Annotated in this window: 211 protein-coding genes, 2 tRNA genes and 1 pseudogene (2 of these 214 running past the window's edge); 118 read left to right on the forward strand and 96 right to left on the reverse strand. The window is 67.2% G+C overall.

Annotated features, from left to right (window positions below; translation table 11 throughout):
• The 4 genes from hemW to ABZ004_RS00565 all read left to right on the forward strand — a co-directional run.
• Positions 1-361: the end of a radical SAM family heme chaperone HemW gene (gene hemW, locus ABZ004_RS00550; RefSeq protein ID WP_355677613.1), read on the forward strand. 851 nt of this gene lie to the left of the window's left edge; 361 of the gene's 1,212 nt are visible here — the last part of the coding sequence; the start codon falls outside the window, past its left edge; it ends in the stop codon at positions 359-361.
• Between the two features lie 225 nt (positions 362-586).
• Positions 587-1,912: an ABC transporter substrate-binding protein gene (locus tag ABZ004_RS00555; protein WP_355677614.1), complete on the forward strand. Its 1,326-nt coding sequence runs from the start codon at positions 587-589 to the stop codon at positions 1,910-1,912.
• Positions 1,913-1,967: 55 nt separating this feature from the next.
• Positions 1,968-2,987, forward strand: coding sequence for a LacI family DNA-binding transcriptional regulator (locus ABZ004_RS00560; protein ID WP_355677615.1), 1,020 nt, complete (start codon positions 1,968-1,970; stop codon positions 2,985-2,987).
• Between the two features lie 106 nt (positions 2,988-3,093).
• Entirely contained in the window at positions 3,094-5,670 is a 2,577-nt protein-coding gene (locus ABZ004_RS00565) for a DUF3376 domain-containing protein (RefSeq protein WP_355677616.1), read from the forward strand.
• Positions 5,671-6,018: 348 nt separating this feature from the next.
• On the opposite strand, the pseudogene ABZ004_RS00570 reads toward ABZ004_RS00565, so the two are convergent.
• Together ABZ004_RS00570 and ABZ004_RS00575 are read right to left on the reverse strand one after the other, a co-directional pair.
• Positions 6,019-6,312, reverse strand: a pseudogene (locus tag ABZ004_RS00570) (NAD(P)-binding domain-containing protein); the annotation flags it as partial.
• Positions 6,313-6,341: 29 nt separating this feature from the next.
• Positions 6,342-7,076, reverse strand: coding sequence for an SDR family oxidoreductase (locus ABZ004_RS00575; protein WP_355677617.1), 735 nt, complete (start codon positions 7,074-7,076; stop codon positions 6,342-6,344).
• 126 nt (positions 7,077-7,202) lie between these two features.
• Here ABZ004_RS00575 and ABZ004_RS00580 point away from each other — a divergent pair, with 126 nt between their 5' ends.
• Positions 7,203-7,784, forward strand: a complete 582-nt coding sequence (locus ABZ004_RS00580) for a helix-turn-helix domain-containing protein (RefSeq protein WP_355677618.1) — start codon at positions 7,203-7,205, stop codon at positions 7,782-7,784.
• Here ABZ004_RS00580 and ABZ004_RS00585 read toward each other — a convergent pair.
• From ABZ004_RS00585 to ABZ004_RS00600, 4 genes are all read right to left on the reverse strand, one after another.
• Positions 7,781-8,608, reverse strand: a complete 828-nt coding sequence (locus ABZ004_RS00585; RefSeq protein WP_355677619.1) for a DUF3097 domain-containing protein — start codon at positions 8,606-8,608, stop codon at positions 7,781-7,783. The genes ABZ004_RS00580 and ABZ004_RS00585 overlap by 4 nt on opposite strands.
• A gap of 191 nt (positions 8,609-8,799) precedes the next feature.
• The gene (locus ABZ004_RS00590; RefSeq protein ID WP_355677620.1) at positions 8,800-10,329 is read right to left on the reverse strand and encodes an NCS1 family nucleobase:cation symporter-1; all 1,530 of its coding nucleotides are present in this window, start codon (positions 10,327-10,329) and stop codon (positions 8,800-8,802) included.
• A gap of 119 nt (positions 10,330-10,448) precedes the next feature.
• Positions 10,449-11,006: a DUF4870 domain-containing protein gene (locus ABZ004_RS00595; protein WP_355677621.1), complete on the reverse strand. Its 558-nt coding sequence runs from the start codon at positions 11,004-11,006 to the stop codon at positions 10,449-10,451.
• Between the two features lie 114 nt (positions 11,007-11,120).
• Positions 11,121-11,924, reverse strand: coding sequence for an MBL fold metallo-hydrolase (locus tag ABZ004_RS00600; RefSeq protein ID WP_355677622.1), 804 nt, complete (start codon positions 11,922-11,924; stop codon positions 11,121-11,123).
• Positions 11,925-12,088: 164 nt separating this feature from the next.
• Here ABZ004_RS00600 and ABZ004_RS00605 point away from each other — a divergent pair, with 164 nt between their 5' ends.
• From ABZ004_RS00605 to ABZ004_RS00625, 5 genes are all read left to right on the forward strand, one after another.
• On the forward strand, positions 12,089-12,730 hold the full coding sequence (locus tag ABZ004_RS00605) for a ThuA domain-containing protein (RefSeq protein WP_355677623.1): 642 nt from the start codon (positions 12,089-12,091) through the stop codon (positions 12,728-12,730).
• Positions 12,715-13,818: a Gfo/Idh/MocA family oxidoreductase gene (locus ABZ004_RS00610; protein ID WP_355677624.1), complete on the forward strand. Its 1,104-nt coding sequence runs from the start codon at positions 12,715-12,717 to the stop codon at positions 13,816-13,818. Before ABZ004_RS00605 ends, ABZ004_RS00610 begins: the two co-directional genes overlap by 16 nt.
• 120 nt (positions 13,819-13,938) lie before the next feature.
• Positions 13,939-14,958: a heat-inducible transcriptional repressor HrcA gene (gene hrcA, locus ABZ004_RS00615; protein ID WP_355677625.1), complete on the forward strand. Its 1,020-nt coding sequence runs from the start codon at positions 13,939-13,941 to the stop codon at positions 14,956-14,958.
• A 28-nt stretch (positions 14,959-14,986) separates the two neighbouring features.
• Complete coding sequence (dnaJ, locus tag ABZ004_RS00620; RefSeq protein ID WP_355677626.1) at positions 14,987-16,129, forward strand: molecular chaperone DnaJ; 1,143 nt, start codon at positions 14,987-14,989, stop codon at positions 16,127-16,129.
• A 4-nt stretch (positions 16,130-16,133) separates the two neighbouring features.
• A complete protein-coding gene (locus tag ABZ004_RS00625; protein WP_355677627.1) occupies positions 16,134-16,850 on the forward strand; it encodes a 16S rRNA (uracil(1498)-N(3))-methyltransferase in 717 nt (238 codons plus the stop codon).
• Here ABZ004_RS00625 and ABZ004_RS00630 read toward each other — a convergent pair.
• On the reverse strand, positions 16,847-17,335 hold the full coding sequence (locus ABZ004_RS00630; protein ID WP_355677628.1) for a nuclear transport factor 2 family protein: 489 nt from the start codon (positions 17,333-17,335) through the stop codon (positions 16,847-16,849). The two genes, ABZ004_RS00625 and ABZ004_RS00630, sit on opposite strands and share 4 nt — an antisense overlap.
• A gap of 65 nt (positions 17,336-17,400) precedes the next feature.
• Between ABZ004_RS00630 and ABZ004_RS00635 the strand changes: the two genes are divergently transcribed.
• Entirely contained in the window at positions 17,401-17,727 is a 327-nt protein-coding gene (locus ABZ004_RS00635) for a helix-turn-helix domain-containing protein (RefSeq protein WP_355677629.1), read from the forward strand.
• Positions 17,728-17,890: 163 nt separating this feature from the next.
• Complete coding sequence (locus ABZ004_RS00640; protein WP_355677630.1) at positions 17,891-18,253, forward strand: hypothetical protein; 363 nt, start codon at positions 17,891-17,893, stop codon at positions 18,251-18,253.
• Positions 18,254-18,306: 53 nt separating this feature from the next.
• Here ABZ004_RS00640 and ABZ004_RS00645 read toward each other — a convergent pair whose 3' ends face one another.
• Complete coding sequence (locus ABZ004_RS00645) at positions 18,307-19,404, reverse strand: Gmad2 immunoglobulin-like domain-containing protein (protein ID WP_355677631.1); 1,098 nt, start codon at positions 19,402-19,404, stop codon at positions 18,307-18,309.
• Entirely contained in the window at positions 19,401-19,910 is a 510-nt protein-coding gene (locus ABZ004_RS00650) for a SigE family RNA polymerase sigma factor (protein WP_355677632.1), read from the reverse strand. The genes ABZ004_RS00645 and ABZ004_RS00650 overlap by 4 nt, the downstream gene beginning before the upstream one ends.
• Before the next feature lie 363 nt (positions 19,911-20,273).
• Here ABZ004_RS00650 and ABZ004_RS00655 point away from each other — a divergent pair, with 363 nt between their 5' ends.
• From ABZ004_RS00655 to ABZ004_RS00680, 6 genes are read left to right on the forward strand one after another with little or no spacing between them, the layout of a single operon-like run.
• Positions 20,274-21,200, forward strand: a complete 927-nt coding sequence (locus ABZ004_RS00655; RefSeq protein WP_355677918.1) for a PhoH family protein — start codon at positions 20,274-20,276, stop codon at positions 21,198-21,200.
• Positions 21,197-21,673: an rRNA maturation RNase YbeY gene (gene ybeY, locus ABZ004_RS00660; protein WP_355677633.1), complete on the forward strand. Its 477-nt coding sequence runs from the start codon at positions 21,197-21,199 to the stop codon at positions 21,671-21,673. The genes ABZ004_RS00655 and ybeY overlap by 4 nt, the downstream gene beginning before the upstream one ends.
• A gap of 13 nt (positions 21,674-21,686) precedes the next feature.
• On the forward strand, positions 21,687-22,997 hold the full coding sequence (locus ABZ004_RS00665; protein WP_355677634.1) for a hemolysin family protein: 1,311 nt from the start codon (positions 21,687-21,689) through the stop codon (positions 22,995-22,997).
• A 58-nt stretch (positions 22,998-23,055) separates the two neighbouring features.
• Entirely contained in the window at positions 23,056-23,391 is a 336-nt protein-coding gene (locus ABZ004_RS00670; RefSeq protein ID WP_355677635.1) for a cytidine deaminase, read from the forward strand.
• Entirely contained in the window at positions 23,375-24,310 is a 936-nt protein-coding gene (gene era, locus ABZ004_RS00675) for a GTPase Era (RefSeq protein WP_355677636.1), read from the forward strand. Before ABZ004_RS00670 ends, era begins: the two co-directional genes overlap by 17 nt.
• Before the next feature lie 2 nt (positions 24,311-24,312).
• Positions 24,313-25,050, forward strand: coding sequence for a GNAT family N-acetyltransferase (locus tag ABZ004_RS00680; protein WP_355677637.1), 738 nt, complete (start codon positions 24,313-24,315; stop codon positions 25,048-25,050).
• Between the two features lie 242 nt (positions 25,051-25,292).
• Here ABZ004_RS00680 and ABZ004_RS00685 read toward each other — a convergent pair whose 3' ends face one another.
• Both ABZ004_RS00685 and ABZ004_RS00690 read right to left on the reverse strand, forming a co-directional pair.
• Positions 25,293-26,282 carry a GNAT family N-acetyltransferase gene (locus tag ABZ004_RS00685; RefSeq protein WP_355677638.1) on the reverse strand — a complete coding sequence of 330 codons (990 nt, stop codon included), beginning with the start codon at positions 26,280-26,282 and terminating at the stop codon, positions 25,293-25,295.
• Positions 26,283-26,319: 37 nt separating this feature from the next.
• Positions 26,320-26,877, reverse strand: coding sequence for a TetR/AcrR family transcriptional regulator (locus ABZ004_RS00690; protein ID WP_355677639.1), 558 nt, complete (start codon positions 26,875-26,877; stop codon positions 26,320-26,322).
• 106 nt (positions 26,878-26,983) lie between these two features.
• On the opposite strand from ABZ004_RS00690, the gene ABZ004_RS00695 reads away from it, so the two are divergent.
• Positions 26,984-27,577 carry a DUF2867 domain-containing protein gene (locus ABZ004_RS00695; RefSeq protein WP_355677640.1) on the forward strand — a complete coding sequence of 198 codons (594 nt, stop codon included), beginning with the start codon at positions 26,984-26,986 and terminating at the stop codon, positions 27,575-27,577.
• Here ABZ004_RS00695 and ABZ004_RS00700 read toward each other — a convergent pair.
• Positions 27,559-27,963, reverse strand: coding sequence for a PPOX class F420-dependent oxidoreductase (locus ABZ004_RS00700; protein ID WP_355677641.1), 405 nt, complete (start codon positions 27,961-27,963; stop codon positions 27,559-27,561). The two genes, ABZ004_RS00695 and ABZ004_RS00700, sit on opposite strands and share 19 nt — an antisense overlap.
• Before the next feature lie 239 nt (positions 27,964-28,202).
• Here ABZ004_RS00700 and leuA point away from each other — a divergent pair, with 239 nt between their 5' ends.
• Complete coding sequence (gene leuA, locus ABZ004_RS00705; protein WP_355677642.1) at positions 28,203-29,921, forward strand: 2-isopropylmalate synthase; 1,719 nt, start codon at positions 28,203-28,205, stop codon at positions 29,919-29,921.
• A 64-nt stretch (positions 29,922-29,985) separates the two neighbouring features.
• Positions 29,986-31,008, forward strand: a complete 1,023-nt coding sequence (locus tag ABZ004_RS00710) for a GNAT family N-acetyltransferase (RefSeq protein ID WP_355677643.1) — start codon at positions 29,986-29,988, stop codon at positions 31,006-31,008.
• Between the two features lie 12 nt (positions 31,009-31,020).
• Here the strand turns inward: ABZ004_RS00710 and ABZ004_RS00715 are convergent, their stop codons facing one another.
• Genes ABZ004_RS00715 through ABZ004_RS00725 form a run of 3 tightly spaced genes read right to left on the reverse strand, consistent with a single transcriptional unit; the run spans position 31,021 to position 35,671 of the window.
• Positions 31,021-31,719 (reverse strand): ATP-binding cassette domain-containing protein, encoded by a 699-nt coding sequence (locus ABZ004_RS00715; protein ID WP_355677644.1) that lies wholly within the window; start codon positions 31,717-31,719, stop codon positions 31,021-31,023.
• The gene (locus tag ABZ004_RS00720) at positions 31,716-32,561 is read right to left on the reverse strand and encodes an ATP-binding cassette domain-containing protein (RefSeq protein ID WP_355677645.1); all 846 of its coding nucleotides are present in this window, start codon (positions 32,559-32,561) and stop codon (positions 31,716-31,718) included. The genes ABZ004_RS00715 and ABZ004_RS00720 overlap by 4 nt, the downstream gene beginning before the upstream one ends.
• Entirely contained in the window at positions 32,558-35,671 is a 3,114-nt protein-coding gene (locus ABZ004_RS00725) for an FtsX-like permease family protein (protein WP_355677646.1), read from the reverse strand. The genes ABZ004_RS00720 and ABZ004_RS00725 overlap by 4 nt, the downstream gene beginning before the upstream one ends.
• Positions 35,672-35,883: 212 nt before the next feature.
• Between ABZ004_RS00725 and ABZ004_RS00730 the strand changes: the two genes are divergently transcribed.
• From ABZ004_RS00730 to recO, 3 genes are all read left to right on the forward strand, one after another.
• Entirely contained in the window at positions 35,884-36,873 is a 990-nt protein-coding gene (locus ABZ004_RS00730; protein ID WP_355677647.1) for an aldo/keto reductase, read from the forward strand.
• A gap of 116 nt (positions 36,874-36,989) precedes the next feature.
• Complete coding sequence (locus tag ABZ004_RS00735; protein ID WP_355677648.1) at positions 36,990-37,838, forward strand: SDR family oxidoreductase; 849 nt, start codon at positions 36,990-36,992, stop codon at positions 37,836-37,838.
• Between the two features lie 36 nt (positions 37,839-37,874).
• Positions 37,875-38,615, forward strand: coding sequence for a DNA repair protein RecO (gene recO, locus ABZ004_RS00740; protein WP_355677649.1), 741 nt, complete (start codon positions 37,875-37,877; stop codon positions 38,613-38,615).
• A 617-nt stretch (positions 38,616-39,232) separates the two neighbouring features.
• Here recO and ABZ004_RS00745 read toward each other — a convergent pair.
• From ABZ004_RS00745 to ABZ004_RS00760, 4 genes are all read right to left on the reverse strand, one after another.
• The gene (locus ABZ004_RS00745; RefSeq protein WP_355677650.1) at positions 39,233-39,808 is read right to left on the reverse strand and encodes a hypothetical protein; all 576 of its coding nucleotides are present in this window, start codon (positions 39,806-39,808) and stop codon (positions 39,233-39,235) included.
• A 413-nt stretch (positions 39,809-40,221) separates the two neighbouring features.
• Positions 40,222-40,593 carry a hypothetical protein gene (locus tag ABZ004_RS00750; RefSeq protein WP_355677651.1) on the reverse strand — a complete coding sequence of 124 codons (372 nt, stop codon included), beginning with the start codon at positions 40,591-40,593 and terminating at the stop codon, positions 40,222-40,224.
• Positions 40,594-40,913: 320 nt separating this feature from the next.
• The gene (locus ABZ004_RS00755) at positions 40,914-41,336 is read right to left on the reverse strand and encodes a PIN domain nuclease (RefSeq protein WP_355677652.1); all 423 of its coding nucleotides are present in this window, start codon (positions 41,334-41,336) and stop codon (positions 40,914-40,916) included.
• Positions 41,324-41,533, reverse strand: coding sequence for a type II toxin-antitoxin system VapB family antitoxin (locus ABZ004_RS00760; RefSeq protein WP_355677653.1), 210 nt, complete (start codon positions 41,531-41,533; stop codon positions 41,324-41,326). The genes ABZ004_RS00755 and ABZ004_RS00760 overlap by 13 nt, the downstream gene beginning before the upstream one ends.
• Positions 41,534-41,699: 166 nt before the next feature.
• Between ABZ004_RS00760 and ABZ004_RS00765 the strand changes: the two genes are divergently transcribed.
• Together ABZ004_RS00765 and ABZ004_RS00770 are read left to right on the forward strand one after the other, a co-directional pair.
• Positions 41,700-42,539, forward strand: a complete 840-nt coding sequence (locus tag ABZ004_RS00765; RefSeq protein WP_355677654.1) for an isoprenyl transferase — start codon at positions 41,700-41,702, stop codon at positions 42,537-42,539.
• A 512-nt stretch (positions 42,540-43,051) separates the two neighbouring features.
• The gene (locus tag ABZ004_RS00770; protein ID WP_355677655.1) at positions 43,052-43,924 is read left to right on the forward strand and encodes an LLM class flavin-dependent oxidoreductase; all 873 of its coding nucleotides are present in this window, start codon (positions 43,052-43,054) and stop codon (positions 43,922-43,924) included.
• Between the two features lie 68 nt (positions 43,925-43,992).
• Here the strand turns inward: ABZ004_RS00770 and ABZ004_RS00775 are convergent, their stop codons facing one another.
• The 4 genes from ABZ004_RS00775 to ABZ004_RS00790 form a co-directional block, all read right to left on the reverse strand.
• Positions 43,993-44,637, reverse strand: a complete 645-nt coding sequence (locus tag ABZ004_RS00775; protein ID WP_355677656.1) for a response regulator transcription factor — start codon at positions 44,635-44,637, stop codon at positions 43,993-43,995.
• A complete protein-coding gene (locus ABZ004_RS00780; protein ID WP_355677657.1) occupies positions 44,634-45,875 on the reverse strand; it encodes a sensor histidine kinase in 1,242 nt (413 codons plus the stop codon). Before ABZ004_RS00780 ends, ABZ004_RS00775 begins: the two co-directional genes overlap by 4 nt.
• Positions 45,876-45,946: 71 nt before the next feature.
• Entirely contained in the window at positions 45,947-46,774 is an 828-nt protein-coding gene (locus ABZ004_RS00785) for an ABC transporter permease (RefSeq protein ID WP_355677658.1), read from the reverse strand.
• The gene (locus ABZ004_RS00790) at positions 46,774-47,670 is read right to left on the reverse strand and encodes an ABC transporter ATP-binding protein (RefSeq protein WP_355677659.1); all 897 of its coding nucleotides are present in this window, start codon (positions 47,668-47,670) and stop codon (positions 46,774-46,776) included. Before ABZ004_RS00790 ends, ABZ004_RS00785 begins: the two co-directional genes overlap by 1 nt.
• 167 nt (positions 47,671-47,837) lie before the next feature.
• Between ABZ004_RS00790 and ABZ004_RS00795 the strand changes: the two genes are divergently transcribed.
• Both ABZ004_RS00795 and ABZ004_RS00800 read left to right on the forward strand, forming a co-directional pair.
• Positions 47,838-48,932: an S-(hydroxymethyl)mycothiol dehydrogenase gene (locus tag ABZ004_RS00795; protein WP_355677660.1), complete on the forward strand. Its 1,095-nt coding sequence runs from the start codon at positions 47,838-47,840 to the stop codon at positions 48,930-48,932.
• Complete coding sequence (locus tag ABZ004_RS00800; RefSeq protein WP_355677661.1) at positions 48,932-49,537, forward strand: MBL fold metallo-hydrolase; 606 nt, start codon at positions 48,932-48,934, stop codon at positions 49,535-49,537. Before ABZ004_RS00795 ends, ABZ004_RS00800 begins: the two co-directional genes overlap by 1 nt.
• A gap of 12 nt (positions 49,538-49,549) precedes the next feature.
• Here the strand turns inward: ABZ004_RS00800 and ABZ004_RS00805 are convergent, their stop codons facing one another.
• The 7 genes from ABZ004_RS00805 to ABZ004_RS00835 form a co-directional block, all read right to left on the reverse strand.
• On the reverse strand, positions 49,550-50,044 hold the full coding sequence (locus ABZ004_RS00805) for a GNAT family N-acetyltransferase (protein WP_355677662.1): 495 nt from the start codon (positions 50,042-50,044) through the stop codon (positions 49,550-49,552).
• A gap of 264 nt (positions 50,045-50,308) precedes the next feature.
• Positions 50,309-51,289 (reverse strand): aldo/keto reductase, encoded by a 981-nt coding sequence (locus tag ABZ004_RS00810; RefSeq protein WP_355677663.1) that lies wholly within the window; start codon positions 51,287-51,289, stop codon positions 50,309-50,311.
• A gap of 88 nt (positions 51,290-51,377) precedes the next feature.
• The gene (locus tag ABZ004_RS00815; protein WP_355677664.1) at positions 51,378-51,866 is read right to left on the reverse strand and encodes a MerR family transcriptional regulator; all 489 of its coding nucleotides are present in this window, start codon (positions 51,864-51,866) and stop codon (positions 51,378-51,380) included.
• Between the two features lie 82 nt (positions 51,867-51,948).
• Entirely contained in the window at positions 51,949-52,344 is a 396-nt protein-coding gene (locus ABZ004_RS00820) for a Fur family transcriptional regulator (RefSeq protein WP_355677665.1), read from the reverse strand.
• 72 nt (positions 52,345-52,416) lie between these two features.
• The gene (locus ABZ004_RS00825) at positions 52,417-53,421 is read right to left on the reverse strand and encodes a metal ABC transporter permease (protein ID WP_355677666.1); all 1,005 of its coding nucleotides are present in this window, start codon (positions 53,419-53,421) and stop codon (positions 52,417-52,419) included.
• A complete protein-coding gene (locus ABZ004_RS00830) occupies positions 53,418-54,182 on the reverse strand; it encodes a metal ABC transporter ATP-binding protein (RefSeq protein ID WP_355677667.1) in 765 nt (254 codons plus the stop codon). The genes ABZ004_RS00825 and ABZ004_RS00830 overlap by 4 nt, the downstream gene beginning before the upstream one ends.
• Positions 54,179-55,144: a metal ABC transporter substrate-binding protein gene (locus tag ABZ004_RS00835; RefSeq protein ID WP_355677668.1), complete on the reverse strand. Its 966-nt coding sequence runs from the start codon at positions 55,142-55,144 to the stop codon at positions 54,179-54,181. Before ABZ004_RS00835 ends, ABZ004_RS00830 begins: the two co-directional genes overlap by 4 nt.
• 78 nt (positions 55,145-55,222) lie before the next feature.
• On the opposite strand from ABZ004_RS00835, the gene ABZ004_RS00840 reads away from it, so the two are divergent.
• The 8 genes from ABZ004_RS00840 (at position 55,223) to ABZ004_RS00875 (ending at position 63,555) form a co-directional block, all read left to right on the forward strand.
• A complete protein-coding gene (locus tag ABZ004_RS00840; protein WP_355677669.1) occupies positions 55,223-56,545 on the forward strand; it encodes a YibE/F family protein in 1,323 nt (440 codons plus the stop codon).
• Between the two features lie 159 nt (positions 56,546-56,704).
• Entirely contained in the window at positions 56,705-57,934 is a 1,230-nt protein-coding gene (locus tag ABZ004_RS00845; RefSeq protein ID WP_355677670.1) for an inositol-3-phosphate synthase, read from the forward strand.
• Positions 57,928-58,788 carry an SCO3242 family prenyltransferase gene (locus ABZ004_RS00850; protein WP_355677671.1) on the forward strand — a complete coding sequence of 287 codons (861 nt, stop codon included), beginning with the start codon at positions 57,928-57,930 and terminating at the stop codon, positions 58,786-58,788. Before ABZ004_RS00845 ends, ABZ004_RS00850 begins: the two co-directional genes overlap by 7 nt.
• On the forward strand, positions 58,785-59,609 hold the full coding sequence (locus tag ABZ004_RS00855; RefSeq protein ID WP_355677672.1) for a sugar phosphate isomerase/epimerase family protein: 825 nt from the start codon (positions 58,785-58,787) through the stop codon (positions 59,607-59,609). The genes ABZ004_RS00850 and ABZ004_RS00855 overlap by 4 nt, the downstream gene beginning before the upstream one ends.
• Entirely contained in the window at positions 59,606-60,175 is a 570-nt protein-coding gene (locus tag ABZ004_RS00860) for an EboA domain-containing protein (RefSeq protein ID WP_355677673.1), read from the forward strand. The genes ABZ004_RS00855 and ABZ004_RS00860 overlap by 4 nt, the downstream gene beginning before the upstream one ends.
• Positions 60,176-60,177: 2 nt before the next feature.
• On the forward strand, positions 60,178-61,029 hold the full coding sequence (locus tag ABZ004_RS00865; protein WP_355677674.1) for a TatD family hydrolase: 852 nt from the start codon (positions 60,178-60,180) through the stop codon (positions 61,027-61,029).
• Positions 61,026-62,171 (forward strand): metabolite traffic protein EboE, encoded by a 1,146-nt coding sequence (gene eboE, locus ABZ004_RS00870; protein ID WP_355677675.1) that lies wholly within the window; start codon positions 61,026-61,028, stop codon positions 62,169-62,171. The genes ABZ004_RS00865 and eboE overlap by 4 nt, the downstream gene beginning before the upstream one ends.
• 10 nt (positions 62,172-62,181) lie before the next feature.
• Positions 62,182-63,555, forward strand: a complete 1,374-nt coding sequence (locus tag ABZ004_RS00875; protein ID WP_355677676.1) for a nucleotide pyrophosphatase/phosphodiesterase family protein — start codon at positions 62,182-62,184, stop codon at positions 63,553-63,555.
• Here the strand turns inward: ABZ004_RS00875 and ABZ004_RS00880 are convergent.
• Complete coding sequence (locus ABZ004_RS00880; RefSeq protein WP_355677677.1) at positions 63,536-64,531, reverse strand: LacI family DNA-binding transcriptional regulator; 996 nt, start codon at positions 64,529-64,531, stop codon at positions 63,536-63,538. The two genes, ABZ004_RS00875 and ABZ004_RS00880, sit on opposite strands and share 20 nt — an antisense overlap.
• Before the next feature lie 181 nt (positions 64,532-64,712).
• On the opposite strand from ABZ004_RS00880, the gene ABZ004_RS00885 reads away from it, so the two are divergent.
• The 8 genes from ABZ004_RS00885 (at position 64,713) to ABZ004_RS00920 (ending at position 76,613) form a co-directional block, all read left to right on the forward strand.
• Positions 64,713-66,494, forward strand: coding sequence for a discoidin domain-containing protein (locus ABZ004_RS00885; RefSeq protein WP_355677678.1), 1,782 nt, complete (start codon positions 64,713-64,715; stop codon positions 66,492-66,494).
• Positions 66,491-67,741, forward strand: coding sequence for a DUF1996 domain-containing protein (locus ABZ004_RS00890; protein WP_355677679.1), 1,251 nt, complete (start codon positions 66,491-66,493; stop codon positions 67,739-67,741). The genes ABZ004_RS00885 and ABZ004_RS00890 overlap by 4 nt, the downstream gene beginning before the upstream one ends.
• Positions 67,742-67,816: 75 nt before the next feature.
• Positions 67,817-68,359 carry a DUF305 domain-containing protein gene (locus ABZ004_RS00895; protein WP_355677680.1) on the forward strand — a complete coding sequence of 181 codons (543 nt, stop codon included), beginning with the start codon at positions 67,817-67,819 and terminating at the stop codon, positions 68,357-68,359.
• Positions 68,360-68,510: 151 nt separating this feature from the next.
• On the forward strand, positions 68,511-71,054 hold the full coding sequence (lanKC, locus tag ABZ004_RS00900; RefSeq protein WP_355677681.1) for a class III lanthionine synthetase LanKC: 2,544 nt from the start codon (positions 68,511-68,513) through the stop codon (positions 71,052-71,054).
• Positions 71,055-71,059: 5 nt separating this feature from the next.
• The gene (locus tag ABZ004_RS00905) at positions 71,060-71,194 is read left to right on the forward strand and encodes a SapB/AmfS family lanthipeptide (protein WP_355677682.1); all 135 of its coding nucleotides are present in this window, start codon (positions 71,060-71,062) and stop codon (positions 71,192-71,194) included.
• 66 nt (positions 71,195-71,260) lie between these two features.
• Positions 71,261-73,294: a prolyl oligopeptidase family serine peptidase gene (locus ABZ004_RS00910; RefSeq protein WP_355677683.1), complete on the forward strand. Its 2,034-nt coding sequence runs from the start codon at positions 71,261-71,263 to the stop codon at positions 73,292-73,294.
• Positions 73,291-74,922, forward strand: a complete 1,632-nt coding sequence (locus ABZ004_RS00915; RefSeq protein ID WP_355677684.1) for an ABC transporter ATP-binding protein — start codon at positions 73,291-73,293, stop codon at positions 74,920-74,922. The genes ABZ004_RS00910 and ABZ004_RS00915 overlap by 4 nt, the downstream gene beginning before the upstream one ends.
• Positions 74,919-76,613, forward strand: a complete 1,695-nt coding sequence (locus ABZ004_RS00920; protein ID WP_355677685.1) for an ABC transporter ATP-binding protein — start codon at positions 74,919-74,921, stop codon at positions 76,611-76,613. Before ABZ004_RS00915 ends, ABZ004_RS00920 begins: the two co-directional genes overlap by 4 nt.
• Before the next feature lies 1 nt (position 76,614).
• On the opposite strand, the gene ABZ004_RS00925 is transcribed toward ABZ004_RS00920, so the two are convergent.
• Positions 76,615-77,220: a response regulator transcription factor gene (locus ABZ004_RS00925; RefSeq protein ID WP_355677686.1), complete on the reverse strand. Its 606-nt coding sequence runs from the start codon at positions 77,218-77,220 to the stop codon at positions 76,615-76,617.
• A 174-nt stretch (positions 77,221-77,394) separates the two neighbouring features.
• On the reverse strand, positions 77,395-78,615 hold the full coding sequence (locus tag ABZ004_RS00930) for an FAD-dependent monooxygenase (RefSeq protein ID WP_355677687.1): 1,221 nt from the start codon (positions 78,613-78,615) through the stop codon (positions 77,395-77,397).
• Between the two features lie 102 nt (positions 78,616-78,717).
• Between ABZ004_RS00930 and ABZ004_RS00935 the strand changes: the two genes are divergently transcribed.
• A complete protein-coding gene (locus ABZ004_RS00935) occupies positions 78,718-79,257 on the forward strand; it encodes a TetR/AcrR family transcriptional regulator (RefSeq protein ID WP_355677688.1) in 540 nt (179 codons plus the stop codon).
• A gap of 34 nt (positions 79,258-79,291) precedes the next feature.
• Here ABZ004_RS00935 and ABZ004_RS00940 read toward each other — a convergent pair whose 3' ends face one another.
• Positions 79,292-79,600 (reverse strand): DUF6703 family protein, encoded by a 309-nt coding sequence (locus ABZ004_RS00940; protein WP_355677689.1) that lies wholly within the window; start codon positions 79,598-79,600, stop codon positions 79,292-79,294.
• 127 nt (positions 79,601-79,727) lie between these two features.
• On the opposite strand from ABZ004_RS00940, the gene ABZ004_RS00945 reads away from it, so the two are divergent.
• The 4 genes from ABZ004_RS00945 (at position 79,728) to dusB (ending at position 83,302) form a co-directional block, all read left to right on the forward strand.
• The gene (locus ABZ004_RS00945; RefSeq protein ID WP_355677690.1) at positions 79,728-80,033 is read left to right on the forward strand and encodes an antibiotic biosynthesis monooxygenase; all 306 of its coding nucleotides are present in this window, start codon (positions 79,728-79,730) and stop codon (positions 80,031-80,033) included.
• Positions 80,034-80,101: 68 nt separating this feature from the next.
• Complete coding sequence (locus tag ABZ004_RS00950; RefSeq protein ID WP_355677691.1) at positions 80,102-81,487, forward strand: glycine--tRNA ligase; 1,386 nt, start codon at positions 80,102-80,104, stop codon at positions 81,485-81,487.
• A 2-nt stretch (positions 81,488-81,489) separates the two neighbouring features.
• Positions 81,490-82,176, forward strand: a complete 687-nt coding sequence (locus ABZ004_RS00955) for a hypothetical protein (RefSeq protein ID WP_355677692.1) — start codon at positions 81,490-81,492, stop codon at positions 82,174-82,176.
• 1 nt (position 82,177) lies between these two features.
• Complete coding sequence (dusB, locus tag ABZ004_RS00960) at positions 82,178-83,302, forward strand: tRNA dihydrouridine synthase DusB (protein ID WP_355677693.1); 1,125 nt, start codon at positions 82,178-82,180, stop codon at positions 83,300-83,302.
• Between the two features lie 44 nt (positions 83,303-83,346).
• Here dusB and ABZ004_RS00965 read toward each other — a convergent pair whose 3' ends face one another.
• On the reverse strand, positions 83,347-86,676 hold the full coding sequence (locus tag ABZ004_RS00965) for a hypothetical protein (RefSeq protein ID WP_355677694.1): 3,330 nt from the start codon (positions 86,674-86,676) through the stop codon (positions 83,347-83,349).
• Positions 86,677-86,753: 77 nt separating this feature from the next.
• Between ABZ004_RS00965 and ligD the strand changes: the two genes are divergently transcribed.
• Positions 86,754-87,725, forward strand: a complete 972-nt coding sequence (gene ligD, locus ABZ004_RS00970) for a non-homologous end-joining DNA ligase (RefSeq protein WP_355677695.1) — start codon at positions 86,754-86,756, stop codon at positions 87,723-87,725.
• 57 nt (positions 87,726-87,782) lie between these two features.
• On the opposite strand, the gene ABZ004_RS00975 is transcribed toward ligD, so the two are convergent.
• Complete coding sequence (locus ABZ004_RS00975; protein WP_355677696.1) at positions 87,783-88,355, reverse strand: TetR/AcrR family transcriptional regulator; 573 nt, start codon at positions 88,353-88,355, stop codon at positions 87,783-87,785.
• 114 nt (positions 88,356-88,469) lie between these two features.
• On the opposite strand from ABZ004_RS00975, the gene ABZ004_RS00980 reads away from it, so the two are divergent.
• A complete protein-coding gene (locus ABZ004_RS00980) occupies positions 88,470-89,399 on the forward strand; it encodes an alpha/beta hydrolase (RefSeq protein WP_355677697.1) in 930 nt (309 codons plus the stop codon).
• 451 nt (positions 89,400-89,850) lie between these two features.
• Here the strand turns inward: ABZ004_RS00980 and mug are convergent, their stop codons facing one another.
• The 5 genes from mug to ABZ004_RS01005 all read right to left on the reverse strand — a co-directional run bounded on the left by mug (position 89,851) and on the right by ABZ004_RS01005 (position 92,654).
• Positions 89,851-90,354, reverse strand: a complete 504-nt coding sequence (gene mug / locus ABZ004_RS00985) for a G/U mismatch-specific DNA glycosylase (protein ID WP_355677698.1) — start codon at positions 90,352-90,354, stop codon at positions 89,851-89,853.
• 455 nt (positions 90,355-90,809) lie between these two features.
• Positions 90,810-91,130, reverse strand: a complete 321-nt coding sequence (locus tag ABZ004_RS00990) for a hypothetical protein (protein ID WP_355677699.1) — start codon at positions 91,128-91,130, stop codon at positions 90,810-90,812.
• 181 nt (positions 91,131-91,311) lie between these two features.
• Positions 91,312-92,001: a hypothetical protein gene (locus tag ABZ004_RS00995; protein ID WP_355677700.1), complete on the reverse strand. Its 690-nt coding sequence runs from the start codon at positions 91,999-92,001 to the stop codon at positions 91,312-91,314.
• Position 92,002: 1 nt separating this feature from the next.
• Positions 92,003-92,287: a hypothetical protein gene (locus ABZ004_RS01000; RefSeq protein ID WP_355677701.1), complete on the reverse strand. Its 285-nt coding sequence runs from the start codon at positions 92,285-92,287 to the stop codon at positions 92,003-92,005.
• A gap of 40 nt (positions 92,288-92,327) precedes the next feature.
• Positions 92,328-92,654 (reverse strand): hypothetical protein, encoded by a 327-nt coding sequence (locus ABZ004_RS01005; RefSeq protein ID WP_355677702.1) that lies wholly within the window; start codon positions 92,652-92,654, stop codon positions 92,328-92,330.
• A gap of 89 nt (positions 92,655-92,743) precedes the next feature.
• On the opposite strand from ABZ004_RS01005, the gene ABZ004_RS01010 reads away from it, so the two are divergent.
• The 7 genes from ABZ004_RS01010 to ppdK all read left to right on the forward strand — a co-directional run bounded on the left by ABZ004_RS01010 (position 92,744) and on the right by ppdK (position 103,336).
• Positions 92,744-93,328 (forward strand): hypothetical protein, encoded by a 585-nt coding sequence (locus ABZ004_RS01010; protein WP_355677703.1) that lies wholly within the window; start codon positions 92,744-92,746, stop codon positions 93,326-93,328.
• A 10-nt stretch (positions 93,329-93,338) separates the two neighbouring features.
• On the forward strand, positions 93,339-94,502 hold the full coding sequence (locus ABZ004_RS01015; protein ID WP_355677704.1) for a serine/threonine protein kinase: 1,164 nt from the start codon (positions 93,339-93,341) through the stop codon (positions 94,500-94,502).
• A gap of 49 nt (positions 94,503-94,551) precedes the next feature.
• Entirely contained in the window at positions 94,552-95,280 is a 729-nt protein-coding gene (locus tag ABZ004_RS01020) for a Clp protease N-terminal domain-containing protein (RefSeq protein ID WP_355677705.1), read from the forward strand.
• Positions 95,281-95,339: 59 nt separating this feature from the next.
• A complete protein-coding gene (locus ABZ004_RS01025; protein WP_355677706.1) occupies positions 95,340-96,617 on the forward strand; it encodes a serine hydrolase domain-containing protein in 1,278 nt (425 codons plus the stop codon).
• Between the two features lie 47 nt (positions 96,618-96,664).
• A complete protein-coding gene (locus ABZ004_RS01030; protein WP_355677707.1) occupies positions 96,665-98,062 on the forward strand; it encodes an ATP-binding protein in 1,398 nt (465 codons plus the stop codon).
• Between the two features lie 3 nt (positions 98,063-98,065).
• The gene (locus ABZ004_RS01035; RefSeq protein ID WP_355677708.1) at positions 98,066-100,033 is read left to right on the forward strand and encodes a VWA domain-containing protein; all 1,968 of its coding nucleotides are present in this window, start codon (positions 98,066-98,068) and stop codon (positions 100,031-100,033) included.
• A 642-nt stretch (positions 100,034-100,675) separates the two neighbouring features.
• On the forward strand, positions 100,676-103,336 hold the full coding sequence (gene ppdK / locus ABZ004_RS01040; protein WP_355677709.1) for a pyruvate, phosphate dikinase: 2,661 nt from the start codon (positions 100,676-100,678) through the stop codon (positions 103,334-103,336).
• A gap of 22 nt (positions 103,337-103,358) precedes the next feature.
• Here the strand turns inward: ppdK and ABZ004_RS01045 are convergent, their stop codons facing one another.
• Positions 103,359-104,447 (reverse strand): lipocalin-like domain-containing protein, encoded by a 1,089-nt coding sequence (locus tag ABZ004_RS01045; RefSeq protein WP_355677710.1) that lies wholly within the window; start codon positions 104,445-104,447, stop codon positions 103,359-103,361.
• Positions 104,448-104,547: 100 nt separating this feature from the next.
• Between ABZ004_RS01045 and ABZ004_RS01050 the strand changes: the two genes are divergently transcribed.
• From ABZ004_RS01050 to ABZ004_RS01065, 4 genes are all read left to right on the forward strand, one after another.
• Complete coding sequence (locus tag ABZ004_RS01050) at positions 104,548-105,192, forward strand: TetR/AcrR family transcriptional regulator (protein ID WP_355677711.1); 645 nt, start codon at positions 104,548-104,550, stop codon at positions 105,190-105,192.
• Between the two features lie 30 nt (positions 105,193-105,222).
• Entirely contained in the window at positions 105,223-106,005 is a 783-nt protein-coding gene (locus ABZ004_RS01055) for a methyltransferase domain-containing protein (RefSeq protein WP_355677712.1), read from the forward strand.
• Positions 106,006-106,156: 151 nt separating this feature from the next.
• Positions 106,157-106,432, forward strand: coding sequence for a muconolactone Delta-isomerase family protein (locus ABZ004_RS01060; protein WP_355677713.1), 276 nt, complete (start codon positions 106,157-106,159; stop codon positions 106,430-106,432).
• A gap of 97 nt (positions 106,433-106,529) precedes the next feature.
• A complete protein-coding gene (locus ABZ004_RS01065; RefSeq protein WP_355677714.1) occupies positions 106,530-107,669 on the forward strand; it encodes a Fic family protein in 1,140 nt (379 codons plus the stop codon).
• 2 nt (positions 107,670-107,671) lie between these two features.
• On the opposite strand, the gene ABZ004_RS01070 is transcribed toward ABZ004_RS01065, so the two are convergent.
• Genes ABZ004_RS01070 through ABZ004_RS01080 form a run of 3 tightly spaced genes read right to left on the reverse strand, consistent with a single transcriptional unit; the run spans position 107,672 to position 109,147 of the window.
• Entirely contained in the window at positions 107,672-108,325 is a 654-nt protein-coding gene (locus tag ABZ004_RS01070) for a maleylpyruvate isomerase N-terminal domain-containing protein (protein ID WP_355677715.1), read from the reverse strand.
• Positions 108,326-108,365: 40 nt separating this feature from the next.
• A complete protein-coding gene (locus ABZ004_RS01075) occupies positions 108,366-108,731 on the reverse strand; it encodes a VOC family protein (RefSeq protein ID WP_355677716.1) in 366 nt (121 codons plus the stop codon).
• 32 nt (positions 108,732-108,763) lie between these two features.
• The gene (locus ABZ004_RS01080) at positions 108,764-109,147 is read right to left on the reverse strand and encodes a nuclear transport factor 2 family protein (protein WP_355677717.1); all 384 of its coding nucleotides are present in this window, start codon (positions 109,145-109,147) and stop codon (positions 108,764-108,766) included.
• A gap of 85 nt (positions 109,148-109,232) precedes the next feature.
• On the opposite strand from ABZ004_RS01080, the gene ABZ004_RS01085 reads away from it, so the two are divergent.
• On the forward strand, positions 109,233-109,799 hold the full coding sequence (locus ABZ004_RS01085) for a TetR/AcrR family transcriptional regulator (RefSeq protein ID WP_355677718.1): 567 nt from the start codon (positions 109,233-109,235) through the stop codon (positions 109,797-109,799).
• A gap of 9 nt (positions 109,800-109,808) precedes the next feature.
• Here the strand turns inward: ABZ004_RS01085 and ABZ004_RS01090 are convergent, their stop codons facing one another.
• The gene (locus tag ABZ004_RS01090) at positions 109,809-111,032 is read right to left on the reverse strand and encodes a hypothetical protein (protein ID WP_355677719.1); all 1,224 of its coding nucleotides are present in this window, start codon (positions 111,030-111,032) and stop codon (positions 109,809-109,811) included.
• Positions 111,033-111,188: 156 nt separating this feature from the next.
• Between ABZ004_RS01090 and ABZ004_RS01095 the strand changes: the two genes are divergently transcribed.
• On the forward strand, positions 111,189-112,715 hold the full coding sequence (locus ABZ004_RS01095) for a UDP-N-acetylglucosamine 1-carboxyvinyltransferase (RefSeq protein ID WP_355677720.1): 1,527 nt from the start codon (positions 111,189-111,191) through the stop codon (positions 112,713-112,715).
• Here the strand turns inward: ABZ004_RS01095 and ABZ004_RS01100 are convergent.
• Together ABZ004_RS01100 and ABZ004_RS01105 are read right to left on the reverse strand one after the other, a co-directional pair.
• On the reverse strand, positions 112,680-113,534 hold the full coding sequence (locus ABZ004_RS01100) for an alpha/beta hydrolase (protein WP_355677721.1): 855 nt from the start codon (positions 113,532-113,534) through the stop codon (positions 112,680-112,682). The genes ABZ004_RS01095 and ABZ004_RS01100 overlap by 36 nt on opposite strands.
• Positions 113,531-114,175 carry a TIGR03086 family metal-binding protein gene (locus tag ABZ004_RS01105; RefSeq protein ID WP_355677722.1) on the reverse strand — a complete coding sequence of 215 codons (645 nt, stop codon included), beginning with the start codon at positions 114,173-114,175 and terminating at the stop codon, positions 113,531-113,533. The genes ABZ004_RS01100 and ABZ004_RS01105 overlap by 4 nt, the downstream gene beginning before the upstream one ends.
• 109 nt (positions 114,176-114,284) lie before the next feature.
• On the opposite strand from ABZ004_RS01105, the gene ABZ004_RS01110 reads away from it, so the two are divergent.
• Positions 114,285-114,920 (forward strand): TetR/AcrR family transcriptional regulator, encoded by a 636-nt coding sequence (locus ABZ004_RS01110; protein WP_355677723.1) that lies wholly within the window; start codon positions 114,285-114,287, stop codon positions 114,918-114,920.
• On the opposite strand, the gene ABZ004_RS01115 is transcribed toward ABZ004_RS01110, so the two are convergent.
• Both ABZ004_RS01115 and ABZ004_RS01120 read right to left on the reverse strand, forming a co-directional pair.
• Positions 114,857-116,143 (reverse strand): MFS transporter, encoded by a 1,287-nt coding sequence (locus tag ABZ004_RS01115; RefSeq protein ID WP_355677724.1) that lies wholly within the window; start codon positions 116,141-116,143, stop codon positions 114,857-114,859. The genes ABZ004_RS01110 and ABZ004_RS01115 overlap by 64 nt on opposite strands.
• Before the next feature lie 26 nt (positions 116,144-116,169).
• A complete protein-coding gene (locus tag ABZ004_RS01120) occupies positions 116,170-116,730 on the reverse strand; it encodes a helix-turn-helix domain-containing protein (protein WP_355677725.1) in 561 nt (186 codons plus the stop codon).
• A gap of 102 nt (positions 116,731-116,832) precedes the next feature.
• On the opposite strand from ABZ004_RS01120, the gene ABZ004_RS01125 reads away from it, so the two are divergent.
• The 3 genes from ABZ004_RS01125 to ABZ004_RS01135 all read left to right on the forward strand — a co-directional run bounded on the left by ABZ004_RS01125 (position 116,833) and on the right by ABZ004_RS01135 (position 120,147).
• Positions 116,833-117,450: a dihydrofolate reductase family protein gene (locus ABZ004_RS01125; RefSeq protein ID WP_355677726.1), complete on the forward strand. Its 618-nt coding sequence runs from the start codon at positions 116,833-116,835 to the stop codon at positions 117,448-117,450.
• A gap of 31 nt (positions 117,451-117,481) precedes the next feature.
• Positions 117,482-118,714 (forward strand): deoxyguanosinetriphosphate triphosphohydrolase, encoded by a 1,233-nt coding sequence (locus tag ABZ004_RS01130; RefSeq protein ID WP_355677727.1) that lies wholly within the window; start codon positions 117,482-117,484, stop codon positions 118,712-118,714.
• Positions 118,715-118,905: 191 nt separating this feature from the next.
• Complete coding sequence (locus ABZ004_RS01135) at positions 118,906-120,147, forward strand: FAD/NAD(P)-binding oxidoreductase (RefSeq protein WP_355677728.1); 1,242 nt, start codon at positions 118,906-118,908, stop codon at positions 120,145-120,147.
• A 73-nt stretch (positions 120,148-120,220) separates the two neighbouring features.
• On the opposite strand, the gene ABZ004_RS01140 is transcribed toward ABZ004_RS01135, so the two are convergent.
• Positions 120,221-121,870, reverse strand: a complete 1,650-nt coding sequence (locus ABZ004_RS01140) for a glycoside hydrolase family 99-like domain-containing protein (RefSeq protein ID WP_355677729.1) — start codon at positions 121,868-121,870, stop codon at positions 120,221-120,223.
• Between the two features lie 95 nt (positions 121,871-121,965).
• Here ABZ004_RS01140 and dnaG point away from each other — a divergent pair, with 95 nt between their 5' ends.
• On the forward strand, positions 121,966-123,882 hold the full coding sequence (gene dnaG, locus ABZ004_RS01145; protein ID WP_355677730.1) for a DNA primase: 1,917 nt from the start codon (positions 121,966-121,968) through the stop codon (positions 123,880-123,882).
• A 77-nt stretch (positions 123,883-123,959) separates the two neighbouring features.
• Positions 123,960-124,841, forward strand: coding sequence for a sigma-70 family RNA polymerase sigma factor (locus tag ABZ004_RS01150; RefSeq protein ID WP_355677731.1), 882 nt, complete (start codon positions 123,960-123,962; stop codon positions 124,839-124,841).
• A gap of 64 nt (positions 124,842-124,905) precedes the next feature.
• Here ABZ004_RS01150 and ABZ004_RS01155 read toward each other — a convergent pair whose 3' ends face one another.
• Both ABZ004_RS01155 and ABZ004_RS01160 read right to left on the reverse strand, forming a co-directional pair.
• Positions 124,906-125,580 carry a hypothetical protein gene (locus tag ABZ004_RS01155; RefSeq protein ID WP_355677732.1) on the reverse strand — a complete coding sequence of 225 codons (675 nt, stop codon included), beginning with the start codon at positions 125,578-125,580 and terminating at the stop codon, positions 124,906-124,908.
• A gap of 204 nt (positions 125,581-125,784) precedes the next feature.
• The gene (locus ABZ004_RS01160; protein ID WP_355677733.1) at positions 125,785-126,525 is read right to left on the reverse strand and encodes an ion channel; all 741 of its coding nucleotides are present in this window, start codon (positions 126,523-126,525) and stop codon (positions 125,785-125,787) included.
• Positions 126,526-126,686: 161 nt separating this feature from the next.
• Between ABZ004_RS01160 and ABZ004_RS01165 the strand changes: the two genes are divergently transcribed.
• A complete protein-coding gene (locus ABZ004_RS01165; RefSeq protein WP_355677734.1) occupies positions 126,687-128,630 on the forward strand; it encodes a histidine kinase in 1,944 nt (647 codons plus the stop codon).
• Positions 128,621-129,304, forward strand: coding sequence for a response regulator transcription factor (locus ABZ004_RS01170; RefSeq protein ID WP_355677735.1), 684 nt, complete (start codon positions 128,621-128,623; stop codon positions 129,302-129,304). The genes ABZ004_RS01165 and ABZ004_RS01170 overlap by 10 nt, the downstream gene beginning before the upstream one ends.
• Before the next feature lie 107 nt (positions 129,305-129,411).
• On the opposite strand, the gene ABZ004_RS01175 is transcribed toward ABZ004_RS01170, so the two are convergent.
• The 7 genes from ABZ004_RS01175 to ABZ004_RS01205 all read right to left on the reverse strand — a co-directional run bounded on the left by ABZ004_RS01175 (position 129,412) and on the right by ABZ004_RS01205 (position 136,884).
• On the reverse strand, positions 129,412-129,714 hold the full coding sequence (locus ABZ004_RS01175; RefSeq protein ID WP_355677736.1) for a hypothetical protein: 303 nt from the start codon (positions 129,712-129,714) through the stop codon (positions 129,412-129,414).
• Between the two features lie 55 nt (positions 129,715-129,769).
• The gene (locus ABZ004_RS01180; protein ID WP_355677737.1) at positions 129,770-130,525 is read right to left on the reverse strand and encodes a hypothetical protein; all 756 of its coding nucleotides are present in this window, start codon (positions 130,523-130,525) and stop codon (positions 129,770-129,772) included.
• Positions 130,526-132,273: 1,748 nt separating this feature from the next.
• A complete protein-coding gene (locus ABZ004_RS01185) occupies positions 132,274-132,966 on the reverse strand; it encodes a hypothetical protein (protein ID WP_355677738.1) in 693 nt (230 codons plus the stop codon).
• Positions 132,963-135,074 carry a hypothetical protein gene (locus ABZ004_RS01190; RefSeq protein WP_355677739.1) on the reverse strand — a complete coding sequence of 704 codons (2,112 nt, stop codon included), beginning with the start codon at positions 135,072-135,074 and terminating at the stop codon, positions 132,963-132,965. The genes ABZ004_RS01185 and ABZ004_RS01190 overlap by 4 nt, the downstream gene beginning before the upstream one ends.
• Positions 135,064-135,408, reverse strand: a complete 345-nt coding sequence (locus ABZ004_RS01195; RefSeq protein ID WP_355677740.1) for a hypothetical protein — start codon at positions 135,406-135,408, stop codon at positions 135,064-135,066. Before ABZ004_RS01195 ends, ABZ004_RS01190 begins: the two co-directional genes overlap by 11 nt.
• A 1-nt stretch (position 135,409) precedes the next feature.
• Positions 135,410-136,327: a hypothetical protein gene (locus ABZ004_RS01200; RefSeq protein ID WP_355677741.1), complete on the reverse strand. Its 918-nt coding sequence runs from the start codon at positions 136,325-136,327 to the stop codon at positions 135,410-135,412.
• On the reverse strand, positions 136,318-136,884 hold the full coding sequence (locus tag ABZ004_RS01205; protein WP_355677742.1) for a hypothetical protein: 567 nt from the start codon (positions 136,882-136,884) through the stop codon (positions 136,318-136,320). The genes ABZ004_RS01200 and ABZ004_RS01205 overlap by 10 nt, the downstream gene beginning before the upstream one ends.
• Before the next feature lie 238 nt (positions 136,885-137,122).
• Here ABZ004_RS01205 and ABZ004_RS01210 point away from each other — a divergent pair, with 238 nt between their 5' ends.
• Positions 137,123-137,656, forward strand: a complete 534-nt coding sequence (locus tag ABZ004_RS01210; protein WP_355677743.1) for a hypothetical protein — start codon at positions 137,123-137,125, stop codon at positions 137,654-137,656.
• On the opposite strand, the gene rph is transcribed toward ABZ004_RS01210, so the two are convergent.
• The 7 genes from rph to ABZ004_RS01245 form a co-directional block, all read right to left on the reverse strand.
• Entirely contained in the window at positions 137,645-140,278 is a 2,634-nt protein-coding gene (gene rph, locus ABZ004_RS01215) for a rifamycin-inactivating phosphotransferase (RefSeq protein WP_355677744.1), read from the reverse strand. The genes ABZ004_RS01210 and rph overlap by 12 nt on opposite strands.
• Before the next feature lie 95 nt (positions 140,279-140,373).
• Positions 140,374-142,035 (reverse strand): alkaline phosphatase family protein, encoded by a 1,662-nt coding sequence (locus ABZ004_RS01220; protein WP_355677745.1) that lies wholly within the window; start codon positions 142,033-142,035, stop codon positions 140,374-140,376.
• Positions 142,032-143,384 carry an iron uptake transporter deferrochelatase/peroxidase subunit gene (gene efeB, locus ABZ004_RS01225; protein WP_355677746.1) on the reverse strand — a complete coding sequence of 451 codons (1,353 nt, stop codon included), beginning with the start codon at positions 143,382-143,384 and terminating at the stop codon, positions 142,032-142,034. The genes ABZ004_RS01220 and efeB overlap by 4 nt, the downstream gene beginning before the upstream one ends.
• A complete protein-coding gene (locus ABZ004_RS01230; protein ID WP_355677747.1) occupies positions 143,381-144,541 on the reverse strand; it encodes an EfeM/EfeO family lipoprotein in 1,161 nt (386 codons plus the stop codon). Before ABZ004_RS01230 ends, efeB begins: the two co-directional genes overlap by 4 nt.
• A gap of 94 nt (positions 144,542-144,635) precedes the next feature.
• Positions 144,636-144,989 carry a multidrug efflux SMR transporter gene (locus ABZ004_RS01235; RefSeq protein ID WP_355677748.1) on the reverse strand — a complete coding sequence of 118 codons (354 nt, stop codon included), beginning with the start codon at positions 144,987-144,989 and terminating at the stop codon, positions 144,636-144,638.
• Positions 144,986-145,309: a multidrug efflux SMR transporter gene (locus tag ABZ004_RS01240; protein ID WP_355677749.1), complete on the reverse strand. Its 324-nt coding sequence runs from the start codon at positions 145,307-145,309 to the stop codon at positions 144,986-144,988. The genes ABZ004_RS01235 and ABZ004_RS01240 overlap by 4 nt, the downstream gene beginning before the upstream one ends.
• Before the next feature lie 156 nt (positions 145,310-145,465).
• Positions 145,466-145,915: an RICIN domain-containing protein gene (locus ABZ004_RS01245; RefSeq protein WP_355677750.1), complete on the reverse strand. Its 450-nt coding sequence runs from the start codon at positions 145,913-145,915 to the stop codon at positions 145,466-145,468.
• Between the two features lie 234 nt (positions 145,916-146,149).
• On the opposite strand from ABZ004_RS01245, the gene ABZ004_RS01250 reads away from it, so the two are divergent.
• The 3 genes from ABZ004_RS01250 to ABZ004_RS01260 all read left to right on the forward strand — a co-directional run bounded on the left by ABZ004_RS01250 (position 146,150) and on the right by ABZ004_RS01260 (position 147,325).
• A complete protein-coding gene (locus ABZ004_RS01250; protein ID WP_355677751.1) occupies positions 146,150-146,509 on the forward strand; it encodes a MerR family transcriptional regulator in 360 nt (119 codons plus the stop codon).
• 145 nt (positions 146,510-146,654) lie between these two features.
• Positions 146,655-147,113 carry an RICIN domain-containing protein gene (locus ABZ004_RS01255; protein WP_355677752.1) on the forward strand — a complete coding sequence of 153 codons (459 nt, stop codon included), beginning with the start codon at positions 146,655-146,657 and terminating at the stop codon, positions 147,111-147,113.
• A gap of 56 nt (positions 147,114-147,169) precedes the next feature.
• Complete coding sequence (locus tag ABZ004_RS01260) at positions 147,170-147,325, forward strand: hypothetical protein (protein WP_355677753.1); 156 nt, start codon at positions 147,170-147,172, stop codon at positions 147,323-147,325.
• A 379-nt stretch (positions 147,326-147,704) separates the two neighbouring features.
• On the opposite strand, the gene ABZ004_RS01265 is transcribed toward ABZ004_RS01260, so the two are convergent.
• Positions 147,705-147,781 (reverse strand) — tRNA-Ile (locus tag ABZ004_RS01265).
• A gap of 132 nt (positions 147,782-147,913) precedes the next feature.
• Between ABZ004_RS01265 and ABZ004_RS01270 the strand changes: the two genes are divergently transcribed.
• Positions 147,914-148,057, forward strand: coding sequence for a hypothetical protein (locus ABZ004_RS01270; RefSeq protein WP_355677754.1), 144 nt, complete (start codon positions 147,914-147,916; stop codon positions 148,055-148,057).
• A 65-nt stretch (positions 148,058-148,122) separates the two neighbouring features.
• On the opposite strand, the gene ABZ004_RS01275 is transcribed toward ABZ004_RS01270, so the two are convergent.
• Positions 148,123-148,195, reverse strand: a tRNA-Asn gene (locus ABZ004_RS01275).
• A 103-nt stretch (positions 148,196-148,298) separates the two neighbouring features.
• Positions 148,299-148,841, reverse strand: coding sequence for a hypothetical protein (locus ABZ004_RS01280; RefSeq protein WP_355677755.1), 543 nt, complete (start codon positions 148,839-148,841; stop codon positions 148,299-148,301).
• A 93-nt stretch (positions 148,842-148,934) separates the two neighbouring features.
• Here ABZ004_RS01280 and ABZ004_RS01285 point away from each other — a divergent pair, with 93 nt between their 5' ends.
• The gene (locus ABZ004_RS01285) at positions 148,935-149,321 is read left to right on the forward strand and encodes a hypothetical protein (RefSeq protein ID WP_355677756.1); all 387 of its coding nucleotides are present in this window, start codon (positions 148,935-148,937) and stop codon (positions 149,319-149,321) included.
• Between the two features lie 69 nt (positions 149,322-149,390).
• Here ABZ004_RS01285 and ABZ004_RS01290 read toward each other — a convergent pair whose 3' ends face one another.
• Complete coding sequence (locus tag ABZ004_RS01290) at positions 149,391-150,176, reverse strand: maleylpyruvate isomerase family mycothiol-dependent enzyme (RefSeq protein ID WP_355677757.1); 786 nt, start codon at positions 150,174-150,176, stop codon at positions 149,391-149,393.
• On the reverse strand, positions 150,173-151,066 hold the full coding sequence (locus ABZ004_RS01295) for an MBL fold metallo-hydrolase (RefSeq protein WP_355677758.1): 894 nt from the start codon (positions 151,064-151,066) through the stop codon (positions 150,173-150,175). Before ABZ004_RS01295 ends, ABZ004_RS01290 begins: the two co-directional genes overlap by 4 nt.
• A gap of 82 nt (positions 151,067-151,148) precedes the next feature.
• Here ABZ004_RS01295 and ABZ004_RS01300 point away from each other — a divergent pair, with 82 nt between their 5' ends.
• On the forward strand, positions 151,149-152,000 hold the full coding sequence (locus tag ABZ004_RS01300) for a LysR substrate-binding domain-containing protein (RefSeq protein ID WP_355677759.1): 852 nt from the start codon (positions 151,149-151,151) through the stop codon (positions 151,998-152,000).
• Here ABZ004_RS01300 and ABZ004_RS01305 read toward each other — a convergent pair.
• The 3 genes from ABZ004_RS01305 to ABZ004_RS01315 form a co-directional block, all read right to left on the reverse strand.
• Positions 151,997-153,262: a M1 family metallopeptidase gene (locus tag ABZ004_RS01305; protein ID WP_355677760.1), complete on the reverse strand. Its 1,266-nt coding sequence runs from the start codon at positions 153,260-153,262 to the stop codon at positions 151,997-151,999. The two genes, ABZ004_RS01300 and ABZ004_RS01305, sit on opposite strands and share 4 nt — an antisense overlap.
• Before the next feature lie 420 nt (positions 153,263-153,682).
• Positions 153,683-154,942 carry an alpha/beta fold hydrolase gene (locus ABZ004_RS01310; RefSeq protein ID WP_355677761.1) on the reverse strand — a complete coding sequence of 420 codons (1,260 nt, stop codon included), beginning with the start codon at positions 154,940-154,942 and terminating at the stop codon, positions 153,683-153,685.
• A gap of 18 nt (positions 154,943-154,960) precedes the next feature.
• The gene (locus ABZ004_RS01315) at positions 154,961-155,581 is read right to left on the reverse strand and encodes a TetR family transcriptional regulator (protein WP_355677762.1); all 621 of its coding nucleotides are present in this window, start codon (positions 155,579-155,581) and stop codon (positions 154,961-154,963) included.
• Positions 155,582-155,647: 66 nt separating this feature from the next.
• Here ABZ004_RS01315 and ABZ004_RS01320 point away from each other — a divergent pair, with 66 nt between their 5' ends.
• The 4 genes from ABZ004_RS01320 to ABZ004_RS01335 all read left to right on the forward strand — a co-directional run bounded on the left by ABZ004_RS01320 (position 155,648) and on the right by ABZ004_RS01335 (position 159,910).
• Positions 155,648-156,661, forward strand: coding sequence for a hypothetical protein (locus ABZ004_RS01320; RefSeq protein ID WP_355677763.1), 1,014 nt, complete (start codon positions 155,648-155,650; stop codon positions 156,659-156,661).
• Positions 156,661-157,608: an aldo/keto reductase gene (locus ABZ004_RS01325; protein ID WP_355677764.1), complete on the forward strand. Its 948-nt coding sequence runs from the start codon at positions 156,661-156,663 to the stop codon at positions 157,606-157,608. The genes ABZ004_RS01320 and ABZ004_RS01325 overlap by 1 nt, the downstream gene beginning before the upstream one ends.
• 10 nt (positions 157,609-157,618) lie before the next feature.
• Positions 157,619-158,485: an exodeoxyribonuclease III gene (locus ABZ004_RS01330; protein ID WP_355677765.1), complete on the forward strand. Its 867-nt coding sequence runs from the start codon at positions 157,619-157,621 to the stop codon at positions 158,483-158,485.
• Between the two features lie 336 nt (positions 158,486-158,821).
• Positions 158,822-159,910, forward strand: coding sequence for a hypothetical protein (locus ABZ004_RS01335; RefSeq protein ID WP_355677766.1), 1,089 nt, complete (start codon positions 158,822-158,824; stop codon positions 159,908-159,910).
• Between the two features lie 94 nt (positions 159,911-160,004).
• Here the strand turns inward: ABZ004_RS01335 and ABZ004_RS01340 are convergent, their stop codons facing one another.
• Positions 160,005-160,514: a DinB family protein gene (locus tag ABZ004_RS01340; RefSeq protein WP_355677767.1), complete on the reverse strand. Its 510-nt coding sequence runs from the start codon at positions 160,512-160,514 to the stop codon at positions 160,005-160,007.
• Positions 160,515-160,636: 122 nt separating this feature from the next.
• On the opposite strand from ABZ004_RS01340, the gene ABZ004_RS01345 reads away from it, so the two are divergent.
• Entirely contained in the window at positions 160,637-161,668 is a 1,032-nt protein-coding gene (locus ABZ004_RS01345; protein WP_355677768.1) for an aldo/keto reductase, read from the forward strand.
• A gap of 280 nt (positions 161,669-161,948) precedes the next feature.
• On the opposite strand, the gene ABZ004_RS01350 is transcribed toward ABZ004_RS01345, so the two are convergent.
• The 4 genes from ABZ004_RS01350 to ABZ004_RS01365 all read right to left on the reverse strand — a co-directional run bounded on the left by ABZ004_RS01350 (position 161,949) and on the right by ABZ004_RS01365 (position 166,082).
• On the reverse strand, positions 161,949-162,533 hold the full coding sequence (locus ABZ004_RS01350; RefSeq protein ID WP_355677769.1) for a hypothetical protein: 585 nt from the start codon (positions 162,531-162,533) through the stop codon (positions 161,949-161,951).
• Positions 162,534-162,587: 54 nt separating this feature from the next.
• Positions 162,588-163,292, reverse strand: coding sequence for a M50 family metallopeptidase (locus ABZ004_RS01355; protein WP_355677770.1), 705 nt, complete (start codon positions 163,290-163,292; stop codon positions 162,588-162,590).
• 220 nt (positions 163,293-163,512) lie between these two features.
• Positions 163,513-163,671 carry a hypothetical protein gene (locus ABZ004_RS01360; protein ID WP_355677771.1) on the reverse strand — a complete coding sequence of 53 codons (159 nt, stop codon included), beginning with the start codon at positions 163,669-163,671 and terminating at the stop codon, positions 163,513-163,515.
• A gap of 1,244 nt (positions 163,672-164,915) precedes the next feature.
• Complete coding sequence (locus tag ABZ004_RS01365; protein ID WP_355677772.1) at positions 164,916-166,082, reverse strand: hypothetical protein; 1,167 nt, start codon at positions 166,080-166,082, stop codon at positions 164,916-164,918.
• Positions 166,083-166,217: 135 nt separating this feature from the next.
• Here ABZ004_RS01365 and ABZ004_RS01370 point away from each other — a divergent pair, with 135 nt between their 5' ends.
• The 3 genes from ABZ004_RS01370 (at position 166,218) to ABZ004_RS01380 (ending at position 170,285) form a co-directional block, all read left to right on the forward strand.
• Complete coding sequence (locus ABZ004_RS01370) at positions 166,218-168,155, forward strand: S41 family peptidase (RefSeq protein ID WP_355677773.1); 1,938 nt, start codon at positions 166,218-166,220, stop codon at positions 168,153-168,155.
• Between the two features lie 60 nt (positions 168,156-168,215).
• Positions 168,216-169,121: a neutral zinc metallopeptidase gene (locus ABZ004_RS01375; protein WP_355677774.1), complete on the forward strand. Its 906-nt coding sequence runs from the start codon at positions 168,216-168,218 to the stop codon at positions 169,119-169,121.
• A 198-nt stretch (positions 169,122-169,319) separates the two neighbouring features.
• On the forward strand, positions 169,320-170,285 hold the full coding sequence (locus ABZ004_RS01380) for a phosphatase PAP2 family protein (protein WP_355677775.1): 966 nt from the start codon (positions 169,320-169,322) through the stop codon (positions 170,283-170,285).
• Here ABZ004_RS01380 and ABZ004_RS01385 read toward each other — a convergent pair.
• From ABZ004_RS01385 to ABZ004_RS01395, 3 genes are all read right to left on the reverse strand, one after another.
• Positions 170,240-172,438 (reverse strand): bifunctional SulP family inorganic anion transporter/carbonic anhydrase, encoded by a 2,199-nt coding sequence (locus ABZ004_RS01385; protein WP_355677776.1) that lies wholly within the window; start codon positions 172,436-172,438, stop codon positions 170,240-170,242. The genes ABZ004_RS01380 and ABZ004_RS01385 overlap by 46 nt on opposite strands.
• Positions 172,439-172,592: 154 nt before the next feature.
• Entirely contained in the window at positions 172,593-172,994 is a 402-nt protein-coding gene (locus ABZ004_RS01390) for a nuclear transport factor 2 family protein (RefSeq protein WP_355677777.1), read from the reverse strand.
• The gene (locus ABZ004_RS01395) at positions 172,991-173,902 is read right to left on the reverse strand and encodes a zinc-binding dehydrogenase (protein WP_355677778.1); all 912 of its coding nucleotides are present in this window, start codon (positions 173,900-173,902) and stop codon (positions 172,991-172,993) included. The genes ABZ004_RS01390 and ABZ004_RS01395 overlap by 4 nt, the downstream gene beginning before the upstream one ends.
• 89 nt (positions 173,903-173,991) lie before the next feature.
• Between ABZ004_RS01395 and ABZ004_RS01400 the strand changes: the two genes are divergently transcribed.
• Entirely contained in the window at positions 173,992-174,372 is a 381-nt protein-coding gene (locus ABZ004_RS01400) for a helix-turn-helix domain-containing protein (protein WP_355677779.1), read from the forward strand.
• The gene (locus ABZ004_RS01405; protein ID WP_355677780.1) at positions 174,372-175,145 is read left to right on the forward strand and encodes an SDR family oxidoreductase; all 774 of its coding nucleotides are present in this window, start codon (positions 174,372-174,374) and stop codon (positions 175,143-175,145) included. The genes ABZ004_RS01400 and ABZ004_RS01405 overlap by 1 nt, the downstream gene beginning before the upstream one ends.
• Before the next feature lie 105 nt (positions 175,146-175,250).
• On the opposite strand, the gene ABZ004_RS01410 is transcribed toward ABZ004_RS01405, so the two are convergent.
• Positions 175,251-175,979, reverse strand: a complete 729-nt coding sequence (locus ABZ004_RS01410; RefSeq protein ID WP_355677781.1) for a DUF427 domain-containing protein — start codon at positions 175,977-175,979, stop codon at positions 175,251-175,253.
• Between the two features lie 75 nt (positions 175,980-176,054).
• On the reverse strand, positions 176,055-178,106 hold the full coding sequence (locus ABZ004_RS01415; protein WP_355677782.1) for a fibronectin type III domain-containing protein: 2,052 nt from the start codon (positions 178,104-178,106) through the stop codon (positions 176,055-176,057).
• 315 nt (positions 178,107-178,421) lie between these two features.
• On the opposite strand from ABZ004_RS01415, the gene ABZ004_RS01420 reads away from it, so the two are divergent.
• The 3 genes from ABZ004_RS01420 to ABZ004_RS01430 all read left to right on the forward strand — a co-directional run bounded on the left by ABZ004_RS01420 (position 178,422) and on the right by ABZ004_RS01430 (position 181,274).
• Entirely contained in the window at positions 178,422-179,864 is a 1,443-nt protein-coding gene (locus ABZ004_RS01420; protein ID WP_355677783.1) for a lysyl oxidase family protein, read from the forward strand.
• A gap of 127 nt (positions 179,865-179,991) precedes the next feature.
• Positions 179,992-180,585 carry a helix-turn-helix domain-containing protein gene (locus ABZ004_RS01425; RefSeq protein ID WP_355677784.1) on the forward strand — a complete coding sequence of 198 codons (594 nt, stop codon included), beginning with the start codon at positions 179,992-179,994 and terminating at the stop codon, positions 180,583-180,585.
• Positions 180,582-181,274 (forward strand): SRPBCC domain-containing protein, encoded by a 693-nt coding sequence (locus ABZ004_RS01430; protein WP_355677785.1) that lies wholly within the window; start codon positions 180,582-180,584, stop codon positions 181,272-181,274. Before ABZ004_RS01425 ends, ABZ004_RS01430 begins: the two co-directional genes overlap by 4 nt.
• Here ABZ004_RS01430 and ABZ004_RS01435 read toward each other — a convergent pair.
• Positions 181,268-182,833, reverse strand: coding sequence for an MFS transporter (locus tag ABZ004_RS01435; RefSeq protein WP_355677786.1), 1,566 nt, complete (start codon positions 182,831-182,833; stop codon positions 181,268-181,270). The two genes, ABZ004_RS01430 and ABZ004_RS01435, sit on opposite strands and share 7 nt — an antisense overlap.
• A 123-nt stretch (positions 182,834-182,956) precedes the next feature.
• Between ABZ004_RS01435 and ABZ004_RS01440 the strand changes: the two genes are divergently transcribed.
• Positions 182,957-183,832, forward strand: a complete 876-nt coding sequence (locus ABZ004_RS01440; protein WP_355677787.1) for a LysR substrate-binding domain-containing protein — start codon at positions 182,957-182,959, stop codon at positions 183,830-183,832.
• A gap of 135 nt (positions 183,833-183,967) precedes the next feature.
• Here ABZ004_RS01440 and ABZ004_RS01445 read toward each other — a convergent pair whose 3' ends face one another.
• The gene (locus ABZ004_RS01445) at positions 183,968-184,786 is read right to left on the reverse strand and encodes a UbiA family prenyltransferase (protein WP_355677788.1); all 819 of its coding nucleotides are present in this window, start codon (positions 184,784-184,786) and stop codon (positions 183,968-183,970) included.
• A gap of 18 nt (positions 184,787-184,804) precedes the next feature.
• Here ABZ004_RS01445 and ABZ004_RS01450 point away from each other — a divergent pair, with 18 nt between their 5' ends.
• From ABZ004_RS01450 to ABZ004_RS01460, 3 genes are read left to right on the forward strand one after another with little or no spacing between them, the layout of a single operon-like run.
• On the forward strand, positions 184,805-185,851 hold the full coding sequence (locus ABZ004_RS01450) for a type III polyketide synthase (RefSeq protein WP_355677789.1): 1,047 nt from the start codon (positions 184,805-184,807) through the stop codon (positions 185,849-185,851).
• Complete coding sequence (locus tag ABZ004_RS01455) at positions 185,851-186,378, forward strand: isoprenylcysteine carboxyl methyltransferase family protein (RefSeq protein ID WP_355677790.1); 528 nt, start codon at positions 185,851-185,853, stop codon at positions 186,376-186,378. Before ABZ004_RS01450 ends, ABZ004_RS01455 begins: the two co-directional genes overlap by 1 nt.
• A complete protein-coding gene (locus ABZ004_RS01460) occupies positions 186,375-187,391 on the forward strand; it encodes an NAD(P)/FAD-dependent oxidoreductase (protein ID WP_355677791.1) in 1,017 nt (338 codons plus the stop codon). The genes ABZ004_RS01455 and ABZ004_RS01460 overlap by 4 nt, the downstream gene beginning before the upstream one ends.
• A gap of 255 nt (positions 187,392-187,646) precedes the next feature.
• Here ABZ004_RS01460 and ABZ004_RS01465 read toward each other — a convergent pair whose 3' ends face one another.
• Positions 187,647-189,194 carry a helix-turn-helix domain-containing protein gene (locus ABZ004_RS01465; protein ID WP_355677792.1) on the reverse strand — a complete coding sequence of 516 codons (1,548 nt, stop codon included), beginning with the start codon at positions 189,192-189,194 and terminating at the stop codon, positions 187,647-187,649.
• Positions 189,195-189,285: 91 nt separating this feature from the next.
• On the opposite strand from ABZ004_RS01465, the gene ABZ004_RS01470 reads away from it, so the two are divergent.
• Positions 189,286-190,554 carry an FAD-dependent oxidoreductase gene (locus ABZ004_RS01470; RefSeq protein ID WP_355677793.1) on the forward strand — a complete coding sequence of 423 codons (1,269 nt, stop codon included), beginning with the start codon at positions 189,286-189,288 and terminating at the stop codon, positions 190,552-190,554.
• Between the two features lie 435 nt (positions 190,555-190,989).
• On the opposite strand, the gene trxA is transcribed toward ABZ004_RS01470, so the two are convergent.
• Together trxA and ABZ004_RS01480 are read right to left on the reverse strand one after the other, a co-directional pair.
• The gene (trxA, locus tag ABZ004_RS01475) at positions 190,990-191,379 is read right to left on the reverse strand and encodes a thioredoxin (RefSeq protein ID WP_355677794.1); all 390 of its coding nucleotides are present in this window, start codon (positions 191,377-191,379) and stop codon (positions 190,990-190,992) included.
• A 270-nt stretch (positions 191,380-191,649) separates the two neighbouring features.
• Entirely contained in the window at positions 191,650-192,525 is an 876-nt protein-coding gene (locus ABZ004_RS01480; RefSeq protein ID WP_355677795.1) for an aldo/keto reductase, read from the reverse strand.
• A gap of 409 nt (positions 192,526-192,934) precedes the next feature.
• On the opposite strand from ABZ004_RS01480, the gene ABZ004_RS01485 reads away from it, so the two are divergent.
• The 8 genes from ABZ004_RS01485 to ABZ004_RS01520 all read left to right on the forward strand — a co-directional run bounded on the left by ABZ004_RS01485 (position 192,935) and on the right by ABZ004_RS01520 (position 203,327).
• Positions 192,935-194,218 carry a conjugal transfer protein gene (locus ABZ004_RS01485; protein ID WP_355677796.1) on the forward strand — a complete coding sequence of 428 codons (1,284 nt, stop codon included), beginning with the start codon at positions 192,935-192,937 and terminating at the stop codon, positions 194,216-194,218.
• A gap of 28 nt (positions 194,219-194,246) precedes the next feature.
• Entirely contained in the window at positions 194,247-194,531 is a 285-nt protein-coding gene (locus ABZ004_RS01490; protein WP_355677797.1) for a hypothetical protein, read from the forward strand.
• Positions 194,531-195,091, forward strand: a complete 561-nt coding sequence (locus ABZ004_RS01495; protein ID WP_355677798.1) for a hypothetical protein — start codon at positions 194,531-194,533, stop codon at positions 195,089-195,091. Before ABZ004_RS01490 ends, ABZ004_RS01495 begins: the two co-directional genes overlap by 1 nt.
• Positions 195,091-198,120: an ATP-binding protein gene (locus ABZ004_RS01500; RefSeq protein ID WP_355677799.1), complete on the forward strand. Its 3,030-nt coding sequence runs from the start codon at positions 195,091-195,093 to the stop codon at positions 198,118-198,120. Before ABZ004_RS01495 ends, ABZ004_RS01500 begins: the two co-directional genes overlap by 1 nt.
• Positions 198,117-200,108: a hypothetical protein gene (locus ABZ004_RS01505; protein ID WP_355677800.1), complete on the forward strand. Its 1,992-nt coding sequence runs from the start codon at positions 198,117-198,119 to the stop codon at positions 200,106-200,108. The genes ABZ004_RS01500 and ABZ004_RS01505 overlap by 4 nt, the downstream gene beginning before the upstream one ends.
• Before the next feature lie 6 nt (positions 200,109-200,114).
• Entirely contained in the window at positions 200,115-201,008 is an 894-nt protein-coding gene (locus ABZ004_RS01510; RefSeq protein ID WP_355677801.1) for a hypothetical protein, read from the forward strand.
• Positions 201,009-201,027: 19 nt separating this feature from the next.
• Positions 201,028-202,158, forward strand: a complete 1,131-nt coding sequence (locus tag ABZ004_RS01515) for a hypothetical protein (RefSeq protein WP_355677802.1) — start codon at positions 201,028-201,030, stop codon at positions 202,156-202,158.
• A gap of 458 nt (positions 202,159-202,616) precedes the next feature.
• A complete protein-coding gene (locus tag ABZ004_RS01520) occupies positions 202,617-203,327 on the forward strand; it encodes a M48 family metalloprotease (protein ID WP_355677803.1) in 711 nt (236 codons plus the stop codon).
• A 93-nt stretch (positions 203,328-203,420) separates the two neighbouring features.
• On the opposite strand, the gene ABZ004_RS01525 is transcribed toward ABZ004_RS01520, so the two are convergent.
• The 4 genes from ABZ004_RS01525 to ABZ004_RS01540 form a co-directional block, all read right to left on the reverse strand.
• A complete protein-coding gene (locus ABZ004_RS01525; RefSeq protein ID WP_355677804.1) occupies positions 203,421-203,948 on the reverse strand; it encodes a hypothetical protein in 528 nt (175 codons plus the stop codon).
• Positions 203,949-204,412: 464 nt separating this feature from the next.
• Complete coding sequence (locus ABZ004_RS01530) at positions 204,413-205,009, reverse strand: hypothetical protein (RefSeq protein ID WP_355677805.1); 597 nt, start codon at positions 205,007-205,009, stop codon at positions 204,413-204,415.
• A 96-nt stretch (positions 205,010-205,105) separates the two neighbouring features.
• Positions 205,106-206,188, reverse strand: coding sequence for a winged helix DNA-binding domain-containing protein (locus tag ABZ004_RS01535; protein ID WP_355677806.1), 1,083 nt, complete (start codon positions 206,186-206,188; stop codon positions 205,106-205,108).
• Positions 206,185-207,291 carry a winged helix DNA-binding domain-containing protein gene (locus tag ABZ004_RS01540; protein WP_355677807.1) on the reverse strand — a complete coding sequence of 369 codons (1,107 nt, stop codon included), beginning with the start codon at positions 207,289-207,291 and terminating at the stop codon, positions 206,185-206,187. Before ABZ004_RS01540 ends, ABZ004_RS01535 begins: the two co-directional genes overlap by 4 nt.
• A 208-nt stretch (positions 207,292-207,499) precedes the next feature.
• Between ABZ004_RS01540 and ABZ004_RS01545 the strand changes: the two genes are divergently transcribed.
• The 7 genes from ABZ004_RS01545 (at position 207,500) to ABZ004_RS01575 (ending at position 217,613) form a co-directional block, all read left to right on the forward strand.
• Positions 207,500-208,993, forward strand: a complete 1,494-nt coding sequence (locus ABZ004_RS01545) for a M36 family metallopeptidase (protein ID WP_355677808.1) — start codon at positions 207,500-207,502, stop codon at positions 208,991-208,993.
• A 36-nt stretch (positions 208,994-209,029) separates the two neighbouring features.
• On the forward strand, positions 209,030-209,941 hold the full coding sequence (locus ABZ004_RS01550) for an oxidoreductase (RefSeq protein WP_355677809.1): 912 nt from the start codon (positions 209,030-209,032) through the stop codon (positions 209,939-209,941).
• 95 nt (positions 209,942-210,036) lie between these two features.
• A complete protein-coding gene (locus ABZ004_RS01555) occupies positions 210,037-211,620 on the forward strand; it encodes a CocE/NonD family hydrolase (protein WP_355677810.1) in 1,584 nt (527 codons plus the stop codon).
• Positions 211,621-211,707: 87 nt separating this feature from the next.
• Positions 211,708-212,847, forward strand: coding sequence for a lactonase family protein (locus tag ABZ004_RS01560; RefSeq protein ID WP_355677811.1), 1,140 nt, complete (start codon positions 211,708-211,710; stop codon positions 212,845-212,847).
• Positions 212,848-212,941: 94 nt separating this feature from the next.
• Positions 212,942-215,494, forward strand: a complete 2,553-nt coding sequence (locus tag ABZ004_RS01565; RefSeq protein WP_355677812.1) for a LamG-like jellyroll fold domain-containing protein — start codon at positions 212,942-212,944, stop codon at positions 215,492-215,494.
• A gap of 130 nt (positions 215,495-215,624) precedes the next feature.
• Positions 215,625-216,569, forward strand: coding sequence for a hypothetical protein (locus ABZ004_RS01570; RefSeq protein WP_355677813.1), 945 nt, complete (start codon positions 215,625-215,627; stop codon positions 216,567-216,569).
• A gap of 132 nt (positions 216,570-216,701) precedes the next feature.
• The gene (locus tag ABZ004_RS01575; RefSeq protein WP_355677814.1) at positions 216,702-217,613 is read left to right on the forward strand and encodes an aldo/keto reductase; all 912 of its coding nucleotides are present in this window, start codon (positions 216,702-216,704) and stop codon (positions 217,611-217,613) included.
• A 2-nt stretch (positions 217,614-217,615) separates the two neighbouring features.
• Here the strand turns inward: ABZ004_RS01575 and ABZ004_RS01580 are convergent, their stop codons facing one another.
• Positions 217,616-218,515 (reverse strand): hypothetical protein, encoded by a 900-nt coding sequence (locus ABZ004_RS01580; protein ID WP_355677815.1) that lies wholly within the window; start codon positions 218,513-218,515, stop codon positions 217,616-217,618.
• Between the two features lie 211 nt (positions 218,516-218,726).
• Between ABZ004_RS01580 and ABZ004_RS01585 the strand changes: the two genes are divergently transcribed.
• The 4 genes from ABZ004_RS01585 to ABZ004_RS01600 all read left to right on the forward strand — a co-directional run bounded on the left by ABZ004_RS01585 (position 218,727) and on the right by ABZ004_RS01600 (position 222,600).
• Complete coding sequence (locus ABZ004_RS01585) at positions 218,727-219,761, forward strand: MoxR family ATPase (protein WP_355677816.1); 1,035 nt, start codon at positions 218,727-218,729, stop codon at positions 219,759-219,761.
• A 35-nt stretch (positions 219,762-219,796) separates the two neighbouring features.
• Positions 219,797-220,756, forward strand: a complete 960-nt coding sequence (locus ABZ004_RS01590) for a DUF58 domain-containing protein (protein WP_355677919.1) — start codon at positions 219,797-219,799, stop codon at positions 220,754-220,756.
• Positions 220,756-221,709, forward strand: a complete 954-nt coding sequence (locus ABZ004_RS01595; protein WP_355677817.1) for a VWA domain-containing protein — start codon at positions 220,756-220,758, stop codon at positions 221,707-221,709. The genes ABZ004_RS01590 and ABZ004_RS01595 overlap by 1 nt, the downstream gene beginning before the upstream one ends.
• A 75-nt stretch (positions 221,710-221,784) precedes the next feature.
• On the forward strand, positions 221,785-222,600 hold the full coding sequence (locus ABZ004_RS01600; protein WP_355677818.1) for an NPP1 family protein: 816 nt from the start codon (positions 221,785-221,787) through the stop codon (positions 222,598-222,600).
• Between the two features lie 47 nt (positions 222,601-222,647).
• On the opposite strand, the gene ABZ004_RS01605 is transcribed toward ABZ004_RS01600, so the two are convergent.
• Positions 222,648-225,815, reverse strand: coding sequence for a glycoside hydrolase family 9 protein (locus tag ABZ004_RS01605; RefSeq protein ID WP_355677819.1), 3,168 nt, complete (start codon positions 225,813-225,815; stop codon positions 222,648-222,650).
• Positions 225,816-226,136: 321 nt separating this feature from the next.
• Here ABZ004_RS01605 and ABZ004_RS01610 point away from each other — a divergent pair, with 321 nt between their 5' ends.
• Positions 226,137-227,150: a LacI family DNA-binding transcriptional regulator gene (locus ABZ004_RS01610; RefSeq protein WP_355677820.1), complete on the forward strand. Its 1,014-nt coding sequence runs from the start codon at positions 226,137-226,139 to the stop codon at positions 227,148-227,150.
• Between the two features lie 113 nt (positions 227,151-227,263).
• Positions 227,264-227,363, forward strand: the 5' portion of a protein-coding gene (locus ABZ004_RS01615; protein WP_355677821.1) for an SgcJ/EcaC family oxidoreductase. Its footprint extends 311 nt past the window's final position; the window shows 100 of its 411 coding nt (coding positions 1-100); the start codon lies at positions 227,264-227,266; the stop codon falls past the right edge of the window.

Consider the following 227,363-nt stretch of genomic DNA (forward strand, 5'->3'; position numbering starts at 1 on the left):
CGAGCTCTACTGGCGGGGCGACACCTGGTGGGGGATCGGGCCGGGCGCGCACAGCCATGTCGGCGGAGTGCGCTGGTGGAACGTGAAGCACCCGACGGCGTACGCCGAGCGCATCGGTGCCGGCGTGAGTCCGGCGTACGCGCGAGAGACCCTCGGCGAGGAGACCCGGCGGGTCGAGCGGGTCCTGCTGGAGATCCGGCTGCGCGAAGGCCTGCCTCTCGGCGTACTGGATGAGGAGGGTCGCGCGGCCGCCGGCCGGGCTGCCGAGGACGGGCTGCTGACTGCCGACGACGGGCGGCTGGTGCTCACTCGCCGTGGTCGGCTGCTGGCCGACGCGGTCGTCCGCGACCTGCTGCCGTGACCAGATAGTTGCTTCGGACAACACAGCCGATTGCCAGAAATCAACGCGTTCCGTCACCGGCGCGGCTCACACAGTGACGATTTCACCGGGTATGTACTGACCTAATCGGCTTGGTGTCTCAGCGTAACGATGTGGTGCTTGACACAATCAGTTGAAACGCCCGAAACTCAGGAAACTTTTACATCCGAGAGCGCTCTCAACCCGTCCAGTAACAGGGAGCATTCCATGCGGCCCAGTGCCGGCTATCGCACCGCAGCTGTCCTCCTCGCGTGCAGCCTCACCCTGCTCGCGTCAGCCTGCGGTGGCAACGACCAGTCCTCCGCTTCGGCGAACGCGAAGGCGGACGACGGTCAGAAGATCGAACTGACCATCGCCACCTTCAACGAGTTCGGGTACGCCGACCTGTACAGCGAGTACGAGTCGCTGCACCCGAACATCAAGATCACCGAGCGCACCGCCGCGACCGTCGACGAGCACATCAAGAACCTCGACGACAACCTCGCCGCCGGGTCCGGGATGGCCGACATCGAGGCGATGGAGGTCAGCTGGATCTACAAGTACCTGGCCAAGGCGGACAAGTTCGTCGATCTGCGCCAGTACGGCGCCGACGAACTGACCCCACGCTGGCTGGACTGGAAGGTGGCCGGGGCGACCTCCACCGACGGCCGGATCATCGGGTACGGCACCGACATCGGCCCGATGGCGATGTGTTACCGCAAGGACCTGTTCGCCAAGGCGGGTCTGCCGACCGACCGGGCCGAGGTCGCCAAGCTGTTCCCGGACTGGGCGTCGTACTTCTCCTACGGCCGCAAGTTCAAGTCCAAGGTGCCGGGCTCGGCCTGGTACAGCTCGGCCACGGTCACCTGGGACGCGATGCGCAACCAGCTGATCGAGGCCTACTACTCCAACCAGGACCGCTATCTGGGCGCGGAGAACGAGCGGTTGCGCAAGACCTGGGACCAGGTGGTCGACGGGACCGAGCAGGGCCTGTCGGCGAAGCTGACGGCCTGGAGCGACGCGTGGAACAAGAGCTTCCGGTCCGACGCATTCGCCACCATCGCCTGCCCGGGCTGGCTGCTCGGCGTGATCCAGGACAACGCGGGCAGCTACGGCAAGGGCAAGTGGGACGTCGCCGATGTCTTCCCCGGCGGCGGTGGCAACTGGGGCGGGTCCTACCTGACCGTGCCGACCCAGTCGGCCAACCCCGAGGAGGCAGCCGAACTGGCTGCCTGGCTGACCGCGCCGGAGCAGCAGATCAAGGTGTTCAAGAAGGTCGGCTCGTTCCCGTCGACCACCGACGCCTACGACTCGCCGCAGGTGAAGTCCCAGGTCAACCCGTACTTCAACAACGCCCCGGTCGGCAAGATCTTCATCGACCGGGCGCAGAACGTGATCCTCAAACAACACAAGGGACCCCGCGACGGCGAGATCAACCAGGTCTTCACCGAGGCCCTGCAGCGCATCGAGAGCGGCAAGCAGTCCCCGGCGGCGGCCTGGAAGCAAGCCCTCCGGGACAGCGACAAGGCCGCGAACGTCCGCAAAACCGGCTGACAACAGACCCGAGGTACTACGGTGTGAAGGTCCAGCACCGTTCCGGGGAGGTCCGTTGTCGAAGCATGGCCAGGACTCGTTGTCCCCGACCCTGGAACAGGTGGCCGCGCTGGCCGGTGTTTCGCGGGCGACCGTCTCGCGGGTGGTGAACGGGTCGCCGAAGGTGCTGCCGGACACGGTGGCCGCGGTGGAGCGCGCGATCGTCGAACTCGGGTACGTTCCGAACCGGGCGGCCCGGGCGCTGGTCACCCGTCGTACGGACTCTGTCGCACTGGTCGTGCCGGAGCCGGACAGCCGGGTGTTCTCCGACCCGTTCTTCGCCGGGATCCTTCGCGGCGTGAGCTCTGCTCTCGCACCCACGTCGTCGCAGTTGGTGCTGCTGATCGAGCCGTCGGCCGGCGATGACCAACGGCTGCTGCGGTATCTGCGCGGCGGTCACGTGGACGGCGCGATCATCGTCAGCCACCACGGTCGCGACAACGTGCTGCAGGAGCTGGCCCAGCTGCCGCTGCCGATCGTCTTCAGTGCCCGTCCGCTCGGCGTGGATGTCCCGGTCGCGAGTGTCGACGTGGACAACGTCGCCGGCGCCCGGACCGCGGTGGAGTACCTGCTGTCGAAGGGGCGCCGCAAACTCGGCACCGTCGCCGGGCCGGTAGACATGACCGCCGGGATCGACCGGCTCACCGGGTACCAGCAGGTGATGGCAGCGCAGGGCCTCCCCGAAGCTGTCGCGTACGGCGATTTCACCGCCGACGGTGGTGAGCAGGCCGCGCTGAAGCTCTTCGCCGAGCATCCCGATCTCGACGGGGTGTTCGTGGCGAACGACCTGATGGCAACCGCTGCCCTGCGGGTGCTCTCCCAGCTCGGCCGGCGGGTGCCCGAGGACGTGTCCGTGGTCGGCTTCGACGACTCGGTGGTGGCGACCACGACGACGCCGAAGCTGACCACCGTCCGGCAGCCGGTGGTGCAGCTCGGCACCCGGCTGGCCGAGATCCTGCTGGCCAAGATCGGCGGCGCGGACCTGACCGGTCCGGAGATCTTCTCGACCGAACTGATCCTCCGCGGCTCTGCCTGATCACGCAGCGTGGCGGAAAGATTTGGTCACTCTCCGCCGCGACATCTGTCCCGTCGGTCACGCGCGTGGTATCTGTTGGACAGGCCTGTGAGGGGGAACCGAGGCAATGTCCGACCATGAGATCCGGATCGCGCTGGTGTTGAACGGCGGGGTCAGTCTGGCCGTCTGGATGGGCGGCGTCACGCACGAACTCGACCTGATCAGACGGGCTTCCGGGGGTGCCGGGAAGCCCGCCGCGCAGCCGTACGACGAGGTGCTCGCGGCCCGCTGGAAGGAGCTCTGCCACCGCGACGGTGAGCAGCGCAGACTCGTCGTCGACGTGATCGCGGGCACCAGCGCGGGCGGCCTGAACGGGTCACTCCTGGCAACCGCCATCTCGCACGGGTCGACCCTCGACCCCGACGGTGATGACGGACCGTGGCTGCGGCAGCGCTGGGTCGGCCTCGGCTCGCTCGAGGTCGGCAAGCTGGTCCCGGCCGCGGGCAAGCCGTCCAGCTCGGTGCTCGACGGCGACTACTTCCTCAAGGAGCTGAACAGCCTCCTCGAGGGCGTCGCCGACGCGGGCCGGACGGCGGCGGCCGATCCGGTGACGTTGTTCGTGACCGCCTCGGGCCTCGGCATCCAGCAGTTCGAGGCGAAGGACGCGGCCGGCCAGTGCTTCGTCGTACCGGATCATCGGTACCTGTACTGCTTCACCAGCGAGCGCGCCGCGCAGTACGACGGGAAGAACCGGAAGTTCTCGGTCAAGGAGAACAACGGGCTGAAGGACACCAAGCTGCTCGCCCGGGCGGCGCGGGCCTCTGCCTCCTTCCCGGTGGCGTTCGGGCCGGTGCTGGAGACCCCGAAGATGGGGGACGCGCCGCCGCGGATGCAGCCCGGTCCGCATCAGGAGTCCGGTGCCTGGCTGGTCGACGGCGGTGTGCTCGACAACGCGCCGTTCGCGCCGGTTCTCGACGTCGTCGCCCGACGACCGGTGACCGGGCGAGCCACCAGATACGTCCTGTACGTCGTACCGTCGGCCGGGATCGGTTCGGCCGCGACGCGCCTGGTCGATGCGAACCAGCCGGGCTGGCGAGTGGCGGCCTTGTCGGCTGTGCAGTTCCCGCGTGAGGTGGACTTCCGGTCGGACGTGGAGCAACTGGAACGCCTGCTGCTGGAGGCGGACGCGTCCTGGTCCGACTCGCAGCGGCTCTTCGATCGTTGCGTCCGGCAACCAGCTGAGCGGGCGCGATTGCGGGAGGCGGCGAAGCTGTTGCTCCCGGCCTACTCGCGAGGCCGCGCCGCGGGCGGTGTCTGGGAGGCGGTGACGATCGCGACGCACGACCAGTCGACCGTGCTGGACGCGGCGACCGCGTTGTCCGAGGCGCAAATCGACGACATCCTCGCGACCAAGCATCCTTGGGTGCCGGGGCCGGACGGGTCGACGGCGCCGCTGCGGCTGGAGGCCGGAAACCCCTGCTGGGATTGGGGAACCGGCGCCGCGGAGCGCGTAGTACGGCTCGTACTGCGTTCGCTGCGGATCCAGATCGACAGTGCTGCCAAGGAGGAGCGTGCCGATCTCGAGCGGCGGTTGAAGGCGACGAGCGACAGCCTGCAACGGGTGCTCGCGGTCCGGGACAGTCTGTCGGACGAGCTGGCCAAGGCGGATCTGGACCTGCAGCCTGCCGGGGGAGCCGAGGCGGTCGCTGTCGGGCTGACCGACATCTTCGACTTGCTGCAGGTCCAGCGCGCGCTCGGCGACGAGTTCGCCGGTCTGATCGCTGTCGTCGGCGAGGAGGTCGTCGAGACGGCGCTCGAGGTCGAGATCGTCTCGCGGTGCACGTCGGCCCGTACGCCGCAGCAGCGCAGCGCGCCGTTCCAGTTCCTGCGACTCGGGCCGGACATTCCGCTGACGTTGCTGGACGAGCTGCCCGAAGGGTCGATCGCCAACGATCTGAAGGACCGGATTCTTTACGGAACTCAAGTCGGGCACTTCGGTGCGTTCGGTGCTGCCGATTGGCGGCGATGGGACTGGCTGATGGGGCGGCTGCATTGCGTCGCTCACCTGGGCGCCATGCTCGGTGCCGATCCGGCCTGGATCCGTGAGACGCAGCGCCAGGTGCTCGAGGCCGAGGAGTGGAAGATCACCAAGGTCGCCGAGCGGATCCAGCGGCTGGCGGTCGACTTCCCGCCCGACGCCGGACTCGGTGCGCTCACGACGATGCGGAACGAGCTCAACACGACGCGGGAAGGGATCGCGACCACCAAGGGTCTGGCCGACCGGATGGTCGCGGTGTCGGGTGGGCTCACCCCGGCCTTCGGTGACATGGTGAAGGCGGTTGCCGGCCGCAAGCATCAGCCAGGGTCCTGGCTGTTGCTGTGCGCCCGCTGGTTCGCCGAGCCGGCCCGGTACACGCTGTGGTACCGGCTGATCAAGAACGCCGACCTGACCCCCGCCCGTCGCCCCTTGATCTTCCAACGCTGGCTCCCGGCCGCCCTCCTCGGCGTCGTGGTCCTGCTGCTGGTCGCCGCCGGCGTGGTAGACGTTGCCGCCATCCGAATCATCGCCGCCCTACTGGCCGGCCTGATCCTCGCCGTCGACGCCGCAGTCCTCGCCGGCTCCTGGTACATCCGCCGCCAACGCAAACGCATCAGCCGCTGGATCGAGGACCGCCTGCCGCCGATCACACCTGCACCGCATTGACCTAGTGTCCCGTAAGCGATGTAGCTTGACGCTATCGGCGCCCAGGGCGACGTCGAAGCCGGCGCCGTTGCTTGCCAGACCCACCAGCAGCAGACCGGCCCATTCCAGGGCGTGGGTCATCTCGAGCCCTCCTGTGTCGAGGGGCCGCAGGTCAAGGCTCGCCAGGAACTCCGCGACCCGTGCCCTCGCCTCGACGCTGTCGCCGGCGAGGAGCGCGTCCAGTGGCTTCTCCTCGGCAAGGACGCCGCGGAAGATCGTGTTGAAGGCCTTCACCACGTGGGTGCCTTCGGGGGCGACGACGGCGATCTGCTGGGAGATCGAGTTGCCCGCGGTCGTCACGAGTCCAGTGGCGTCGGCGTTGAACGGATTGGTGATGTCGACGAGGATCTTGCCGGCCAGCGCCTCGCCGTACTGAGTGACCACGTCGACCGCGCCGGCGTACAGGACGGCCAGGATGACGATGTCACCGGCCGGCCTGGCGCCGTACGTGCCGACGGTGGCACCGTTGCCGATCTGGTCGGCGAGCGCCTGAGCCTTCGCGACGTCGCGGCTCATCAACTCGATGGTGTGGCCGTGCTTGGCTGCCCGGGTGCCGATGGTCGTTGCCATGTTGCCCGAGCCGATGATGCTGATGGTCGCCATGTTGTGTCTTCCCTTGGTCTGTGGATGGATCAGATCACCGTGGTGCCGCCGTCGACGACCAGCTCCATGCCGTTGACGTAGCTCGAGTCGTCCGAGGCGAGGAACAAGGCGACCGACGCGATCTCTTCCGGATGGCCCATCTCTCGCCGTGGGATCACGGACTCGAACTGCGCCTTCATCTCCGCGCTCATCACCTGCTCCAGAACCGGTGTGGCGACCTGGCCGGGGGTCAGCACGTTCACCCGGATCCTCCGGTCCCGCAACTCCGCCACCCAGACCCGTGCGTAGGCGGGCAGCACGGCCTTGCTCGCGGCGTACACACTCCAGTCCGGGTAGCCCCGCAGCGACGCGTTCGATCCGGTCATCAGGATCGAGCCGCCATCGTTGAACAGCGGCAGCGCCTTCTGGACCGTGAACAGCGTGCCGCGCGCGTTCAGCGAGAAGGCGGCATCGAACTGCTCCTCGGTGATCTCGCCGAGCTTGCCCTGCTCGCCCATCCCGGCACTTGCCCACAACACGTCGACCGAGCCCTTCTCCTGCTTGACCGTCTCGAACAAACGGTCCAGGTCATCGAGGTTGGCCGAATCACCCTGGACGCCGGTTACGTTCCGGCCGATCAGCTCCACCGCTTCGTCGAGCGCGTCCTTGCGCCGGCCCGAGATGAAGACGTGCGCTCCTTCGTCGACGAACAACCTCGCACCGGCCAGCGCCATCCCACTCGTCGCGCCGGTGATCACTGCCACCTTGCCATCGAGCTTTCCCACGACTTGCTCCGTCCGTCGGTCGCATCGGTGTTATGTACACCGATCTGCGTGCTTAACGTAGCGAACGACGATGGTGGATGCAAGCTATGCACACCGATCGGTACCCGAATCGGCTACGCTGGAGGCATGACGGAGTTGGAGAAGGGCCCGCGGGGACTGCGCCGCGGCAGGGGCGCGCGCGAGCGCATCCTCAGCGCGTCCCATGAACTGTTCCGCGATCAAGGCATCAACACCACGGGCATGGACCAGCTCTGCGCGACTGCCCATGTGTCCAAGCGCACCTTCTACCAGCACTTCCCCGGCAAGGACGAGCTGATCGCCGAACACCTCCGGCGGTTCGATCCCGACGTCCTGCCCGAGGTGTTCGACAACACCGACCTCACGCCGCGTGAACGACTCCTCGCCGCCTTCGACATCCACGCGCCGCTGTGCCCGTTCATCGCGGCGGCCGTCGAACTCCCCGACGCGAGCCACCCGGCCCGCGTCCACGCCCGCGACTACAAGCTGGCCTTCGCCGCGCGGCTCACCGAGGCCGCCCGCGAGGCCGGCGCCAGCGATCCCGAACAGCTTGGCGAGCAACTGGCGCTGCTCCTCGACGGCGCCGCAGCGCGCGGCCGAGTCCTCAACACCGACGCCTTCGCCACAGCCGCCGCCATCGCAACAGTCCTCGTCGACAACGCGATCCCGGCAACTGCACCGGTTGGCTAGCTGTCCTGAGTTACGAAGTCGATGAGTTCTTCTACCCGGCCGAGGAGGGTTGGCTCGAGGTCGGCGTAGGACTTGACCTTGGAGAGGATGTGCTTCCAGGCGGCGGCAACGTCGGCCTGGTCGGTTGCGGGCCAGCCGAACGTCTCTAGTACGCCGTGCTTCCAGTCGGTTCCGTGCGGGATCTTCGGCCAAGCGGCGATGCCCAGGGAGGACGGCTTGACCGCTTCCCAGATGTCGATGAACGGGTGCCCGACGACCAGCACGTGGCGGTTGTTCACCTGCGCGGCGATCTTCGACTCCTTGGATCCGTCGACCAGATGATCGACCAGTACGCCGAGCCGTCGGCCGGGACCCGGCTGGAACCGGTTCACGATCGCCGGGAGATCGTCGATCCCTTCCATGTACTCGATGACGACGCCCTCGATCCGGAGGTCGTCACCCCAGACGCGCTCGACCAGCTCCGCGTCGTGGCGACCCTCGACGTAGATCCGGCTCGCCCGGGCCACCTTCGCGCGGACGTTGCTGACGGCCACCGAACCGGACGCCGTACGGGTCTTCTTCGCCGGCCCCGGGCGCTTCGGCGGTTGCAGGCTGACCGGTTTGCCGTCGACCCAGAACCCCGGCCCCATCGGGTAGGTCTTGATCCGCCCGTGCCGGTCCTCGAGGTCCACGACACCGTGTTCCCACCGGACGACGGCGCCGACGAAACCGGACGACGGCTCCTCGACCACCATCCCTTTTTCGATCTCCACCTCGACGGTCCGCCCGTTCTTGGGCTTACGCCAATCCCCACTGAGCACATCGTTCCCATACCGATCAGCCACCCCACAACCCTAATCGCTCTCAGGCCTTGAGGACCGGTACGTCGTACGCATGGACTGCGTTCTCACTGCCCGGCCAGCACAGCCCGACCCGTCCGCCGTCCCGTGGCTTGTGCAGCATTCATGCCGACTCCCTTGGCTCGAGAAGTTCACGAGGTTGTTCCTGTCGAACGGGACAGGCGGCGTGGCGCCGGTTAGGCGGAGGCGTGGGCTGGGGAGGGGGTTCGGTGGGGGGAGGTGATGGTGAGGGCTAGGTAGGTGATGAAGCCGGCTACCAGGCCTACGACCCAGGAATAGTCGTAGAGGGGTTTGAGGAAGGGGATGAGGCCGTTGGCGGGGAAGGGGCCGGCGCCGGGGTTGGAGTAGGCGCCGCCGACGGCGAGGACGGAGCCGATCAGGGTGGCTGCTACGGCTCGCCAGTTCCAGCCGGCGGCGTACCAGTAGCGGCCGCGGGGGAGGTAGAGGTCGGCGAGGAAGAGGTTGGTGCGGTCGACGAACCAGTAGCCCGCGATCAGGACGCCGGCCACCGAGGCGAGCAGGCCGCCGTAGAAGGAGAGCCAGACGAAGATGTAGATCGACGGGTCGGAGATCAGCCGCCAGGGCTGGATCAGGATGCCGATCACCCCAGTGGTGAGTCCCGCCGTCCGGAAGTTGAGCCACTTCGGCAGCGCGTTGGCGAAGTCGTACGACGGGCTGACGACGTTCGCCGCCACGTTGCAGGACATCGTCGCCAGGATCGCCATCACCAGCCCGATGGTGACCACGACCGGGTTCTCGAAGCGGCGGGTGAGTTCGACCGGGTCCCAGATCGCGGAGCCGTAGACGATCACCGTTCCCGAGGTGGTGATGATCGAGACCAGCGCGATGAACGACATCGTGGTCGGCAGCCCGATGATCTGGCCGACCACCTGCGCGCGTTGGCCTTTGCCGAACCGGGTGAAGTCCGGCATGTTCAGCGAGAGCGTCGCCCAGAACGCGATCATGCCCATCAGCGAGGGTGCGAAGATCTTCCAGAAGTCGGCATCCCAGCCGAGCTTCGACGGCTGCGACAGGATCGGCCCGAAGCCACCGGCCTTGACCAGGATCGCGATCATCAGCGCGAGGAACGCGACCGTCACCAGTGGCGCCGCCCAGTTCTCGAACCTCCGCAGCCCCTCGATCCCACGCCAGATCAGCACCATCTGCAGCGCCCAGAAGAACGCAAAGCTCAGCCACATCGTCCACGGGTGGCCGCCGACCGAAGACGCCCCGGTCCAGCCGGAGCCCGCGAGCTCACCGACGATCACGTAGATCGCCTGGCCGCCGATCCAGGTCTGGATGCCGAACCATCCGCAGGCGATGAACGCGCGCAACAAGGCGGGGAAGTTGGCTCCCCGTACGCCGTAGAAGGCGCGCGCGAAGACCGGGAAAGGAATCCCGTACTTCGTCCCCGCGTGGCTGTTCAGCAGCAGCGGGATCAGCACGATCAGGTTCCCCAGCGTGATCGTCAGGAACGCCTGCAGCCAGTTCATCCCGAGCGCGACCAGCCCGGCCGCGAGCAGGTAGCTGGGGATGTTGTGCGCCATCCCCATCCACAGCGCCGCGTAGTTGTACGTCGTCCAGCGCCGCTCCGGCAACCGGGTCGGTGCCAGCTCGGCGTTGCCGTACGGGCTGTCCACGATCGCCGCCGGATCGGTGAGTTCGACCCGTCCGTCCGGGTGATAGGTCTGTTCCAAACTGGCCATCGGTCCCACCTCGTCCGGTCGGTGCGGCAAATGCTTCGCCTCAACGTGCGGGATCGACCGTCGCCGTGTCAACGGAAAACCGCGCACAGTGTCAACGGGCAACCCCGCACCGCTACCGCTTACTTCACCAGGCGCAACGCGAACGGGTACTTGTACGGCTCACCCTTGCTCGCGGCGATCGTGGCGAGGATCGCGAAGACGACCGCGGCGATCCAGATGATCGGCAGCGTGATGAACCCGATCAGGATGATCATCAGGAACGACGACGCGATGTAGCCGATGGCGACGGTGATCTGGAAGTTCAGCGACTCGACCGAGTTCGCCCGGACCATCGCCGAGTCGTTGCCCTTGACCAGCAGCACGATCAGCGGTGCGAGGAAGCCGAGCACGATGGTGCCGATGTGCGCGAGCAGCGACCAGGTGCGCTCCTCGTCCGGACGCATCGGCTGACCGGGGCCTTGCGGGTAACCGGGGCCCTGCGGCCCGGGGTACCGCGGGTCGACGCCACCCGGGCCCGGCGGGTACTGCGGGCCGGCGGGCGGCGTGAAATTGTTCTGGTACTGCGGGCCGGCCGGCGGCGGGGTGTCGTTCTGGTACTGCGGACCTGCCGGCGGCGGGGTGTCGTCCTGGTGTTGCGGACCCACCGGAGGCGGGGTGTCGCTAGGAGTTTCGCTCATGGTGATGACGGTAGAAGCCCCCGGGCCCGGCGGCGGCTCCCGCGAGGCAACAATGCGCCAACGATCGCCGAGCGGTGCGCCTTCAGGCATGCTGGCGGCAACGGGCGCGGGAGCTCACCCCTGGCCGAGGATGGGGAGGGTGGGCCGGCGCGGGATCCCGAGGGCCGCATACCCCCGGCGTACGGCGTGTTCGAGGTGCTCGACGGGCCACGGCCAGTCGTCGGTGTGGGCCAGGGCGGCCTCCAGCGGCGTACCGGCGTGGTGCAGCCCGGAGATGGTGTTCGCGACGGTGCCGAGGTCGCCGGCCTGGTCGCGGACGAACTCGGCGTCCACCACGGCGCCATGGCCCGGCACCACCTTCGCGGTTGCCGAGAGCAGCCCGATCAGCCGGTCGACGGTGTCGGCCCATTCGAGCGGGAAGGAGTCCTCCCCGTACGACGGGGGCGCGGACTCCTCGAGCAGATCACCGGCGAAGAACACGTCCAGATCCGGTACGACGACCACCACGTCGCCGTCGGTGTGCCCGTTGCCGAGGTGCAGCAACTCCACCCGGCGGTCGCCGAGCTCGATCACCTTCGCCACCGCGAAGGTGTTGTCGACGGCAACCGATTCGGTGTTCCCCGGATCGGCCGCCAGCGCCGCCGCGGTGTTCTCCTGCGCGAAGCTGGTCGCCCCCGCTTCGCTGAAGACAGCGTTGCCGTAGGTGTGGTCGAAGTGCGCGTGCGTGTTGACGACCCACCGCACCGGTACGTCGGTCAGCTCGCGAATCTCCGCGAGCAACTCACGAGCCTGCACTGCGTCGGCCCGGGTATCGATCACCACTGCGCTCTCACTGCCGGCCACCAGGCCGATATTCAGATCCAGCTCCGGATACCGGCGGACCCAGCATCTGTCGCCCAGCTCGGCCCATGCACTCATACCGCGACCTTAACCGGAGCATCCACCGCGCCGGTCGGCGGCCGAGGGCAAGCCCTATCCAAGCGGCGGAACGGCCCTTGAAGCACCGTGAAACGCCGCCTAAGGTCGCCAGAGCGACCGGAACTCATCCGATCTCTAGCCAGGCATTCTGAAGGGCAGGCGGCGTGACGACACGACGGGCACTGGTGACCAGAGGTGGCTGGGAAGGCCATCTTCCGGTCGAGGCGACCGAGCTTTTCATCCCGTTCCTGCGGGAGAACGACTTCGAGGTCGAGGTGTCGGACAACCTCGACAGTTACCTCGACCTGGACGGCACCGACCTGGTGCTGCAGTGCATCAGCATGGGTGAGATCACCGGCGAGCAGGTGAAGGGCCTCGAGGCCGCGGTCCGCAACGGGACCGGGCTGGCCGGCTGGCACGGCGGCATCGTCGACTCGTTCCGTAACAACAGCGACTACCAGTTCATCACCGGCGGCCAGTTCGTCTCGCACCCGGGCGGCTTCGTCGACCACCGGATCGAGGTGGTCTCCGATGACCCGATCGTCGAGGGCATCACGCATTTCGACCTGCACACCGAGCAGTACTACGTGCACGCCGACCCCACCAACACCGTGCTCGCGACGACCACCTTCCGGGCGCACCCGGACTTCCCGTGGATCGCCGGCGCGACGATGCCGGCTGTCTGGACCCGGACCTGGGGCGAGGGCCGCGTCTTCGTCTGTACGCCGGGGCACAGCCTCGCCGACCTGGACGTCCCCGAGGTCCGCACGATCATCGAGCGGGGGCTGCTGTGGGCGAGCAAGTGACCGGTATCGGCATCGTCGGGACCGGTGTCATCAGCGGTACCTACCTCGATCACCTGGCCAAGCTTCCGGGCGTCGAGGTGGTCGCGGTCGCCGACCTGGATCTGTCCAGGGCCGAGGCGATCGCCGAGAAGAACCCCGGCATTCGCGCCCTGTCATCCGACGACCTGCTGGCCGATCCCGCGGTCGACATCGTCCTCAACCTCACCATCCCGGCCGCGCACGCCCCGATCCACCAGGCCGCGCTGCAAGCCGGGAAGCACACGTACGGCGAGAAACCGCTCGCTGTCGACCGTGCCGAGGCAGAGCCGCTCCTGAAGCTGGCGGCCGCCAACAACCTGCGCATCGGCTGCGCTCCCGACACCGTGCTCGGCACCGGCACCCAGACCGCCAGAGCGATCCTGGATCGCGGCGACATCGGCGTACCGACTGCTGCTTCGGCGTACTTCGTCACACCCGGGCATGAGCTGTGGCACCCCGCACCGGAGTTCTACTACCAACCAGGCGGCGGTCCAGTGCTCGACATGGGCCCGTACTACGTGACCAGCCTCGTCACCCTCCTAGGTCCGGTACGCCGGGTTACTGCGCGAGGTGGTCGTTCTCAGGGCGAGCGGAAGATCCACACCGGTCCCCGGGCAGGTGAGACGTTCCCTGTCGACGTGCCGACCCACGTGACCGGCGTACTCGAGCACGAGTCCGGTGCGCTCACCACTGTGCTGATGAGCTTCGACGTGTGGGCAGCGCGACTCCCACGGATCGAGGTCTACGGCACCGAGGGCAGCCTGTCCGTGCCTGACCCCAACGGCTTCGACGGCAAGGTCGAGCTCGTCACCGCCGCCAACCGGGAGTGGACCGAGGTGCCTGTCGCGGGTGGGTACGCCGGAGCGGGTCGCGGCGTCGGTCTGGCGGACATGGCGCGCGCCATCCGGACGGGGGAGCCGCACCGGGCCAACGGCGCGCTGGCGTACCACGTGCTCGACGTCCTCGAGTCGCTGCTCGAAGCCGCTGCCCAGGACCAGCCGGTGGACGTCGCGAGCACCGTCGAACGGCCGGCCGCCGTACCGTTGGGAGCATCGCCGGAGTCCGCCTGACCAGGAGGCCGGCGCAACGCTGAGACGGGGCCCACGCCGTTACCCGGGGGTATCTGTCGCCACGGCTCGGTAGACTGGCACTCGAAACTTGTGAGTGCCAAGCCAGAGAGGGTGGTGCGCGTGCTGGACGAACGCAAACTGGACGTGCTCCGGGCCATCGTCGAGGACTACGTGGCGACCCACGAGCCGGTCGGCTCGAAGACGCTGGTCGACCGGCACAACCTCGGGGTCTCCCCGGCGACCGTGCGCAACGACATGGCCGCGCTGGAGGAGGAGGGGTACATCACCCAGCCGCACACCAGCGCCGGCCGGATCCCGACCGACGCCGGCTACCGGCTGTTCGTGGACAAGCTGAGCACGGTGAAGACGTTGTCCGCGGCCGAGAAGAAGGCGATCTCGTCCTTCCTGGTCGGCGCGGTCGACCTGGACGACGTCGTACGCCGTACGGTGCGGCTGCTCGCCCAGATCACCCGGCAGGTCGCGATCGTGCAGTACCCGACGCTGAGCAGGTCCAGCGTGCGGCACATCGAGGTGGTCACGATGACCCCGCGCCGGCTGCTGCTGGTGCTGATCACCAGCACCGGCCGGGTCGAGCAGCGGATCGTCGAGACCCATGAGGACGTCGACGAGCAACTGATCGCGGACCTGCGCTCGCGGCTGAACACCGCGCTCACCGGGCAGCGGCTGACCGATGCGGCGACCTCGCTCGCGAGCGTCACCGAGACCTTCGCGCCGGCCGACCGATCGCTGGTGGCCGCCGTCGTGACGAGTCTGCTGGAGGCCTTCACGGTCGAGGGCGAGCAGCGGATCGCGGTCGGTGGCGCGGCCAACCTGACCCGGTACGGCGACGACTTCGAGCGCAACGTGAAGCCGGTACTGGAGGCGCTCGAGGAGCACGTGATCCTGCTGAAGCTGCTCGGCGAGGCGACCAACCCGCAGACCCTGACGGTCCGGATCGGCCACGAGAACCCGTATGAGGGACTCGCCACCACCTCGGTCGTCGCCACCGGCTACGGCTCCAAGTCGGAGGCGCTGGCCACCCTCGGCATCGTCGGCCCGACCCACATGGACTATCCGAGCACGATGGGCGCCGTGCGCGCCGTCGCGCGTTACGTCAGCCAGATCCTGGCCGACTCATGAAGCACACCACCTACCGTTGGTCTGGAGTATGAGCACCGATTACTACGCCGTCCTGGGCGTCAGCCGAGACGCCTCACCGGACGAGATCAAGAAGGCCTACCGCAAGCTGGCCCGGCAGTACCACCCGGACGTCAACGACTCCGAGGACGCGCACCACAAGTTCCAGGAGATCGGCCGCGCGTTCCAGGTGCTGAGCGACCCGCAGAAGAAGCAGGTGCACGACCTCGGCGGTGACCCGTTCGCGAGCGGTCCGGGTGGTGCCGGCGGCGCCGGTTTCGGCCAGGCGTTCACCTTCACCGACATCATGGACGCCTTCTTCGGCCAGACCGGCGGCGCGACCCGGGGCCCGCGGCCGCGGACCCGGCGCGGCCAGGACGCGCTGATCCCGCTCCGGATCGACCTCGCCGAGGCGGCCTTCGGGACCACCCGCGAACTCAAGGTCGACACCGCGGTGGTCTGCCCGACCTGTTCGGGTTCCGGTGCGGCGGCCGGCTCGGAGCCGGTCACCTGCGAGATCTGCCACGGCCGGGGCGAGGTGACGCACACCCAGCGGTCGTTCCTCGGCGAGGTCCGGACGATGCGGCCGTGCCCGACCTGCCGCGGTTTCGGCACCACCATCCCGAACCCGTGCATCGAGTGCTCCGGCGACGGCCGGGTCCGCTCCCGGCGTACGGTCACGGTCAAGATCCCCGGCGGCGTCGACAGCGGCACCCGGGTGCAGCTGTCCGGCCAGGGCGAGGTCGGCCCCGGCGGCGGCCCGGCCGGTGACCTGTACGTCGAGATCGAGGTCGAGCAGCACGAGATCTTCAGCCGCAACGGCGACAACCTGCACTGCACGGTGACCCTACCGATGACGGCGGCGGCGCTCGGGACGACGATCGACCTGCCGACGCTGGAAGGCGAGACGATTCCGCTGGAGATCCGTCCCGGCACCCAGTCCGGGACGGCGATGACGCTGACCGCTCGCGGCGTACCGCGGCTGCGGCACGCGGGGCGCGGCGATCTGATCGTGCAGATCATCGTCGAGACCCCGACCAAGCTCGACGAGGGCCAGTCGGCGCTGCTGCGGCAGCTCGCCCAGGCGCGCGGCGAGGAGCGGCCGCAGGGTCAGATCCAGGCCACCCACAAGGGTGTCTTCGGGCGGCTGCGCGACGCCTTCGGCAACCACTGAACTGATGGGGCTCGCGGTTTTTCACCTGCCTGACCTGGCCGGACCGGAGCTGGTGCTCGACGGCGCCGAGGGTCGGCATGCGGCCGTCGTACGCCGGATCGGGCCCGGTGAGCGGCTGCGGCTGACCGACGGCCGCGGGTCGTTCGCCGAGGGGACCGTGACGGCTGCCTCGAAGACGGGTGTCACGGTGACCGTGGAGCATCGAGGGACGGTGCCGGCGGCGAGTCCGCGGCTGGTCGTCGTGCAGGCCTTGCCGAAGGGGGAGCGGGCCGAGCTCGCGGTCGAGATGCTGACCGAGGTGGGGGCCGACGTCGTCGTACCGTGGAACGCGGAGCGGTCGCAGTTCCGGTCGAATCCGGAGCGGGTCGCGAAGACGCTGACCAAGTGGCAGGCCTGGGCGTTCGAGGCGAGCAAGCAGTCGCGGCGGTCCTGGTTCTGCCAGGTCGCGCCGATCGCCTCGACGGCCGAGGTCGCTCAGCTGTTGCGTGACGCCGCGCTGCCCGTGGTGCTGCACGAGGAGGCAAAGACGCCGCTGTCGTCGTTGCCGCTGCCTGACAGCGGCGACATCGTCCTGGTGGTCGGCCCCGAAGGCGGCATCTCACCGGCTGAGCTCGAAACCTTCGGAGTCGACCCGGTCCTGCTCGGCGACACAGTCCTCCGTACGTCGACCGCCGGCGTCGCCGCCGCGGCAGCGCTGCTCTCGCACTCCCGCTGGACCTAACCGCGTACTGCCTGCTGATACGCGGCCAGGGTTTCGGCGTTGTCGATGCTGCCGTGGTGATGAGCCTGCGCCCAGCGACCGTCGTCGTAGGAGAAGATTCGCGTGGTGCGGATGTCCAGCGGGACCTCGCCGCGCTCGGGATGCTGATAGCTGCCCCGCTCGCGACCGGCGAAGACCACGGAGTCGGCCCGCCAGTAGGTGACCGCGTCACCGAAGCTGACCTGCACGTTCAACCCGCCCGCGAACACCTTGCGATACAGCTCCTCGACCGCGGCCCGCGACCGCAGGATCCCGCCGATCGGGTTGTTGAGCTGCACCAGCTCGTGATCGGTCCACACCGCCGTCAGTATCTCCAGATCCTGCTGGTTGAGCGCGTAGTAGAAGGTCTCGAGGGCTGCCAGTGCCCCTTCCCGTCCGGTGTGCGCCGCCTCCGACAGCCGATTCCGCGCCGCCGGTCCGAACTGGTAGTCGACGAGCTCGATCACCACGTCACCTCCGCTAGACTGTTCGATGTGAACCGAACACTAGTGTATGACGAGGGTCGAACACTGTGAGCACCGCCCGGGCCCGCTCGCTGACCCACGAGGATCCGGCAGGCGTCGACCTGCAGACTGCGCTGGAAGCGCTCGCGGATCCGGTCCGCCGGATGATCCTGCAGGACCTCGCTGCGCACGACGACTGGACGCGGGCCTGCGGCACGTTCGACCTGCCGGTTACCAAGGCGACCCGCAGCCACCACTTCGCCGTACTGCGTGCGGCCGGCCTGATCGAGCAACGCGACGACGGCCCGCGCCGGCTCAACCGGATCCGGCGACCCGAGTTCGACCAGGCGTTCCCCGGCCTGCTGGCCGCAGTACTGGATGTGAGCGGACGATGACCGACGTGGAGTCGACGTCCCGCTGGACCTGATCCGCAACCCTTTCAAAGGTTTTCGAAATGCTGCCGAACGCACTTTTCGGCGATTCTCGAAAACCTTGTCCGGGGACTTTCCGCACGGTTCGCTGGTGACCGGAAGATCCTCCTACGAAGGGTTTTGCTTGATGATCAGCAAGAAATCCGTCCGGCGTATCGCAGTAGGCGCCGCGGCCGGCGCCGTGGCGATGGTCGGCGCAGCCGGCGTCAGCACCGCGTCCGCCACCGAGGCTCCCGAGCTCAAGGGCCCGCAGATGAACTGCTTCGTGTCGACGATCGGCGTACCGGTCTACAACGTGCCGCCCGGCCGGCCGAACAGCCGGATCGTCTTCTGGGCGAACACCGGCCAGGGGATCACGGTCGTCGGCTACGACGCGGCCTGGCGGTACGGCGCGCTCTGGGGCGGCAGCGGCGACACCGGCGGTGCCGTCTACATCCACTCGAACTACCTGCGGAAGGGCAGCGCGACCGGCCCGGCCTGCAATTTCTGAGGCATCGCACAATAAATTCCGGGCCGGCGCCTTCGGGGGCCGGCCCGGAATTCTTATTTGACGATGATCGTCTTCGAGTCGATGTCGGTGATGGCGCCGTCGGCGGGGGAGATCAGGTAGGCCTCGAGCTGCCAGCGGCCGGAGCCGGCCTTCACGGGGAAGGCGAACGGGGAGAAACCCTGGCCCTGTTCGGTCGTCGCGCGGCCCTGGACGACCTGGCCGGTCTTGGTGTTGGTGGCACGCCAGTTCACCGCGGCCTCGAAGGTGGCGGCGATGCCATTGACCGTGAACGCGGGCGCGACCATCTCGCCCTCGGCCGGTGAGGTGATCCAGACCTTGGCCTGGACATCAGCGGCCTGTGCCCGGCTGAACGGCTGACTGGCGTCGACCGCACCGAACAGCATCCCGGCGGAGCGTCCCTCCTGGGTGACGCGGACCTGCTGGGAAGTGTCGCCGTACACCCCCTGGACCGTGTAGACGAGTTGCTGGATCGCGAAGTCGGCCATCCCCGCCGACATCTTCTTCTCCGACGGGAGCCGCTTGAAGTCCACCGTGACCACGCCATCGGCCTGCGTCACCGACGCTGGTACCGCGTCCAGCCAGAGCGAGTAGTAGTCGGCGTCGTCCGACTTGCCGGCGCTGAGCACCCGGACCGCCTCGAGGGCCGGCCGGCCGCTGACCGGGACATAGGTCCGGTAGAGCCGTACGCCGGCGCCGGTCGTATCGCTCGGCGTCTTGCCGACCCAGTACACCGGCACGGCCTTGCGCTTCACGCTCACCTCGGGCGTGGGACGCGTCTTCGCGGCCGTCGACAGGTCGCTGGGCGGTGGCATCGTCGCCTGGGAAGGGGCGGGCGTGACCGCGCTGGTCGGCTTCGTGGTGCTGGTGCTGATGCTCGCCGGCGGGCCGGCGACCTCGGGCTCGCCGGTGTTCTTCGCGTCGTCGCCGAGCATGGTGAAGGCACCGATCGCCGCCGCCGTACCGATCGCGGCCGCACCGGCGCTGATCAGCCACGGGCGCCGCGGGTTCATCTTGCGCTGGGAGCTGACCCGGGACTGGATCTCGTGCAGGCGGTCGGCCGGCTCGATCCGGCCGGCCTCGTCGGCCAGGGCGCGACGCATCAGCTCGTCGAACTGGTCGTCGTCGGTCATCGGCTCTGCTCCAGGACCTGGCGCAGCGACTTGCTCGCCCGCGCGGCATGACTCTTCACGGATCCCCGGCTGATCCCCATCGTGTCGGCGATCTCGGCCTCCGAGAGGTCACCGTAGTACCGCAGCACCATCACGGTGCGCTGCTTCTCCGGCAGCGTGCGCATCGCGTCGATCACCCGGTCGGTCTCGGCCGTCCGGAGCACAGCCTGCTCCGCGCTGGGCTCCTCCGGCAAGGACCTGGGCATGTGTTTGTCCACCACGACCAGGTGCCGCTGCCGCGAACGGCAGCGGTTCACCACCGCGGTGCGTAGGTAGGCCAGAGCCTTGTGCGGATCGCGCAACCGGTGCCACCGGGCGTGCATCGCCACGAAGGCGTCCTGCACGATCTCCTCGGCCGAACCGGTATCACGCAGCAGCAGGGCGCCGAGCCGGACCAGCGACGTGTAATGCGCCGTGTAGACCGCCGTCAACGCCTCGTCTGCATCCCACGAGGACTCATGTGCCACGCACTCATCGAACACCACAACGGGTTGTGCCACGCAACGAAGACGCCAAGGTCCCATCCCAGGTTGACAACCCCTTGACGTGTTCCTGACATTGGCAGCTCGAGGTGGACGGTGCGCGGTCGTCCGGCGACGCTCGGTGGCCGGATCGGCGGCGCCGTCCGGCGGGCCGGACGGGAATTGCGGTGAGGCTGTCGGCGCGGACGGCTAGCATGGTGGGGTCTCACTATCTGCTTCAGGAGGAACAGGCTGTCCAGGCCACGGAGTATCGAGCCGTCGCAACCGGGTGCGGCGCGCGCTGACAGCAGCGCAACAGGTGCCAACCACACGGCGTCCCACAAGATCGTGGTGCCGAACAGCATCGACATGGTGGCGTTGCTCGGAGCCCGGGACGAGTTCCTCCGGATCGTCGAGAAGGAGTTCGCGGCCGTCATCCTGGTCCGCGGCAACGAGATCAGCATGACCGGCGAGCCGGCCGAGCTGGCCCTGGTCGAGCGGCTGTTCGACGAGCTGGTCGCGGTCGTGCGCACCGGCCACGGGCTGGTCGCGGACTCGGTCGAGCGGAGCATCGCGATGATCAAGGCCGAGACGGTCGAGAGCCCGGCCGACGTGCTGACCCAGAACATCCTGTCCAGCCGCGGCCGGACGATCCGCCCGAAGACGCTGAACCAGAAACGCTACGTGGACGCGATCGACAAGAACACGATCGTGTTCGGCATCGGCCCGGCCGGTACCGGCAAGACCTATCTGGCGGTCGCCAAGGCGGTCCAGGCGCTGCAGGCCAAGGAGGTCAACCGGATCATCCTGACCCGGCCGGCCGTCGAGGCCGGCGAGCGGCTCGGGTTCCTGCCCGGCACCCTGTCGGAGAAGATCGACCCGTACCTGCGGCCGCTGTACGACGCGCTGCACGACATGCTGGACCCCGAGTCGATCCCGCGGCTGATGACGGCCGGGACGATCGAGATCGCCCCGCTGGCCTACATGCGCGGCCGGACCCTGAACGACGCCTACATCATCCTGGACGAGGCGCAGAACACCTCGCCCGAGCAGATGAAGATGTTCCTCACCCGGCTCGGCTTCGGCTCCAAGATGGTGGTCACGGGTGACGTCACCCAGGTCGACCTGCCGACCGGGACCAAGTCGGGCCTGCGGGTCGTCCAGGACATCCTGGAAGGCGTCCAGGACCTGACGTTCTGCCGGCTGACGTCGCACGACGTGGTCCGGCACAAGCTGGTCGGCCGGATCGTGTCGGCGTACGAGAACTACGAAAGTGACGCTGAGCCCCGAGCATGAACGTAGAGGTCAACAACGAGTCCGGTGTGGAGATCGACGCCCACGGACTGATGCGGCTGAGCCGTTTCGTGATGTCGTCGCTGCGCCTGCACCCCGAGTGCGAGCTGTCGATCAAGCTGGTCGACGAGGACACGATGGCGCGGTACCACGTCGAGTTCCTGGATCTGCCGGGGCCGACGGACGTGATGTCGTGGCCGATGGACGAGCTGCGGCCGGGTGGCAGTGACGCCGAGGAAGGTGACATGCCGCTCGGCCATCTCGGCGACATCGCGCTCTGCCCGACCGTCGCGGCCGCCCAGGGCGCGAAGGCCGGGCACGGCACCTGGGCCGAGCTGGAGCTGCTGACGGTGCACGGCATCCTGCACCTGCTCGGCTACGACCACGCCGAACCCGCCGAGAAGGCGGAGATGTGGGACGTCCAGGGCCGGCTGCTGGAAGCATGGCGCGCACCAGGCAACCAGATGGCCCAGTAGGGGTGAAGCTCCAGTGACTTACCACGACGGCGTTCTGCTGGTTGTGGCCGCGGTGCTCGTATTGCTCGCCGGACTGTTCGCCGGTGCAGAAGCGGCGCTGTCGTCGTACTCGAAGGTGCGCGCCAACGAACAGGTCGAGCAGGGCAACCAGCGGGCGGTCCGGCTACGAGACCTGCTGTCGGACGCCCCGCGGTACCTGAACTCCCTGCTGCTGGTCCGGCTGAGCTGTGAGATCACCGCGATCGTGCTGGTCACCCAGGCACTGTCCAACGTCTTCTCGGTCACCTGGGAGCACATCCTGATCACCGCCGTGCTGATGGTGGTGATCTCGTACGTGATCATCGGCGTCGCGCCGCGCACCCTGGGCCGCCAGCACACCGACCGGTTCGCGATGATGTCGGCCGGCCCGACGATGGCACTGGCCCGGGTGCTCGGCCCGCTGCCGAAGCTGCTGATCCTGCTCGGCAACGCGCTGACGCCGGGCAAGGGGTTCGCCGAAGGCCCGTTCGCGACCGAGGCCGAGCTGCGCGCGCTGGTCGACCTGGCCGAGAAGTCCTCGGTGATCGAGTCCGGCGAGCGGGAGATGATCCACTCGGTCTTCGAGCTCGGCGACACCATCGTCCGCGAGGTGATGGTGCCGCGGACCGACATGGTCTACATCGAGCGGCACAAGAAGCTCCGCCAGCTCACCTCGCTCGCGCTGCGCAGCGGGTACTCGCGGATCCCGGTGGTCGGCGAGTCGCTGGACGACATCGTCGGGGTGGTCTACCTAAAGGACGTGATGCGCCGCGTCTACGACAACGCCGCCGCCGAGTCGACCGAGCGGGTCGAGTCGGTGATGCGGCCGTGTATCTACATCCCCGACTCCAAGCCGGTCGACCAGCTGCTGCGCGAGATGCAGGCGGCCCGGATGCACGTCGCGATCGTGGTCGACGAGTACGGCGGGACGGCCGGCCTGGTGACGATCGAGGACATCCTGGAGGAGATCGTCGGCGAGATCACCGACGAGTACGACGAGGCGCCGGAGTCGGTGCAGGCGCTGTCGGACGGGGCGTATCGCGTCTCCAGCCGGTTCCCGATCGACGAACTCGGTGAGCTGTTCGGCGTACCGCTGGACGACGACGACGTCGACACGGTCGGCGGGCTGATGGCGAAACTGCTCGGCAAGGTGCCGATCCCCGGCGCCGAGGTCGAGATCGAGGGTCTCGGGCTGTCGCTCACCGCGGAACGCCCGTCCGGCCGCCGCAACCAGGTCGGCACCGTCCTGGTCCGCCGCGCCGAACCCGCCGGCCACCCCCAGGACACCAACCACCAAACCGCTTGATGGAGCCGTCTCGTTCCCCTCGTTTTCCTTCCCTTGTTTTCACTTTCGGGAGTTTGTTTTGACTGCTGAGTTGTCCGCTGAGGACGCCAAACTTGTGACGTTGGCGCGGGCCAGCCGGGCTCGGACGCGCGCTGCGGAAGGTGCCGCGGTTCGCGATACCGACGGGCGGACTTATGCTGCTTGCACGGTGCAGCTGGACACCGTCCTGCTGAGCGCGCTGCAGTTGGCGATCGCGATGGCGGTGTCTTCCGGCGTCAAGGGGATCGAGGCCGCCGCGGTGGTGACCGATTCGCTCGACGTCGACGTGGAGGTGGTGCGCTACTTCGGTGGTGCGGCCCTCCCGGTAGTCGTTGCCAATGGCAACGGAGAGGTTCGTGATGTCGTCCACACCTGAGTCGCCCGGGTTCCGGAGCGGGTTCGCCTGTTTCGTCGGCCGCCCGAACGCCGGCAAGTCCACGCTGACCAACGCTTTGGTCGGTCAGAAGATCGTGATCACCTCGTCGAAGCCGCAGACCACGCGGCACGCCGTACGCGGCATCGTGCACCGGCCGGACGCCCAGCTGATCCTGGTCGACACCCCTGGTCTGCACAAGCCGCGGACACTGCTCGGTGAGCGGCTGAACGACATCGTGAAGACGACCTGGGCCGAGGTTGACGTGATCGCCATCTGCCTGCCGTCGAACGAGCGGATCGGGCCGGGCGACCGGTTCCTGGTCACCGAGGCGGCCAAGGTCGCCAAGACACCGAAGATCGCGCTGGCGACCAAGTCCGACCTGGTCGGCCCGGACCGGATGGCCGAGCACCTGTCCGAGATCGCCACGCTGGGTGAGTCGGTCGGGATCGAGTGGGCCGCCGTCATTCCGGTCTCTGCCACCGACGGGTTCCAGACCGAGCTGGTCGCCGACGAGCTGGTCAAGCAGCTGCCCGAGGGGCGGCCGCTGTACCCCGACGGCGACATCACCGACGAGCCGGAGGAGATCCTGGTCGGCGAGCTGATCCGGGAGGCCGCGCTGGAAGGCGTCCGGGACGAGCTGCCGCACTCGATCGCGGTCACCATCGACGAGATGGGCCTGCGCGAGGACCGGCCGGCGGACAAGCCGCTGATCGACATCTACGCGAATCTCTATCTGGAGCGGGAGAGCCAGAAGGGGATCATCATCGGCCACAAGGGCGCCCGGTTGCGCGAGGTGGGCGCGAATGCCCGCCGCCAGATCGAGGCCCTGCTCGGTACGCCGGTCTACCTCGACCTGCACGTGAAGATCGCCAAGAACTGGCAGACGGACGCGAAGCACCTTCGCAAGCTGGGATTCTGACCTTGGACGTCCTGAAGAATCCGATGTACTACGCCCTGACGGGAGAGCACGCAGATCTGGCGGAGAGCCAGGGCCGGGCCGTTCGCTATCCGGCTCAGGTCGCCCCCTTCCTCGGACTTCCCGACGACCCGACCGAGCAGGACTGGGCCGACGCCGCCGAGCTGCTCGGTGCAGACCACGCGGCAGCGCTGATGCGCCCGGATCTCCCGCTGCCGGCTTTCATCAAGCTCGTCCAACAGTTCGACCTGGTCCAACTGGTCGCCCCAGAAGGCTTCGGCGCCACCCACACCGCGGACATGGCGCCGGTCGGGAACGGTGTGGCCGCCGGAGACGCCGCGGGCGATCCTGAGGGGATCCGGCCGGTGGTGCTGGGGCCGGACGATGTGCCGGAGATGCTCGCGTTGATCGAGCTGACCGATCCCGGGCCGTTCCGGGCCCGGACGATCGAGATGGGCAGCTACCTCGGGCTGCGCGACGGCGACCGGCTGATCGCGATGGCGGGGGAGCGCTGCCGCCCACCCGGCTACGTCGAGATCAGCGCGGTCTGCACCGACCCGGCGTACCGGGGCAGGGGCCTGGCGACCCGGCTGATCCGCGAAGTTGCCGCAGGCATCGAACAGGCCGGCGCCCACCCGTTCCTGCACACCGGTGGCACCAACACCACCGCGATCCGCCTCTACGAAGGCCTCGGCTTCACCGTCTCGAACCGGATGAAGGTCACCATCGTCCAGCCCGTCTAGGGCTGGCCCCCGCGGTCAAAGGCGTTCTGCTTTCACAGTGACTTCTGGAAGTCCACAGGTCTCGCGACGATGTGGCTCCGCACCCCCGCTTTCCTTCCCTTGCTAGAGCGACTTCTGGAAGTCCACAGGTCTCGCGACGATGTGGCTCCGCACCCCCGCTTTCCTTTCCTTGCTAGAGCGACTTCTGGAAGTCCACAGGTCTCGCGACGATGTGGCTCCGCACCCCCGCTTTCCTTCCGTTGCTAGAGCGACTTCTGGAAGTCGAGCGCCCTCGCGACGATGTGGTAGTTCAGTTGTTCGTTGATCGCGATCATGTGGGCGTTGGATTCGGCGTTCCAGGTGTCCAGCTGGGTGACGGCCGGTTCTTCTTCGCGTAGCCACAAGAGCATGCCGGTCTTCACCAGTGCGCCCAGGCGATGGCCTCGGTGGTTGCGCGAGACGGCGGTGTCCGCCTGCTCGGCGATGTGCGGGCGCTCTTGTTCGACCGTGACCGTCGAATGCCCTGCCAGTACGCCGGTCTCGCGGTGCCGGGCGATCACCCGGTACAGGTTCCGGTCGTGCGCGAGCTGCGCCTCTTCATAAGCCCGCAACCGCTCCGGGCTGTACTCGTCGTCCTCGATGTCCAGATCGTCCTTCGGCGCATCGTTGATCGACGCGGTCACCGCGACCATGTCCTCGAGCATCTCCTCCGGCAGCCGTCCGGTGACCCGGACCAGCTCGTACGCCGAGGAGGCGCGCACCGCTTCGGCGTACAGGTTCTCGACGATCGTCCAGTCGAGGCCGGCGATGTCCTGCCGGCGGTTCACCTCGATCGCCTTCTGCTCGTACCCGTGATGCTCGGCGAACGAGATTGCTTTCGGCAGGTCCCAGCTGGAGAGCCCGATCGAGGTGCGGCCAACGCGGCGCGCCAGCTGTTCGGCGTACCGGATGAGTTCGCTGCCGATCCCGCGGCCGCGGTAGTCCGGGTGGACCTCGACCTCGAGCCAGGCGAGGTTGGTGTTGTCGTACGTCGGCAACTCGACGGTCAGCAACCCCGCCGCGAACCCGTCGGCATCGCGAGCCAGGTACGCCTGGGAGGGATCGCCGTCCCACCCGTACCGCAGATCTGCGGCGTAGCTCCGTGGTGTCGGCAGCAGTGATTCGGGGCAGTCGAGTTTCGCGGTGGCGGTGAGCAGCGCTACCGCGTCGATGCAACCGGCCTCGTCGTCAGGAGAAAGCCTGGTGATGTCCACCGCCCCAGCGTGCACCCTTTGTGCCGCGGACCGCGAGTCATTTGCCGAGCAGCCAGGCCTGGGCTTGTCGGAGGACCTCGGTCCGGCTGCGGGTGCCGTGATCGGCGGCGATGAGGTGGTTGCCGATGTAGAGCGAGTAGACGAGCATGCTGCGGGTCTCGGCCTCGTCGGCCGGGCAGGTCGCCCCGAACAGCCGCCGGAGATACTCCATCCGCCGGTTGTCCACCCGGCGCAGGCGCTCGCCGACCGCCGGGTCGCGGCGCGCCCAGTCGCGGATCGCCAGGTCGATCGTCGCGTTGGTCGTCATCCGGTCGGCACTGACGACGATCTCGATCAGCCGCCGCAGGCGGGTCGGCGGCTCGCCTCCTTCGGCCTCGATCCGGTCGATCAGCTCGTCGGTGGTGTCACGCTCCCAGGTGTCGAGCATCTCCTCGAGCAGGGCGCCCCGGTTGGCGAAGTACCCGTAGAAGCCGCCCTTGGTGACGCCGAGCGTCTGCGCCAGCGCCTCGATCCGGACGGCGTTCGGTCCGCCCTCGGCCAGCGCACGCAGGCCGGCCCCGATCCAGTCCGAGCGGGGCGTACGCGCCAGCGCCACGATGTGTCTCCTCTCACCGGGTCTCACCGAGCCGAGATCTATACGGTGCCGTACAGACGTTGCTAGGCTCCATTTATACGCCATCGTATAGATCTCGGAGGACCGGATGAAACTCCCGCCGACCGCCCACACCTCCCGCCCCTGGCGGATCCATGAGCTCACCCAGGACTTCGAGGTCGAGGACGTCTGGGCGCTGCCGACCCCCGGCGGCCCGGACGACTTCGGCCGGCTGGTGGATCAGTTCGCCGACGCGGGCTTCCCGGCCGGTGCGCCGCTGGTGGTCCGGGTGCTCTGGGAGACTCGGATGACGCTGGGGCGCGTCTTCGGCTGGGACGGTGAGTCGACCGGCATCGGCTCTCGGGTTCCGACGCTCCGCGACCGGCTGCCCGCGGATCTCCGCGATGCCCCGATCGGACCCGAGGTGGGCGAGCTGCCTTTCGTTCCGCTGTACCGGATCGGCGACGAGTGGGCCGCCGAGACGGCCAACAGCACCTGCCATGCCGTCCTGCATCTCAGCTGGGTTCCCGATCAGGACGGTTATCGCGGTCAGCTGGCCGTGCTGGTGAAACCGAACGGGCGCCTCGGAGCTGCCTACATGAGTGCGATCAAGCCGTTCCGCTACCTGTTCGTCTATCCCGCACTCCTGCGGATGCTCGGCCGCGGCTGGCAGGAGTCAGGACCTCAGATCGCCGCGCCGTAGGAGTGCTCGACCTTCATCGTGAACAGCAGTCGTTTGTCGGCCACCATCGCCCGGCGGTAGTCGTCCCAGTCGGGGTGCTCACCGGACGCCTCGCGGTAGTAGCTCACCAGCTGCTCGACGGTGGCGTCGTGGGGGTCGGCGGCCACCGGGGTCAGGTCCGCATTCCCTTCCAGTACGACGTACGAGCGGCCGTTCGGGCCGTTCACGTACAGACTCGCGCGCGGGTCGCGGCGCAGGTTCTTCGTCTTCGCCCGGCCGTCGGTCAGCGAGATCCGGATCGTCTCGCCGTCCCACAGGTAGGTGACGTTGGACAGCTGCGGCCGGCCGTCTCGCTTGAGGGTCACCAGTACGCCGAGCCCGGTCTTACCGAGCAGATCAGAGGTCATGATCAGAGTTTAGAAATTCAACCAAGTACGCGCCGCGCGATCACTCTCCGTCTCGGTCCGCGAGACCCCCGGTTCGACCGGTGGCGGAAGTTGTGGGTAGAGTCACTGGCACTATGCGGAAGCTGGTCCTTCTCCTTCGCTGCCGCGGCGAGGCCTGATCCAGGCCGGTTCCCTCGCCGCGGAGTTTGTCGTACGCCGGTCGCATGTTGACCCGTAGCACCGCGAGGAGAACCCGCACCATGGCACCGAAGAACCAGCCCAAACCTGTTCAGCAGAGTTCGCGCATGCCGATCGGCCGTTACAGCGCGTTCCCGCCCATCGACCTGCCGGACCGCACCTGGCCGGCCAAGTCGGTCGACCGGACGCCGCGCTGGCTGTCCACCGACCTGCGCGACGGCAACCAGGCGCTGGTCGAGCCGATGTCGCCGGCCCGCAAGCGGCGGATGTTCGACCTGCTGGTGAAGATGGGCTACAAGGAGATCGAGGTCGGTTTCCCGAGCGCCAGCCAGTACGACTTCGACTTCGTCCGCAGCCTGATCGAGGGCGACGCGATCCCGGACGACGTGACGATCTCCGTGCTGACCCAGGCCCGCGAGGAGCTCATCGAGCGGACCGTGCAGTCGCTGCAGGGGTCGCCGAAGGCCACCATCCACCTCTACAACGCGACCGCGCCGCTGTTCCGCCGGGTGGTTTTCAACGTCGACAAGGCGGAGTGCCGCAACATCGCCGTCCGCGGTACCGAGACGGTGATGAAGTACGCCGACGAGATGCTGGGCGACTGCGAGTTCGGCTACCAGTACAGCCCGGAGATCTTCACCGGCACCGAGCTGGAGTTCGCGCTCGAGGTCTGTGAAGCGGTCAGTGACGTCTGGCAGCCCGACGAGGGCCGCGAGATCATCCTCAACCTGCCGGCCACCGTCGAGATGTCGACGCCGAACGTGTACGCCGACCAGATCGAGTGGTTCGGCCGCCAGCTGACCCGGCGCGAGCACAGCACGATCAGCCTGCACCCGCACAACGACCGCGGTACGGCGGTGGCCGCGACCGAGCTCGCCCTGATGGCCGGTGCCGACCGGGTCGAGGGCTGCCTGTTCGGTCACGGTGAACGGACCGGCAACGTCGACCTGGTGACGCTGGGGATGAACCTGTTCAGCCAGGGCATCGACCCGCAGATCGACTTCTCCGACATCGACGAGATCCGCCGCACGGTCGAGTACTGCACCCAGATGCGGGTGCCCGAGCGCCAGCCGTACGCCGGTGACCTGGTCTACACCGCCTTCTCCGGCTCGCACCAGGACGCGATCAAGAAGGGCCTGGAGGCGCTCGACAAGCAGGCCGCCGCCGAGGGCAAGCCGGTCGGCGAGATCCACTGGGAGGCGCCGTACCTGCCGATCGACCCGAAGGACGTCGGCCGGTCCTACGAGGCGGTCATCCGGGTCAACTCGCAGTCCGGCAAGGGCGGCGTGGCGTACATGATGAAGTCGGAGCACCGGCTCGACCTGCCGCGCCGGCTGCAGATCGAGTTCAGCCGCGTGATCCAGCAGTACACCGACGCCGAGGGTGGCGAGGTCGGCCCGCAGCAGATGTGGGACATCTTCTCCAGCGAGTACCTGGAGCCGGGCAAGCTGTCGCTGCTGACGGTCAACTCGACCTCGGGGGAGGGGCAGGGCGACCACCTCCGCGTCCAGGTCTACGCGAACGGCGTACCGCACGAGTTGGTTGGCGAGGGCAACGGTCCGGTCTCGGCCTTCGTCGACGCGATCAAGCCGCTGAAGTACGACGTACGGGTGCTGGACTACCACGAGCACGCGCTGTCGGCCGGTGGTGACGCACTCGCCGCGGCGTACGTCGAGTGTGAGGTCGGCGACGAGGTGTACTGGGGGGTCGGCCGCGATGCCAACATTCTCACTGCCTCGCTGAAGGCGGTCGTCTCCGCGATCAACCGCGCCAGCCGCTGAGTCCCGCCGGGGTCGCCCGCCAATTGACTGGCGGGCGACCCATCGGGTGGCCAGACTCGGGCGCATGGTCATACGCTCGCTTGGCGGCCCCCAAAAAATTGCTGTGCGCGAGATCGATCCGTTCGACGAACCGCTGTTCGACGCCTGGTACGCCGTACTGCGGGACGCCGTGCTGGCGGACAGCGAGTCGGCGATCGTCACCAGCCACGAGGCGATGGCCTTCGCGCTGCGCGAGCTGCCGGCTGCCAAGAAGTACGTCGCCGTCGGCGCCTTCGACGGCGACCGGGTCGTCGGCACGCTGCAGTTCGAGTACCGGATCGAGGACAACCTCGACACCGTCGAGATCGAGATCCAGGTCCTCCCGGCCGAACGGCGCCGGGGAGTCGGTACCGCGTTGTGGACGTGGGCCGCCGGGCGGGCCGCGGAGCTCGGCCGGACGATCTTCCAGACCGAGTTCGGCGCCGCCGATGAATCCGCCCCCGGGATCGCCTTCGCGACCGGTCTCGGCTTCACCGTCGAGCACGTCGAGGACCACCTCGTGGTGCCGCTCCCATACGACGAGGCGCGGCTGCACCAGCTTCGCGAGACCGCGGGCGAACACGCCGGCTACCGACTGACCTCCTGGGCGGGACCCTGCCCACCCGAACACTTGCAGGCGTACGCGGACCTGCGGACAGCGATGGACCAGGACGTCCCGACCGGCGGGATGACCCACGAGAACGTTCCGTGGACCGTCGAGCGCCTGAAAATCAACCAGGAGCGGATGGACAAGAACTACGTCGCCCTCGTAACCATGGCGCACACAACAACAGGCGACCCGGCCGGCTACACCTTGATGTGGCTACCCCGCCAGAACGCCGACCACGCCCAGCAAGACGACACCCTCGTACTACGGGATCACCGCGGCAACAACCTAGGCACCCACCTGAAACTCGCCAACCTCGACCAGCTAGCAAAACACCGCACGACCCAAGTCTGGCTCCACACCTGGACCGCCCTAGAAAACACCCCCATGCAAAAAGTCAACGCCCGCTTCGGCTTCCACCCCGTCGAACGCTGGTACGAACTAGAACTCAGCAAGGTGTAAGAACCACGGATGCTACAGGCGGCGTTGCCAAGTCAGGCGGCCTTCGTCCATGGTGGCGTGGCCGTCGGCGCCGGCGGCGACGCTCGGGTCGTGGGTGGCGATGATGACGGCGGCGCCGCGGTCGGCCTCGCGGCGGAGGAGCTCCAGGACGCGTTCGCGGTTGGTGCTGTCGAGCTCGCTGGTCGACTCGTCGGCCAGGATCGCCCGGCCCTGCTGGGCCAGCCCGCGGGCGACGGCGACCCGCTGCTGCTCACCACCGGAGAGCTCCTCGACCAGGTGATCGCCGCTGTCCTCGAGCCCGACGTCCTTCAACGCCTTCTCGATCGTCTCGTCGACGGTGTCCAGCGTGTACTCCCGCTCGTCGTCGTCCTCGTCCCGCCGAGCCAGTACTGCGGCCAGCTTGCGATCCGCGAGCAACGGCATCGACAGGTTCTCGCGTGCGGTGAGGACCCGGGCGAGCCCGTTCCCCTGCGGGATCAGGACGACCCCATGCGCCGCGGCTTCGGGCCGGCCGGTGATCGTCAGCCCGTCCACCTCGACCGTGCCCGACGTCGGCGCGACCGCTCCGGCGATTGCCCAGAGCAACGAACTCTTCCCGGCCCCGGACGGCCCACTGACGGCGAGCACGCAACCAGGGGGAACCCGAAGCGACACATCGGAGACCGCAAGAAGTTCGCCGTACGCGACAGTGAGGTTGGTGACGGTGATCATGCCTGACCTTCTTGCTCGACCGGGGTGAGGTGGACGCCGCCGCTGCCGTCCTCGGAGCTGGTGACGCGGACCAGCGTGCCGGGCGGCAGCAGTTCGGCGACATGCGGTGGCAGCGGCAACGACCCGTCGGTGGCGACCACCGCGAACTCCTCACCGGAGCGGCCTTCGGAGGCGATCCGGCCGTCGCGGATGGTGATCGTCCGGGGGAGTACAGCCGCGACTTCGGGGTCGTGAGTGATCAGCAAAACGGTCATCCCGGTGCTGGAGTTGATCGCCGAGATCGCGGCCAGTACCTCGTCGCGGGCGTGGTGGTCGAGCTGGCTGGTCGGTTCGTCGGCGAGCAGCAGGCCGGGGAAGGTGGCGATCCCGACCGCGACGGCGCAGAGCTGGATCTGTCCAGGGGTGAGCCGGTCGAGCGGCGTACGGGCCTGGTCCTGCAGTCCGACGAGCTCCAGCACTTCGGATGGTTTGGGCAGATCCCGGCCGCGAGGTGCTGCGCGTTGGGCGTAGCGGATGTTGTCCTCGGGCGTCAGGTAGGGGATCAGGTTGCGGCCGGCGCCCTGCAACACGATGCCGACGTCACCGGAGCGCATCTGGTCGAGCTCGGCCTCGGTCATCGTGGCGATGTGGTGCTCACCGATCTGCAACCGTCCCGCGCTCGGCGTGAGCAGTCCGCCGCACAATTGCAGCAGGGTCGATTTGCCGGCGCCCGACGGACCGAGCAATCCGACCAGCTCGCCGGGACGAACGGTGATGCCGATCCCGGACAGCGCGGCGACATCATGGCCCTGGCTGCGATAGATGTGCACCAGGCCGCTGGTGCTGATCGCCAGCCCACTCACGACAGTTCCTCCCGGATCCGGTTGTAGCCCGCTCGGCGGTTCACGCCGGTGCCGAGCAACAGGGTCGTAGTCGTCAGGACGACGGTTCCGATCAGCCACAGCAGCAGCGCGACGACCCAGTTGGTGTGCAGGTCCAGCGGGATCGTCGAAGCCTCCAAAGTCTCGGCGAACAACGGGATCAGCGGCAGCGCGATCTGTGCGCCGATCACCCCGCACGCCGAGCCGAGTAACGCCGCCAACGCGACCGGCCCGGTCTGCTCCCAGCGGGCAGCTCGTCCGGTGGTGCTGGCCGGTACGCCGGTGATCCGCAGACTCGCGTAGTCCTGGGCGCGCGACCGCCACGAGGTGACCACCATCAACAGCAGCACGATGATGGCGAGCGACCAGCCCGCGATGCCGACTACCGGAGTGAGCTGGAGCGCCAGCGCGCTGGCCGACCGGCCGTAGCCGGCGATCCGGTCGCTGTGCCGGTCGATCAGCGACGCAGTCATCCCGGCCGCGGCGAGCCCATCGATCACCTTCTGCGCGTTCGCCAGCCCGTCGGCGTTCAGCCAGACCTGGAACTCGGTCGCACCCGGATCCACCGACCCGCCGAGCCGCCGGAGGTTCTCCAGGTCGACGACCGCGGTGTTGACCGGCTGGCGGTTGATCGGACCCTGCGGCCTGCTGAGCTTCTGGATCGGTACGGCGAGGCCGTCGAGCCCCGGGACCGTGGTCGCGTCGCTGAAGACGAAGCCGGGACTGACGATCGCCGGGACCAGGGCAGGGATCGAACCGTGCTGGACGAGCTGCTCGTTGCCGGTGTTGGTCAGCTCGAAGGTGAGACCGCCGCCGGAGCGCTCGGCGACCCCGATCGACCCCGGCGTACCGTCGATCACCTTGGTCGGTTTCCAGTCGGCCGCCGCGCCGAGCGGGACCGCCTTGCCGTCCTCAGTGGTGAGCTTGGCGATCTGGATGTCGCCCTTGAAGCCGCCCGGGTCGTTCAGGCCGCGCGCGACCCCGAGCTGGGCCAGCTGGCAGCCCTGCAGGCAACCGATCTGCGTCTTGAGCACGAAGGTCTTGCCCGGCACCAGCGGCATCGGCGGGAACCGCACCAGGAACCGCGCGCCACCGACCAGGCTGACCACCTTCGCCTCGAGGATGACCGACTTCGCCGCCGGTGGCGGGCCCTCGTCCACTCCGTTGAGGTTCGGTTTGGCGACCGGGGTCAGCTTGCCCGGCGTCGCGGTGATGGTGAGGTCGTGGCCCCTGACGGCGATCCCGGTGGGCTTGGCGGGTGCCTTCAGTGCGTCGTACCCGGCGGAGTCGGTGAGTCGGTCGCCCTGGAAGGCGATCCGCCGGAAGCTGTCCGGCTCGATCATCATGTCGGTGAGGCCGTCCGGGGACGGTGGCCGGGTCAGGACGACCGGGGTGAGCCAGTGCCGGTCCGGGTCGATCTTGTCGATCGCCTTGGTGAACGTACTCAGGTCGGTCGGGGTCATCGACAGCACACCCTCGGCGCCGGTCTCGTAGCCGGCCCGCAGATCCCGGTTGTCGCCGGCCACGGAAGCGGCCTGCCCGGCGAACGACGCCAGCGCCGTCGCCACCGCCACAACCGCGACGATCCGGGTGACTGCAGGCCTTCTGGAGACCTGCAACGCACCGAGCGCAAGGCCAAGTCGACCGCGGCGCAAGGCCCGCCGACTGATGAGGCCCGCAGTAGGAAGCAGTAGATGCGCGAAGGTCAGCCCGACCGCCAGAGCCAGCAGGGTCGGAGTCAGCACCGGCAGCGGACCACGACCTCCACCGGTCAGTGCAGCGACAAGTCCTGCCGAGGCGAGCACGATGATGGACAGGTCCACCATCCCCAGCGCCCGACCGCGCCGCCGCGGGACCACCCGGCGCAAGAGAGTAGAGATGGGCTGCTGCACGACTGCTCGCACGGACCAGACCACTACGGCCAGCCCCACGACTGCTGAGAGAGCGACAGCGGCCGGCACGGTCCACGGCAACTCGATCGGTGCACCGTCATTGAGCCAGGTAGCCCGCACTGCCAACAGGAGCAGGAATCCGGTGCCTGCTCCCGCAAGCAGTCCGGCCAGTACAGGTGCACCGAGTTCCACCGTCAATGCCCGTCCGGTACGCCGTGCGCTGGATCCCCGGAGTCGCGCTACTGCCAACTCCGGTCTTCTCTGGTCCACCACGGCCGACAGCGCGAGCGCGAGCACCACTACGCCGAACAGGGCGACCTGGACCATCACCAGCGGGATGATCGTCGTCGCCTGCTTCCGCTCGGCCTGGATCCGGTCGAGCACGCCGGGCAGGCCGGACGTGTTCTGGGTGTTCATCTCCAGCTGTTCGGCATTGCCGTTGACGTGCATGGTGGCGTCTGCGATCCGCTGCAGATCGTCGGCTCGGGCAACACCCGGCAGCGGCGTGGTGTCCAGCGTCGAATGATGTCCCCAGCCGGACTTGGCGAATGTACTGCGATCGGTCAGCAGGAAGTCGCCGGCGGCCGGCTCCGTGAAGGTCGGCGGATGGGAGTGGCCCGTCGGCGTGCGCCCGAACCAGTAGTCGGCCAGTGGGTCGGCCGGTTTGTAGACGCCGACAACCTTCAGGGTGCCACCGCCCACATAGTCGATCGACGCGGCGAGCAGCGGCGTACCGACCTTCAGGTCGAAGTTCGAGATGTCGGCCGGCGACACCACCACCTCGTTGGCGGCCTGGGGGCACCGCCCCTGCGACAGGACCAGCTGACCGCAGTACCCGTCACGCCACACCAGCCGGGCGTACTTGCGATCGTTGGCCATCTCCGACGGAAGGTGCCACGCGACGTTGACGGTCTGGCCGTAGACCGGTTTGCTGAACAGTGGTTTCAGGTCGGGTGGGATCAGCCCGGCCAGGTCCTCCGGTGCCTTGGCCACGGCCGCGCCCGCGGCCGGCGGTGGTGACGCCTCCAGCTGCCAGGCGGCGGATTGGCGCTGGCTGTGCAGCGTCTCGGTCGTCACCGTCTGTTCGACCGCGCGGGCGAACCAGGGCGCGAAGGCCGCACACGTCCCGATCAGTAAGGAGACCCCGGTCAGCACCAGGGCCTGGGCAGAGCGGTAGCGCAGGGCGCGCCGTAGAAACATAGAACTGGACCCCCCAGGAACCCGCGGACACCTGATCTGCCTGACGATACGAATCCGCGGGTCGTTGAGGCTCGGGAAGGCCGAAATGACACGAAGTTGTTGCCGGAGCTGCTGGATGAGGCATCCACGGCTGCGCAGCGGAGAGTCGTGACTACGCTGTGTGTTCGTGGACCCGTCGATCCCGGCCGGCGCGGCACCGGTAGGTTCGGGTCATGCGTGAATCCCAGCTCGGAGAACTGACCGTGTCCAGTCTCGGCCTCGGCTGTATGGGGATGTCCCAGTCCTACGGCGACAGCGCCGACGAGGCCGAGTCGATCGCGACCGTGCACGCCGCCCTCGACGCCGGCTGCACCTTCATCGACACCGCCGACGTGTACGGCGACGGCGCGAACGAGGAGCTCGTCGGCCGCGCGCTCGCGGGTCGCCGCGACAAGGCGGTGCTGGCCACCAAGTTCGGCTTCACCCGGTCGTCGGCGGACAGTGCGATGCCGACGGTGGTGGACGGCAGCCCGGCGTACGCGCGTGCTGCCCTGGACGCGTCGCTGCGCCGGCTCGGGGTGGACCATGTCGACCTCTGGTACCTGCATCGGCGCGATCCGCAGGTGCCGATCGAGGAGACCGTCGGGGCGATGGCCGAGGCGGTGCAGGCTGGGAAGGTCCGGTATCTCGGGCTGTCGGAGGTGTCGGGGGAGACGGTTCGCGCGGCCCACGCCGTCCATCCGATCAGTGCTGTGCAGAGTGAGTGGTCGCTGTGGACGCGCGACCCGGAGACCACTGTGCTGCCGACGCTGCGGGAGCTCGGGATCGGGTTCGTGCCGTTCAGTCCGCTGGGGCGTGGGTTCCTGACCGGGCAGCTCAAGTCGCCGGACGACTTCGCGCCGGACGATCTGCGGCGTGGGTTGCCGCGGTTCAGCGGTGCGAACTTCCAGCGGAATCTGGACCTGGTGGAAAAGGTTCGGGCGCTGGCCGCTGCGAAGGGTGTGACTGCTGGGCAACTGGCGCTTGCCTGGTTGCTTGCTCAGGGCAACTTTGTGGCGCCGATCCCGGGGACGAAGCGGCGCAAGTACCTGGCGGAGAACCTCGGCGCGGTGGATATCGTGCTGACGGAGGCGGAACTCGCGGCTTTGGACGAGGCGTTCCCGCCGGACGCCGTGGCGGGGGAGCGCTACGCCGAAGGTGCCTTGAAGATGGTGGAAAAGTGAGCGGGGATTCGCTTGAACCCGAGTTGCGCGGCGCTTCGGGCTTGCTTGGGTCGGAGGTGAGCGGGGACTCTCTGGACCCGGAGTTGAGTGGTGTTGAGGTGGAGGTGGGTGCTGCGGTGCCTGATGAGGTCGGGTTGATCGGGGTGACCGGTTCGACCGGGCAGGTCGGTTCGCGGGTTGCGCGCCGGCTGGCGGCAGCGGGGGTCGCCCAGCGACTCGTCGTACGGGATCCTGCGCGGGCACCGGAGTTGGCCGGCGCCGAGGTTGCGCAAGCGGCGTACGGCGACAAGAACGCGCTGCTCAATGCGCTGGACGGTGTGCAGACCCTCTTCCTGGTCAGCGCTTCCGAGTCGGCCGATCGCGTGTCGTTGCACAAGGCAACGGTTGATGCGGCGGTGGCGGCCGGCGTACGGCGGATCGTGTACACCTCGTTCGTCGGAGCTGCGCCGAACGCGACGTTCACCTTCGCACGCGACCACTGGCACACCGAGCAGCACATTATCGGGACTGGTGTCGACTACACGTTCCTGCGCGACAACATGTACCTCGACTTCATCCCGGGCTTCGCGGGAGAGGACGGGGTGATCAGTGGGCCGGCGGGAGACGGCCGGGTGGCGGCGGTCTTCCGCGAGGACGTGGCCGAGGTCGCCACCCGGGTCCTGCTGTCGACGGCGCACTCCGGGATGACGTACGACCTGACCGGCCCGACGGCCTTCACCCTCGCCGAAGCAGCCGCGATCCTGACCGAGGCCTTGGGTCGTCCGATCCGCTATCAACCGGAGACCCTCGACGAGGCGTACCGCTCGCGCGAATCCTTCGGAGCGCCCGCCTGGGAAGTGGCCGGCTGGGTCACGTCGTACGCCGCGATCGCCAGCGGCGAACTCAGTGAGGTCAGCAGTGCCGTCGAAGACATCACCGGCCACCCGCCCGTCGGCCTGGCGGACTACCTCGCTTCTCTTGAATGAGAGAATGGCGGTCCGCCTTGATGGGATACTGGGTGAGTGCCGCTCTACCGTGACGAAGCGATCGTGCTCCGCGTCCAGAAACTGGGCGAAGCCGATCGCATCGCCACGCTCCTGACCCGCACCCACGGCAAGATCCGCGCGGTCGCGAAAGGCGTCCGCCGTACGTCGTCCCGCTTCGGCGCCCGCCTCGAACCGTTCAGCCACGTCGACCTGCAACTCGCGACCGGCCGCACCCTCGACGTGGTCACCCAGGCCGTCTCGATCTCGGCGTACGGCGAAGGCATCGTCAACGACTACGCCCGCTACACCACCGGCACGGTCCTCCTCGAGACCGCGGACCGCCTGGTAGTAGAGGAAAAAGAACCCGCCACCCAGCAACACCTGTTGCTGGCCGGTGCGCTCCGCGTCCTCTCCGCCGGCGAACGCGAACCGGCCCTGGTCCTGGACTCCTTCCTCCTCCGCTCCCTGGCGATCTCCGGCTACGCCCCCTCCTTCGCCGACTGCGCGAAATGCGGCGAGGAAGGCCCCCACCGAGCCTTCAACCCAGCCGCCGGCGGCGTCGTCTGCTCCACCTGCCGCCCCCCGGCCTCCGCCATGCCGGCCCCCACCACCCTCACCCTCCTCTCCGCCCTCCTCACCGGCGACTGGCCCACCGCCGAACGCACCGACCCCCGCACCCGCCGAGAGGCGAACACCCTGGTAGCCGCCTTCGTCGCCTACCACCTAGACCGAAACCTCCGCTCCCTCCCCCACCTAGACCTAACCCCCGACCACTAACCTGCTGCCCTCTCGGACGTCCCCGCCACGACAGCAACAGCTTCGTCTGCAGGCAGCATCACGGGCTTCGGAACAAGCGGCCGCTAGTAGTATTTGCGCCGCTGCACCCCGGCTCCCTCGCCTCCTTCCATCTTCTGTCCGCAAGCCACTGCCCGACAGATGGCGATGGAATCTGTGGACGCTGGGTGATAGCTCTGCCAGCCGGCCAGCGATCCCGGCTAGTCAGCCTCCGTTCGATGGCCGAATCGAACGCACCCAACTCGCGCGCTCGCTCCCGCTCGAACGTGCCGCTCCCGCTCCAACTCGCGCTGGTGTCCGTTCCAACTCGCGCGCCCGCTGCTATCCCAGGACCTGGCCTTCCGCCTGGTTGGACGCCCGCTTCCGCCTGCACCACACCACTCACCGGCCGCATGCCCGGGGCGCAGGCCGCCCACTGTCGGGGCTAGGCATCGTGCTAAGCCGGGTGACGTCCGGGCGAAAGGTGGTGAGGCTACGGGGTGGACACCATTTTGGTGTGTTGGGACAGGTAGCAGCCGCCTTCACGGCTCGGGGAACTGCCCGGCCGCCTGCCGCCGAGATCGAGTCAGGCCGATCGCAGACAACCGTACGGCGTGCCGCTAACAGGCGGCTGGTATTTCTGGGGACACAGCCTGTTCGCCGTTGGGATCGACCAGCACCGGAACCGCTTCACCAATCTGGAGCTGAGTCCCCGCCTGCCGGGTCATTGAGATCTGCCCGGTATCACCAAGCGTGCTCCGCCAGGTGATGTCCCACCGAGCCGTAGCGCCAACCTTGTACTTGCAGTCAGCCTGCCCCCGAGACGTCTTCCGATACAGATACCCACAATCCGGCGACGCCTTGATCCCGAACGACTTCCGGTACGCCGTACCGGAACCCTCACACCGCACGGTCTTCCCGTCGCCCATACTCCAATCCACCGCCGTCACCTTCGCGGTAGCCGTCACCGTCAACCCAGGCACACTCGCATCCCGCTCAATCGGCCCCCACGTGTTCTCCGACCTCTCCACCCACAACCACACCGGCATATTCACCAACCCCACCTCCCCAACCCCCGGCGCAGTACGCACCCGCGGCGCCCCCAGTTGCATAGCCGCCACCGCCCGATACGCCAACGTCACCGGATCAGTAACCACAGTGTCCGGCTCCCCCGGCAACCACACCCACTTAGTCACCCAATGCTGTCCCTCGTCGAAACCCTGCTGACGGACGCATGCCCACACGGACCCATCGGTGTGACCTTCCCATCTCGCATCTGAGAAGGGCGGCTGCGGAGTTTCTCTACGCAAATAACATTGCTGGCTGTTCGACCAGTTCCCGAGAGAAGAGGTGCAGGCCTGGGCGGCGCCGCCGAATTCGCAGATGGGCTTTGCGTGCTTGGTCCCGTCAGTGCCGTCGTGCGGATCATCTGTCGGCTTGGGCGTCATATCACTGCTCGCTACCCAGCTGCAGAAGCCGCTCGCTCCGTCACATTGCCAGACGTAGCCTGGGCCAGGCTTTGGGGCTTTGCCATCTGCCATCGCGGTATCAGGAAGGTAAGCCGCGAAGCCAAGGATGACCAGCAGCAGGGGAATGTGTCGCCGGAGGCTCAGCATGGTCCGGTCGGCTTGTCAGAGATCAAGAACCATATCTTTGATCCACCGGGGGCAGGTGGTGCGAAGACGAGCTGTGACGAGAACTTGTGGCGTTTTCCGTTGCCTGGACCCTGGGGGACGGGTTTGTTGTCCTTTTGAAATCGAGTAACGACGGCCGAACTGTCGAGGCAGCTGGTGAACCGAACTTCCGGCTGCTCGACGTCGAGCTTCACCGACGTGACCTGGGTAGAAGCGATCTTGATCTTGCCGCTTCGGTACCAGCCGTACTTCTGGTAGTTCGTTGCGTCCCCGAGGATGGTGGTAATCCATTCACCGCCGTTGCCGGCCCTCTCCAGCGCACCTCGGTCGAGTTCGGATGGGTTCATCAGCGCTTGGTCTACGGCAGCTCGCGCTGCTGCGTAGCGCGCCTTGGCGGCTGTTATTGCCTCGAGTTGCTCCGGTGTCCACGTGGGGCCAGTCGGGGTGGGCGTGGCGGGGGTGCTTGGGGTGCTTGAGGGTGGGGTGGTGTTGGGTTGGCCGGCTTGGGGGGAGTTGTTGCAGGCGGTTAGCGTCAGGGTGGCGCAGAGGGCGGCTGCTAGGAGCGGTCGGCGGGTCATTGGAGGAGGCTCCCCCTTCGGCGATGTTACGGACGGTAAAGGCTGCCATACGTTGGGTTTCCGTCTCCGGAGTTTTCCACAACCTTTAGCTAGGCGACCGAGCCGCGGGGCACGACCCATTGGGTCGGTTGTCCTGTGATGGTGGCGATGAGGTCGAAGTCGGTGTCGTAGTGCAGAACAGTGACCTGATGGCGTTCGGCGATGGCTGCGATCAGGAGGTCCGGAAGTGGCACCGCACGGTGCTTGCCCACAGCGGTCAACTGGCGTTGAACCTCCAGCGCGCGGTTGAAGTCGCGGTCGTCGGTCGGCAGCCATTCGTGTGCGGTGAGACCTGCCCGGATGCGGTCGCGGTCGGCCAGGTTCCGGGCGCTGTAGAGCATTTCCAGGCTCACGATTCCGGTGGTTGCCATGCGACCGGCCTTCACCAACCGCAACAGGACGTCAGCAACGTCCGGATGTTTCAGCCGTGCGAGCGCGCTCTTGTCGACCAGGTAGCCGGCTACCCCCGCCATGCGCCCTTCATCACTTCCGGGTCCTGCAGGTCGTCGAACCCGCCGTCGCGCGCGAACTCGATCAGATCCTCAGCTGCCGCGATCCGTGCCACCCGGGCCAGGGCCTGGTTGACGGTGTCCTTCTTGGTGCTCGTCCCCAGGGCTGCAGCGGCTTTGGCCAGCAGTGCGTCGTCGACGTCGATCAAGGTCTTGGTCATCGCCACGCCTCCGGATATATAGATCGATGACAAGTGTATATCTCCTCGCGTGGTTGCGGACAGTGATCGAGAAGCTTGGCAGCTTTGCCGCCGGCTCGCAGACAGCCCCTGTGGATAAGTCGTGGGTGGTTGCGGGGTGAATGAAGCGATGAGGGAGGATTCGGTCATGTCTCCGTTGGGTCGTCGTCGTGGTCGGGGTGTGGGGGAGCGGGTGGGGCCGGTCGTGGCGCCGGAGCCGCATCCGTCGGGGGTGACGGTGCCGGGGGTGCCGGCGGAGTTGGTGCCTCGGCATGTGGCGGTGGTGATGGATGGGAACGGGCGCTGGGCCAAGGCGCGGAACCTGCCGCGGACCGAGGGGCACAAGGCGGGTGAGGCTTCGCTGCTGGATGTGATCAAGGGCGGCATCGAGATCGGGGTCAAGTACCTGTCGGTGTACGCGTTCTCGACCGAGAACTGGGCCCGGTCGCCCGAAGAGGTGAAGTTCCTGATGGGCTTCAACCGCGAGGTGATCCACCGGCGGCGGGACGAGCTGGACGCGATGGGGGTCCGGGTGGTCTGGTCGGGGCGCCGGCCGCGGTTGTGGAAGAGCGTCATCTCCGAACTCGAGGACGCCCAGGAACGCACCAAGAACAACGACACCATCACCTTGCAGTTCTGCGTGAACTACGGCGGTCAGGCGGAGATCGCGGACGCGATGCGGTCGATCGCGCACGAGGTTGCCGCGGGCAAGCTCAGCCCGGACCGGATCACCGAGAAGACGATCGCCAAGCACCTGTACGCGCCCGACATCCCCGAGGTCGACCTGTTCGTCCGCTCGTCGGGTGAACAGCGCACCTCGAACTTCCTGGTCTGGCAGCTCGCGTACGCCGAGATGGTCTTCCTCGACACCCTCTGGCCGGATTTCGACCGCCGCCACCTCTGGCACGCGATCGAGCTCTACGCCCAACGCGACCGCCGCTACGGCGGCGCCGTCCCCAACCCCGTCGAACCCACCCCTAACCCGTAAGACAGTCGCCCCGTACGCCGGGGGTGTCCACGCACCCGGTACGCCAGGGCGTCCAGGCAACCCCGTACGTCGGGGCGTCCACGCTCCCCGTACGTCGGGGCGTCCACGCAGCCGGTGTGACGAGGCGCTCACCCAACCCCGCACGTAGGTCGCCCACGCACCCGGTACGCCGGTCGCCCCCGCAGCCGGTGCGTCGAGGGCATCCACGCAGGCCCCGTACGCCGGTCGCCCCCCGCAATCCGGCGCGTCCACGGACCCCGCACGTTGGGCGTCCATGCATCCGGTACGCCGGGATGTCCAGGCTCTCGGTACGTCGGGTGTCCACGCGGCCGGTGCCGACGGGGTGTCCAAGCAGACCCGTCTGACGGGCGTCCGCGCGGCCAGTACGTCGGGTGCCCGGGCGGCCCGTCGGTCGGGTGCACAGGCGGCCTGTGGTGGGGGTGACCATCGCTGGCGACCAGTGCGGCACACGCGGAAGGGGGAATGTCGGTGGGGGGTTCTAGCGTGAGGGGATGGCGAATTTACTGAGGCTGGGGATGACGTTCTCGCCGGGGCTGGCGCCGGAGCGGGTGCGGGCGGTGGCTCGGGCGGTGGAGGCGGGCGGGCTGGATGACCTTTGGGTTTCGGAGGACTGTTTCAAGGAGTCTGCGGTTGCCACCGTGGTGACCGCGTTGGCTAGTACTGAGCGGATCCGGGTGGGGGCGGCGATTCTGCCGGTGCCGTTGCGGAACGTGGCGCAGGCAGCGATGGAGATCGCGACGATCGACCGGTTGTTCCCGGATCGGTTCGTGGCGGGGATCGGACACGGGAATCAGCCGTGGATGGCGCAAGCTGGGGTGAAAGCCGAGGCGCCGCTGACGCTGCTGCGGGAATATGCGAGTGCCTTGCGCAAGTTGCTCGACGGCGAGAGCGTCACTACCGAAGGTCGTTATGTACGGCTCGAGGAAGTCGCGCTGGACTACCCGCCGCTTCGGCCGCCGCAGCTCTTGATCGGTGTCGCCGGAGCGAAATCGCTAGAGGCAGCAGGTGAACTCGGGACCGGCACCCTCCTCCCGCTCGGTCTCGACGTCCAGGGGATCAAGGAATCAACGCAGAGAACCCTCAAGGCGGCGACCGATGGGCACGAGGTGGTCGCGAGCGTCATCGTCGCGACCGGGCCGGATGCGCGCGCCCGGGTGGATGCCGAGCTCGCGCAGTACGGGATGCCGGCCAACCCGCAGATCGGTGTCGTGGGCAACGCTGAGGAGATAGCCACCAACCTGCGCCAAATCCAAGCGACAGGAGTAACAACAGTCGCCGTCCTACCGTGCCGAGACGAGAAAGATCTCGACCAGTTCGCGCGCTTCCTCGGACAGGAGGTGCGGCCACTGCTCACGTCGAAGTGAAGGCAGGCGAGCCGAGGTGACGGCGGTGCCGCGGAAGTGCGTGCAGTCGGCGCCGTGATGGCGGGCAGTCAGCGTCGTGGGGAGGGCAGGAGGCCGCGTTCGATGGCGACTGTTACTGCGTGGGTGCGGTCGTCGACGTCCAGTTTGGTGAAGAGGCGCTGTAGATGGGTCTTCACGGTCGCTTCGCCGATGTAGAGTTCGCGGCCGATCTCCGCATTGCTCAAACCCCGGGCGACAGCGGCCAAAACCTCCAGTTCGCGAGGCGAAGGCTGCACCGCGGCGGGTGCGACCGGCGTACGGAGTCTGGACATCAGCCGCGCAGCAACCGGGGGAGCCAACACGGTCTCACCCCGCGACGCCGCGCGGATCCCGTCGAGCAACTCAGCATGCGGAGTGTCCTTCAACAGGTAACCAGCAGCGCCGGCTTCGACAGCATGCAGGATGTCGGTGTCTGTGTCGTACGTCGTCAGCACGAGCACCTTTGTCGACGGATGCGAAGTCACGATCGCTCCGGTCGCCGACACCCCGTCGCGCCGCGGCATCCGCAGGTCCATCAGTACGACGTCCGGCTGCGTCGACGCCACCAGCGCCAGGGCTGCCTCGCCGTCGCCGGCCTCGCCGACCACCTCGATGTCCTCGGTCACCGCGAGCATCCCGATCAGCCCGGATCGCACCACGGGGTGATCGTCGACCACCAGCACCCGAATACTCACGAGCCCTCCCCAGCATCAGAAGCAGAATCAGCAGCACCAGAAGGAATCAACACAGCAACCCGCGTACCACGCCCCGGCGCACTCTCCACCGAAACCGTTCCACCGGACTCCTCGACCCGTCCCCGCATCGCGGCCAGCCCGAAACCGGCCCGCCCGGCAGCATCCAAAGAGAACCCCGACCCGTCATCCCGGATCTCGATCCCCACCCCACCGGCCGACATGCTCAACGAAATCAGCACCGACGTCGCCCCCGCGTGCTTCCGCACATTCGCCAACGACTCCTGAGCAGCCCGCAACAACACCACTTGCTGCGCCTGCGGCAAGGCAGCCACCTCGTCGTCCGGCATATCCAGCGAAACCTGTACGTCGACGCCCGTCTCCGCCGCGAACCGCTCGGCCAGCCGCCGTAGTACCTCGGCCAGCGTGGCACCCGTCAACGCGACAGGAGTGAAAGCAGCCACCAACGCCCGAGCCTCGGCCAGGTTCTCCCGAGCGGTGTCCTCGATCGCCGCCAGCCGCCCGGCCACCGGGTCAAGCGATCCCCGCTGGAGCTCCACGGCAGCGGTTTGAGCAAGCATCACCACACTCGTCATCCCTTGTGCCAGCGTGTCGTGGATCTCCCGAGCCATCCGCTCTCGCTCAGCCATCACCCCGGCCGTGTGGTGCGCTTCGGCGAGCTCGTCCCGCGCAGACTCGAGTTCCTCGATCAGTTCGGCGCGTTGCTGGCTCTGCTCAATCACCCGGTCGATCCAGATCCCGAGCATCAGGCTGACCACCAGGCTGATCACCATCCAGGGCAAGATGTCCCAGAAGGCGTCCGCGGTCCAGCCGGCCGACCACAACTGCGCCGTACCGACCGTGAAGAGCAGGATCAGGCTGAGCGGTACGGCGTCCCACATCCGCTGGCTGAGCAGCCAGATCTGCGGCGAGACGATGAAGAGAATGAAGATCGATTGCGGGTAGAGCCCGACCGCTCCGGCGACGCAGCCGATCATCACCACCCGGTACAGGTGCGACTGGAACTGGTTCCGCGTTCTCATCGCCGGTATCGCCAGCACCCAGTAGGCGATGGCCAGCACGGTGACCAGGCCCAGGTAGGCGATCCGCCGGTGCCCCTGGAGATCGGACGAGGTCAGCCCGACGAGCGCGATCACACCGAGCAGCGCGTAGAACACCACGTGCCAGCCGATCAGCGTACGAGTCCAGACCGGCTGGTCGACCCGGGAGGGAAGCTGCATGGACACCATCTTCCTCCACCACTCCCGGGCAATCTCGCCGAGAGTGCTGGAGGAAGCAGTGGCGGCCACGATCAACCCGCGTCCCGGCGGGTCCAGCGGAACACCCGCTGGGCGATCACCAGACCGACGACAAGCCAGACAGTCAGTACGACGGCGCCCGTCCCCAGGTGCCACGCGTGCCCAGGCTCGTTCACCTGGAACCCGTCGGGCAGGAACACCGACCGCATGCCCTGGGCGAGCCACTTGAGCGGGAAGATCGAGGCGACTCCGCGCATCCAGGACGGCAGGTCGCTGTAGACGAAGTACACGCCGGACATGAACTGCAGCAGCAGAACCACCGGGGTGACGACCGCGGAGGCAGCCTTGCCGGACTTCGGTACGACGGAGAATGCGATCCCGAGCACCGAGCCGGACGCCGTACCGAGTACGAAGATCCAGACGAAGTTCACCCACTTCGACGGCTCGGTCGGGATGTCCACGCCGAGCACCAGGCCGGCGATCGCGAGCAGCAGGGCGAACTGGGCGATCGACGTACAGAGGACCAGCCCGATCTTGCCGATGAAGTAGGACTGCGGCGACATCGGCGTACCGCGGAGCCGCTTCAGCAGGTCCTCGTCGCGTTCCATCGCGATCGTGATCGCCAGCGACTGGAAGCTGGTCAGGAAGATGCCGGACGCGATCATCCCCGGCGTGAAGTAGGTGGCCGCGTTGACGCCACCGGAGAAGTCGCTGTCGCTGAAGACGGCGGAGAAGATGCCCAGGAAGATGATCGGGAAGAAGAAGGTGAAGATCAGCTGCTCGCGTTCGCGGAAGAACTGCTTCACCTCGAGCTTGGTCCGGGAGACGCCGACCTTGAGAGTCGACGGCAGCGGCTTCGAAACGGCGGTCAGGGTGCTCATCAGGCAACTCCAGCTTCCATAGCAGCAGCGGCGTCGGCGGCGGCGAGGTGCGCCTTGCCGATCAGCTCCAGGTAGATGTCTTCCAGCGACGGCCGGCGTACCTCGAGTTCGGGCACCTCACCGTCGAACCGCGCCATCAGCGCCGCGATCTCCGCGGTCGGCGAATCGGTCCGTACTTCGTGCGCTCCGTCGGCGTCCAGCCAGGACACCCGCGCGGTGCGGGCACCGCGGCCGCCGAGCGTCTCCGGCGTCGCGACCTCGATCATCCGGCCGTCCGCGATCACGCCGACCCGGTCGGCCAGGTGCTCGGCCTCGTCCAGGTAGTGGGTGGTCAGCAAGATCGTGGTGCCCTCGGTACGCAGGTTCTCGATCAGCGTCCAGAACTGCCGGCGCGCCTCCGGGTCGAACCCGGTGGTCGGCTCGTCCAGGAACAGCAGCTCCGGGTTGCCGATCACGCCGAGCGCGACGTCGAGCCGGCGGCGCTGACCACCGGACAGCTTCCGGGTCCGGGCCTTGCGCTTGCTCTCCAGGCCGACCGCGGCGATCACCTCGTCCGGGTCGCGCGGGTTCGGGTAGTAGCCGGCGTAGTGGTTCACCAGTTCCGCGATCGACAGTTCGGCCTCGTCCCGGGAGGACTGGGCGACGATCCCGATCCGGGCCCGCCAGTTCCGGTCACCCTTGGCCGGGTCGACGCCCAGTACGCTGATCTCACCCTCGTCGGCGTGGCGGTACCCCTCCAGTACCTCCACGCTCGTCGTCTTGCCGGCGCCGTTCGGGCCGAGCAACGCGAACACCTCACCGCGATGAATATCCAGATCGACGCCGGCGACGGCGACCTTGTCGGGGTAGCGCTTGACGAGTCCACGGACCCGTACGGCGATGTCTTTGTCGGTCATGGCTCAACCTTCCCGTCCGGAGGACCCGGCCAGGGAGCGTCGACCGGATGACCGGCTGTCCCCCGACCGGTGGACAGAGCGTCGGGGAGCAGTGACCCTCAGCGGATTCCGCGGTACGACGCGCGCGGGGGCAGACGGGGAGTGGGGTGTCCGCTTAGCGTCGGGGCATGAGTCAGACCGTGCGTGGTGTCGTGGCCCTGAGTAAGGGCGCCCCGGTGACGATCGAAGAGATCACCATCCCCGATCCCGGACCGGGTGAGGCTGTCGTCCAGGTGCAGGCCTGCGGCGTCTGCCACACCGATCTGCACTATCGCGAAGGCGGCATCAACGACGAATTTCCCTTCCTCTTGGGCCACGAAGCAGCGGGGATCGTGGAGAGCGTCGGCGAGGGCGTCACCGACGTGCAGCCCGGCGACTTCGTCGTACTGAACTGGCGAGCCGTCTGCGGAAACTGCCGCGCCTGCCTGCGCGGGCGTCCGTGGTACTGCTTCAACACGCACAACGCCAAGCAGAAGATGACGCTTGCCGACGGCACCGAGCTGTCGCCCGCGCTCGGCATCGGCGCGTTCGCCGACAAGACCCTGGTCGCCGCCGGCCAGTGCACGAAGGTCGACCCGGCTGCCAAACCCGAGGTAGCCGGCCTGCTCGGCTGCGGCGTGATGGCCGGCCTCGGCGCCGCCATGAACACCGGCAACGTCGGTCGCGGGGACACCGTGGCCGTGATCGGCTGCGGCGGAGTCGGTACGGCGGCCGTCGTCGGCGCCCGGCTGGCCGGAGCCGCCCGGGTGATCGCGATCGACCTGGACGAGCGCAAGCTGAAGGTCGCGCAGGAACTCGGCGCGACCCACACGATCCACTCCCGGGGTCTCGATCACGACGGCGTCGTCCAAGCGGTCCAAGAGCTCACCAACGGCTTCGGCGCGGATGTGGTTGTGGACGCGGTCGGCCGCCCGGAGACGTGGAAGCAGGCGTTCTACGCGCGCGACCTGGCCGGCACGGTCGTCCTGGTCGGCGTACCGACCCCGGACATGCGACTCGAGATGCCGCTGCTCGACTTCTTCGGCCGTGGTGGTTCGCTCAAGTCGAGCTGGTACGGCGACTGCCTGCCGAGCCGCGACTTCCCGATGCTGATCGACCTGCATCTGCAAGGCCGGCTGCCGCTGGAGAGCTTCGTCTCGGAGACGATCGCACTCGACGAGGTGGAGGCCGCGTTCGACAAGATGCACCGCGGCGACGTCCTCCGCTCGGTGGTGCTGTTCTGATGACGGCCCGGATCGAACGCGTCATCACCTCCGGCACCTTCAGCCTCGACGGCGGGACCTGGGACGTCGAGAACAACGTCTGGCTGATCGGCGACGACGAGGAGGTCGTGGTCGTCGACGCCGCCCACAACCCCGCATCGATCATCAAAGCGGTCGGCGATCGCCGGCTCGCGGCGCTGATCTGCACGCACGGGCACAACGACCACATCAACGCGGTCGGCGGGATCCGCGACTACCTCGACACCCAGGTCTGGCTCAGCGCCGCCGACACGATGCTCTGGGAGGCCCTGTACGACGATCGCCCGGACCACGACCTCGTCGACGGCACCGTCTTCGAGGTCGCCGGTACGACGCTCCGCGCGATCCACACTCCCGGGCACAGCCCCGGCAGCACGTCCCTCTACGCAGAAGACCTCAACGCCGTCTTCACCGGCGACACCCTCTTTCAGGGTGGGCCGGGCGCGACCGGTCGCTCGTACTCCGACAAGCCCACCATCCTCGACTCCATCCGCACCAAACTCCTCACCCTCCCCGCCGACACAGTCGTCCACACCGGCCACGGCGACACCACCACCATCGCCGCCGAACACGGCAACGTCATTTAGACCACCGGCCGGCTACCTTGTGGTGAAGGCGATCCAGACGTCTGGTGGGCCGGTGGGGTCCTGGGGGACCGGTCGGTGTTCCTCGGTCCAAGCGTCTCCGGCGATCTCGGTTGCGACGCGGCGCCAGAACGCGACGGCTCGCGTGTTCGCGTCCTGGAAGGCGACCTCCCACGGTCCCGGGTGCTCGGCGACGACCGATTTCATCGCTTGCAATCCGACCCCGGACCGACGCGCGCCCCGGGCGACGAAGAAGCTGTTCAGCACCCGCGTCGGCCCGGACAAGCTACGAACGAACGCGAACCCAGCCGGCCGATCGTCGCGCTCGAACAAGTAACCACACCAGTCCGGATCGGACAGCGCCGACTCCAGCCGTTCGCTGCGGAACGTCCCATCCGGATTCGGCAACCGCCCATCCAATTCAGACAAGTCGTGCCGAAACAGCAGCCAGAGTCGTTCCAGCACTGCACGGTCAGCCGGATTCGTCCGGCGTACAGACAACTCAGTCATCGGGAAGCTCCTCACAAGCGGTTCAGAACGCAGAAAAGCCTCCCGCCGGCAGGAGAATCTCCTACCGCGAAAGGCTTCCCAGCAATCTATCACCCGCCGAGGTCAGTCAGCCCGGACCGCCAACACTCACCAACCAAGCCCCCACGGCCGTCGCCACGCTCAGCTGACCGCGAGATCGACCCGGAAACGACCGTTGGACACTGTTGGTGGTCCGCCCCGTGCCGCCAGCCGTCTCCGACGCTGCGCCGACTCGCGCGCGGCTCCTCAGGTTGCCGGTGCCGTGTCGCGATCCACCCAGCTCATGTCTGGGTAGCGCGTGCCCGCTGGGTTGAGGGCCGAGAGCGCGGCGAGGTCCTCGGGGGACAGTTCGACAGACAGCGCGCCGTGGTTCTCCTCGAGGTAGGTGCGGCGCTTGGTGCCGGGGATCGGGGCGATGTCGTTGCCTTGGGCAAGGAGCCAGGCGAGGGCGACCTGGCCGGGGGTGGCGCCGACGCGGGCGGCGACGGCGCGGATCTCCTCCACCAGGGCGAGGTTCGCGGCGAGGTTGGTGTCGTCGAACCGGGGCAGCGTCCGCCGGAAGTCGTTCGCGGCGAGACCGTCGGTTCCCGCGATCGCACCGGTCAGCATCCCGCGCCCGAGCGGGCTGTACGGCACGATCCCGATCCCCAGCTCCCGGCACACCGGCAGCACCGAGTCCTCGATGTCGCGGCTGAACAACGACCACTCACTCTGCACCGCGGTGATCGGATGTACCGCGTGCGCCCGCCGGATCGTCTCCGCCGACGCCTCCGACAACCCGAGATACCGCACCTTGCCGGCCTCGACCAGCGAAGCCATCGCGCCGACCGTCTCCTCGATCGGCACCGACGGATCAGCCCGGTGCTGGTGGTACAGATCGAGATGATCCACCCCGAGCCGACCCAGCGACGCATCCACAGCCGATCGCACGTACGCCGGTGAGCCGTCCACCCCGGTGACCGCCAGCGTCTCCGGGTCGACCACGATCCCGAACTTACTCGCCAGCACCACCTCGTCCCGGCGTCCCGCGATCGCCTTGCCGATCAGCTCCTCGTTCGCCCCCGCGCCGTACATGTCAGCGGTATCGAGAAACGTCACCCCGAGCTCGAGCGCCCGATGCAGCGTTGCCACCGATTCGGCATCGTCGCCCGGCCCGTAGGCAAAACTCATCCCCATGCAGCCGAGTCCTAGCCGGCTGACCTCAGGTCCGTTGGTACCGAGAATCATCAGAAATCTCCAAGTTGTAGGCATGGCTCCGCCGACCGGCAGCAGCGAGGGTGGCCGGCAGCAGAAGAAAGAGGCAGTAGAAGAAAGATCAGGGAGCGCAGGTGCCGCCGTACGTGGTGATCTTGTACTCCGTCAGCGCGAGTGCCGCCGTCATCTCGCTGATCCGGCGCTGGATCATCGCGCGGTGCTCCTGCATGACTGCCAGGCGTTCCGGCTCGGTCTGCGGACCCTGGTTCACCAGGTCGATGTAGTGGCTGACCGTGGTGATCGGCATGTCCGACAGGCGCAGCCGGGTGACGAAGACGACGCGGGCGAGCGCCTCCCGGTCGTACAGGCGGTAGCCGTTGGCATCCCGGGCGACCTCCACCAGCCCGATCCGTTCGTAGTACCGGAGCGTGTGGGCGGTCAGACCGGTGACCGAGGCGACCTCGGCGATGCTCAGTTCATCGGGGAGGTCGGCCGGCAGATCGAGCAGGTGCAGCAGTTCTGGATCGAGCGGCGGCAGCTCCGGCGCCTCGTACCGCTCGGCGAGCGCCTGACGTCGGGCGGGGGAGCTGAGGACACCGGCTGTGTTCATGACCGAAACGCTACGGGTTAGAGTGCGCTCTAACGCAAGTGTGACCCCGGCCACAGGGGCAGGGGCCACACGGCAGGCAGGATCAGGAGAGCGACTGGCATTCCTGGCAGGTGCCGAAGATCTCCAGCGTGTGGCTGATGTCGGCGAAGCCGTTCTCGGCCGCGACCTTGTCCGCCCAGCGCTCGACGGCCGGGCCTTCCACCTCGACGGTGCGGCCGCAGTTGCGGCAGACCAGGTGGTGGTGGTGTCCCTTCGAGCAGCGCCGGTACGCCGTTTCGCCGTCCGCGGTGCGCAGCACGTCGACCTCACGCGAGTCGGCCAGAGCCTGCAGGGTGCGGTAGACAGTGGTCAGACCGACGGCCTCACCCGACCCCCGGAGCTCCTGGTGGATCTCCTGGGCGGTCCGGAAATCGTCGAGGCTGTCGAGCGCCGAAGCGACTGCCGCGCGCTGACGGGTCGAGCGTGTTCCGATGGCCACCGTGCCTCCTGTCATCTCTCGTCACCGCGATTCTCCCCGGCAACACCGGTAATTCTCTCACTATCCAGCAACTCAGTGCTCATCCCAGTGATCTCCGTGTGCCGCATGCAGATGCCCGTCGTGGACGTAGTCGACGTGATCATCGTGCTCGACCTTCGGATGACCGCACTCCGGACTATGCGCGTGCACATGCTCCGGACTCACCACATGCGGCGCCGGCGCCGGGATGTCGACCTCCGGCTCCTCATCGGCCAGCGGCGCCCTCACCGCCTGGCGGCGGCGGAGCAACGTGCCGACCGTGGCAGCCACGACGAACCCAGCCAGCGCCAGTACGACGATGGTCGCACCCGGAGCCACATTCGCGTTGTACGACGTGATGATGCCGGCCAGGCAAGCCGTCACGCCGATCGCACAAGCAGTGACGAACGTACTGCGGAACGACCGCGTCACCTGCTGAGCCGTAGCAACCGGCACGACCATCAGCGCGCTCACCAGGAGCAGCCCAACAGTCCGCATGGCCACAGTCACGGTCACTGCAGCCATCACAGCGATCAATAGGTTCAAGAGCTGCACACGAAGCCCGGTGACTCGAGCGAACTCCTCGTCCTGGCACACCGCGAACAGTTGCGGGCCGAGCCCGATCGCGACCACTAGAACAGTCGCGGCCAGCCCAACCACGACGTACAGGTCAGATGGCGAAACAGTGGTGAGTGAGCCGAACAGGTAGGTGTTCAGCGTTGCAGCGCCTTGCCCGGCCAAGCCGATCAGCAGCACACCACCTGCTATGCCGCCGTAGAAAAGCAGCGCAAGCGCGACGTCACCTGACGCCTTCCCGCGAGCCCGGACCAGCTCGATAGCTGTTGCACCAGCAATAGCAACCAGTACTGCGGTCAGCACTGGCGCCGTACCGGTCAGGAGACCCAGGGCGACACCGGTGATCGCGATGTGCCCGATCCCGTCGCCCATCAGCGACAGGCGCCGCTGGACCAAGTACGTGCCGATGGCCGGCGCCGACAACCCGGTCAGCAATCCGGCGATCAGCGCCCGCTGCATGAACTCGAGCTGGAACATCGTCACGACAGCCACCCCGGCTCGTCATCCGCGCTGTGCGGGTGGACATGGGCATGCGTCTGGGAGGCGTGCGGCGGTCCGTCGTACACGATCCGGCCGCGGCGAAGGACGACGGAGCGGTCGATCAAGGCATCCATCGGACCGAGATCGTGGCTGACCATCACGACGGTGCTGCCGCCGGCGACCCGTTCGCGGATCGCGTCGGCGAAGATCGCCTGGCTGGCCAGGTCGACGCCGGCCGTCGGCTCGTCCAGGATCAGCAGGTCCGGATCCGAGACGAGCGCCCGCGCGATCAGGACGCGCTGCTGCTGTCCGCCGGACAACTCGGCCACCGCGTCCTTGCGGCGGTCGACCATGTCCACGAGCTCCAGCGCGTGCTCCACCGCGGTCCGGTCTGCCGCCTTGAGCGGACGGAACAACCGCCGCCGCGACAGCAACCCCGAAGAAACGACTTCATACACAGTGGCGGGTACGCCGCCTGCCGCGGTGATCCGCTGCGGTACGTAACCGACGCGCTGCCATTGGCGGAACCGCGGCACCGGCGTACCGAAGAGTTGCACCTCACCGCGAGCGGCCGGGAGCAGGCCGACGACGGTCCGGATCAGCGTGGACTTGCCGGAGCCGTTGGTGCCGAGGACGGCGACGACCTCGCCCTGGCGGATCCGGAGGTCGACGCCCCGGAGTACGAGACGACCGCCCAGGTCGACCGAGAGATCGGTGACCTGGACGGCCGACTGCTGTTCTGAGGGGTGTTCTGGAGGGGTCACGCGCAGCTGTTCGCCTTCCGGAGCTCCTGCAGGTTCGCCCGCATCAGCGAGAGGTAGGACTCCTGGGAGTTCGCGTCCGAGAGGCCCTCGATCGGGCTCAGGACAGCGGTCTTGACGTGGACATCGCGGGCGATCGACTCGGCCACCTTGGGGCTGACGAGTTCCTCGTAGAAGATCGTGGACACCTTCTGCTCGCGCACGATGTTCTGGACCTCCCTGATCCGCTGCGGGGTCGGCTCGGCGTCCGGGGTGAATCCGGCGATTCCGACCATCTGCAGACCGTACCGCTTCGCGAGGTACGCGAAGGCCTGGTGGCTCGTCACGAACGTCTTGAGTTTGCAGTTCGCCAGGCCGGTCTTGAAGTCGTTGTCGAGCTTGGTGACGTCGGCCAGCATCGCGGCGGACCGCTCCCGGTAGCCGTCGGCGTTCGCCGGGTCGGTCTCGACGAACTTCTCGGTGATCGCCTTGACGACATCGGCGTACCGGACGGGGTCGAGCCAGAAGTGCGGGTCGAGCTCGTCCCCGGAGTACGCGGCCGGCTTGACCGCGGGGCCCGCGCCGCCTTCGGAGTGCTCCTCGAAGTCGGCGCCGGTGGCCTCCAGCGAAGCTGCCGGGGCCACGTCGAAGGCGGACTTCTTCGCGTTCTGGTCGATCGCCTCGTCGACGGCGGGCTGCAGGTTGCCCTCGAAGAGCACCAGCTTGGCCTCGGCGATGTGGCCGACCTGCTTCGGCGTGAGTTCCAGATCGTGCGGCTCGACGCCGGGCGCGGTCAGCGTCGTCACGTGCACGGCGTCGCCACCGACGGTCTTGGCGATGAACTCCAGCGGGTAGAACGACGCGACCACGTTCAGCTTGTCGCCGCTGCCGGCCGGGTCGTCGGCAGCGGAGTTGCCGCAACCTGCGAGAGTGACAACCGCCGCGGCCGCGACGCCGGCGACTACGGCGCGTAGAACTGGTCTCATGACAATCATTTTCATTTAATTGGGGATGGTTGTCAAAACAGGGAAGAATCCTGTCGTCGACAGTGGAAGGTTGGACGGATGCCGAGGCGGAACGTAGGGCGCAGGCGGGCCGACAGTAAGCCGAACCGCCGCGGCCGGATCGACATTCCGCCGGGCCACGGCCATGGCCACGGCCACTCGTCGGGCGAGCACGTGGTCGATACCTCGGTGGTGGATTCGGACGCGATCGTGGCGCGGCGGGTGCGGATCGTGGTGGCCGCGTTCCTGGTCCCGCTGATCCTGGCCGCGGTGATCGCGATGATCGTCCTGTGGCCGGGCGCCGACCTGAAGGTCCCGGCGGCCCAGCAGCAGGGCGCGCGCGGCACGGTGACGAAGTTGGTGCCGTGCCCGGAGACCCCGGCCGACTGCGACGAGGCGACCGTCCATCTGACCGATACACCCGGACTGAACGACAAGGGCCTGGACGTGCCGGTTCAGGTGCCGAAGGCCACCCAGGTGGCGCTTCCGGTCAAGGTCGGCAATCACCTGCTGCTGAACGTGAAGCCGGGCGACCCCATCAATACCCGCTACGACTATGTGGATCACGACCGGAAGGTGCCGTTGCTCTGGCTCGCGGGCATCTTCGCCGTGGCGGTGATCGCGCTGTCCCGGTGGCGGGGTGTGTCGGCGCTGATCGCGCTCGGCGTGACGGCGGTGACGCTGACCCAGTTCATCCTGCCGGCGATCGTGAAGGGGTCGAATCCGCTGCTGGTCGCGGTGGTCGGCGGCTCGGTGATCATGGTCATCGCACTCTTCCTCACTCATGGGGTGAATGCCCAATCCTCGGTCGCGCTGGCGGGGACGATCTCCGCGCTCGCGCTGACCGCCTTCCTCGGCTGGTTCTTCGTCAAGGTCAGTGCGTTCAGTGGTCTGGCGAGTGACGGCGCGTCGCAGATCAAGGGGCTGGTGCCGGGGATCGACCTGTCCGGGGTGCTCGTCGCCGGGATCGTGATCGGCGCGCTCGGCGTACTGGATGACGTGACCGTCACTCAGGCGAGCGCTGTCTGGGAGCTGTCGGCCGCCAACCCGTCGGCGAGCCGGTCCGCGCTGATCGGTGCGGGGCTGCGGATCGGGCGTGCGCACGTCGCCTCGGTGGTGAACACGCTGGTGCTGGCGTACGCCGGGGCCGCGCTGCCGCTGCTGATGGTCTTCGCGATCGGCGGGGTGTCGAGTGGTTATGTGGTGACGACCGAGATCGTCGCGGTGGAAGTGGTCCGAGGTCTGGTCGGAAGCCTGGGGATCATCGCGGCCGTCCCGTTGACGACGGCGCTGGCCGCAATGGCTGTCGCCGATCGGTCCCGCGACCTGGTGGCCGAAGCCGAACACCTTGGTGGCACAGGAGATTCTTCCGTCGAGGCATAGTTCGCCACGGTTCGGAGTTTGCGCGGAAACTGTCCGGATATTCCCGGAATCTGTCCGTGAGTTCTTCCCAAGAGGTCGGACGTCGATCTAAAGTTCCCGCAGTCACGGAATGTCTGCCCAAGATTACCTTCCGTGGCCGTTGATCGTGAGGAGCAACGGATGCGACGTCGCGTTGGGGTCTGGTTGTTCGGGGCCAGGGGATCGGTCGCCAGCACGACCATCGCCGGAGCCGCCGCGTTGCGTCACGGCGCCCCACCGGCCGGCCTCGTGACGGAGCTGCCCGACTTCGCCGGCGCCGGCCTGGTGCCGACCGACCACCTGGTCTTCGGCGGTCACGACGTCGTCGACACCCCGCTCACCAAACAGGTCGAACGCCTCGTCGCCGGCGGAGTGCTGCCACCCGGCCTGCCTGCCCTCATCGCCGCAGACCTCGCCGAAGCAGAACGCAACATCACACTCCTTCCCGAAGGCGGCACTCCGCACAACGGCCTCCACCACATCGCCGAAGACATCCAGGCCTTCCGCCGCCGCAACAACCTCCACCAAGTAGTAGCCATCAACCTCGCCTCCACCGAACCCCCAGCCCCACCCCACCCCGCGCACACAGACCTACAAACCCTCCGTACGACGCTCCGCCGCCCGATCACCTCCGCCGCTCGGGCCGCGATCTCCTCCATCCCCGCCAGTTCTTCGGACGGCTCTGCCTCGGTCGCCGGCACCGACCCGGTCGGCGAGCGAACCGGGGACGTCCTGCCCGCCAGCAGTTTGGCTGCGTTGGGGGCGTTCGAGGCGGGGGCTGCGTATGTGGACTTCACGCCGTCGACCTCGATCCGCCCCAAGGCTGTGCGGGAGTGGGCCGTGGAGAAGGGGATGCCGTACGGCGGGCAGGATGCGAAGACCGGCGAGACCCTGGTGAAGAGCGTGCTGGCGCCGATGTTCACATCCCGGGCGCTCCCCGTCCACGCCTGGTCAGGCACGAATCTCCTCGGCGGTGGCGACGGCGCAACTCTCGCGGACCCGCGCGCAGCCGAGTCGAAGAGCATCTCCAAGGAACGCGGCCTGTCCGAGCTCCTCGGCGACATCCCCGGCGAAGTGCACATCGATTACGTCGACCAGATGGGCGACTGGAAGACCGCCTGGGATCACGTGATGTTCTCCGGCTTCCTCGGCGTACGGATGACCCTCCAGTTCACCTGGCAAGGCTGCGACTCAGCCCTCGCCGCTCCGCTCGTACTCGATCTCGCCCGGCTCTCCGCCCTCGCCCTCGACCGCAACCACGTCGGCGCGATGCCGTTCCTCGGTTTCTACTTCAAGGACCCCATCGAGTCCACCGAACACTCCCTTCTCAGGCAGTACGACGCCCTAGTCGACTGGGTGCGCTCATGCTGAAGGATCTGGCCGAGCTGGTCCGCGCGCCCGCCGCCCTCACGGTCCCCGGCGACGTCCTCGCCGGAGCTGTTGCTTCAGGCAACGGACGACCAGCGCGCCTGGTAGGTCTCTCGGCATCGTCGATCTGCATCTACTGGGCGGGCATGGCGCTGAACGACTGGGCCGACCGCGAGGTGGACGCCGTCGAACGCCCCGAACGCCCGATCCCCTCTGGCCGCGTCACCCCACGCGCCGCTCTCGGTCTAGCAACAGGCTTAACCACAGCCGGCCTAGCCCTAGCAGCAGCAACAGGAGGCAGCGCAGCCTTCCGTACGTCGGCACTCCTCGCCGCCACTGCCTGGACCTACGACCTGGGAGCCAAGAACACCCCAGCCGGCCCAGCCTTTATGGCAGCCGCCCGCTGCCTCGACGTACTGGTTGGCGCAGGCAACAACCGCCGAGCAGCCTGGGCTCCCGCCCTAGCAGTAGGCACCCACATCCTCGGCGTAACAGCCATGTCCCGCGGCGAAGTCCACGGCAGCACCCCACTCCCACCACGCTCCGCCCTGCTCGCCACCGCCGCCATCACCACCTCAACAGCTGCCGCAGCCATCGGCAGCACCTCCCGCGCCGCCGGGGTCGTGACCACGGCTCTCGCAGGGTTGTTTGCTCGCGCGGTGGGGCCTGCGCAGTTTGCTGCGGCGCAGGAGCCGACTGGGCCGAGGTTGCGGAAAGCCGTGGGGGCTGGGATTCATGGGTTGGTGCCATTGCAAGCCGCCTGGTGTGCGCGCGGGGGTGCACCGCGGTTGGGTGCTGCTCTGGTTGTGGCGTTGCCACTGGCGAAGAGGTTGGCTCGGAAGGTGTCGCCGACATGAGGCTCGGATACGGGACGAACGGGTTCGCGAATCATCGGTTGCCTGATGCGCTGGCGGTGCTCGCGGACCTCGGGTACGACGGGGTCGCCTTGACGCTCGACCACAACCACCTCGACCCGTTCGGTACCGACCTGCGGGAGCGTACGGCGGAGGTGGGTCGCCTACTCACGCAGTACGGGCTGAGTGTGGTGATCGAGACGGGGGCGCGGTACATTCTCGACCCGGTGCGCAAGCACGAGCCGACGTTGTTGCACACCGACGGTGCGGAGTGGCGGATCGCCTTGCTGGAAAGGGCGATCGATGTCGCCGCCGACCTCGGCGCCGATGCCGTCTCGTTCTGGTCGGGCATACTGCCAGCAGACGTCTCGCCCGATCTCGGCTGGCAACGATTGGTCGCGAACTGCAGTCAACTCGTCGTGTACGCCGCCGACCGAGGCGTCCAGCTCGGCCTGGAACCAGAACCAGGCATGCTCGTCGACGACCTCGCCGCCTACCTCAAACTCCAAGCGGACGTGGGCAGCAGCGTCCTCGGCCTGACTCTCGACATCGGCCACCTGGTCTGCAACGAACCACAACCCCCAGCCGCCTGCATCGCCACCGGCGCCCCCTACTTGGTCAACGTCCAGATCGACGACATGCGCCGAGGCATCCACGAACACCTGGAGTTCGGCACCGGCGAGGTCGACTTCACCGCAGTCTTCCAAGCTCTCACCGACATCCAGTACGCCGGCCTAGTAGCTGTTGAACTCCCACGCCACTCCCACTCCGCCCCCACTACCGCCCGCGACTCCCTCACCTTCCTCCGAAGGTTCTCCTCATGACCGGCTTTGAACTCTCTCCCGACACTGAAGCCTGGTTAGCCGAGGCCCGTAAGCAACCGCTCGCCGAGGTCTTCCCTGCCGTTGCCCGCAAGGTCGGTCGCGAGCCGCTCGGTCCCGGATGGACCACGGACCAGGCAGTTCGCGCACTGCTGCTTATCGGCGTGCCCGCCGACGAAGTGCAGCTGGTCTATCGGTATGGCGATGCCGACGAGAAGCAAGCTGTCCTGCAAGCACTGTCGCTGGACGAGGTCTCAAAAGACCTCAAAGATCAAGCCCTGACAATTGTCGAGGACGCGATTCGCACCAACGACCAGCGGTTGCTGGCGGCAGCGCTCGGGCCCTACGCGACAACCTGGTTGCCGCAGGCAAGCTTCAGGCAGGCTGTGCTGAAGTGTGTTTTCGCAGGTGTTCCACTGGAGAAGGTCGACGGACTCCCGGCCCGAGTCGACGACGAGTTGATCCGGATGATGACCGACTTCGCCGCCGAGCGCGCCGCCGCCGGCCGGGAGATCCCGAAAGACCTCGAGCAGTACCTCACCGCATCCCCGCCCAGGAGAGGTGTCTGACCATGCGCATCTTCGATCCCCACATCCACATGAGTTCGCGAACCACGGACGACTACGCCGCGATGGCCGCGCACGGCGTCCAGGCGTTGGTCGAGCCCGCGTTCTGGCTGGGCCAACCGCGGACGAGTGTCGGCTCGTTCGAGGACTACTTCGACTCGCTCATCGGCTGGGAACCGTTCCGCGCCTCGCAGTACGGGATCAAGCACCACTGCACGATCGCGCTGAACCCGAAGGAGGCCAACGACCCACGCTGCCGGGGCGTCCTCGACATCCTGCCGCGATACCTCGCGAAGGACGGTGTGGTCGCGGTCGGCGAGGTCGGGTACGACTCGATGACGCCGGCCGAGGACGAGGTGTTCGCCGCGCAACTGGAGCTCGCCAAGCGGTTCGAGCTGCCCGTGCTCGTCCACACACCACATCGGGACAAGGCGGCCGGCACCACCCGCACGCTCGACGTGGTGAAGGAGGCAGGGCTCGCGCCCGAGCTCGTCGTGGTCGATCACCTGAACGAGGTGACCGTCAAGGAGGTCGCCGATTCCGGCTGCTGGATGGGCTTCTCGATCTACCCGGACACGAAGATGGATCCGGACCGGATGGTGGTGATCCTGCAGCAGTTCGGGACCGAGCGGATCCTGGTCAACTCGGCGGCCGACTGGGGCAAGTCCGATCCGCTGCGCACGTACGCGACCGGCCAGGCGATGCTCGCGGCCGGCTTCACGGCCGATGATATCGACCAGGTGCTCTGGCGCAACCCGGTCGCCTTCTACGGCCAGTCCGGCCGGCTCGACCTGGCAGCGACCGAGGCAGCGGAGACCTTCGAGGGGAACTCGATCCTGCGCGGAGCACGGTCATGAGGTTCCGGCATCCCGACGGCTCGATCGTCCATCTCGCGTACTGCACCAACGTCCACCCGGCTGAAGACCTCGAAGGCGTGATCGCCCAACTCGAAGGCTGCTCCGCCCTCGTCCGCAAACACCTGAAGGTCCCGGTCCTCGGCGTCGGCCTCTGGCTCGCGAACACCCTCGCGGAGCGATTGGCCAACTCGCCGGTCGCCCTCGGCAGGCTCGCCCGGGTCCTCGACCGGAACGGGCTGGAGGTCGTCACCCTTAACGGCTTCCCGTACGCCGGGTTCCACGACCGCGTCGTCGGCAAGAAGGTGTACCAGCCGGATTGGACCGAGCCGGCGCGCCTGCGCTACATGCTCGACCTCGTCAAGGTGCTGAGCGAACTGATGCCCGCGGACGCGGCGTACGGATCGATCTCGACGCTGCCACTCGCCTGGCGCACGCCGTGGACCCGCAGCCGCGACGCCGAGGCGCGCCAGGCGTTCGACAAACTCGACGACCAGCTCGCCCTGATCCGGACGAGAACGGGCCGCCAGATCCGCGTCGCCGTCGAACCGGAACCCGGCTGCGTCCTCGAGATGGTCGACCAGGCTGCCAACTGGCTCATCCCGTACGCCGAGGTAGGCGCAGTCGGGATCTGCTTGGACACCTGCCACCTGGCGGTCCAGTTCGAAGAGCCGGCCAAGTCGTTCGCCGTGCTGGCCGACGCCAAGGTGCCGATCGTGAAGAGCCAGGTCTCGGCCGCCTTGCACGTCGCCGAGCCGTGGGATCCGAAGGCGCGCGAACTGCTGGCCGAGTTCGCCGAACCCAAGTTCCTGCACCAGACGCGCGAGTACGGCGGACCGGGTGTCGACAACCTGGATCTCATCAGAGAGCTGTCCGGCCACGCGTCGTGGCGGGTCCACTTCCACGTCCCCGTGCACGCCGCGCCGCGACCGCCGCTGACCAGCACGACGGACGTCCTCGAGGAGAGCCTGCAGCACCTGGTCGGAGGTCCGCACCCGCTCACGCACCACCTCGAGTCGGAGACCTACACCTGGTCCGTCCTCCCCAAGGCCCCCAAAGGCCAGGAGGAACTGGCCGAAGGAATAGCCGACGAACTCAGCTGGCTCCGCGACCGCCTGGTCAACCTCGGCCTGACCCCACTCTGAAGGAGAACCGATGACACAGCAGGTAGTAGTGATCGACGTCGTCGGTCTCACCCCGCGGTTGCTCCGGAAGATGCCACGGCTCCGGTCCCTCCCGCTGTCCCGTGAACTCGGAGCGGTCCTTCCCGCGGTCACCTGTTCAGCCCAGGCGACCTTTCTCACCGGCAAGTTGCCGACCGACCACGGCATCGTCGGCAACGGCTGGTACTTCCGGGATCTCGGCGAAGTCTTCCTCTGGCGTCAACACAACCAGTTGGTGCAAGGGGAGAAGCTCTGGGACATCGCGCGCCGCAGCAACCCGCAGTACAAGGTGGCGAACGTCTGCTGGTGGTACGCGATGGGCGCCGAGACGGACCTGCTCGTCACCCCGCGCCCGATCTACTACGCCGACGGCCGCAAGGCTCCCGACTGCTACACCCGACCGGTCGAGCTGCACGACCGGTTGACGACGAAGCTCGGATCCTTTCCCCTGTTCAACTATTGGGGGCCGACAGCAAGCATCAAATCGAGCAAGTGGATCGTTGCCGCATCGCGCCAGATCCTTGCCGAGGACAACCCCGACCTGTTGCTGACCTACATCCCACACCTCGACTACGACCTCCAGCGGTACGGCGCGTCGTCGGTCCAGGCGACCCGTGCCGCGATCGAACTCGACGCCGTCCTCGCACCGCTCCTCGACGACGCCGAGGCCCGCGGCGCGACCGTGATCGTGCTCTCGGAGTACGGCATCACCGATGTCGAGAAGCCGGTAGACATCAATCGCGTACTCCGCAGCGAAGGTCTCCTCGAAGTCCACACGCAGGACGGGATGGAGTACCTCGACCCGTGGACCTCGAGAGCCTTCGCGGTCGCGGATCACCAGATCGCCCATGTCTACGTGAAGAATCCCGCCGACCTCGATGCCGTGAGCAAGCTTCTCCAAGGCATCGACGGGGTCGCCGAAGTGCTCGACGCCGAAGGCAAGAAGGCGCACGGCCTCGACCACGAACGCGCCGGTGAACTGGTCGCTGTCGCCGAAGCCGACTCGTGGTTCACCTACTACTACTGGCTGGACGACCAAAAAGCCCCAGACTTCGCAAGAGGCGTGGAGATCCACCGCAAGCCCGGCTACGACCCCGCCGAACTGTTCTTCGACCCTGCCGACCGCTTCGTCAAGCCCCGAGCCGCGTCGTACCTGCTGCGCAAGAAGGTCGGCCTCCGCTACGCGATGCAGGTGGTCCCGCTAGACCCGTCGATCGTCCGCGGCTCCCACGGCCGCCTGCCCGCCTCGACCGAAGACGGCCCGGTCTTCCTCAGCTCGGATCCAACTCTCGCCCCCGAAGGATCAGTCGCGTCAACCGCAGTACGGGATCTTCTCTTGAAGGCTTCTAAGCTGATTCCCGAATGACCAGCTCGGTCGGCAGGATGACCGAATCGGCGTTGCCGTTGGCAAGGAGTTCGAGCAGCAGGCGGGTGGTGCCGGCCGCCTGCTCGCCCATCGGGCTGCGGACCGTGGTCAGTGGGGGAGCGGTGTAGAGCGCGGCCTCGATGTCGTCGAACCCGACCACGGCAACGTCGTCCGGCACCCGCCGACCGGCTTCACGCAGTGTCCGCAGCGCTCCGATCGCCATCAGATCGTTCGCCGCGAACACCGCGTCGAGCTGCGGATCGTCGTCCAGCAGTTGCCGCATCGCCTCCGCTCCGGAGATCCGGGTGAAGTCGCCGAGGGCAACGATCGACCGCCGCCCGGTTCCCTGCAACGCCTGCCGGTACGCCGTGAGGCGGTCCTGCGCGGCAGTCATGTCCAACGGCCCGGAGATGGTCGCGATCCGCTTCCGCCCCTGGTCGAGCAGGTGCTGGACGGCCGTCGTCGCGCCGCCGATGTTGTCGTTGTCGACGTACGGCATCAGCCCGGGCGACGCCAGCCGGCCATGCGACACGACGGGCAACCCGGTGCGGGCCAGTGCTGCGGGGAGCGGGTCGGCGCCGTCCATCGAGACGAGCATGGCGCCGTCGACATGACCGGCCGCCAGGTACTGCTCGACGCGACGGCGGCTCTCGTCGGAGCCCGCCAGCACGAGTGAGACCTGCTTGCCGGCTGCCTCGAGCTCGCGGGAGGCGGCGCGGACGACCATCGCGAACATCGGGTCGTCGGAGGCCAGCCCGGCCGGCGGGTCCGAGACGATGATCGCGATGGTGTTGGTCTTCTGGGTGACCAGGTTGCGGGCCGCGCCGTTCGGCACGTAGCCGAGCTCGGTGACGGCGGCCATCACGATCTGCCGGATCTCCGGAGCGACAGTGGGTTCGCCGTTGATCACCCGGGACACGCTGGACTTCGACACCCCGGCCCGGGCCGCGACGGCATGCAGGGTCGGACGTCGCACGCGTGCCCCCTCCGATAGGTGTCCCAGGCATGAGCATCGCGGCGGTTCCGGAACCTTGTCAAGGCTCCGCAAGGTTGCCGCCGGATCGTGACGAGGTCTTGACACCGTTCCCTCAGCACGCAACTCTCAGGCTTAGGGAACGTTCCCCCGCCTTACTTTCCCGCCCGCCCTGGAGATGCCCATGCAGCAGCATTCCCCGCCCCCTGCCCACCGACCGCCCGGTTCAGCACTCCACCCGTCCCGCCGGCCCAGACGTATCCAGGCCGCCACCCTCCTCGCCGTCGCGATCAGCTTCGTCGCCGCGCTCCTCGTCAGCCCGTCCGCCAACGCGGCCGACTCGTTGCTGTCCCAAGGCAAGCCGGTCACCGCGTCCTCGGCCGAGAACGTCGCGTTCCCCGCGACCTCGGCCGTCGACGGTGACCCCGGCACCCGCTGGTCGAGCGCTTTCACCGATCCGCAGTGGATTCGGATCGACCTCGGTCAGACCGCCACGGTCAGCCAGATCCAGCTCAGCTGGGAGGCGGCGTACGCGACGGCCTTTCAGCTGCAGACCTCCGCGGACGGCAACAACTGGTCCTCGATCTACAGCACCACCACCAGCACCGGTGGCAACCAGACCCTGAATGTCACCGGCTCCGGTCGCTACGTACGCCTGCTCGGCACGCAGCGCGCCACCCAATGGGGCTATTCCCTCTGGGAGTTCAAAGTCTTCGGTACTACGGGAGGAACGGGCCCCGGTCCGACCAGCAAGCTCCTGTCGTACAACAAGCCCGGCTTCGCCTCGACGCAGCAGAGTGACGGCAACTGCTTCGAATGCACGCCGGCCAGGGCTTTCGACCTCGACCCGGCCAGCCGCTGGGCGACCGCGACCGACGTCGGCTGGGTCGACCCGGGCTGGATCTACGTCGACCTCGGCGCGACCGCCCAGATCGACAAGGTGATCCTGCAATGGGATCCCGCCTCGGCGAAGTCGTACCAGATCCAGGTCTCCAACGACGCGAACAACTGGTCGCCGATCTACACGTCGACGACCGGTCCCGGGTTCAAGGAGACGCTGAACATCACCGGGTCCGGACGCTACGTGCGGATGTACGGGACGCAGCGCAATACGCCGTACGGGTACTCGCTGTGGGAGTTCCAGGTCTACGGCACCGGCGGTGCACCGAACACGCCACCGACGCCGCCGGCCGATCCGGCGAACCCACCGCGGCTGATCTGGTCGGACGAGTTCAATACCGCGGCCGGTGCGAAGCCGGACGCGAACAAGTGGCGGGCCGATCCCGGCAACGGCCAGAACGGCGAGCTGCAGGTCTACACGAACAACAACAACATCCAGACCGACGGCCAGGGCAATCTCGTCCTGGAGGCTCGTCGTGAGGTGACACCTGGTTCGGCCTGCCCGATCGACCCGGTGAGTGGCAGCGGGACGTGCCAGTACACGTCGGCGCGGATCAACACCGGCACGAAGTTCGACACGACGTACGGCAAGATCGAGGCCCGGATCAAGGTGCCCAAGGGCAACGGCTTCTGGCCCGCGTTCTGGATGATGGGCTCGGACTTCCTGACCGGTCGCCCGTGGCCGTACAACGGCGAGATCGACATCATGGAGATCCTCGGCCGCGAGACCACCAAGGGTTACTCGACGCTGCACGCCCCGGCGTACAACGGCGCCGGCGGGTACGGCGGTTCGTACGGCCTGCCGGGTGGGGCGGACTTCGCGAACGACTTCCACACCTGGACGATGCTCTGGAACTCCACCGGCATCACCTACCAGGTCGACGGTACGACGGTCTTCACCGTCGACAAGGCTCAGCTCGAGGCGACGCGTGGGCCGTGGATCTACGACCACCCGTTCTACCTGATCCTGAACCTGGCCGTCGGTGGCGACTTCCCCGGCCCGCCGAACTCGGCGACGCCGTTCCCGTCCCGGATGCTCGTCGACTACGTGCGGGTCTACCGATGAGGGGCTCGCGGTTCGCCATCTTGCTCACGACATTGCTCGCGCTGTTCGGTGCCTACCTGGTGAGCACCGGTCAGCCGGCGCAGGCCGCTGAAACCCTGTTGTCCCAAGGGCGTCCGACGCTCGCCTCATCGGTCGAGAGCGCCGCCTTCCCGGCCGCGGCCGCCGTCGATGGCGACAACGGCACCCGCTGGGCGAGCAGCTTCGCCGACAACCAGTGGCTCCGGATCGACCTCGGTTCTCCTCAAGCCTTCAGCCGGGTGCTGCTGCGCTGGGAGGCCGCCTACGCCAGTGGCTTCAAGATCCAGGCCTCAAACGACGGCAACCAGTGGGCTGATGTCTACTCGACCACGACCGGTGCCGGGGGAGAGCAGAGTCTTGTTGTCAATGGCAACGGTCGCTATGTCCGGGTGCTGGCCACCCAGCGGGCGACCCAATGGGGCGCCTCCTTGTTCGAGTTCCAGGTCTTCGGTGGTTCTGCGAGTGGGCCGATCGTCCGCGTCGCCGAGTTCCTCGCTGATTGCGCGTACACCCATCGGCTGCCGGACGACCCGATCGTGTTCCCCAACCTGCCCGGTGCGTCGCACATGCACAGCTTCTTCGGTGCGACCGTGACGAACGCGAACACGACCGTGCAGGATCTGGTCAACTCGCCGACGTCGTGCAACCCGGCCGAGGACAAGTCGTCGTACTGGGTGCCGACCCTGTACGTCAACGACCAGCCGGTCGAGCCGACCGGGACCACCTTCTACTACCTGGGCGAAGGTGTTCGCGACGACGTGATCGCGACGACCCAGCCGCTGCCGTTCGGGCTGCGGATCGTGGCCGGCAACGCGAAGGCGACCGGACCCAACGACAACACCATCTCCCGCTGGTCGTGTCTGAACGCCGATGACGCCGGTGCCGGGCACGACTTCATCAACTGCCCGCCCGGCTCGATGCTGGAGTCCTACCTGGACTTCCCGCAATGCTGGAACGGCCGCGACCTGGACTCGCCCGACCACAAGAGCCACATGTCCTACCCGGTCAACGGCGAGTGCCCGGCCAGCCACCCGATCCCGGTCCCGAAGCTCCGTCAGGTGCTGCGCTACCCGGTCAACGGCCCGACCGCCGGCTTCCGGCTCGCTTCCGGTGGTGGGTTCACGATGCATGGCGACTTCTTCAACGCTTGGCCGCCGGCCGAGATGGAACGCCGCGTCAACGACTGCATCCGTCCGATCATCAAATGCGGAGCCAACGGTCATCCGTAGGCTGCCCTGATCCGCCGGGCGGGTTCTCGTCCCAGAACCCGCCCGGCACTCTTGCCTTTGCGAAGGAGTCCGCCGATGAAAGCTCTAGCAGTAGCCGTCCTACTCCTAGCAGCTCCACTCACCGCCTGCGGCACCTCCGCGACCCCATCCCCAAGCGCCGTAGTGCAGACCGACCCGTCCTTCAACGCCACCGACCTGGCCTGGATCGAACTCATGATCCCGATGGACGAACAGCTCCTCCGCGTCCTGGCCACCGCCTCCCATCAAGCCACCACCCCAGCCCTCCGCACCTTCGCCACGACCCTTGCTGCCGGCCACAAGTCAGAAGTGGCCCAGCTCATCGCCCTCCGAACCCGCGCCAAGGCCCCCACCACCAACCAGCACGAGGGCCACGACATGCCCGGCATGATGACCGAACCCGAAGTACTTGCCCTCAGCAACACCAAAGGCTCTGCCTACGACCAGCTCCTCGAGAAGAACCTGAAAGAGAACCTGGAACAGTCGATCATTGTTGCCCGCAGCATCCGAACCGCCGGGCAGGAGCCGGCCGTCAAGAAGCTCGCCGCGTCGATCGAACAGACCAGAGCCGGCCAGCTCCGCCGGCTCGCGACGTTGTGACCGATCAAAGGCTTGCTTGATACGGCGGGCAGCGATTTACGCAGCCGTAGCAGGTGCGTTTCTCACCTCTCGCCGATGACGCCAGACACTACGCGCCGCGGTTTTCCGACCACACCATGTGACGGACGGTTCATCACATGAGGAGGTCGGGATGGAACAGTACGAGCTGTACTGCTTGGCAGACCGGCTGTTCTACGACCTCCCGGCCGACCGTGGTGCGACCGACTTCGCTGCGTGCGGCAGAACTGTTCCGGCGGGCTGGCAGCACCAGTCAGGCGACGTCTGGATGAACTACGCGCCGGTGGACGCCGGCCTTCCACAGCAGGGCTGGAAGATCCACGTCTCGGCCGGCCTCGACGACGCCGAGCAGGCGATCGCAACGGTCTGGGAGTACTGCGTTCCGCGCGGGCTGGCCTTCAAGTTCCTGCGGAGCCGGCCGGTCCAGGTGATGTTCAACTCCAAGTCGGCCTTCCGTGGCTCGAGCGGCAAGCTGATCACGATCTATCCGGTCGACGAGACGCAACTCGAACTCGTGCTGAAGGAACTCGACGGACTCCTGGACGGAATCCAGGGCCCGTACATCCTGAGCGACCTGCGCTACTCGGCCGGCCCGCTCTTCGTCCGGTACGGCGCGTTCGCCACCCGGTACTGCCTCTCCGAGAGCGGGGAGCGCGTGTATGCCCTCGCCGATGCCGACGGCCGGCTGGTCCCGGACGTTCGCGGTGCCACCTTCGCGGTGCCGCCCTGGGTCACCCTGCCGCCCTTCCTCGAGCCGCATCTGCAGGCCCGGAACGCGATCCGGGTCGACGGCCTGGACTACGTGATCGAGAACGTCATCCAGTTCTCGAACGGCGGTGGTGTCTATCTCGGCCATCACCGCGACACCGAGCGCAAGGTGGTGCTGAAGGAAGGACGCCCGCTGGCCGGCCTCGACGTCCTCGGCCGGGACGCGGTGACCAGGGTCGGTCACGAACGCGACATCCTCGAACGGCTGGCGGGCCTGGACGTCGTACCGGCCGTGCACGACTACCTGGTGCTGGGGGAGCATCACTTCCTGGTGCAGGAGTTCGTCGACTCCAACCCGCTGCAGCGGCTGATCGTGCAGCGCTACCCGCTGACCAGGCCGGATTCGCAGCCGGCCGACCGGGCGGCGTACGCCGAATGGGCGCTCGGGATGCTGGCCCGGATCGAGGAAGCGGTGGCTGCCTTGCACGGTCGCGGCGTGGTGTTCAACGACCTGCATCCGGGCAACGTGCTGGTGGACGGCGACGGCCGGTTGGTGCTGATCGACTTCGAGGTGGCCACGCTGGCGACCGAGCAGGCTCGCTCGGCGCTGGCGCATCCTGGTTACGCGGCACCCAGCGATCGGCAAGGTGTCGACGTCGACCGCTATGCCCTGGCCTGCTTGACCCTCGGCCTGTTCGCTCCACAGACCACCATGTTGCTGTCCCTCCAACCGCAGAAGGCCTACCAGCTGGCCGACCTGGTGCACGAAACCTTCCAGGTCCCGAAGGAAACAGTGCAAGCCGCAGCCGACCTCATCGTCGGCAACCGACCCGCCACCCCCACCGAAGCACCCCAGCCGGGACGGGCGACGTGGGCGGAGGCGCGGGGGGCGGTGGTCAGGGCGATCGTGGCGAGTGCGACTCCTGAGCGGACGGATCGGCTGTTCCCCGGGGACATCGCGCAGTTCGAGCCGGGCGGTGGCGTCAACCTCGCGCACGGTGCGGCCGGCGTGCTCTACGCCCTTGCCCGCTGCGGCGCGGACCGCGTACCGGCGTACGAGGACTGGCTGGCCCGGCAGGCTCGCGACCAAGCCATCGGTCCCGGCCTGTATGCCGGTCTGCACGGGATCGCGCTGGTGTTGTCCGAGCTCGGCCGGCCCGCCGACGCGCTCGAGATCCTGGATCGTTGCCTGACACAACCAGTCGGCGTCCGCGAACTCGGCCTGTACGCCGGGCTGGCCGGGATCGGGCTCACCCTGCTCGACTTCGCCGCCCAGCCGGCCGCACTCGCCGCCGCGACCCGGATCGTCGACGAGCTGGCCGATCGGCTGGGCGGACCCGAGGATGTCGGCCGGCTCAGTGGCGAGGGAAAGCCACGGGCGGGTCTGATGTTCGGCTCATCCGGTCCGGCACTGCTGTTCCTGCACGCCTACGAACTCTTTGGTGACACCGGCCTGCTCGACCTCGTCCGGATCGCGCTGCGACAGGATCTGCGCCGCTGTACGACGGTCGAGCCCGGCATGCTGCAGGTCGACCAGGGCTGGCGCACGCTGCCCTACCTCGAAGAAGGCTCGGTCGGGATCGCGATGGTTCTCGACCGCTATCTCCGGCATCGCCCTGACGACGAACTCGCCGCAGCCCTGGAGCCGCTGCGCAAGGTCACCCATTGCGAGTACTTCGTCCAGCCCGGACTGTTCATGGGGCGCGCCGGGCTGCTGCTGGCGGCGGCGCAACTCGAGCCGGCCGTCCAGGACCAGTTGATCGATGGATTCGCCTGGCACGCCCTCTCCTACGGCGACGGCCTGGCCTTCCCCGGCAATCAGTTGCTGCGGCTCTCCATGGACCTGGCCACCGGCTCGGCCGGCATCCTGCTCGCCCTCGGCGCGGCTCTGCACGAGCAGCCGGTGGGCCTCCCGTTCCTCGGACGTCGTCCGGCGCCCGAGCCCTTCGGACCTGGAAAGGAGGTGTAACCACAATGGCTCTTCTCGACCTGCAAGGTCTCAACGCCCCGACCGGCGGTGGCGGTGGAGGTGGCGGCGGCAGCACGCTGACCGTCCTCGGATGTGCGTCCCAGACGCCGAGCAACCTCAGCCTGGTGCTCTGCCACTAGGCGCAGTAGGTCCCGGGCGGGCACTCCTGAACCGCCCGGGACCGACCAGTCAGCAAAAGGGGGGCCATGCGCAACTATCCGGATGCCGAGCGGCTGGCCGGCGTCGAGTCCCTGCACGGCCACCGGATCCCCGACCCCTACCGCTGGCTCGAGGATGCCGCCGACCCACGGACCCAGAGTTGGCAGGCGGTCCAGGACGAACTGTGGCTGACCCACGCCTTTGCGCTGCCCGCTCGTTCCCATTTCCGCTCCCGGGTCGCTGCCTTGAGCGACGTGACCGTCACCGGTACGCCGACCTGGCGCGGTAGCCGTCGTTTCTTCGTGCAGCGGACCCCCGGTCAGGAGCACCCTGTGCTCGTCGTGGCCGACCCGGAGCCGCGGGTCCTGGTCGATCCAGTTGATCTCGATGCCTCCGGCAACAGCACCCTCGATCGCTGGCAACCGTCGCCGGACGGCCGGCTGGTCGCGTTCCAGATCTCCCGCGGCGACGAGAATTCGGTACTGCGCATTCTCGACGTCGACACCGGCGCCCTCGCCGAGGAGCCGATCACCCGGTGCCGGTACTCGCCCGTCGCCTGGTGCGCCGACAGCCGGTCCTTCTACTTCGTCCGCGCGAACCGCCTGTGCCTGCACCGGGTCGGCCACCCGGAGAACGTCCAGGTGCTGGCCGGCGAAGCGTCGTACGGGCTGGAGATCAGCGCGAAAGGGGTCTGGCTCGTCATCTCCGTATCCGTTGCCGACCGCAACGATCTGTGGCTGGTGGACCTGGAACGCCCGGTCTTCATGCCGGTGGTGGTGCAGCAGGGTCTTCCGGCGCGCACCGCGGCAACTGTCGGCCCCGACGGCCGGCTGTACCTCGCCACTACTCTCGACGCACCGTCCGGCCGGATCTGCGTCGCTGATCCCGAGCGCCCGAACCGCTGGACCGAACTAGTCGCCGAACAACCTGACGCCCCACTTGGCGGCTTGGCGATCCTCGACGACGTCCTCCTCGTAGCCCGAACCAGGCACGCCATCAGCGAGCTCACCAGCCACGATCTGCGAACCGGCGAACCACTGCACCAGATCCCCCTCCCAGGGCCCGGTTCCCTCAGCGAACTCACCACCCGCCCCAACGGCGGACACGAAGCCTGGTTCACCTACACCGACAGCATCACCCCACCAACCATCCACCGCTACAGCTCCCACACCCACCAGGTCACCCGCGAGACCGCCACCACCCTCCTCGGCGAACTCACCCGAGAACCGGCGCGCAACGCCGTGCCGGCACGCGACCCCGTGCCGGCGCCGCACGCGGTGCCGGCGGTTGTTGCCGAGGGCGTCGACTTCCTTTCGGCGGATGGGACGGCCTTGCGGATGACCGTTCTGGGACTTCCGGGGAGCGGGTCGCCTAGGCCCACGATTCTCTACGGGTACGGGGGGTTCGGGTTGTCGTTGGTGCCTGCCTACTCGGCGTTCGCCTTGGCCTGGGTGGAGGCGGGCGGGCTGTTCGTGACCGCGAACGTGCGGGGTGGCGGCGAGCAGGGTGGCGACTGGCATCGTGCCGGCACGCTGGGCTCGAAGCAGAACGTCATCGACGATTTCCTCGCGGCGGCGGAGACGTTGATCGCGACCGGCCGTACGACGCCCGCTCAGCTCGGCATCTGCGGTGAATCCAACGGCGGTCTCCTGGTCGGCGCGGCGCTCTCCCAGCGACCTGAGTTGTTCGCCGCCGCCGTCTGCTCCGCGCCGGTGCTCGACATGGTCCGCTACCAGCACTCCGGTCTCGGCGCCTCGTGGCTGAGCGAATACGGCTCGTCCGACGACCCCGAGCAGCTGTCCGCATTGCTCGCCTACTCGCCGTACCACCGCGTCGTGCAAGCATCTCGCCCGGTCGACTATCCAGCAGTACTGCTGACGATCTTCGGTGCCGACAGCCGGGTCGACCCCATGCATGCCCGCAAGATGTGCGCGGCGCTCCAACACGCGAGCAGGAGCAGGCCGGTCCTGCTCAGATCCGAACCGGACGCCGGCCACCTCCCCGGCGCGACCGGCCGCGGCACCGAACTAGCCGCCGACCTCCTAGCCTTCTTGGCATTCCACACCGGACTCACCCCATGACCACCGGAGCCGGGCGGGGCTGGTTGCCGGCGGTCGGGGTTGCCGCGTTGCTCGGCAGCGCGACCGTCCTCGCGTTGCCATCCGTGCTCGGTCGGGCGGTGGATGCGGTGGCGACCAAGGACCGGCCGGAGCGTTGGTTGCTGATCGCGGTCGCCTTGATCGCGGTCGGCATCGCCTGCGACCTCATCGAGGTGATCGCGGGAACGGCTGCGGTCGCGGGGAGGACGGCTTGGCTACGGAACCAGCTAGTCGAGCGGGTGCTCACCTCGGGACCTAGAGACACTTTCGACACCGGCGACCTGGTCAGCCGCTTGTCGGGTAGCGCCGCCGATGCGGGCCGGGCCGGACAAGCCTCGATCACAGCCGTCGCGATGGCGGTCCCGCCGATCGGCAGCCTGGTCCTCCTGCTGTTGATCGACCCCTGGCTAGCAGTCGCCTTCCTCGGCGGCGTGCTGCTCGTCGTCGCCGTACTGTGGATCTTCACCCGCCGTACCGCCGAGATCAGCCTTGCCTATCAGCAGACCCAGGGCCGGATCGCCGCGACACTCACCGAGGCGCTGACCGGCCTGCGAACCATCACAGCGGCCGGCACCGTGGAGCGGGAAGAGCGCCGGATCCTGGATCGGCTACCGCAGTTGCACGAGCAGGGTCTGCGGACCTGGCGGGTCCTCGGCCGGTCCGGCGCACAAGCTGCGATCGTCGGACCACTCGTGCTCATCGCGGTCCTGGCAGTCGGTGGAATCCGCTTGGTGCACGACCTGATCACCCCGGGAGAGTACTTCGCCGCGGCGCAGTACGCCGTGATCGGCGCGGGACTGGGCGGCCTGACCGGCGTACTCGGTCAGTTGGCCCGAGCCCGAGGGGGCATCGTCCGGATCACGGAGGTGATGACTGTCCAGCCAATCGACTACGGATCACTGCGCCTCCCGGCCGGTCCGGGACGGTTGACCTTCGACGAGGTCGTCGTCCGGGCCGCGGACGACGTTCTGCTGGACCACGTCAGTCTCGATCTGCCAGGGGGCGCGACGATCGCCGTGGTGGGAGCGAGCGGCGCCGGCAAGTCCGTGCTTGCCGCCCTGGCCGGGCGGCTCCGCGACCCCGATGCAGGTCAGGTCCGGCTCGACGGCGTGCCTCTGGGAGCCCTGAGCAGGCAGGCCTTGCGGACCGCGGTGCAGTGCGCGTTCGAGCGTCCCGTGCTGGTCGGGTCGACGGTCGGCGAGGCGATCACTGTCGGCCGTTCGGGCCCGGCTGAGTTGCTCACTGCAGCCCGTGCGACGCGGGTGCACGACTTCGTCCGGCGAATGCCCGACGGCTACCGGACACCGCTGGCAACGGCACCGCTGTCCGGCGGCGAGGCTCAGCGGCTCGGCCTCGCCAGAGCATGGACCGCCGAGCGGCTGCTCGTCCTGGACGACGCGACGTCCAGCCTCGACACCGCGACCGAGGTACAGATCAGCCGGACCCTGACGAACGATCCGCGGCGCCGGACCCGGCTGATCGTCACTCATCGGGCGGCGACTGCGGCGCGGGCCGATCTGGTGGTCTGGCTGGACCACGGGCGGGTCCGCGCGGCCGGACCGCCTGGCCTGCTGTGGGATCAGCCCGGATTCCAGGAGATCTTCGGATGAAGCGCGAGGTGCGGTACGGCGTGACTGCGGTCCGCCGCCGCCCAGCACTGTTGCTGGCGGCGTGGTCGGTGCCGGAGATCCTGCCGACCGTCTGCTACGGACTTGTCGTCGCGCATGCCACGGATGCCTTCCTGAGCGGGCGTCCGGTCGCAGGACTGAGCTGGCTCGGCGCCTTGCTGGCTGCCGCGGTGCTCGGCGCGATCGGAGCACGCGGTGTGTACGGCCGGCTCGGTGAACTGGTCGAACCGCTGCGGGACGACCTGGTCCGCGAGGTGGTGTCGGGCGCGCTGCGTACGGCGTACTCCGAGGGAGCCGTCGCACGACTCAACCGCCAGGTGGAGATCGTCCGGGACACCTTCGCCGGGCTGATCCTGGTCGCCCGGAGTTTCGTGGTGACCGTCATCGGGGTGGTCGCCGGTCTGCTGACCCTGACGCCGTTGATCGCCGCGCTGGTGCTGCCGCCGTTCCTGCTCGGTTTCGGGGTCTCGCTGAGCATTCTCGGTCTGGCCGCTGCCCGCGTCCGGGCGTCGCTGCAGGCCGAGGAGGACCTCGCCAGCACAGCCGGTAGTGCGTTCGCCGGCGTCCGGGATCTGACCGCGGTAGGGGCGGAGGGATTCGCGGCCGGCCTGGTCGGCGTACCGATCGAACGGCAGGCCGCGGCGGAGCGTTCGCTCGCGAAGGTCACTGCACTGCGGACCCTCTGTTTCGCTTTGGGTGGTTGGCTTCCGTTGCTCGTCCTGCTGGCTGCCGCGCCTTGGCTGGCGAGCCGGGGTGTCAGCACAGGAACGCTGCTGGGCGGGTTGACCTACGTGCTGGTCGGACTGCATCCCGCGCTCAACACGGTGATGTCCGCGCTCGGCAATGCTGGTTTGCGATTCGTGGTCACCTTGGGACGGATCCTCGACCGGAGCGAGCGCCCGCAGTACAGGTTGGTCGGGCAGCTTCCGGCAGGCCATCGGGTGCGACTGCAGGGGGTTTCGTTCGCCTACGGGCCGGACGCCGAGCCGGTACTGCGTGATCTGGACCTGGTGGTGGAGGAGAACGAGCATCTCGCCGTAGTCGGGCCCAGCGGGATCGGCAAGTCGACCCTTGCCGGGTTGGTCACCGGTCTGCTGGCTCCGACTGCGGGCAGCGTTCTGCTGGGCGGCGTACCGCCGGCTGCTCTGCGTCCGGTGGAACTGGCCGACTCGCGGGTGCTGATCCCTCAGCAGGCTTATGTCTTCACGGCTTCCGTGCTCGACAACCTCACGTATCTCAACCCCGACGTCACGTCGAGCGAACTCGCCGCGGCGATCGACGCCGTGGGGGCCGGTCCCTTGGTACGCCGGTTGGGCGGTCTCGCCGCGACTGCCCGGCCGGCGGAACTGTCAGCGGGGGAGCGGCAGCTGCTCGCGTTGGTCCGCGCCTATCTGTCGCCGGCACCGCTGGCCGTCCTTGACGAGGCGACCTGCCATCTCGACCCCGAAGCCGAACGGGTCGCCGAGGAGGCCTTCGCGGCGCGGCCCGGCAGCCTGATCGTGATCGCGCACCGGGTCAGCTCGGCCCTGCGCGCGCACCGGATCCTGGTCCTCGACGGCAACCACGCCGTCCTCGGCAGCCACGAAACTCTGCTCACCGACAGCCCCATGTACGCCGACCTGGTCGGCCACTGGACAGCGGCTGCTCCCGCCCGGGAACGCCACCTCGCCTGACTCAGATCCAGCCCTTTTCCTGGGCTTTGCGGATTGCCTCGATGCGGCTGCGGGCGCCGGTCTTGGCGAGAACTCTGGACAGGTAGTTGCGGACCGTTCCGGAGGTCAGGTTGAGGGTGCGGGCGGTCTCCTGCACCGTGGCCCCGGTATCGATCAGCTGCAGCACCTCGCGCTCCCGATCGGTCAATGGACAGGCATCGGCGCGCAGCGCCGCCATCGCCAGACCGACGTCCAGCACCGGTTTCCCGTCGGCCAGCTCACGGACCGCGTCGACCAGGTCCTCGGGTGAGATGTCCGTCCCGATCACTCCTACCCGCTGGGACTGTTTGACGACCGACATCGCAAGTGACATCGAGCCGCCGTGGTCCTGCTCGATCAGCATCAGCACGGCCTCGTCTTCGAGCCGTTCGCACAGTTCCAGCATCCCGATCTCACCCGGCAGCAGTGGATCGAGGACGATCACCTCCCGGCCCTCATCGGTGTCCTCGAGCATCTCGTCCGCGCTCTCGAACTCCGCCACCACGGTCAGATCGGACTCCCTGCTGAGCACCGCGGCCAGTGCTCCCCGCACCAGCTTGCCGCGGTGCCCGATAACTACTCGGATCACCGGCGTCGCCCCCTGCCGAACAAGGTCGGCGGACTCGTCCCGAACTGCGGCGAGATCCACCCGGATCGGTCACGCCAGTGTCGCTGCTCGGTCGCTCTTTGTCACCAGCCAACCACCCGTCACCTCAAATTCCGCAACAGCCGGTCACCTGAACGATCGAACCTCCAACAACGCCTACGACCTCACCAGGTCGGTGTAGTCGGGCAGTGGGGTCGAGCGGAAGGCTTTGCCTAGATTGTTGGCGGACCAGATCTGACGCTGAAGCCAAGTCGGCAGGTGTGGGAGGACCCTGAAGGCAAGCGGCACCGCGCCGAACGCCACCTTGTCGCCCGGGATGATCGTTCGCACCACGGTCGGTCCGATTGATCGGCTCAATTCGACCAGCGAGCGGATCTTCCGTTCATAGTTGCGCAGCCCGGAGCGGATATCGCTGCGTGCGGCGGCCAGTTCCCCGGCCAACACGTAGGCCGTGATCACCGCCAGACTCGTCCCGCCGCCAACAGCCGGACCCGGGCAGTAGCCCGCATCGCCAACCAGGCCGACCAGCCCGCGCTGCCAACTGTCCAACGTGATCTGAGTAATCGAGTCGAAGTAGAAATCGTCGGCAGCATCCAGGTGCTTCAGCAGGCGCGGCACTTCCCAGCCGTAATCGCTGTACTCATCAGCGAGAATCCGCTTCTGCTGCTCAATGTCCCGGTGGTCATAGCGGAGTTCCCCTGCTCGGTGGAACAAGAAGCACGCCCGAGCCTGACCGGTCTGGTGGACCCCATAAGTCGTAGCGATCCGCCCCACCTTCATATGCAGCAGCGTCCGGCTCCCCAGTTCGAGCTCATCCGGCATCGAATACACCGCGAGATATCCGCCGAGCGGTCGCCGCATCGACTCCTCCGGCCCAAAAGCGAGCCGCCGAACAGCCGAGTGCATCCCGTCCGCGCCGATCACGAGATCGAACCGCCGCGGCTCACCCCGTTCGAAGGTGACATCCACCCCACTGCCATCGTCGTCCAGGGTCGCGATCGAGTCCCCGAAGACGTACTCGACCCGCTCGCGAGTGGCGTCGTACAGGAGTCTGGTGAGCTCCCCGCGAAGGATCTCGACGTGCCGGCGAGAGATTCCGGCGTTGAAACGCGCCAGATCGACCGTGATCGGACGCTTCCCGTCGCGATACAGCGTCAGCTGGTCCGACCTGGTGCGCGCCTCGTAGACAGCCTCACCGAGACCCATCCGATCAATCACGTCGACGGCGGCGCCGAACAGATCGATCGCATGCCCGCCGAGCCCGTGCCGCACAGCCGGCGTCCGCTCCACGACCGTCACCTCGAAGCCATAGCGATCCAGCCAGTACGCGAGCACCGGTCCGGCCACGCTCGCCCCGGAGATCAACACCTTCTGCACAGCGCACTCCCACCGTCGTTTGTTTACCTACCGGAAGGTAAGCAAACGATCAGGCAGTTTGTCAATGGTTTACTTACCGGAAGGTCAGGTAAACTCCGACCCATGCCGAGAGCGCGCAGTGGGGACACCAAGGCGAGGATCCAGGAGGCTGCCCTGGATCTGTTCGTCACCAAGGGGACGCAGCAGACGAGCCTGCGCGACATCGCCGAGCGGCTCGGCGTCACGAAACCCGCGCTCTACTACCACTTCGCGTCGCGCGAGGAGCTGATCAACAGCCTCGTCCAGCCGATGAAGGACGCCTTCGACGCGTACGTCGACGCGCAGGAGGCGGCCGCTCCTGTCGAGGCGCGCGAACTGCTCGGCTCGTACTTCGACATCGCCTACGAGCACCGCAAGCTGATCCAGCTCGCGATCAACGATCTGACCGTGCTCCAGGAGGCAGGCCTGGCGACGCTCTTCGTGAACTGGCGGCAGCGGCTGATCGCGCTGCTGATCGGCGACGAGCCGTCACTCGGTCAGCAGGTCCGCGGCATGGTCGCGTTCGGCGGGCTGTCCGACTGCGCGGTGATGTTCGACCACGTCGACCGCGACGAACTCCGCCAGGCCTCCGTCGACGCGGCGTACGACACCATGCGTCCCTAGCCGGTATATCCCGTACTACGGGTTGGTGGCCGGCTCAGCCGTCGGCGAGGCGTTTGACGGCGAACAGGACGATCACCAGTACCGAGAAGACCCGGATCGCCCGCTGGCCGGTGGTGACGACCGGCCAGGACAGGAACCCGAGCCAGCAGAGCAGCACCGCGAGCACCAGCAGCGCCGGAATCCCGACCGCGACCGGCGCGAAGACCCCGATCAGCGCGAGCACCAGCGTGATCCCGGGCAGGGTGAGCTTCGGCATCCCGTGCAGCCTGGCCACGATCGGGTAGCTCGCCTTGGTGATCCGCGCCCGGAGCGGACTGACCGGCTGGCTGCTGGAGGAACTCATGCGCCCCATTGTTCCAGTAGGAATCCAGTGGTCGGGACCACGGCGGGGATGAGGTGGGAGGGCAGGGAGCCGCGCGGGGTAGGCGAGGCAGGGGTGAGGTTCGGGTTGCGGAGGGTGACGCCGTAGGGTGACGCGGGTGTTCGTGGTGATCAGGTTCCGGGTCGAGGAGTCGGCGCAGCCGGAGTTCGTGGGCCGGCTGGAGGCCGCTGTCGAGGTGCTGTCGCGGCAGAAGGGTTTCGTGGCCGCGCGGACCGGGCGGAACGCGGACGATCCGGAGCTGCTCGCGCTGAGCATGGAGTGGGTGAACATCGGCAGCTACCGGCGCGCGCTCTCGCCGTACGAGGTGAAGCTGGCCGCCGTTCCGCTGCTGTCGCAGGCAATCGACGAGCCCACGGCGTACGACGATCTGGACGAGTTCGCGCCGCACCGTTGAACCGATAACCTGGCCCGGTGCTCTAACCAGCCGTGAAATTTCTCGCATCACCAATCTGGAGTCGAAAAGTGCCCGTGGATACCGTCGATGCCGTCGTCAGCCTGAGTAAGCGGAGAGGCTTCGTTTATCCGTGCGGCGAGATCTACGGCGGTACCAAGTCGGCGTGGGACTACGGACCGCTCGGTGTCGAGCTGAAGAACAACGTGCGCACCCACTGGTGGCGCTCGATGGTGACGAGTCGCGACGACATCGTCGGGCTGGACTCCTCGGTGATCCTGCCGACCAAGGTCTGGGAGGCTTCCGGCCACCTGCAGGAGTTCGTCGACCCGCTGACCGAGTGCCAGTCCTGCCACAAGCGGTTCCGTGACGACCACCTCCGCGAGGAGTTCGCCCGGCGCAAGAACAAGGACCCCGAAGAGGTCAAGCTTTCCGAGATCGCCTGCCCGAACTGTGGCAACAAGGGCACCTTCACCGAGCCGCGGATGTTCAACGGCCTGCTGAAGACGTACCTCGGCCCGGTCGAGTCGGAGGAAGGCCTGCACTACCTGCGGCCGGAGACCGCGCAGGGCATCTTCATCAACTTCGCGAACGTGATGGGCACCGCCCGGAAGAAGCCGCCGTTCGGCATCGCCCAGGTCGGCAAGAGCTTCCGCAACGAGATCACCCCGGGCAACTTCATCTTCCGGACCCGCGAGTTCGAGCAGATGGAGATGGAGTTCTTCGTCGCGCCGGGCTCGGACGAGGAGTGGCACGAGTACTGGCTGAAGGCGCGCTGGGACTGGTACCTCGACCTCGGGCTGAACCCGGACAACATGCGCTTCTACGAGCACCCGAAGGAGAAGCTCAGCCACTACTCCAAGCGCACCGTCGACATCGAGTACAAGTTCCACTTCGGCGGCAAGGAGTTCGACGAGCTCGAGGGCATCGCGAACCGGACCGACTTCGACCTGTCGACGCACTCCAAGCACTCCGGAGTCGACCTGTCCTACTTCGACCAGGAGAAGGGCGAGCGCTGGACGCCGTACGTGATCGAGCCGGCCGCCGGCCTGACCCGCAACGTGCTCGCGTTCCTGCTCGACGCCTACACCGAGGACGAGGCCCCGAACGCCAAGGGCGGCGTGGACAAGCGGACCGTACTGCGGTTCGACCCGCGGCTCGCCCCGGTCAAGGCGGCCGTGCTGCCGCTGTCGCGCAACGCGGACCTGTCCCCGAAGGCGAAGGATCTCGCGGCTGAGCTGCGCAAGAGCTGGAACGTCGACTTCGACGACGCCGGTGCGATCGGCCGCCGCTACCGCCGCCAGGACGAGATCGGTACGCCGTACTGCATCACCGTCGACTTCGACACCCTCGAGGACCAGGCCGTCACCATCCGCGAGCGCGACTCGATGAAGCAGGAGCGGGTCGCGCTGACCGAGGTCACCGGCTATCTGGCTCAGCGTCTGGTGGGCTGCTGACGATGACCGTTCGGCGGCTGCTGTCGGGGGAGTTGAGGCTGGGGCTGGTTGTGTTCGGGCTGGCCGCGGTGCTGGTCTTCGTGCTCGCCGGTTGCTCGGACTCCACGCCCGACGCCAAGAGCGGCGGTACGCCGTCGGCTTCGGGTGGACCGACCAGCGCGCCGATCCCGACCGCGTCGACGCCCTCGCTGCCCCCGTTGCCGACGCCGTCCAAGCCGTGGCCGACGCCGAAGGTGACCGGGCAGCCCGCCGCGGACGCCCCGCTGGCGAAGCGGATCCAGTTCGCGATCTCCAAGCAGGCGCAAATCGCGGCCGGCAAGGCCGCCACCACGACGGTCAGCTGCCCCGGCATCGCGGACGCGGAGAAGCCCGGCACGCACAACCTCACGTGCACAGTCACGTACGCCGGCAAGGCGTACCCGGGCACGCTCACGATCGACGCCGAGCAGTACTCGGCGACCTACAAGTTCACCTCAGACTCGGTGCCGATCGTCCGCGCCAAGGTCGTCGACGCGGTCCAGCGCACGGTCACCAACGCGTCGAAGGTGACCTGCACGATGGACGACGTCGAGGTCGTCAAGCACACCGCGCAGGGCATCTCGTGCGACGTGACCACCACCGACAACGCCGTCCAGCCTTATCGCGCGCAGATCTCGGGCAACGGCCAAGTTCTGGTGACGAAGGCCTGATATGTCTTTGCGGCTTGGTGGTCTGACGATCGACACCCCGGTGGTGCTCGCGCCGATGGCGGGCATCACCAACGCGGCGTACCGGCAGTTGTGTGCCGAGCAGGGCGCCGGTCTGTACGTCTGCGAGATGATCACGTCCCGCGGCATCGTCGAGGGTGACCAGAAGTCGCTGGACATGCTCACCTTCGCCGAGTCGGAGAGCGTCCGGTCGGTGCAGTTGTACGGCGTGGATCCGGTGTACGTCGGGCGCGCGGTCGAGCTGCTCTGTTCGGAGTACGGCGTGGCGCATGTCGACCTCAACTTCGGCTGCCCGGTGCCGAAGGTGACGCGGAAGGGTGGCGGCGCGGCCCTGCCCTGGAAGCGGAATCTGCTCGGCGCGATCCTGCAGGCGGCGGTGAAGGCAGCCACGCCGTACGGGATCCCGGTCACGATGAAGACGCGGATCGGGATCGACAGCGCACACCAGACCTATCTCGACGCCGGCCGGATCGCCGAGGAGTCGGGCGCCGCGGCGATCGGGCTGCACGGGCGGACCGCCGCCCAGGCGTACTCCGGCCAGGCGGACTGGACGAAGATCGCCGAACTCGTCGAGCACGTGAACATCCCGGTCCTCGGCAACGGCGACATCTGGGAAGCCTCCGATGCGCTCCGGATGGTCGCCGAAACTGGTTGCGCCGGTGTCATCGTCGGCCGCGGCTGCCTTGGCCGCCCCTGGCTTTTCCGTGATCTCGCCGTCGCCTTCGCCGGTGGTGAGGCCCTCAACCTTCCGACTTTGGGCGAGGTCGCCACGGTCATGCGCCGCCACGGCCAACTCCTGGCCGACCTGATGGGCGAACAACGCGGTCTGCGCGACTTCCGCAAACACGTCCCCTGGTACCTCAAGGGCTTCCCGGCCGGTGGCGAACTCCGCGCCGCCCTAGGCATGGTCGACTCTCTAGCGCTGCTTGACGAATTGCTCAACCAGCTCGACCCGTCGGCACCCTTCCCGGTCCATGAGCTGGGTGCCCCCCGAGGCCGCCAGGGCAGTCCCCGCGACCACGTGGTGCTTCCCCACGGCTGGCTGGACGACACCGACGGCCTCAACACAGACATGGCCGACGCCGAAATAGGCGTCTCCGGCGGCTGATCAGCACCAGCGCGTCGCCGCGGCGGGCGCGCCGCACTTGCTGGCTACTCCGCCGCAGTTGCTTGGGTCAGGGCGACGTGTTGCACGTCGAGGTGGGGATGCCGGCGGAGTGTGGCGAGGCGGGTGCGCCATTCGGTGGGCCAACCTAGGTGCGTGCCAGCTGTGTTGACGAGGCTGCAGGCGAGTAGGCCTGCACCTAGCTCGTCGGTGCGGATGAGATCGTCGACCGGTTGACCGAGGGCTGTGGGATACCAGGTCGACATCGCCAAGCTGTTCTTGATGAGCGTGCCGAGGTGGCTGGCTGCTACCGGCCGATCAGCAACAAGGGACGCCAGCTGGCGGAGGTCGTCAGCAGGCGCGGCCCAGGAAGTAGCCGTGACCAGCAACTGCAGGCGATGCGCGAGAAGCGTAGGTGCCTCGGCAAGCTCATCCGAGAGCACCCTGAGACCGGCCCGCCGATCCAACGGCTGCTGGCGTACGGCGTACTCGACACACTCCACCAGATAAGCCAGCCGCCGCCACGCAGGCCGATCGCGCTCAGCCTCCGCGTCGGGCGTCGCCGGATCGCTGTCGAGGCGCAGCAACAAGCGGACGACATCCAGCAGGTCGTCCAACTCGCCGATGTGTTGCCGCCCAGCCAGCGCTGCCAGTGCATCGACAGCACTCCGCCAAAGCGACCCTCGCGACGACAGGTCGGTGACGAACTCGCCGCAGATCTCTGCTGCAGCGGGGATCCAGCGACCCCACCTAGCTAGCGCGCCAAGGGCAGCAGCGACAACCTCTGGCTCTGACCTGATGGTGACAGCGATCAGCAGGTCGCCGTAGCGCGAACGGTACTTGTCCGCGATCTCCAACGGCTGCCGCTGAGTCAATGCAAGAGCGGTAGCGTCCGAGTCGTGCACTGCCTGCTGCAGCAGCGCCCAGCTCCCTGGCTCATGCAGCAGATACTGCGACGCAGTGCTGACGATCGCAGCTCGCACATCCCGATGCGCCCCACCCCACGCCTCAGCCAGTACTACGCTCGCCCCCGGCGCGCGTAGTTCGCCCAGCAGCCGCGCAGCCTCCTTGCGCGAAGTGACCTTCACACCCTCGCCCACCAGCAACGGCTCCAGTGCTCCAGCAAGCAAGCTGGGCTTCACGAACCGTGCAGCTCGCGTAGCCGCATAGATGGCAACCCGAGCACGGTCGTCACCGGCATGCGCAAGCAGAGCAGGCAAAGCCAACTCAGGCTGCGAAGTCCAGGCCAACGCACCAAGAGCCGCCTCCTGCACCAGCACCTCGTCACTAGTCAGGAACGGCTCGACCGCAGTACGACCGATCTCCGGGATGCGCCCGAGCGTCGCCACAGCCTTCGCGCGCGAGTAGTCCGGCATCCGCTCGTCCTGAGCAGCAGCGGTCAGCAGTTCGGCGTACCGGACGTGCTGTCGCGGCAACCACCGCCGGAGCGCGACATCGGACACCTGCCAGGCCGGGCTGTCACGTTCGAAGCGACGGATGCGCTTGGGCTTGGCGAGGAGCTTGTCGAGCAGGTCGGTTCGTACTTCGGTGACCGCCTGCCAGACCGCGTCCCAGCGCGCCATCCCGACTTCGCGGTCGATGATCCTGCCGACCCGCTCCGCCCGCGTGCCGGTGGGTTCCAGCCAGAGCTGCGCCGCCCGGCCGACCGTGTACTCCTGGTTCGACCAGACGGCCTTCTCCAGTACGCCGTGCAGGTGCTCGTTGGTCCACCCGCGCCGCCCGAAGGCCGCGGCGATCGCGAAGGCGAGGTCGAACTCGTGCCGGGCCGCGGCCCCCTCGACGTACGGGCGGAGTGCCTCGTACACCTCGACCTCGCGTCCGCGCGGCAATCCGTCGACGAGCCGACGGAGGTCGACCGTGCCGCGGTTCTCGGTGAGCCGCGCATGCGACTCGATTCCCCAACGCAGCAAGGAAGATTGGTTGCGCAGGGCCCCTTCCCGTACGGCGTACTCGGCCAGCTGGTTGAGCGAATGCCGGACCCACCACGACGTGTCGCGCGCTTCGAGCGCGTCGGTCAGCAAGATCTCCAGGGGAGCCACGTGGTCGTCGGTCAGCAACGATGGCGGGATCGCGGCCGCAGCGGTGACGACGGCCTGGCGAACCGGCTCGCGGTCGTTCTTCACCCGGGTCGCCCACGACAACGCTGCTGCCACTGCCGCAGACTGCCGGGAATGGCCGGCGGACGCGATGACGGCGCGATAGACGGCTGCGCGGTCCTCGGCCTCGGGTCGCCGGATCTCGGGTTCCAGGAGCCCGAACGCCTCGTCGTACGGGAGATAGGCGGTGATCTCCCAGCTGCGCCTGATGTCCTCGGCGAGGCGCGGCAGCTTGAGCATCCGCCGGGCTTGGTCGTGTCGGAGGTCGCGCGGGAGGACGTCGAGGAGCGTGTCGGGAAGCTCGGCCTGGCTGAGGTCGAGGGGGTCCGTGATCGCGTCGAAGACGGCGGTGCGGCGCGATGGTGGCAGGTTGACGAGGAGGTTGGCCGCATTCGGCCAGAGCAGGCGGCCTACGGTGCCGAGTTCATCATCGGTGAACCTGTGCAGACGACGCCGTACGGCGGGAGTGAGTGCCTGGCCGAGGAGTTGCGAGCGATCCGGGGTGATGAGGATCCGCAGTACCAGCTCGCGGTCCAGGTCGATCAGGCGGCCGAGGATGCCGATGATTGCTCCAGGCAACTGATTGGCCGGGAGGGCGCGGTCGAGCAGGTCGAGGAGGGTGTTGGGCGCGGTCTCGCGGCGGTCGAGGAGGGCGACTACGCCGTACGCGACGCCCTGCCACCATTGCTGCCAGTCGGATCCGGTGGGGACGGTCTGCCCGGCGTACGCGAGCACCGCGTCCGGGTGCTTGATCGCGAGCCGCTGCCATTCACCTGCGGACAGGCAGTAGGCCAGCTCGGGGAGGAGACGTGCGACGGTGGTGCCGTCGGTGCTGCTCAGCATCGCGGCGGCCGCTCGATCGCCCCAGCGCTCTCGCTGGTCCTCGATGAGCCGAGTGGCGAGTGCTTGCCGACCGGTACGGCGGATCGCGCGGAGCAGCTTGCCGCGGAGCTCGGCCGGCGCATCGTCGTACAAGGTCTGCAATGCGTCGTCCGCTACGGCGACCCCGTGCGAGACCGCGACGAGTGCCCGCGCCTGCACGGTCGAATCAGGGTCGACGAGGAGTTGCGCGACATAGCTGACGTGCCCGGCGACTTGGGCGAGCTGCAGTCCGACGAGTCTCTCGTACGCCGTACCGTTCCCGAGCTCGTCGAGCAGGCTGACCAGCTCCTGCGTGCCGCGCAGCCGCTGGGCTTCTTGCGCGATCAACCGCGAACGTTCGCCGTACGGAAGGCTGTCGAGGTCCCCCAAAAGCTGCATCCCCATATCCTGCCCTGGACCCGTGCCAACCTCTAAGGTCCTGCCCTGGACCCGTGCCAACCTCTAAGGTTTGGTGCATGGCGAAAGAGCCGGATGAGACGCGGGACGGGGTGCCGCTGACGAGCCTGGACGGGCCGCTGTTCGACGGCGCCGACTCGACCAAGCGGGACCTGGTCGACTATCTGGACGCAGTGCACGAGGTGCTGCTGCCGGGGGTGCGCGACCGGCCGCTCTCGGTGATCAGGGTCCGGCCCGGGCAGAAGCCGTTCATGCAGAAGAACGTGCCCAAGTACACGCCCGATTGGGTGCGAACCGTGCCGATGTGGGCCGAGGCGTCCAAGCGTGAGGTCACCTATGCGCTGTGCGACGACCGGCGGACGCTGCTGTGGTTCGCCAACCAGCGCGCGGTCGAGTACCACCCGACGCTGGTCCGCGCTGATCGTTGGGATCGGGTCACGCATCTTGTGCTGGACCTCGACCCGCCGGAGGGGGAGACGTTCGGCGCTGCCGTCGCAGCGGCGTTCCTGGTCCGCGAGGCGTTGAGCGAGTTGGGTCTGGCGGGCGCCGTCAAGACGAGCGGGGCGAAGGGTGTTCACGTCTACGTGCCGATCGACGATCAGGCGTCGATCGAGGACGCTGCTGCGGCGACCCGAGCCATCGCGGCTCGGGCTGCGCGGATCGATCCTTCGCTGGCGACCACGGCGTACGTGAAAGAGGAGCGCGAGGGCAAGGTCTTCGTCGACTCGACCCGGTCCGGCGGCGCAACGGTCGTCGCGGCGTACAGCCCGCGCGTCCGCCCCGGCGCGACAGTCTCCTTCCCGATCGGCTGGGACAACCTCGACCGAGTCACCCCAGCCGATTTCACCATCCGTACGACGCCGCGCCTGCTCGCCGACACCCCGTCCTGGACCGAGCAACTCCCGGCGCCGCAGACTCTTCCCGCTGATCTGATTGCCGAGGGCCACGAGATCCCGATCGCCCGCGTCGTCGCCATGCACGAAGGCAAACGCCGTGCCGCCGCCAAACGAGCCGCCGAGGAAGATGCCTAGATCGTTTACTGCCTGACGAGCTGTTGCCAGGCAGGTTTACGACCTGACCAACTGTTGTCAGGCAGGGAGTAGGGCGTCGAGGAGCAGGGTTGCTGCTTCGCGGGCGTGCTCGGCGGGCTCGGCGGAGCGGGCGATGGAGGAGCGGGTGATGGCGCCTTCGCTGAGGAGGATCAGGTACTCCGCCAGGCGGGCCGGATCCGGTGCGCCGGCCTCTTGGGCCAGTTCGGTCAGGCGGCGCTGAAAGTCCGCCTTGTGCGCGTCCGCAAGCTCCGCCACCCGCGGCGACACCGTCCCCAGCTCACCGAACGAGTTGATGAACGCACATCCGCGATAATCCGGCTGCTGGAACCAGTCGTACAGGAAATCGAACGCCGCCAGAATTCGACCCCGCGGATCCTTCGCCGGATCGACGTGCTCCGCGAGCATCGTCTTCCAGATCTCGTCGCGACGCTTGAGGTACGCCTCGATCAGCTCGTCCTTGGAACCGAAGAGCTGATACAGCCGCTTCAGCGAAACCCCCGAAGCAGTCCGGATCGCATCCATCCCGACCGCCTGCACACCGCGCTCGTAGAACAACGCGTCCGCCGCCGCCAGCACCTGCTCCTGCGCCGTCGCTGTGTCGATCGTCATAACACTCCTCCAAACCACCCACTTGCGGCGAGAACCACCGTTCTCCTACAGTAGCGGACATCGAGAGAGAACGCCCGTTCTCACTCTCTGAGTCTCACCCGAAGGAGTACTTCGATGACCGTTCTCGAGCCCGCAGCCCAGGCTTTCGCCGACGCCACCGCAGAACCGCCGTTCCTCTTCCAGCTGGATCCGGCCGACGGTCGCAAGGCCGTCGACGAGGTCCAGACCACCGACTACCCGAAGCTTCCCGTCGACGAGGAGTGGATCACCGCCCTCGACGGCACCAAGGCGCGCATCGTCCGCCCGGCCGGCGTCACCGGAGTACTGCCGGTCATCCTTTACATCCACGGCGCAGGCTGGGTCTTCGGCAATGCGCACACCCACGACCGCCTGGTTCGCGAGCTGGCGGTCGGCTCGAACGCAGCGGTCGTCTTCCCGGAGTACGACCTGTCGCCGGAAGCGCGCTACCCGCACGCGCTGGAGCAGATCTACTCGGTCGCCCGCTGGATTGTTGCTTCGGGCAATGAGTTTGGCCTGGATGCCGAGCGGCTGGCGATCGCCGGCGACTCGGTCGGCGGCAACATGACGGCCGCGGTGACTCTGCTCGCGAAAGAACGGGGCGACCTGAGCTTCAAGCAGCAGGTGCTGTTCTACCCGGTCACCGATGCGTCGTTCGACACCGCGTCGTACCACGAATTCGCTGAGGGCTACTTCCTCCAGCGCGAGGGCATGAAGTGGTTCTGGGACCAGTACACAACCGACGAGGCAGAGCGCAACCAGATCACCGCCTCACCCCTCCGGGCGACCCTCGACCAATTGGCCGGACTCCCTGACGCCCTGGTGATCACCGCCGAAGCCGACGTACTGCGCGACGAAGGCGAAGCGTACGCCGCCAACCTCCGCGCCGCCGGCGTCGAGGTCACCGCCGTCCGCATCGGCGGCGTCATCCACGACTTCGTCATGGTAGACGCCCTCCGCCCCACCCACGGAGCCCAAACCGCCATCACCCTAGCCACCTCCACCCTAAAAGCCGCCCTCCACTAACAGGTCATAACGCCCCCGCAAACTGCGCCCGGCAAGCGCCCCCGCAAACCGCCCCCGGCCTTCGCCACCGCAATCCGCGCCCGGCAAGCGCCACGGGCCGGCGCAGTCGCGGAGCCAGCGTCCACGCCGCCCAGCGCAGCGATCGCCACCTGCGGCCGCTGCGCCGGCGGCGGCAGCCCCCGCATAGCTGAAGAGCTCCCGCGAACCGCGCGCCGGCAAGCGCCACCGCGAACCGCCCCAGAAGGCTCCGCCCCCCGCCCACCTGGAGGCGCCAGTGAAAAGCGTCAGCAAGTTCATCTAGTCACCCGAAAACCCGGACAAGAAAGCGCAGGTCCGGACAAGAAGCTGGGGCCTCGGACATGTCATGAGATGTCCGAGGCCGCGGGATGTTGTCCAGACCTACTGCCCGGCAAGGCGCTTTGCCCGTCAGCGGTGCGACTTGGGGACGGGGTCAGTAGGCGGCGGTGTGGAGGTCGGCGTAGGCGGCAGCGAGCTTGGGGAGGGTGTAGTGGGCGTTCAGCCCGCTTGGGTTCGGCAGGATCCAGACCTGGGTTTTGCCGATCGTCCTCTCTTGCCGGCCCATCACGGCCTTCCGCTCCCCGAACGCATCCCGGTACGCCGTAACGCCAACCACCGCGAGCCACGCGGGCTGATACTCGAGCACCTTCGTCACCAGCTTCTCCCCACCAGCCAGAAACTCCGCCTTACTCAACTCGTCAGCCTTCGCCGAGGGCCGATCCACCACATTCGTGATCCCCAACCCGAGCCCCAGCAACTCACCCTGCTCATCCGGCCGAAACTGCCGAGGCGTGAACCCCGCCAAATGCAACGCCGGCCAGAACCGATTCCCCGGCCGAGCAAAGTGATGCCCTGTCTCCGCCGACACCAGCCCCGGGTTGATCCCACAGAACAAGACCCTCAACCCAGGCCCGATCACATCAGCCAGCTCCTGCATGCGTGAACTGTAAGACGAAACCGCCAACACTGTTCAACCACCGTCACCCGCCCGCCACACGCGGGACCTAAGCGCAAACGCCGAGTTCCCCCCGACCTTCAACAGGGCCAGCGATCCGCCACCACATCAATACGACCCCCGCCCCACCCACCAGGCATAACGCGATCCCTCAGACCTACGCACCGAGGCGCGGCGACCGCCCCCATACACCCGCCGCGTCCGGGTACTGATGGCCTGGCGGTCCGGAGCTGCCGGGGCCAGCCGCGGCGACCACCGGGACCGGATCGCGGGGGTAGCTATCGGGTCCGGGTGGTGGAGGCGGCTGCCGGGTGCGGATGGTGGGGGTGGTTACCGGGTTCGGTTCGTGGGGGGTGTCGCGAGCCGATCGTGGGGGTCTGGCTGGGGTGGCTGGTGGCGAGCGGCAGGCGGGTGGTGCGCCGGGATGCGGCGGGTGGTCAGGTGGGGTGGGTGTAGGAGATTGGTTTGGCGGTGGCGTGGGCGTGGGCGATCTCTTGGCGGGTGGATTCGCCGATGTAGCCGCCTGGGTTGACGATGAGGACCCGGTCGGCGAGGTCGATCTTGTGGAGGTGGAGGGCGCCTAGGGCGGTCTTCTGGTCGTTGGTGATCGACTCGGGTGGTTCGTGATCGGCGCGGGGGAAGACGGCTGGGGCGAGGACGATGGCGCCCGCGAAGGTCAAGGCGCGGTTTGCTGTGTGGATCTCATCGACGAAGCGGGTGGAGCCGCAGATGCAGACGATCTCGGGTCGTTCGGGCACGGGTCGGTCCTTCGGGGAGAACGGAAACCCGCAGGTTGGCATCACAGGCGGGCGCACGAGCCAACAGCTTACGAGCGCGGCTCGCGAGGAAGTACGAAGACGAAGTACGAAGACGAAGAAGTACGAAGACGCAGCAGGCGCCGCTCCTGGGGCGGGGGAGCGGCGCCTGCTGCTGGGGTGATCAGTCGTTCTCGTTGTTGAGGGTGGTGGGGAGTTGGGAGTTGATGCAGCTGCGCGCGACGAAGAGCCAGATGGTTTCGCCGAGGGCGTCGACGCGGATCATCGAGGCGCCGTTGTCGTTCGTGGAGTAGCGGTAGCCGCCGGTGCTGGGGAGGGCGAAGCCGACCGGGTCGTGCAGGCGGCCGCTGGTGAAGGTGCTGTCGACGAAGTAGTTGTAGTACCCCGTGCAGGCCGAAGGGTTGATCGACACGATGATGGCGCCGTTGCCTGTGTGCGGTGCCGCGTCGAAGTCCCTGCCGAAACTCCGCCGGTGCACCATCCGCGAGCTCGTGTCCGAGCTGCAGCTGTCCGCGATCGGCGTCGAGTGCGAGGTGTCGAGGGCTCCCGGCACCAGCCACGCGCAAAAGCTCGACCCGTCTCCAGCACGCCAGCGACCGAAGTGAAAGTTGCTGGCCGTCGTGCTGCTGACGTCGAACCGGGTGCCGGCGATCGCCGTACCCATCACATAGCCGCAGGACTTGTTCGCGAGCCAACCGCCGGCGGGGATGGTGCCGTGGTTGTTGCAGGCCGCCGGCTTCGGCACATTGCCGATCGTCACGTACTGGTTGATCGCCTGCGCCGACTGGCTCGCACCGACCACCAGGAGTACGCCGGCCGCAAGGGCGACGAGGCCCTTCTTCACAGGGTTCATGTCAGCAGAACCAGCCGTCCTGGACCCAGCCCTTGTGGTTGATCGTGCCGTAGGCGAAGCCGTAGACCCAGCCACCGGAGATCTGTTCGACCAGGAAGGTCTCGCCGTAGTGCAGGGTGCCGGCCCGGGCGCCACCCGGCTCGGTGCGGAACTGGAGGTCCTGTGCGCACACGGTCTCGCGGACTCCGACGTGACCGTTCGCGGCCTGGGCCTGGGTGGCATTGACGGTGACTCCGGTGACCAGCAGAGCGCCGGCGACGGCAGCGGTCCGTAGTACTCGATTCATTGCGGTTTCTCCTTGAGCGGGGCGGGTTGGAGAGGGCGTTTCACCAGCTGTTGTAGCCACCGATGCACTCTTCGCGGATGAAGCCCCAGTCGTTCGGGCCGAAGTCCTGGATCGAGGCCCAGCCGTTGTAGACCGGGTGCTTGCCCGGCGTATGGCCGATCTTGTCGCCGTAGCCCAGAGTGCGGATGTACGTCACCGGGCCGGGGATCGAGAAGTTGTAGTTCTCGTACATCGTCGCGCTCTGGCAGACGTTGATCGCGTGCGTCGGCACCTCGACCGCGGTCGCGGCGGGAGCGCCGCTCGCGACGGCGGCGCCGCCGAGCGCGAGAGCGGTGAGCGCAATGGCGAGCGGAACCTTGCGTGTCATCTCAACCTCCAGTGGTTTGTCGTCTGAGATGACAGTAGGCCGTGTCGTCAGAGATGGCAATAGATGTAATCCGTGGTTACGCTGACCTGGTGAACGACATTCGGGCGGCGTACGACGAGGAGGCGGCCAGCGGTCAGGGCATCGGCAGTGAGCGCAAGAGCTTTTACGGGATCGCCGAGATCGCGGAGGTGCTCGGCCTCAATCGGCAGCTGGTGACCGCCTGGCGGCGCCGGCGCAGCCATGGCATGCCCCAGCCCGACGCCGAGCTCTCGTCCGGACCGATCTGGCTCGGGAGCAGTATCGAGCCGTGGATCGACCAGGTCCGCGAGCGGCGCGAGGGCGCCGACGACCAGCCGCTGAGTCCGGAGGTCGCGTTCCGCGCGAGCCGCCGGATGCTCCGGATCGCGGCCCTGTTGCTGGAGCAGCCGATTCGTTCGCGGCTGCTGAGTCAGGCGCTGGCCGAGGCGCGCGAACTGCTGCCGCTGGTCGAGTCGGCGGCCGACGATCAGCTCGGCCGGGCGGTGGGGCAACTGCTGTCGCCAGTGCGCGGAACTGACGATCAACCGGCCGATCTGAAGGTCTTTCGGCAGAAAGTTCTGTCCGAGGTGTGTCGGCTGCAACTGGTTGTCCAGCTGGCCTCCGAATCCCTTCCGGATCCGGAGAGTGGGGATTAGTGTGCGTGCCGTGATCGTCGAAGTACCTGGCTACCGCCTGGCGGAGCCGCTGGGTGCGGGCGCGACAGGGGTGGTGTACGCGGCGAACCGGCTGGCCGACGGGCGGTCCGTCGCGATCAAAGTGGTGCATCCCGAGCTGGTCGACCCGCAGTACCGTGACCGGCTGCGCCGGGAGGCTCGACTGGCCGCGGCCGTCGACCATCCCGGGGTGGTCCGGGTTCATGCCGTGGGCGGCGACGGCGATCAGGCCTGGCTCGCGATGGACCGGTTGAGTGGCCCCGATCTGCAGCGGTTGCTCGAGGACGAAGGCCCGTTGCCGGTCGAGCGGGCGGTCGCGCTGCTGACCGAGGTGGCCGGCGCGGTCGAGGCGATGCACCAGGCCGGGGTGATCCACCGGGATCTGAAGCCGGCCAACATCATCCTCGACGGCGACCGCCCGACGGTCGCCGACTTCGGCGTCGCCCGCCAGCTGGCGAGCCTGGAGAGCACCGGGATGGATCTCAGCGGCGGCGCCGACTGGCTGCGCAGCGGCACGGCCTCCGGGCCGTCCCTCGGTGCGATGGCCGGCACGGTCGCCTACATGGCACCTGAGCAATGGCGTGGCGAGTCGGTGTCGGCGGCAACTGACGTGTACGCGCTAGGCGGCACCTTGTTCACTTTGCTGACCGGGCGGCGTCCGTTCGACCGGCGCACCTTGCCCGAGTTGGCGTACGCCGTGGCGATGCTCCCACCGCCGGCGCCGAGCGCGTACGGCGTACCGGCTGGGTTCGATGAAGTCGTCCGTACGGCGATGGCGAAGGCGCCCGAGGATCGTTATCCCAGTGCGCACGCCTTCGCCGCAGCCCTCGGTGCCGCAACCACAGGCCCGCCGAAGAGATGGACGCGACGGCGGGTCGGGAAGCTGGTGGCGATCGCGGCGCCGGTGATCGCCATCGGGGGAGTGGGGGCGAGCCTGCTGGCGCAGGGGGAGGCGCACCCGGCGCAGCTGACCGTTTGTGCGCAGGACGCCACCGTTCGGGACGCGCCGCGCAGCCGCACAGTGATTGCGACCGTGCACCGGGGCGACCGGCTGACTCCGATCGCCCAGCACGACGGCGACAGCTGGGTCCATGTCCGTCTCGACGACGGCCGCAACGGCTGGTCCCTCACCGAGTTCGTCCGCCATCAATGCTGAGTCAACCCAGGGTTGACGACCTACCGGTCGTCAACCTAAGGTTGACGGCATGACGCCAGGACCAGATCTGCAGCAACTCATCGACACGATCCGCCACGACGCCGGCACCGACGACGTCCTCATCCAGCTCGCCACCGCGTCGAGCACCATCAACGACCTGACTGCCACCAGCGACGCCGCTCTCGGGTACTTCGTCGACCGCGCCCGCAGCTCCGGCAAGTCCTGGGTGGAGATCAGCACAGTGCTCGGCGTCAGCAAGCAGGCCGCGCACAAGCGCTTCGCCGACGCCTGGGCAGCGTCGCCGGACTTCAGCCGTTTCACCAACCGCTGCCGGGCGGTCCTCGAAGCGGCCGGCGTGGTCGCCCAGGGGCTCAACCACTCGTTCATCGGTACCGAACACCTGCTTCTCGGCCTCTACAGCGAGCCGGTCTCGATCGCGACCCGCGTCCTGCTCGCGCACGACATCACGGAAGAGAAGGTCGCGGCGGCGGTCGAACCACTCAGTCCCGCGCGCGAGCCGGAAGCGGTGGAGCAGAGTTCGACGGCCATCAACGACGGGCCGCCTTTCACCCGCCGTGCTGCCCATGTCCTCCAGGATGCGGTCAGCGAAGCGGTTGCGATCGGCCACAACTACGTCGGCACCGAGCACCTCCTGCTCGCCTTCTATCGCGGGCAGGCAGCGATCGCGACCAAGGTTCTGGAGCAGCTCGGCCTGGACGAGGCGACGGCCTGGTCCGACATCCGCGCCATGCTGACCGAGTTGACCCAGAAGAAGTAAGTTCGCAGCGATCGGGCCTCGGCGCCGATGCCCGATCCCCGGCACATAGGTTTGGGTCCATGCCTGACTGGACCCAGCGACTCACCGAGCTCGCTACCGAACACGCCGTTCCCGGAGCCGTTCTCGGCCTGTGGGTGGACGGCGAGGAGACGATCGCGCCGTATGGCGTACTGAACCGGGCGACCGGCGTCGAGGTGACCGCCGATTCGCTGTTCCAGATCGGTTCGGTCAGCAAGCCGTGGACCGCGACGATGATCCTGCAACTGGCGGCCGAGGGCCGGCTAACGCTCGACGACCAGCTGACGAAGCTGTTGCCCGAGGCATCGATTGATCCGCGGATCACCGTCCGGCAGCTGCTGACGCACACCAGCGGTCTTGACGGTGACGTGTTCACCGATACCGGTCGCGGTGACGACTGCGTGGCGAAGTACGTCGCGCTGCTCGGCGACGTGGACCAGCTGTTCGCACCCGGTACGGCGTACTCGTACTGCAACGCCGGATTCGTCATCCTCGGCCGGCTGATCGAAGTACTGGACGACCGCACCTGGGACGAGTCACTACGCGCCCGGCTCATCGAACCGCTCGGCCTCCGCTCGACCGTGACCCTGCCGGAAGAGGCGATCCTGCACCGCGCCGCCGTCGGGCATCTCGCGGACGGTACGCCGGTCAGCACCTGGCAACTTCCCCGCAGCATCGGTCCGGCCGGCCTCATCACCGCCAGCGCGGCCGACGTACTCCGGTTCGCCCGACTGCACCTCGAGGACACCACGTACGCCGAGATGCAGGAACCCCAGACCGCCTATCCGCCCGGCTCCGACGTCACCGCACTCGGTCTCACCTGGCGACTCCACGACTGGGCCGGCCACAGACTCTTCGGCCACGACGGCATGACGATCTCGCAACTGGCCTACCTCCGCGTCGACCCGAGCGCACGGATCGCCCTGGTGCTGCTGACCAACTCGGTGAACGCCAACGCACTGTTCGAGGCGATCGCCGCCGAAGTCTTCACCCAGTACGCCGGAGTCGCGCGGCCTCCGCACCCTTCCCCGGTCGACGCCGTCGTCCCCACGGAGGCAGTCCTGGGCACCTACGAACGAGCCGGCCTGCGCGCCGACGTCACCCTCGAGGACGACCGCCTGCTCCTCACCTACAACGCCACCGGCGCCCGCCTGGCCTTCGCCGAAGAACCTGTCGTCACCTACGAGCTCCTCCCCACCGAACCCCTCGACGGCAACCACTACGTCATCCGCACCGCCCCGGATCAACCGTGGACGCCAGTCACCTTCACTCCCACACACCTACTGGCTTCGGGCCGAGTCACCCCGCGTAAGCCCTGAGTGGAATTGGGTGTGCGGTTTGGGGTGACCGAGCTAACGTCGTTTCCGTGACTAGTGCCCCTGTTGAGCTTCCCCGGAATGTTGGCGGGCTACGGGCCGCCGGCTATCTTCCCCGTTCGATCAAGGCTGAGATCCGCGACAATCTGCTGACCGAGTTGCGCGCCGGGCGCGACCCTTGGCCGGGGATCGTCGGGTTCTCCCGGACTGTTATCCCTCAGTTGGAGCGTGCCCTGCTGGCCGGGCACGACGTAGTACTGCTCGGTGAGCGTGGCCAGGGCAAGACCCGCCTGCTCCGCACGCTCGTCGGTCTGCTGGACGAATGGACGCCCGTGATCGAGGGCGCGGAACTGCCCGAGCACCCGCTCGACCCGATCACCCCGGCCTCGAAACGCCGCGCAGCTGAACTCGGTGATGAGCTGCCCGTCGCCTGGCTGCACCGCAGCCTCCGGTACGCCGAGAAGCTGGCGACCCCGGATACCTCCGTCGGTGACCTGATCGGTGACGTCGACCCGGTGAAGGTTGCCGAGGGCCGCAGTCTCGGCGACCCGGAGACGATCCACTTCGGCCTGGTGCCGCGCGCGCACCGCGGGATCGTCGCCATCAACGAGCTGCCCGACCTCGCCGAACGGATCCAGGTCGCCTTGCTCAACGTGATGGAGGAGCGCGACATCCAGGTCCGCGGGTACACCCTGCGCCTCCCGCTCGATGTGTTGCTGGTGGCAACGGCCAATCCTGAGGACTACACCAACCGCGGCCGCATCATCACGCCGCTGAAGGACCGCTTCGGCGCCGAAGTACGGACCCACTACCCGCTCGACATCGATGCCGAGGTCGACGTCGTACGGCAGGAGAGCAACCTCACCGCGGAGGTCGGCGAGCCGCTGCTCGAGGTGCTGGCGCGCTTCGTGCGGCACCTCAGAGAATCCAACGCGATCGACCAGCGGTCCGGCGTTTCGGCCCGGTTCGCGGTCGCGGCGGCCGAGACCGTGGCGGCAGCTGCGTTGCGGAGAAGCGCGATCACCGGCGAGGAGCCGGCAGTGGCGCGACCGGTCGACCTCGACGCGGTTCCCGCCGTACTGCGGGGCAAGCTGGAATTCGAGCCGGGTGAGGAAGGACGCGAGACCGAGCTGCTCGAATACCTGCTCAGAAGGTCCGTCGCCGACACCGCCCGCGAACGGTTCGCCGGCCTCGACCTCACCCCGCTCGCCAACGCCGTTGCCGACGGCAACCTAGTGACGACGGGCGAACGGATCCCAGGCCGTGACGTGCTTTCGGCTCTCCCCGAGCTACCCGTGCTCCATGACGTGGCAGCCAGAGCCGGCGTGGAGCCGGACGACTCACCCGGCCGGATCGCTGCCGCGGTCGAACTCGCCCTGGAAGCTCTCTACCTGTCCAAACGACTCGCGAAAGACGCCGACAACGACACGACGGTTTATGGGGTCTGACTCATGACCCACGCGTTGCCGGAAGGCTGGTCGTACGGGCCGTGGCATGAGGGTCCGGATCCGTTGGCGGCGCCGATGGATCTGCGGGACGCGCTGGACGAGCTCGGCCGGGATGTGATGGCTGGGTCGTCGCCGAGGTCCGCGTTGGAGGAGTTGCTCCGGCGCGGGACCCGGAACACCCAGGGGCTCGACGACCTGACCCGCAGGTTGTGGGAGCGCCGGCGCGAGATCGAGAGCCGGCACAACCTCGACGGCACCCTTCGCGACGTGCAGCGGCTGCTCGACGAAGCACTCGCTGCCGAGCGGCACGACCTGTTCCCGAACCCGTCCGACGATGCCCGGTTCAAGGAGATGCAGCTCGACGCGCTCCCCGCCGGTACGGCGGCCGCAGTACGGGAGCTGGCCAACTACGACTGGGAGTCGTCGGAGGCTCGGCAGAAGTACGAGCAGATCAAGGAGTTGCTCGGCAAGGAGCTGCTCGGGTCGCGGTTCGAAGGCATGAAGGAGGCGCTGGAGAACACGACGCCGGAGGATGTCGAGCGGATCAACGAGATGCTCGCCGACCTCAACGCGTTGCTCTCGGCGCACGCGCAGGGTCATCCGCAGATCGACCAGTTGTTCGCGGAGTTCATGGCCAAGCACGGCCAGTTCTTCCCGGAGAACCCGCGGAACGTTGACGAGCTGATCGACGTACTGGCTGCTAGAGCTGCTGCCGCCCAGCGAATGCTCAACTCGATGACTGCCGAGCAGAGGGCCGAGCTGGCTCAGCTCTCGCAGCAGGCGTTCGGGAGTCCGCAACTCGCGCAGCAGTTGGCGAATCTCGATGCGCAGTTGCAGGCGTTGCGGCCCGGCGAGGACTGGACCGGGTCCGAGCGGATGTCCGGCGACGATTCGCTCGGGTTGGCCGAGGGCGCGCGGGCGATGTCGGATCTGGCCGAGCTGGATGCACTGGCTGAGCAGTTGGCCCAGTCGTATCCGGGTGCGCGCCTGGAGGACATCGACCTCGACGCGTTGACGCGCCAGCTCGGCGATGAGGCGACGGTCGATGCCCGTCGGCTGTCCGAGTTGGAGCGGCAGCTTCGCGATCAGGGGTTGCTGGAACGCGCTCCCGATGGCTCACTGCAGTTGTCCCCGAAGGCGCTGCGGCAACTGGGTCAGACGGCGCTGTCCGACGTACTGCGAACTGCCCGCGGCCAATCGGGTGAACGCGATGCCGCCTCGGCCGGTGCGGCCGGCGAATTGAGTGGGTCGACACGACCCTGGCAGTTCGGCGACACCCAGTCGTGGGACGTCTCGCGGACAGTGCGCAACGCAGTACTCCGTACGGCGGGTGCTGGGCGAACCGGTTCGGTTCGGTTGGACGTGGCCGATGTGGAGATCGCGGAGACCGAGCATCGCGCGCGAGCCGCCGTCGCGTTGCTGGTGGACACCTCGTGGTCGATGGTCCAGGAGGGCCGTTGGCTGCCGATGAAGCGGACCGCGCTCGCTCTGCATCAGCTGATCTCGACCCGCTACCGCAACGACGCCCTCCAGCTGATCACCTTCGGCCGGTACGCCGGTGTGGTGGAGCTTCCGCAGCTGATCGGCATGGAAGGCACCTGGGAACAGGGCACCAACGCGCACCACGCGTTGTTGCTCGCAGGCCGCCACCTCCGTCGCCACCCCGACGCCCAACCGGTCGTCCTGATGGTCACCGACGGAGAACCGACTGCCCATCTCGAACCCGACGGCACCGCCGAGTTCGACTACCCACCCCGCCCCGCAACCCTCCGCAAAACAGTCGCCGAAGTAGACCGCCTAGCCAAACTAGGCGCCTCCTTGACTGTCTTTCGCCTAGGTGACGACCCCCGCCTCAACGCCTTCGTAGACCTCCTCGCGAGACGCTCCGGCGGCCGAGTCCTGGCCCCCGACGCCGACGGCCTAGGTGCCGCCGTAGTAGGCGACTACCTGAGAACCCGCCGCAAACTCTGACCAACCACCACCCCACAGGCCCGCCCACCAACGCGGTACTTCGCCCCCTAACCCGGCACCTCGCCCACCAACGCGGGGGTTCGGACAGGATCCCGGGGCCTCGGACAGCTCACAACGTGTCCGAGGCCCCGCTTGCTTGTCCGGACCCCCACCTTCTTGTCCGAACTCCGGGGGCACCGTGCCGGGACTTGGGACAACATGTCGAGGCTTAGGACACGGTATGAGCTGTCCGAACTGCCCACTGGTTGCGCGGCCCTTCGCGTTCTTGCCCGGACGTCCGCGTTCTTGTCCGGACCCCCGAGCGAGTGTCCGGAGCTCCGGCCGAGTGTCTGGAGGTCGCGGGATGGGCGGTGGAGGCGGAATTTGTGAGTGCCCAGAAGGAGGCGTGTACCCAGGTCGAAGGTGGGTATGCGCCTCCTTTGGCGTTTCCTCGGGAAAACCTGCGATTGTCCTGCGTTGTCAATGAGGTAAGGGTTTTCCGGCCATGATCGTGTGGGCAGAGTCACCTTCTCAATGTGAGACCAGTGGGCAACTGGACTGTTTTTCTGGCTTACTCTGAAAAGACGTCCAGCGCCATCGGAGTCGTCGGGCCAGCGATCACCCATATCGCGACTCGCCGCCACGAACCCTCAGGGAGTCACTGTGCCGAAACTCGTCTACGACTTCGCCGAAGGCAACAAGGACATGAAGGAACTTCTCGGTGGGAAGGGTGCGAACCTCGCCGAGATGACCAACCTGGGACTGCCCGTCCCGCCCGGTTTCACCATCTCCGCCGAAGCCTGCAAGGTGTTCCTGAAGACCGGCTCGGTGCCGCCGGAGCTCGCCGACGAGATCGACCACCACGTCGCGGAGCTCGAGCAGAAGATGGGCAAGAAGCTCGGCCAGGCGGACGACCCGCTGCTGGTCTCGGTCCGCTCCGGTGCTGCCGTGTCGATGCCCGGCATGATGGAGACGGTCCTGAACGTCGGCCTCAACGACGACTCCGTGAACGGCCTGGCGCACCACTCCGGCAACCCGCGGTTCGCCTGGGACGCGTACCGCCGGCTGATCCAGATGTTCGGCAAGACCGTCCTCGGGATGGCCGGCGAGGTCTTCGAGGACGCGATCGACGCGGCGAAGCAGGCCAAGGGCACCACCAACGACCTGGACCTGGACGCCGACGACCTGAAGGCGCTGGTCGAGAACTTCAAGGCCGCCGTCCATGAGCACACCGGCCGCGAGTTCCCGCAGGACCCGCGGGCCCAGATGGACCTCGCGATCGAGGCCGTCTTCGGCTCCTGGAACTCCGAGCGCGCCATCCTCTACCGCCGCCAGGAGCGGATCGCCACCGACCTCGGCACGGCGGTGAACATCTGCTCGATGGTGTTCGGCAACCTCGGGATGGAGTCCGGCACCGGCGTCGCGTTCACCCGCGACCCGGCCAGCGGCCAGCCTGGTGTGTACGGCGACTACCTGCAGAACGCCCAGGGCGAGGACGTCGTCGCGGGCATCCGCAACACGGTCCCGCTGGCCGACCTCGAGACGATCGACAAGACGTCGTACGACGAACTGATGGCGATCATGGCCAAGTTGGAAGGCCACTACCGCGACCTGTGCGACATCGAATTCACCGTCGAGCGCGGCAAGCTCTGGATGCTGCAGACCCGGGTCGGCAAGCGCACCGCCGGTGCCGCGTTCCGGATCGCGACCAGCCTGGTCGACGAAGGCGTGATCGACATCGACGAGGCGCTCCGTCGGGTCAAGGGTGCCCAGCTCGCCCAGCTGATGTTCCCGCGCTTCGACGCGGAGGCCGCGAAAACCCTGCTGACGAAGGCGATCGGCGCCTCGCCGGGCGCCGCCTCCGGCAAGGTGGTCTTCACGTCCGAAGCAGCGGTCGAGGCCGCCGACAAGGGCGAGAAGGTCATCCTCGTACGCCGTGAGACGAACCCGGACGACCTGCACGGCATGATCGCCGCGCAGGGCGTGCTGACCAGTCGCGGCGGCAAGACCTCGCACGCGGCGGTCGTTGCCCGAGGCATGGGAAAGACCTGCGTCTGCGGCGCCGAGGACCTCGACGTGACCGGCGGCCGGATCACCGTGAAGGGCAAGACGATCGAGGCCGGCGAGGTGATCTCGATCGACGGGACCACCGGCGAGGTCTTCCTCGGCGAGGTCCCGGTCGTCCCGTCCCCGGTCGTCCAGTACTTCGAGGGCTCGCTGGCCGCCGATTCCGGCGACGAACTCGTTGCCGCCGTGCACCGGCTGATCAGCCACGCCGACGAGGTGCGCCGACTCGACGTACGGACCAATGCCGACACCGGCGAAGATGCGGCTCGCGCGCGCCGGTTCGGTGCTCAGGGCATCGGTCTGTGCCGGACCGAGCACATGTTCCTGGGGGAGCGCCGCGAGGCGGTCGAGCGGTTGATCCTGGCCGAGGACGAAGCCGAGTGCGAGGCGGCGCTCGCCGTACTGGAACCCTTGCAGCGTGGGGATTTCATCGAATTGCTCGACGCGATGGACGGCCTGCCGGTGACGATCCGGTTGATCGACCCGCCGTTGCACGAGTTCCTGCCGCCGCTGACCGAGCTGGCCGTCAAGGTCGCGCTCGCGAAGGAGCGTGGTGAGGATCCGGGCCGGGACGCGACGCTGCTCGCGGCGGTCGAGCGGCTGCACGAGCAGAACCCGATGCTCGGCCTGCGCGGAGTGCGGCTCGGGCTGGTGATTCCGGGGCTGTTCGCGATGCAGGTGAGGGCGATTGCCGCGGCCGCCGCCGAGTTGAAGAAGCAGGGCAAGGATCCGCGGCCGGAGATCATGATCCCGCTCGTCGGTGCGGTGCAGGAGTTGCAGCTCGCCCGCGACGAGGTGGAGGGCGTACTGCAGGAGATCGCCGATGCCGAAGGTGTTGAGTGGAGCACCCCGATCGGCACGATGATCGAGTTGCCGCGGGCGGCGCTGACCGCCGACCAGATCGCCGAGGCGGCCGAGTTCTTCTCGTTCGGGACCAACGACCTGACCCAGATGACGTGGGGCTTCAGCCGCGACGACGTCGAGGGCTCGTTCTTCTCCCGCTACCTGGAGAAGGGCATCTTCGCGGTGTCGCCGTTCGAGTCGATCGATCGCGACGGCGTGGGCGCCATGGTCAAACTCGGTGTCGAGCGCGGCCGTCGTACCCGTCCCGACCTCAAGCTCGGCGTCTGTGGCGAGCACGGTGGCGACCCCGACAGCATCCACTTCTTCCACGAGGCCGGTCTCGACTACGTCTCCTGCTCTCCGTTCCGCATCCCGGTAGCCCGCCTCGAAGCAGGCCGCGCGACGCAGAGCTGAGTCCTTTCGGCGAGGCGCGTTCTCAGGGGCGCGCCTTGCCGAAGTACATGAGCTCCCACAGGGCGTCGTCGACGTGGCTCTCGACGAGGTTGTCGCCCTCGTAGTGCTCGATGCGGACCTCGCCCACGAAGCGCAGGTAGGCGCCGTCGAATCCGGCGAGTTTCGCGGCGAACCGCTTCGGACCCTTGAGGTCGTCGGCGAACTTCACTGTCGACAGGTCCGAGTGGCGCGTGTACGTCACGACGTACCGGTCGTCGCCGTCGGTGTAGGTGTAGCGGGTGACGTTCGCGACCGGTTTGCCGGTCTGGGTGTCGGTGTAGCGGCCGAGCTCCTCGAAGGTCACCTTGTCCTTGTCGTCGGCGATCAGTTTGCCGTCCCGGGCGAGCATGAAGACCGGCAGGGTTGCGTAGCCGTACTGCTTCTCGGCGGTGATGTACGACGCGATCACAGAGTACGGGCCGGCCGAGCCGCGAGCCCAGTACCAGTGGTGCATGAGCTTGAGCATGATCGTGTTGCCCCAGTTGTGGTCGTGGTAGCCCACGCCCGTGGTCGTGCTGCTCTTGCCGGCCAAGCTGTACGTCGCCTCGACCCGGCCCTCCGGCACCGACGGCAGCCAGGCGAAGATCTGCTCGCCCTCCTCGCCGAACAGCCAATGCCCCGACTCCGGGCGCCAGGCAGGAACCGTTCCGGTCAGCGTGACGTCGACCTCCACGTCCTCGGCCTTGGCCCGGATCTTGTACGTGTGCAGGTCGCCGGCGAAGACGTTCTCACCGATCCGGACGTCACAGGTGTCCGTCGAGGCGGAGAAGGTGCCGGCGTCGAACTCGGCGAGCTTCTCCACCGTGGTGCCGTCGGGAAGCGTGAGGTCGATCCGGATCATCGGCGCGAGCGGCTTGCCGATCGCGGTGAATTCCTTGGTGAAGAAGACCACTACCAGCTTGGCGCCGTCGTCCAAGTGGGCGTCGAAGTACCACCACTCGTAGCTGCCCGGACCGCCGTCGGTGCGCAGACCGTCCTCGTGCGACTTGATCGCACCGGGCTCGATCCCGAACCGGGCGTACTCCTGCGGGGTGCTGCCCATCCTTGCCGGGCTGATGCGGTCGCGCGTCATGGCTCTGCTCCAAGGTTTGTGATTTAATGTCCACTCGTCTAATAAATTACCACGACCAGCATGCGCCGGCCGCCCGGATCCGGCAAGTAGGAGAACTGTGATGGTGCAGACACGAGGCCGTGGCCGGCCCCGATCGGGTGAGGAACTCGAGATCGGCCTGCTGTTGCAGGGCGCGCTGGAAGCGTTCGCGGAGAAGGGATACGACGGCATGTCCGTCCGCGAGCTGAGCCGGGCGCTCGGGGTGAGCCACGCGCTCCTGACTGCGCGCTTCGGTTCCAAGGAGAAGCTGTGGTTCGCGGCGATGGAGCACGCGCTGGCCGTCAGCGAGCGATCCTGGCAGCAGTTGGCCGACGACCCCGAGCTCGATGACCTCGAGGCACTCCGGCGGGCGATCGTCGCGCAGGTGATGTTCTCGGCGGCCCATCCTGAGGTGCTCAGGATCATGAGCCACGAGGGCGCCATCGACAGTCCCCGGATCCGCTATGTCGTCGACCACTTCGTCAATCCGCTGCGCCCGCTGGTCGAGCTGCGGATGAGCCGGTTGGTCGCGGCCGGGCGGATCCGCGAGGTGCCGTACGCGACGCTCCACTACTTGGTCGTGCAGGGTGGCGGCGCTCCGTATGCGAGTCCGGTCGAGACCGCGCTCCTGGGTGGTTCCGCGAAACCGAGCGAAGGCGACATCCGTCGGCACGCCGAGGAAGTGGCCGGCCTCATCATCGCCGGCATCACTCCTCACGCCGGATAACCACTCGCCAGGCTTCGCTAAAGTCGCCGGATGGGGCGACTGGAGCTGCGGAAGACGTTCGGGGAAGACGCGGAGCTGTACGACCGCGTGCGGCCGACGTACCCACCCGGCCTGTACGACGAGTTGGCGGGGTTGCTCGGAGATGGCGAGCGGCCGCGGGTGCTGGAGATCGGCTGTGGCACCGGGCAGGCGACCGGGCCGATGGTGGAGCGCGGCTGGTCGGTGAAGGCCGTCGAGTTGAGTGCCGAGCTGAGCCGGGTCGCGCGGGCGAAGCTGCCAGAGGTCGAGGTGATCACGGCCGATTTCGACAGCTGGCCGTTGCCGGCGGAGAAGTTCGATCTGGTCATCTCGGCGACTGCGTTCCATTGGCTCGATCCGGCGACTCGGGTGGCGAAGTCGGCGGCTGCGGTGCGGCCCGGGGGAGTGCTCGCGGTGGTCTCGACCCATCACGTCGCGGGTGGGAGTGAGCAGCTCTTTGCCGATGTGCAGGAGTGCTACAACCGCTTCACCGACGATCCCGAGAAAGGTGGATTGCCGAGAGCGGACGACGTACCGGCGGAGACCGGCGAGTTCGAGGCGCTGGGCCCGGTGGAGGTCCGTCGTTTTGCTTGGGAACAGGTCTACACGACAGCCGAGTACCTCGATCTGCTCTCTTCTTATTCAGGTCATCGGGCCTTGACAACGCAAGCTCGTGACGGACTGTACGGCTGTATCAGCGCTCTCATCGAGGCGGCCGGAGGTTCGATCACGAAGAGTTATCTGACGCAACTGATCGCAGCAAATTGCCTTAACCAACCTCTTGCATCCGGCTGAGCCGCTGGTCCAAGATATCCGAGCGGGAAGGGCGATCACTGTCGACTTTCGGGTCTGACCTGAACCAGCCGCTGTGGCGGCTCGTGACGCCCTTTCCGCACCAAATCTCTTTCTGCCGTTGAGATTTCGGCCGGTCTTATAGGCTGCGGACATGGCTCTCTTCGCGCTCCAGCTGAAGTTCACCGACAACGAGCGCCGGATGGAAGTTCGCCCGGCGCACCGCGAGTACCTGCACGCGCTGAAGGAGGCCGGCAAGCTCACCACCGCCGGCCCGTTCGCCGACCAGACCGGTGCCCTGCTGATCTACGACGCGGCCGACGAGGCCGAGGTCCGCGACATCCTCGCCAAGGATCCGTACACCGAGGCCGACGTCTACGAGATCGTCACGCTCACCGAGTGGCAGCCGCTCTTCCCGATCACGACCTAACCCCAGCCGGCGGCTCTACCAGGTTCCAATAACTAGCCGCATCGCCGGTGCCCACCAGGGTCATTGACGCAATGATTACGTCATCCATTATTGACCTATGTTGTTCCCGACACCTCTGCTGACGCCGGACGATCATCGCGTACTGGAAGGCATTGAGCGCATGCGCGAGGGTCTCCGGCATCAGGTGTACGAGAGCCCGTGGAGGCTGACGGCCGGTCTGCAGAAGTTCCTGACTGCGGATGCAGTTGCGGCTTCCAACTCGATCGAGGGTTTCAAGGTCGCCACCGTCGACGTCGAGGACCTGATGGACGGCGAGCGCGACGTCGAGGTCTCCGACGAGAACCGGGAAGAGACGCTCGCCTACCAACGGATGATGAGGTACATCCAGACCCTGAATGACGTCGAGGACTTCGACTACAGCAAGGGACTTCTCAACGCACTGCACTGGATGTTGCAAGGGCACCGGCACGGTCCGCGAAAGACGGCCGGTCAGTGGCGACGCGGCCCGGTCTACGTCACCGATGCCCGGGACCCGAGTATCGCCGCCTACACAGCGCCGGACGCCGACCAGGTTCCTGCACTCATGCAGGAACTCGTCGATTGGCTCAATGCCGAAGACGATGCGCATCCGCTGGTCCGCGCTGCGATGGCACACCTGCATCTGGTCTCCATCCACCCGTGGGCGGACGGCAATGGCCGGATGTCCCGTTCCCTGCAGACCCTGATGATCGCGAGGGAGGGCGTGCTCGCGCCGGAGTTTTCCTCGATCGAGAGTTGGCTAGGTCGCCCCGGCAATACGTGGGAGTACTACCGCGAGCTGAACAGCCGGGGGAGCGAATATCTCCCTGACCAGGACGTCTCCAGTTGGATGCACTTCAACCTCACGGCGTACCACCAGCAGGCACAGACTGTCCGCGGGCGCATCGACCGCTCGGGCCGGGTCTGGGAGGTGCTCTCCAAGCACGCCCGAAGTATGGGGCTCGACGAGCGGGTCGTGACTGCGCTTCATGACGTCGCGATGGCCGGCCGCGTCCGGCGCTCCCGCTACGAACATGCCGAAGGTCTCAACATGCAACAGGCGCAACGGGATCTCCGCGATCTCGTCACTGCCAGGCTCCTCGAACCTGTTGGACGGACGCGTGCCCGCTACTACACACCTGGTTCACAGTTCCCCGAGCAGGCATTGGAGATCGCCGCGACACCCATGACGCTGACGAGTCCGTACGCCGAGGGTTAGACCTAGCCCAGGATCAGCGGCAGCTTCGCGCCGAAGCCTTCCAGAGCTTCTGCCTCGGCATCGGTCGGTGGCCGCCGGCCGGTCCCGATCCGCAACGCGTCGGCATCGGTGAACGACGCCGGGAACGCCTCGCCCGCGATCGTCTCCAACGCCGCCCGAGCTGCCGCCAGCGTCTCGGCCGGTGGTTCGGAGGCGCCCGGCCGATACTGGATCAGATCGAGGTGATGCAACGTCGCCTCCAGCACGTACGCCGACAGGTAGTCCTCGACGCTCAGCACCATGTCCTGCGTGCTGACCAACGCCGCCGGATCAGCCAGCGCCGCCGCCCGCCCGGCCGCGGACCCCACATCATCCAGATGAAACTTGAGCCACCGAGGCTCCCCGTACGCCGCCGCCAACCGCGGAATCAACGCGTCCAACGGATCATCCCCGGTCGGCGGCTCCACCAGCTTCCAATAACTAGCCGCATTCGCTGTGGCAGGCCCCTCAGCCGGCGTCACCAAGGTGATCAACACGTCCTGCGCATCAATCACCAAGTGACACACCAGATCCCGCACCGACCAACCCACACACCCCGACGGCCCCTCAAACTCCCCATCCCCCGTCGAAGCCACAGCCTCCAGCAACCCGCTCCAAGCACACCCGAACAACTCCATCCTCGAACGCTATCTCCAGCCGGGACCTTGCCGGCTGGACTCAAAGCTGTTGGGTGAGGTTGATCGGGTTTCCGTCCGGGTCGGTGATGTGGGCGACCCGATGGCCCCACGGCATGTCCTTGGCAGGGCCGCCCAGCTTCCCGCCGGCCGGTTCGACCCGGGGCAGCAGCTCGTCGACGTCCGGCACGAACACGTTCACGCTGACCCGGCCCGGCACCGCCTTGGCTCCGCGCTTGTAGTCGACCAGGCCGAGGGTGGCGCCACCGAACCGGAGCGACACCATGAACGGGCCCTTCCTTCCTGGCACTCGCAGCTCCTCTTCGGCGCCGAACAACTCGATGTAGAAGGCGCTCAGCCGCTGGATGTCGTCTGTGCAGAAGTTCGGCTGGATGGTGAATTCGCTCATCGGATGCTTCCTCTCCGTTCGGGGCCGGCTGGTCATTGCGCGGCCAAAGGGATTTCGCCGGCGGTCTTGCTGTAGCCGAGGGCTTCGACGATCTGGCCGTCGCGGACCAGCATCAGGTTCACGCCGCGCACCGAATCCGCGGGAGTGTCTCCGAAGTGGTAGCGCCAGCGGATCGTCGCCCGATCTCCGGCCACCACGACGTCCTCCACCTCGAACTGGGTGCTGCGGTCCTCGGCCAGCGCCCGCCAGAAGCCCAGGCACTCCTCGCGGCCCTCACTGCGGGCACCGTCCGGCGCCGGCTGGATCGCCTCCATGACGCAATCGGCACCGATCAGGTCGTCCAGTGCGGTCGGGTCGTGGGCGACGAAGGCGTGGTTGAAGCGGTCGATGATCTCGGTCGTCATACGGTGTGTCATGTCAGCTCCTAGATAGACTGGTCGATCTACCTTCGAATATATAGACCGGTTGATCTACTGGCAACCCCATGGCACCCTGCTTTTCATGGACACCCGCACCACCAGCCGCCCTCGCGAACGACTCCTGACGGCCGCCAAGGACCTGACGTACCGGCAAGGGGTCGCTGTCGGCGTCGACACGATCCTCAAGGAGGCGAAAGTCGCCCGGCGCTCGCTGTACGAGCACTTCGGTGGGAAGGATGGGCTGATCGCCGAAGTGCTACGCCAGACGGCGGCGGAGGATGAGGAGCTGCATCGCCAGGCCATGCAGAGCGCCGGGGACGAGCCGCGCGCCCGGCTGCTGGCGCTCTTCGACATGCTCGGCGACGTCATCCAGGACCCGGAGTTCCGAGGCTGCCGCTACCTGTCCGCAGATCTCGCCTTGACCAATCCCGATCATCCGGCTCATGCCGTGACGCGCGAGTACCGCGAGCACATCCACGAACTGCTCGAGACCGAACTCCGCAGGCTCGGCCATCACCAGCCGGCCGTCGCCGCCAACCAGTTGATGCTGCTGATGGATGGAACGCTCGCCGCGGGCGTGACCAGGACCGGCACCGATCCGGCTCAGCTGGCCAAGCAGCTGGCCGAGCAGCTCGTCGGCGGCGCCTGAGCAGAACGCTCAGACCTCGGTCGGTTCCAGGTCGAGGTGGTCTACGTAGGCCCAGAGCCAAGCCAGGGGGGCCAGGACGAGTTCGGGTTCGCCCTCGTCGTCGGCTACGAAGAGCATGGAGCCTTCGCCGTTGCTGATGTCTTCGCAGACGGCGTAGCAGAGTTCTACGGCGGCTTCGAAGGAGATCAGATCGGGGCCGTCTTCGGAGCGGGGGCGGGGGAGCGGGAGGACCGGAGCCTCGTCGGTGCCGTTGAGGTCGACCGACACCTGCTGCAGCGCCTCGTACAGGTCGTAGGAGATCAGGCCGGCGAGGGGGTTCCCGTCGATGCCGATCAGATACGGGTCGTCGGCGCCGGCCCGGAAGTTGTCGCGGACCTCGGGGAACGCGGCGGCCAGATCGCCGACTTCGACGTACGGCGCCTCGCCGGCCTCCTCCTCGTCGACCTCGCCGAGGCCGCCGCTGCGCATCTGGTCGAAGGAGTGCAGTAAGTCGGTCAGCTCGTCGTACGCGCCGCCTCCGGGTGCCGCCTGGGAGCGCTGTTCCAGGTCGCGGAGGTGCTCGACGAGGTCGTCCTCGAAGTGCAGGTCGTACCGCGGCAGACCGGGCTCGCGACCCGCGTTGATCTGCGCGACGATCTGGGTCGAGATCGGCCCGAGGCGCTCGGCCAGTACTTCGAGCGGCGTGGTCGGCTTGTCCTCCAGCTCCTCGTCGTGTGCGCAGGAGTCGTCCTTGCCCTCGCTCTCCATCGCGAGCAACACGGAGAACGCCGGGAACGCGATCAGCGCCGCGGTCGCCATCGGCCCGTCGCCGATCAGCATCAGCGGGTTCCCGCCGTTCTCGGTCCGCCGGAGGTGGTCTGGCAGCAGTACGGCGGCCTGCTCGACGTTCACCTGACTCGCCAGCGACGACAGCCCGTGGTCGGTGTCGACGCCGAGTTGCTCGACCAGCGTCTCGGAGCTCATGTCGAAGGTGGAGCGCAGGTAGTAGCGCAGCCAGCCCGCGTCGACGGGGTTGCCGAGCAGCTCGGCGATCCGGCCGCGGAAGTCGGCGAGGTCCGCGATCGCGAGCACCACCAGCACCGGCTGATCGCCGTCGCCGATCACCAGCGGTCTGGTGTCGCCGTTCTGGAAGCCGTCGATGACTTGGTGCAGACCCTCGGCAGCTGCCTCCAGCGGCCACGACTCCGCCTCGAACTCGGTCACACCTGCGGCGGTGTTGACGTCGTCGGGCATCTACTGGTCCTCTCCGATGGCGGCGGTCGGGGTGGCGCTAACTGTAAAGGGCTGTAGTACTACTGGGGTCACCGCGTCGGTGCGTCGTGACATTGGCTACGCTCGGAGCGGCGGGTCGGTGAAGCGGTATCTCACATGTGAGATACGGTCAAGCGCATGACTGACGACTACCTCTCCCGGATCGGTAATCTCATCCGGGACGCCCGCAAGCACCGTGGCTGGACCCAGACTCAGCTGGCCGAGGTCCTCGGCACGAGTCAGAGCGCGGTGAACCGGATCGAAAAGGGTCATCAGAACCTCACTCTCGAGATGCTCGCCCGGATCGGCGAAGCACTCGATTCAGAGATTGTCTCTCTCGGTGGCGGTCCGGTCCACCTCCGTGTCGTCGGTGGCCGCGAATTGTCCGGTTCCATCGATGTGAAGTCCTCGAAGAACGCCGGCGTCGCCCTGTTGTGCGCCAGTTTGCTGAACAAGGGCCGGACCACGCTGCGCAAGGTGGCCCGGATCGAAGAGGTCAACCGGCTGCTCGAAGTACTGAACTCGATCGGCGTCAAGACCACCTGGCTGAACGACGCCGGTGATCTGGAGATCGTCCCGCCGGCACAGCTGAACCTGTCCGCGATGGATGCCGAGGCGGCCCGGCGTACGCGCAGCATCATCATGTTCCTCGGCCCGCTGCTGCACCGCGAGGACACCTTCCAGCTCCCGTACGCCGGCGGCTGTGATCTCGGCACCCGGACGGTCGAGCCGCACATGTCGGCGCTGCGGCCGTTCGGCCTGGAGATCAAGGCGACCGCCGGTGAGTACCACGCGCTGGTCAACCGGGCGATCACGCCGGGCAAGCCGATCGTGCTGACCGAGCGCGGCGACACCGTGACCGAGAACGCGATCATGGCCGCGGCCCGGTACGACGGTGTCACGGTGATCCGGAACGCGAGCTCGAACTACATGGTCCAGGACCTCTGTTTCTACCTCGACCTGCTCGGGGTGAAGATCGACGGTGTCGGCAGCACCACGCTGACCGTGCACGGCAAGCCCGAGATCGACGTCGACGTCGACTACGCGCCGTCCGAGGACCCGATCGAGGCGATGAGCCTGCTCACCGCCGCGATCGTGACCGGCTCGGAGATCACCATCAAGCGGGCGCCGGTGGAGTTCCTGGAGATCGAGCTGGCGCTGCTGGAGGAGATGGGGCTGGACTACAGCCGCTCCGAGGAGTACCTGGCCGAGAACGGCCGGACCCGGCTGGTCGACCTGACCACCCGGCCGTCGACACTGCACGCGCCGATCGACAAGATCCACCCGATGCCGTTCCCCGGCCTGAACATCGACAACCTGCCGTTCTTCGCGGTGATCGCGGCGACGGCCACCGGCCAGACCCTGATCCACGACTGGGTCTACGAGAACCGCGCGATCTACCTGACCGACCTGAACAAGCTCGGTGGCCGGGTCAAGCTGCTCGACCCGCACCGGGTGATGGTCGAAGGGCCGACGCACTTCTCCGGCGCCGAGATCATGTGTCCGCCCGCGCTCCGGCCCGCGGTCGTCACGCTGATCGCGATGATGGCGGCCAAGGGCACCTCCGTACTGCGGAGCGTCTACGTCATCAACCGTGGCTACGAGGACCTGGCGACCCGGCTCAACTCGCTAGGCGCCCAGATCGAGACGTTCCGCGATATCTGATGCGGTGACGAAGGCGACGGCCTCGTTCACCACGTCCGGATCGATCATGATCCGGCGGTGACCGAGGCCTTTCGTCTGCCGGAATTGCGCTTTCGTTCCGTACTGCGTGAGCAGGACCTCCGCCTGCGCCGGATCCACCACGTCGTCCTCGTCGTTGTGGATCACCAGCAGGTCGACGTCGCCCTCGCGGATCGAGAACCTGGTCCAGACATCGGCGAGCCCGGGGAAGTAGTGCCGCTCGATCGCCTTGCGCAGCTCCCGGTTCACCGCCGGGCCGAGGCCGAGTTCGGCGCAGAACGAATCGGTCAGGTAGCCGAAGTCGGCCAGGCCGCTGATCGTCACGAGTCGCTTGGCGGCGACGCCCTCGCGTACGGCGTACAGGGCGAACGGGGCGCCGAGGGAGTGCGCGATGACGCCTTCGAAGGTGCCGTATCTGGCGGCGAGCGCCTGGTAGATCCGCTGGTGATCGAGGATCGAGGCGGCGATCCGGCCGCCGCCTGAATCGCCGTGCGCGGGCGCATCGAAGGAGACCGGGCTGTAGCCGAGTTCGAGCAGCCGCTCGATGAACGCGGCGAATCGCGAGGCGCGCGAACGCCAGCCGTGCACGAGCAGGACCGGTCGCGTGCCGTCACCCCACTGGTACGTGACCACGCCGTCGATCACCTCGACCGTGGCGGCGGCATGGATCGCGCGTTCGTTCTCGCGGACCTTGCCGCGCATCAACGGCCGCCGCCAGAGTTCGAAGGCCAACCGGCCCGCCAGCTTCGGCGAGATCGCCGCAATTACACGCAGTACCGCGCGGATCGTCGTGAGCGTCATGCGCCACTCCATTTCGGGTCACGGCCGACCAGCCCGAGCAGTCGCTCGCTGGCCGGCGCTTCAGGATGAGTCGGTACTACGGGCGCGAACACGCCACCTTCGGGGCGCTCGGCCGGAATCACTACGCCGAGCCGGAGCGCGAGTTCCGCAAGCTCCTCGGGGATCGGGTTCGGCAACCCGATCGAGCGCGCGACGTCCCACGCGTGAACCAGGTAATCGAGGAAGTGCATCGCCACCGCGACCCGGCCCGGGAAGACCCCGAACTCCCGCACCTCCACCGGCAGATCGAGTACGGCGTCATCCGCGTACGCCGCCGCCACGGCCTCCACTGTCGCCCCGAACCTCGCCAGCGTGATCTCGTCAGGCGGCCCAGGTCGCCACATCTCCAAGCCGAACCGGACCTCCTTTCCCAGCTGGTCACTCCAGTTCGCGCCGCGGGCGATGGCGGCGAAGCCGCGGTTCTCGGCGACCAGGTGGGCGATGAGTTCGCCGAGATTCCAGTCGGCGCAGGGGGTGGGAAGGTCGAGTTGGTTCGGCTTGACCAGTTCGACGGCGGTGCGGCAGAGGTCGGTCGCGGCTCGGTCTTGTGCTCGTAGATCGACGGCGCGGAGGTCGAGGTCAGCCAGCTCGAGGTCGCTCATGGGGAGGTCCGTTCTGCCGTAGCGGAAACTATACGAACGATCGTATTATTAGTTTACGAGGCAGCCGCAGTCAAGTGACGCCGGTAGGCTTGCGCGGCAGGAGGTGGCGATGGAGACGCGAACCGATGGACGGCTGGTGCGGGGTGATCAGACCCGCCGCGCCGTACTGCGCCGTGCGGTCGACATCGCCTCGATCGATGGTCTCGAAGGACTGTCGATCGGCCGGCTGGCCGGTGAGCTGGAGATCAGCAAGAGCGGCCTGTTCGCGCATTTCGGCTCGAAGGAAGAGCTGCAGCTGGCGACGATCCGCGCGGCCCGGCGGATCTACGCCGACGCCGTTGTCGAGCCTGCGCACGCCTTGGAGCCGGGAATCGGCCGGGTCTGGAAGCTGAGCGAGAGCTGGCTGGACTACTCCGAACAGCGCGTCTTCCCGGGCGGATGTTTCTTCGCCCGAGTCACCCACGAGTTCGCTGCGCGGTCCGGACCGGTGCACGATTTCCTGGTCGAGGTGGACCACGAGTGGATCGCGCTGATCGAGCAGTACGTGACCGAAGCGCGCGATCTCGGCGAGCTGACCGGCGATCCGAGCCAGTTGGCCTTCGACCTGAACGCCTTCATGGAATCGGCGAACCTGTCGTCACTGCTTCGCGACGACACTGCCGCCGTTTTCGACCGCGCGCGTCAATCGGTGCGGACGCGGCTCGAGGCGGCGGCGACGGCGGGCACCAGGCTGCCCTGGGCCTGATCGTCCAGCGGTAGGTCGCGGACCCGGCGGATCGGGGAGAAGAGCAGGATCAGGCCGGCCAGCGGCACGCCCGCCGTACCGATCCAGAGGGCGGTTCTGAGGTCGAACGCGGTGCCGAGCAGGCCGCCGAGAGCGGAGCCGAGCGGGATGGTGCCGAGGTTGACGAACGATCCGGTCGCGGCGAGGCGGCCGCGGAACTCCGGTGCGCAGTACTCCTGCTGGAAGGTCGACTTGATGACGTTCCCGGCGACCACGCCGACGCCGACACAGAAGCCGCCGGTGAGGTACAGCAATACGCCGTACCCGCTGCTCGTGAGGGGGATCAACAGGGCTGCTGTGGGGAGGGCCAGCTCGAAGAACAAGGTGGCGCGGGCCGTGCCCATCCGGTCGGCGACGCGGCGGCCGGCGAACGCGCCCACGACTCCGCCGGCGCTCGTGCCGGCCATCAGTATGCCGACCGTGCCGGCGCTGAGGCCGACCTCGCGGACGAGGAAGACGACGACGATCGACTGGTAGGCCATCAGGGCGAGGTTCGAGGTCGCGCCGAAGACGATCAGGGTCCGCAGCCAGACGTCACCGGCGATCAACTTGATGCCTTGGGCAACCTCTGCGACCAGTGCTTGTTTCGCTCTGTACTGCGGGGTCTCGCGGAACCGGATCGCCGCGATGCAGGCGAACGCGACGACGAAGGTGAGGGCGTCGATCAGCAACCCGTTCGTCGTGCCGAAGAGCTGGACGGCGAGGCCGCCGCAGCCGAGGCCGGCGATCTGGGCGGCCGATGCGCTGCCTTGGAGTTTCGCGTTGCCTTCGGCGCGATCGGCCGGTGGGACGAGGTTCGGGAGGTAGGCGGTGTAGGCGGTGTGGAAGAAGACGGCGGCGATACCGGTCAGGAAGGCGACCGCGAACAGCAGTGGCAGGGTGAGGAGGTTGGCTGCGGCGGCGATCGGGACGATGGCGAGAAGGATTGCCGAGCCGGCTGCGGAGGTGAGCATGATCGGGCGGTGGGGGAGTCGGTCGACCCAGGCACCTGCGGGGAGGCCGAGCAGCAGCCAGGGCAGCCAGACGGTTGCACTGAGCAGGCCGACGGCGAGGGTGCTGGCCTGCAGTGTCGTGACGGCGATCAGCGGCAGAACGACGGTGGTGACGGAGCTGCCGAACTTGCTTGTCGTCTCGCCGATCCAGAGCAGGCGGAAGTCGCGATGCCGGAGTAGGAGGCTGTTCATTGCGCCTTTCCTCACTGGGGTTTCCGTCATTGGGTTTTCCGCCGTGGGAAGGACTGGATCTGGACGACGATGGGCAATGCTTCTTCGTCCGGTTCTGCGGTGAGGTGGCGGTTGATGACCTCGCCCAGTTCGGCGTTGAGGGCGCGCAGCTGGGTCTTGGTGAGGCGGAGGTCGCGCCAGTCCGAGATCTCGGATGCGTGCTGCCATTCACCGTCCCAGTCCTCGTCGACGAAGTTCTGCACTCGCTCGAAGTACTGCTGGACGAGCTGTCGCAGATAGAGCTGCAGCGACCCCTTCGTCTCCGGATCGTCGACGAAGTCGGCCTGGTTGAGGATCGTCTGCCGGTGCACGACCTGCCACCAGCGCTCGCGTTTGGTGCCGCGCTCGACGTCCTCCTCGATGTACCCGTGCTCGGCAAGCAGGCGCAGATGCCAGCTGATCGTGCCCGTGCTCTCACCCAGTCGAGCCGACAGCGTCGTACTGGTGGCCGGGCCGTCGAGCTGCAGGATCTCCAGGATCGTCATCCGCAATGGGTGGGCCAGGCCGCGCAGGCTGCGGGCGTCGATGCGCCGGATGTCTTTCGCCATGCGCTCTACGGTAACTTGCAGAGGAGTCTCTGCAAAGAGTTCTTGGTAAAGACTTTTGTCGGTGGGGCTCGCTAGCGTTTCCGGCATGAGGTGGTTTTGGCGGTGAGGCCGCACGTGGTGGCTCAGGTGGCTGTGTCGGTCGACGGGATGACGGGTGGGTTCGCCGTCGACCAGGCGCGGTTCTATGCGCTGGCGACGTTGTGGCAGGAGGATGTGACGCTGATCGGCGCCGACACGGTGCTCGCCGAAGAGTCGGCACTGCGGCACGCGACACCACGTGCGCTGCAGTCCACTGAGGTGCGAGCGCCCGGCCCGGTGCTCGCCGTCGTCGACAGCCGAGCACGGATCCGCACCTGGGAATCTCTGCGCGAACTCGGCTACTGGTCGGACGTCGTGGCCCTGTACGCCGACCAGACGCCGGCGCGCCCGTTGGACAGCGTGATCCCCGAATTGATCACCGGCTATGAACAGGTGGACCTTGCCGAAACGCTGGATCTGCTCGGCTCGAAGTACGGCGCTCATGTTGTCCGGGTCGACAGCCACGGACGCCTTCTCACAGCCCTGCTGGAGCTCGGGCTGATCAACGAACTCGCGCTACTGGTGCATCCGGTGATCGTCGGGACGGGTCGGCAGTGGGTCCCGGCCGAGCGCTACGACCTGAGACTGGCCAACGCGGAGAAGTTCGACGGTGGGACGGTTTGGCTCCGCTACTGCATCTGACGCTGTCGGTGGTGATGACTACTGTGAGGGTGTGAGGAAGCAGCACGAGGGATACGACGAGCATGATGCGGAGCGGTGGGTTGCCGAGCCGGTCAAGCGGCCTGGGCGGACGGCGTTCGCGCGGGATCGGGCTCGCGTTCTGCACAGTGCTGCCTTGCGGAGGCTGGCGGCCAAGACGCAGGTGGCGACGGCCGGCTCCGACGATTTCGTGCGAAACAGGCTGACGCACAGTCTCGAGGTCGCCCAGATCGGGCGGGAGCTGGCGAGCACGCTCGGGTGCGATCCGGACATCGTGGACGCTGCTTGTCTGGCGCACGATCTGGGCCATCCGCCGTACGGGCACAACGGGGAGCGGGCGCTCGACCAGCTGGCCGAGAAGATCGGTGGGTTCGAGGGGAACGCGCAGACACTGCGGTTGCTGACGCGGCTGGAGTCGAAGACGTTCGGGCCGGACGGCCGGAGTGTTGGGCTGAATCTCAGCCGGGCGTCGCTGGACGCCGCAACGAAGTACCCGTGGCTGCGGCGCGAGGGGCAGCGGAAGTTCGGGGTGTACGACGACGATGCGCCGGTGTTCGACTGGCTGCGCCAAGGTGTCGAGGCGGCGGACCGGCGTTGTCTCGAGGCGCAGGTGATGGATTTTGCCGACGACGTGGCGTATTCGGTGCACGATGTCGAGGACGGGATCGTGGCGCACCACATCGACCTCGACCAGGTGGCGGCCGAGCGTACGCCGTACTGGCAGACCGTGCGGCGGATCTACTTGCCGGAAGCAACGGATGCGGAGCTGGACGAGGGGTGGAACCGGCTGACGTCGCTGCCGTACTGGCCTCGTGCATCGTTCGACGACAGTCGGCGGGCCCTTGGTGGGTTGAAGGATCTGACCAGCCAGCTGATCGGACGGTTCTGTACTGCGGCGGAGCAGGCGACCCATGCGCGGTTCGGGCGGTCGCGACTGGTGCGGTACGACGCTGATCTGGTGGTGCCGGACGGGATTCGCACCGAGATCGCGCTGCTCAAGGGGATCGGCATGTTCCATGTGCTGGAATCGCCCGAGCGACAGCACCGTCGCGCGGTGCAGCGCGAGTTGCTGACCGAGCTGGTCGAGGCGCTGTGCAAGTCGGCGCCGGAGCACCTTGATGTCGCCTTCGCCGCCGACTTCGCCGAGGCCACCGACGACAACGCCCGCCTCCGCGTCATCATCGACCAGGTAGCCTCCCTCACCGACCCCTCAGCCGCCGCCTGGCACCACCGCCTCACCACCTAGCTCTCCTCATCGTCGGTCCCTTGATACTCGGCGTGTCGCCATTGATCGGTCCCCAGATGCCAAGCTCGCTCTGCTCTGCCGTGGCGCCTTCGGACCGATGAACACAGACACGCCGGGAAACAAGGGACCGATGATTGGTGGGGTGGAGCTTGGGTGGAGCTTGGGATGGGGTGGGGGATTAGGGTTTGGGCATGAGGGATGAAGAGCGGATTGTGATTGTTGGGGCTAGTCTGGCTGGGGCTACGGCTGCTGAGACTTTGCGGGCTGACGGATGGACGGGTGAGATCGTCCTGATCGGCAGTGAGAGCGAGTTGCCGTACGAGCGACCGCCGCTGTCGAAGGACGTGCTGCTCGGCAAGAAGGAGACCGGCTCCGCCCAGATCCACGATCAGCAGTGGTACGACGACAACAACGTCGAACTGCGTCTCGGCACCACCGTGACCGCGATCGACCCCGCCGCGAAGACCGTCACGCTCGACGACGACTCACAGCTCCCGTACGACAAGCTCCTGATCGCCACCGGCAGCCGGGTCCGCAAACTCGACGTACCGGGTGCTGATCTCCCCGGTATCAACTACCTCCGCACGGCCGCCGAGTCCCAGGCACTGACCGACGCGTACGCCGCGAAGCCGCGCGTCGTGGTCGTCGGAGCCGGCTGGATCGGCCTGGAAGCAGCGTCGGCAGCGCGCGAACGCGGCTCCGAGGTCACCGTCGTCGAGCCACAGTCGACCGCACTCGCCCAGGTGATGGGTGAGACCGTCGGCGCGATCTACGCGGACCTGCACCGCCAGCACGGCGTCGACCTGCGCTTCGGGACCGGGGTCGACGGCTTCGAAGGCACTGACAAGGTCACCGGCGTCCGTACGTCGGACGGTGAGGTCATCCCTGCCGACCTGGTTGTGGTCGGCGTCGGCGTACAGCCGAACACCGAACTGGCCGAGGCTGCAGGTATCGAGGTCGCTTCCCGCGAGGACGGCTCCGGCATCGTCACGGGCGCTAACCTGCAGACGTCAGCAGCCGACGTGTACGCCGCCGGCGACGTGGTCCGCTGGGATCACCCGCTGCTCGGTCACTCGGTACGTGTCGAGCACTGGCAGAACGCGAAGGACAGCGGCAAGGCTGCCGCGAAGGCGATGCTCGGCGAGGACGCGTCCCACGACTCGATTCCATACTTCTTCACCGACCAGTACGACCTGGGGATGGAGTACGTCGGCGACGTGCCGCGCGGTACTACGCCCAAGGTCGTCCTGCGCGGCGACCCGGCTTCAGGTGCGTACCTGGCGTTCTGGCTGGACGACGACAACCACGTGCTGGCGGGCATGCACGTCAACACGTGGGGCGCGATCGACGGCGTACGGGACCTGATCCGGTCCGGAAAGGCGGTTGATCCCGACCGGCTTGCGGACACGTCCGTGGAACTCACGGAGGTCTAGCTCCGCGGAACTCCCGGAGGTCTCGCCCGGGTGGTGCTTGCGGAGGTGCAGCTGGGTGGTGCTTGCGGGAGGTTCAGCTGGGTGGTGCTCCGGCCGGGTTGCTGATGCAGCCCGGCCCTTGGAGTGCGAGCCCGTCGTGCAGGGCGTCGAGGTAGGCGCAGCCGCTGTGCTCGCTCGGCTCGATGAAGCCGCCCTCGTGCCATTCGTTCCAGGCGTAGACGTAGACCAGGTTGTCGACCGTCGACGGGCGGGTCGAGGTCGCCATGTCGTTCTTGACGTTCTGGATCGCCTGCCGGAACTTGGCGACCGACTGATCGGGGAACCAGCGGATCGTCGGCAGGTCGGCGTTCTCGATCGGATAGCGCGGACGCTCGTCGAAGTCCGACATCACGCAGCGCCCGTACGCACCGGGGCCCTGCTGGTAGAAGGCGCGCTGGCCGGCGAGATACCCGTCGTACGAGCGGCCCTCGACGCCCGGACCGTCGGTGGTGCAGTACGCCGCGTCCGCGTTGACCGCGGGCACCTGCGTCGGGTCGAAGCCGGCCTGGTTGATCATCACGTAGACGTCCTCGCCGAGCTGTGACCTGGCCGTCTGGTGCACAGTGTCGACGAACGCCTTGATCTGGGCGGTGCTGCCGTCACCAAGGCCGCGCGCGTCGCAGATGTTGAGGATCTTGCGCCCGTCGTTGGTGCGCAGCGTATTCGGCTGGTTGAGGAACCGGCTGGTCAGCGTCGAGGCGACCGTCCCGAACTGGGCTTGCGGGATGCTCAGCCCGTCGAACGGGTGCGCGCAGAGTCCGACGGTGAAGTCGATACTGTCTTTGTTGCGTGCGGCAAGGAAGGCTGTGAGCGCGGCGTCGGTGACGGTGCCGGTCTGGGTCTTGCTGTTCCAGTACCAGTAGAAGTTGAAGAAGCTCAGTCCGGCCGAGGTCGCCTGGGTGATGTGCTTCTCGAGCGTCTCGGGCTTGGAGTCGTCGTAGTACCCGATGGCGGGCTTCAGGTCCGAGAAGTCGCTGTCCGGCCAGTTGTCGGTTGCGTAGTGGGTGCCGTCGTGGAAGTCGCGGACTCCTCCCCACCAGTCGTTGTCGCGGCCGTAGATCTCCTTGGTGCGGTCGATGATGCGCTGATGACCGCCGGTGTGGAACATGCCGAAGTAGACCGCGCCGGCTCGGACGTAGTTCTGCCGGACATACCCGACCGGGCCGTCCAGGGTGTAGCCGGCTGCGATCAGGTCTGCCGTTCTGTCCTCCAGCGCTAGGCGCCACTCCTGACCGTTGGTGAACCTGCGGAGTTGTACGAAGCCGGTACTGCGTTGCGTCGCGACGTAGCCGGCTACGCCTTCGTAGATCCACTTCTGCGCTACGAGGGCGTCGCGCTCCGCGGTAGATGCCGTGAAGAGCCACTTGCTCGCAGTACTGGACGGCTTGAGCCGGAAGAGTGGGATGGAGCCGGTGAAGGACTCACGGTCCAGGAAGCCGACCTGGCCGGGCTGCCGTTTCAGGCCGGCGGCCGTAGCCGAGTCGACCTCGCGGGGGTCGGCTGTGTAGAGGCGGCCGACACCGCCTTGAGCTACCAGCTCCACTAGCGGCACCGGGGGCGTAGTACGGACTACTGCTTGTGCTCCAGCAGGCTGCTCGGCATCGCTCGGACGTGCTGTTGCGACCGCGGTGACGGCTGCCGCGGCGAGTAGCAGTACGCCGGCTGCCCGGACCGATCTGTGCATCACTGTGGTGTGCTCCCCGTGCATTTGGTACAGACCGGAGCAGCTTAATGTCGACCGAGGTCTCGAACGCTTCGGTTGGACCGTAGACTCACCGCGTGGCAGGTCGGATCAAGGAAGAGGACATCGCGCTGGTGCGCGAGCGTGCTCGGATCGACGAAGTGGTCGGCTCGTACGTCACCTTGAAGAACGCCGGTGGTGGTTCGCTGAAGGGGCTGTGCCCGTTCCACGACGAGAAGTCGCCGTCGTTCAACGTCACCCCGGCCCGCGGCTTCTTCTACTGCTTCGGCTGCCAAGAGGGCGGCGACGTGATCGACTTCATCCAGAAGATCGATCAGATCACCTTCCACGAGGCGGTCGAGACGCTGGCCGCGAAGGTCGGCATCCAGCTCCGGTACGACGAATCCGGTGCGCCGATCCAGCGCTCCCAGTCCAACCAGCGGCCGCGGCTGGTCGAGGCGCACAAGGTCGCCGCCGAGTACTACGCCGAGCAGCTCTTCGGCGCTGCCGAGGCGATGCTCGGCCGGCAGTTCCTGGACAAGCGCGGCTTCGACCGCGACGCCGCGGCGCAGTTCGGGGTGGGATTCTCCCCGCGCGGCGGTGAGTCGCTGGTGGCGCATCTGCGCGGTCGCGGGTTCACGAACGCGGAGCTGCTGGCGTCGGGGCTGTGCTCGGACGGGCAGCGCGGGCTCTACGACCGGTTCCGCGGCCGGCTGATGTGGCCGATCCGGGACGCCGGTGGGGACGTGATCGGATTCGGCGCGCGGCGGATCTTCGAGGACGACAAGATCGAGGCGAAGTACCTGAACACCGCCGAGACCCCGATCTACAAGAAGTCGAGGGTCCTGTACGGCGTGGATCTCGCGCGGCGCGAGATCGCCAAGGGCAAGCAGGCGGTCGTCGTCGAGGGGTACACCGACGTGATGGCGTGCCACCTGTCCGGCGTACAGACTGCTGTGGCTACCTGCGGAACTTCGTTCGGTGATGACCATGCCCGCGTGTTGCGGCAGTTGTTGCTGGATCATGACCAGTTCCGGGGCGAAGTGATTTTCACCTTCGACGGGGATGAGGCCGGGCAGCGGGCTGCGCTGAAGGCGTTCAGTGGAGACCAGGCTTTTGCATCGCAGACCTATGTGGCGGTGGAGCCGGACGGGCTCGATCCGTGCGATCTGCGGTTGCAGAAGGGCGATGCTGCGGTCCGGGAGCTGATCGGGCGGCGGGTGCCGCTGTATCGGTTCGTGCTGTCGAATGTCTTGTCGAAGTACGACCTGGACCGGATGGACACGCGAGTCGATGCGTTGCGGGACGCGGCGCGGCTGGTGGTGAGCATCCGGGACCGCTCGAAGGTGGACGCGTTCACCCGGGAGCTCGCGGGACATCTGGGGATGGAGGTCGACCAAGTCCGCTCCGAGGTGCATCGCGCGGCCTCACGTCCGGCTGCTCCGGCGTCGGCCGGCCCGGTCGATCGTGGGCCGGTGACCGTCCAGACCGGGGCTGAGGCGCCCGCTCCGGTGCAGAGGCCGGATCTTCCCTCTCCTCGGGACCAGCGGTTCGTGATCGAGTGGGACGTGCTGAAGATCGCGATGCAGCATCCGGCGCTGGTCGGTGCGGATTTCGATGAGCTGGACGACCAGGACTTCACCCATCCGTGGCTCGCCGCGGTACGGACCGGGATGGAGAAGGTCGGCGGGCCGAAAGCCGCTGCGCCTGGTGAGGCTTGGGTGGTCGCCGTTCGGGAGGCCATGGGGAACGATCCTGCGGCTGCTGTTGTCAGCGCCCTGGCGGTCGATCCGATCCGGCTCGACCGGGAGCCCGACGAGTCCTACGCCCGGGCGCACGTCGCCCGGCTCCAGGAACTGACCTGTCTGCGGCGGATCGCGGATCTGAAGTCCAAGCTGCAGCGGACGAACCCGATCGACCGGGCCGACGACTACAACCGGATGTTCGGCGAGCTGATCGCGCTGGAGCGCTACCGCACCGACCTCCGCGCCCAGGCGATCTCCGGCGCCCTGTAGTTATCCACAGGTGTCGGATTGGTCGCGCTGAGCGACCGATTTCGCGGCACTATCCCTTCTGAGAGAGGGGATCACCGATGGCCGAACTCGACTGCGAACCCGCCGACGTCAGCGCCCTCGTCGCCTACCTGCGCGACGTCGGCCGGCACGAACTACTCACCCTGGAGGAAGTACAGGAACTCTCCTACTGGATCGAAGCCGGCCTCCTGGCAACCGACCGGGTCGGGCGCGCCGAACCGGCTGACCGGGCCGACCTGCTGGCGGTCGCCGAGCTGGGCCGGCAGGCCAGACGTCGGATGATCGAGGGGAACCTCCGGCTGGTGGTCTCCCTCGCCAAGCGGTACGCCGGGAAGGGCGTCTCCCTGCTGGATCTGATCCAGGAGGGCAATCTCGGCCTGATGCGCGCGGTCGAGCGCTTCGACCACCAACGCGGCCACCGCTTCTCGACGTACGCGATCTGGTGGATCCGCCAAGCGATCGGCCGCGCCGTCTCGGACCGCTCCCGCCTGATCCGGATGCCGGCCCAGGCCTACACCGACGCGACCCGGGTGGCGGCCGTCCACCGCGATCTGACCCAACGCCTAGGCCGCGAACCAACCGCCCCCGAGGTCGCCGCCGGCGCCTGCCTCACTCCCGCCCGAGTCGAGCGCGCCCAAGCCTGGAAGCTCCGCCCCGAATCCCTCGACGTAGAAGAGTCCGACCAGGAGATCGACGACGAAACCCTGGTCCTCCAGGCCGCCCTCCGCCGCGACCTCAACCACCAACTCGACTTCCTGGACGACACCGGCCGCGCCATCCTCCGCCTCCGCTACGGCCTAGCCGGCCGCCCACCCGCCACCCCCGAAGAAACCGCCCACCAACTTGGCCTGACCCCCGACCAGATCCACCCCCTAGAACGAGAAGCCCTCCGAACCCTCCGCCGCCGCTGCCAATCCACCCTCCGCGACTATGCCGCCTGACGCCGCCTCACCCACGCAGATCAGCCGGGAGGACCAGTTGTCCTCCCGGCTGAAACGGACTCGGCTAGCGGCTCGCGGCCGGCTGTCGCCAGATCGCGACGCTGAGGCAGATTGCCCAGAGCAACGAGAGGATGATCGTGAACGCCCCGATCATCGCCGCGCTCGCGACCAGGATGATCGCCGAGCACACCAGCCCGACGTACCCGGCCCACCTGGCCAGGACCACCGTTCGGACGATGACGACGGAGACGGCGAGGATCGTCAGCCCGAGGGCTGTCATCGTCACGCTGCTGATGACGTTGTAGTTGAGGGCGGTGGAGTAGCGAAGGACTTCGAGACCAGGCAGCGGCTCTCCGTCGACCTTCACCATGTGCCCGATCACTCCACGCAGAGCCGCCGAGACCAGCAGCGTCGTACTGAAGATGAGACCCATCGTGCGGGCGAAGGCCGTCCACTGCGCAGCGGTGGTTTTCCTCGCGAGCGCCGTGAAGTAGTTCATGAGTACGACGAACAACACGGCCGCGGCGATCGCGCAGTACTGCGAAACGATGCCCGACAACTGATTGCTGCTCTGCTGCCACCAGCCGAGGAGCTTCGCGTCGTTCGCCTTGTGCGGTACGTCCACGCTGGCGACGGTCCAGAAGAACGCGACGGCGAAAAGAACTGCCGCGGCCGACGCGACCTTCGCCGCTGTCGTCGTGGTCGCTCGGGTGTGGATGCTTGCTGTGCTGGTTGCCATCACGGACTCCTGAGATCGGTTCGGCTGAGTCCGTCCAGCGTCAATCTTCCGCGCACCGAGCACGACGGAGCGGACCCCGGTCTTCAGATCAGGGCTACCCCTGAGTACGCCGTTCTCGCGACCCACCAGCGCGCTGGTGCCGACTCCTGACCGGGCGGCAGACGTGCAATGGACAGGGGCGGACGGTCTGAACTCGAGTACGGATCAAGCCGTGCCGTCGGATGGGCGGGTAGTCAGTTCGGTGCGGAGCGACTGGACTTCGGCGACCAGGAGGGCGAGTTGTTCGTCTCGGGTGGTTGTTTCGGCTTGCTCCGCGGTGTTGATCTGTTCGACGAACCATGAGGCAAGTGCTGCCGTGATGGTGCCGGCGAGGGCGATGCCACCGATCATGAGGCCCACTCCGACGAAGCGTCCTTCGGGTGTTGTCGGGAACTGGTCACCGTAGCCGACTGTGGTGATGGTGGTAGCGGCCCACCAGGTCGCATCTCCGAACGAGGTGATGTTGGCGTGGGCGCTGTGTCGTTCGGCATCGAGGACCGCGAGGGCCGAGACGAACCCTAGGAGGAGGACAGCGCCGACCACATACGCCGTCGTTCGGCCGCGAACGGATATCGAAGTTCGGTTCAGCCGGGCGAGGGCTGTCACAACCCGTACCGCCCGCAGCGGCCGTAGCAGTGGCAAGACCAATACCGCGAGATCTAGCAGGTGGTCCCGGACGAACTGCCGTCTGCTGGGTGCGAGAGTGACGCGCACCAAGTAGTCGAGACCGAATGCGATCCAGATTGCGAAGTTCGCAATCGAACAGGCTCGGACCACCGTGAAAGGGAGGCCTGGATCGAGGATCGGCCAGGCATACAGCGCCAGGAACAAGATGGCCGCCGCAGTCAGGATCCAGGCAGAACGCCGCTCATATTCCTGCAACCGCTCCGTACTCACGCTTCGCATAACGCCAAACTACGTAGCTGCTGATTCGGGTGCGAGTAGGTGCGGTGTTGGTTGCCACTACGGAACTCCTGGGTTCGAGCTGGCTGAATCCGTCCAGCGTCGTTCTTCGGATCAGGGCTGTCCCTGAGTACGCTGTCCGGTTTTCCTGCCACTATGACGAGATGGGGAGGAAGTCGCGGGTACTGGTCCGGGTGGTCACCTGGCCACTCGCACCTGCCCTGCTCGCGGGCCAGTTCGTGGTCCACCAGCGCGCCGGCGGCCGACTTCTGACCGGGCCGGCAGACGTGCTCTACCTGGTCGCCATGCTGGTCTGCTGGACGGTGGGCGTGCTTCTGACCTGGCGAGTCGTCGACCAACCCGCCGGCTGGGCGTTCCTGGGACTGGGCACCACCTTGACCTGGAGCGGGTTCACCGACCAGTACGCCGCCTACGCGCTCGGGCCCGGCCACGCGGCGTACGGGCCGTTGATCGCGACCTTCAGCGACAGCAGCTTCGTCTGGTGGTTCCTCTTCCTGGCCTTGGGTCTCCAGTTCACGCCGGCTGTCCGGCCGACGTCACGGGTCCTCCCGGTGTTGACGGTCGCCTCAGGCCTCGTGTTCCAAGTTGCCTCCCTGGTGCGTTCAACACATCTCGAGCGTCCGTACGCCGAAATCGTCAGCCCCTGGGCGATCGGCGGGATCGCCGGACCGATCGCGGCGCTGGCGGCCGTCTCGGTGATCGTGCTCGGACTCTGCCTGCTCGCCTCGGTCTACGTACTCGTAGCGGGCTTCCGCCGGGCGCAAGGCGAGGCGCGCAAGCAACTGCTGTGGCTGGTGGCCGGCGCAACACCGCTGGCGCCGTGCGTGGTCGTGGCCTTCACGGCGTCGTACGCGGGATTCGACGCCGCCGCCGGATGGGTCTTGAGCGTCTGCGTCATCAGCCTTGCGCTGGGCGCCGCGCTGTCGGTGGCGAAGTACCGCCTGTACGACGTGGAGCGGATCGTCACCGACTCGGCGGCGTACGCGATCTCGACCGGCGCGGTCGTTGCCGCCTTCGCCGTCGTGGTCGTGGTCCTCACCAAGAGCCTTCCGGTCCGGGCCGACTCGCAGCTGCTGACGATCCTGGCCACGCTGGCTGCGATCGGGGTCGCCCGCCCGGCCTACATGTGGGCCCGCCGGGTGGTCGACCGGCACTTCAACCGCCGCCGCTTCGACGCCGTCCAGCTGGTCCGGGCCGGCCTTGCGCAGTCGCCGGATCTCGAGGCCCTCTTGGTCGAGGCGACCGGGGATGCGCACCTGCGCGCGCTCTTCCCGGCCGACGATGGCTGGGTCACTTCGGACGGTCGGGTTGCCGTTCCCGGCCCGCATCTGATCGACGTCCGACGCCTGGGGGAGGTAAGCGCGCGGATCGAGTTCGATCCGGCGTACTGCGATCGTGTGGTCGTGGAGGCCGTCGTTCACGAGGCCTCGGCGGAGATCGACAACCTCGGTCTGCGGGCGGAACTCGCCAAGCAGGTGGAGCAGATCACCGAGTCGCGGGCCCGGCTGGCCGGCGCGCACTTGGAGGAACGGCGGCGGATGGAGCGCGACCTCCACGACGGGGCTCAGCAGCGGATCCTGGCGATCGCCCTCCAGCTCCGATCCGCCCGCGTCAACGGCGGCGACACCGTGCTGCGGGCCGAGGTCGACCGGGCGATCACAGATCTCGCTCTGACCGTGCAGGAGCTTCGCGACCTGGCAGGCGGGTTGCAACCGGCCGCCCTGGCGGGAGGTGGTCTGCGCGCGGCGACCGACGAGCTGGCCGGCCGGATCCCGGTACGGATGAAGCTCGACGTGGTCGACCAGCGGTTCGCGGCGTCGGTGGAGAGCGCGGCCTGGTTCGTCATCGCCGAGGCGATCTCCAACGTCGTCAAGCACGCCGGCGTCGAGGAGGTGGCGATCCAGGTCTCGGCCGACCGATCCCAGCTGCGGGTCGCCGTACTCGATGACGGGGTCGGGGGAGTCGATCCGCACGGTCGTGGACTTCAGGGGCTGGCCGACCGGGTCGCCGCTCTGGGTGGAGTCCTGTCCGCTTGCGACCGGCCGGGCGGCGGGACCCGGGTCGAGGCGGTGTTGCCATGCGGGTAGTCATCGCGGACGACTCCGCCTTGCTCCGGGAAGGGCTGGCCCGCCTGCTGGCGGAGTCCGGCGTGGAGGTCTGCGAAACCGTTGCCGATGGCACCGAACTGGTCGAGGCTGTCGACCGGCATCAGCCGGACATCGCGATCGTCGACATCCGGATGCCGCCGACCTTCACGCACGAAGGCGCTGTGGCCGCGATCGAACTCCGCGAACGGATGCCCGCGCTCGGAGTACTCCTGCTATCCCAGGCGGTCGAGACTCATTTCGCCTCCCAGCTGCTGAAGCGTCATGCCGAACGATTCGGCTACCTGCTCAAGGACCGGGTCGTCGACGTCGAGACTCTGATGGGCGCCTTGCGCACGATCGCGGCGGGCGGCACAGCACTGGACCCGGAGATCGTGCGCCACCTGATGCGAGCCGACTCGGCCGGCGACCCGCTCGCGGCCCTGACGGAACGCGAGCGCGACGTCCTGGCCCTGATGGCCGAAGGACGCTCCAACTCCGCCATCGCCAACCGCCTCACCGTCAGCGGCAAAACAGTCGAAAGCCACATCGCCAACATCTTCAGCAAACTAGGCCTGCACGGCGCCCAAGACGACCACCGCCGAGTCCTAGCCGTCCTAGCCGCCCTCCAGGGACCAACGGAACCTGGCAACTCGGTGAAGAGCCCAGAGCCCTGACGGCCCAAGCCTGGTTCGAGAGAGGGACGCTCTGTACCTGATGGCCGATCGGAGGGTGATCAGCCGACCAGTCGCCCGCGTGGATAGACCGACGCACCGCCTCGGACCTATTCGTCGATCGGCTGGTCACCAGGTTCGAAGCGGAGTGACGTGATGGTTACCTCGACCCACGGCCGATTGACGACCAGACGGGCCAACGCCTCGACGTCTTTGCACCTGTCGGCCACCGTCCGGCAGGACAATCGGTAGACCTCTCGCACCTGACTGAGGTCGTGGGCCTGGTCGATTCGCCCGACAGGTCCGGCGACCTCGACACTCGATGCCCATCCCCGTTCGACCAGCGTCCGCCCCAGGCTCCAGGCCGTGCTCTTGCTCTCCACCGCCACCGACACCAGCACCGGATCATTCACCCGCAGCCCTCATCCTCCGTCGTACCAGCAAAACTCGAAACCCGACTGTCCGAAGTCACCAGCCGGGACTGGCGGGGAGGGTCGGGGGAGGCGGACTTGCGGGTCTGTTGGGCCTCTCCTCAGCAGTGAAACCGGTAGGAACCTTGAGACCGGGATGGTTGCGTTTGAACCAGGCGGCGCAGTCCGAGGTGTATTGGCCGGCTTCCCATGACGTAGCGACCCACCCGCCGAAGACATTGGTAGTGGGCCCTTTCAGCCAGGTACTGCTCGGCACTCGACCTGCCGTCGAAGGTGTTGGATCAGCAGCGTGGAAGGCAGCGCCAGAGATGGACGGCGACGGCGTGCCCTTGTGCATGACCAGTTCGCGGGTGGCAATTGCTGTGCCGGCATCAACAAAGCGGCCTTGGTCGTCGAAGTCGAAATCGTCCCAGCCATCCCGGCAGAGACTGGCTCGCAATTCGTTGCCCTGCACGGTCAGTGACCGGATCAGATACCGCTCCGTTCCGCCACCTCTGATCTGGCTGTCGGCACCTACCATCCCGTTGAGGAGGGCAGGAGCGGTTGCCTCCGGGAAGCCGGGGTAGGAGTCTCGGGTGCTGTCGTAGAGAGTCGCCGACTCGACCCATGCCCGCACGCTGACTGCGTTCGGTGCTTGAAGGGAGATGCTCGGAGCGGCGTACCAGATCCAGGACCAGGGATAGCCGACCTTCGGCTGGGTGGCCTTCTCGTCGCTGCCGAAGAGAGAGCACCCGGCCACAGCCGCAATCGCAACCGCCGCGGCGGTGACCGCGGTGAGACGAATCTTCTGCATGTCTACCCGATCCCAGCTTCGTCCTCAGCTCGCCTGGAGTGTCTGCGGTTCGGCGATTGGCGACGGTGTTGTAGGAGTCGGAGTACTCGGTGAGGTACTTGTCGCTGATTTGTCCAACTCGCGGGACACCGGCCGTGGATCGCTCGTAAGCACCTGCGATGTCGTTGTACTGGCGGCTGTTGAACTCAGCCGGCGACTTCAGCCGGGGTGGGTGGTCGTCGGAGCGAATCTGCTCAGGTAGGTCCTCGACCTTTATATCGCCGGACTCCACCAGCGCGTTGGTCATCTCGTAGCGGATGAGCATTCGGGAGGCACCGTTGGCGCGTGGGTTGACGCCGTGGTTCTCGATCTGCTGAGGCTCGACCGGGGTCGTGTCGGAGCCGATCAGTCCGCCCAGGATCTTGTCGGCGATCTCGACCGGATCCAAGCCAGGAACGCTGCCGGCCTTGCCCAGGTAATGGCCGAGGACGCCGAGTGCCTTCCCGCGGATGTCGTCGGCGGCCTGCTTGGCCTCTTCCTTGTCGCCGGTACGTTCCATGCCCACATTGTGGAGGCCAGTATCCAGCCGGCCCCGCAATTGACCGGAGGTGGCTGGAGTCAGACCGGGCACCGGAGGAGGCGCAGCCACCGAAAGCGCAGGTGGACCCCCGGATCTTTGAGCGTCCGTCACGGCGTGGCTGTGATCGGTGCTCTGGGGGTGGGAGTTGGTGGGGGCTCCGCTGCCAGTTGTTTGCATTGGTCTGCGCCTGCGGTGGAGCCGCCGTTGGAGATGAGCCAGCGGGGGGTCTCCGACCTGCTTCCGTCCTCGGCGGAGGCGGTTGTCAGTTGGAGTTCCACGGTCTCCCGGGCGACGCCACCGCGGAGTTTGTCGCCTGCGGGTCCGGAGACATTGCGCCGTCGCGACCGAGGTACCGGAGGGCGCGGTCGTCGGCACAGGTTATGACCTCGGCTTTGTCGGTGCCGGTCAGTTGGACGGAAAGGACCTGGACGCGGACTGATCCGATCTGGCCGATGGTGTCTGGCTCGAGGGGTGCGTAGGGGGTCTTAGGCAGCACGAGGCGTGCGTAGACGGGGTCGATGAACCACGGGTGTGAGTAGAACCGGTAGTGGGCGGCAGTGAATTCGCTGAAACGGTGAAGACCTCCCGCTGCCGGGTGGACAGAGCGTCGGCTGGCGGCTCGATCGTGACGTCGGTGTTGGATTCCAGCATGGCGGTCGGTGCCGCGGTTGGCGTTGCGGATGTGCTGGAGGGCTGGTCTTTCGCTCCGTCGGTGGAATCGCAGCCAGCGGCAGCGAGCGTTGCGGCTAGCAGGATGCCTAGGGCGACCGATGTTCTCATCGGGCTGTTGGTGCTTCTACGAAGTCCTTCAAGACAGCTGGGGCCGTCTTCCACTTTCACCCTTGCATGCTATAGCGGGACGGGCCTTTCATGGTGTGGCAGTGAAGACCTGCCGCTGTTGTGTGGACAGTGTGCCGGGGGCGGTGTGATGATTACGTCGCTGTTGGATGGCAGCATCACTGTCGGCACGGCGGTCGCCGTTCCGGACGCTGTCGGTGAAGTGCCCGTCTTCGCATCCGTGGAGTCACAGCCGGCAACAGTCAACGCGGCAGCGAGCAGTACGCCGAGGACAGCTATTGGTCTGATCATTTGCCTGTGGGTGCCTCTACGAAGTCCTTGAGGACAGCCGGGCCGTCCTCAACCTTCTCGCCTTGCATGTAGGTACAGGAGAAGCTGTCTGTCGCTTGAGTCAGCCGGACGTCGGTGTGTTTGGCGTTGGGGGTTTGGGCGGTCGCGATGCAGCGAGCTCTTTGCACTCTGGGGCGTTGGCGAAGTAGCCGCCCCTGTACGCGAGCCAGCGTGGTGTCTCGGAGGTCTTGCCGTCCGCCGCGGCAGCGCGGGTGAGCTGAAACCGTGAGTTCTGAAGGCTGACGTCTCCGCGACGGTGATCCCCGGCGGGGCCTGCGATGTCGACGGATCCGTCTCGGCCGAGGTACCGGACACTGCGATCGTCGGCGCAGAAATTGATCACAGCGGTTGACGGATCGGACAGTTCGATCGTGAGGACCTGGATCGTGAGGGGCCCGACCAGGCCGACGCTTCCTGTGTCAGTGGGGTTGTCGGGGCCGCCGGGCAGTACTGTGCGCAGGTACACCGGGTCATAGATCCACGGATGCGAGCTAAATCGGTAGCGTGCGTTGATGAATTCGGTGAAGACCGAAGCGAGTTGTTGCTGCTTGATGGACAATTTTGTTTTCGGCGGGCGGACGGTCACGGTGACTGCCGACTTCACGAGTGCGGTCGGCGGTGCAGTCGGGGAGCTGGCTGTGGGCTGGGGTGTGTGACCAGAGCCGACGGTGTCGGAGTCGCAGCCGGTCGCGAAGACGAGGACGGCGATTCCAAGGGATGCGCAGGCGCTGATCAGTCTGCGTTGTTTCGTCATTTGGTGGGTGCGTCGACGAAGTTGCGGAGGCCGTCGGGGCCGTCCTCGATCTTTTCGCCGAGGCCGTAGTACCCGCGGAAAGCGCTCGCGTAGGTGTCGACGTACGCGCTATGGCCTGTTCGATCGGCCCACAGGTTCAGGTTGCGGCGATCCTCGCTGGTCATCGTGGAGGGATCCTTGAGGTGAGGTTTGCCGTCGGGTCCGTTTGTCACTAATCCTGGCGGGAGTCCGGTCTGGTGTCCGCCGCGTACCTGGGCGTTGGCCAGATCATATGCGGCACGGTTCTCGGGTACGCCGACACCCGTAGCGGTCGAGTCGGTGTCGACGACAGTGGGCAGCACGGGCTTGGGTTCGTCCGGCGGCGGGATGAGGCCTTCGGTGAGAATCTTCGAGAGGATGAACTTCCCGGCACCGACGAGGTGATCCGGGTTGCCGGGCAGTGGCTCGGGGCCGCCGGGATGGGACTCGTGTGCGGGGAGGTGGATGGCGCTGATGAGTTCGCCGAAGACGTAGTTGGCGACGGTCCGGACTTGTTCGTCGTCGGCACGTGATGCTGCGGCGGCGGCGTTCTTGGCGTCGGCGTCGTCGATGTGGTCGTAGTAGATGGCGTTGTGACTCGCGGCGGTGACCATGGCGTCGATGAAGCCGGCTGATCTTGCTTCGGCGGAGCCGGGGTGCTCGAGGGCTTCTGCCTTGTAGGCGTCGGACGCGACGCGAAGCATGATCCGGGATTCCTGGTCGGTGGAGGCGAGCATCGCGAAGCGGTGTCGTTGGTCGGTCGAGATGCGGAGATGCCGTTCGTCACCGGGGCCGACGGCTCCGGTTGGTTCGTCGTCGCCGAAGTCGGTGATGTTCGCGGCGATGAGTTTGCCGAAGGACTTGGCGATCTCCGGGTTCTTTTTCATCCAGTCCACGGAGTCCTTGAACATGTCGTGCTGGGGGCTGTTCTCGTCGGAGTCGTTGACGGTGACAGCGTCGATGAGGCTCGCGGTGGCCTGCTTGGCCATCACGTACTCCGGTGAGTCCGGGTCGAGCGCGACCTTGGCGGCCCAGTCGGTCAGACCGGCGACGGCCTTGCCCTTGTCCTCCCAGTCGTGACCGATCAACGCGCGGACGGACTCGGTGTCAGACATAAGTGTCGCCGACGCTTTGTGGCTGAGGGCAACCAACCCGAGCAGGCCCTGCACCTCACCGGCGCCGAGGAGCGCGGTCTTGGCCATCTGGTCAGGAGGCGCGACCTTGAGGTCCTGCCACCTGCCGTACTCCTTCTGGAGCCATTGCTGCAGTCGCAGGTTGTCGACCGCGGAGCGGCCCAGGTCCGTGGCGAACTCGTCTCCGGGGTCGACCTTGCTGTCGGGATCACGGTTCAGGAGGAACTTCGCCAGAGCAGGGAACCCGTCGCCGTGCAACGGGTTGGTCGCCTTGTCGCCCGGCCCGTTCCAGTACTGCCATCCGGTGTCGCGCAAGTCTTGACGGATCTCGGCCGGCACCTTGCCGAACCCACCACCCAGCTTCGAGTTCGACAACAGGAGCAGCGCATCAACGAAGGCTGACTTGGCTTTCTTGTCGTCTCCCAGTTGATCGGGGATGCGATAGACGGCGCGTCCGAGTCCGCCATAGACAGCCTGAAGGAAAGTGAGGTCGTCAGGGCTCAGTTGGCCCTTGCGGCCGGTGATCTTCTGGAGAGCTTTGGCAGCATCCGTGATCGCCAACCTGTTCGGCGGCTTCGCGTCGAGGCCGTCACGGATTCGTTTCGCGGCCAGTTCCCCGGCCTGTTTGGTTGCCAACTCGGGGTCTTCAGGCATGACCAGCATGTGGGTGCCGGGCTGGAACCACATACCTTGGGATTCCAGGAGTAGGGCGGCTGCGTGGCGGCGGCGGAGCATGGGCAGTTCGCCGTGGAGCCAATGTGCGACGTTGGTGAGGTCGGTGAGGGGTTGGGTGGAGACGCCGACCTTTTCGAACTCGGTTCGGAGGCCTTTGAGTTCGGTGCCGATGGCGGTTTCCATGGTGGCGAGGTCGTTGATGACGCCGCCGAGGACGACGGGATCGATCATGCAGAAGCCGTCGCCGCCGCTCCCGTGTCCGCCTTCGTCTTTACGCGCCATGGCGTCCGCCCAGTTTGGCTCGCCAGCGGGCTGCTTCGTCTTCGGTGCAGGTGGTCGGCGTACGGCGTAGCAGGTCGTCCACGTCGTCGTTGAGCGCTCGTACGCCGGCGACGTACGCCGCGGTACGTGGGGTGAATTCGCCTGCCCAAAGTGTTGCCGCGGTGCTGACCCAAGCGGTGCCTTCGGAGATCGCGATCGCCGGCTTCAACTGCTTGTTGTGCAGCCTGTCCTGAATCGTGCCGACCTGCTTTGCCAGTGCCGTGAGATAGGCGTGCAGCGGGTGCGGAACGGTGCCGGTAGCCGCGGTTGTCGTCGTAGCTGATTCCTGTGCCATGTCAGCCCCCGACGGCTTGGATCTCCTGGACGGTCAGTGCTTTGGTTGCTGTGTGGGTAGGGCCGGTGATGTCGGGCTGGGGTGCGCCTGCGAGCCACCAGCGGACTGTCCAGCCGACGCTTGCGGTCAGCGTGTACTTGCCGGCCTTGTCGTAGGTCACTGTGCAGGCGCCCTGATCGCCTTCGGCTGCGACCGACCAAGGCACTCCGGCTCCGTCGCAGGTCTGCTGCTGGCCGGCGCCGGGGGAGACAGTCAGCTGGGGCACGATCTGCCACTTCAGGGCGTAGCCCTCGAGCTCGATCTCCTTGGGCTCCGGCGCGTACCGCTCGGCCACGTATTTTCCGTGTTCGTCGGTCAGCCACACCCAGGTGGGCACACCGACGACCTGCTTGGTCGCCACCGGATTCACCGCAACAAACGTCTCCGGAATCGGCAGCTCGTCGACCACCGACTGCATCACCTGGTCCGGCGTACGCCGCTCAACCGGCGGCGGCGTGGTGAAGAAGCGGATGTCGAGACCAGCGCGCTGCATCATGTTCGACTGCCGCATGTTCATCGCGTCCCAGCCGGACATCTCACGCTGGAAGTCAGCCAACGTGTTGTACTCACCAAAGCTGCAGAACTTGCGATACCAGTGCCCGCCATCACCATCGGCCTTCTGCCCGGCGCCCGGCAGATACCCCGGCTCAGGCACCCAAACACAAGCCGGCTTCACCGTTTTGCCGCCGCCCTTGGACGACTCTCTCTGCTGCGTCTGCGGCTTGGTTGGTCGCGGTTGCGGGCAGTTCATGGCGCCCTGAGCGTTGTCGAAGCCGGTCTCGACGAAGCCGGTGCAGGTTTGGGCCGCCGCAGGAACGCAGTACAGCAAGCCAGCGGCGAGGAGGCATGGGAAGAGCAGGGCAGGGAGCTTCATTGGCATCCTGGCGCATCCTTGCTGAGCGATTTCGTGAAGGATGCCTTCCAGCGGTTTCCGATCAGGACCATCTGGTCCTGCCGCGAAACCTCTGTCGAGGCCGTGTTGACTTTTCCGCTCTTGGTCCTGGACGAGAGGGAGTCGAAGACGCATGCGTGCACCGTCGCCGTGGCGGGCTTCGCTTTCAGGTTCAAGCTCACGACCTGCCCCTTGATGAAGCGAACGCTGCCGCTGTACTTCGTCCCAATCATTTGAGAACCCGATGCGACGGACTTGGTGGCAGCCAGGGCCACGCCTGTCATCACTTGGTCGTAGGCGAACGTCGGGTCGTTGCTGGTAATGCCCTTGGAACGAACCGCGATGAAGTTCTTGTAGTCCGCGAGGACCTTCGCCTTGGCGACCACCGTCGGGTCGACCGGGGTGGGCGTGGGAGTTGGGGTCGACGAGGTCGCGGATGGTGTGCCGGCGGTTTGCGGGGGCTTGTCCTCGCCTCCGCAGCTGCTGATTGCCAGCAATGAAGCTGTGGCCAGAGCCACGCCGAACACGGTTCGACGGATCGTCATACCCAACCTTCCCGGTAGTTCCTCACGACACCTGCACTACTAGGACACCCAACCAATTGTCACCGACAGTCTCCCGGATGACGACGGAGGGTACCTAGTTGACGCACGCGATTTGCAGGTAGTTGCAACGAAAGTCACAGGTGCGGTGGTCGATGTGGTTGCCTTCGGCGCTGATTCGGGACTCCGCAGCGGCTGAAACTAGCTTGCTGGGGTGGGCGGGCGCGGCGAGAGTCTTCTCATGGTTGCTGTTCTGCTTGCGGGCGGTCCCGGCGCGGGTAAGTCGACTGTCGCGTCTGTACTGCGGGATCGCGGGCTGTGCTCGGTCGACCTCGACTACGGATTCGCTCGTCACGAGGACGCGTCCGGCAATCCAGTCGCCTTTCCGGGTGAGCCGGATCTCGCCTGGCTGGAGACGCATCACTGGCAGTGGATTGATCAGCGCCTGACCAACTTGCTTACGCGCTATCGGTCTCGCAACGTGCTTCTCTGCGGTACGGCGTACAACATGTTCGACTACCTGGACAGGTTTGCGCTGGTGATCCTGCTTCGCCTTGACGGTTCGACGATGGACGCGCGGGTCCGGGATCCCTTGCGGGGCAACGTTTTCGGCAAGGTGGGGGCCAGTGCGATCTGGTGTCACGGGTGGCGTGAGCGGGTGGAGACAGCGCTCGCCGGTGCCCACGCCGTTGACGCTCGCCAACCGCTGGAGCAGGTGGTTGGCGAGGTGCTTGAGTACTGCGCGGGCGCCGGTTTCCCGATTTCAGTCGAGTAGTTCTATGTAGCCGTTGGTGCCGTGGAGGCGGATTTGTTGGCCGTCTCGGATGAGGCGGGTCGCGTCGGCGACGCCTACGACGGCAGGGAGGCCGTATTCGCGGGCGATGACTGATCCGTGGGTCATCAGGCCGCCTACCTCGGTGACGAGGCCGGAGATTCCGACGAAGAGGGGTGACCAGCTGGGGTCGGTGTACGCGGTGACCAGGATGTCGCCGGCTTCGAGGTCGGCTTTGGCCATGTCGAGGATGACGCGGGCGCGCCCTTCGACGGTTCCGGCGGAGACTGCGAGGCCGACCAGGGCGCCATCCGGGGCGTCGGTACGGCGGTAGGCTCCGGAGATTGCCTCGCCGTCGGACGTGAGTACCCGCGGCGGCGTGAGTGCCTGGTAGGTCAGGAACGCTTCCTTGCGTTCCTGGATCAGCTGAGGATCGGACTGGTTGGTCCGTACGACGTCGTGCAGTTCGGCGAAGGTGAGGTAGAAGATGTCCTCCTTCTCCGCGATCACTCCGGTCTGGACGAGGCGCTCGGCTTCGGCCAGCAAGGCCTGCTTGTACACGTAGTACCGGCTGACGATGTTGTACTTCGGATACTCGCGATAACCGGCGAAGCTGCGGACCTGGTCGATCATCCGGGCGGTCTGGTCGGCGTTCTGCTCGCCGTCGGGCAGCGCGCGGAGACGCTCGAGCACCTCGTCGCGCTTCCTGGCAGCCTTCTCCCGGCCTTCCTCGAAGCGTCGCGCGGCGGCACCGTGCTCGAAGAGTCTGACGTTGTCGAGGATCAGCGGCAGAAGCGTGCTCGGTTGCTCGCTCCAGCGCGGCCGGGTGATGTCGATCTCGCCGGCGCAGCGTACGCCGTACCGGTCGAGGTAGGTCTCGATCGCATCCCTTGCCTCGCTTCCGCCCGGGAGTTTCGGGAGCTCGTCGAGGAAGTCGTCACCGGCGTTCTGCAGGAACTCGATCAGCTCTTGGTGCGGACGGATCACGTCGGCGACGTCGAGGAGTGCCAGGCCCATCTCCGAGGTGATGTTGTTCGGGGCGGAGAGGGTGAGCGTGTCGACGGCGTTCTTCTCGCCGAGCCATTCCTGCAGGTGATCGTTGAGCCACCAGGTGGGGTTGTGGCTGGCCATGATCGCCTGCATGTTCAGCGGATCGCCGAGGATCCGCTTGTGCTCCGCGATCGCCTCCAGCAGGAACTCGAACAGTGCCGGTCCGCTCAACCCCTTGATCCCTTGACGCAGCTCTCTGATGGAGTTCTCGCTCCGCGAGATCAGCTCCCCGACAATCCCCGGATCCACCTCGACCGGCATCGCAGGTAAAGCAGGAGTTGCGTCGGCAGGCTTCGCCGAAGCTCCAGCGGCAGGCTTCGCCGAGGTTTCGCTTCCCGGTGCGTCGTTGAGAGGGATGAAGTTGGTGTCCAGGACAGTCCTCAGGGCGTCCTCGAAGAGAGGGTCGGACTTGCCCATCATCTCCAGCAAGCCGGCTCGGCTCGCTGCGGAAGTCAGCCGCGGGGTCGCATCGACGAACAGCCGTCCGCCGGCCGTCAGCATCGGCGCCATTGCCGTCAACTGCCAAACAAAGATGCCGAGCGGCTTCATCGCATCGGTCATCATCTGCTGGTGCCCGACGGACAGGTAAACGTGGTTCTCCTCGTCAGACCGCTCAGGAAGAGGAAACAGCGTGGTGATCGGCCGGCTCTGAACGATCTGGAAGTCGTCGTCGACCAGGCACCACTCGATGTCCTGCGGCCGACCGAACTCCGCCTCGATCCGCCGCCCGATCTCCACCAGCTCGAGAACCTGCGCATCCGTCACCGCAGGCTTCTCCTGGTCCTGCGGCTCGATGGCTGACGTCTCCGTCCCACCCGCCGGCAAGGCGTTGATGGCGAGATGCTTGGCAGCGATCGTCTTCTCGACGATCTCGCCGTCACGCACCTTGAACACGTCCGGATTGATCAGCCCGGAGACCAACGCCTCGCCGAGGCCGAACCCGGCGTCCACCGTCGCGACCCTCCGATTGCCCGTGATCGGATCAGCTGTGAACAGGATCCCAGACGCCTGCGAGAACACCATCTGCTGTACGACGACAGCCATCTGCACCGCACGCTCGTCGAAACCGTTCCGCAGGCGATAAGTCACAGCGCGCTCGGTGAACATCGACGCCCAGCACCGACTGATGTGCTCCAGAATCGCCGCTGCACCGACGACGTTCAGATAAGTGTCCTGCTGCCCGGCAAACGATGCCGTCGGCAAATCCTCTGCCGTAGCACTAGACCGTACGGCGTACGCGGCTTCCTCACCGTGTCGCCCGAGAGCCGCGGTGACCGCTGCCGCAAGCTCATCGGGTACTGCGATTGCCTCGAGCGTCTCCCGGAGTTCCGCGCTGAGCGTGCGGATCCCGTCCCGATCGTCCGGTTGCAGGCGAGCGAGTTGATCGAGCCGGGCCTCGATCGACGGTGTTTCCGCGAGGATCCGCCGGAAGGCATCCGTCGTGACGCAGAAGCCGGCGGGTACGCGGACACCTTCGATCCGCGAGAGCGCGCCGAGCTGGGCGCCCTTGCCGCCGACCGCCGGGATTCGCGTCTCGTCGACCTCTTGAAGATCCAGCACGTACTGCGAACTCACTGCGCTACCTCCGGAGTAGACCTCAGGACCGGACAAACACGTCCGGCCCTGAGGTTACGTAGTACCGGAGGTCAGCGGTTACGTAGTACCGGAGGTCAGTGCTTGGTGACCGCGCCGGTGGCCGGGTCGAGCAGCAGCGGACGGGTGTTCGGGCGCTGCCAGAAGTTGAACATCGAGGTCATCGAGTCGGCCCTGGCGTCGTACGAGGCATCGCCGATCCGGCCGATCCGCCAGTTGTCCTCGATGAACTTGAGGATCGAGGTCTGGTCGGTCCGGTGGTGGTCGACGAAGTTGGTCTTGCTGTAGGGGCTGATCACCAGCAGCGGCTGGCGCGGACCGTAACCACAGCGGTCGGCGTACCCGCCGGCAGCCGGCTTGCTGCCGCAGATCGCGGCCTGGTCGTTGGCCGGGTCCGAGGAGCCGTTGACCTTCGGCGGCGCCTGGTGGTCGTACCAGCCGTCGGAGTCGTCATAGGCAACAACGATCGCGGTGGAGGCCCAGTCCTTGGACTTCTGCAGCTCGTTGATCGTGTTGACCAGGAAGTGCTGCTCGTCGATCGGGTCGGAGTAGCCGGCGTGGCCGTCCTGGTAGGAGCCGGCCTTGAGGAAGCTCACTGCCGGCAGGTTGCCCGCCTTGGTCGCGTCGGAGAAGTCGGTCAGGTCGTAGTTGTGATTGGCCTGGTCGGTGTGCCCGATCTTGGCGACCGAGGTCGGCGGCAGGTGCTTGGGGTTGCTGGTCGACTTGTAGTACGAGAACGGGTTGTGGTGCGGGCTGTAGTCGACGACCGCGTTGCCACCGATGTTCTGGTGCGTGGTGCCACAGACCGAGTAGCCGTTCGCCGTACCGGTCGGCCGGAAGCCGCCCTGGAACCAGCCCCAGGTGACGCCCTGCTTGTTCAGCAGGTCGCCGACGTTCTGACCGGTCATCACGCCGAGCGCGTTCTTCGACGTGTGGTTGTTGTCCGAGCAGTCGTCGTACGCCGGGTCCGGGTCGTTGATCATGGTGCCGATGCCGTTGGCATCCGGCGAGGCGACGGTGTAGGCGTCGGTGACCTTCTGACCGGTGAGCGGGTCGACGGCGTAGATCCCGTGGGTCTGGCCAGAGATCAGGTTGATCGCACCTGGCGACGAGGGGCCGTAGGTGCTGCTGTAGGAGTTGTCGTTCAAGGCGAAGTGCTGGGCATAGTTCCAGAGTCCGGTGACCGTGTTGCCGTCGTAGTAGTCCATCACCAGGCCTGGTGCGCCGTACAGGATCGGCTGACCAGTGCACTTGTCGGTCTCGGTGTACTCGACGAACTTGTCGGCCTTGCCGCCGTTGTATGCCTTCTGCTCCGCGCCGTACCCGTGGTTCTGGTCGCAGGTCAGCGCCTGCTCGTGGGTCAGCCGGGTCGGGTTGTACTGGTTCGGGTTGTGGTTGAGCAGCTTGGGCGTCAGACCGTTGACCTTCGGCGTACCGGGCGCTGCCTTGAACTTGGTCCCGTCGGTGTTCGCTGCCTTCGGGTAGGTGCCGAAGTAGTGGTCGAACGAGATGTTCTCGTCGAAGATGACGACCAGGTGCTTGATCGGCGTACTGGCGACCACCGGCGGCTTGGGATGGTGGTCGCCGCCACCGTGATGCCACCAGCCGTCGCCGGCCCAGGCCGGACCTGCCGCCGCGATCAGCGCGAAGGCGCAGACACCGGCGACAACCGCGATTCGGGTTCGTTTGCTCCAGGTACGGGGCTTGAGGACCACACTTGCCTCCTTGGATGACTTCATGCGAGCAGCCCGCGGCCGAGATGGTCGGCGGAGTCCTGGACCCCGGGCAGAATCAGGAAGTAGCCGCCACCGACCGGCTGGATGTAGTCGACGAGGGGTTCGTCGGCCAGCCGGTTCTGGACGGTTTCGAACTGGCGCTGGAGATCCTGCTGGTAGCAGACGAAGACCAGGCCCATGTCGAGGTTGCCGACGGTGTCGACACCGCGGTCGTAGTTGTAGGGGCGGCGCAGGATGCGGCTGTCGTCGCTCTGCGCGGTACGCGGGTTGGCCCGCCGGATGTGGCTGGTCAACGGGATGGCCGCACCGATCGGGTCGGCGGCGAAGTTCGGTACGTCGTACTCGGCGTTGCCGTCGAGCGGGGCGCCGGTGTCGCGCCGGCGGCCGAACATGTTCTCCTGCTCGTTGATCGAGACGCGGTCCCAGAACTCGACGAGCATGCGGATTCTTCTGACGACCTGGTAGCTGCCGCCTTGGGCCCAGGGCTGGTCGGCGTTCTGGATCCAGACCATCTTGTCCATCAGGGTTTGGTCGTTGACGTCCAGGTTGGAGGTGCCGTCCTTGAAGCCCATCAGGTTGCGCGGGGTGCCGGCCGGTCGCGGTGGTGAGGTGAAGCCTTCGTAGCGCCAACGGATCTGCATCGCGCCGCGGGTGTGCCGGGCGAGGTCGCGGAGCGCGTGCACCACCGTGTCGCGGTTGTCGGCGCAGAGCTGGATGCTCAGGTCGCCGTGGGTTTCGGCCGGATCGAGGTGGTCGTTGGGGAAGGTCGGCATCTGGGTGAGGGCTTTTGGCTTGCGCGCGGCGAGACCGTAGCGGTCGTCGAACAACGAGGCGCCGACTCCGACCGTGACCGTGAGGCGGTCGGCGGGAACTGTCGGCCCCAGTACGCCGGAGTCGGTCGGGGGAGCGGAGATGCCGGGATCGGGCGGCGTACCACCGGCGGTGAGAAACCTCGCCCGCTCAGTCACCGTCTCCAGCAACTCGGTGAGCTCAGCACGATCTGCCGCAAGCACATCAAACGCAACATGAACAGCATGCGGCTGCACCGGCGTCGTGATCCCCGCCTGATGAACCCCATGAAACGGCACCACCGGATCAGCCGCCGGTGCCGCATCAGCCTTTGCAGACAAAGCAATCCCAGCACCCCCACCCACCGCGAGCCCCGCTGCCCCAGCAGTCAGCGCACCCCGCAAAAACGCCCGCCGCCCCGTCCCGCTCTGCTGCACCTCCGCCCCATCCACGCCCGCTCGGCCAGCGCCTGCGCGATCCGCGCCCCGCCCGTCCGTCCCGAGGCGGTCAGCGCCCTCTTCGCCTTCCTTGCCCTTACCGACGAGCTCCTCGGGGGTGCTCATGAGGTTCTCCGGACTTCGCCGATGGCGGCGATCGGGGCTAGGACCTCGACCAGTTGGCTCACCGCTGCGTCCAGGTGCTGATGGGTTTGCGGATCCAGCGCGGTGGGTGCGATCCAGGTGCCGTCCGGACGTTTGCCCTTGGCAACCAGTACGCGGGTCTTCGCGATCCACCTCGCCACCTGCGGCCATCCGACGTACCGCTTCGTCATCACCGGCGCGAGCGCATCCAGCACCGCCTGGGTACCGTCCAGGTTCGCCCCGATCGTGGCGAGTCCGGTCCCGCTGCCCTGATCCGCCTGGCCGGTCAGCTCGAACTGCAAGGCGTTCTCCATGATTTCGTGGGCCCGCAGCGGCAGATCGTTCGGGTCGGTCCGCCCCTTCGGAAAGTCCCCGCGAAGCCCGGCGACGGCGGTGTCGAGCTTGTCGCCGTACGGCGTGAGTGCGGCAGGCGACTGACCATGCCACAGCCCGTACTCGATCCGCCGCAAGCCGACGAACCCGGGATCCTTCACCCCCGCAGGCAACCCGTCCGGCATCCCGTCGATCTGATCGGCGAAGTCACCGAAGGTGTCGTACGCCGCGCCGAGCCGCTCGTACGCCAGCTGCGCCGTCAGCCACGCCGACCGGGACGCTGCCAGATCACCGCCGCGCAGCGTCTGCGTCAGCACCGTCACCGTGCCGGCGAGAGATGCGAGCCCCTTCGTGACGTAGGCCCGATAGGCGCTGACCGCACCGGTGAGGTCCTGGTTGTTGATCGGCAGGACGGCCTTGGCCGGCGGGGGAGCGCCGTCGGCGACCTGGATGGTCGGCCCGGTCACCGCGTCGGTGTCCTCGGCCAGACACCGGAACGCGTAACTCGCCTTGCCGAAGGTGAGCTGCATCGGCCGAGTCGTGTTCGGCGCGAGCGCCTCAACCTCGGCGTACACACCGCCTGTCGCCGGATCGATCAGATCCACCTCGGTAGTCACCGTGCCGACATTGCTGACCTGCACGGTCTGCGGCCCGCTATGCGGCTTCTTCCAACCGGTACCGCAGTTACCCCGCGACACGGTGACAGTCAGCGCATCGCCGCCCTCGTCATGCCCGGAACACCCGGCCAGCACAAGCGCACACACGAATGCGCAGACGGTCCACGTACCAGCGGGGCGCAAGCGCACGGGTGCTCCGAGAAGGGGGTGAACGGTTGGTCACCCCGACACTAGGCCACCCATCAGGGCCCCTCAACTCGGCCCGCGAATGTTGGCCGGTGGATCACCCGCCGTTTGCCAAATCCTCCGGTCCCTGAGAATCGGACAGCTTGAGCCATACGACCCCGCCGATGATGACCGCCAACCAGAACGCCTTCAGCGCAGTCAACGTCTCGCTGAAGAACACCGGCCCGAGCAGCGCAGCCCCCACAGCCCCGATGCCCGCCCATACGGCGTACCCGATCCCGACATCGATGCTCTTGAGCGCAACGCTGAGCGCAAACAACGTCAGCAAGAAGAACCCAACCGCCACCACCGACCAGGACAGTCTGCTGAAGCCGTGGCTACCTGCGACCGAAAGCGCATACCCAACCTCGAACACCCCAGCCAGCAGCAACACCAGCCAACCCTTGGTCATGCCGCCGCCCCACTCAACTGGAGCCCAACCACGCCCACGATGATCACGGCGATCCCAACCACCTTCCGCCACCCCAACCGCTGCCCGAACAGCACCACCCCAAGCCCAGCAATCCCCACCCCGGCCACTGACGTCCAGACGGCATACCCCACCCCCACATCAAACGTCAGCAACGCCAAACTGAGGAAGTAGGTGGCAACCCCGCCACTGACCAACGTGGCGGCAGTCCACCCAGCCCGCCTGAACCCTTCAGACTTCCCGGCTGACACCGCAACCATCACCTCGAACACAACAGCGACCCCAAGATAAAGCCAGTGCATTCCAATAATCCTTTCCTCGCCTCTGGCTCCTATCGTGAAACCTCACACCGGCGTCAACTGCAAGAACGGTGCCCAAGAATGAACCACCCCCGCAAGAACGTGTTCTTGCGGGGGTGGTTATCGTCAGCCATGAAGGCCGGGCTTGCTTAGGATTAGCTACGCCGCGCTCCACTGCTGATATTTCGAGCCGTTGCACACCACCATCTTCACTCCTTGGCTGGAGCTGCCGTCGAGACAATACCCAGGATTCGCGTAGTTTCGGTATTCCGCGTTGACCTTGTACCAGTCCCGGTACTCGGAGACATTGCACTGCGCGAGCTTGGCGCCTTGCGAGACGCTCCCGTCCAGGCAGGCGTTCGGGTACGCCTGGTCGTAGAGAAAACCCCCGCTGCTCAGCGTCCATTGCTGGTAGGCGGAGGAGTTGCAGACCTTCATGACTACTCCGTCCGAAACGCTGCCGTCCAGACAGAGGCCGGTCCCGTTCTTCAATCGGGTGCTCTGAACGGAGGTGGTGGAGTCGGTCGAGGCAGATGCGGCCGGTACGGCGAATGCGGTGGCCACGGCGGCAGAAACAGCAACTGCGGCCAGGTAACGTCGAACTGACATCATGTCCCAATCTGTAGACGGAAGATCGGTGTTCTGTACCTCATTGCGGCTCAAACTGTTCCACAGGAAACAGCGCTGACGGAATGCTTCTGCATCTTGTTGCAACCTGTATTGAGATCGCATTTGCCGCGCCTCTGGTGGGGGTGGCCGAAGGGGTGAGGTCAGTCCATGGTCGAACTTCACACTGGTGTCAACTGCAAGAATGGGGGTCCGCGGACACCCACAGGAGGCCTTATGCGCATCGGCGAACTGGCAGACGCGAGCGGCGTCAGCACGCGCTCCCTGCGGTACTACGAGGAGCACGGACTGATCCGCGCCGACCGCACTCCCGGCGGCTGGCGCGACTTCGACGACTCCACGGTCGAACGCGTAGTCCTCATTCAGCACCTCTACGCCGCCGGCATCTCCAGCTCCACCATCAACGACCTCCTCCCATGCCTGGAAGCACCGCTCGCCGAGCGCACCGGCGTACTGGAAGAGCTCCTCGCCGCCCAGGTAGCCCACCTGGAATCCAAACGCCGCGAGATAGACCGGGAACTGGAAACCCTCCAGGCCCTCCGCCAAGAAGCCGCCCTCCCCACCAAAACCTCTTGAAGAGGCGCCCTTCGGCACGACGGTCTCATCTCGCTCACTGCGCAGTTGCAACTTGGTGCAGAAGCTTTCGTTCGGAGTCGTTGTCTGTGGAACAGTTGCGAAGCGTTACGAGGGTGTAGCTCTTCCGCCGACAGATTGGATCATGATGTCCGTACGTCGCTACCTGGCTGCAGTGGCTGGTGCAGCCGTTGTCGCCATCGCTTTCACTGTGCCGAGCGCGTCTGCGTCGACCGACTCCACGACAGCGGAGGGTTACCAGTACGAGAACGCGGGTCTGTGCCTGGACGGCAGCCTTTCGGGTGGGCTCGCGCTCAAGACCTGCAACGCGGCGTCCAGCTACCAGCGGTGGACTCTCGGCTCCGATTCCCTCCTTCGCAACGCACACTATGGCGCTGTCTGCGTGGACGGGAGCATCTCGCAAGGCGTCAGGCTCGAGTACTGCGACACCGCCTCCGTCTACCAGAAGTGGACCCGGTCCGGTACGGAGTTCAGGAACAACGCAAACCCCGGCTATTGCCTGGACTACAGCGTCAGCCAAGGTTTCAGGCTGGCGCCCTGCAACGGCACGACGTACCAAAGGTGGGGCAAACTGCAAGACGTGTAGCCCTTGGAACAGCGGAGCGAAGAGCCGACTGAACGCTCGAGGGTGGATCGCGAAGCGTGACGATCGACGACTTGGCTGCAGAGGTCGACCTGGAGTTGTTCGAGCGGGCCTGTGCGACCGCCTGGGCAACCGCGGCCACGACCGGCCGCTCCCGGGAGTCCACCCATTGGCCGGACGACGAGGCCGACGTACGCACGAGCTGTCCGGGCTGATCGATGGCGATGTCGCGCTCGGTTTCCAGCTGTATCGCGCGATGCCGTGTCACGCCGTTCTCATGTACGTCGGCTTGGAGCCCCACGACACCGCCTTCTGGACCGAGGTCCGTGCACTGCTCGACGACCCGGACGACCGGCTCGCAGTCCCGATGGCGTACTGGCTATGGTGCGGCCCGTTCGAGAGCACTCGCGAGACCGCCGTCGCCTGGCCCGAACTCACCGCGAATGCTCCGGACCGGAGACTCAGCCGGCTGCCTGCCGATCAGCCATCAAGACATGAAGTAGGCCAGCGACCCTGCGCTACTCGACGTGTCGCGTCTAGTCCTGAGGAATTGGGTGGACGGGGGCGGGGTCCGTGCGGTGCCTGCGTTTTGTGTGGTGGGGCGGGTGGGACTCGAACCCACGACCCAGGGATTATGAGTCCCTTGCTCTAACCGGCTGAGCTACCGCCCCTGAGATGACGTGTCGCTGGGTGATCGTATCGGGTCTTGGTGGGAAACCAGGGGACGGTCAGGGTGATGACTGAGCTGTGGGTGTCGGTTGTGGGCGATGATGGTGAACCAGGGGCTAGTGAAGGAGTGTTCGATGGGTTGGTTCATCTTTTTGGTACTCGTGGTGGGCGCCGTGGCGGCGTACCGGTTCCGGGTGCCGTTGATCGCGAAGCTGACGGGTCAGCCGCAGCACCGGATCCAGCGGGCGATCGAGCGGCGCAAGGACGGGCGCAAGTAGAGGCGTAGTAGGTCGGACAAAAGCAGTAGGCCGGCTCCGGGATGGAGTCGGCCTCTGATGTGTTGCTCCCGCGACTGGACTCGAACCAGTAACCTGCCGGTTAACAGCCGGCTGCTCTGCCAATTGAGCTACGCGGGATCGGTGTGTTTCCTGCCCCCGATCCCTGAGGACCGGATTAGGTTAGCAGGCTCGGAGCGAACTACAAAAATGAGATTCCGGCCGTCTCGAAACCGCTTCCGGGTCAGACGCCGAACTCGTCCCGTACGGCGGCCAGCGCGGCCTCGGCGCGGTCGAGCAGACCGGGCAGCGTCGGCTCCAATCCCTTGTCCAGAACGAAGTTCCACGAGATCGCCGCGTTCGTGTCGGCCGGGTTGCGCCGGCCGACGATCCGGACGCCCTTCTTGCCGGCCAGTGGGACGTGCCGCTGGATGACGACGCTGGCGTCGACCCGTTCGCGGAGGAGCTGCCCGAACCGGCCCGGGTCGTCGACGGGGAGGTCGGTCGCTCGCAGCGGCGTACCGAAGGCTGTCGTCTCGTAGACGTGCAGCACCGAGTCGTCGGAGTTCCAGGAGGCACGCTCGATGTGCTCCCAGCCCACCCGGCGTACCGCCTCCACCGAGTCAGTCGGCAGGTAGACGGCGGCCCGGCTGCCGGCGACCCAGTGACCAGTGGTCAGCTGAACGGCCGCGAGGATGTCTTCCTTGCCGTTGGTGGAGTGACGCGAGGCAATCCGGACCGCCTCGGTGAGTTCGGCAGGCCAGGACGTACGGCGAAGTCTGAGCACCTCCCCATCGTGTCAGCCGCCCGAAATCCCGCCTCGAGCGGGCTCAACCGGGCGGGCTCGTGACCAAGTGGCGAGGGTGGGCGTTGTTTGGTTGTGAACAACCACGGGGAAAACACTCAACCTGCCCACGCGGATCCCGGGCTTGCCGCGGCCGCGCTGGTCGTCTTCGCCCATCGGCACGAAGTGGTCCACCTGCTCTACTCGGCGGCGGATCAGGAAGATGCCGTACGGCGAATTGCCGACTTGCTCCAGATCAGCGAGTCAGCCGTCACCGATGTGCTCACCCAGCCGCTCGGCTGGATGCTCCCGCAGTCCCGGGCCGACCTGGAGGTCGCCAGCACCCGCCCGTCGGCGCCTGAGCTCGCCAGCACCGGTCCGTTGGCACCGGAGCTTGCCAGCACCCGTCCGTCGGAGCCGGAGCTCGCCAGCACCGGTCCGTCGGCGCCGGAGCTCGCCGCCGACGGACGCAGTACTGCCTAGTCGTCCAAGGGACCGACGCAGCACGGCCGGTCGAAAGACCCCGCGCCGTATTGCGTCGTCCGGAGAAACTCAGTAGCCCTGGAAAACCCGACGCAGGGTCTCCAGTGAAGCGGCGCCGGTGGTTTCGAGTGTGACCGGCGCCGTGGCCAGCCGGCCGGTGGCGAGGCGCAGCCATGCCTCGGCCGGCAACGTCAGCGTGCCGTCCGGCTCCGAAACCGGCTCGGAGTCGATCGACACCGGGTCGTTCAAGCGCAGAGTGAACTGCTGAGGCGGGTCGGTCAGATTGACCTGGATCACCGAGTACTCGCCGTTCAGCTCCGCCGGCTTGCTGATCCAGCCCAGCGTGCCCTCGATCCGCTCCAGCAGCAGCGGTACGGCGTCCGCGGCGAGCGTCGCCTTCTCGTCGACGCCGACCCGCACGTCCCACGAGTGCAAAGTGAGCTCGTTGAGCCGGATCTGCCCGATCGTCGCCACATCCGCCGGCTCCGGCAACCACGCCAGCTTCACCCGCACCTCGTCGCGCTGGGAATCGTCCAGCGACTCGAAGAGCGCGGTCAGCGCCTCGTTCTTGTCCAGGAACCCATCGGCCTGCTCCCGGCGCGACGCGGCGTTCCAGCGATCCCACACCGTCTGGTTGAAGTCGCCCGCCGGCTCCGGCGTACCGTCCAGCGCCGCCCGGACGGTCGCGGTCAGGATCTCCGCGCCGCTCCCGAGATGGCTGAGCACCTGCGCGATGTCCCATTCGGACGCACCCGACGGCTTGGCCAGGTCGGCGTCACTGAAAGATCTCACCAGCTCCGCGAGCTCGTCGTACCCGGTCCGCAAGGCGGCGATCACTACATCTGCGTTGCTCAAGTCGTTCCTCCAGAGAGTGCGTGCTCTGTGCAGAAGCAACCAACCCCCTTCGCGATCCATTCCTGCCCGGACCAATGCGGATATTCCGCAAGCAGAACAGCCCGTACTTCGTCCGCGATCCGCTCCTCATCGGCACCAGCAGCACGCCGTACCCAGGTCTCGTCCCGCAGCAACCGCAGATAATCCCGTACGCCGGACAGCAACCCTGGCCCTCCGACGTCCCCATGTCCCGGTACGACGATCCGCGCCTCCTCCAGCACCAGCCGCTCCATCACCGCCAGCCAGCGAGTCCCCGAGACATCCATGTCGTGCGGCGGAAACCAGGGGAAGATCGCGAACTGCCCAGCCTCAACCAGATCGCCAGTGAACATCACCCCGTCGACACTGATGACCTGATCACCGCGACTGTGCGCCCGCCCAGTCGCCCGCAACTTCACCGTCCGCCCGCCCAGATCAAGGTCGTAGCTCGACTCGTACACCAGATCAGGCACCGCCGGCCGGACCCCCTCCAGCCGACGAGCCACCACCTCATCGAGCCCCTTGAACATCTCCAGATAGCCGAGCCCCTTCCCAGCCAGATCCTCAGCCTGCGCCCGATTAACAAGATAGGTGGCGGCACCCGCGAACGCCTGCGCTCCGAAGGCATGCTCCGGATGGAAATGCGTCGTCGTCAGATAGAGCCGCCGCCCACGAGCAAACTCCAGCGCAAACGAGAGCACCCGCTCCGCGTTCTCCAGACCGAGCCCGGTATCGACGACTAGCACTGAGTCGCTACCTCCGATCACCCCGATATTCGGCACCAACGGCACCCGCCGATCGGGGATCACCACCAGGTCCCGCGCGATCTCCCGCGCACCATCGGTCTGTACTTCCGGGTCGGTCATCGTCATGCCGCCAGTCCATCCCGCCCCGGCCGCGAGCGTCCAACACCGATTCCGCAGCCTCGATACCCAACGGGTATCGTCCAGCTCAATGGACCTACGCCTGCTCCGGTACTACGTGGCCGTCGCCGAAGAACTCCATTTCGGCCGGGCAGCGACCCGCCTGCACATGACCCAACCGCCGCTGAGCCGCGCCATCAAGCAACTCGAGACCGACCTCGGCACCCTCCTGCTCCACCGCTCGCCAACCGGAGTGAGCCTCACCCCAGCCGGAGAGGCCCTGTACGCCGAGGCGCGTACCCTCCTCGATCAGGCCGACCAAGCGCGCGCCCGGGTGACCTCGATCGGCGCCACCGCCCAAGTCACGATCGGCACCCTGGGCGACAGCGTCGAGCAGGCCGACGCCAGGTTCGCCGCGGCAGTCCGTGCCCAGCACCCCGCCGTACGGTTCCAGATCCGCGAGGCGGACTTCACCGATCCGACGGCGGGGCTGCGGGCCGGCCTGGTCGACTTCGCCCTCACCCGCGGCCCGTTCGCCGACGACGGCATCAGGACGCTCGTTCTGCGATCCGATCCGGTCAACGTCGTACTCCGGGCTGACGACCCATTGGCGCAGTACGAGCATCTGAAGCTGAGCGACCTGGTCGACCGGAGTTGGTGTCGGTTGCCTGAATCAACCGATGCCAGCTGGCGGATGTACTGGAACGGCGATCAAGAGCGCGAAGGGCCGATCGTGCGAACCGTCCACGAGTGCCTGCAGGCGATCCTGTGGAACGGCAGCATCGGGCTCGCGCCACTCACGCACGCTCTGCCCGACGGCGTCATCGGCGTACCGGTGCTCGACCTGCCGCCGAGTCACCTGGTCGCAGCCTGGAACAGCGACAACCCGAACCCGCTCATCCGCTCCTTCGCCCGGATCGCCGCTGCCGTCTACAAGCCTTAGATCTTGGGTTTTCCGGGCTGGTAGACCCAGGTCTGGAAGAACGCGCCGAGGTCGCGGTGGGTCAGGTGCTCGACGAACCGGATGAAGGTCTGCGTCGAGACGTTGCTGTGCCGGTACGCCGTCGGCCACTGCTCGAGGACGCGGAAGAAGTCGCGGTCACCGATCTTCAGGCGCAGCGCCTGCAACGTCATCGCGCCACGGGTGTAGACGAGGTCGTCGAAGATCTTGTCGCGGCCGGGATCGGCGACCTTGCCGGTCCAGTCGTCCTCACCGTCGTACGCCTCCTTGAAGCTCTTGCTCACCGGGACCTTGTTGAACTTCTCCTGGTAGAGCCATTCGGAGTACGTGGCGAAGCCCTCGTTGAGCCAGATGTCCGACCAGTGCACCGGAGTCAGGCTGTCGCCGAACCACTGGTGCCCGAGTTCATGAGCGAGCAGATCCCCGCTGACCTTGCTGCTGCGCTGGTCGTACACCGGTCGTCCCTGCGTTTCCAGCGCATAGTGGACGCCGACGTCGCCGATGATGCCGCCGGTCGAGCCGAACGGGTAGCGCCCGTACAGCGACGACTCCCACTCGACGATCTGTGCGGTGGTCTGGTTGAGCACCTTGCCTTGACCGGCGACGGTGTCGATGGACTTGCCGATGGCGGTGATGTTCTGGCGGCCGTCGCGCAGTACCCCGTGGGTCACGTTGTAGTTGCCGATCGCAAGCATGGCCAGCTCGCTCGCCATCGGCTGGTTCATCTGCCAGCGGAAAGTCGTCTTACCGCCGTGCGACGTGGTCGGGCCGGGTTCACCGTTGCCGAGCACGGTGAGGCCGGTCGGCACGGTGACGGTCTGGCTGTACGTCGCCTTGTCGACGGTGGTGTCGTTCACCGGGTAGTACGTCGCCGCGCCGATCGGCTGGTTGAGCGCGACGGCGCCGTCCTTGGTGGCGGTCCAGCCGGAGATCCCCAGCGCCGGGTCGTCGATCTTCTGCGGTACGCCGGCGTAGGTGACCGCGACGGTGAACTTGCTCCCGCGCCACAGCCCGTGCGGCGGCGTGATCACCAGCTCCTGCGCGCCATTCCGGGTGAACGACGCGGCCCGCCCGTTGACCGACAACTTGCTGATCTTCAACGGACCTTGGAAGTCCAGGTCGAACCGAGACAGGTTCTGCGTGGCCTTGGCAAGAATCGTCGTCGTCGCCTTGATCGCATGCGTCTTGGGATCGAAGGCCAGCTTGATGTCGTAGTGCCTGACGTCATACCCTCCGTTCCCCATGTCGGGGAAGTACGGATCCCCGGCTCCGGGTGCTCCGGGCGAGAACTGTGGCGCGGCGTTGGCCGTCAGGCTCGTCCCACCCACCAGACCCAAGGCCAATGCGCAAACGACCACCAAAGAACCCCGACGACGTCCCACAGCTCCTCCTCGACATCCCTCGACAGACACGGTCAGCTGATGCACCGGGCGTCCTCTGCCACGATGGCCTGGTGGATCCGAACCAACCCTACGACCTGCGCGCCCTCGCCGCCCGGGCAATACCGCCCGAAGCCCCCTTCGCCTACGGCCAGGGCTCGACGGCCACCACCTGGACCTCATGCACTTCTCAGTTGCCAAAGTCAACGAGTGGTGTGAGCTGGCGGCGGATGGCGCGACCACTGGCTGGCTGGCCGGTGGACGGATCGCCTGATGCGACTCGGACTAGGTGATGGGTGGGAGGTCGGCGGCTAGGGAGATGAGGCGGTCGAGGACTGAGCCGCCGGAGGCGGTGCCGCCGTCGTGTTGCCATTCGTTGGTGATCCAGGGGGTGAGGTTGCCTACCCGGGCGGCTGTTCGGAGGGAGAGTTCGGCGTCGACGTACATGTCGTCGTGCCAGATGGCTGTGGCCACCGGGACCTGGTTGGCGGCGAGGCGGTCGACGTCGTACAGGGGTGTCCAGTCGTCGTAACTGGCCAACAGGTTCGCAGCTTCGGCGAATTCGCGGAGGCCGGAGAAATCGAGCATCCAGGGGTAGATCATCTCGCCGGTGAAGAGGAGTGGGGTGGCGTCGGGGGCGAATTCGGCCGGTAGTTCACGACCTGCTGCCCAGGCGGTCGGGCGCTTGTCCTGGGCGTAGATGCTCTCGTGCAGTACGGCGTAGATCGGCGAATGGAAGGTGGTGTCGTTCATCGCCTGGTACAGGAATTTCCGCGACAACTCGGTGCCGTCCCACGCCTCGTCGAGCGCCCAATGCAGTGAATGCTCGTGCGTGCCCATGCCCAGCCCCATCCCGAGGGTCTGGAATCGTTGCACAGTAAGGCGATCCCCATCAGGAAGCCGTACGTCGTTGTCGCGCAAGTGCTCCGCGATCCGGTGGACCCGGCCGACGTCGTCGGGGTAGCGCTCGTAGAACGCGGTGACCTTCGCCTTCACTCGCGGATAGGTCCGGCGATAGACCTCTTCGGCAGTGGTTTCCAACCCGGGCAGCCCACCGGTGATGTAGCAGCTCGCCAATCCCTCGGGCGCCAGCGACAAGTAGGTCAGCGTGATGAAACCGCCGTAGCTCGTACCGAGGGTCGACCAGCGTTTGCCCGAGTTGAGCTGCGCCCGGATGAGTTCCAGGTCCCGGACGATCGAGTCGGCCCGGAAATGGCGCAGGTACGACGCGAGTTCGCTCGGCGGCATGCTTTTCGCCGTACGGGTTGTGACCGGCGTACTGCGACCCGTGCCGCGCTGGTCGAGCAGGAGCACGCGGTAGTCACGTGTTGCGCGCTCGATCCAGCCGCTGGCTCCGGTAGGTCGCGGTGACGGCCCGCCTGGACCGCCTTGCAGGTAGACGAGCCATGGCAGCTCCGAGTTGGTCTTGGAAGCGGCGACGACCTCGCGTGCCATCACCTCGATCGACGGTCCGTCCGGCAGCGCGTGGTCGAGCGGCACGGTGAACACATGGTCGGTGGCGACAAGTCCTGGCAGTCTCGGCATGCCGCCCAGTCTGGTCGATCAGGCGTCCACGAGGGCAGTGCTTTTCAGTCGATCGAAGGTATTGCGGACGCGCATCGGGTGGTCCGTCGTGACGGTCACCGGATCTTCTCCGGCCAGGACGCGCTCGACCGAGCCCAGGTGGACCGACCGGTACGCCGCGACGATGATCGCCGCGGTGAACCTCGGTTCCGGTACGCCGGTGTCCGCCATCGCGCGCGCGATCGCTTGTTCGAGGTGGTCGAGTAGTTCGCGGGCACGCGCCTGCAGAGCCCGGGACTCGGCGACCATCCGCCAGAACGGTGCGAACGACCCGCGGATCGCCGTCAACGGGTGACCCTGCTCGGCGAGCGAGAGCACCAGGTCGGTCAGCGCGGCGACGGCCGACGTACCGGCCGGGCGGTCCGTGATCGCGGCGACGACCAGCGCCTCGGCTTCGGGGTAGCGGTCGAAGACCAGATCTTCCTTGCGCGGGAAATACGCGAAGACGGTCGGCCGGGCCACGTCGGCGGCCTCGGCGACCTCGGACACCGAGACCTCGTCGAAGCCGCGCTCGAGGAAGAGCGCGGTCGCGATATCCGAGATCCGGGTGCGGAGCTCGGACTTCTTACGTTCCCGCCGGCCGGGCGGCTGCTCGTTCACCGGGCCAGCATCTCATACCCGGATAAAAAATATACTCGGTATGACTTTGGTGCTAATGTGCTCGGCATGCTGGCACTTGGGGTGAACTACGACACCGGACTGACGTTCGACGGCCGATCCACGCGGAACCGCTTCGCCGAAGACCGGGTCCGCGACGAGCTGCGGATCATCGCGGACGAGCTGCATGCACCTGCCGTCCGGGTCTCTGGAAACGACCTCGACCGGTTGACGATCGCGGGGGCGGCCGCGCTGGAGGCCGGACTCGACCTCTGGTTCTCGCCGATCCCGATGGACCTCGCGCCGGACGAATTCATTGCCTTCCTGACCGACTGCGCGACCCGCGCCGAGACGCTCCGGAAAGACAGCGCGCAGGAGGTTGTCCTCGTCCTCGGTTGCGAGCTGTCCATCTTCTGCAAGGGGTTCATCCCGGGGCAGACCAACGGCGAGCGGATCGCTGTGATGACCGATCCGGCGACCTGGACCGACCCAGGCAAAGTCGAGGAACTCCAGGCCGGCATGGCTCTGTGGGCCGACGTGCAGAACCGTCTGGTCGCCGCGGCACGGAAGGCGTTCAACGGGCGGATCACCTACGCAGCCGGGATGTGGGAGGACGTCGACTGGTCGCTGTACGACATCGTCGGCATCGATGCCTATCGGGACGCCCAGAACGCGGCGACCTTCGGCGAGGAGCTGGCCGGGCGGCTGAAGTGGGGCAAGCCGGTCGCCGTCACGGAGTTCGGCTGCTGCACATACAAGGGGGCCGGCGACAAGGGCGGGATCGGCTGGGCGATCGTCGACCGGTCGGTGCGGCCGCCCGCGATCAAAGGAACATTCGAGCGGGACGAGGAGGAGCAAGTGAGCTACCTGCGCGAGGTGGTCGAGGAGTTCGACCGGATCGAGCTGGCCGCGGCGTTCTGGTTCAGCTTCGCCGGATACGAGTTGCCGCATCGACCGGATGACCCGGAGCACGACCTCGACCTCTCGGCGTACGGGCTGGTGGCGATGGATCCCGACGGCACCAACTGGCGGCACAAACGCGCCTTCGAGGCACTTGCCGAGCTCAACGAAAGGCGGAACTGATGGACTATGTGAGGCTCGGGGCAACCGGGTTGAAGATCTCGCGGATCTGCCTGGGGATGATGAGCTTCGGCACGGGCGGGGCTCGCGAATGGCATCTCGGCGAGGAGACCGCCGAGCCGATCGTCCGGCAGGCCGTCGAAGGCGGGGTGACCTTCTTCGACACGGCCGATGCGTACTCCAAAGGCACCGGCGAGGAGTTGACCGGAAAGCTACTGCGCAAGCTCTTCGCTCGGCGCGAGGACTATGTGCTCGCCACAAAGGTCTACTACCCGACCGGGCCCGGGCCGAACGATCGCGGTCTGTCCCGCAAGCACATTCTCGATGCGATCGACGCTTCTCTGCGCCGGCTCGGGACCGAGTACGTCGATCTCTACCAGATCCATCGGTGGGACGACGAAACGCCGATCGAGGAGACGATGGCGGCGCTGGCGGACGTCGTACGGGCTGGTAAGACTCGGTATCTCGGCGCGTCCAGCATGGCGGCGTGGCAGTTCGCCAAGGCGCAACGGGTCGCGGACATCCCCTTCGTCTCGATGCAGAACCACTACAACCTGGTCTACCGCGAGGAGGAGCGCGAGATGATCCCGCTCTGCATCGACCAGGGCGTCGGCGTCATCCCGTACAGCCCACTCGCCCGCGGTCTGCTCGCCCGAGAAGCCGGTACGACGGCGCGCTCGGGCACCGACCCTGTCGCCGATGACCTGTACGACGCCGGTGATCTCGAGGTCGTCGAAGTGGTCCGTGAGCTCGCGAAGGAGCGTGGCGTCGCACCGGCCCAGATCGCCCTCGCCTGGTTGCTCGGCGCCGACGGGGTGAACGCGCCGATCGTCGGCGCCACCAAGCTCCGGCACATCGACGACGCGGTCGCCGCCCTTGGGGTTGCTCTGACGTCGGACGAACGCGCTCGCCTCGAAGCGCCGTACCGGCCGCATGGAGTGATCGCCTAACGTAGGTCAGGTGCGAGTAGCGACGTGGAATGTGAACTCGGTCAAGCAGCGGATGCCGCGGTTGCTGGGGTGGCTCGATGAGCGCCAGCCCGATGTGGTGTGCCTGCAGGAAACCAAGCTGGCGGATGATGCGTTCACCAGCTTGCTCGGTGCGGAGCTGAGCGCGCGCGGCTACGAGACTGCCCTGTACGGCGAGGTGCAGTGGAACGGCGTCGCGCTGCTCTCGAAGGTCGGCCTGGAAGACGTCGTCACCGGGGTCGCGGGGGCGCCGGGCTTCCCGAATCCGGAGGCGCGCGCGGTCGCGGCGACGTGTGGTGGGATCCGGATCCATTCGCTCTACGTGCCGAACGGGCGGACGCCGGACTCGGATCACTACCGCTACAAACTCGCCTGGCTCGCCGCGCTCAAGGAGGTCGTCGCCGCCGGACCCGCCGAGGCGATCGTCTGTGGCGACATGAACATCGCACCGGCCGACGCGGATGTGTTCGACCCGGCGGCGTACATCGGTTCGACGCATGTGACCCCGCCGGAGCGGCAGGCGTTGGCCGACCTGATGTCGACCGGGCTCCACGACGTCGTACGGGACCGGTGGCCGGACGAGCGGGTCTTCAGCTACTGGGACTACCGGGCCGGCATGTTCCACCAGGACCTCGGGATGCGGATCGATCTGGTGCTGGCTTCGGATCCGGTGGCCGAGCGGGTCAAGGCGGCGTGGATCGATCGGAAGGCGCGCAAGGGCACCGGGCCGAGTGACCACGCGCCGGTGATCGTCGATCTGGACACCGCGCCGGACGGCGACATCGGGCCGGTCGTACCGCCGCCGTCGGCGCCGCGGGGTGGGCGGAAGAAGACCACGAAACTCCCACAGAATCGCTGACCTCTCAGGGCACATAATGACGGGATGCCGAACCTAGCCCGGGTGTCCCGCAGGGTCTTAGCACGCCGCAATCACCTCGGCCGAGAAGCGCCCACCGACATCACTTCGCCAGCTTCGCCGACCTCGCCAGCTTCGCCGGCGTTGCCGGCTTCCCCGGCTCCGCCAGGTTCCCCGGGTTTGTCGGCTTCGCCGGGCTCCCTGGGTTCCGCGGGCTCCCCGGGTTTCTCGGCTTCGCCGAGTTTGGTTGCTTTGCTGGGCGCTGTGGTTTTGCTGGTGGCGGGCCTCAGCGCGTGCTCGGACTCTGGTTCTGATGGCGGAAGTCAGCAGGGTGAGGCGGTGGCGTGGACGAAGGTGGAGTTGCCGGCTGGTGCGGAGCCGGTGACGCTGACGGCCAAGGGTGATGACCTGTTGATCGGGGTGCGGCACCGGGGTGCGAAAGTCGTTCCTGGGTTGACGATCCGGTCCACCGACGGCAAGCTCACGCCGATTCCGGTGCGGCCGACGAGCCCATATGCCTTTCTGGCGGTCTGGCAGTCGGTGGCGATCAACGGTACGACGGTGCTCGCGCTGGGCGGCGCGCCTGGGGGCGCGCACTCGAATGTCCGCTACACCGTCTGGACCGGGACGACGTCGGGACTGGTGGAGCATCCGCAGGAGTTCAACACGTTTGGTGGTCAGGCTGCCGGCAACGTGATCGGTGCTGTGTTGGCGCCGGGTGGAGGCGCATTGATCGGATCCTGGGGGAGTGACATCTCCGGTCTGGATGCGGCGGTCTGGTTGCCCCAGGGGGAGAAGTGGATCCGCCAGAAGGTTGCCGGTACTGCGTTGCAGAGCAAGGCGGATCTGCTGGTCGGGCCCACTTCGGGCACGCTCTCCGGCGAGAGCATCGTGATCGCTGGATCGCAGGTGAAGCTCGGACCGAACCTGGTCGAGCAGCACGCAGCTCTCTGGCGATCGACTCAGCTGAACCAAGGCTGGACGCGGCTCGAGTTGCCGGATGGAGGTGAGCGGAGTGAGGTCCGCACGATCAGTTGTACTGCGACTGTTTGTCTCGCTTCCGGGTACGCCGACGGCAAGCTGGCGATTTGGAGGATGGAGGGCTCGCAGGCGTCGCGGTACCAGGGCGTGCCGCAGATCGCCGTCGGCGACAAGGACCAAGTGCCGTCCGCTGTCGAGTCCGACGGCAAGCTGATCCAGGTCGCCGCCGAGGGCGGAAAATTCAAGGTGCTCACCGGCCCCGCCGACCAACCGACCGGGGCCGGCGACCAACCGACCGGCGGCGACCGCTGGACGGTTCACGAGGGGAGCGGGCCGAGTGGGCGGGCAACGCAGACGCTGCGGATCGGCAACACGCTCTACCTACTGGCCGGCCCCAGCGGCGGCCCGCTCACCCTCTGGCAGACCGACCTCAAGGCGCTCCGTTAGTGGCGGCCCGCTCACCCTCTGGCAGACCGCCGCACAAAGCGCTCCATTAACGGGTCCGCTCCCTCGCTGGCAGGACCGATCTCACGGCGGTTCGTTAGTTGCTGTTGGCAAGTAGGCCTTGGAGGTAGGCGGCCTGGCCGGCGTGTTGGAGGTCGTCGGAGAGGACGCTGATCAGCCGGACGCCTAGGGTGACCGGCGGGTTCCAGCGCCGGTCGACGATCCGGTCGAGGTCTTCGTCGGTGAGCGTCTTGAGGTATTCGAGCGACCGGGCGTGCACGGCGTCGTAGTACCCGGTGAGCTGTTCCGCGGACAGCTGAACCGCGGCGACCTGCTCGCCGGTGTGCCCGTAGCCCGTGTCGGCGGCGTCGAACGGCAGCCCGAGCCGGTCGTGCCAACCCTCGGCGGTGATGACCTGCTCGTACCCTCCCGCATCGGCGAGATGGTCGTCCTGGATCCGGGTCAGGTGCCAGACCAGCCAGGCGATCGAGTTGCCGGTGCCCTCCGGGCGGGTACTCAGCGTCTTGTCGTCCAGCCCGTCGACCACGTCGTGCACGACTTCCTGGATCCGGCCGAACGCATCGAGCAGCACTTCGCTGGTATTCACAGAATTCCCCTTCGTAACGCGGACGGGAACCACGCTAGCGCGCGCCCCGGACACTTTCCGAAGGGGACTAGTCTGGCGAACGGCATCCATGTCCTGACCATGTCGTGAGCAAGGAGCAAGCTGTGGAATACCGCACTCTGGGCAACAGCGGCGCCGTCGTGTCGACGTACGCGCTCGGCACGATGACGTTCGGCAACGAGACGGACGAGGCCGGCGCGCACGCACAGCTCGACCGGTACGTCGAGGTCGGCGGGACTCTGATCGACACGGCCGACGTCTACACCGCCGGTGTGTCGGAGGAGATCATCGGTCACTGGCTGGCGAAGAGCTCCGCGCGCGACAACGTCGTACTGGCTACCAAGGGGCGGTTCCCGACGGGGGATTCGCCGAACGATGTCGGTACGTCGCGGCGGCATCTGCGGCGGGCGCTCGATGCGTCGCTGAAGCGGCTCGGGGTGGACCATGTCGATCTTTATCAGCTGCACGCGTGGGATCCGATCACGCCGTTGCAGGAGACGCTCAGCTTCCTGGAGGACGCCGTCCGGGACGGGAAGATCGCGTACGGCGGGTTGTCGAACTTCACCGGATGGCAGTTGCAGAAGGCGTGCGATCTGATCGACCGGCAAGGCTGGTCGCCGTTGGTGACGCTGCAACCGCAGTACAACCTGCTGGTGCGTGAGATCGAGTGGGAGATCGTGCCGGCCGCGCTGGAGAACAAGCTCGGGTTGCTGCCGTGGTCGCCGCTCGGTGGTGGGTGGTTGACGGGGAAGTACTCGTTCGACGAGGAGCCGACCGGGGCGACGCGGCTCGGCGAGGATCCGAATCGCGGGGTCGAGTCGTGGCACCGGCGCAGCAAGAACCAGCGGGTCCGCGATGTGGTCGAGGCGGTGCGGGGGATCGCGGAGGCGCGCGGGAGCTCGATGGCGCAGATCGCGCTCGCCTGGCTGGTGGATCGGCCGGCGATCACGTCCGTCATCCTCGGCGCCCGCACGATGGACCAACTCAACGACAACCTCGCCGCCGCCGACCTGCACCTCACCGACGAGGAGCGTGCAACCTTGGATCAGGCAAGCGACCCAGGCGCAGCCGACTACCCCTACGGCGCCCCCGGCCTAGCCCAACGAGACCGCCCAATCTCCGGCGGCCGCAGCTAACAACTCTGGCTCGGCCGGGGGGCGGCGGCGTGTGAGGTGAGGGGCGGCGGCGTACCGGCTTGGCAGGGTTGGCGTGCGAGGTGAGGGCGGCGGCGTTCGGCGTACCGGCTCGGCGGGGTTGGCGTGCGAGGTGAGGGCGGCGGCGTTCGGCGTACCGGCTCGGCGGGGTTGGCGTGCGAGGTGAGGGCGGCGGCGTACGGCGTACCGGCTCGGCGGGGTTGGCGTGCGAGGTGAGGGCGGCGGCGTACGGCGTACCGGCTCGGCGGGGTCGGCGGACGGGTTAGAGGTGGACTGCTTTGTGGAGGGCGGCGTAGGAGGTGACTAGGGCGCGGCGCTCTTCTACCAGGGTGCGGTCGTCGGGGCGGCAGCCGTCGGCAACCCAGCGGTCGGACAGGTTCATCGCCTGTACGCGCCAGTGGGCTGCGGGCTGGACCGCCTCGGGGTCGACGCTGTAGACGTACGAGTACAGCTCGACCAGCGCGGACTCGAGCTCCGACTCGGTGACGCCCTCGTCGTGCTGATGGGCGCGATGGATCCGCCACCACTCGACCTCCAGCCGCGCCGCCTCGGCTGGGTCGATCATCACCTCGCCCGTGGTTTGGACCAGGGCGTAGAACCGCCGCATGTATGCCCGCGCACCATCGGGTTGATTGTCGGGGAACGGCGCCCAGAGTTGATTCGCCTTCAGCACATACCAAGCACCCGCGAATGTCCGCGGCGGACTCATCCCGAAGCCGGCCGCCACCATCCCGACCGACGCTTTGAGAAAGCGCGCCCAATCCCGGCGGTAATAGGCAACCCAGGCGTCGGTTTCGCGATTCCCCACCAGCACCGGATCGAACGCTCTCGGTCCACGCGTAGCCACGGTGCCGATGCTACGCCGCTCAGCTCGGAAGCAACCCGGACCAGACGACACCGCTCAGCTCGGGAGGAGCCCGGACCAGACGACACCGAGTGCCAGACAGGCAAGCGTCACCAGGCCGAACATGCCGACCCAGAGCAACGCCGGTACGCCGGTCAGTCGCCGTAGCTGATCCGCGTCGGAACTTCGTCCGCCACCACCTCGCCGCGAATGCTGCAACTCGAGTACTGCGCGAGGAGCCGAGAGGAGCAGGAACCAGGTGAGCAGGTGGGCGAAGGTCGACTGCACGTCGGCCGTACCCCACCACGAGACCGCGAAAACAATGGTGCCGAAGGCAACGACCGACCAGAGTCCGAAGAGGTTCCGGATCTGGAGCAGGAGGATGACGAGGGCGAGGAGGAGGCCCCAGAGCAGCGCAACGGCGTACCCGCGACTCAATACGAACGCCGCCGCCAGCCCGAAGAGCGCCGGACCTGGGTAGCCGGCGAGGAGTACCGCGATCATCCCCGGTCCGGTCGGCTTCCCGCGCGAAACAGTCACCCCCGACGTATCCGAGTGCAACCTGATCCCGGTCAGTTGACGCCCCACCAGCAGCGCGATGATCCCGTGCGCACCTTCATGCGCAATCGTCACCACCTGCCGCGTATGCCGCCACAGCGGTCGCCACGCAATCAACGCCAACGCCACAACCCCAGTAGCAATCACCACCCGCCCTGACACCGCAGGCTGCGCCCTGGTGATGCTGTCCCACACCTCACTCATCACCCCATCCTTACAGCCCCCTGGTCAACCCTCCGCACCGCACACCAATCCACCCAGCTACGGCCGGTACGCCGTACCGCACATCACCCGTACGCCGTACCGCTCATCACCCGTACGCCGTACCGCTCATCACCCGTACGCCGTACCGCTCATCACCCGCAGGCCGTACCGCTCATCACCCGTACCCGTACCGCTCATCACCTGTACGCCGTACCGCTTATCACCTGTACGTCGTACCGGGCGCCACCACCATTCGCCGTACCATCCACCACCCGCTACGCCGCGCGAGCCGGTGCGCCATCTCGCTCACCACCTCGTGGGTCGTTCCGCTCATCACTGGGTACGGCGTACCGGCCGCCCCGTTCGCCGTACCGCCCATCACTCACTTCGCAGTACGACGGGTGCGCCATCTCGCTCACCGCCTCGGGTGCCGCGCCGCCCACCACCCGGTGCGCCGCGCCGCCCCCCACCCCCCACCCGGTGCGCCGTGCTGAGTGCCATCACCTCGGTAGGCCGTGCTGCCCGTCACCGGGTGCGCCGCGCTGCCCGTCGCCGGGTGCGCCGCGCCGAGCGCGACCTCCGTGCGCCGCAGTGCCCAGCACCATCGCCCTCGAACGCGTGACCGGTACGACCGCGGTAGGCACAACGGTGTCGTTCCCGCTGCGCCGCGCGATCCAGTGCGCCGTCTCGCACGCTCGCGTCGACAGCCGGTCACCGGCTCGCCTCGCGTGCATCTCGGAGGATCGCCTGGTGAGCAGGCTCCGCCCCATCTGTTCTATCTCCACTCCCGAGCGCACGGCTATTGCCGGAGCCTCCCATAGGTGCTCCTGGTGGGCGGTCTCCGCTGCGGGATTGTGCTAGTCGAGACGGTGGGTATCAAGGGCGCCTTCGGCGTCCCTGCGGGATCTTCGACCCTTGACACCCACCGTCTCGACCAGGAAAGGACGCAGCTACGCGGATCCCGCCAGACGTGTGAGCCCAAGGAGCAACCTTCGCCGGGGCTAGCCGGGTGGAGTGCCTCGCCGGGGTGGGCCGGGCACTGGCTGCGTCGCCGGGGCCGGCCGGTTCGGATGTGCGAAGAGGGGGCCTCGTTCCCGGTGTCGTGGTTCACCCCCTGCAATGGGAGGGGGGTAAGCGCCACAAGAGGAGCGGAGCACTCCGAGAGAGTGCGGAATCCGGGCGGAGGGGAGGGAACGCGGTGAGGGGAGGGAACGCGGTGGCGTGGAGGGAACGCGGTGAGGGGAGGGAACGCGGTGGCGTGGAGGGAACGTGGTGGCGTGGAGGGAACGTGGTGGAGGGGAGGGGAGCGTGCCGACGGACATGAGGTGTCGGCGTCGGGAGGGTGGGGGCACGCTCAGGTCGGGCGGGGCGGAGGCGGAATTGGCGGATACCTCATGTCCGTCGGTACGGGGGGCGGCGAGGTTTGCCTGAATCGCGTCGCTTCGGGGACGGGCAATCAGTTTCGGGCAGGGCTGGGGCGGGACGGTACTCCAGGCAGGCTGTGGCTCGGGATGCGGTGGCTATGGGGGTGGAAAGAGGTGGTTGGCTCGTTGGGTGGAAAGGAACAATCGGCATTTGCAAATTTGTTGCCAGTTAAGGGGGATGGGGGCGGGGGACAGGTGGTTAGGTGGGCCAGGGGATGTGGGCGGCTACTCGTTCTCGGAGTTGTTCGTTGAGGAGCCAGAGTTCGTTGGTGGTGGGCCAGTAGGAGAGGTTTTCGGTGTTGCGGGGGGACTTGGTCCAGGTGGTGGTGGAGGTGCCGGCGGTGCCGCGGTGGAGGCAGCTGGGGTAGTCGATGCTGTCGCCGATGTTGCCGGCGTATTCGGGGCAGACGCCGGCGATCACGAAGATGCCGTTGGAGGAGACGGCGCCCTGCATACCCCAGACGGGCGAGTCGAAGGCTTCGATCGCCTGGACGACTCCGGCGGACGAACGGGGGAGGCCGGCTGATTCGTCGAGGGGCCAGCGGACGATTCGGCCGCCGCCTCGTTCGGTGTGTTCGGCGGCGACGAAGGAGGCGGTGCCGGAGTGGTCGATCGCGAGGCTGGCGAAGCATGGCTTCGAGCCGGTGGTGTTCGCGCACCCACCACCGGCGTACCAGTAGGCGCCGATCTGCGGCAGGGCGAAGGCGTGCCAGAGTGCGTGGTATTTGCCGTCGGCACCTAATCCGACCTCGCCGGTCGACGTGTCGGTGCGCCAGATGTGCGAGAGGTCGAAGACCCGTAGTACGGAACCGCTGGTCGCGACGACCAGTTTGTTCCCCGACCAGAACATGCCGTGGCCGTGGCCGGCGATCGCGGCGAAGTTGCCGTTCGAGGTCGGCTCGACGAGAAGGACGTGCCGGTACTTGTGCGTCGTGAGGTCGAGGAACGAGACCCGGATCGCCGTGTCCCCAGCGTTGTGCCAAGTCGCAGCGGCCACCCGGCGAGTGACACCGGCGTCGCCGGAACCAGTGAAGCCTTGCGGGATCCAGACGTTCTCGTCGTCGTCCTCGCCGTCCTGCCAGCAGAACCCCTTCGGGTTGAGCGAGGCCGTCAGGTACGTCGCATGGCACAGGTTCCGGCCCGTCCGATTGGAGGCGGCGAGCACTTCGGTGACGCCGACCGGTGCCAGCGCAGGCTTCTGCTCGAGCGCTGAGATCCGGCCGCCGTACGTTGCGAACGTATCGCCCGAAACCAGCTGGAAGCTGCTCGCGTCGATGCGTGGGAAGGACACAGCTGCGTGCGCCGTGGGTACTTGGCAGAGGCCGATCAGCAGGGCGGCCGTCAACATCAAACGTCTGATCCGCATGGGCCGATAGTCGTTCACCAGCAGTGAGTTGGCCACTAGGACAACCGGCATGCTGAGCCGTTGACTTAGGACCGGCCACGGCGGACGGTAGTGGAATCTGCGGCCCAGGGGAGGGGCTGCTTCATTGGGGGAGTCATGCCGACAACACGCAAGACCGCTGCAAAAACCAAGGTCAAGGCAGAGGAAGCGGCGACCGTCGCACTGCCACAATTCCTCGCCTCGGCCGGGACCCTGACGCTCGGCCAGCGAAAGCTGCTCGTCGACCAGGCGCTGCTCCTGCTCGAGCAGAACTACGTCCACCTGCCGGAGAAGGTCGCCATGCACGCGGTGAATCCGCTGCAGCGCCTCCGGGTGATGCGGGCCAGGATGGAACGCCAGACCGCTGAGTCGATGGAAGCCGAGTGGATCTTCCACCGGGAGATGTCGAGCATCTTCCATTCGGTCCGCGACCTGCACACCAACTATCTGCTGCCGTCGCCGTTCGCGGGCAAGATCGCCTACCTGCCGTTCATGATCGAGAAGTGCTACGACACGACCGGCGGGCACTACCTGATCACCAGCATCGTCACCGGTTACAGCGCCCCGCAGTTCGGCGCCGGTGTCGAGGTGACGCACTGGAACGGTACGCCGATCGCGCGCGCCGTCGCGCTGAACGGAGCCCAGTTCGCCGGCAGCAACGATGCCGCGAACCTCGCTCGCGGCCTGGAATCGCTGACGTTGCGCCCACTGGTGATCCAGGCGCCGCCGGACGAGGACTGGGTCACCTTGAGCTATGTCGGCCTCGACGGTGCCGCGCACGAGTTGCGCGAGCAGTGGAAGGTGACCACCAACCTGCCGCCGATGACCGACCTCGACGCGGTCACGCCGGCGTCGGCCGCGATGGGACTCGACCTCGACTCCGACGAGAAGGCCCGCGCCAAGAAGGCCCTCTACGTCAGGAAGGTCGTCGACCTCGAACAAGGCCGGACCTCCGTCGAGCTCGCCGACCCGGTCGCCGTCGGCGGCGCGGATCTGGCGACCACGATGCCGGGCGTCTTCCGCGCCCGTGAGGTGACCACGGCCCACGGCACCTTCGGCCACCTGCGCATCTTCACCTTCAGCGTCACCGATCCGGTCGCGTTCCGGAACGAGTTCGTCCGGCTCGCCGCGGCCCTGCCACAGAACGGCCTGATCGTGGACGTCCGCGACAACGGCGGCGGGCACATCTACGCCAGCGAGTTCACCCTGCAGACCATGACGCCACGGCGCATCTCGCCGGAACCGGTCCAGTTCATCAGTACGCCGCTCAACCTGCGCCTGTGCCGCCGGCACAAGGACAACCCGGCCGGTATCGACCTCGGCCCGTGGTTCGAATCGCTCGACCTCGCCACCGAGACCGGCGCCGCGTACTCCGCCGCGAAGCCGATCACTCCCGAGGACGGCGCGAACGACATCGGGCAGACGTACTACGGACCGGTCGTCCTGATCACCGATGCCCGGGTCTATTCCGCGACCGACATCTTCGCGGCCGGTTTCGCCGACCACCAGATCGGCAAGATCCTCGGCGTCGACGACAACACCGGCGCGGGTGGCGCGAACGTGTGGACGCACGGCCTGCTCGCGACGCTGCTGAACGAGCCGCCACCACCGGACCCGACCTCGCCGTACGTGGCGCTGCCGAACGGGGCGAACATGCGGGTCGCGATCCGCCGGACGCTGCGGGTGGGAGAGCTGTCCGGTACGCCGGTCGAAGACCTCGGCGTACGGCCCGATGCCACCCACAAGATGACCCGTGCGGACCTGCTCGAAGGCAACAAGGATCTGCTCGACGCGGCCGGTGCGTTGCTCGCCGCGATGCCGACCCGGAGCCTCGGCGTGACGACCGCCCTGGCCGGTACGACGCTGACGGTCGGCCTCGACGTGGACGCCATCGACCGCGTCGACCTCTACCTCGACGACCGCCCGATCAGCTCGGAGGACCTGGGTGCCGCCCCGCTGAGCATCGACATCCTCGATGTCACCGCCGGCCAGCTCCTCCGCGCCGACGGCTACGAAGCAGGTGAACTGGTCGCGTCAAGACGAGTCACCATCTGAAGTTGCAGGTTGATGCCACCCCGCAGGTGGCGCCGGGCCGGGCCGGTTATCGTCAGCCGCGTGAAACGGGGACAGAAACTCATCGCGGGCGCCGCCGTCTTGCTTGCCTTCGGCATCATCGCGACCGGCGCCATCGTCTGGGACCGGCACACCGTCGCCACGACCGATCCGGCCGCGGCCGAGGCGTCGGAGGTGGCGAAGGCCCGAGAGGCCCTGCCCAGTACCACACCGTCGTCCGGGCCGCCCACCGCCGACGACATCGTCTCGCCCCCGCCCCAGCCCGCGGCGCTGACCAAGAATCCCCTCTACCGGATCGGGAAACTGCCGGCCACGCGCTGCCGGCAGCCACTCCAGTCGCCCACTTCGCTCGCCAATGTCCGAGCCTTCGAGACCGAGCTGCTCAGCTGCCTGAACCGGCTTTGGCAACCCGCGATCCAGCGGGCCGGCTTCACCTTCCAGGCGCCCAAACTGGTCGTGGTGAAGGGCACCTCGCCGTCGTCACCCTGTGACATCTACGACCGCGACGCCTACTACTGCGGCGGCACCATCTACATCGACGCGACCACAGTCCTCGACAGCTGGAATGGTAACCAGGGCCAAACCGTGGCGTACCTGACCTTCGTCCTCGGCCATGAGTACGGGCATCACCTCCAGGCACTGACCGGGATCTTCAAGGCGGAGTACCAGTGGCAACTGCCGCGGGTAGACCTCTCGCTCCTGGGAAGCAGGCGGATAGAACTCCAGGCCAACTGCTTGAGCGGTGTGTTTCTCGGAGCCGTCCAGGGCACGTATCTCCTGGTGGACGAAGACCTGGCCGACTGGCAGGCCGTGGTCCGGAATTTTATCGATCCCGACCGCGACCACGGCAACACCGAGAACGCGGGCAACTGGAGCATTGCCGGCTATGACGCGGCCGACCCGAAAGCTTGCAACACCTTCACCGCCGCGGCGCCGTTCGTCGCCTGAGCAGGTTGCCTGATCGGGCAGAAATGTGACTCTGTTCATATCGTTCGCAAGTATCACGAGATTGCGATAACTTGGAACGAAGCTAGTGCGCAGAATCACAAGCGGAAAACGAATGACCGTTCTTGCCATCGGTCCTGCTTCGGCGGGAGAGTGGGGTTGCAAAAGAACGAGCATTCGGTTTCCTGGGAGGGGCTGGGGATGGCACAGATTCACCTGGAGCCGGTCAATCGAACAACGCCACAGAAGGAGAAGCCGCCGGACTCAGCAGCGTCCGGCCGAGCCGCGCAGGCGGCGCAGCGACTCGGCCAGGGGCCGGACGGGGTTCTGCAGGACACCAGTTCGCTGGATTCGCCGCCTCGGGGGCGGCGACATCTGCGGCTGGTGCCCTGTCCACCCGATGCGCCGAACGCGACGGTGCGGCGGATCCTCCGCGAGATTCTGTTCGTTGCGTTCCTGTTCGGTGCCTACAACCTCGGCCGCTTCCTCTCGATGGGCCATGCGACCGAAGCCCTCTCACACGCGAGCACGCTGATCAATCTCCAGACGCAGCTCGGTCTCCCCAGTGAAGCCAGCCTCCAGCACGCCGCTCTCAAACTTCCGGACCTGGCTCAGATCGCCAACCGGTACTACGCCTACGTCCACTTCCCGCTCACGGCAGTGGTGCTTCTCTGGCTGATGATCCGCCGGCCCGCGCAGTACCCGAAGGCCCGCTGGGCTCTCGCCTCACTGACCGGCCTCGCCCTGGTCGGGCACCTGATCTTCCCGCTGGCACCGCCGCGGATGATGCCGGGCTGGGTCGACACCGGCATTCTGCTCGGCCAGTCCGTCTACGGCCCGGACGCGCAGAGCGGGATCGCGAACCAGTTCGCCGCGATGCCGAGTCTGCATGTCGGCTGGGCGTTGATGGTGGCCGTCTTCATGATCCGCGCGACCCGCTCGCGCTGGCGCTGGCTGTGGATCGCGCACCCGATCATCACGTTCTTCGTGGTCGTGGTGACCGCGAACCACTACTGGTCGGACGGCCTGGTCGCGATGGCGCTGGCCGTGCCGCTCCTCGCAATCTTCCGGAACAGGCGGGTACGCCGTGACAGCGCACCCGCCTTGCTCCGAACGGAATCTCAGCGGCCGGCCGTAGCCAGCTCCTCGTCCGCGCGCACCAGATAGGGCTCGCGTTCGAGCACCAGCCGGGCCGCGGCCGCACCGATGTCGAACCAGAGCCCGACCAGTTCCAGCCGGCCTTCCTTCTCGGCCTGCTGGACGAAGTCGAAGCTGCGCAGGTTCTCCAGTTGCACCGCCACGTTGGTGACGGACAACTTGTCGGCGGCCGACAGCTTCACCCCGGTCACCGGGTCGACGATGTCGGGCGCGCCCGCGGACCGGCGTACGGAGGCTTCCAGATGGCGAAGCCAGTGCTTCAACGCGGAACCTTCATCCGGTACGCCGTCCAGCGCGGCGACCGTCGCCCCGCAATGCGAGTGCCCGCAGACGACGATCGACGCCACCCCGAGCACCTCGACGGCGTACTCGATCGTTGCCGCGACGGACTTGCTGGTCGATCCGTACGGCGGGACGAGGTTGCCCACGTTCCGGACGCAGAACTGGTCGCCCGGGCCGGTGGTGGTGATCATGTTCGGCACGATCCGCGAATCGGCGCAGGTGATGAACAGCTGCATCGGCCGCTGACCCTCCGCCGCGAGTTTCGCCATCATCGGCCGGATCGAGTCGGCCGTCGCCTCGAACTCGCGGATCCCGTCCAGCATCGAGGCCCGCTGATCCGGTTCGAGCACCAGCTGGCCCTGTTGCTGCCACGGATGCAACCAGCGCGCCCGGCCCGCATCGCTGTGCAAGGCGGCGCGGAACGCGGCCCGGTTGAGCTCGACCGAGCCGCCGCGGGCCAGGTGCCCACGACGCCAGTCCTCGATCGCCTCGTACGCCGCGTGGTCCAGGTGATCGACCTGGAGCTCGATGCGTACCGCCGTACCGACCGGGATCGTGCGCAACGTGCGAACCAGCGACGACACTCCGAGGAAGACCAGCGTGCCGTGGATCCGCACGGTCCACACGCCGTCCTGCTCGATCGCGGTGACGGTCGCTCTGGCCAGTCGGAGGAGCACCCGCGCGAGGGCGAGCGCCAGTCCGACGAGCACCCCCTCGGCCAGACCGAGGACGGCCACCCCGGCAGCGGTCACGACGTACACGAGGAGTTCGTCGTGGCGTCGCAGGGTGCGGATGTGTGCCAGCTGGACCAGTCGCAGGCCGGTGACGAGCAGTACGCCGGCCAGGGCCGCCATCGGGATGAGTTCCAGCATCGCGCCGGCCGCGAGCACGAAGACCGCGATCCAGACGCCGTGCATGATCGACGACGCCCGGGTCCGTGCCCCGGCCGCGACGTTCGTCGAGCTGCGCACGATGACTCCGGTGACCGGCATCCCACCGAGAGCGCCGGAGACCGCGTTGGCCACGCCCTGCCCGACCAGTTCGCGATCGAGGTTGCTGCGCTTGCCGCGATGAAGCTTGTCCACGGCAACGGCCGACAGCAACGATTCCACACTCGCGACGAGCGCGACGGTCAGGACCGCGGTGACGATCTCCATCGGGGTGCCCTCGGGCATGACCGGGAAGATCAGCTCCTGCAGCGGCGCGTCCGGCAGGTCGACCCGGGTGACGTCGATCGCGAAGGCCGCGGCCAGTGCGGTGACGGTGACCACAGCGACCAGCGGCGCCGGGATCATCTTTGCCTTGGGCAACTTCGGCCAGAGGAGCAGGATCAGCACCGTCAGGATGCCGATCAGGACCGAGCCGGGATGGTGGGTCATCAACTGCCCCGGAAGCCCGGCCACGTTGGCGATCAGCGAACTCTGCGCCCGGCCGCCGAGCACCACGTGCAGCTGCTGGAAGGCGATGGTGACGCCGATGCCCGCGAGCATGCCGTGCACCACGGCGGGGGACAGGGAGAGGGCGAGCCGGCCGATCTTGGTGACCCCGAGCAGGATCTGCAGGAGGCCGGCGGCGCAGGTGATGGCCGCGGTGCCGGCCCAGCCGAACTGGGCGACCAGTCCGGCGACGACGACGGTGAGGCCGGCGGCCGGACCGCTGACCTGCAAGGGCGATCCGCCGAGTGCGCCGGCGACGATCCCGCCGACGACGGCGGCCACCAGACCCGCGATCAGCGGGGCTCCGGAGGCGGCGGCGATCCCCAGGGACAGCGGGACCGCGATCAGGAAGACCACCAGAGAGGCTGGTAGGTCATAGCGAACGATGTGGCGCCACGAGAAACCCTCGGGCGGTGAGTGGGCAGGTGAATCGGAAGTGGTCATGGTCGGCACAGGTCCTCCGGCGTCGGTGCTACGGCATCTGAACGTCGAAACAAAGGGTGTCGATCTGACTACTGATAGTACTGGCCGAATCAAGCCCGCACGAGCGCTAATTCCAACTCGTTGCCCATCGCCCCCGGAACGTTGCCAACCGCATCTAGTTGAACAGCACCTTCCGCGCGTGATCGGTGTCGAGATACTCCCGGACGGCGACGATCTGTCCATCGCGAACGGTGAAGACGCCGCCGCACCGGTTGTCGTACGCCGCACCGGACAGCGCCGTCGCCTGAGCCGTCCACTCGGCAAACACCTGGTCACCATCGGCAAGGATGTTGACCAGCTTGATCACGACCGGCTGGTCCGCGGCGAACAACTTGCCCGCGGCCGCTCCCAGGAAGTCGTTGATCACCACGTCCCTCCCACGCCACGTACCGGACAACGGCAGATCCCCTGGATACGTCCACTCGACGTCGGGAGAGAAACTCGCCTCGATCGTCGGCAGATCACCAGCCGCCACCGCCTCGACGTACCGGGTCACAACCGCCTTCGGGTCCTTCATCGTTCGTCCTTCCTGGTAGTCAGTACTGCGTTGCCACGGATCCGCCGGTCGCGGAGTTCGTCGAGTACCACGGCGGTCTCCGACCAGTCCGCGATCCGCCCGAGTTCCGGATGCAGCCGGCTCGTCGCCACCAGTCGCACGAGGGTCGCCAGATCGGGTCCGTCCGCAGGCTCGGAGTCGTAGTGGAAGTGCTTGATCGACGCCGCCTCCGGTCCGGCGAAGAAGTCGAAGAAGTCGATCCGCGGCGCCTCGCGACTCGCCTGCCCGAACCAGATCAGCGTCCCACCGGCCCGGAGCTTCGAGAGCGCGACCGGGAGGCTGCGCCCACCGACGGACTCCAGCACGAGATCGAAGGGTCCGCGCGCATCGCTCACGTCGTACGCGAGAGTCTCTGCACCGAGTTCCAGGAGTCGGGCGCCGCGCTCGGGTGACGAGACGACGGCGGTGATCTCGGCGCCGACCGCCATTTCGGTGAAGTAGTGTCCGACGCCGCCGGATGCGCCGGTCAGCAGGATCCGTCGGCCGATGACGCTCCCCGCAGTACGGAGGAGCCGGAGCGCGGTCAACCCAGCCAGTGGCAAGGCAGCAGCTTGCTCGAACGAAACAGTGTCAGGCAGTACTGCGACCTGCTGTGCCCGTACGACGGCACGCTCTGCCCAGCCCGAGTGCGGTAGATGGGCGACGACCCGAGTGCCCACAGCCGGGCCGTCCGCGGTCGTCCGGATCACCCGCCCGGCAACGTCCTTGCCCGGCCGCCACCCGGGTCGATCGGTCTCCAGCTGGAAGGTCTCGCCTCGATTGACCGAGAACGCGGCGACCTCGATCATCACCTCATCCGGCCCGGCCGAGACATCGTCCACTTCGGCGAACGAGACCTTCCCAGGTCCTACCGGCACCACTGCCTGCACCGAACTCCTCCTTCACTAGACTCGACACCGAAGCTACGGGCGCTCTGTCGGCCGTGGAAGACGGCACTTTCTACTGCTAAAGGCACCAAATGGATACCGACCAGGTCAGCGGCAGGTGGGACGCCACCAAGGGTGCCTGTCCGACGCGTCAGGTCCTCGGCCGGATCGGTGATACCTGGACGATGCTGGTGATCAGCACGCTGGAGAGCCGGGGCACGCTGCGCTCGGGTGAGCTGAAGGCGGCGATCGAGGGGATCACCCAGAAGATGCTCACCCAGACGCTGCGCCACCTCGAGCGCGACGGCGTCGTACGGCGTGATGTAGTTCCTACTGTGCCGGTCACCGTCACGTATACGCTGACGCCGCTGGGTGTGAGCCTGAGCGTGGCCGTCGCCACCCTGCGCACCTGGGCCTACACCCACATGGACGACATCGTTGCTGCTCGCAACGAATTTGACGAGAGGCTCTAGTGGATCTGCAACTTGCCGGCCTGACCGCTGTGGTGACCGGGGCGAGTAAGGGGATCGGGCTGGCGTGTGCGGAGGCGCTCGCCTGGGAGGGCGCCGAGGTGATCGCCATCTCACGGAGTGCGGAGAATCTGGCGGTCGCCAAGGAGCAGCTGGCGGCGAAGGGGTTGTCGATCAACGTCGTGCCGGTCGACCTCACCGATGCGGAAGCGGCCAACGTCGCGTTCAAGCGGATCGGTGCGATCGACGTACTGGTCAACTGCGCGGGCGCTGCCCGGCGTACGCCGGTCGATGAACTGAGCAGCCAGACGCTGCATGCCGCGATGGAGGCGAAGTACTTCACCTACATGCACGCGACCGAGGCCGTCATCCGCGGCATGGCGGAGCGTGGCAAAGGTTCGATCGTGAACGTCGTCGGCCAGGGTGGCCGGCAGGCGAACGAGCTGCACATCGGTGGTGGCGCGGCGAACGCGGCGCTGATGCTCGCGTCGGTCGGCTACGCGAAGGCTTACGCCGGCCGCGGTGTCCGGGTGAACGTGATCAACCCCGGTACGACGCGCACCGGCCGTGTCGACGAAGGTCTCGACGCGGCGGTCCGCGCGACCGGCCGACCCAAGGAAGAGCTCCTGGCCGAGATGGTCGGGAGCCTGCCGATGGGCCGCGCCGGCGAGCCCGAGGAGGTCGCCAACGTCGCAACCTTCCTCGCTTCTTCCAAGGCCAGCTATGTCACCGGCGCGATCATCACCATGGACGGCGGCAACACCTCTGCGATCTGAAGAAAAAGAACAAAAGAAAGAACAAAGGAAGGCGTAGGCGGGGTCGGACGGCGGCAGCACCTCCGCGATCTAGGCCGGCCCTGCGATCTAGCCCCGCCTTGCGATCTAGGCCGAGAAGGGTGTTTGTGGGCGAGGTTCCTCGATGCCGTCGATGGTCAGGTCGACGCGTTCGTTGTAGAAGGCGATCATTCCGGCGATCGGCAGCAGCGCGGCGGTCGGGAAGTCGTAGCTCCAGGCAAGGTCCGGATGCTTCCCGACGGACCAGTACCCGGTCGTCCGGCCCTTGTACGGACAGGCCGTCCGGGTGTCGCTCGGCGTCAGGTGTTCGAAGTACACGTCGAGCCGCGGGAAGTTGTAGCGGCGTGGCAGCCCGGTCTCGAACACGATCACCGTCGAGTACGACTCCGCGAGCAGCTTCCCGTCCCGCTCGACCCGGACCAGCCGGGACGACCTGATCGCGTCACACCGGCTGTAGGGGTTCCGGGGATGGACGAAGACCTCTTCCTCCTCCTCGAACCAGCTGTCCAACGCGTCCCAGTCGAATCGCACGTGCCCTTCGACCAGCCCGTCGACGTACACCCTGGCCTGTCCGTGCCCAGCCGTGTGGATCCGCGCCTTGCCCCGGTTGTGGAGCTCGACCTCACCCGTGTCGACCAGCACGTCGCCGACCACGTCCGCCAGCGGCACGTAGTACTGCGGGTACGGCGGGAACTCCCAGAGGTACTGCGCGTCGTAGGTGTCGACGACGAGCTCCCCGTTCAGTGTCGCGCGGATCCGCCGCGGCACCGGTTCGACATGGTCCACAGCCACGAGCGCACTCGGATATCCACTCATGCACCCACACTAGACACCCCACGTCCGAAGAACCGAGAGTCAGAGCCCTCGGTCCTTCGGACGTAAGCGTCAGGGTCAGACGGTGATCCAGTCGATGTCGGCGATGTACCCGTTCGGGTTGCTCACCTTGAGCGAGTTGGTGCCGGCCTGCAGCTTCACCGGCAGGTAGACCACCTGCGGCGTACCCCAGTCGTTGTCGCCGAGACCGTGGTAGTTCACCCAGTAGGTGTCGGCGTCGTTGACCGTCAGCATGCTCTGCCGACTCGTGTCGCCGTCGGTGTAGGCGATCTTCACCAGGTATGTCCCGGTCGTCGGCACCGTGATGCCGTTCAGCGTGACGGACGCGTCGTACCCGATGTTGCCGATCTTCTTGCCGCCGGAGCAGAGCGTGCAGCCGTTGGCACTCGCGTTCCCGGTCAGCGTGCTGGTTGCGTCCTCCGCCTCGTAGCGCACAGGTCCACCAGACTTCGAGGTCAGCATGGTGAGCGGTGCGCTCGCCTCGGAGCTCTTGCTGCCGTTGACGCCCTTGACCTCGAACTTGTACTGCGTCTGCGGCAGCAACCCGGTGACCACGACGCTAGTGCTGGTGCTAGTCGCGACCTGCTTGCCGTTCGCGTAGACCTTGTACGACGTGGCGCCGGTGCTCGGCCGCCAATTCAGCGAGACCGTGGTCCGGCTGACGTCGGTCGCCTTGAAGTTGGCCGGCTTGCTGACCGAGCCGAGGCTGTTCGGGTAGATCTTGTACAGCTTCGAGCCGTGTGCCGGCAGCTGAGCGCTGACCTGGCCGCTGACGTTGCTGGTGTTCGTGGCGGCCCAGACATCACGGACCTTGGCCTTGCCAGTGATGCCCAGCTGGTTGAAGTCACCAGTCACCGTGGCGGGTGTGTCGGCCAGGTTGAACAGACCGACCGTGACGCTGCCGTCGGTGTTCTTCGCATACCAGGTCTGCCGCAACTGGTCCTGGTTCAACGGCCGGGCCGGTACGCCGGCCTGGTCGATCGCGATGACCTCACGGTTGGTCAGCAGCTTCAGCCCGTAGGCATCCAGCTTCGTCAGGTCGTCACCGGCGAACAGCGGCGCCGAGTTGATCGCCCAGAATGTCATGTACGTCTGGCGCTCGGTCTCGTTGACGCCGTCCATCGCGCCGACGCCGACATTGAGCGCGTCGAGGTTGTTCCAGTGCCCCGGTCCGGCATCGTCGACCCACTGCGCGACGTCCCACCAGCGCTGGACCACCGAACCCGTCCAGCGGACGATCGTGTCGCAGTAGCACTCCACGTCGGTGTCGATCCGCCAGCCGTTCGAGTTGGCCTTCCACGTGTCGGCGTACCGGTGACTGAGTGACCACGACAACGTGTACTGCATCGGCCGGCCGGCGTTCTGTACGGCGCGCCACCAGGCCTCGACGTCCTCGGTGTTGTTGTGGTTCGGGTCGTCCGGGGCGCCCTTCCAGGAGCCGGGGCCGACGCCGTCCATCTTGATGAAGTCGACGCCCCAGCTCGCGAAGGTCTTCGCGATCGAGTCGGCGTACTTCTGCGCGCACGGACTGGCGTAGTTGATCTTGTACGCCTGGTCCCAGCCGTTGGTGAGCCGCAGGTCCGGGTAGACGATGTCGCGGGTGAAGCAGCCGGGCGCGTCGTAGATCGGCGTGTTGCCGTCGCGGTACACGTCGAGACCGAGACCGACGACGGTGTAGATGCCGAACTTCAGACCGAGTGCGTGGAGGTCGTCACCGACGGCCTTCATCCCGCGCGGGAAACGGGCCGGGTTGGCGATCGGGCGGCCGTATTCGTCGCCACCGCCCTGCCAGCCGGCGTCGACGTTGATGTACTCGTAGCCGTACGGCTTCAGCTTGCTGGCCATCGCATGAGCCTGGGCGAGGATGTTCTTCTCGCTGATGAAGCTGCCCGGGCCGTCCGGGTTCACGCCCGGATAGTTGGTGGACTGCAGGCTCCAGCTGCTCCAGCCCATGTAGGGCTTCGCGGCGACCTGCGAGTACTTGGCCGGAACCGACGGCTTGGAGCCGGGCGCAGGCGTGTTGGCGTTGGCGGGGACGATCGCAGCTGCCGATACCAGGGCGGCACCTGCCAGCGTCACCAGCGCAGCGCGCCCAGTGGGGACTGACATGTGTTCCTCCGTCTCGTCCGAGATCAGGGGGAAGGCGGACGCTGCGAGCCTAGGGTCGCTTAATTTACGTCGTCAAGTAACAGGCGTAGGTAACTCTCCGTAGTGCTGTGATCGAACTGCGACACAACTGACATCAACATAGCGACCACCGGGCCTCGTCATACCCCGTGTAAGTGAGGCGTGACCCGGGAGGCGGGTCCGCTCGTATGGGAGGGGTAGACCATCAACACTTCAAGGAAATTCGGCCGTACGGCGATCGCCGTCGCGGGCGCCGCAGCACTGGTGGCAGCAGCCGCTGGTGCCGCTGGAGCCGCGATGTCCGGTCCCGACAAAGCCGCCGCAAAGCAGCCGGCGCTGAAACTCGTCGCCGGCAGCACCGATGTCACGCTGGACCTGATCCCCGACTACGGCGTACAGCTGGACTTCGGGACCCATGTGGTCGCTGGTCAGAAGGCGATCGAGATCCGCGCGAACCGCAAGTCGTACGGTGACCCGGTCGTCGGCAAGCAGCTCGTCGGCGGTTATCCGATCAACCTGCCGAAGGGGTCCGTCACCGACTGGTCCGGCTTCGGCAAGTTCCTGCACATCACGCTGACCGATGCCAAGGGCAAGAAGGTACTCGACCGCGACCAGTCCTTCTGCCTGAACGGGGAGGGATCCCGGACTCGCCCGGACGCGCCCGACACCTCGCCGTACCCGACGGACTGTGCGGCGAACCCGTTCACGCTCGGCGCTGTCTGGGGGCTGCAGGCCGGCTGGTCGGCGAACACCTACAACTACTACCAGGAGGAGACGCCGGCGAACGTTCCGGTCGGGAAGTACACCGCGAAGATCAGCATCAACAAGCAGTACCGCGACTTCTTCAAGGTGCCGGCGGCCGACTCGGCCGTCACGCTCAACGTCACCGTCCAGGAGCAGCAGGGCTGCGACCCGGGCCACGGCGTGGTGGACGGCTGCAAGACGCGAGCAGCCAAGTCCCTCAAGGCTGGTGCGTTGAAGGGCAAGAGCACCCCGCTTGTGCCGAACGCCAAGCGGCCGACCGGTAAGGCGAGTGTGCCGGCCGGCCCGAAGCCGGATCTGCGCCCGCTGCCGGCATGGCAGATCACTGTCGCGCCCGGCGACGAAGGTCCGAGCGCCAACCGCGACTATCTGTCGTTCGCGGCGAACGTCTGGAACGCAGGCCCGTCGAAGCTGGTGCTGGACGGTTTCCGTCAGCAGGGCAAGGATCTGATGGACGCCTACCAGTACTTCTACGATGCGCACGGCAAGCAGGTCGGCTACCAGAACACCGGAACGCTGGAGTGGGACGGTCGCGACGGCCACAGCCACTGGCACTTCACAGACTTCGCCCGCTACAGCCTGCTGAACTCGAAGCAGACCGAGGTCGTCCGCAGCCAGAAGGAAGCCTTCTGCCTGGCCGCGACCGACTCGATCGACTACACCGTCAAGAACGCCGAATGGCACCCGCAGAACACCGATCTGCACACCGCCTGCGGCAACCACGGATCGCTGTCGGTCCGCGAGGTCCTCGATGTCGGATCCGGTGACACCTACACCCAGTCGCTGCCCGGTCAGTCCTTCGACGTGACGGACCTCAAGAACGGCACGTACTACGTGCAGGTGGTCGCCAACCCGGAGAACCGCCTGTTCGAGTCCAACACCAAGAACAACGTCTCGCTGCGCAAGGTCATCCTCGGCGGCACCCTGCACCACCGCACGGTCCAGGTCCCGCCGGTCCAACTGGTCGACGCTCCCTGATCCCATGCCCGCGGCCCCCCACTTCCGGGAGGCCGCGGGCCCCCTCGATCGTCGGCAGGCGCCTGGGGGGCCTGCCGACGATCATCATCGTCTTGACAAGAATAGTTGTCGGTGCCACTCTCGGGCCATGGACGACCTGGCGGTGATCGACGATCCGGCCGTGGCCGGGGTCTCGCTGGATCCGGTCCGGGCGCGGTTGCTGGCTGAGCTGGTCGAGCCCGGCTCGGCGACGACGCTCGCGAGCAAACTGGGGCTGCCGCGTCAGAAGCTGAACTACCACCTGCGGGCCCTCGAGAAGCATGGGCTGGTCGAGCTGGTGGAGGAGCGCCGCAAGGGCAACTGCACCGAACGGGTTCTGCGGGCCAGCGCATCGGCGTACGTGATCTCACCTGGCGTGCTCGCGGGAGTTCAGCCCGATCCGGCCGTGTCGCCCGACGGGTTGTCGGCGCGCTGGCTGCTGTCACTCGCGGCCCGGATGCTGCGCGAGGTCGGCGAGCTGCTGATCGGTGCGCGCACGGCCCGGCGGAAGCTCGCCACCTTTGCGGTCGACGGTGAGATCCGGTTCGCCTCCGCTGCCGAGCGGGCCGCGTTCGCCGAGGAGCTGTCGGCTTCGGTGCGGAGCTTGGTCGCCAAGTATCACGACGAGACCGCGCCGGGCGGCCGAACGCATCGCCTGCTGGTCGCTGTCCATCCGAAGCCGACCCCAGGAGCAGAGCGATGACCGACGAACATCGGATCGAGATCGAGATCCCGCTGGAGGCGACTCCCGACGAGGTCTGGGAGGCGATCAGCACCGTCGAGGGGATGACCGCGTGGTTCTTCCCGATGGAGGTGGCGCCGGACGAGAACGGCATGTCACCCAACGGCCGGGTGACCAGCTGGGAGCCGGGTCGTGGCTACACGGTCGTTGCCGGACCGAACACCTTCGAGTACTTGATCGAGGCGCGCGACGGAGGTTCCGCAGTACTGCGGTTCAGTCAGACCGGCTTCAGCGATGACGACTGGGAAGCGGAGTACGAGGCGACCGCTCGCGGGTGGGGCCTCTACTTCCACACCCTGGCGCGCTATCTGTCGATCTTCATGGCAGATCCGGCGACCTACATCCTTGCCGAAGGCCCCGATGCGTCGAAGACCGCGGAGGCTTGGCAAGGCCTGCTGTCCGAGCTCGGTGCTTCGGTGGTGGGAGACAAGGTCGAGCTCACCGTGCCCGGTCTCGACCCGATCGTCGGCAAGGTCGACTATCTCGGCCCCAGTCACCTCGGGATCACCACCGACCAGGCGTTGCTGCGATTCCACGACCGAAGCCTGCTCAACTTGCCCATTGCCATCGGCCACCATTACTACGGCGACCAGGATGCCGACCGGCTGAAAGAAGCCTGGACATCCTGGCTCGCCGCACAGTTTCAGTGATGCAAAGGCTTCCTTCGCGTACGCCGGGGGCGCGTGGCCTGGTTGCCACCGCGGTGCCGGATGAGGGGGAACGGCCGGTCGATCCTTGGTGCCGCAGGGCGGGCCAGCCGCACCGGGAGCTGTTCGAGCCCGAGGCGGACCGGGAGCTGTTCCAGGCCGAGGCGGACCGGGCCCTGGAGCCAGGGGGAGCGGTGAATCACGACGCGGAAGCGACCGACCCTGGCCAGTTTGATGCCGATGGCAACTGTTGCCGCCGCCGGGACCAGGCCGGCCAGTAGCAGTGCGGTGCGGGCTCCCCAGTGCTGGGAGATCCAGCCGACCAGCGGGCCGCCGATCGCGCCGCCGCCGATGAAGACCAGGTTGTAGATCCCGGCCACCCGGCCGCGGAGTCCGTCGGGCGTGGTCAGCTGCACCATCGACTGGGCCGCGGTGAGGAACATCAGGGTGGCCATCCCGAGCGCGCAGAGCAACGGGAGGAAGGTCCACAGCGACGGCTGGATCGCGGCTACCATCTCGGTGACCGCCAGGATCGACGCGATCCCGACCAGGTTCCGCAGCCGGGTCGGCCGGATCCGCCGGGCCGACAACAGTGCGCCGGCGAGGGACCCGACGGCGACGACGGAGTTCAGTACGCCGTATCCGGTGGCGCCGGTGTGGAAGACGACCTTGGCGAACGCGGTCAGGGTGACCGGCAGGCTGATGGTGAACATGCCGAAGATGCCGACCAGCGCGACGGCCCAGCGGACGGCGGGTTCGCGTACGGCGTACCGGACTCCGTCCCGCAGGCCGTCACGGATGCGGATGCCTTGGCCGGCTTTCCTTGCTGCTTTGAGGCCGGGCATCTCGTGTTCGCGCATCATCAGCAGCGCGGAGATCGAGCCGAAGAAGGTCACCGCGTTCAGCGCGAAGGCCCAGCCGGTGCCGACGGCACCGATCATCGCGCCGCCCAGGGCCGGTCCGATCAGGCCGCCGAGCTGGAAGGTGGACGAGACCATGCTGATCGCGTTGCGCAGGCGCTCCCGGCCGACGAGTTCGGTGACGAACGACTGCCGGGTCGGGTTGTCGACAGCGGTGGCGAGGCCGAGGATCAGGGCCAGCGAGTAGACCTGCCAGACGTGCACCTCGGTGGTCAGGGCGAGCACGGCCAGCACCGCGGCGAGCGTGCCCATCGTCGACTGGGTGACCAGCAGGATCTTGCGCTTGGGGAAGCGGTCCGCGATCACCCCGCCGTACAGGCCGAGCAGGAGGGTCGGCAGGAACTGGAGTGCGGTGGTGATGCCGACGGCGGTGGCGCTGCCGGTGATGGTCAGCACCAGCCAGTCCTGGGCGATCCGCTGCACCCAACCGCCGGTCGAGCTGACGAACAGTCCGCTCACCAGGAGGCGGAAGTTGCGTACTTGGAGGGCACTGAAGGTGTCCCGGAAGCCTGGGCGGCGGAGCGCTTCGACGGGCGTCTGCGGGGTGCTGCCGAGGGTGTTGCCGTTGGTGCTGGGGTGGGTGCTTCGGTGGGTGTGGAAGTCGGGGACGGGGTGGACAGAACCGGTGGCCCGGGTGGTCAAGAGTCATCCCTACGAAGTGGACTGTCAGGGGAGGTCTGTTCCATCCTCAACGTTGGAGAGCGATTTACGACAGCGAATTACTCCTATTAGTCTTATTGCGTCCCGCAATGAGAGGCTGGTCTTGTGGCCTACGATCCGGACCAGTTGCGCACCTTCCTCGCGGTCGCGCAGTCGCTGAGTTTCACCCAGGCGGCCGAGCGGCTCGGGATCCGGCAGCCGACCGTCAGCCAGCACATCCGCAAGCTCGAGACGGCGGTCGGGCGGCCGCTGTTCGTGCGCGACACCCGGACGGTGACGCTGACTGCCGACGGCGAGGCGATGGCCGGGTTCGCCCGGACGATCCTGGCCGCGCACGAGGAGGCGGTCGGGTATTTCACCGGGTCGGAGCTGCGTGGCCGGCTGCGGTTCGGGGTCACCGACGACCTGGCGCTGACGCCGTTGCCGCGGATCCTGCGCGACTTCCGCCAGCTTTATCCGCGGATCGACCTGGAGCTGACCGTCGCCCAGAGCCCGAACCTGCTGCGCCGGGTCGAGTCGGGTCATCTCGATCTCGCCTACGTGAAGCACACCGTGGGCGCTGGGTCCGAGCCACATGGGCGGCTCGTACGTCGTGATCCGCTGGTCTGGGCCGGCATCTCGGGGACCCGGATCGCGCCGGACGGACCCGTCCCACTCGTTGCCTACCAAGCACCCAGCCTCAGCCGTTCGCTCGGCGTACAGACCCTGGAACAGGCCGGGCGGTCCTGCCGGATCACCTGCATCGTCCGCGGCGTCAACGGCGTACTGGCCGCCGTCCGGGCCGGCCTCGGCATCGCGATCTTCGCCCGCAGCCTGATGCCCGAGGACCTCGTCGAGCCACCCCCGAGCTCCGGCCTCCCCGAGCTGCCCCCGATCGACCTGGTCCTGATCACCAACCCCCGCGCCGCCAAAGAACCCGCCGAAGCCCTCACCGCCGCCATCCTCGGCAGCAACGCCCCCCTGAAACCCCAACCAAGCTAGCCCCCCGCGCGCATGGCGTTGGCGCCGTGCGGCGAGCACGCCCGGCCACGTCGCCTCCACCCCTTTCCGCCCGCCGCAGGCGCTCCGCGCTCGCGCAGCTTTTTCCGCACGCCGCACGCCGCAGGCGCCGCCCGGCTAGGGCGTCAGTGCGTCGCCGCGGATGACCAGGGCGATGATCGCGACGGCTGCGATGGTGAGGGTGAGGAGGAAGGGTGCGTTCTTCCAGGTGACGACGGCGATGAGCAGCCCCGCATTGAGTGCGAGGGTGATCCAGCCGATGGCTCCGACCGGGCCGTCCGGGGCGATGACCAGGAGCGCGGTGGCGATCGCGAGGGGGAGCGGAGCCAGCACCCTCGACAGCTCACCAAGCCGTTGCGGCCAGCCTCGTACTCCGGTGGCGAGATCATCAGCAAGATCCGGTACGACGTTTGCCAGGTGGGCACCGACTCCGAGCAGTGCACCGGCGGCCGAGGCCCACCAGGGCGCCCAGCTGTCCGTAGTACCGAGGGTGACGAAGGACGGCAGCAGGCCGAACGCGACGGCGTACGGAAGCCACGAGATCCGGGTGGACTTGAGCTTGAGGTTGTAGGCCCAGGCAGCGGCCACGGCGACCAGATGCGTGAGGCCGGCGAGCAGTCCGCTGGCGAGCGAGAGAGGGACGCAGGCGATCACCATGACGACCGCGCCGATGCCGACTGTGCGGCGACTCACCAGTCCGAGGACGATCGGTTTGTCTTTTCGGTCCACACTGGTGTCGCGGGTTGCGTCAATCGCGTCATTGCTCCAGCCGATCGAGAGGTGGCCGGTGAGGATTGCTGCGGCGACTAGGAAGCAGCCGGTGGCGTTGCGGCCGGCTGACCAGGCAACCAGCGTGATCAAGGTGGTGACGGCAACAGTCGGTCCCGGGTGGGACGCCATGGCCAGACCCTTGAGGGTGCGCATCGGGTTGCTCACCGAAGCAACGATGCCACGATGACCCGGATCGCCGCGGTACAGGCCGCGTTGCCACCGAACCGGTATGCCCAGCACGAGTTGACCGAGGCGTTCGCCGAGATCTGTCTGCCGGATGGCAAGGGACACGCGTTGCTGCGCCGGCTGCATGAGAACGCGGGGGTTTCGCATCGGCACCTGGCGCTGCCGCTCGAGCAGTACGCCGTACTGAAGGACTTCGGTGCGGCCAACGATGCGTGGATCTCGGTCGCGGTTGATCTTGGTGCCGCGGCTGTGTCAGGGGCCTTGGCTGCAGCGGGGTTGTCGGTCTCCGATGTCGACGTGCTGATGTTCACGACGGTGACCGGGGTGGCGGCGCCGTCGATCGACGCCCGGGTGGCGATGCGGCTCGGGCTGCGGGAGGACGTGAAGCGGCTGCCGCTGTTCGGGCTCGGGTGTGTCGGGGGAGCGGCGGGGATCGCCCGGCTGCACGACTACTTGCTGGCTTGGCCTTCGCACGTCGCGGTGCTGCTGTCCGTCGAGCTTTGTTCGTTGACCTTGCAGCGGGATGACTCGTCGTTGCCGAACCTGGTCGGTGGTGCTTTGTTCGGGGACGGGGCCGCTGCGGTGGTGTTGACCGGTTCGGACCACCCTGCGGCGTCCGGGCCGTCTGTCGTGGCGACGCGGAGCCGGTTGTATCCGGACTCCGAGCGGGTGATGGGGTGGGACATCGGCTCGGGCGGCTTCCGGATCGTGCTCGGTGCGGATGTGCCGGACGTGGTCCGTCAGTACCTCGGCGACGACGTGGCGGCCTTTTTGGCGATGCACGGATTGACGGTGCCGGAGGTCGGGACCTGGGTGTCGCATCCGGGTGGGCCGAAGGTGCTGGAGGCGGTATCGGAGACGCTCGGGTTGCGGCCGGGAGCGCTCGACGTGACCTGGCGATCGTTGGACGCCGTTGGCAACTTGTCGTCATCGTCGGTGCTGCACGTGCTCGGTGACACCTTGGACCTCGATCCTTCGGGGATGGGCGTACTGCTGGCGATGGGCCCTGGTTTCTGTTCCGAGCTCGTACTGCTGGAGTGGTGATGTCGACATCGTTGTGGTTGTTCGTCGTACTGATCGTGCTGGTCGGCCTCGAACGGGTGGCCGAACTGGTGGTCTCGCTCCGCAACGCTCGCTGGAGTTTCGAGCGTGGCGGGGTGGAGTCCGGCAAGGGGCACTACCCGTTCATGGTGCTGCTGCACACCGGGTTCCTGGTGGGCTGTCTGGTGGAGGCGATCGTTGCCGACCGGCCCTTCCTGCCTTGGCTGGGCTGGCCGATGCTGGCGGTGGTGCTACTGGCACAGGGGTTGCGGTGGTGGTGCATCACGGTGCTCGGTCATCAGTGGAACACCCGGGTGATCGTCGTACCGGGGTTGTCATTGGTTGCTTCGGGCCCCTATAAGCTGCTGCGTCATCCGAACTATGTCGCGGTGGTGGCCGAGGGGATCGCGTTGCCGTTGGTGCACACGGCGTGGGTGACGGCGGTGGTGTTCCTGGTGCTGAACATTCCCTTGCTGACGGTGCGGATCCGTGCCGAAGAGGCTGCGCTGGACGGTGCGCTGACGAAGTGATCGACCTCCTCGTCGCCGGCGCCGGCCCGGCCGGTTGCGCGACCGCGATCCGGGCAGCGCTCGCCGGGCTGTCGGTGGTCGTGGTGGAGCCGCGCTCCGGACCGATCGACAAGGCGTGCGGCGAGGGGGTGGCGCATAGCGCGGTGTCTTATCTGGAGCGCCTGGGGGTTGCGCTGGAAGGACGGCCTTTTCAGGGCATTCGGTATCTCGACGCCGGGCATCGGGTCGATGCGCGCTTCCGAGCCGGGCCTGGCCTCGGCGTACGGCGTACGGTGCTGCAGGCCGCGTTGCTGGATCGTCTCGCCGAGTTGGGCGTGCCGGTGCGGGCCGGCCGGGTCGGGGCGATCACGCAGAACTCCTCGTCGGTGACTGCCGCCGGCCTGACCGCCCGCTACCTCGCCGCCGCCGATGGGTTGCATTCGCCGATCCGCCGGCAACTTTGTCTGGGTCTTGAGCGGTCAGGAGAAGTACGGCGTGGGCTTCGGCAACACTTCTTGACCTCGCCTTGGACTGATCTGGTGGAGGTGTATTGGTCCTCCCTCGGCGAGGCTTACGTGACGCCGGTCGCGGACGACCTCGTCGGCGTCGCGATCTTGACCTCTGCTCGCGGGTCCTTCGACTCCCACCTCGACGCGTTTCCTGCTCTTCGCCGTCGGCTGGCCGGGGCACCGCCGGCCTCCTCCGTGATGGGAGCGGGACCGTTGCGGCAGCGAGTCCGTGGCCGGGTGGCGGGGCGGGTGATGTTGGTGGGGGACGCCGCCGGGTATGTGGACGCGCTCACCGGCGAAGGGATTGCCGTCGCCTTGCGTACCTCTGCCGAACTGGTCCGCTGCGTGCTCGACGATCGCCCGGACGCCTATGACGTCGCCTGGCGACGGGTCTCGCGGGAGGCGCGGCTCCTGACGGCATCGTTGCTGTGGGCCCGGAACAGGTCGTTGCTCGGTCCCCGCATCGTTCCTGCGGCGGCTGTATTACCTGGGGTCTACGGCGCGATCGTGAACCGGCTCGCCTAGAAAGCGCGCGGGCCCGGCGATCGCTCAGACAATCGCCGGGCCACGCGGTGCCCGAGCATCCTGGTGAAAAGCTCGGGCGGTGGTCCCAGCATCCTGGTGAAAAGCTGGGACCGGTTGCCCCAGCATCCTGGTGAAAAGCTGGGGCAGTCTGTGTGGGCGTCTCGCTTGCCCTTGTGACCTCAACAATTCCAGGCGGATGTTGCCCAACCATTTCCGGAAAGTGAATCCTTGTTACCTGAGGCTGTGGCGTAGATCTCAGTGCTCGGTGCGGACCGCGGCGATCTGGAGCTGCAAAGCGAGGCGTTCGCGGGGATCGGACAGGTCCAGCGGGGCGATTTCGTTGATCCGTTTCATCCGGTGCCGCAGCGAATTCGGGTGGAGATGGAGGTATTTCGCGGCTTGCTGGGGCTGACCGGGGTAGTTCAGCCAGGCCTCGAGCGTGTCGACGAAGCCGGTGTCGTGCTCGATGTCGTGTCTGAGCAGCGTCGCCAGTGGACCGTCCAGCTTGGTGGTGTCGAGCGAGGTGACTGCCCGGTGCACAGTCAGCAGGTGCCAGGCCTGCTCTACTCGCAAGGCTGGCCCGGGCGCGGCTCCCCGGCGTACGAGGCCTAGTAGCTCTACCGCCTCGGCCCGCGAACTCGGGAGATCAGCGGGTCCCCGTGCGCGGCCGCCTGCGGCCGCCGTAGTACCGGGGGCGTCCTTGGCCAGGTCGACGACTAGCCGGCGCAGCCATCGCCAGGAGCCGGGTCCATCGGCGTCAGTGACTACGGCAAGAACAGTGCCGTCCAGGTCAGCCAGCTGCGGCTCACTCCAGCCATGACGGCGCCCTGTCGACTCCCAGAGGTCCAGCTGCTGCGGTACGTCGTACTCGGCGGGGGAGCCGAGTGCTACGACCCGCCACGGCGGTGGTGGGAGCCGCACATCAACCGTGGTGTCTGGTGAGAACTGCCTGAGGACTGTCCGCAGACGGTCGATAGCACTTCGCCGGGCGACGTCTGCTTGAGCACGGAGCCGCAGAAGGTGCAGGGCGAGAACAGAGGCCGCATTGCTCAGCTCTGTTGTCACCTCGGCGCTCACTGGGCCGTCCACGACCGCCCAGATGGAGCCCAGCCACTCACCACCGGCCCGGACTGGTACTACGAGGCGCGGACGGATGCCGTTGGGTCCGTCGGGCACGAGGAATGGCTCGCTGGACCTGGCGAGGCGCCGGAAAATGCCGCGGGCGCGGAAGTGGGCGATGACCTCAGGTGGTACGCGGCGGCCGACGATGGTGGAGACCCGGGTGGGGTCGGTGAGGTCCTGACCGGAGGAGTACGCCAGTACTCGGCTCTGGTTGTCCTCGATCGTCACTGGCGCGTCCACGATGGCAGCGGCGGCGTCTGCGAGGGCGAAGAGTTCCTGGTGTACTCCGGCGTCGCCAGCGACGGGGGAGTCGGGTGCTGCCGCCCTGTCGATCACGCCGCGCAGCAGCCACACCACGTGCGCCCAGGTGACGCTCGGCTGGAGTGCGACGAGCGTGAGGAGCCAGCGCTCGGCAGTGGCGACGACTGCGGGGTCCCTAGCGAGCGCTGCTCGCAGTACGACGCCTGACGCGTTGCCGGCGGCACAGCGCTCCAGGAGCTCTATCGCGTCGGCCGCGTCGCGCAGGCCCAGGCCGAGCACGAGGTCGCCGGGTTGACCGGTCGCGGCCTCCTGCGGATCAGCCAGGAAGACATCGCGGACTTCGCCGTCGCCGTGACCGGTGACGACCACTTCGAACAGCGCAGGTCCCACGGCGATGACGAGGTCAGGCGCAGTGATCATGAGGTTATTGTGCGCTTCGCACTGTCATTTCCCGCACCAATGGTGTGATCGCACCATGACAGCGCCACGACGTGAGCCGCACCATCGATACATGGTCGCTGCTGGTTCTTCCGCACACATCGTTCCCGACCGGGTCGCCGTCGTCGGCGCCGGCATGGTCGGCCTCGCCACCGCCTGGTTCCTCCAGGAGCGTGGCGTCGAGGTCACCGTGCTCGATCGCCAGGGTGTCGCCGCGGGCGCCTCCTGGGGCAACGCCGGCTGGCTCACGCCCGGCCTGGCCACCCCGCTGCCGGAACCGGCCGTCCTCAAGTACGGCGTCCGCGCGGTGCTGAGCCCCTCCTCGCCGGTCTACGTACCGCCGACTGCGAGCCCGCGACTGCTGTCGTTCCTGACGCGGTTCGCTCGCAACAGCACCGCCGGACGCTGGAAGACCGCGATGGAGTCGCTGGTCCCGATCAACCGGCAGGCTCTGAACGCGTTCGACTTCCTGGGCAAGGCGGGCGTCGAGGCCGAGACGTACGAGGCGAAGTCCTTCCTCGCGGCGTACCGGACCGAGGCCGAGCGGGCCGTGCTGCTGGACGAGATCGAGCACATCCACGCGGCCGGCCAGGGCATCGAGTTCGAGGCCATCAACGGCGACGACGCCCGCGAGATCGAGCCGTCGCTGTCCGACGAGATCGGTGCGGCCATCCGGCTGCACGGTCAGCGCTTCATCAACCCCGGTGAGTACGTCCAGATGCTGGCCGACTCGGTCGTGGCCCGCGGCGGCAAGATCGTCACCGACGCGAACGTCTCCGACATCGTCGACGAGATCCGCGGCGTCCGGATCGTCACCGCCGACGGCGAGAGCGAGGCGTACGACGCCGTCGTGATGGCCACCGGTGCCTGGTTCGGCGACCTGGCCCGCCGCTTCGGCGTACGGACCATCGTCCAGGCCGGGCGCGGCTACAGCTTCAGCGTGCCGATCGCGCACGTACCGGCCGGGCCGGTGTACTTCCCGGCACAGCGGATCGCCTGTACGCCGCTCGGCGACCGGCTCCGCGTCGCCGGGATGATGGAGTTCCGCAAGGCCGACGCCAAGCTCGACCCGCGCCGGATCGACGCGATCGTCGAAGGCGCCCGCCCGCTGCTGCGCGACGCCGACCTGGACGCCCGCACCTTCGAATGGGTCGGCCCGCGCCCCTGCACCCCCGACGGCCTCCCGATCATCGGCGCCACCACGTCCCCCCGCGTCTTCGCCGCCGGCGGCCACGGCATGTGGGGCATCACCCTCGGCCCCATCACCGGCCAACTCCTCGCCGAACAAATCACGACCGGCACCCGCCCCGCCGAACTAGCCCCCTTCAACCCCCTCCGCTAACCCATTCGGGGACCCTTGCGATCCCGCCACCTGGGACCACCCGGCGACCCCCGAACCAACCACCCGGGACCACCTCACCCGCTGGGTGCCGAACCAGGTCCCAACCCACCGAACCCCCGGGCCGGCCGGCCCCCTGCACCCCCTCCCCCCACCGGCCGACCCGAGCCGCACTTCCCGGCCGGCTGGCTGCTGACAACCCCCGTCCCAGCCGGCCGGGAAATCCACCACCCGCCTCGATCGGCGGGGTAGCCGTACCGGGCCGCGGGGGCCTGATGCGGCGAGAGCGTGGTTCCCCGGACCTGCCCGTCCCTGCGCGGCGCGAAGATCCCGGGAGCCACGCTCTCTAGCGCCCACCCCGAACAGACCAGCAGGGCAGCCGCACACAATGCGCCGTGTGCGACTGCCCTGCTTGCTGGTTCTGGGTACTACGGAGTGTCAGTGCGTGTGCGGCTCGGTGCCGTGTTCGGCTTCGTGGGCTGCGATCTGGGCGCGGACCTCTTCCATGTCGACCGCGCGGAGCTGGCCGATCAGGTCCTCGAGCGCCGCGGCCGGGAGTGCGCCGGGCTGGGAGTAGAGGACGACTCCGTCACGCACCGCCATCAGCGTCGGGATCGAGCTGATCTGGAAAGCCTGGGCCAGTTCGACCTGCGCCTCGGTGTCGACCTTGCCGAAGGTGATGTCCTCGTGCTTCTCGGACGACTTCTCGAACACCGGCCCGAACATCTTGCACGGACCACACCACTCCGCCCAGAAATCCACCAGGACGAGCCCGTCGGAACCGACGACCTTGTCGAAGTTCTCCTGGGACAGCTCGACCGTTGCCACAACAACCTCCGGAAAGTTAGACGACTACCCCCACCACAACAGCACAACCCCACCCGGTGTTCCCCACCCATCCCATCACCCACCGGACAGCGGGCCATGACCGGGCAGGCCAGGGCAGAACGAACAACCTGTAGTCGCGAGGCAAACCGCATGTGATGCCGACCGGGCGCCCGTAGTACGGGCGGGCCGGTGTCGCGAGGCGACCGCGAGGGGGGCACCGACCGAGCGCGCGTCGTGCGGGCGGTGCCGGACATTATGCAAACGGGTGAATTACCAGGGCATGGTGATGAAGGGGGAGGTGTAGTCGTGGACCTCTTCGAGGATGGCGGCGGCGGCTTCGGGGGTGAGGTCGGCGCGCTCCTGCTCGGCGGTGATCATCTGCTGGAGCAGCCGGGTCTCGCCGGCGGTTGCCAGTCCGGTGATCTCCGGATGCCCGTTCAGCAGCCAGGCGGTGGCGGCCGAGATGTAGCGCTGTTCGTCGAACGGCCGGTACCAGGTGTCGTACGTCTTCTCCTCGCCGTCCTGCCAGTTCCGCCGGGCGATCATCTTGATCGTCATCAGCGCGGCGTCCGATGCCCGGACGGCTTCCACCAACGCCGCGTAGTCATCGGCGTACTGCGGATCGGTCGACAACCGGTAGTTCAGCGGCGTCAGCACGCTGTCGAAATCGAACCGCCGGAGTCCCTCGCGATGCACCGACGGCGCCGCCGCGGTGTGCCCGGTGATGCCGATCGCAGACACCATGCCCTCTTCCTTGGCCCGGATCGCGGCCTCGAGCGAGCCGCCCTTGCCGGTGACCAGGTCCAGGTTCTCCAGATCGCAGACCGCGTGCATCTGGATCAGGTCGAGGTGGTCGGTCTGCAGCCGCTCCAGCGACCGGTTGATCTCGGCCCACGCCTCGTCGTACGTGCGCCGGCCGGTCTTCGTGGCCAGGAAGATCCGGTCCCGGATCTCCGGCATCCGCGGGCCCAGCCGCAGCTCGGCGTCGCCGTAGTCGGCGGCCACGTCGAAATGGTTGATGCCGGCATCGAGTGCGAGCTGGATCGAGGCGTCGGCGACGTCCTGGTCGACCCCGCCGAGCGCCGCCGCGCCGTAAATCAGTACCGAACTCTGGTGTTCCAGCCGCCCGAGCCGACGAGTCTCCATGCCAGTCCTTCCAAGGGTCTGTGTGATCGTTCAAAACCTTAGTACTTTGACCCCTCGCCACGGGAGAGTTTTCCACAGGCTGGTCGGCGAGATCGGTTACTATGCGTGATCAGTTGGTGCGGTCCGCTTACCATGTTGTTCGCACGGATTTTCGAAGCTGTCGGATCCGTATGGCAGGGTGTGCGCTGCCTGATCGACCAGGTCGGGCATGAGAGAGGAGCTATGGAGACGGTACCGAAGGTGTCACGCTTCGAACGGAAGTGTGCATCTGCCCGCGAGTGGGGTAACAGTATGGCTGCGGGGAGCGATGGAGCATCCGGATCCTGGCCTCAGGACTCCCGGAGGACAGTTGCTTGCCGTATTCTCCCGGCTACTGTCCGCGTAACTGCTGTCTGAGGGGCGGGTAGCGATGAGTTGGTGGCGAACGTTGCTGAATCTGCCGCCAAAAGGTGAGCACTGGGCGGACCAGCGGCGTACGAAGCAGAGCCGTTCCAGGAAGTCGGGCAAAGGACGCCCGCAGAACACCGCACCGGAGTGGTGGGCCCACCCCGATGGACCGGTGTCACCCACGCCTCGGCAAGCACAGGGCGTAGCGGCGCAGTACAGCGCGCCACCGCCGCCCGACGCGGGTGGAGTGATGGCGCCTCCTCGCCGACCGCAGCAACCGCCGGTGGAACGCAGTACGACGGCGCCCGGTCAGCCGCAGCAAACGCATGGCCCGCGCCAGCCCGAGCGGCTCCGGCAGCGATCGCCGCACGGTGCCCACGCGGCCCCGACGCCGCTGCGCGCACCCCTGGAGCCGAACCAGACCCCGTGGTCGACCGAGCCGGAGTCCTCGTTCTCCACCTGGGCACGCAGGTTCTTCCGCGGCCTGGTGGTCGCGGTGCTGCTACTCGCTGCGATTTCCGGCGTCCGGTCCTGGATCCGGCCCAACAACACACCGGAGACCGTGATCAGCGGCCAGTCCGGCTACCCCTCCGACGAGGCCCGAGCGATCGCGACCCGCTTCGCCGTCTCCTATCTGAACTGGGACGAGACCAACCCCGACGCCCGCCCGGCGCAGCTCAGCGTCGACCTGGCCTCCGGCCTCGACCCCCGCAGCGGCTGGAACGGCCGCGGCAAGCAGACCGCCGCCCCGGGGTACGCGGGTGAGGTCAAGGTTGACCCGGGTGGCGTCGCCGCGGTCGTGGACGTCCGGGTGCAGGTGCGCCCGTTCACCCTGAACGGCCGGACCTGGTCCGGCGGCGCGTACAGCTGGCGCCGGCTCTCGGTGCCGGTCGCGCGGACCCAGTCCGGTCGCGTGGTCGTGGCCGGTCAGCCCACCTTCGTCCCGGACGACCGGGTCCCGCTGCCGGACAACATGCCCGACGCACTGGCGCCGGACGACGATCTGACGGCGGCAACCCTGAAGGATGCCGAGGCGTTCTTCAGCGCGTACGCCGAATCCGACATCAAGGTCTCCGCGGTGACCGCGCCCGGCGCGTCCATCCGCAGCCTGAACGGTGTCGTCAAGCTGGACAAGCTGAAGGACTGGCAAGTCTTCACCGGAAACGACGACGAGCGGAAGGCCACCGCTTCCGTCACCTGGGACGGTACTGGGGACACCACCCTCGACCAGACCTACTCGCTCACGCTGCGGCGCACGGTCGCCACGGACGGAGCACAACGATGGCAAGTGGCTGCCGTCGGATGACCACCGCTACAAGGGAGATGCCCCAATGATGACTCACCAACTGGCCGCGAGCGTGGTGGAGCTCGTCGTGCCGCTAGCCGACCCCAACGTCCCGACCGGCGCGGATTTCAAGGACTGGGTCCTGGTCATCGCGGGGAACATCTTCATCGCCATCCTCGTCCTGCGCGCGATCGGCCACTACTTCAAGCGGGAGTGGGGCGAGCTGTTCGGCCACATCGCCGCGGGCGTCCTGGTCGGCGGGTTGATCTACGCCAACAACCAGACGATCAACGTGCTCAAGGGCTTCTGGGGATTGCTGTCCGGAGGTAATTGATGCGCGTCGGCCGGACCCTGACCCACCACTTCGAGATCGAGACCCGGCAGTACGACCTGCTCGGGATCGATCTGGGAGAAGGCGCCCGTCGCCGGATGATCATCTTCGGTGCGGTGATCATCATCGTCTGGATCGCCTTGCTGGTGCCCTTCATCGGGGTGCCCAAGAAGCCCACCGTCAGCCTGTACGTCGTACCGCCGTTCGTCATCACCGCGTTCGGCTGGCGCGCGGGCAAGCACCACGAACGCCGCCGCCGGGTGACCGAGTGGGCGCTCGCCGTCCGCTACGCGTTGCGCGCCCACCGCCCGATCATCGGACTCGGCGCCCGGGCCGCCGACAAGACGGAGTACCTGCCATGGCGTGAGCGCGTCGCGACCCAGAAAGTGGCCAACCTGGCACGGGCCAGGGTGACCCCGGAATGGGATCGCGAGGTCGTGGTGGAAGTCGATCCCCAGGTCCGCGCGGGAGCGGACATCACGGTGAGCCAGCGTGCTCGCCTGCTGGGGGCGGACCACGTCCAGAAGGTCAGCCGCAGGACATCGTCGGGGAAGAGGCACTGATGAAGATCGCTGACAAGTTCCTGAACCTGGTCGGGATCGGCCGGGACCGTGGCCTGCCACCGCCCCGGCTGGTGGCCATCGCCGACGGCCTGCTGGTGACCGAGCGCAGCGCCGAGGCGTGGTTCCTGATCTCGGTCGCGAACACCGACCTGGCCACCGAGGCCGAGCAGGACGCCGCCCTGGACGCCGCGGTGAGCGCCGCCGCGACCATCCTCGGCGACCGGCTCAGCCACCTCAAGGTGGTCTGGGGCCGCTCGACCGGTCAGGACTACCTGGACAGCGTGGCCGGCCACTACCGGCTCGGCGACCACGAAGGCTGGGCGCAGACCCGCGCGGACCGGATCGACGAGATGCGGATGCCGGAGCGGTACGTCGCGCTCGGCGTCCACCTCAGCGACCGCGACCCGCGCGCCACCGCCCAGGTCCGCGGTTCGATCAGCGACGCCCTCGGTACGACGTCCTGGCGGGTCAGCGCGCGCGAGCTCGCCCACCTGGACGAGCGCGTCCGCAAACTCGGCCGCCAGCTCGGCTCGACCGTCTGGCGGGCGCACACCGCACCCGCCGAGGTGATCTCCTGGCTGATCAGCCGCGAGATGCACCGCGGTGCCGTCGCCGCGCCCCGCCGTGGCCTGATCACCGGTGCCTCGCTGGCCCGGCTGACCTCCGGCCGGGTCGTGCCGTACACCGATCACCTGCGCATCTACGACACCCGCGGCCAGATCGCGGCGTACACCACCGTGCTCGCGATGACCGACTTCCCCGAGGAGCTGGAGACCCCCGGCGCCGGGGAGTGGCTGCGGACGCTGAGCGAGATCAAGGCGATCGACGACGACGGCGACGAGATCGACGTGACCGTCGAGGCCTCGGTGCGCTTCCGGGTGCTGACCAAGAAGACCGCGCGGCACCTGGTCGACGAGACCCGCAAGAGCGCCAAGGAGCAGCGTCGCTCTGCCGCGAAGGGCACCGCCGAGGAGACTGCCGACGAGATCGTCGAGACCGAGCGGATCATGCGCGAGGTCAAGCGGGACATCAACCGTTCCGGGCTGACGCTGGTCGAGGACCACCCTCGGCTGCTGGTCAGCGCCGATACCCGCGAAGACCTCGAGACGTACGTCGACGCCGTGGTCGCGCACTACGCCGATCGGGGCATCACGGTTGCGGCCGGTGCGGACGAACAGCGTGATCTGTGGCTGGAATCGCTGCCAGGCGACCAGCTCCGGGTGCCCGATCTCGGGCACGTGCGTGAGTCAACCGCGTTCTTCGGGTCCTGGTTCTGGGGCGGTGCGTCGATCGGTGACGCCACCGGTCCGGCGATCGGGTATCTGACCGGGTCGACCCCGGGTCTGGTGCGCTTCGACGCAGCCGCGGGTTCGGCTCTTGGTGACGCGACGACGACGTTGTTCCTCGGCCGGTCGGGTCGAGGGAAGACGACGGCCGCGATGCTCGGCGGTCTCGATTCCGCCTTCGCGGGCGCCTGGGTTCCGCTGCTGGACCTGAAGGGCGACGCGGCCGGCGTTTCCGCAGTGGCCGCGGAGTACGGCGTACCGACTGCTGTCATCGAGATCACGGCTCAGTTCTCAGGTGCCGCCGATCTTCTTCGGGTGTTGCCTGTCGACGATGCTTTGCTGCAGGCGCCCTCGCAGCTGATGCTCCTGCTCCCGCCGCACCTGCGTGGTGCTGCCGAAGCTCCGGTGATGGCAGCGACCCGCGCCGAGATCCAGTCGCCCGATCCTTCGTCCTGGGGTGTCATCCAGCGACTCTGCGCCTCGGAATCGGAGACCACCCGGACCGTCGGGTTCGCGCTGCGCGACCTGGTCGAGACCGGCCTCGGTTCGGTCGTGGCCGGCCCGCCGTCCGGCCTGTCCTCGCTGACCACGAACCCGGGCCTCTGGGTCGTCCAGATGCCCGGCCTCACCCTCCCCTCGCCCGAATCGGCCCCGGAATCCTGGTCCCCGATCGAACGCGTCGGTATGGCCTGCCTCCGCGGCTGCCTGGCCTGGATGGTCCGTACGACGGGTCGCCGGGAGTTCCGCGGTCGCTCGAAGGTCGTCATCGTGCCCGAGGTCCACCTGCTGACCAAGACCCCCGACGGCGCTTCGTTCCTCGACTACATCGCCCGCGTCGGCCGTGCCCTCGGCGCCTCCTTGGTGCTGGACACCCAGGACCCCGCTTCGATCCTGAAGCTGCCGGGCCTGGTCGAGCAGATCACCACCCTGTTCGCCTTCAGCCTCCGCTCGCGCGAACAGGTCGATTCGCTCTTGGAGCTGTTGGGTCGCCCGCAGACCCCGCCGTACCAGACCCTCGTCCGCGGCATCAACACCGCCGCCAACGGCAAGAGCATCCGCCACGGCCACTGCATCATGCGCGACCGCTGGGACGAAGTAGCCACCGTCCAGATCGACATCCCCAGCCAGCGCGTAGCCGACCTCCTCCGCACCACCCCCGAGTCCGAACACGACCTCGAACCCACCGTCCCCGTCCCCGGCCCCTACGAAGAGCCGGACCCCTTCGCGGACGACGACGAGGACCTTGACGACCTCCCCCAACCGGCAGCCGCCGCCACCGCCCAAGCCGAAGCCCACGCCCAGGAACCCGTCCAGGACAACCCCCTCCCGTCAGTCCCAGTAGTAGAAACCTCAAACCACCACGCCCCACCCCTCCCGGAACCGCATACGCAACCGCATACACCGGCTCCGCACACCCCAACCCCCGCCCACCCGCAGGCCTCGACACCCGCCCACCCGCAGTCCTCGGCACCCGCCCACCCGCAGGCCTCAGCACCTGCCCAACCGCATTCCTCTGCTCCGGCGCAACCGCAGTCCTCGCCCCCAACGCAGCCGCCGATCCCCACCCCCAACGGCCACGACCACACCCACTCCGGCCGCTACGACGAACCCATCGGCCCCGACGAGGTCTACGACCAAGAGGCAGACGAAGCCGCCTACAACGAAGCCATGTACCCGGCGCACGAGCCCGGCCCCGTCGAATCCAATGGCAACGGCTCAGGCAAGAAGGAGCACGTCGCATGACCTGGTCGCGCCGCCTCCGAACGGCGCTCACCGTCCTAGCGATCTCCTTCATAGTCACCGCCCAAATAGCCCTAGCAGCCGACCCCAACACCGGCCCCACCAACCCCACCGGCTTCGGCGACCTGCTCCCCACCCCCGACCTGACTCACGGCGACACCCGAACCCTCTTCGAGTCCTACAGCCCGATGCTCTACACGTTGGATTTCGACAAGGGCATCAGTGACACCTTCAACATGATCTTCAACGGCTACGCGCTGATCGTGATGATGTTTGTCACCGCGATCACTCGTGCGGCGATCTCTGTCGGATGGTGGCTTTTTTCGTTCACCGATGTCACATCCTTGACGGACGCGACATCGGCAACGGTTGGTGCGACGGGTACCCAACTGGCCGGCTGGCTGCTTCCGTCAGCTCTGGCGTTCGGCGCGGTAGCCGCCTATACACAGCGGAAGACCTCCGGCAGCGCGCTTGGCCAGCTGATGTGGGTCTTCGTTGCGGGTCTGCTCAGCATCAGCTTCGCCTTGGCGCCGGGAACCTGGATCCGTGGTGTGGACGGCGCTCGCCAACTCGGTGCCGGTGCGGTGATGACCGCGTCATCAGATGCCATGGGCCCGACCATGCAGACACCAGTTGCGTGGCCCGAACCTGGTTTCACCGGCACACCAAAAGACACTCTTCTCCGCAAATCAGCCGATGCGAGCTGGCGTGGATTCGTCGTGACACCGTGGTGTATCGCCGAGTTCGGGTCAATCGCCGCCTGTCAGCGCTATGGCAAGGGACTGCTCGAGGTCGGTACCGATGCGGATGCCAGGAATAAGTACATCAACGATGTCGTGGCCCCCGCCGAAGGTGGAGGTGACGCGCCGACTGTCAAATGGCTCAAAGGTGACAATCCGTTCGGCCGAGTAGCCGTTGTGATGATCGCCGGAATAGCTGCGACGCTGTTCGCGTTCTTGAACATCGCCTTGGCATTCACGGCATTAATGGCTTTCATAGGCTGCCTCCTACTCTTGGTGGTGGGGGTGTTCTTTGCCTGTCTCTGGATCATCCCCGGTCGGCCGCGCCAATGGGGACTCAACTGGTTCGAGGCCCTAATAGGCCTTGTTTTGCAGTCCTTCCTTGCGATGCTCATCTTCGGTACGGCGCTGACATTGCTCACCGCAGTGTTCAGTTTGAGCGGCACGCTGGGCTGGCTGCCCGTCACTGGTCTCGCGATCTGTGTCCTGATCGTGGGCGTCCGAGTGCGGCGGCTGTTGGACAGCCTGACGACGATGATGCGACCGGGAACAGGAAGCATCATGCTTGGCAACCTTGCGCGCAGAGGTGCGACCGGCGCTGTGCAACGGCTCGCGAGCGCGATCAGCAATCGAGGTGCTACTCCGGTACCAGCGGAGCGGACTCGTGATCGACAGACACAGACCGGTACCAGTCCGCAGTACGCGAGCTCCGTCCGAGTCTTCCGGCAGGCACCCGCGATCGGTGCTGGTGGTCGGCCGGCGTCGGGAGGAAGCCCCTACGAACTGACGACGGGCGCAGATCGGCGAAGGCACGAGACAACTGCGGCGATTGGGTCCGGGGGTGGTGGTCTATCGACTGCCACCGAGAGCAGTCGGACTTCGCAGAGAGAGGGCGCACGGAAGTCTCCTGCGATCAGCCTTTCGCGCGCACGTGCCAGGGCAAGCGGTGAGAGTGGCCGGACCGTATCGGTCAGTTCCAGCTCAGCGATTGTGAGCACGTCGACGCCGAGCACGTCACGTGCCGGCACTTCCGACGTGCAGCGGGCCCGTCATTCGAAACGAATCCAGGCCTCATCGGTCAGCGATGCGCGCTACGAACCGCGTGCCTACGTCCCGTCGGCAAGTCTGCGCGAGGGACCCCCCAAGACACGATCTCGTCGGCGAGGGCCCGCTCCCACCCAGCGGCGGTTCAGGGAGTATTCGCAGATCACGAAAGACGGTGTGACTGTCCACGTGCCAAAGCGTCGGTGACGGGTCATGGCGCGCAACAAGCGGGATCGTGGTCAAGAGCCTGAGTTCCAAGGAGACAGGTCGAAGGCGGGGCGCCGGCCCTTACCTCCGGAGCCTGACAACTGGCGCTCAATGATCAATAGCGACTACGAATACCCTGAGGAACTCGACGACCTGAGCCGACGTGAACGGCGGCGGGCGAAGAAGACATGGCGTAAAGACGATCACGCCGCGCGGATCGCCTGGCTGCGGAATCAGCGGCAGGCGGAGCCGGTTTCGCCGGTGGCGATCGTAGTCCTGGTGGCAATCGTGATGATCGTCATCCTTGGGTTGGGCGGAGGCCTACCGCGGATCTTCGGCGGCGACGACTCGTCGGACAAGAGTCCGGTGGGTCTCCTGACGCCTGGCCGACCCGTGGTTCTTCCGACCGCGCCCGCTTCGAGCGGAACAGGCACCGAAGTTCCGGTCGGCGGTCCTTCGACAGGTCTGACGACACCACCGCCGGAGACGAGCAGGCCCGGCGCGGAGGTGACCGCGCGAGCGTCTGATGTCGTCGGTGCTTGGGCTCGTGACTTCTACACCCGCGATCCTGCCGCCGAAACGTACGCGGCGCTGATCGCGAGGTGCGCGAAGTACATGACTCCTGAAGTTGCCGCCAGTTTTAGCTCGGCTGGCGATCCCACCTACGATGCGCTCCAGAAGGACGGTGGCAAGTCGACGGTCGTCGCGGCGCCTGTCACTTCGCCGATGCCGAACGCCGCACCGGTGGATACGCTGAATAGGATTACCCGTTTCGTCAAAGTCACGATCAACGTCACGGGCAAGGGCGCCCAGCGATTCGACGTCCCCCTTCTCGTCACGGTGGTCAGCCAGAACAACCGCTGGCTGATCAGCGACGTATCGGGCGGGACCGGCCCATGAGTGCCATCCGGGGGATCTGATGTTCGACGGACGTGATCTGAGCAGAGCCGGCGGCTTCGGTAGTAGGAGCATCTTCGTCAAGGCGGTAGGCGTGCTGGCTCTAGTGGGCGTTGTGAGTCTCCTGATGCTTGCTCCCTTCGGAGGCGGCGGCATCTCGCAGGCAGCTTGTTCGCCGTTGGCGCCCGGACAGGCTGGAAATCCCAATGTCACTGGTCCGTTGCGGCAGATTCAGATTGCTTTCGCGAAGATCATCGATCAGGTCGCCGTCGAACGCGGGTTGCCAGGGCGGGCGACTTTGGTTGCCTTGATGACGGCCCTCCAAGAGTCCGATCTGCAGAACCTGGATCACGGCGACGCCGACTCCGTGGGACTCTTTCAGCAACGCCCAGAGGCGGGCTGGGGGACGGTCGAGCAAATCATGGATCCGCGCTACGCGGCGGAGGCCTTCTTTGGTGGACCCAAGGATCCGAAGCCGCCGGGCCTGGTCGATATCACCGGTTGGCCGTCGATGTCCTACAACGATGCTGCACAGGCCGTTCAAGTTTCCGCCTACCCCGATGCCTACGGGCCTCACGAGCAGGAGGCCCGTTCTCTCGCTGCAGCAGCAGGCATCAACCTTGACCGCCCGGGCAACCCATACGCCGGCCGCTCCGACGGGCCGACCGGCCAGGACACCGAAGGCCTCGGACAAGACGACTGCGGCCAAGGCCTGATCGCCGGCAAGCCGGTCAATGGCGTTTGGCCACCCGAACAGCAAAACGTCACCGACCCGACGGGCACGGGGGGCCTGGTCACTCCACGTACGGCTGCTTGGGTGGCCAAGGCGCGAGCCTCCTTGGGTGCGCTGAGCATCAGTTGCTGGGACGCCCACATCTGGAATCCGACGAGTGATCATCCGAAGGGGCTCGCCTGTGATGTCATGGTCGGTGCCGATTCGCGGAAGTCGCCGTCGGCAAAGGCACAAGGCGATCGGATCGCCAACTGGGCGATTCAGACTGCTGGACAGACCGGTCTGCACTATGTGATCTGGTACGGCAAGATCTGGTCGGCCAAGCGTGGTACATGGATTCCGTACAACGGTGGTGGCGTCTACAACCCGAGTGACGCGACCGGCGGGCACTACGACCACGTTCACGTGTCGATGTTCTGAGATGCTTCGCTGGTGGATATCACTGTGCTCCATTGTCACGGCACGACGAAGGGGAGAACCTCATGAGCGGCCCACCCGGCCCCGGTGACCCCCGGGGGCCGATAGGTGACGAGCCCTTCCACAACGGGCCATCTCCGTACGGATCGCCAAATCCACAGTGGCCCGCAGGCGAAAATCAGGTACCGCCGAACCATCAATGGGGACACCTCCCACAGAGCAATCCCATGGAGCAGTTGCCTTCTGGGCAGAGGCGAGAGCAACTCTCCGGTGGAGATAGCGGACACCACAGATCCGCTCAGTTCGACTCGGGGATCGGAACCGCCCTAGCGGCGGCTGTGCCGTGGTTTTTCTGGAGCCTGTGTGTCGTGGCTTGGCTAGGCGGATTCCTGGGGTTCACGGTCGGGTGGATCGTCGTGGCCGTGTGGGTCCTGTCGGGCGTGGTGACTCTCTTCAGGCCCATGGAGGAGCTGACTGCCCGCTACTTACTCCGGCTTCGATTGCCTACCCTGATTGAGCAACAAAGGCTCGCACCGGCCTGGTATCAGGTCGCCCAGAGGGCGGGAGTTGACCCCACTCGATTCACCATCTGGATACAAGAATCAGATGATGCAAATGCGACTCCGACCCCTGGTCATACGATTGCCGTGACCCGCTGGGCGCTCTACACGCTGCCCGTGAGGAACCTGGAAGCAGTGCTAGCTCACGAGTTGAGTCATCATCTCGGGGGCCGTGCGTGGCTGAGCCTTCTGAGCTTCTGGTATTCGATTCCTGCGCGCGTAACACTGATTGGCGTCCGTGCATTAGGGCGCCTGATGCGGAAGATTCCGGCTCTCGGATGCGCAGTCACAGCCTTCCTCGTCTTTGCATACGCAGGGATCCTGCTTGCTGTGATCATTTTCGGCAACGGATATCTGTGGCCGTTCCTCTTCCTGACACCGTTCATTGCCCCCCCGATCCTTGCGTGGCTCAGTCGTTGGCAGGTCAAGCAGGCGGACCGGAAGGTGGTGCAACTTGGCTACGCACCGTCATTGGTGCAGGTACTGCAGGGCTGGCAGATGCAACACCAACAAACGCTTGGACAACGCGGAACCCGCCGCTCCGAATTCATGTCGGGCAGGCCGGCGCTTGTCGATCGCGTGCACGTTCTAGAGCAAACACGTATCGCATAGCCGGATGTACGGCTGATCCAGTCGATCGCGGGCGAAGACTTTCGTGCGGGTGTCGTCGCCGAACGCGCGTATTTGAGCTATTTGTCCTGGCAGTTAGCAGGCAACTGGTGCGGTGGGCGCCTTCGGGCTGTTGGGGTCGACCAGGACGGGGATGGCTTCGCCGATTTGGAGTTGGGTGGTGGATTGGCGGGTCAGGGGGATTTGGCCGGTGTCGCCGAGGGTGCTTTGCCAGGTGATGGTCCAGCGGGTGGTTGCGGTGACCTTGTACTTGCAGGCGGGCTGGTCGTGGGAGGTCTTTCGGTAGAGGTGGCCGCAGGTGGGTGACGGCTTGATGCCGAACGACTTCTGGTAGGCGGTGCCGGCGTTGTTGCATCGGACGGTTTGGCCGTCGCCCATGGTCCAGTCGACCGTGGTCACCTTTGCTGTGGCGGTGACGGTCAAGCCGGGGACGCTGGCCTTGCGTTCGATCGGACCCCAGGTGTTCTCGGACTTCTCCACCCACAACCAGACGGGCATATTTACCAGACCGATCTGTCCCACTCCCGGCGCGCTGCGCAGTTGGGGCGCCTGCAGTTGCATAGCTGCGATCGCCCTGTAGGCCAAGGTCAGCGGATCGGTCACCACGGTATCCGGTTCTCCAGGCAGCCAGACCCATCTTGTAACGAGGTGTCGGCCCTGATCGAATCCTTGCTCGCGCACGCAGGCCCACACCGACCCATCGGTGTGGCCCTGCCACCGCGGATCCGAAGCAGGCGGCTGTGGAGCAACCCGCTGCAGGTAACACTGCTGCCCGTTGGACCAGTTGCCGAGGTCAGCGTCGCTACAAGCCTGGGCAGCACCGCCGAACTGGCAAACGGGCCTGACGTGCTTGTCAGCTGCCTTCCCGATTCCGCCAGGCTTACGGCCCTTGTGCCGGTCGGAGGTGAGAACCCAGACGCAAAGTCCCTGTGTGGCGATGCATTTGAGTTCATATCCTGGACCAGGTTTGGGCGGCACGGGAGGCCCGGCGTCGGCAGCAGCCTGGACCAGTAGATTGCACAACAAGAACAGCACCAGGCAGGCCAGCAAGCGTCGAATCGTTCGAGTCAGCATGGCCCGATTGTTTTCTCCTCGACCACGAACCACATCTTGGTCGTCTTGCCGGCCGCCGGTGCCTGCACAACCTTTGCTTGGAAGGCGTGCCGTTTCCCGTTGCCAGGGCCTAGCGGGACCGGCTTGCCGTTGGACTGGAAGCGCAGGACAGCTTGCGAACTGTCGATGCAGGACTTGAGCCGGACCTCTGGTTGTTGTGCGTCGAGGTTCACCGACAACGGGCTGAGCGAAACAATGTTGACTGTTCCTGAGGTGTACCAGCCATCCTCGCGGTTTGAGCGGACGTCCTCGATTGCGGTGAGCAGCCAGCTGTCACCCAGCCCTGCAGCTTCCAATGCTGCCCGACTCGACTTGGTCGGATCTGCAAGCGCCTTGTCGATCGCGGCGCGAGAAATCGCGTACCGGGATTTTGCGGCGGTTATGGCTGCTTGTTCTTCTTCGGTCCAGGTGGGGGTTGAGGGGGCGGCGGTGGTGGTTGGGGTGGTTGGGGGTGGGGTGGTGTTGGGTTGGGCGGCTTGGGGGGAGCCGGTGCAGGCGGTCAGCGTCAGGGTGGCGCAGAGGGCGGCTGCTTGCAGGGCTCGGCGGGTCATGGAGGTGGCTCCCCGGTCGGTGTGGTTACTGACGGTATAAGGCTGCCATACGTTGGGTTTCAGCCTTCGGGGTTTTCCACAGGGAGCTGGAGGTGGTTAGGGGGTGAGGAATTTGATGGTGGCGGCGGGGTTGGGGGTGAGGAAGGTTAGGAGGTTTTGGGCTTCTGCCTCGAGGGAGGGGTGGGTGGAGGCGGGGAGCGGTGTGAAGGGGGTGATGGTGAGGGTGGAGTTGGTGAGGGTGTAGGTGGCGGTGGGGTGGCCGTCTTGGAGGAGGGTGGGCTTGATGATGCCGTTGGGGGTGAAGATGTGGGGGCGGGCGGCTGGGGGAAGGACTCGGGTGCGGGTGGCGTGGGAGAGGTAGAGATTGTCGTAGGCGGGGAGGAAGCGGATGGGGGCTGGGGTGTCGGGGTGGGGGAGGGGGTGGTCGGGGAGGTCGTAGACGGGGCGGGTGGAGTCTTCGGTGGAGTAGGGGCGGAGGTCCAGGCGGTCGAAGATTTCGGTGAGGTGGGTCAGGCCGGACCATTGCTGCATGTCGAGTGGGGTGGCTGGGCCGTAGGCGGCCAGGTAGCGGAGGACTAGGGATTCGAGGGTGTAAGGAGAGAGGGGGCGGGCTAGCCAGGACTCCAGGGTGGTGGTGATGGGCCGGCCGGACTTGTTCCAGAGGCCTCGGGGTGGGGTTTGGACGCCGGCGATGAGGTCGCGGGCGGCGCGGGAGAGGGTGGCTGGGTCGTGGCTGGGGAATTCGAGGGCGAGGGCTGAGCCGAGAGCCGCGGGGGAGAGTGGGCTGGCGGAGAGTAGGCGGTGGGCGGCGGCGGCCAGGTCGTCCAGGTCGATGGTGGTTCGGAGTGGGGCGAGGGTTTGGTTCGAGGTCAGCATGCGGCGGTGGGTGTCGCGCAGGAGGGGATAGATGCCTAGGGCATCGGCTGCGGTGACCAGGTGGATGGTGCCGCGCAGGAGGGGTAGACGGACGACAGCGCGATCCGTCATCAACCCCGAGAGTTCGGTGGGGTCGAAATCCACCAACCGGGTCCAGAGGCCGGTGTAGGGAGCTAGCGGGGCCTGGGATTGCATGCCGACCAGGTGTTCGATTGCTTCGGAGGCGGGGGCAGTACGGCGTTCGAGCAGCCATTGGCGGTCTAGCGTGGCTCGGTTCAGGGCTCGCAGCGAGAGACGGGTCATGCCAGGAGCTTGAGGTCGGTGGTTGCGTCGGCGGGAGTGGCGAAGGCCAAGAGGTGCTCGCCTTCTGTGGTGATGGCAGAGCGAGCCTTGGCGGTGAGTTTGATGAGGGGCTCGATCTCGAGGGTGGCGGACTTCTTGCCTTGTCGGTGGAGCTTCCACATGGCTGCCACCTGGCCGTCGTAGAGGACTGAGCCTCGGTTGAGGACTTCCTGGATCAGTAGGCGTTCGCGAAGGTCGTCGTCCAGCCAGCGGTTCCGGTCGGCGTGGGCGAGCAGGAGATTGTCGTACTCCGGAAGGAACCGCGTAGGTACCTCCAGGTCCTCGGGCGGAAGCTCGTTGCCGGCGACGTCGAGGAGCTCCCGTCCGTTCGAGTCGTCGATGTACGTACGCAGCGAAGGGCGGAGGCGGTCGAAGACTTCCGCCAGCCGAGTCAGCCCCGACCAGGCTTGGGCGTCTGCGACTGACGCCGGACCGAAGGCGTTGAGGTAGCGGAGGACGACGGTGTCGATGGGCGCCGCGGAGACCGGCGAACCCAGCCAGAGCTCGGCGGTCGACATCGTCGGGTTTCCGCCCTTGCCCCAGATGCCGCGAGGCGGGATCTGAACAGTAGGAAGGAGACACCGTACGGCGTGCGCCAGCGACGGCGCGTCGCGGTCGGGCCACAGCGCCCCGAGATGCTCACGAAGCTCGACCGCAGTCGCGGGAGACGACGCCATCCGATCGGCACCGGCGGCCAGCACGGCATCCATGTCGAGACCCTCGAGCCGTTTGCGGCCGTAGGTCTGATTCGCGTAGACCTCACGTTCGAGACGGGGCTGGACCAGCGGCCGGATTGCCAGGAAGTCGCGCGAAGACATCAGGTGGATCGTTGCCCGCATCATCGAGCCACGGACGGCTTGACGATTCTCGAGCAGTGAAGCCAGCGCAGCAGGTTCGAAACCCACCAGGCGCGACCAGAGGCCGACGTACGGCGAGAGCGGGACCTGAGCCTGCATACCGACCAGATGCTCCAGAGCCTCGAGGACAGACACATCCTGGCGCTCGATCAGCCATTGGCGGGACAACGTGGCGCGGTTCAGGGCTCGCAGACTCAACTTCGACATGGCTGATCCTCTCCCGGGTTCGAGGTCAACGGTAGGAGGAGATCAGGCCAGCTTCTGTCCTCTACTCGAAGCGAAGCGCGCTAGATGTTTTCCCTTGCCCGGGTGCAATGACGCGAAGTTTTGCTTCCCAGCAGGGTGTTCGGCGAACTAGTGTCGCGACGGATCGTAGTCGTACCACCACGGTCATCCAGCTTGGGAGGGAATGAGTATGACGAAGCACCTGCGCCGCCGGCAGGCGGTCGCGGCCATGACTGCCACCGCGGCAGTCCTGGCACTCGGAATGTCCTACACCAGCGCAGCGGGGGCAGCGCCGGCGAAGGGCACCAGTGCCGGCGCAGCAGTACCGGCGAACTTGAAGCTGATCAAGACCAAGACCTCGCTGCTCGGCAAGCACTACTGGTACCAGCAGACCTTCAAGGGCCTGCCCGTGATCAACGGGTACTACGCCCAGCATGTCGACAAGTCCGGCAAGATCACCCAGGTCAGCGACGGCCGCGACGCCGTACCGGACTCGCTCGACGTGTCCGCGAAGGTGCCCGCGGCAACGGCCACCAAGTCGGCCAACACCGTCGTGACGGCCCGCGCGACCCGGAACCGGATCGCCGGCCCGAACAAGTCCGGTACGCCGACGCCGACCGCTACCCAGGGCGCCGCGCAGCTCGCCGTCGTCGGTGGCGCCAACGCCCGCCTGGTCTGGAACGTCACCTCGCGCTCCGGCGAGGGGGTCACCCGCTCGCTGGTCGACGCGAAGTCCGGTGTGGTCGTGGACTCGAAGGTGATCAGCGACAACGTCGACGGCAAGGGCTCGGTGTTCGACCCCAACCCGGTCGTCACGTTGAAGAACGAGAACCTGACCGACCAGAACGACCAGAACCAGGACGCACTGTTCCTCGCCCAGAAGAACGTGATCCTGCGGAACCTGGACGGTTCGGGCAAGCTCAACGGCAAGTACGTCAACATCGCCGAGGCCAAGGGCGGTCTCGCGTCGAGCAAGACCAACACCTTCGTCTTCCAGCGGCACAGCGACAAGTTCGAGCAGGTCGAGGCGTACTACCAGGTCAACCAGACCCAGGAGTACATCCACTCGCTCGGCTTCAGCGACGTCAACAACGAGTCGCAGGACTTCTCGATCAACACCTTCGACGGCGACAACTCGTTCTACGACCCGTCGACCGACGTGATCACGATGGGCGAGGGCGGTGTCGACGACGCCGAGGACGCCGAGGTGATCTGGCACGAGTACGGTCACGCGATCCAGGACGACGTGGTCCCGGGCTTCGGTGAGTCCGAGCAGGCCGGCGCGATCGGTGAGGGCTTCGGCGACTACTGGGCCGTGCAGCAGTCCATCCCGGTCAGCAAGGGCTACGACATCCCGTGCGTGATGGACTGGGACTCCACGTCGTACACGGACGGCCCGAAGCACTGCCTGCGTCGTACGGACACCGGCAAGACCACCGACGATATCGACGGTGAGGTGCACGACGACGGTGAGATCTGGTCGAACGCGCTCTGGGACATCCAGAAGGCACTCGGCCGGACCAAGGCCAACAAGGTGATCCTGCAGGGCACGTTCTTCTACGCGCCGGACACCTCGTTCGCCGACGCTGCCCGGGTGACTGTGCAGTCTGCTCGCCTGCTCTACGGCAAGGACGCCGCCGCGAAGGTCACCGCCGCCTTCCAGGCGCGCAAGATCCTCTCGTAGCAAACCAGCTCATGCGCCCACGACTACTGTGGGCGCATGAGCTGGAGCACCGCGGACATCCCTGACCTGACCGGACGCCGCGCCCTCGTCACCGGCGCGACCAGTGGGCTCGGCTACCAGACCGCGCTCGAACTCCTGAAGCACGGCGCCGAGGTGATCATCGCGGCCCGCAATCCGGAGAAGTCCGCCAAGGCCGCGGTCAGTCTCGCGACCGCATCCGACCGGCCGGCGCCCGCAGTACTGGATCTCGATCTGTCGGATCTCAGGAGCGTCGCGAAGGCCGCCGCCCAGCTCACCGAGCCGCTCGATCTGTTGATCAACAACGCCGGCGTGATGGCAACGCCGTACCGGCAGACGGTCGATGGCTTCGAGTTGCAGCTCGGCACCAACCATCTCGGGCATTTCGCCCTCACCGCGCGCCTGCTGCCGCTCCTTCTCCGTGCTGAGCAGCCGCGGGTGGTGACCGTCAGCTCCTTCATGCACAAGAACGCCAAGGGCATCAGCCAGGCCGACTTCACAGCCGAGAACGGCTACTCGAAGTGGGACGCGTACAGCAAGTCCAAGCTCGCCAATCTGCTCTTCATGCTCGAGCTGGATCGCCGTGCACAAAGGGCTGGATCCAACCTGCTCAGCGCAGGCGCACATCCGGGCTACGCCTCGACCCATCTCCAGTCGAGCGGCCCCGCGCTGGCCGGTCATTCCATCGAGTCGCGACTGCTTGCCGTCGGCACCAAACTCGTCGCCCAGTCCGCCGCCGCGGGAGCGATGCCGAGCCTGTACGCCGGTACGCTGCCGACCCTGAAGCCCGGCTCGTACGCCGGCCCGTCGTTCTTCGAGTACCGCGGCGCTCCCAAGATCGTCCAGCCGACCAGAACAGCCAAGGACCCCGACCTCGCCCAACGTCTCTGGACCTGGTCCGTCGAAGCCACCGGAGTCGACGCCTTCTGACCCAGGACGACGCAAAGTGCTCAACTAGTGACACATCGGCAACTTCGTGGTTACCCTTCGGTAAAACCGCCCAGTAACACCGCCGGAGGTCACCGATGCGCCGACTCGTGATCGCTCTCGCCCTCATCGCAGCAAGCATCGGTCTCGCCCCGATCCCGGCCGAGGCGGCACCAGGGTTCAGTACGGCGTACCAGCGCATCCCCGGCGACGGTGGGACCGAACTCGGCGCCGTCGTACTGACCCCGACCGGTCAGGGCAGCGGTCCGTTCGCCCTCGTGGTGATGCCGTCGAGCTGGGGTGTGCCGAACGTCGAGTACGTCGGCCAGGGCAGCAAGCTGGCGACCGCCGGATTCCAGGTGATCTCCTACACCAGTCGCGGCTTCTGGGACTCCGCCGGCGGCATCGACATCGCCGGCCCGCCGACCGTTGCCGATGTCAGTGACGTGATCGACTGGGCCGGCGAGCACACTCCCGCTGACACCAGCAGGGTTGCCGCGGTCGGGATCTCCTATGGCGCAGGCGTCTCACTCCTTGCTGCAGGCAAGGATCCCCGGATCAAGGCGGTCGGCGCGATGAGCGGCTGGGCCGATCTCATCGCGTCGCTGAATCCCAACGATACGGTCAACCTGCAGTCCGTCGCCGCGCTCCTTGCCCTTGGCAACATCACCGGGCGGCCCGGGCCGCAGATGCGGTCGCTGCAGACCAAGTTCATCGGCGGCGACTTCGACGGGGCGATCGCGGAAGCCGAGGCGCTGGCTCCGGTGCGATCCGCGGCGACCACGGTCGACCAGATCAACGCCAATCACCCAGCGGTGTTCCTCGCGAACGCCTTCGAGGACTCGATCTTCCCGCCCACGCAGTACTCCGACTTCTTCACCCGGCTGACCGGGCCGAAGCGGTTGCTGTTCGCGCACGGCGACCACGCGACGCCCGAGGTGACCGGCGCGATCGGCCTGCCGAACGAGATCTGGGACGAGCTCGCTCCTTGGCTGCGGCACTACCTGACCGGCGCGGACAACGGCGCCGACCAGGAAGCGCCGGTGCAACTCAAATCACAACGCGGCGTCTGGCGGAGCTACCCGAACTGGGCGGCCGTCGGAACACCCCGTACGTCGTACCTCTCGAAGCCGGCCGGATTGTCGAGGACAGGCGGCCTGCAAACCACTGCCGCAACCGGTTGGTCCAACCCGATCGGCGCAGGCGTTCCGACCGTCGCGGACAGCGGCGTCGCGATCCTGTCGGGTGCCTTGCAAGGACTGCTGTCGATACCGACCGGAGTGGCAACGCCCTTGGTGGACAGGAGTTTCGCCGGCGTCTGGTCCGGGCCGACGTACAGCTCGGGAGCTGTCGTGAACGGGTCGCCGAGACTCCATGTGACGGTGACGCCGAGCAGCCAAGACACCTCGTTGTTCAGCTACCTGTACGACGTTGACGCGCTCGGGCTCGGATCAATGATCGCCCACAAACCGTTCACTCTCCGGGGAGCTGTGCCGGGCAAGGCGCGCACTCTCGAGCTGCGGTTGGAGGCGACCAGCTGGGAAGTGCCGGCCGGACATCACCTGGTGCTCGTGGTCGACACGGTCGATCCCCGGTACCTCGGCCGCAGCTCGCTGGGCACGTCGGTCAAGTTCAGTTCACCGGCGGGCGATCCCGCCTGGTTGAGCGTCCCCATTGCATAGCTTGCAACTAGCGTTGTCTCTCTTGCCACATCGCTCCAGGTGGGCCACCCTGTGTGGTCGGACCGTCACACACCTCGGAGGATGTTCATGGGTACGAGCCGCCGTCGTTTCCTCGGACTCACCGCAGCTGCCGTCGGCAGCGCCGCAGCGGGGATCACGCCAGCCGCCGCAGCCGAAGCCCGCGAACTGCCGGATCGTCCAGAGGCGCGCCGGTCCGTCGGGACCTTGTATCTGGCGACCTACACGTCATCGGCCGGCGGCGGCACCGGGATCGGGTTGGCGACGTACGACGGCACCACGGGCGCGATCACCTCGGCCGGCACGCTGACCGGCGTACAGGATCCTTCGTTCCTGGTGATGGCGTCGTCCGGGCGGTTCCTCTACGCCGTGAATGAGCAGAGCAGTGGCGGTGTCACCGCGGTGGCCGTGGATGCGCCCGGGCGTCTGCGGGTGCTGAATCGCCAGCCCAACGGCGGCAGCGGGCCGTGTCATCTTGCGCTGGTTGCTAATGGCAAGTACTTGCTCAGTGCAAACTACGGCTCGGGTGACGTCGCCGTGCATCCGGTGAAGGCCGATGGCAGTCTCGGCGCGCGGACCGATCTGGTGAAGCACGTCGGTGCGACGCCGCATGCGCATCAGGTGGTGCAGGATCCGACCGGAAAGTACATCCTGGCAGTCGATCTCGGCACCGACTCGGTCTACACCTCCACCCTGTCCGCCGCCGGCAAGCTCACCCAGAAGTCGCAGGCCAAGCTCGCGACCGGCGCCGGCCCGCGGCACCTCGCGTTCCACCCCAACGGCCAGTACGCGTACGTCGCCAACGAGGTGGACAGCACGATCACGGTCTGCCGGTACGACGGAACCTCGGGCAAGCTCACCCCTGGCGCGAGCCGGTCCACCGTGCCGGCCGGGTCGCCGACGAACTACCCCGGCGAGGTGATCGTGTCGCCCGACGGCCGATTCGTCTACCTCACCAACCGCGGCCACAACAGCGTCGCGATCTTCGCCGTTGAGGCGGCCGGGGCATCCCTGCGGCTCATGGCGACACCGTCCTGCGGGGGCAACTGGCCGCGGCACTGCACCCTCGACCCGACCGGGACGCTGCTGTTCGTGTCCAACCAGAAATCGAACAACCTCACCACCTTCCACGTCGACGTCCAGACCGGTGCGCTGACTCCCGCCGCGGACTTCACGGCCCCGATCCCGGTCTGCGTCCTGCCTGGCTGATGTTTGTTTTTGGGTGAGGTCTTGCGTTTTTGTCGAACTCACTACAGCGTTGTAACGGACATACCTTTCCCCGCCCACGAAAGGTCTCCGCCCGATGAAGAAGACACGCACGATGCGACGACGGCTGGCAACGCTCGCGGCTGCGGGATTGCTCGCCACCTCCGCGCTCGCCACCTCCGCGCTCGCCACCTCCGCGCTCGCCACCTCCGCGCTCGCGGCCGGCAGCTCCAACGCGGCGCCGCCTACCCCCGGAGTACAGGCCGGCTGGCATGCCGGTACGCCGCCGCTGAGTACACCGTGGACCAATCAGGTGTCGCCGACCAACGCACTTCCGGAGTACCCGCGTCCGCAGCTCACCCGACCGCAGTGGCAGAACCTCAACGGACTCTGGGAGTTCGGCGCCGCCGCGGTCGGTGAGGCGCCGCCGATCGGGAAGCCGCTGGCCGAGCAGGTGCTGGTGCCGTACCCGATCGAGTCGGCGCTGTCCGGCGTCCAGCGGCACGAGGACCGGATGTGGTACCGCCGGACGTTCACGGTGCCCAACAACTGGAAAGGCCAGCGGCTGCTGCTGCACTTCGGCGCGGTCGACTACGACGCCAAGGTCTGGGTGAACGGCCGCCAGGTCGCCACCCACCGCGGCGGGTACGACGGCTTCGACGTCGACGTCACGAACGCCCTGCACCGGACCGGTCCGCAGGAGCTGATCGTCTGGGCCGAGGACCTCACCGATGAGACCTTCCAGCCGATCGGCAAGCAGCGCGAGGTCTCGGACCACGGGATCTTCTACCAAGGCAGTTCCGGCATCTGGCGGACGGTCTGGATGGAGCCCGTCGCGACGTCCTCGATCGACCGGCTCCAGCTCACGCCCGACCTCGCCACCAGCACCCTGAGGCTCACCGCTGATACCAGCGGACCGGCCGGCCTGACCGTCGAGGCCACGGCGTACGACGGCGGCAAAGCTGTCGGGACCGTTCGCGGCAAGGCCGACACGGAGCTCAGGCTCCCCATCAAGAACCCCAAGCTTTGGTCACCCGACAGCCCGTTTCTCTATGACCTGAAGGTGAAACTCATCGACCGGGGGAGAACTGTCGATCAGGTCGGCTCGTACGCCGGGATGCGATCCGTCGGCAAGGTGAAAGGTGCCGACGGCAAGCTTCGGATGACGCTGAACGGCAAGATCCTCTTCAACTTGGCGACTCTGGACCAAGGTTTCTGGCCGGACGGGCTGAACACCGCTCCGACCGACTCCGCGCTGAAGTTCGACCTGGAGCAGAACAAGGCGCTCGGGTTCAACACGGTCCGCAAGCACATCAAGGTCGAACCGGATCGCTGGTATTACCACGCCGACAAGCTCGGCCTGATGGTCTGGCAGGACATGCCCGCCAGCAAGACCGACCGGATCCCGCCGGCCTGGCAGGCCCAGTTCAAGTCCGAGTTGCAAGAGATGGTCGAGGAACACAAGAGCTTCACCTCGATCACCACCTGGGTGCCGTTCAACGAGGGCTGGGGTGAATGGGACCAGGCCGAAACCGGGCGGATCGCCGACAGCGTTCACGCGCAGGACCCGTCCCGGCTCGTCAACGCGCACAGCGGTGTGAACTGCTGCGCCTCGCTCGGCGACTCGGGTCGCGGCGACATCATCGACCACCACGCCTACCTCGGCCCGGCGACGTCGATGCCGGCCGGCGACCGGGTCGCGGTGGATGGTGAGCACGGTGGGTTCGGGTTGAAGACGCCCGATCACATGTGGTTCGGCGACGGCTTCGCGTACGAGATGACGCCGGACAGCGCGACGCTGACCCGTCGCTATGTGGAGAACCAGCGCGACGTACTCCGGTCCGCGAACACCTGCGGGATCAGTGCGTCGGTCTACACCCAGATCACCGATGTCGAAGGCGAGCTGAACGGCTTCTTCACCTACGACCGGCAGGTCCCGAAGATGGACTTCGCCCAGGTTCGTGCCATCAATCGGTCGATCATCCAAGGCGCGGACGGCACCGGTACGTCGGGTCCGCCGCTGCCACCCGGTACGCCGGGCGCCGACGGGATCCACTTCTACCCGCTCGACGGGACCGCGGAAGATGCCGTCGGCACCAATGACGGGACCCTCGAAGGCGGCGCCGGCTTCGGCCCGGGCAAGAACGGCCAAGCACTTGTGGTGAACGGATCCGGGCAGTTCGTCGACACCGGCGCGCAACTGCTCGACACGGCCGGCAACTACACCGCTGCTGCCTGGGTGAAACTGAACAAGGTGGACGGCTCGTTCCAGACCGTGGTCAGCCAGGACGGCGATCGCGACAGCGCCTTCTTCCTGCAGTACTCCGGTGCGGACCAGCGCTTCGCGATGAGCTTCCCTGGTCAGCGGGCATTGGCGCCGACGAAGCCTAATCCGGATCAGTGGTATCACCTGGTCGGCGTACGGGATGCAGCCAAGAGCGAGCTGAAGCTGTACGTCGATGGCGCACTGGTGGCGACCAAGTCGGCTTGCAGTCTGGACTCGACCTCGACCGGTCACACGGTGATCGGGCGGGCCAAGTTCGGCGGCAATTCGGTCGACTACCTGGACGGCAGCGCCGACCAGGTGCACGTGTTCGACCGCGCACTCTCCGACACCGAGGTCAAGGCGCTCTACGACTCCGGTCGCTGACGGGCCACTGAGGTCAGACCAGTTTGCAGCTTGTTGCAACTGGTCTGACCTTGTCTGCACCAGAACCGCTCCGTAACGTGCCCCGGAAGGCGTGGGGGGCCACGCAACTCAACGTTCCGTGGGGGAGCAGATGAGACTCAGATCCATCCTGGCCGCAGTCTTCGCGATCGGCCTCGCAGCAACCACCGCCCTACCAGCCGACGCAGCCACCCCGAAGAACGGGAATCTGGTGTTCGTGCAGTTCGGAGGGCTGGTCGTGGTGCCAGGGCAGACGCCGGCGCCGTACACCACCACGATCGAGGGCGAGCGACCGAAGTTCTCGCCGGACGGGCGGCAGGTCGCTTTCGTCCGGCAGGTGGCGCCGCATCCGCCGGCCTGGCAGGACGCGATCTACGTCCGGACACTGGCGACCGGCGTCGAGCGCCAGATCTTCGTGTATCCGTTCACCCCGGGCACGCGCGCCGTTTCCTGGTCGCCGGATGCCGCCAAGCTGGCGGTCAGCAACGGCGCCGAACTCAACCTGATCAGTGTCGCGACCGGCGCCGTATCGACGATCTGGACCGGACCCGCAGGTACTCAGATCGATTCGCCTGCGTGGTCGCCGGACGGGAGCCGGATTGCGTTCAGTACCGGTCCGGCGATCAAGCTGGTCCACCCCGACGGCACCGATCTGCGCACGCTGACCTCCACCGCCGGGTTCTGGAACAACTATCCGGACTGGTCGCCCGACTCGCAGAAGATCGCCTTCGTCACGAACCGGTTCCGCGGCGGTAACCAGAGTGAACTCGTCACGCTGCCGCGCAGTGGTGCCGGTACGCCGTTCCGGGTGAGCTACAAGGCTTTCCCGCAAGGATTCTTCTTCCTTGGTACTGCCTGGTCACCCGATGGCAAGAAGATCGCGGCGCTGCAGACGAACGCGACCCTGCCGGAGGATCCGAGTGATCCGGATTATCCGGACGAGCGGACCAAGGTTCGTGCCTACCTTCCGGACGGTAGCTACAGCTACTCCTTGACCGACCCGATCAGTGGCGACGACGCCTACCCCGGCCTCGACTGGGCGCCGAAGGTGTCGTGATCGAGCCGGACCGATGAGCTGATGCAGGGGTGGAGCCGGGGCGGGTTCCATCCCTGCATCTTCGTTTCGAGATGCGAGGACGTCGCATACCCCTGATCCTGGTAGTGACACCGACCGGGAGGTGAGGGGCCGATGACCGCACCGAGCCACGCACCTCCGAGCCGGTTGACCCGCAGGTTCCGGCCGCCGCGGTTCGGGCTCGGTGGATCGCCGATCGGGAATCTGCCGGCCCCGGACGGGGATGCACGCGCGACGAGCACGATCGACGCGGCGTACGGCGCGGGCATCCGGTTCTTCGACACCTCCCCGGCGTACGGGCTGGGCGTTTCCGAACAACGCTTCGGTACGGCGCTCGCCCGGCACCCGCGCGGCGAATACCTCGTCTCCACCAAGGTCGGTGGGATCGTTACCAGCAAGGGTCTGCGCACGGACTTCTCCGCGGCCGGGATCAGGCAGTCGCTGACCGAAAGTCTCGAGCGTCTGCGGATGGAATCGGTGGACCTGGTCTTCATCCAGGATCCGGGCGAGAGCTGGCAGCAGGCGATCGACGAGGCCTACCCCGTCCTGCACGAGCTGCGAACCCAAGGCGTGCTGCATGCCATCGGCGCCGCCATGAACGACTGGCAGCAACTGGACCGCTTCGTCCGCGACACCGAGGTCGACACGGTCTTGCTGGCCGGGCAGTACTCGCTGTTCGATCAATCGGCCCGGCCGCTGCTCGATCGTTGCCAGCTTCGCGAGGTGGCCGCGATCGTCTCCGGCGTCCTGACTCCTGAGGTGCTGCAGATCGACCGCTCCAAAGGCGCGAACGTCGATGTCACGAACGTCCGGGCGCGCCGGATAGCGGCGGTCTGCGAGGCGTACGGCGTATCACTGCCGCAGGTCGCGCTCGCCTATCCGAGCCGGCATCCGGCCGTCACCTCGGTGCTGATCGGCGCCGCCAGTCCCGCCGAGATCCGTGCCGACGCCGCCCTCGTCCGCCATCCCGTCCCGGCCTCGCTCTGGGCCGACCAGGAACTCCGAAAGCTACTCCACGTCGGTTGAAACTAGAAGCGGTCGCCCGGGTCGCCGCCGGGGGTGTCCGTGCCGCCGGGGGACCCGGTCGGAACCGGGCCGGTGGTCGGCGAACCGGTGGGGGTCGGGAAGGTCGTCGGGCTTCCCGACGGGTCCGGGGTCGGTGAATTGGTGTTCGGCGGCGGGGTCGTCGGCGTCACGGTGACGGTTGCCGTGCCGGAGACCGTCGGGATCACCGGGCCGGGGTCGACCTCGGGTGCGTTCCTGAAGAGCAGCCAGGCGATCAGTACGGCGAGCGCCATGATGATCGCCATCGTCAGCAAGGCGAGCGCGAGAGCGAGCCGCGAAGCGGGCCGTAGTACGGCAGGCCAGGGCAGCGGCCAGATCCGGAACAGCCCGGGACGGCGCCGGTTCTCCCAGTGGTGCCGGAAGTCGGGACCGCGGAAGCGGCCGAGCTGCGGGACGCGGTCCATCAGTACTGCGGACAGCACTTCCTCGCCGCGTCGCTCGGCGATGAGCCGCTCGTCGGCGGCCGAACTGGTTCCGTCGTCCTCGCGGATCGGGCCGAGCGCCACCCAGAGCGCGAGGTCGTCGTCATCGGCGTCGTTGTGCGCGAGCACCGCTTCGACCGGCAGCTCGTCGACCGCGGTCACGAACCGGTCCCGCGCGGCCGCGTCGTCGGCGGATCCCTCGGTCATCATCGCGACCACCGCGGACCGGCCGTGGTCGTCGCTCGCCGAGTACAGGTAGCCGGCCGCGTTCGCGCCGAGCCGGGTCCGCAACCAGAAGTCCCCGACCCGGGGCGGATCCTCCGGCTGCAGGGGGAGCCCTGCCGGGATCACCCGCGCGGGCACGCCGTCAGGCGGCCCGGCCGGCGGACCCGAGGGTGGTCCGGCCGGCGGCGCGTCGGTGCGGGAGTCGGTCGCAGTCATCGGCACCAATCCTTCCAGACACCCGGTAGCACTGTCGCCCAGCCCGCCGCGTACGGCGTACGGGCGGGTGCTGGGCGGTTGCGGATTTGGGTGGGTGGGGAGGATGGGAGGAGGTTCGGGTGGGGCGCGGTCGTGCGCGGACCCGGGGATCTGATGGAATGGCGGAGTTCGCGAGCACACATGGTCCGAGTCGGACCCCGGAAGGACAGGCATGACCGAAACCACTGTGCCCGCTGGGTCAGTCGCCCAGCAGTCCCACCTGGTGAGCGAGGCCATCAACGAGGTCAAACGCGTCATCGTGGGCCAGGAGCACATGGTCGAGACCCTGATGGTGTCCCTGCTGGCCAAGGGGCACTGCCTGCTCGAAGGTGTGCCGGGCGTCGCCAAGACGCTCGCCGTCCGGACCTTCGCCTCGGTCGTCGGCGGCTCGTTCGCCCGGATCCAGTTCACTCCGGACCTGGTGCCGTCCGACATCGTCGGCACCCGGATCTACCGGCAGACCCGCGAGGCGTTCGACATCGAGCTCGGCCCGACCTTCGTGAACTTCGTCCTCGCCGACGAGGTGAACCGCGCACCGGCCAAGGTGCAGTCGGCGATGCTGGAGCTGATGGCCGAGCGGCAGGTGTCGATCGGCGGCCAGACCTTCCCGATGCCGAAGCCGTTCATCGTGATCGCGACCCAGAACCCGATCGAGTCCGAGGGCGTGTACCCGCTGCCCGAGGCGCAGCGCGACCGGTTCCTGGTGAAGATCGACGTGCCGCACCCGCGCGGGCACGAGGAGTTCGAGATCCTCCGCCGGATGAGCGTCGACCCGCCGCAGGCGCGCCAGGTGCTCAAGCCCGAGACGATCATGGAGCTGCAGCGCTCCGCCGAGCAGGTCTTCGTGCACAACCTGGTCGCGGAGTACGCCGTCCGCCTGGTGATGGCGACCCGTACGCCGTCCGACTTCCACCTCCCCGACCTCGAGCCGATCATCGAGCTCGGTGTCAGCCCGCGCGCCACCCTCGGCCTGGTCTCGGCCGGCCGGGCGCTCGCGCTGATCCACGGTCGCGACTACCTGCTGCCGAGTGACGTGCAGACCGTCGCCCTCGACGTGATGGGGCACCGGCTCGGCCTGACCTTCGACGCGGTCGCCGACAACATCGACCCGCGCGCCGTGGTCGAGCGCATCCTGGCCACCGTGCCGCCGCCGCAGCCGGTGTGGCGGGACGGCAACGACGGCAGCGGCCGCCCCGAATTCGTCTAGTCACCATGGCCAACCGACCAGACCCGCGGGTTGCGATGACGATCTCGCAGCTCGCCCCGGAGCGCGCGCTGCGCCGGCTCGAGCTGACCGTCGTCCGGCGGCTCGAGGGCTACCTGCACGGCGAGCACCTCGGCCTGCTGCCCGGTCCGGGCACCGAACTGGCCGAGGCCCGCGAGTACCAGGTCGGCGACGACGTCCGCCGGATGGACTGGGCCGTCACAGCCCGTACGACGGTGCCGCATGTCCGCGACCTGATCGCGGACCGGGAGCTGGAGACCTGGGCGATGGTCGACCTCTCCGCCTCGATGGACTTCGGTACGTCGCAGCTGGAGAAGCGTGAACTCGCCGTCGCCGCGGTCGCCACGGTCGGGTTCCTCACCCACCGGCTCGGTGACCGGTTCGGCGGGCTGATGCTGCGCGACTCGTCGCTGCGGCGCTGGCCGGCTCGCTCGGGCCGCCTCGCGCTCTACGGGTTGCTGCGGGCCTTGCTCGCCGAGACGGACAACGGTGAGATCCAGGCCCGCAGCGATCTGGCCGGCGCGCTGGACTCGATGGCGCGGACCCAGCGCAAACGCGGCCTGCGCGTCATCGTCTCGGACTTCCTGACCCCGGAGGACGGCGACGTCGACAGCCGGATCGAGCCGTCCTGGGAGCGGGCGATGCGCAAGCTGACCGCCCAGCACCAGGTGCTCGCGGTGGAGATCATCGACCCGCGCGAACTCGAACTGCCGAACATCGGCGTGGTGATGATCGGCGATCCGGAGACCGGCGCGATCCGCGAGATCGACACCCGCCGGCGCCGGGTCCGCGAGGAGTACGCCGCCGCGGCGCTCGCGCAGCGGGAACGAACCAGGGTCGCACTGCGTAGGGTAGGTGCGGGACATCTGGTGCTGCGGACCGACCGGGACTGGGTCGCCGACACTGTGCGGTTCGTGCTCGCCTACCGGCGGATGGCCCCGCGTTTGCATCAACCGCCGAAGGGAGTGGCTCGCTGATGGAGTTCCTGTCTCCGGCCAGACTATGGTTCCTGCTGTTCATCCCGCTCGTCGTCGCGGGGTACATCTTCCTGCAGCACCGGCGCGCGCAGTACGCGCTGCGGTTCACCAACATCGCGCTGCTCGACCGGGTCGCACCGCGCCGGCCGCAGTGGCGGCGGCATCTGGCCGTCGTGCTCGCGCTGCTGGCGACGGCGTCCTGCATCCTGGCGTTCGCCCAGCCGAAGGCCGAGGTGAAGGTGCCGCGCGAGCGGGCCACCATCGTGGTCGCGATCGACGTGTCGCTGTCGATGATGGCAACCGACGTCGACCCGAACCGGCTCGAGGCGGCCAAGAAGTCGGCGAAGAACTTCGTCAACGCGCTGCCGGCCAAGTTCAACGTCGCACTGGTCAACTTCGCCGGTACGGCGTCCATCATCGTGCCGCCGACGACCGACCGGGCAACCGTGATGCGGTCGATCGACGGACTGGAGCTGGCCGAGTCGACGGCTACCGGTGAGGGGATCTTCACCTCGCTGCAGGCGCTGACCCAGGTGCCGCCGGACCCGGAGCATCCCAATGACCCCGCCCCTGCGCGCATCGTGATGCTGTCCGACGGGAAACGGACGGTCGGGCGTACGGCGCAGGAAGGTGCCCAGGCGGCGAAGGCGAAGAACACGCCCGTCTACACGATCACCTTCGGCACCGACTCGGGCTTCATCGAGATGGACGGCATCCGCCAGCGCGTCCCACCGGACCGCGCCGAACTCCGCAGCGTCGCCGAGATCAGCGGCGGCGAGGCCTACACGGCGGAGTCCGCAGGCGAACTCGAGGACGTCTACAAGGACATCGGCTCGTCCGTCGGCTACGACAAGGTGGACAAGGAAGTCACCTCGCGCTTCGCCGGGATCGCCATGCTCTTCACCCTGGCCGCCGCGGGCGCCTGCATCGCCCTGGCTTCCCGCTTCCCCTAAGCGCCTCCACTATTAATTAATTCTTTTCTCTGTGAAGTATGTACAGAGAGGTGGCGGGCTGAGATCGTCCGGAGTATGCGCGATCTCACACCGCCCCTAGAGTCCGATCCGCCTCGCTCCCACCGCGTACGCCGTGTTCTCGGCGTCGCCCTGGGCACTACTGTCTTGCTGGTTGCCTCCGCGACGTTGGCGTTCGCGGATCCACCGCACAACCTGCCGCAGAACGCCGACGGGTACGAGCAGTCCTTCTCGCCGGCATACGACTACGACACCGACGGCTGTTACGCAGTACCGGCTATCGGTCCGGACGGAACGCTGAACCCGGGCCTGAATACGACGGGTGCGGTCAATGGCAGCTGTCACGATCAGTCCGACCTGGACAACTCCCAGACCTACTCGCGCGACAAGTGCAACAACGGCTGGTGCGCGATCATCTACGCCAGCTACTTCGAGAAGGACCAGGCGGTCGACGGCAGCGGTCTCGGTGGCCATCGGCACGACTTCGAGCACGTGATCTCCTGGGTGAACCAGGCGACCAACCAAGTCGAGTATGTGACCACCACACAGCATTCCAGTCAGGTCACCTATCCGCGTTCACAGGTGCTGTTCGATGGTTCGCACCCGAAGGTCGTCTACCACAAGGACGGCGTGGGGACGCACTTCTTCCGGCTTGCCAACGGCAACGACGAGCCGCCGGAGAACTACTACCACAATTGGCGCTACCCGCCGCTGGTCGGCTGGAACGGCTGGCCGAGTACGTCGTTGCGGGACACCTTGATGAGTGCGGACTTCGGTTCGGCGACTATCAAGATCCGCGACCAGGGCGACTCCTTCCAGTATTTGCTGAACGCCGCCAAGCCGGCCGGGATCCCCTTCAACCCCTACGGCTAAAGGTTTGTAAAGGCCCGCCGTACCGGCGTACGGCGGGCCTCTCTCTACTACGAGCCGTTGATCAAGCGGATTGCGAGATCGGGGTTGAAGGTGCCCGCCGGTGTGCCGGGAGCGATGCCGCACTGGCCGTCCGAGTCGCCGGGGACCTTGACCCAGAGCAGGAGTTCGGCACCGGAGCCGCCGACCTGGGAAGGAGTGCCCAGCTTGCGGCCGGCCGGGTTGCACCATTCGCCGTTCGACCCGTTGCCGTTGCGGCTGGTGTCGATCGCGAACGGCTTCGACGACGACAGGCCACTGCGGACGTTCGTCGCATAGGACGCCGACGCGCTGGTGGTGTAGTAGTTGGACACATTGACGACGAAGCCGTGCGCGTTGCCGATCCCAGCTCCGTTGAGCCGCTGCGCCATAGTTGCTGCAGGCACCCAACCGGCATTGCCCGCGTCGAGATACGCCCAAGCGTTCGGTGCTCGGTCGCGGAACTGTTGAGTGGCGAAGGCAAGCATGCCGTTGCGCTCGGCAATGGCCGCGTCGGACATGCAGTTGAAGTCGCCCAGCGCGTCCGGCTCGATGATCACGATCGCCGGCCGCGCCTTGATCGAGTCCGCGAATGCCGCGATCCAGCTCTGGTACGCCGAGACCGAACCCGCTCCGCCGCCTGAATGTCCACCACAGGCGTCTCGCCCGGGCAGGTTGTAGGCGACGAGGATCGGCAGTTTGTCCGCATTGTCCGCAGCTCCGACGAACGCACCGACCTGCTGGCCGATCGTCGTACCAGCCGGTGGGTTGCCGAACCACCTCGCCATCGGCTTGGCGGCGATGTTGGAGTTGATCGAGCCGGCCCGCGAGTCACTTCCGTGAGTGTTCACCCAGGTCTTCGGGTTCGAGTTCGGATCCACGTAGAACCCGCTGGTGAGATCAATGGGACTGGCGAGCACCTTCGCCGAAGCTGCCCCGGTTGACGGCGAGCGCCGGGTGGTCCCGCCCTCGCTGTCGGCGAACGCCGTCATCCACGCCAGCGCCGAGTTCCAGTTGACCGCCACCTCGTTGGTCGAGTACGACCCGATGTCGTCGATGTAGCAGGTCGCCGGTGCGCAGCCGGGAAGGTTGCGCTGGGCAACAGGATCCTGGAGCCCAGAATTCGGGCCGCCGGCCAGCGATCCAGGCGCCGGCGACGGCAGCGACGGATCCAGCGAATGCGCCCAGAACCGGTGGTGCTGGTTGTGGCTCGCCCGTTCGCCGTACCCGCTGACGTACGACTGGTTGACCGCATTCCGGCCGAGCAGATAGTCCATCGACTCCAGCGCCGCATCGCGATACTTGGTCCGATGAGTCAAGTCGTAAGCCGTTGCCATGAGCATCGAGTTGTTCGCAACAGCACTGTTCGATCCCCAGACGTACTTCCCGTCCGGGGGTAGATAAGGATTCGCGAACCCCTGCCCGCGAAGGTCGCTGACGTACACATCCGCCACCTTCCCGATCCGTACGGCGAGCTTCGCCCGCTCCACCGGGGACAACCGCCACGGCGTCCGCGCCAACGCCAGATCCGCGAGCCCGCCAGTCTCCTGCCACGAGAACCCATCCGCGGCCGACAACGTCGTCGTGATGTGCTTCTTGTACGACGGGTCGCCGGTCGTCGCGAACAGCTCAGCCGCCGCCCAGGAGAACTCGTCGGTCACCTTCGTGTCGTCGTACGCGCCACCACCTTCACCACCGGCGGGCGCATAGATCGCGGGATGCTGCTGAGCCGCCTTCCAGGCCTTCTTGGCCGCCACCAGACAACGGCCGGCCAGTTGGTGATCCCACACCGCGTAAACCCGGGCACACCGTGCACCAACGGCAGCAAGGTTCAGCGTGGCAGCCGTCGACGGGGGATAGAGGTACCGCTTCTGCGGATCCGCGGCTGGTCGCAACGGCAGCCCGGTCCACTTCTCGTCGTGGATCTTGTGATGCACCATCCCGGCGAGCGGCTGCCCGGCCGGAACCTGCATCCGGAGCAGGAAGTCGATCTCCCACTTCGCCTCGTCCAGCACGTCCGGATCCCCGTTCCCTGCTTCAGGAATCCGCAACGTCCGGTCCCGGACGCCACGGTCGTGATGCGTCGCCGAACGGTCGTAGAGGTCCAGTAGCTGCCAGGCCGCGAGCGCCCCGTTCACCACATACTTGCCGTGATCACCCGCGTCGTACCAACCACCTCGTACGTCGAGGCTGTAGTCGCAGGTCCCCGGGAAACACGGCACCGACGTATCGCCTTGGTTCGGCGCAATCCCCAGATGCCCCGCGGGCCTGGCGTACGCGTCCCCGACGTACTGTGCCTCGATCGGGATCCCGCTCCGGTTGTGGTAGAAGTACGCGAGCGCGTCCTTCCGCAGCGGCTGATAGATGTCGTCACCGACATCGAACGGCTCACTCGCATCCGAGCCGACGGCGAGCCGATACCCCTGGCCTGTGCCGCGGAACGATCCGAAGTCGATCAGCTGGACGTTCTCGCCGGACATCGCGTCCGCGCCGTACGGCGTGGTGTTGCCGCTGGCAACGGAATGGTCCGTCGAGTCGAGCAGTTGCCAGCCGAGCGGGCCGGTCGCGTCCGTCACGTACGTGGCCCGCTTGGGACCGTCGGCGAGATAGCCGACCTGGTTCACCCGCACCGGCGAGCCGAAGTCGCGGACCCCACCAGGTGGCACGACCCCGCCGACGAAGCTGATGTTGTCCAGGCACAACGTGTACGCCGCGGTCGCGCCGCCGGCCTGGAAGGAGACCTGGCCGTGCGGTTCGGTCACCGTCGAGTTCCCGGTGAAGCTGAACGACTGCGGGGTCGTGGTGAGGCTGACCGTCTCGTTCAGCACCGAGGTGTACGGCGCCGCGCCGAGCTGGACCACCGCGCGCACCTGCACCGCCTGGCTCGCCGAAGCGTCGAACCGCAGCGTGTACGGCTGCCCGCTCTCGAACGGTACGTCGTCCTGCCCGATCATCGAGTCCCACGGATTCACCGTGCCGGCCGGGACCTCGGCACACAGCCGGCCGTCGACGACGCTCGCCGGGGTGTTCCCGCTGGTCCACCAGGGATCCTTGCTGCCGGAGTCGAACGTCCCGTTCAGCACCCGCTCGTACGGCGGGTCGGCGGCTCGGGCGGGTGTCTGGGTGACCGCTACGGCCACCGGGACGAGGAGCACCAGGGCGGTCAGGCCGGTGCCTGCTCGCCGGCGGAATGAGGACATCATGCTGCTGCCTCCGGAGGGGGAATGCGCTGGGAGCGCTTTCACATTCGGGCCATCGGTCCAGCGGCGTCCCTGAGCATGCTGCCGACGGCTACTGGGCGTGTCAAGACCGAAACCAGCCGTAAGACCCGCTCTTCACAAGCTGACTGTCCTCGTCTATGGTCGGCCGGAAGCGCTCCCAGTCCGGTCCCAGTCTCCGCTCGTCAATTCCCGACCGGGACCCCGCCGGGTGCTGACTCAGCGGCGTCACCGTGATCCAGGCACCCGCACTGCTGGGAGCGCTACAGTCTTTCGGGCAGCGGGAGTAAGGAGTACGACCAGGTGACGACCGGTACGCCGCGGCGGCAGCCGACCCTCGACGAGGTCGCCGAGCGGGCCGGGGTCTCGCGGTCCGCGGCCTCGCGGGTGATCAACAATGCGCCGCACGTCAGCCGCGCGAAACGCGAGGCCGTACGCCGGGCGGTGGACGATCTCGGCTACGTACCCAATGCCACGGCTCGCGCGCTGGCCACCCAGCAGGCGGGCTCGGTCGTGCTGGCGATCTGCGGCGACGATCCGGCGATGTTCGCGGACCCGTTCTTCGCCGAGGTGGTGGTCGGCATCAACGCCGTACTGGAGCAGACCGACCTCGAACTGATGCTGTTGCTCGCCACCTCCTCGCGCGGTCACGCACGGCTGGAGCAGTTGCTGCGGACGCACCAGGCCGGTGGCGTGATGCTGATGTCGCTGCACGGCGACGACCCGCTCGCGAAGCTGGCCGACCAGTCCTCGGTCCCGGTCGTCTTCGGCGGCCGCCCGCTCACCTTCGAACCGCGGTACTACGTGGACGCGGACAACCGTGGTGGGGCGCGGCTCGCGACCGAACACCTGGTCGCGTCCGGCCGCCGGAAGATCGCGACGATCACGGGTCGCCTCGACGAGGGTGCCGGAGTGGCCCGCCTGCAAGGCTTCCAGGAGGCGCTCGCGGTGGCCGGCCTCGACAATTCGCTGGCCGAACCAGGCGACTTCAGCGAGGACGGTGGAGCTGAGGCCATGAGGCGGCTGCTGGCCCGGGCCCCCGACCTCGACGCCGTCTTCATCGCCTCCGACCAGATGGCGGTCGGTGCCCTCCGGGTCCTCGCCCGGGCCGGCCGCACGGTCCCCGCCGACGTCGCCCTGATCGGCTTCAACGACATCCCCGCCGCCCGCCACACCGACCCGCCCCTGACCACCGTCAACCAGCCCATCGAGGCCCTCGGCCGGGAGATGGCCCGGATGCTCCTGACCCTCATCTCCGGCAACACCCCCACCCCCCTCATCCTCCCCACCCGCCTCATCCACCGAGCCTCCGCCTGACGCGACGAAGAGAAAAGTTTTTCGGTCAGCGCCGATGAGTTCTGGCCTCTCCGCCGGTATGTATTCGCGAGTTCACCGGACAACCGGTCGAACCGTTCAACGAGGAGAGTCCGATGTCAGACAGTCGTGCGGTAGACGAGGCCGCGATCCAGGCCGTGCTGGTTGACTCCTACAAGGCGTGGGAGGCCGGCGACGCCGCCGGCATGGTCGCCA

The sequence above is a fragment of the Kribbella sp. NPDC006257 genome (assembly GCF_040613535.1).
GTDB lineage: Bacteria > Actinomycetota > Actinomycetes > Propionibacteriales > Kribbellaceae > Kribbella.

Excerpts from the sequence above, each read along its gene's own strand:
- ABZ004_RS00555 (WP_355677614.1), top strand. The coding sequence starts at position 587 with ATGCGGCCCAGTGCCGGCTATCGCACCGCAGCTGTCCTCCTCGCGTGC.
- ABZ004_RS00565 (WP_355677616.1), top strand. The coding sequence starts at position 3,094 with ATGTCCGACCATGAGATCCGGATCGCGCTGGTGTTGAACGGCGGGGTC.
- ABZ004_RS00580 (WP_355677618.1), top strand. The coding sequence starts at position 7,203 with ATGACGGAGTTGGAGAAGGGCCCGCGGGGACTGCGCCGCGGCAGGGGC.
- ABZ004_RS00590 (WP_355677620.1), bottom strand. The coding sequence starts at position 10,329 with ATGGCCAGTTTGGAACAGACCTATCACCCGGACGGACGGGTCGAACTC.
- ABZ004_RS00595 (WP_355677621.1), bottom strand. The coding sequence starts at position 11,006 with ATGAGCGAAACTCCTAGCGACACCCCGCCTCCGGTGGGTCCGCAACAC.
- ABZ004_RS00600 (WP_355677622.1), bottom strand. The coding sequence starts at position 11,924 with ATGAGTGCATGGGCCGAGCTGGGCGACAGATGCTGGGTCCGCCGGTAT.
- dnaJ (WP_355677626.1), top strand. The coding sequence starts at position 14,987 with ATGAGCACCGATTACTACGCCGTCCTGGGCGTCAGCCGAGACGCCTCA.
- ABZ004_RS00625 (WP_355677627.1), top strand. The coding sequence starts at position 16,134 with ATGGGGCTCGCGGTTTTTCACCTGCCTGACCTGGCCGGACCGGAGCTG.
- ABZ004_RS00640 (WP_355677630.1), top strand. The coding sequence starts at position 17,891 with ATGATCAGCAAGAAATCCGTCCGGCGTATCGCAGTAGGCGCCGCGGCC.
- ABZ004_RS00645 (WP_355677631.1), bottom strand. The coding sequence starts at position 19,404 with ATGACCGACGACGACCAGTTCGACGAGCTGATGCGTCGCGCCCTGGCC.
- ABZ004_RS00655 (WP_355677918.1), top strand. The coding sequence starts at position 20,274 with ATGGTGGCGTTGCTCGGAGCCCGGGACGAGTTCCTCCGGATCGTCGAG.
- ybeY (WP_355677633.1), top strand. The coding sequence starts at position 21,197 with ATGAACGTAGAGGTCAACAACGAGTCCGGTGTGGAGATCGACGCCCAC.
- era (WP_355677636.1), top strand. The coding sequence starts at position 23,375 with ATGTCGTCCACACCTGAGTCGCCCGGGTTCCGGAGCGGGTTCGCCTGT.
- ABZ004_RS00695 (WP_355677640.1), top strand. The coding sequence starts at position 26,984 with ATGAAACTCCCGCCGACCGCCCACACCTCCCGCCCCTGGCGGATCCAT.
- ABZ004_RS00700 (WP_355677641.1), bottom strand. The coding sequence starts at position 27,963 with ATGACCTCTGATCTGCTCGGTAAGACCGGGCTCGGCGTACTGGTGACC.
- leuA (WP_355677642.1), top strand. The coding sequence starts at position 28,203 with ATGGCACCGAAGAACCAGCCCAAACCTGTTCAGCAGAGTTCGCGCATG.
- ABZ004_RS00710 (WP_355677643.1), top strand. The coding sequence starts at position 29,986 with ATGGTCATACGCTCGCTTGGCGGCCCCCAAAAAATTGCTGTGCGCGAG.
- ABZ004_RS00715 (WP_355677644.1), bottom strand. The coding sequence starts at position 31,719 with ATGATCACCGTCACCAACCTCACTGTCGCGTACGGCGAACTTCTTGCG.
- ABZ004_RS00725 (WP_355677646.1), bottom strand. The coding sequence starts at position 35,671 with ATGTTTCTACGGCGCGCCCTGCGCTACCGCTCTGCCCAGGCCCTGGTG.
- ABZ004_RS00730 (WP_355677647.1), top strand. The coding sequence starts at position 35,884 with ATGCGTGAATCCCAGCTCGGAGAACTGACCGTGTCCAGTCTCGGCCTC.
- ABZ004_RS00750 (WP_355677651.1), bottom strand. The coding sequence starts at position 40,593 with ATGAACCCATCCGAACTCGACCGAGGTGCGCTGGAGAGGGCCGGCAAC.
- ABZ004_RS00755 (WP_355677652.1), bottom strand. The coding sequence starts at position 41,336 with ATGGCGGGGGTAGCCGGCTACCTGGTCGACAAGAGCGCGCTCGCACGG.
- ABZ004_RS00760 (WP_355677653.1), bottom strand. The coding sequence starts at position 41,533 with ATGACCAAGACCTTGATCGACGTCGACGACGCACTGCTGGCCAAAGCC.
- ABZ004_RS00765 (WP_355677654.1), top strand. The coding sequence starts at position 41,700 with ATGTCTCCGTTGGGTCGTCGTCGTGGTCGGGGTGTGGGGGAGCGGGTG.
- ABZ004_RS00770 (WP_355677655.1), top strand. The coding sequence starts at position 43,052 with ATGGCGAATTTACTGAGGCTGGGGATGACGTTCTCGCCGGGGCTGGCG.
- ABZ004_RS00780 (WP_355677657.1), bottom strand. The coding sequence starts at position 45,875 with ATGCAGCTTCCCTCCCGGGTCGACCAGCCGGTCTGGACTCGTACGCTG.
- ABZ004_RS00785 (WP_355677658.1), bottom strand. The coding sequence starts at position 46,774 with ATGAGCACCCTGACCGCCGTTTCGAAGCCGCTGCCGTCGACTCTCAAG.
- ABZ004_RS00790 (WP_355677659.1), bottom strand. The coding sequence starts at position 47,670 with ATGACCGACAAAGACATCGCCGTACGGGTCCGTGGACTCGTCAAGCGC.
- ABZ004_RS00795 (WP_355677660.1), top strand. The coding sequence starts at position 47,838 with ATGAGTCAGACCGTGCGTGGTGTCGTGGCCCTGAGTAAGGGCGCCCCG.
- ABZ004_RS00800 (WP_355677661.1), top strand. The coding sequence starts at position 48,932 with ATGACGGCCCGGATCGAACGCGTCATCACCTCCGGCACCTTCAGCCTC.
- ABZ004_RS00805 (WP_355677662.1), bottom strand. The coding sequence starts at position 50,044 with ATGACTGAGTTGTCTGTACGCCGGACGAATCCGGCTGACCGTGCAGTG.
- ABZ004_RS00810 (WP_355677663.1), bottom strand. The coding sequence starts at position 51,289 with ATGATTCTCGGTACCAACGGACCTGAGGTCAGCCGGCTAGGACTCGGC.
- ABZ004_RS00815 (WP_355677664.1), bottom strand. The coding sequence starts at position 51,866 with ATGAACACAGCCGGTGTCCTCAGCTCCCCCGCCCGACGTCAGGCGCTC.
- ABZ004_RS00835 (WP_355677668.1), bottom strand. The coding sequence starts at position 55,144 with ATGAGACCAGTTCTACGCGCCGTAGTCGCCGGCGTCGCGGCCGCGGCG.
- ABZ004_RS00840 (WP_355677669.1), top strand. The coding sequence starts at position 55,223 with ATGCCGAGGCGGAACGTAGGGCGCAGGCGGGCCGACAGTAAGCCGAAC.
- ABZ004_RS00845 (WP_355677670.1), top strand. The coding sequence starts at position 56,705 with ATGCGACGTCGCGTTGGGGTCTGGTTGTTCGGGGCCAGGGGATCGGTC.
- ABZ004_RS00850 (WP_355677671.1), top strand. The coding sequence starts at position 57,928 with ATGCTGAAGGATCTGGCCGAGCTGGTCCGCGCGCCCGCCGCCCTCACG.
- ABZ004_RS00855 (WP_355677672.1), top strand. The coding sequence starts at position 58,785 with ATGAGGCTCGGATACGGGACGAACGGGTTCGCGAATCATCGGTTGCCT.
- ABZ004_RS00860 (WP_355677673.1), top strand. The coding sequence starts at position 59,606 with ATGACCGGCTTTGAACTCTCTCCCGACACTGAAGCCTGGTTAGCCGAG.
- ABZ004_RS00865 (WP_355677674.1), top strand. The coding sequence starts at position 60,178 with ATGCGCATCTTCGATCCCCACATCCACATGAGTTCGCGAACCACGGAC.
- eboE (WP_355677675.1), top strand. The coding sequence starts at position 61,026 with ATGAGGTTCCGGCATCCCGACGGCTCGATCGTCCATCTCGCGTACTGC.
- ABZ004_RS00875 (WP_355677676.1), top strand. The coding sequence starts at position 62,182 with ATGACACAGCAGGTAGTAGTGATCGACGTCGTCGGTCTCACCCCGCGG.
- ABZ004_RS00885 (WP_355677678.1), top strand. The coding sequence starts at position 64,713 with ATGCAGCAGCATTCCCCGCCCCCTGCCCACCGACCGCCCGGTTCAGCA.
- ABZ004_RS00890 (WP_355677679.1), top strand. The coding sequence starts at position 66,491 with ATGAGGGGCTCGCGGTTCGCCATCTTGCTCACGACATTGCTCGCGCTG.
- ABZ004_RS00895 (WP_355677680.1), top strand. The coding sequence starts at position 67,817 with ATGAAAGCTCTAGCAGTAGCCGTCCTACTCCTAGCAGCTCCACTCACC.
- lanKC (WP_355677681.1), top strand. The coding sequence starts at position 68,511 with ATGGAACAGTACGAGCTGTACTGCTTGGCAGACCGGCTGTTCTACGAC.
- ABZ004_RS00905 (WP_355677682.1), top strand. The coding sequence starts at position 71,060 with ATGGCTCTTCTCGACCTGCAAGGTCTCAACGCCCCGACCGGCGGTGGC.
- ABZ004_RS00910 (WP_355677683.1), top strand. The coding sequence starts at position 71,261 with ATGCGCAACTATCCGGATGCCGAGCGGCTGGCCGGCGTCGAGTCCCTG.
- ABZ004_RS00915 (WP_355677684.1), top strand. The coding sequence starts at position 73,291 with ATGACCACCGGAGCCGGGCGGGGCTGGTTGCCGGCGGTCGGGGTTGCC.
- ABZ004_RS00920 (WP_355677685.1), top strand. The coding sequence starts at position 74,919 with ATGAAGCGCGAGGTGCGGTACGGCGTGACTGCGGTCCGCCGCCGCCCA.
- ABZ004_RS00935 (WP_355677688.1), top strand. The coding sequence starts at position 78,718 with ATGCCGAGAGCGCGCAGTGGGGACACCAAGGCGAGGATCCAGGAGGCT.
- ABZ004_RS00940 (WP_355677689.1), bottom strand. The coding sequence starts at position 79,600 with ATGAGTTCCTCCAGCAGCCAGCCGGTCAGTCCGCTCCGGGCGCGGATC.
- ABZ004_RS00955 (WP_355677692.1), top strand. The coding sequence starts at position 81,490 with ATGACCGTTCGGCGGCTGCTGTCGGGGGAGTTGAGGCTGGGGCTGGTT.
- dusB (WP_355677693.1), top strand. The coding sequence starts at position 82,178 with ATGTCTTTGCGGCTTGGTGGTCTGACGATCGACACCCCGGTGGTGCTC.
- ABZ004_RS00965 (WP_355677694.1), bottom strand. The coding sequence starts at position 86,676 with ATGCAGCTTTTGGGGGACCTCGACAGCCTTCCGTACGGCGAACGTTCG.
- ligD (WP_355677695.1), top strand. The coding sequence starts at position 86,754 with ATGGCGAAAGAGCCGGATGAGACGCGGGACGGGGTGCCGCTGACGAGC.
- ABZ004_RS00975 (WP_355677696.1), bottom strand. The coding sequence starts at position 88,355 with ATGACGATCGACACAGCGACGGCGCAGGAGCAGGTGCTGGCGGCGGCG.
- ABZ004_RS00980 (WP_355677697.1), top strand. The coding sequence starts at position 88,470 with ATGACCGTTCTCGAGCCCGCAGCCCAGGCTTTCGCCGACGCCACCGCA.
- mug (WP_355677698.1), bottom strand. The coding sequence starts at position 90,354 with ATGCAGGAGCTGGCTGATGTGATCGGGCCTGGGTTGAGGGTCTTGTTC.
- ABZ004_RS00995 (WP_355677700.1), bottom strand. The coding sequence starts at position 92,001 with ATGAACCCTGTGAAGAAGGGCCTCGTCGCCCTTGCGGCCGGCGTACTC.
- ABZ004_RS01000 (WP_355677701.1), bottom strand. The coding sequence starts at position 92,287 with ATGAATCGAGTACTACGGACCGCTGCCGTCGCCGGCGCTCTGCTGGTC.
- ABZ004_RS01005 (WP_355677702.1), bottom strand. The coding sequence starts at position 92,654 with ATGACACGCAAGGTTCCGCTCGCCATTGCGCTCACCGCTCTCGCGCTC.
- ABZ004_RS01020 (WP_355677705.1), top strand. The coding sequence starts at position 94,552 with ATGACGCCAGGACCAGATCTGCAGCAACTCATCGACACGATCCGCCAC.
- ABZ004_RS01025 (WP_355677706.1), top strand. The coding sequence starts at position 95,340 with ATGCCTGACTGGACCCAGCGACTCACCGAGCTCGCTACCGAACACGCC.
- ABZ004_RS01035 (WP_355677708.1), top strand. The coding sequence starts at position 98,066 with ATGACCCACGCGTTGCCGGAAGGCTGGTCGTACGGGCCGTGGCATGAG.
- ABZ004_RS01045 (WP_355677710.1), bottom strand. The coding sequence starts at position 104,447 with ATGACGCGCGACCGCATCAGCCCGGCAAGGATGGGCAGCACCCCGCAG.
- ABZ004_RS01050 (WP_355677711.1), top strand. The coding sequence starts at position 104,548 with ATGGTGCAGACACGAGGCCGTGGCCGGCCCCGATCGGGTGAGGAACTC.
- ABZ004_RS01055 (WP_355677712.1), top strand. The coding sequence starts at position 105,223 with ATGGGGCGACTGGAGCTGCGGAAGACGTTCGGGGAAGACGCGGAGCTG.
- ABZ004_RS01060 (WP_355677713.1), top strand. The coding sequence starts at position 106,157 with ATGGCTCTCTTCGCGCTCCAGCTGAAGTTCACCGACAACGAGCGCCGG.
- ABZ004_RS01065 (WP_355677714.1), top strand. The coding sequence starts at position 106,530 with ATGTTGTTCCCGACACCTCTGCTGACGCCGGACGATCATCGCGTACTG.
- ABZ004_RS01070 (WP_355677715.1), bottom strand. The coding sequence starts at position 108,325 with ATGGAGTTGTTCGGGTGTGCTTGGAGCGGGTTGCTGGAGGCTGTGGCT.
- ABZ004_RS01075 (WP_355677716.1), bottom strand. The coding sequence starts at position 108,731 with ATGAGCGAATTCACCATCCAGCCGAACTTCTGCACAGACGACATCCAG.
- ABZ004_RS01080 (WP_355677717.1), bottom strand. The coding sequence starts at position 109,147 with ATGACACACCGTATGACGACCGAGATCATCGACCGCTTCAACCACGCC.
- ABZ004_RS01085 (WP_355677718.1), top strand. The coding sequence starts at position 109,233 with ATGGACACCCGCACCACCAGCCGCCCTCGCGAACGACTCCTGACGGCC.
- ABZ004_RS01090 (WP_355677719.1), bottom strand. The coding sequence starts at position 111,032 with ATGCCCGACGACGTCAACACCGCCGCAGGTGTGACCGAGTTCGAGGCG.
- ABZ004_RS01095 (WP_355677720.1), top strand. The coding sequence starts at position 111,189 with ATGACTGACGACTACCTCTCCCGGATCGGTAATCTCATCCGGGACGCC.
- ABZ004_RS01100 (WP_355677721.1), bottom strand. The coding sequence starts at position 113,534 with ATGACGCTCACGACGATCCGCGCGGTACTGCGTGTAATTGCGGCGATC.
- ABZ004_RS01105 (WP_355677722.1), bottom strand. The coding sequence starts at position 114,175 with ATGAGCGACCTCGAGCTGGCTGACCTCGACCTCCGCGCCGTCGATCTA.
- ABZ004_RS01110 (WP_355677723.1), top strand. The coding sequence starts at position 114,285 with ATGGAGACGCGAACCGATGGACGGCTGGTGCGGGGTGATCAGACCCGC.
- ABZ004_RS01115 (WP_355677724.1), bottom strand. The coding sequence starts at position 116,143 with ATGAACAGCCTCCTACTCCGGCATCGCGACTTCCGCCTGCTCTGGATC.
- ABZ004_RS01120 (WP_355677725.1), bottom strand. The coding sequence starts at position 116,730 with ATGGCGAAAGACATCCGGCGCATCGACGCCCGCAGCCTGCGCGGCCTG.
- ABZ004_RS01135 (WP_355677728.1), top strand. The coding sequence starts at position 118,906 with ATGAGGGATGAAGAGCGGATTGTGATTGTTGGGGCTAGTCTGGCTGGG.
- ABZ004_RS01140 (WP_355677729.1), bottom strand. The coding sequence starts at position 121,870 with ATGCACAGATCGGTCCGGGCAGCCGGCGTACTGCTACTCGCCGCGGCA.
- ABZ004_RS01150 (WP_355677731.1), top strand. The coding sequence starts at position 123,960 with ATGGCCGAACTCGACTGCGAACCCGCCGACGTCAGCGCCCTCGTCGCC.
- ABZ004_RS01155 (WP_355677732.1), bottom strand. The coding sequence starts at position 125,580 with ATGGCAACCAGCACAGCAAGCATCCACACCCGAGCGACCACGACGACA.
- ABZ004_RS01160 (WP_355677733.1), bottom strand. The coding sequence starts at position 126,525 with ATGCGAAGCGTGAGTACGGAGCGGTTGCAGGAATATGAGCGGCGTTCT.
- ABZ004_RS01165 (WP_355677734.1), top strand. The coding sequence starts at position 126,687 with ATGGGGAGGAAGTCGCGGGTACTGGTCCGGGTGGTCACCTGGCCACTC.
- ABZ004_RS01170 (WP_355677735.1), top strand. The coding sequence starts at position 128,621 with ATGCGGGTAGTCATCGCGGACGACTCCGCCTTGCTCCGGGAAGGGCTG.
- ABZ004_RS01180 (WP_355677737.1), bottom strand. The coding sequence starts at position 130,525 with ATGCAGAAGATTCGTCTCACCGCGGTCACCGCCGCGGCGGTTGCGATT.
- ABZ004_RS01185 (WP_355677738.1), bottom strand. The coding sequence starts at position 132,966 with ATGACGAAACAACGCAGACTGATCAGCGCCTGCGCATCCCTTGGAATC.
- ABZ004_RS01190 (WP_355677739.1), bottom strand. The coding sequence starts at position 135,074 with ATGGCGCGTAAAGACGAAGGCGGACACGGGAGCGGCGGCGACGGCTTC.
- ABZ004_RS01195 (WP_355677740.1), bottom strand. The coding sequence starts at position 135,408 with ATGGCACAGGAATCAGCTACGACGACAACCGCGGCTACCGGCACCGTT.
- ABZ004_RS01200 (WP_355677741.1), bottom strand. The coding sequence starts at position 136,327 with ATGCCAATGAAGCTCCCTGCCCTGCTCTTCCCATGCCTCCTCGCCGCT.
- ABZ004_RS01205 (WP_355677742.1), bottom strand. The coding sequence starts at position 136,884 with ATGACGATCCGTCGAACCGTGTTCGGCGTGGCTCTGGCCACAGCTTCA.
- ABZ004_RS01210 (WP_355677743.1), top strand. The coding sequence starts at position 137,123 with ATGGTTGCTGTTCTGCTTGCGGGCGGTCCCGGCGCGGGTAAGTCGACT.
- ABZ004_RS01220 (WP_355677745.1), bottom strand. The coding sequence starts at position 142,035 with ATGAAGTCATCCAAGGAGGCAAGTGTGGTCCTCAAGCCCCGTACCTGG.
- efeB (WP_355677746.1), bottom strand. The coding sequence starts at position 143,384 with ATGAGCACCCCCGAGGAGCTCGTCGGTAAGGGCAAGGAAGGCGAAGAG.
- ABZ004_RS01235 (WP_355677748.1), bottom strand. The coding sequence starts at position 144,989 with ATGACCAAGGGTTGGCTGGTGTTGCTGCTGGCTGGGGTGTTCGAGGTT.
- ABZ004_RS01240 (WP_355677749.1), bottom strand. The coding sequence starts at position 145,309 with ATGCACTGGCTTTATCTTGGGGTCGCTGTTGTGTTCGAGGTGATGGTT.
- ABZ004_RS01245 (WP_355677750.1), bottom strand. The coding sequence starts at position 145,915 with ATGTCAGTTCGACGTTACCTGGCCGCAGTTGCTGTTTCTGCCGCCGTG.
- ABZ004_RS01250 (WP_355677751.1), top strand. The coding sequence starts at position 146,150 with ATGCGCATCGGCGAACTGGCAGACGCGAGCGGCGTCAGCACGCGCTCC.
- ABZ004_RS01255 (WP_355677752.1), top strand. The coding sequence starts at position 146,655 with ATGTCCGTACGTCGCTACCTGGCTGCAGTGGCTGGTGCAGCCGTTGTC.
- ABZ004_RS01270 (WP_355677754.1), top strand. The coding sequence starts at position 147,914 with ATGGGTTGGTTCATCTTTTTGGTACTCGTGGTGGGCGCCGTGGCGGCG.
- ABZ004_RS01295 (WP_355677758.1), bottom strand. The coding sequence starts at position 151,066 with ATGACGATGACCGACCCGGAAGTACAGACCGATGGTGCGCGGGAGATC.
- ABZ004_RS01300 (WP_355677759.1), top strand. The coding sequence starts at position 151,149 with ATGGACCTACGCCTGCTCCGGTACTACGTGGCCGTCGCCGAAGAACTC.
- ABZ004_RS01305 (WP_355677760.1), bottom strand. The coding sequence starts at position 153,262 with ATGGGGAACGGAGGGTATGACGTCAGGCACTACGACATCAAGCTGGCC.
- ABZ004_RS01310 (WP_355677761.1), bottom strand. The coding sequence starts at position 154,942 with ATGCCGAGACTGCCAGGACTTGTCGCCACCGACCATGTGTTCACCGTG.
- ABZ004_RS01320 (WP_355677763.1), top strand. The coding sequence starts at position 155,648 with ATGCTGGCACTTGGGGTGAACTACGACACCGGACTGACGTTCGACGGC.
- ABZ004_RS01325 (WP_355677764.1), top strand. The coding sequence starts at position 156,661 with ATGGACTATGTGAGGCTCGGGGCAACCGGGTTGAAGATCTCGCGGATC.
- ABZ004_RS01355 (WP_355677770.1), bottom strand. The coding sequence starts at position 163,292 with ATGAGTGAGGTGTGGGACAGCATCACCAGGGCGCAGCCTGCGGTGTCA.
- ABZ004_RS01360 (WP_355677771.1), bottom strand. The coding sequence starts at position 163,671 with ATGGGCGGTACGGCGAACGGGGCGGCCGGTACGCCGTACCCAGTGATG.
- ABZ004_RS01365 (WP_355677772.1), bottom strand. The coding sequence starts at position 166,082 with ATGCGGATCAGACGTTTGATGTTGACGGCCGCCCTGCTGATCGGCCTC.
- ABZ004_RS01370 (WP_355677773.1), top strand. The coding sequence starts at position 166,218 with ATGCCGACAACACGCAAGACCGCTGCAAAAACCAAGGTCAAGGCAGAG.
- ABZ004_RS01380 (WP_355677775.1), top strand. The coding sequence starts at position 169,320 with ATGGCACAGATTCACCTGGAGCCGGTCAATCGAACAACGCCACAGAAG.
- ABZ004_RS01385 (WP_355677776.1), bottom strand. The coding sequence starts at position 172,438 with ATGACCACTTCCGATTCACCTGCCCACTCACCGCCCGAGGGTTTCTCG.
- ABZ004_RS01390 (WP_355677777.1), bottom strand. The coding sequence starts at position 172,994 with ATGAAGGACCCGAAGGCGGTTGTGACCCGGTACGTCGAGGCGGTGGCG.
- ABZ004_RS01400 (WP_355677779.1), top strand. The coding sequence starts at position 173,992 with ATGGATACCGACCAGGTCAGCGGCAGGTGGGACGCCACCAAGGGTGCC.
- ABZ004_RS01410 (WP_355677781.1), bottom strand. The coding sequence starts at position 175,979 with ATGAGTGGATATCCGAGTGCGCTCGTGGCTGTGGACCATGTCGAACCG.
- ABZ004_RS01415 (WP_355677782.1), bottom strand. The coding sequence starts at position 178,106 with ATGTCAGTCCCCACTGGGCGCGCTGCGCTGGTGACGCTGGCAGGTGCC.
- ABZ004_RS01420 (WP_355677783.1), top strand. The coding sequence starts at position 178,422 with ATGTCCGGTCCCGACAAAGCCGCCGCAAAGCAGCCGGCGCTGAAACTC.
- ABZ004_RS01425 (WP_355677784.1), top strand. The coding sequence starts at position 179,992 with ATGGACGACCTGGCGGTGATCGACGATCCGGCCGTGGCCGGGGTCTCG.
- ABZ004_RS01430 (WP_355677785.1), top strand. The coding sequence starts at position 180,582 with ATGACCGACGAACATCGGATCGAGATCGAGATCCCGCTGGAGGCGACT.
- ABZ004_RS01450 (WP_355677789.1), top strand. The coding sequence starts at position 184,805 with ATGACCCGGATCGCCGCGGTACAGGCCGCGTTGCCACCGAACCGGTAT.
- ABZ004_RS01455 (WP_355677790.1), top strand. The coding sequence starts at position 185,851 with ATGTCGACATCGTTGTGGTTGTTCGTCGTACTGATCGTGCTGGTCGGC.
- ABZ004_RS01465 (WP_355677792.1), bottom strand. The coding sequence starts at position 189,194 with ATGATCACTGCGCCTGACCTCGTCATCGCCGTGGGACCTGCGCTGTTC.
- ABZ004_RS01470 (WP_355677793.1), top strand. The coding sequence starts at position 189,286 with ATGGTCGCTGCTGGTTCTTCCGCACACATCGTTCCCGACCGGGTCGCC.
- ABZ004_RS01480 (WP_355677795.1), bottom strand. The coding sequence starts at position 192,525 with ATGGAGACTCGTCGGCTCGGGCGGCTGGAACACCAGAGTTCGGTACTG.
- ABZ004_RS01485 (WP_355677796.1), top strand. The coding sequence starts at position 192,935 with ATGAGTTGGTGGCGAACGTTGCTGAATCTGCCGCCAAAAGGTGAGCAC.
- ABZ004_RS01490 (WP_355677797.1), top strand. The coding sequence starts at position 194,247 with ATGACTCACCAACTGGCCGCGAGCGTGGTGGAGCTCGTCGTGCCGCTA.
- ABZ004_RS01495 (WP_355677798.1), top strand. The coding sequence starts at position 194,531 with ATGCGCGTCGGCCGGACCCTGACCCACCACTTCGAGATCGAGACCCGG.
- ABZ004_RS01500 (WP_355677799.1), top strand. The coding sequence starts at position 195,091 with ATGAAGATCGCTGACAAGTTCCTGAACCTGGTCGGGATCGGCCGGGAC.
- ABZ004_RS01505 (WP_355677800.1), top strand. The coding sequence starts at position 198,117 with ATGACCTGGTCGCGCCGCCTCCGAACGGCGCTCACCGTCCTAGCGATC.
- ABZ004_RS01510 (WP_355677801.1), top strand. The coding sequence starts at position 200,115 with ATGGCGCGCAACAAGCGGGATCGTGGTCAAGAGCCTGAGTTCCAAGGA.
- ABZ004_RS01515 (WP_355677802.1), top strand. The coding sequence starts at position 201,028 with ATGTTCGACGGACGTGATCTGAGCAGAGCCGGCGGCTTCGGTAGTAGG.
- ABZ004_RS01520 (WP_355677803.1), top strand. The coding sequence starts at position 202,617 with ATGGAGGAGCTGACTGCCCGCTACTTACTCCGGCTTCGATTGCCTACC.
- ABZ004_RS01530 (WP_355677805.1), bottom strand. The coding sequence starts at position 205,009 with ATGACCCGCCGAGCCCTGCAAGCAGCCGCCCTCTGCGCCACCCTGACG.
- ABZ004_RS01535 (WP_355677806.1), bottom strand. The coding sequence starts at position 206,188 with ATGACCCGTCTCTCGCTGCGAGCCCTGAACCGAGCCACGCTAGACCGC.
- ABZ004_RS01540 (WP_355677807.1), bottom strand. The coding sequence starts at position 207,291 with ATGTCGAAGTTGAGTCTGCGAGCCCTGAACCGCGCCACGTTGTCCCGC.
- ABZ004_RS01545 (WP_355677808.1), top strand. The coding sequence starts at position 207,500 with ATGACGAAGCACCTGCGCCGCCGGCAGGCGGTCGCGGCCATGACTGCC.
- ABZ004_RS01550 (WP_355677809.1), top strand. The coding sequence starts at position 209,030 with ATGAGCTGGAGCACCGCGGACATCCCTGACCTGACCGGACGCCGCGCC.
- ABZ004_RS01555 (WP_355677810.1), top strand. The coding sequence starts at position 210,037 with ATGCGCCGACTCGTGATCGCTCTCGCCCTCATCGCAGCAAGCATCGGT.
- ABZ004_RS01560 (WP_355677811.1), top strand. The coding sequence starts at position 211,708 with ATGGGTACGAGCCGCCGTCGTTTCCTCGGACTCACCGCAGCTGCCGTC.
- ABZ004_RS01565 (WP_355677812.1), top strand. The coding sequence starts at position 212,942 with ATGAAGAAGACACGCACGATGCGACGACGGCTGGCAACGCTCGCGGCT.
- ABZ004_RS01570 (WP_355677813.1), top strand. The coding sequence starts at position 215,625 with ATGAGACTCAGATCCATCCTGGCCGCAGTCTTCGCGATCGGCCTCGCA.
- ABZ004_RS01575 (WP_355677814.1), top strand. The coding sequence starts at position 216,702 with ATGACCGCACCGAGCCACGCACCTCCGAGCCGGTTGACCCGCAGGTTC.
- ABZ004_RS01580 (WP_355677815.1), bottom strand. The coding sequence starts at position 218,515 with ATGACTGCGACCGACTCCCGCACCGACGCGCCGCCGGCCGGACCACCC.
- ABZ004_RS01585 (WP_355677816.1), top strand. The coding sequence starts at position 218,727 with ATGACCGAAACCACTGTGCCCGCTGGGTCAGTCGCCCAGCAGTCCCAC.
- ABZ004_RS01590 (WP_355677919.1), top strand. The coding sequence starts at position 219,797 with ATGACGATCTCGCAGCTCGCCCCGGAGCGCGCGCTGCGCCGGCTCGAG.
- ABZ004_RS01595 (WP_355677817.1), top strand. The coding sequence starts at position 220,756 with ATGGAGTTCCTGTCTCCGGCCAGACTATGGTTCCTGCTGTTCATCCCG.
- ABZ004_RS01600 (WP_355677818.1), top strand. The coding sequence starts at position 221,785 with ATGCGCGATCTCACACCGCCCCTAGAGTCCGATCCGCCTCGCTCCCAC.
- ABZ004_RS01605 (WP_355677819.1), bottom strand. The coding sequence starts at position 225,815 with ATGTCCTCATTCCGCCGGCGAGCAGGCACCGGCCTGACCGCCCTGGTG.